At 51.2% G+C, this 230686-nt stretch carries 180 protein-coding genes and 1 pseudogene (2 of these 181 cut by a window edge); 109 read left to right on the forward strand and 72 right to left on the reverse strand.

The window, feature by feature from the left end; all coding sequences use genetic code 11:
* The 3 genes from HG66A1_RS18180 to HG66A1_RS18190 all read left to right on the forward strand — a co-directional run.
* Window positions 1-157: the final stretch of a recombinase family protein gene (locus HG66A1_RS18180; protein ID WP_197996658.1), read on the forward strand. Its footprint begins 2246 nt before the window's first position; 157 of the gene's 2403 nt are visible here — the last part of the coding sequence; the start codon falls outside the window, past its left edge; its stop codon occupies window positions 155-157.
* A 154-nt stretch (window positions 158-311) separates the two neighbouring features.
* The gene (locus HG66A1_RS18185) at window positions 312-503 is read left to right on the forward strand and encodes a hypothetical protein (RefSeq protein WP_145187063.1); all 192 of its coding nucleotides are present in this window, start codon (window positions 312-314) and stop codon (window positions 501-503) included.
* A 210-nt stretch (window positions 504-713) separates the two neighbouring features.
* Window positions 714-1028, forward strand: coding sequence for a hypothetical protein (locus HG66A1_RS18190; protein WP_145187065.1), 315 nt, complete (start codon window positions 714-716; stop codon window positions 1026-1028).
* A 6-nt stretch (window positions 1029-1034) separates the two neighbouring features.
* On the opposite strand, the gene HG66A1_RS18195 is transcribed toward HG66A1_RS18190, so the two are convergent.
* Window positions 1035-1256 carry a helix-turn-helix domain-containing protein gene (locus HG66A1_RS18195; protein ID WP_145187067.1) on the reverse strand — a complete coding sequence of 74 codons (222 nt, stop codon included), beginning with the start codon at window positions 1254-1256 and terminating at the stop codon, window positions 1035-1037.
* A gap of 125 nt (window positions 1257-1381) precedes the next feature.
* Between HG66A1_RS18195 and HG66A1_RS18200 the strand changes: the two genes are divergently transcribed.
* The 14 genes from HG66A1_RS18200 to HG66A1_RS18265 all read left to right on the forward strand — a co-directional run bounded on the left by HG66A1_RS18200 (window position 1382) and on the right by HG66A1_RS18265 (window position 12494).
* Window positions 1382-2677, forward strand: coding sequence for a hypothetical protein (locus HG66A1_RS18200; protein WP_145187069.1), 1296 nt, complete (start codon window positions 1382-1384; stop codon window positions 2675-2677).
* A gap of 475 nt (window positions 2678-3152) precedes the next feature.
* A complete protein-coding gene (locus HG66A1_RS18205; RefSeq protein WP_145187071.1) occupies window positions 3153-3722 on the forward strand; it encodes a hypothetical protein in 570 nt (189 codons plus the stop codon).
* A gap of 1 nt (window position 3723) precedes the next feature.
* On the forward strand, window positions 3724-4092 hold the full coding sequence (locus tag HG66A1_RS18210; RefSeq protein WP_145187073.1) for a DUF1257 domain-containing protein: 369 nt from the start codon (window positions 3724-3726) through the stop codon (window positions 4090-4092).
* Entirely contained in the window at window positions 4089-4283 is a 195-nt protein-coding gene (locus HG66A1_RS18215; RefSeq protein WP_145187075.1) for a DUF2997 domain-containing protein, read from the forward strand. Before HG66A1_RS18210 ends, HG66A1_RS18215 begins: the two co-directional genes overlap by 4 nt.
* 365 nt (window positions 4284-4648) lie before the next feature.
* The gene (locus HG66A1_RS32055; protein WP_197996659.1) at window positions 4649-4948 is read left to right on the forward strand and encodes a hypothetical protein; all 300 of its coding nucleotides are present in this window, start codon (window positions 4649-4651) and stop codon (window positions 4946-4948) included.
* Between the two features lie 46 nt (window positions 4949-4994).
* Complete coding sequence (locus HG66A1_RS18225; protein WP_145187076.1) at window positions 4995-6491, forward strand: AAA family ATPase; 1497 nt, start codon at window positions 4995-4997, stop codon at window positions 6489-6491.
* Between the two features lie 25 nt (window positions 6492-6516).
* Window positions 6517-7458, forward strand: coding sequence for a hypothetical protein (locus HG66A1_RS18230; protein WP_145187078.1), 942 nt, complete (start codon window positions 6517-6519; stop codon window positions 7456-7458).
* A gap of 10 nt (window positions 7459-7468) precedes the next feature.
* On the forward strand, window positions 7469-7720 hold the full coding sequence (locus HG66A1_RS18235) for a hypothetical protein (protein WP_145187080.1): 252 nt from the start codon (window positions 7469-7471) through the stop codon (window positions 7718-7720).
* A gap of 107 nt (window positions 7721-7827) precedes the next feature.
* Window positions 7828-8043: a hypothetical protein gene (locus HG66A1_RS18240; RefSeq protein ID WP_145187082.1), complete on the forward strand. Its 216-nt coding sequence runs from the start codon at window positions 7828-7830 to the stop codon at window positions 8041-8043.
* Between the two features lie 224 nt (window positions 8044-8267).
* On the forward strand, window positions 8268-8492 hold the full coding sequence (locus HG66A1_RS18245; RefSeq protein WP_145187084.1) for a MoaD/ThiS family protein: 225 nt from the start codon (window positions 8268-8270) through the stop codon (window positions 8490-8492).
* Window positions 8493-8569: 77 nt separating this feature from the next.
* A complete protein-coding gene (locus tag HG66A1_RS18250; RefSeq protein ID WP_145187087.1) occupies window positions 8570-9625 on the forward strand; it encodes a hypothetical protein in 1056 nt (351 codons plus the stop codon).
* Complete coding sequence (locus HG66A1_RS18255; RefSeq protein WP_194242560.1) at window positions 9612-10175, forward strand: hypothetical protein; 564 nt, start codon at window positions 9612-9614, stop codon at window positions 10173-10175. Before HG66A1_RS18250 ends, HG66A1_RS18255 begins: the two co-directional genes overlap by 14 nt.
* Window positions 10172-10837, forward strand: coding sequence for a HesA/MoeB/ThiF family protein (locus HG66A1_RS18260; RefSeq protein ID WP_145187090.1), 666 nt, complete (start codon window positions 10172-10174; stop codon window positions 10835-10837). The genes HG66A1_RS18255 and HG66A1_RS18260 overlap by 4 nt, the downstream gene beginning before the upstream one ends.
* Window positions 10838-11231: 394 nt before the next feature.
* Window positions 11232-12494 carry an IS110 family transposase gene (locus HG66A1_RS18265; RefSeq protein ID WP_232106873.1) on the forward strand — a complete coding sequence of 421 codons (1263 nt, stop codon included), beginning with the start codon at window positions 11232-11234 and terminating at the stop codon, window positions 12492-12494.
* Between the two features lie 916 nt (window positions 12495-13410).
* Here HG66A1_RS18265 and HG66A1_RS18270 read toward each other — a convergent pair.
* From HG66A1_RS18270 to HG66A1_RS18280, 3 genes are all read right to left on the reverse strand, one after another.
* Window positions 13411-13926, reverse strand: coding sequence for a DUF2231 domain-containing protein (locus tag HG66A1_RS18270; RefSeq protein WP_145187096.1), 516 nt, complete (start codon window positions 13924-13926; stop codon window positions 13411-13413).
* 43 nt (window positions 13927-13969) lie between these two features.
* On the reverse strand, window positions 13970-16465 hold the full coding sequence (locus HG66A1_RS18275; RefSeq protein WP_145187099.1) for a heavy metal translocating P-type ATPase: 2496 nt from the start codon (window positions 16463-16465) through the stop codon (window positions 13970-13972).
* Window positions 16466-16808: 343 nt separating this feature from the next.
* On the reverse strand, window positions 16809-17465 hold the full coding sequence (locus HG66A1_RS18280; RefSeq protein WP_194242559.1) for a class I SAM-dependent methyltransferase: 657 nt from the start codon (window positions 17463-17465) through the stop codon (window positions 16809-16811).
* A 1583-nt stretch (window positions 17466-19048) separates the two neighbouring features.
* Between HG66A1_RS18280 and HG66A1_RS18285 the strand changes: the two genes are divergently transcribed.
* The 11 genes from HG66A1_RS18285 (at window position 19049) to HG66A1_RS18340 (ending at window position 35125) form a co-directional block, all read left to right on the forward strand.
* Window positions 19049-20551 carry a TolC family protein gene (locus HG66A1_RS18285; protein ID WP_145187104.1) on the forward strand — a complete coding sequence of 501 codons (1503 nt, stop codon included), beginning with the start codon at window positions 19049-19051 and terminating at the stop codon, window positions 20549-20551.
* A 65-nt stretch (window positions 20552-20616) separates the two neighbouring features.
* The gene (locus HG66A1_RS18290) at window positions 20617-22026 is read left to right on the forward strand and encodes a multicopper oxidase family protein (RefSeq protein ID WP_145187107.1); all 1410 of its coding nucleotides are present in this window, start codon (window positions 20617-20619) and stop codon (window positions 22024-22026) included.
* 738 nt (window positions 22027-22764) lie between these two features.
* Entirely contained in the window at window positions 22765-24081 is a 1317-nt protein-coding gene (locus HG66A1_RS18295; protein ID WP_145193830.1) for an APC family permease, read from the forward strand.
* Window positions 24082-24206: 125 nt separating this feature from the next.
* Window positions 24207-24656: a MerR family DNA-binding protein gene (locus HG66A1_RS18300; protein ID WP_194242558.1), complete on the forward strand. Its 450-nt coding sequence runs from the start codon at window positions 24207-24209 to the stop codon at window positions 24654-24656.
* Complete coding sequence (locus HG66A1_RS18305; protein WP_145187112.1) at window positions 24643-25434, forward strand: heavy-metal-associated domain-containing protein; 792 nt, start codon at window positions 24643-24645, stop codon at window positions 25432-25434. The genes HG66A1_RS18300 and HG66A1_RS18305 overlap by 14 nt, the downstream gene beginning before the upstream one ends.
* A gap of 1748 nt (window positions 25435-27182) precedes the next feature.
* On the forward strand, window positions 27183-28295 hold the full coding sequence (gene glgP, locus HG66A1_RS32060) for an alpha-glucan family phosphorylase (RefSeq protein WP_197996660.1): 1113 nt from the start codon (window positions 27183-27185) through the stop codon (window positions 28293-28295).
* Between the two features lie 150 nt (window positions 28296-28445).
* A complete protein-coding gene (locus HG66A1_RS18320) occupies window positions 28446-29054 on the forward strand; it encodes a hypothetical protein (protein ID WP_145187118.1) in 609 nt (202 codons plus the stop codon).
* Window positions 29055-29154: 100 nt separating this feature from the next.
* Window positions 29155-31257: an isoamylase gene (locus HG66A1_RS18325; RefSeq protein WP_145193831.1), complete on the forward strand. Its 2103-nt coding sequence runs from the start codon at window positions 29155-29157 to the stop codon at window positions 31255-31257.
* A 23-nt stretch (window positions 31258-31280) separates the two neighbouring features.
* Window positions 31281-33650, forward strand: a complete 2370-nt coding sequence (locus tag HG66A1_RS18330) for a phosphoketolase (RefSeq protein WP_145187120.1) — start codon at window positions 31281-31283, stop codon at window positions 33648-33650.
* A 10-nt stretch (window positions 33651-33660) separates the two neighbouring features.
* On the forward strand, window positions 33661-34860 hold the full coding sequence (locus tag HG66A1_RS18335; RefSeq protein ID WP_145187123.1) for an acetate/propionate family kinase: 1200 nt from the start codon (window positions 33661-33663) through the stop codon (window positions 34858-34860).
* A gap of 79 nt (window positions 34861-34939) precedes the next feature.
* A complete protein-coding gene (locus tag HG66A1_RS18340) occupies window positions 34940-35125 on the forward strand; it encodes a hypothetical protein (protein WP_145187126.1) in 186 nt (61 codons plus the stop codon).
* 125 nt (window positions 35126-35250) lie between these two features.
* Here the strand turns inward: HG66A1_RS18340 and HG66A1_RS18345 are convergent, their stop codons facing one another.
* The 6 genes from HG66A1_RS18345 to HG66A1_RS18370 form a co-directional block, all read right to left on the reverse strand.
* Window positions 35251-36357 carry a putative iron-sulfur cluster-binding metallochaperone gene (locus HG66A1_RS18345; RefSeq protein ID WP_197996662.1) on the reverse strand — a complete coding sequence of 369 codons (1107 nt, stop codon included), beginning with the start codon at window positions 36355-36357 and terminating at the stop codon, window positions 35251-35253.
* A gap of 2 nt (window positions 36358-36359) precedes the next feature.
* Window positions 36360-36785 (reverse strand): heavy metal-responsive transcriptional regulator, encoded by a 426-nt coding sequence (locus HG66A1_RS18350; protein WP_145187132.1) that lies wholly within the window; start codon window positions 36783-36785, stop codon window positions 36360-36362.
* A gap of 249 nt (window positions 36786-37034) precedes the next feature.
* Window positions 37035-41048, reverse strand: coding sequence for an efflux RND transporter permease subunit (locus tag HG66A1_RS18355; RefSeq protein ID WP_409999484.1), 4014 nt, complete (start codon window positions 41046-41048; stop codon window positions 37035-37037).
* 44 nt (window positions 41049-41092) lie between these two features.
* Entirely contained in the window at window positions 41093-43501 is a 2409-nt protein-coding gene (locus tag HG66A1_RS18360; RefSeq protein WP_145187135.1) for an efflux RND transporter periplasmic adaptor subunit, read from the reverse strand.
* A 170-nt stretch (window positions 43502-43671) separates the two neighbouring features.
* A complete protein-coding gene (locus HG66A1_RS18365; protein WP_145187138.1) occupies window positions 43672-44529 on the reverse strand; it encodes a zf-HC2 domain-containing protein in 858 nt (285 codons plus the stop codon).
* A gap of 1 nt (window position 44530) precedes the next feature.
* Window positions 44531-45106 carry an RNA polymerase sigma factor gene (locus HG66A1_RS18370; RefSeq protein ID WP_197996664.1) on the reverse strand — a complete coding sequence of 192 codons (576 nt, stop codon included), beginning with the start codon at window positions 45104-45106 and terminating at the stop codon, window positions 44531-44533.
* Between the two features lie 402 nt (window positions 45107-45508).
* Here HG66A1_RS18370 and HG66A1_RS18375 point away from each other — a divergent pair, with 402 nt between their 5' ends.
* The 4 genes from HG66A1_RS18375 (at window position 45509) to HG66A1_RS18390 (ending at window position 47533) form a co-directional block, all read left to right on the forward strand.
* Entirely contained in the window at window positions 45509-45892 is a 384-nt protein-coding gene (locus tag HG66A1_RS18375; RefSeq protein ID WP_145187140.1) for a hypothetical protein, read from the forward strand.
* An 87-nt stretch (window positions 45893-45979) separates the two neighbouring features.
* The gene (locus HG66A1_RS18380) at window positions 45980-46168 is read left to right on the forward strand and encodes a hypothetical protein (protein ID WP_145187143.1); all 189 of its coding nucleotides are present in this window, start codon (window positions 45980-45982) and stop codon (window positions 46166-46168) included.
* Between the two features lie 13 nt (window positions 46169-46181).
* On the forward strand, window positions 46182-46436 hold the full coding sequence (locus HG66A1_RS18385; protein ID WP_145187146.1) for a hypothetical protein: 255 nt from the start codon (window positions 46182-46184) through the stop codon (window positions 46434-46436).
* Window positions 46433-47533: a hypothetical protein gene (locus tag HG66A1_RS18390; RefSeq protein WP_145187149.1), complete on the forward strand. Its 1101-nt coding sequence runs from the start codon at window positions 46433-46435 to the stop codon at window positions 47531-47533. Before HG66A1_RS18385 ends, HG66A1_RS18390 begins: the two co-directional genes overlap by 4 nt.
* Window positions 47534-47566: 33 nt before the next feature.
* On the opposite strand, the gene HG66A1_RS32830 is transcribed toward HG66A1_RS18390, so the two are convergent.
* A complete protein-coding gene (locus HG66A1_RS32830) occupies window positions 47567-47920 on the reverse strand; it encodes a recombinase family protein (RefSeq protein WP_145187152.1) in 354 nt (117 codons plus the stop codon).
* A gap of 270 nt (window positions 47921-48190) precedes the next feature.
* On the opposite strand from HG66A1_RS32830, the gene HG66A1_RS18400 reads away from it, so the two are divergent.
* Complete coding sequence (locus HG66A1_RS18400; RefSeq protein ID WP_145187155.1) at window positions 48191-49249, forward strand: GNAT family N-acetyltransferase; 1059 nt, start codon at window positions 48191-48193, stop codon at window positions 49247-49249.
* A 191-nt stretch (window positions 49250-49440) separates the two neighbouring features.
* Here HG66A1_RS18400 and HG66A1_RS18405 read toward each other — a convergent pair whose 3' ends face one another.
* From HG66A1_RS18405 to HG66A1_RS18460, 12 genes are all read right to left on the reverse strand, one after another.
* A complete protein-coding gene (locus HG66A1_RS18405; protein ID WP_145187158.1) occupies window positions 49441-49800 on the reverse strand; it encodes a hypothetical protein in 360 nt (119 codons plus the stop codon).
* A gap of 23 nt (window positions 49801-49823) precedes the next feature.
* Window positions 49824-50522, reverse strand: coding sequence for a helix-turn-helix domain-containing protein (locus HG66A1_RS18410; protein ID WP_145187161.1), 699 nt, complete (start codon window positions 50520-50522; stop codon window positions 49824-49826).
* Entirely contained in the window at window positions 50494-51249 is a 756-nt protein-coding gene (locus HG66A1_RS18415; protein ID WP_145187164.1) for a cytochrome c3 family protein, read from the reverse strand. Before HG66A1_RS18415 ends, HG66A1_RS18410 begins: the two co-directional genes overlap by 29 nt.
* An 8-nt stretch (window positions 51250-51257) precedes the next feature.
* Window positions 51258-51707 carry a TolC family protein gene (locus HG66A1_RS18420; protein ID WP_145187167.1) on the reverse strand — a complete coding sequence of 150 codons (450 nt, stop codon included), beginning with the start codon at window positions 51705-51707 and terminating at the stop codon, window positions 51258-51260.
* 37 nt (window positions 51708-51744) lie between these two features.
* A complete protein-coding gene (locus tag HG66A1_RS18425; protein WP_145187170.1) occupies window positions 51745-52515 on the reverse strand; it encodes a hypothetical protein in 771 nt (256 codons plus the stop codon).
* A gap of 4 nt (window positions 52516-52519) precedes the next feature.
* The gene (locus tag HG66A1_RS18430) at window positions 52520-54538 is read right to left on the reverse strand and encodes a 2Fe-2S iron-sulfur cluster-binding protein (RefSeq protein WP_197996665.1); all 2019 of its coding nucleotides are present in this window, start codon (window positions 54536-54538) and stop codon (window positions 52520-52522) included.
* A 69-nt stretch (window positions 54539-54607) separates the two neighbouring features.
* Complete coding sequence (locus HG66A1_RS18435) at window positions 54608-55969, reverse strand: Glu/Leu/Phe/Val family dehydrogenase (RefSeq protein ID WP_145187173.1); 1362 nt, start codon at window positions 55967-55969, stop codon at window positions 54608-54610.
* 314 nt (window positions 55970-56283) lie between these two features.
* On the reverse strand, window positions 56284-57546 hold the full coding sequence (locus HG66A1_RS18440; protein WP_145187176.1) for a cation:proton antiporter: 1263 nt from the start codon (window positions 57544-57546) through the stop codon (window positions 56284-56286).
* Between the two features lie 337 nt (window positions 57547-57883).
* Complete coding sequence (locus HG66A1_RS18445; protein ID WP_145187179.1) at window positions 57884-58333, reverse strand: hypothetical protein; 450 nt, start codon at window positions 58331-58333, stop codon at window positions 57884-57886.
* A gap of 113 nt (window positions 58334-58446) precedes the next feature.
* On the reverse strand, window positions 58447-58737 hold the full coding sequence (locus HG66A1_RS18450; protein WP_145187182.1) for a glycogen-binding domain-containing protein: 291 nt from the start codon (window positions 58735-58737) through the stop codon (window positions 58447-58449).
* Between the two features lie 374 nt (window positions 58738-59111).
* On the reverse strand, window positions 59112-59939 hold the full coding sequence (locus HG66A1_RS18455; protein WP_145187185.1) for a hypothetical protein: 828 nt from the start codon (window positions 59937-59939) through the stop codon (window positions 59112-59114).
* A gap of 442 nt (window positions 59940-60381) precedes the next feature.
* The gene (locus HG66A1_RS18460) at window positions 60382-60939 is read right to left on the reverse strand and encodes a hypothetical protein (protein WP_145187188.1); all 558 of its coding nucleotides are present in this window, start codon (window positions 60937-60939) and stop codon (window positions 60382-60384) included.
* A gap of 1840 nt (window positions 60940-62779) precedes the next feature.
* On the opposite strand from HG66A1_RS18460, the gene HG66A1_RS18465 reads away from it, so the two are divergent.
* The 12 genes from HG66A1_RS18465 (at window position 62780) to HG66A1_RS18520 (ending at window position 81357) form a co-directional block, all read left to right on the forward strand.
* On the forward strand, window positions 62780-64741 hold the full coding sequence (locus HG66A1_RS18465) for an efflux RND transporter periplasmic adaptor subunit (RefSeq protein ID WP_145187191.1): 1962 nt from the start codon (window positions 62780-62782) through the stop codon (window positions 64739-64741).
* Entirely contained in the window at window positions 64738-68259 is a 3522-nt protein-coding gene (locus HG66A1_RS18470; protein ID WP_145187194.1) for an efflux RND transporter permease subunit, read from the forward strand. Before HG66A1_RS18465 ends, HG66A1_RS18470 begins: the two co-directional genes overlap by 4 nt.
* A 39-nt stretch (window positions 68260-68298) precedes the next feature.
* Window positions 68299-68769 carry a hypothetical protein gene (locus tag HG66A1_RS18475; protein WP_145187196.1) on the forward strand — a complete coding sequence of 157 codons (471 nt, stop codon included), beginning with the start codon at window positions 68299-68301 and terminating at the stop codon, window positions 68767-68769.
* Window positions 68770-68976: 207 nt separating this feature from the next.
* Complete coding sequence (locus tag HG66A1_RS18480) at window positions 68977-70521, forward strand: PP2C family protein-serine/threonine phosphatase (RefSeq protein ID WP_145187199.1); 1545 nt, start codon at window positions 68977-68979, stop codon at window positions 70519-70521.
* A 151-nt stretch (window positions 70522-70672) separates the two neighbouring features.
* The gene (locus tag HG66A1_RS18485; protein ID WP_145187202.1) at window positions 70673-72097 is read left to right on the forward strand and encodes a TolC family protein; all 1425 of its coding nucleotides are present in this window, start codon (window positions 70673-70675) and stop codon (window positions 72095-72097) included.
* A gap of 291 nt (window positions 72098-72388) precedes the next feature.
* Window positions 72389-73114, forward strand: coding sequence for an ion channel (locus HG66A1_RS18490; protein WP_197996666.1), 726 nt, complete (start codon window positions 72389-72391; stop codon window positions 73112-73114).
* Between the two features lie 271 nt (window positions 73115-73385).
* A complete protein-coding gene (locus HG66A1_RS18495; RefSeq protein ID WP_145187208.1) occupies window positions 73386-73823 on the forward strand; it encodes a hypothetical protein in 438 nt (145 codons plus the stop codon).
* 204 nt (window positions 73824-74027) lie between these two features.
* Window positions 74028-75473, forward strand: coding sequence for a TolC family protein (locus tag HG66A1_RS18500; protein ID WP_145187210.1), 1446 nt, complete (start codon window positions 74028-74030; stop codon window positions 75471-75473).
* Entirely contained in the window at window positions 75470-76912 is a 1443-nt protein-coding gene (locus tag HG66A1_RS18505) for an efflux RND transporter periplasmic adaptor subunit (protein WP_232106612.1), read from the forward strand. Before HG66A1_RS18500 ends, HG66A1_RS18505 begins: the two co-directional genes overlap by 4 nt.
* Window positions 76913-76921: 9 nt before the next feature.
* On the forward strand, window positions 76922-80347 hold the full coding sequence (locus tag HG66A1_RS18510) for an efflux RND transporter permease subunit (protein WP_145187213.1): 3426 nt from the start codon (window positions 76922-76924) through the stop codon (window positions 80345-80347).
* Between the two features lie 46 nt (window positions 80348-80393).
* A complete protein-coding gene (locus tag HG66A1_RS18515) occupies window positions 80394-80894 on the forward strand; it encodes a hypothetical protein (RefSeq protein WP_145187216.1) in 501 nt (166 codons plus the stop codon).
* A 115-nt stretch (window positions 80895-81009) separates the two neighbouring features.
* Window positions 81010-81357: a DUF3147 family protein gene (locus HG66A1_RS18520; protein ID WP_145187219.1), complete on the forward strand. Its 348-nt coding sequence runs from the start codon at window positions 81010-81012 to the stop codon at window positions 81355-81357.
* Window positions 81358-81736: 379 nt separating this feature from the next.
* Here the strand turns inward: HG66A1_RS18520 and HG66A1_RS18525 are convergent, their stop codons facing one another.
* The 7 genes from HG66A1_RS18525 to HG66A1_RS18560 all read right to left on the reverse strand — a co-directional run bounded on the left by HG66A1_RS18525 (window position 81737) and on the right by HG66A1_RS18560 (window position 94534).
* Complete coding sequence (locus tag HG66A1_RS18525; protein ID WP_145187222.1) at window positions 81737-81922, reverse strand: TspO/MBR family protein; 186 nt, start codon at window positions 81920-81922, stop codon at window positions 81737-81739.
* Between the two features lie 405 nt (window positions 81923-82327).
* Entirely contained in the window at window positions 82328-83857 is a 1530-nt protein-coding gene (locus HG66A1_RS18530) for an ATP-dependent RecD-like DNA helicase (RefSeq protein ID WP_145187225.1), read from the reverse strand.
* A 2567-nt stretch (window positions 83858-86424) separates the two neighbouring features.
* A complete protein-coding gene (locus HG66A1_RS18540; protein ID WP_145187230.1) occupies window positions 86425-87684 on the reverse strand; it encodes an AAA-like domain-containing protein in 1260 nt (419 codons plus the stop codon).
* The gene (locus HG66A1_RS18545; protein WP_145187233.1) at window positions 87674-90334 is read right to left on the reverse strand and encodes a restriction endonuclease subunit S; all 2661 of its coding nucleotides are present in this window, start codon (window positions 90332-90334) and stop codon (window positions 87674-87676) included. The genes HG66A1_RS18540 and HG66A1_RS18545 overlap by 11 nt, the downstream gene beginning before the upstream one ends.
* Window positions 90335-90455: 121 nt before the next feature.
* Window positions 90456-91724: a hypothetical protein gene (locus HG66A1_RS18550; protein ID WP_145187236.1), complete on the reverse strand. Its 1269-nt coding sequence runs from the start codon at window positions 91722-91724 to the stop codon at window positions 90456-90458.
* Window positions 91725-91802: 78 nt separating this feature from the next.
* Entirely contained in the window at window positions 91803-93314 is a 1512-nt protein-coding gene (locus HG66A1_RS18555) for a sigma 54-interacting transcriptional regulator (RefSeq protein WP_145187238.1), read from the reverse strand.
* A gap of 479 nt (window positions 93315-93793) precedes the next feature.
* Window positions 93794-94534 (reverse strand): hypothetical protein, encoded by a 741-nt coding sequence (locus HG66A1_RS18560; protein WP_145187241.1) that lies wholly within the window; start codon window positions 94532-94534, stop codon window positions 93794-93796.
* A 778-nt stretch (window positions 94535-95312) separates the two neighbouring features.
* Between HG66A1_RS18560 and HG66A1_RS18565 the strand changes: the two genes are divergently transcribed.
* Complete coding sequence (locus HG66A1_RS18565) at window positions 95313-96518, forward strand: hypothetical protein (protein ID WP_145187244.1); 1206 nt, start codon at window positions 95313-95315, stop codon at window positions 96516-96518.
* Window positions 96519-96584: 66 nt separating this feature from the next.
* On the opposite strand, the gene HG66A1_RS18570 is transcribed toward HG66A1_RS18565, so the two are convergent.
* Entirely contained in the window at window positions 96585-98342 is a 1758-nt protein-coding gene (locus HG66A1_RS18570) for a hypothetical protein (protein WP_145187247.1), read from the reverse strand.
* 285 nt (window positions 98343-98627) lie between these two features.
* Here HG66A1_RS18570 and HG66A1_RS18575 point away from each other — a divergent pair, with 285 nt between their 5' ends.
* The 4 genes from HG66A1_RS18575 (at window position 98628) to HG66A1_RS18590 (ending at window position 103053) form a co-directional block, all read left to right on the forward strand.
* The gene (locus tag HG66A1_RS18575; protein WP_145187250.1) at window positions 98628-100271 is read left to right on the forward strand and encodes a hypothetical protein; all 1644 of its coding nucleotides are present in this window, start codon (window positions 98628-98630) and stop codon (window positions 100269-100271) included.
* Complete coding sequence (locus HG66A1_RS18580; RefSeq protein ID WP_145187253.1) at window positions 100258-100677, forward strand: hypothetical protein; 420 nt, start codon at window positions 100258-100260, stop codon at window positions 100675-100677. Before HG66A1_RS18575 ends, HG66A1_RS18580 begins: the two co-directional genes overlap by 14 nt.
* Window positions 100678-100769: 92 nt before the next feature.
* Entirely contained in the window at window positions 100770-102173 is a 1404-nt protein-coding gene (locus tag HG66A1_RS18585; protein ID WP_145187256.1) for a DUF1501 domain-containing protein, read from the forward strand.
* Window positions 102174-102189: 16 nt separating this feature from the next.
* Window positions 102190-103053, forward strand: coding sequence for an alpha/beta fold hydrolase (locus tag HG66A1_RS18590; RefSeq protein WP_145187259.1), 864 nt, complete (start codon window positions 102190-102192; stop codon window positions 103051-103053).
* 15 nt (window positions 103054-103068) lie between these two features.
* Here HG66A1_RS18590 and HG66A1_RS18595 read toward each other — a convergent pair whose 3' ends face one another.
* A complete protein-coding gene (locus tag HG66A1_RS18595) occupies window positions 103069-103986 on the reverse strand; it encodes a peptidyl-alpha-hydroxyglycine alpha-amidating lyase family protein (RefSeq protein WP_145187262.1) in 918 nt (305 codons plus the stop codon).
* 241 nt (window positions 103987-104227) lie between these two features.
* On the opposite strand from HG66A1_RS18595, the gene HG66A1_RS18600 reads away from it, so the two are divergent.
* Window positions 104228-104827, forward strand: coding sequence for a hypothetical protein (locus HG66A1_RS18600; protein WP_145187265.1), 600 nt, complete (start codon window positions 104228-104230; stop codon window positions 104825-104827).
* A gap of 17 nt (window positions 104828-104844) precedes the next feature.
* Here HG66A1_RS18600 and HG66A1_RS18605 read toward each other — a convergent pair whose 3' ends face one another.
* The gene (locus tag HG66A1_RS18605; protein WP_197996668.1) at window positions 104845-106305 is read right to left on the reverse strand and encodes a sodium:solute symporter family protein; all 1461 of its coding nucleotides are present in this window, start codon (window positions 106303-106305) and stop codon (window positions 104845-104847) included.
* Window positions 106306-106644: 339 nt separating this feature from the next.
* Here HG66A1_RS18605 and HG66A1_RS18610 point away from each other — a divergent pair, with 339 nt between their 5' ends.
* From HG66A1_RS18610 to HG66A1_RS18620, 3 genes are all read left to right on the forward strand, one after another.
* Window positions 106645-108090, forward strand: coding sequence for a hypothetical protein (locus HG66A1_RS18610; protein ID WP_145187271.1), 1446 nt, complete (start codon window positions 106645-106647; stop codon window positions 108088-108090).
* Window positions 108091-108342: 252 nt separating this feature from the next.
* Complete coding sequence (locus tag HG66A1_RS18615; RefSeq protein ID WP_145187273.1) at window positions 108343-109554, forward strand: hypothetical protein; 1212 nt, start codon at window positions 108343-108345, stop codon at window positions 109552-109554.
* Window positions 109555-109656: 102 nt separating this feature from the next.
* A complete protein-coding gene (locus HG66A1_RS18620) occupies window positions 109657-110229 on the forward strand; it encodes a DCN1-like protein (RefSeq protein WP_145187276.1) in 573 nt (190 codons plus the stop codon).
* A 63-nt stretch (window positions 110230-110292) separates the two neighbouring features.
* Here HG66A1_RS18620 and HG66A1_RS18625 read toward each other — a convergent pair whose 3' ends face one another.
* Window positions 110293-111213: a sugar phosphate isomerase/epimerase family protein gene (locus HG66A1_RS18625; protein ID WP_145187279.1), complete on the reverse strand. Its 921-nt coding sequence runs from the start codon at window positions 111211-111213 to the stop codon at window positions 110293-110295.
* A gap of 386 nt (window positions 111214-111599) precedes the next feature.
* Between HG66A1_RS18625 and HG66A1_RS18630 the strand changes: the two genes are divergently transcribed.
* Window positions 111600-112574: an ADP-ribosylglycohydrolase family protein gene (locus tag HG66A1_RS18630; RefSeq protein WP_145187282.1), complete on the forward strand. Its 975-nt coding sequence runs from the start codon at window positions 111600-111602 to the stop codon at window positions 112572-112574.
* 133 nt (window positions 112575-112707) lie between these two features.
* Window positions 112708-113073, forward strand: coding sequence for a DUF2200 domain-containing protein (locus HG66A1_RS18635; protein WP_145187285.1), 366 nt, complete (start codon window positions 112708-112710; stop codon window positions 113071-113073).
* 15 nt (window positions 113074-113088) lie between these two features.
* On the opposite strand, the gene HG66A1_RS18640 is transcribed toward HG66A1_RS18635, so the two are convergent.
* Entirely contained in the window at window positions 113089-113856 is a 768-nt protein-coding gene (locus tag HG66A1_RS18640; RefSeq protein WP_145187288.1) for a carbonic anhydrase family protein, read from the reverse strand.
* A gap of 198 nt (window positions 113857-114054) precedes the next feature.
* Between HG66A1_RS18640 and HG66A1_RS18645 the strand changes: the two genes are divergently transcribed.
* The 6 genes from HG66A1_RS18645 to HG66A1_RS18670 all read left to right on the forward strand — a co-directional run bounded on the left by HG66A1_RS18645 (window position 114055) and on the right by HG66A1_RS18670 (window position 119341).
* Window positions 114055-115275 carry a Tm-1-like ATP-binding domain-containing protein gene (locus HG66A1_RS18645; RefSeq protein WP_145187291.1) on the forward strand — a complete coding sequence of 407 codons (1221 nt, stop codon included), beginning with the start codon at window positions 114055-114057 and terminating at the stop codon, window positions 115273-115275.
* A gap of 25 nt (window positions 115276-115300) precedes the next feature.
* Window positions 115301-116137: a phosphoenolpyruvate hydrolase family protein gene (locus tag HG66A1_RS18650; protein ID WP_145187294.1), complete on the forward strand. Its 837-nt coding sequence runs from the start codon at window positions 115301-115303 to the stop codon at window positions 116135-116137.
* Window positions 116138-116176: 39 nt separating this feature from the next.
* Window positions 116177-116503 carry an EthD family reductase gene (locus HG66A1_RS18655; protein ID WP_145187297.1) on the forward strand — a complete coding sequence of 109 codons (327 nt, stop codon included), beginning with the start codon at window positions 116177-116179 and terminating at the stop codon, window positions 116501-116503.
* A 44-nt stretch (window positions 116504-116547) separates the two neighbouring features.
* Window positions 116548-117063, forward strand: a complete 516-nt coding sequence (locus HG66A1_RS18660) for a hypothetical protein (protein ID WP_145187300.1) — start codon at window positions 116548-116550, stop codon at window positions 117061-117063.
* 146 nt (window positions 117064-117209) lie between these two features.
* Window positions 117210-118778: a sulfatase family protein gene (locus HG66A1_RS18665; protein ID WP_145187303.1), complete on the forward strand. Its 1569-nt coding sequence runs from the start codon at window positions 117210-117212 to the stop codon at window positions 118776-118778.
* Between the two features lie 116 nt (window positions 118779-118894).
* A complete protein-coding gene (locus tag HG66A1_RS18670; protein ID WP_145187306.1) occupies window positions 118895-119341 on the forward strand; it encodes an SRPBCC family protein in 447 nt (148 codons plus the stop codon).
* 14 nt (window positions 119342-119355) lie between these two features.
* Here HG66A1_RS18670 and HG66A1_RS18675 read toward each other — a convergent pair whose 3' ends face one another.
* Window positions 119356-123690: a carboxypeptidase regulatory-like domain-containing protein gene (locus HG66A1_RS18675; protein WP_145187309.1), complete on the reverse strand. Its 4335-nt coding sequence runs from the start codon at window positions 123688-123690 to the stop codon at window positions 119356-119358.
* Between the two features lie 29 nt (window positions 123691-123719).
* Entirely contained in the window at window positions 123720-124124 is a 405-nt protein-coding gene (locus HG66A1_RS18680) for a BlaI/MecI/CopY family transcriptional regulator (protein ID WP_145187312.1), read from the reverse strand.
* Window positions 124125-124389: 265 nt separating this feature from the next.
* Here HG66A1_RS18680 and HG66A1_RS18685 point away from each other — a divergent pair, with 265 nt between their 5' ends.
* The 3 genes from HG66A1_RS18685 to HG66A1_RS18695 are packed head-to-tail and all read left to right on the forward strand — an operon-like array spanning window position 124390 to window position 126846.
* Window positions 124390-124932 (forward strand): hypothetical protein, encoded by a 543-nt coding sequence (locus HG66A1_RS18685; RefSeq protein WP_145187314.1) that lies wholly within the window; start codon window positions 124390-124392, stop codon window positions 124930-124932.
* Between the two features lie 60 nt (window positions 124933-124992).
* Entirely contained in the window at window positions 124993-126492 is a 1500-nt protein-coding gene (locus tag HG66A1_RS18690) for a sulfatase (RefSeq protein WP_197996669.1), read from the forward strand.
* A gap of 54 nt (window positions 126493-126546) precedes the next feature.
* Entirely contained in the window at window positions 126547-126846 is a 300-nt protein-coding gene (locus tag HG66A1_RS18695; protein WP_145187320.1) for a hypothetical protein, read from the forward strand.
* 28 nt (window positions 126847-126874) lie between these two features.
* Here HG66A1_RS18695 and HG66A1_RS18700 read toward each other — a convergent pair whose 3' ends face one another.
* The gene (locus HG66A1_RS18700) at window positions 126875-127933 is read right to left on the reverse strand and encodes an alpha/beta hydrolase (RefSeq protein WP_197996670.1); all 1059 of its coding nucleotides are present in this window, start codon (window positions 127931-127933) and stop codon (window positions 126875-126877) included.
* 217 nt (window positions 127934-128150) lie between these two features.
* On the opposite strand from HG66A1_RS18700, the gene HG66A1_RS18705 reads away from it, so the two are divergent.
* The 5 genes from HG66A1_RS18705 to HG66A1_RS18725 all read left to right on the forward strand — a co-directional run bounded on the left by HG66A1_RS18705 (window position 128151) and on the right by HG66A1_RS18725 (window position 137169).
* Window positions 128151-129728: an alpha/beta hydrolase gene (locus HG66A1_RS18705; protein WP_145187327.1), complete on the forward strand. Its 1578-nt coding sequence runs from the start codon at window positions 128151-128153 to the stop codon at window positions 129726-129728.
* A gap of 54 nt (window positions 129729-129782) precedes the next feature.
* A complete protein-coding gene (locus tag HG66A1_RS18710) occupies window positions 129783-130226 on the forward strand; it encodes a GNAT family N-acetyltransferase (RefSeq protein ID WP_145187329.1) in 444 nt (147 codons plus the stop codon).
* A gap of 178 nt (window positions 130227-130404) precedes the next feature.
* The gene (locus tag HG66A1_RS18715) at window positions 130405-135723 is read left to right on the forward strand and encodes an SUMF1/EgtB/PvdO family nonheme iron enzyme (protein ID WP_145187332.1); all 5319 of its coding nucleotides are present in this window, start codon (window positions 130405-130407) and stop codon (window positions 135721-135723) included.
* A gap of 185 nt (window positions 135724-135908) precedes the next feature.
* Window positions 135909-136724 carry a hypothetical protein gene (locus HG66A1_RS18720; RefSeq protein WP_145187334.1) on the forward strand — a complete coding sequence of 272 codons (816 nt, stop codon included), beginning with the start codon at window positions 135909-135911 and terminating at the stop codon, window positions 136722-136724.
* 49 nt (window positions 136725-136773) lie between these two features.
* Complete coding sequence (locus tag HG66A1_RS18725; RefSeq protein ID WP_145187337.1) at window positions 136774-137169, forward strand: YybH family protein; 396 nt, start codon at window positions 136774-136776, stop codon at window positions 137167-137169.
* 27 nt (window positions 137170-137196) lie between these two features.
* Here HG66A1_RS18725 and HG66A1_RS18730 read toward each other — a convergent pair whose 3' ends face one another.
* Window positions 137197-138762, reverse strand: coding sequence for a sulfatase (locus HG66A1_RS18730; RefSeq protein ID WP_145187340.1), 1566 nt, complete (start codon window positions 138760-138762; stop codon window positions 137197-137199).
* Between the two features lie 288 nt (window positions 138763-139050).
* On the opposite strand from HG66A1_RS18730, the gene HG66A1_RS18735 reads away from it, so the two are divergent.
* From HG66A1_RS18735 to HG66A1_RS18750, 4 genes are all read left to right on the forward strand, one after another.
* A complete protein-coding gene (locus tag HG66A1_RS18735; RefSeq protein WP_145187343.1) occupies window positions 139051-139416 on the forward strand; it encodes a BlaI/MecI/CopY family transcriptional regulator in 366 nt (121 codons plus the stop codon).
* A gap of 35 nt (window positions 139417-139451) precedes the next feature.
* Complete coding sequence (locus HG66A1_RS18740; RefSeq protein ID WP_145187346.1) at window positions 139452-142802, forward strand: M56 family metallopeptidase; 3351 nt, start codon at window positions 139452-139454, stop codon at window positions 142800-142802.
* Between the two features lie 149 nt (window positions 142803-142951).
* The gene (locus HG66A1_RS18745) at window positions 142952-143347 is read left to right on the forward strand and encodes a BlaI/MecI/CopY family transcriptional regulator (RefSeq protein ID WP_145187348.1); all 396 of its coding nucleotides are present in this window, start codon (window positions 142952-142954) and stop codon (window positions 143345-143347) included.
* 10 nt (window positions 143348-143357) lie between these two features.
* Window positions 143358-146339 (forward strand): M56 family metallopeptidase, encoded by a 2982-nt coding sequence (locus HG66A1_RS18750; protein ID WP_145187351.1) that lies wholly within the window; start codon window positions 143358-143360, stop codon window positions 146337-146339.
* Window positions 146340-146365: 26 nt separating this feature from the next.
* Here HG66A1_RS18750 and HG66A1_RS18755 read toward each other — a convergent pair whose 3' ends face one another.
* The gene (locus tag HG66A1_RS18755; protein WP_145187354.1) at window positions 146366-147298 is read right to left on the reverse strand and encodes a PQQ-binding-like beta-propeller repeat protein; all 933 of its coding nucleotides are present in this window, start codon (window positions 147296-147298) and stop codon (window positions 146366-146368) included.
* A gap of 307 nt (window positions 147299-147605) precedes the next feature.
* Between HG66A1_RS18755 and HG66A1_RS18760 the strand changes: the two genes are divergently transcribed.
* From HG66A1_RS18760 to HG66A1_RS18770, 3 genes are all read left to right on the forward strand, one after another.
* On the forward strand, window positions 147606-148691 hold the full coding sequence (locus HG66A1_RS18760) for a hypothetical protein (protein WP_145187358.1): 1086 nt from the start codon (window positions 147606-147608) through the stop codon (window positions 148689-148691).
* A gap of 143 nt (window positions 148692-148834) precedes the next feature.
* Window positions 148835-150163, forward strand: a complete 1329-nt coding sequence (locus HG66A1_RS18765) for an FG-GAP repeat domain-containing protein (RefSeq protein WP_145187361.1) — start codon at window positions 148835-148837, stop codon at window positions 150161-150163.
* Between the two features lie 29 nt (window positions 150164-150192).
* Entirely contained in the window at window positions 150193-150813 is a 621-nt protein-coding gene (locus HG66A1_RS18770; protein WP_197996671.1) for a protein-disulfide reductase DsbD family protein, read from the forward strand.
* A gap of 15 nt (window positions 150814-150828) precedes the next feature.
* Here HG66A1_RS18770 and HG66A1_RS32660 read toward each other — a convergent pair whose 3' ends face one another.
* Entirely contained in the window at window positions 150829-152445 is a 1617-nt protein-coding gene (locus HG66A1_RS32660) for a leucine-rich repeat domain-containing protein (protein WP_145187366.1), read from the reverse strand.
* 93 nt (window positions 152446-152538) lie between these two features.
* Window positions 152539-153141, reverse strand: a complete 603-nt coding sequence (locus HG66A1_RS18780) for a hypothetical protein (RefSeq protein WP_145187369.1) — start codon at window positions 153139-153141, stop codon at window positions 152539-152541.
* A 401-nt stretch (window positions 153142-153542) separates the two neighbouring features.
* On the opposite strand from HG66A1_RS18780, the gene HG66A1_RS32665 reads away from it, so the two are divergent.
* From HG66A1_RS32665 to HG66A1_RS18795, 3 genes are all read left to right on the forward strand, one after another.
* Window positions 153543-154202 (forward strand): EF-hand domain-containing protein, encoded by a 660-nt coding sequence (locus tag HG66A1_RS32665; RefSeq protein ID WP_197996673.1) that lies wholly within the window; start codon window positions 153543-153545, stop codon window positions 154200-154202.
* Window positions 154203-154527: 325 nt separating this feature from the next.
* Entirely contained in the window at window positions 154528-157803 is a 3276-nt protein-coding gene (locus tag HG66A1_RS18790) for a DUF6797 domain-containing protein (protein ID WP_145187371.1), read from the forward strand.
* 127 nt (window positions 157804-157930) lie between these two features.
* The gene (locus HG66A1_RS18795; protein WP_145187373.1) at window positions 157931-159445 is read left to right on the forward strand and encodes a thioredoxin family protein; all 1515 of its coding nucleotides are present in this window, start codon (window positions 157931-157933) and stop codon (window positions 159443-159445) included.
* Window positions 159446-159536: 91 nt separating this feature from the next.
* Here the strand turns inward: HG66A1_RS18795 and HG66A1_RS18800 are convergent, their stop codons facing one another.
* The 5 genes from HG66A1_RS18800 to HG66A1_RS18820 form a co-directional block, all read right to left on the reverse strand.
* The gene (locus HG66A1_RS18800; RefSeq protein ID WP_145187376.1) at window positions 159537-161657 is read right to left on the reverse strand and encodes a PQQ-binding-like beta-propeller repeat protein; all 2121 of its coding nucleotides are present in this window, start codon (window positions 161655-161657) and stop codon (window positions 159537-159539) included.
* 78 nt (window positions 161658-161735) lie between these two features.
* A complete protein-coding gene (locus HG66A1_RS18805; RefSeq protein WP_145187379.1) occupies window positions 161736-163082 on the reverse strand; it encodes a hypothetical protein in 1347 nt (448 codons plus the stop codon).
* 502 nt (window positions 163083-163584) lie between these two features.
* The gene (locus HG66A1_RS18810) at window positions 163585-164829 is read right to left on the reverse strand and encodes a sialidase family protein (RefSeq protein ID WP_197996674.1); all 1245 of its coding nucleotides are present in this window, start codon (window positions 164827-164829) and stop codon (window positions 163585-163587) included.
* Window positions 164830-164946: 117 nt separating this feature from the next.
* Window positions 164947-166584 (reverse strand): FAD-dependent monooxygenase, encoded by a 1638-nt coding sequence (locus HG66A1_RS18815; protein WP_197996675.1) that lies wholly within the window; start codon window positions 166582-166584, stop codon window positions 164947-164949.
* A 92-nt stretch (window positions 166585-166676) separates the two neighbouring features.
* A complete protein-coding gene (locus HG66A1_RS18820; RefSeq protein WP_145187385.1) occupies window positions 166677-167264 on the reverse strand; it encodes a DUF1990 family protein in 588 nt (195 codons plus the stop codon).
* A gap of 126 nt (window positions 167265-167390) precedes the next feature.
* Here HG66A1_RS18820 and HG66A1_RS18825 point away from each other — a divergent pair, with 126 nt between their 5' ends.
* Together HG66A1_RS18825 and HG66A1_RS18830 are read left to right on the forward strand one after the other, a co-directional pair.
* Window positions 167391-168413, forward strand: a complete 1023-nt coding sequence (locus HG66A1_RS18825) for a hypothetical protein (protein WP_145187388.1) — start codon at window positions 167391-167393, stop codon at window positions 168411-168413.
* Window positions 168410-169435: a hypothetical protein gene (locus HG66A1_RS18830; RefSeq protein ID WP_145187391.1), complete on the forward strand. Its 1026-nt coding sequence runs from the start codon at window positions 168410-168412 to the stop codon at window positions 169433-169435. Before HG66A1_RS18825 ends, HG66A1_RS18830 begins: the two co-directional genes overlap by 4 nt.
* Window positions 169436-169466: 31 nt before the next feature.
* On the opposite strand, the gene HG66A1_RS18835 is transcribed toward HG66A1_RS18830, so the two are convergent.
* From HG66A1_RS18835 to HG66A1_RS18880, 10 genes and pseudogenes are all read right to left on the reverse strand, one after another.
* Window positions 169467-170633 carry an acyltransferase family protein gene (locus HG66A1_RS18835; protein WP_145187394.1) on the reverse strand — a complete coding sequence of 389 codons (1167 nt, stop codon included), beginning with the start codon at window positions 170631-170633 and terminating at the stop codon, window positions 169467-169469.
* A 213-nt stretch (window positions 170634-170846) separates the two neighbouring features.
* Window positions 170847-171587 (reverse strand): annotated as a pseudogene (locus HG66A1_RS18840) (DUF899 domain-containing protein).
* Window positions 171584-171946 (reverse strand): hypothetical protein, encoded by a 363-nt coding sequence (locus HG66A1_RS18845; RefSeq protein ID WP_145187397.1) that lies wholly within the window; start codon window positions 171944-171946, stop codon window positions 171584-171586. The pseudogene HG66A1_RS18840 and the gene HG66A1_RS18845 overlap by 4 nt, the downstream one beginning before the upstream one ends.
* Window positions 171947-172063: 117 nt before the next feature.
* Window positions 172064-172528 (reverse strand): hypothetical protein, encoded by a 465-nt coding sequence (locus HG66A1_RS18850; protein ID WP_145187400.1) that lies wholly within the window; start codon window positions 172526-172528, stop codon window positions 172064-172066.
* 294 nt (window positions 172529-172822) lie between these two features.
* Window positions 172823-173374, reverse strand: coding sequence for a DUF2007 domain-containing protein (locus HG66A1_RS18855; RefSeq protein WP_145187403.1), 552 nt, complete (start codon window positions 173372-173374; stop codon window positions 172823-172825).
* 21 nt (window positions 173375-173395) lie between these two features.
* Complete coding sequence (locus tag HG66A1_RS18860; RefSeq protein ID WP_145187406.1) at window positions 173396-174097, reverse strand: family 16 glycoside hydrolase; 702 nt, start codon at window positions 174095-174097, stop codon at window positions 173396-173398.
* 156 nt (window positions 174098-174253) lie between these two features.
* Complete coding sequence (locus tag HG66A1_RS18865; protein ID WP_145187409.1) at window positions 174254-174679, reverse strand: carboxypeptidase regulatory-like domain-containing protein; 426 nt, start codon at window positions 174677-174679, stop codon at window positions 174254-174256.
* A gap of 123 nt (window positions 174680-174802) precedes the next feature.
* On the reverse strand, window positions 174803-175813 hold the full coding sequence (locus tag HG66A1_RS18870) for a DUF1559 domain-containing protein (protein WP_145187412.1): 1011 nt from the start codon (window positions 175811-175813) through the stop codon (window positions 174803-174805).
* Between the two features lie 460 nt (window positions 175814-176273).
* Window positions 176274-177449, reverse strand: a complete 1176-nt coding sequence (locus HG66A1_RS18875) for a ribonuclease inhibitor (RefSeq protein WP_145187415.1) — start codon at window positions 177447-177449, stop codon at window positions 176274-176276.
* A 15-nt stretch (window positions 177450-177464) separates the two neighbouring features.
* Window positions 177465-178952, reverse strand: a complete 1488-nt coding sequence (locus HG66A1_RS18880) for an SDR family NAD(P)-dependent oxidoreductase (protein WP_145187418.1) — start codon at window positions 178950-178952, stop codon at window positions 177465-177467.
* A 443-nt stretch (window positions 178953-179395) separates the two neighbouring features.
* Here HG66A1_RS18880 and HG66A1_RS18885 point away from each other — a divergent pair, with 443 nt between their 5' ends.
* Window positions 179396-180457 carry a HEAT repeat domain-containing protein gene (locus HG66A1_RS18885; RefSeq protein ID WP_197996676.1) on the forward strand — a complete coding sequence of 354 codons (1062 nt, stop codon included), beginning with the start codon at window positions 179396-179398 and terminating at the stop codon, window positions 180455-180457.
* Window positions 180458-180908: 451 nt separating this feature from the next.
* Here HG66A1_RS18885 and HG66A1_RS18890 read toward each other — a convergent pair whose 3' ends face one another.
* Together HG66A1_RS18890 and HG66A1_RS18895 are read right to left on the reverse strand one after the other, a co-directional pair.
* A complete protein-coding gene (locus HG66A1_RS18890) occupies window positions 180909-181886 on the reverse strand; it encodes a linear amide C-N hydrolase (protein ID WP_145187424.1) in 978 nt (325 codons plus the stop codon).
* 280 nt (window positions 181887-182166) lie between these two features.
* Window positions 182167-182454 carry a hypothetical protein gene (locus HG66A1_RS18895; RefSeq protein ID WP_145187427.1) on the reverse strand — a complete coding sequence of 96 codons (288 nt, stop codon included), beginning with the start codon at window positions 182452-182454 and terminating at the stop codon, window positions 182167-182169.
* A 323-nt stretch (window positions 182455-182777) separates the two neighbouring features.
* On the opposite strand from HG66A1_RS18895, the gene HG66A1_RS18900 reads away from it, so the two are divergent.
* The 3 genes from HG66A1_RS18900 to HG66A1_RS18910 all read left to right on the forward strand — a co-directional run bounded on the left by HG66A1_RS18900 (window position 182778) and on the right by HG66A1_RS18910 (window position 186819).
* Window positions 182778-183281 (forward strand): hypothetical protein, encoded by a 504-nt coding sequence (locus tag HG66A1_RS18900; protein ID WP_145187430.1) that lies wholly within the window; start codon window positions 182778-182780, stop codon window positions 183279-183281.
* A gap of 176 nt (window positions 183282-183457) precedes the next feature.
* Complete coding sequence (locus HG66A1_RS18905) at window positions 183458-183868, forward strand: BlaI/MecI/CopY family transcriptional regulator (protein WP_145187434.1); 411 nt, start codon at window positions 183458-183460, stop codon at window positions 183866-183868.
* A complete protein-coding gene (locus tag HG66A1_RS18910; RefSeq protein ID WP_145187437.1) occupies window positions 183865-186819 on the forward strand; it encodes a M56 family metallopeptidase in 2955 nt (984 codons plus the stop codon). Before HG66A1_RS18905 ends, HG66A1_RS18910 begins: the two co-directional genes overlap by 4 nt.
* Window positions 186820-186831: 12 nt before the next feature.
* On the opposite strand, the gene HG66A1_RS18915 is transcribed toward HG66A1_RS18910, so the two are convergent.
* The 5 genes from HG66A1_RS18915 to HG66A1_RS18935 form a co-directional block, all read right to left on the reverse strand.
* The gene (locus HG66A1_RS18915) at window positions 186832-188169 is read right to left on the reverse strand and encodes an anti-phage deoxyguanosine triphosphatase (RefSeq protein WP_145187440.1); all 1338 of its coding nucleotides are present in this window, start codon (window positions 188167-188169) and stop codon (window positions 186832-186834) included.
* A 144-nt stretch (window positions 188170-188313) separates the two neighbouring features.
* Entirely contained in the window at window positions 188314-189180 is an 867-nt protein-coding gene (locus HG66A1_RS18920; RefSeq protein WP_197996677.1) for a DUF1853 family protein, read from the reverse strand.
* A gap of 117 nt (window positions 189181-189297) precedes the next feature.
* Window positions 189298-190401: a pilus assembly protein TadG-related protein gene (locus HG66A1_RS18925; RefSeq protein WP_197996678.1), complete on the reverse strand. Its 1104-nt coding sequence runs from the start codon at window positions 190399-190401 to the stop codon at window positions 189298-189300.
* Between the two features lie 56 nt (window positions 190402-190457).
* The gene (locus tag HG66A1_RS18930; RefSeq protein WP_145187447.1) at window positions 190458-190955 is read right to left on the reverse strand and encodes a TadE/TadG family type IV pilus assembly protein; all 498 of its coding nucleotides are present in this window, start codon (window positions 190953-190955) and stop codon (window positions 190458-190460) included.
* Window positions 190956-190995: 40 nt separating this feature from the next.
* Window positions 190996-191436: a TadE/TadG family type IV pilus assembly protein gene (locus HG66A1_RS18935; RefSeq protein ID WP_145187450.1), complete on the reverse strand. Its 441-nt coding sequence runs from the start codon at window positions 191434-191436 to the stop codon at window positions 190996-190998.
* 279 nt (window positions 191437-191715) lie between these two features.
* Here HG66A1_RS18935 and HG66A1_RS18940 point away from each other — a divergent pair, with 279 nt between their 5' ends.
* The 4 genes from HG66A1_RS18940 to HG66A1_RS18955 all read left to right on the forward strand — a co-directional run bounded on the left by HG66A1_RS18940 (window position 191716) and on the right by HG66A1_RS18955 (window position 194857).
* Window positions 191716-192813, forward strand: coding sequence for an outer membrane lipoprotein-sorting protein (locus tag HG66A1_RS18940; protein WP_145187453.1), 1098 nt, complete (start codon window positions 191716-191718; stop codon window positions 192811-192813).
* 12 nt (window positions 192814-192825) lie between these two features.
* Window positions 192826-193869 carry an outer membrane lipoprotein-sorting protein gene (locus tag HG66A1_RS18945; RefSeq protein WP_145187456.1) on the forward strand — a complete coding sequence of 348 codons (1044 nt, stop codon included), beginning with the start codon at window positions 192826-192828 and terminating at the stop codon, window positions 193867-193869.
* Between the two features lie 212 nt (window positions 193870-194081).
* The gene (locus HG66A1_RS18950) at window positions 194082-194450 is read left to right on the forward strand and encodes a hypothetical protein (protein ID WP_145187459.1); all 369 of its coding nucleotides are present in this window, start codon (window positions 194082-194084) and stop codon (window positions 194448-194450) included.
* A gap of 29 nt (window positions 194451-194479) precedes the next feature.
* Window positions 194480-194857 carry a hypothetical protein gene (locus tag HG66A1_RS18955; protein WP_145187462.1) on the forward strand — a complete coding sequence of 126 codons (378 nt, stop codon included), beginning with the start codon at window positions 194480-194482 and terminating at the stop codon, window positions 194855-194857.
* Between the two features lie 35 nt (window positions 194858-194892).
* On the opposite strand, the gene HG66A1_RS18960 is transcribed toward HG66A1_RS18955, so the two are convergent.
* Complete coding sequence (locus HG66A1_RS18960) at window positions 194893-195738, reverse strand: hypothetical protein (protein WP_145187465.1); 846 nt, start codon at window positions 195736-195738, stop codon at window positions 194893-194895.
* A 281-nt stretch (window positions 195739-196019) separates the two neighbouring features.
* On the opposite strand from HG66A1_RS18960, the gene HG66A1_RS18965 reads away from it, so the two are divergent.
* The 10 genes from HG66A1_RS18965 to HG66A1_RS19010 all read left to right on the forward strand — a co-directional run bounded on the left by HG66A1_RS18965 (window position 196020) and on the right by HG66A1_RS19010 (window position 209265).
* Window positions 196020-197069: a hypothetical protein gene (locus tag HG66A1_RS18965; RefSeq protein WP_145187468.1), complete on the forward strand. Its 1050-nt coding sequence runs from the start codon at window positions 196020-196022 to the stop codon at window positions 197067-197069.
* Window positions 197070-197263: 194 nt separating this feature from the next.
* A complete protein-coding gene (locus tag HG66A1_RS18970) occupies window positions 197264-198922 on the forward strand; it encodes a DUF1559 domain-containing protein (protein WP_197996679.1) in 1659 nt (552 codons plus the stop codon).
* Between the two features lie 31 nt (window positions 198923-198953).
* Window positions 198954-199295, forward strand: a complete 342-nt coding sequence (locus tag HG66A1_RS18975; protein WP_145187474.1) for a hypothetical protein — start codon at window positions 198954-198956, stop codon at window positions 199293-199295.
* Between the two features lie 192 nt (window positions 199296-199487).
* On the forward strand, window positions 199488-201188 hold the full coding sequence (locus tag HG66A1_RS18980) for a DUF1559 domain-containing protein (protein WP_197996680.1): 1701 nt from the start codon (window positions 199488-199490) through the stop codon (window positions 201186-201188).
* Between the two features lie 154 nt (window positions 201189-201342).
* Window positions 201343-201816: a HEAT repeat domain-containing protein gene (locus HG66A1_RS18985; RefSeq protein WP_145187479.1), complete on the forward strand. Its 474-nt coding sequence runs from the start codon at window positions 201343-201345 to the stop codon at window positions 201814-201816.
* A 112-nt stretch (window positions 201817-201928) separates the two neighbouring features.
* Complete coding sequence (locus HG66A1_RS18990) at window positions 201929-204112, forward strand: sialate O-acetylesterase (protein ID WP_232106614.1); 2184 nt, start codon at window positions 201929-201931, stop codon at window positions 204110-204112.
* A 943-nt stretch (window positions 204113-205055) separates the two neighbouring features.
* Window positions 205056-206150, forward strand: a complete 1095-nt coding sequence (locus tag HG66A1_RS32070) for a DUF1559 domain-containing protein (RefSeq protein WP_197996681.1) — start codon at window positions 205056-205058, stop codon at window positions 206148-206150.
* Window positions 206151-206292: 142 nt separating this feature from the next.
* Window positions 206293-207273 (forward strand): hypothetical protein, encoded by a 981-nt coding sequence (locus HG66A1_RS19000; protein WP_145187486.1) that lies wholly within the window; start codon window positions 206293-206295, stop codon window positions 207271-207273.
* A 366-nt stretch (window positions 207274-207639) separates the two neighbouring features.
* On the forward strand, window positions 207640-208614 hold the full coding sequence (locus tag HG66A1_RS19005; protein WP_145187489.1) for a DUF1559 domain-containing protein: 975 nt from the start codon (window positions 207640-207642) through the stop codon (window positions 208612-208614).
* Between the two features lie 162 nt (window positions 208615-208776).
* Complete coding sequence (locus HG66A1_RS19010; RefSeq protein ID WP_145187492.1) at window positions 208777-209265, forward strand: carboxypeptidase-like regulatory domain-containing protein; 489 nt, start codon at window positions 208777-208779, stop codon at window positions 209263-209265.
* A gap of 511 nt (window positions 209266-209776) precedes the next feature.
* Here the strand turns inward: HG66A1_RS19010 and HG66A1_RS19015 are convergent.
* Window positions 209777-210475: a hypothetical protein gene (locus HG66A1_RS19015; RefSeq protein ID WP_145187495.1), complete on the reverse strand. Its 699-nt coding sequence runs from the start codon at window positions 210473-210475 to the stop codon at window positions 209777-209779.
* Between the two features lie 410 nt (window positions 210476-210885).
* Here HG66A1_RS19015 and HG66A1_RS19020 point away from each other — a divergent pair, with 410 nt between their 5' ends.
* The 3 genes from HG66A1_RS19020 (at window position 210886) to HG66A1_RS19030 (ending at window position 213414) form a co-directional block, all read left to right on the forward strand.
* A complete protein-coding gene (locus HG66A1_RS19020) occupies window positions 210886-211122 on the forward strand; it encodes a hypothetical protein (protein WP_145187498.1) in 237 nt (78 codons plus the stop codon).
* Window positions 211123-211439: 317 nt separating this feature from the next.
* Window positions 211440-211940 (forward strand): FxsA family protein, encoded by a 501-nt coding sequence (locus tag HG66A1_RS19025; protein ID WP_145187501.1) that lies wholly within the window; start codon window positions 211440-211442, stop codon window positions 211938-211940.
* 172 nt (window positions 211941-212112) lie between these two features.
* Window positions 212113-213414, forward strand: coding sequence for a PQQ-binding-like beta-propeller repeat protein (locus HG66A1_RS19030; protein WP_145187504.1), 1302 nt, complete (start codon window positions 212113-212115; stop codon window positions 213412-213414).
* A 10-nt stretch (window positions 213415-213424) separates the two neighbouring features.
* Here the strand turns inward: HG66A1_RS19030 and HG66A1_RS19035 are convergent, their stop codons facing one another.
* From HG66A1_RS19035 to HG66A1_RS19055, 5 genes are all read right to left on the reverse strand, one after another.
* A complete protein-coding gene (locus HG66A1_RS19035) occupies window positions 213425-213850 on the reverse strand; it encodes a 3-hydroxyacyl-ACP dehydratase FabZ family protein (RefSeq protein ID WP_145187507.1) in 426 nt (141 codons plus the stop codon).
* A 54-nt stretch (window positions 213851-213904) separates the two neighbouring features.
* Window positions 213905-215332, reverse strand: coding sequence for a phytoene desaturase family protein (locus HG66A1_RS19040; RefSeq protein WP_145187510.1), 1428 nt, complete (start codon window positions 215330-215332; stop codon window positions 213905-213907).
* A gap of 249 nt (window positions 215333-215581) precedes the next feature.
* Window positions 215582-216967, reverse strand: a complete 1386-nt coding sequence (locus HG66A1_RS19045) for a phytoene desaturase family protein (RefSeq protein ID WP_145187513.1) — start codon at window positions 216965-216967, stop codon at window positions 215582-215584.
* Between the two features lie 21 nt (window positions 216968-216988).
* A complete protein-coding gene (locus HG66A1_RS19050) occupies window positions 216989-217252 on the reverse strand; it encodes an acyl carrier protein (protein WP_145041949.1) in 264 nt (87 codons plus the stop codon).
* Window positions 217253-217573: 321 nt separating this feature from the next.
* Window positions 217574-218812 (reverse strand): beta-ketoacyl-[acyl-carrier-protein] synthase family protein, encoded by a 1239-nt coding sequence (locus tag HG66A1_RS19055; RefSeq protein ID WP_145187516.1) that lies wholly within the window; start codon window positions 218810-218812, stop codon window positions 217574-217576.
* Window positions 218813-219271: 459 nt separating this feature from the next.
* Between HG66A1_RS19055 and HG66A1_RS19060 the strand changes: the two genes are divergently transcribed.
* The 4 genes from HG66A1_RS19060 to HG66A1_RS19075 all read left to right on the forward strand — a co-directional run bounded on the left by HG66A1_RS19060 (window position 219272) and on the right by HG66A1_RS19075 (window position 226263).
* Window positions 219272-219841 (forward strand): sigma-70 family RNA polymerase sigma factor, encoded by a 570-nt coding sequence (locus HG66A1_RS19060; RefSeq protein ID WP_145187519.1) that lies wholly within the window; start codon window positions 219272-219274, stop codon window positions 219839-219841.
* Window positions 219838-221496, forward strand: coding sequence for a LamG-like jellyroll fold domain-containing protein (locus HG66A1_RS19065; protein WP_145187522.1), 1659 nt, complete (start codon window positions 219838-219840; stop codon window positions 221494-221496). Before HG66A1_RS19060 ends, HG66A1_RS19065 begins: the two co-directional genes overlap by 4 nt.
* 93 nt (window positions 221497-221589) lie before the next feature.
* The gene (locus HG66A1_RS32075; protein ID WP_197996682.1) at window positions 221590-224712 is read left to right on the forward strand and encodes a DUF1549 domain-containing protein; all 3123 of its coding nucleotides are present in this window, start codon (window positions 221590-221592) and stop codon (window positions 224710-224712) included.
* 63 nt (window positions 224713-224775) lie between these two features.
* Window positions 224776-226263, forward strand: coding sequence for a DUF1501 domain-containing protein (locus HG66A1_RS19075; RefSeq protein ID WP_145187525.1), 1488 nt, complete (start codon window positions 224776-224778; stop codon window positions 226261-226263).
* A gap of 10 nt (window positions 226264-226273) precedes the next feature.
* Here the strand turns inward: HG66A1_RS19075 and HG66A1_RS19080 are convergent, their stop codons facing one another.
* Entirely contained in the window at window positions 226274-227035 is a 762-nt protein-coding gene (locus HG66A1_RS19080) for an AraC family transcriptional regulator (RefSeq protein ID WP_145187528.1), read from the reverse strand.
* A gap of 201 nt (window positions 227036-227236) precedes the next feature.
* Here HG66A1_RS19080 and HG66A1_RS19085 point away from each other — a divergent pair, with 201 nt between their 5' ends.
* Entirely contained in the window at window positions 227237-228613 is a 1377-nt protein-coding gene (locus HG66A1_RS19085) for a DUF1501 domain-containing protein (RefSeq protein WP_145041955.1), read from the forward strand.
* Window positions 228614-228764: 151 nt separating this feature from the next.
* On the forward strand, window positions 228765-230686 hold the 5' portion of the coding sequence (locus tag HG66A1_RS19090) for a DUF1549 domain-containing protein (RefSeq protein WP_145187531.1). It continues 586 nt past the right edge of the window; the window shows 1922 of its 2508 coding nt (coding positions 1-1922); the start codon lies at window positions 228765-228767; the stop codon falls past the right edge of the window.

Raw genomic sequence — 230686 nt, forward strand, 5'->3', positions numbered from 1 at the left:
TAAGGATATGGCACCCGACTTTGATTACGGCCCACGAGGCCTGACACTAGCGCTGAGGAAGTTTTACGCCGAATTGGGAGAAACCATGCCAGACGGTCGCTCACGACGCGGTAATGCACGGTCTGGTGAGCCGGTGAATGGCAATTCTAAAAACTGATATGTGCCCAGCTGATTCTTAGAAAGGAGAATTTATAGAAAGATGTTTTTGCGGCCGCTGGTCGCACTGTGACATTTCGTGTTGAACTTGCCCGATATTGGATTTCATTTCTTATCGGGCTTTTTTTATGTATTCATGTAAAAAGGAGATGTGAATGAAACAGAAGATACATTCTACATCCCAAGTCAAATCTGCAGAGCCGGGAGTCAAGAATGATCTTGTTGACAGGCGTCAAGAACTGGCTCAGTTGATTGGGCACCTGATTGCTCGTATCTGGTTGAAAAACCAACATCCAGCAGATTTTGATGCCAGGGATGCCACAGGTTCAGCGGATAAGCCGATCTAAAAATAGCAAATCGAAACTAAGGTGTATTGACGATGCAACAAACATGTCAAAACTTAGGGTCAGTGGAAACAACTGTAAAATCCAATGCATTGATACCAGCCATCGGCAAATCCGAACTTCATCATTGTGGCAGCCAGCCTCCCAGTTCATTCCAGGGGAAAACACACAAATCCTCTTTGATCGAATTGATAAAGTCAAGAAAGGAGATCAATGCTAACGAGACAAGAAATCATGTTGATCAGAGCTGCCCTGCAGTTCTGGTGTGAAGAAATGGATCTCGAAGATTCAAATCTGCTCACAATTTATGCCGGTGATCCCGCAGTAAATCAGAAATGGGAGCAGGAAGATATCCAACGGCTGCAGACTCAGCTTCTGACAGCGCGACTACGGTATGCTGTATGCCAGCATGATGCGACAACGGTAAAGAATCCCCGTCTGTTTGAAAACCCGGCAGATGCAATACTGGAAAAAAACGACGACTCTGACCAACTGGGAGTCGTCCTGGTTGCTGAACCAGAGGTCTAAACTCCCTCAAACCCCATCCATCAGTTCTGCCAGGCTGATTTCGAGTGTATCGGCGATCCGTTCGATATTCCGTAATGAAAGATTTCGTTCCCCCCGTTCGATCCCGCCGACGTAAGTCCGGTCCAGCTCACAGGCATAAGCAAAATTCTCTTGAGAGTAGCCTTGCTCTTTGCGCAGTTTGCGGACTCGCTTTCCAAATCTCATCAATATGTCTGCTCGTTTAGTCATACGAGCATTTAACACTTGACAATGACGATAACACCACGGATTATAAGTATCATTATTGAGTGTAAACTTGGACAATCAGAGTGCAGGTATTCAAAAACATTCGCCATTAAAAGAGGAGAAAATCAATGTTGCAACTATCAAGGAGAATCAGCTACACCATCGAAAGCATCATTTCGGTGAATCAAATAATTGCATTTGTATACGTGATACCGTTGGCTCTCACACTTTCGGGATGTGGCGGCGACACAACAGCAAGTAACCTCCCTAAAAACTCAACCCCCTCCAGTAAACCCTTGCCTGAAGAATACCGAGTGCTTGCTTCACACCTCAGTATGGAGATGAAATCTGATCCAGGCCATTTTCGGGATAATCGCGAGATAGCGGAAATTATGGCGGATGTACAGTCCACCTTATTAGACTTACGTGAGATCAAATCGAACGATAAAGAGATTATGTATCTTTCTGATCAAGTCCAAAATGCGAATACCTTATTCTTGAAATGTATTAACAATTTGAACGCCCTGCCAAAGCCTGCCGATGAGGGAACACTGTTTGTAGGTTCGATGCTTGATGGATTCTTTGGTAATTTTTTGGGTAGCTATCACCGTGGCCTTGATGCAGAGGCGAAGCAGAACGCTTTAAATGTAGAATTACAGTCAGCTATTGCCGCAGTCGATCAACTTGAAGCAGCGCTACTGTTGCTTCCCAAAGTTGCTGAAAAGTATTCGGCAACCTTAAGTGATTCGGCTGGTCGTATCGTAGTCGATTTTAATGAGTCCTGGGGAGACTCCGGACCAAATGATTGGCTTGTACTTCAGAACCGTGGGGAAACACTTAAAGATTGTACCATTGTGGTGCAATTGACTGGGGCAAGCGGAAAGGTTCGAAAAAACGTACATTTCCTAGAAACATGGCCAGCTAATACCAGCATGTGGGGGCGATATCAAAGCGGAGAGGAAGTCTTGGGACGAACAGTGGAAAAGACGACTGTCACACACGTGCAAGAATTGGACATTACAATCTATTCACCGCAGTTTGCCACGCAGATTCATTATGTTTATCAGGGAGCGGAAAAAGACAAAGACATTGCTCAAATCTGTAAAGACCTGAGTTTTCAAGGTTCCTACCAACCGTATCAAGCGGGAATAGTCTGGGACACTCAGCGTGGCGTTCAACTTACCTTAAACGGAGTTTCCTTGCTTCCCCAATGTCGAGTTGATGTTGCATTTCGAAAAGGTGACCAATCGAAAGTCTGGTTCTGGAATCATGATTCCTGGATGAAAGGAGAAACAAAGAGTTTTAATACACCAAAGGGAGGACTGGATTTCGATCCAGACAGGATCGACTTCGAAATCTCTTTTCCCCACACTAATTACAAATATAAAACGACGCTCAATGTCGATACGGAATCTGGTAAATGAATTCCCCTTCAAAATTTCATTCAATCGCTCAGACAACCTTTAATATGGTCTCTTGAACATAAAGTTCCACGAAAACGTGATCCATTTCAGGTTTAGGTGGGTTAAGTTCCAGCTACAGAACTTGAAATCTTTTGAGAAAGTTACTTCTGCATAGTGGCTTCACACACTGTATCTAAATTTTGGCTCGAAACGTGTCATGATTAATAGGTGCGCAGCTTAGCTATTGTCACTTACCGTCACCCGTAATTCAAAAACATAATCAGTTAAAACGCCTCGCATTACTTTGGAATGCGGGGCGTTTTGCTTTTCACACAGTTCCCCTTATTAGAAAGAAAGGAGCCTTGCTTGGAATACATGGTTTTAACGTTCGTCTCTGTCGCTCTGTTGCTGTCCGTCGTCGCTTTGATCAAGGAACGGCGGTTGCGGCTGGCGCTACAGGGAATTCTCAGACACCTGATTCAACGCTGGAGGGCACATGGAAAAACAGACTCTGCTAATCACGCTGACACTGATCCTACTGATCGGAGTCAGCTGTAGCCCTGACGAAAACAGCCGTGTGGCCGAACTGGCCACCCAGCAACTGGAACGACAGGCGGATCAAAACCGCCGGATGTCGGAACTGCAGCAGGAAGTCGCCTCGGGGTCACGCGAGCTGGTGGAAGCAGACGCCAACGCCAGACAGGAAATGGTCACTCTGCAGCGCGAGATGCAAACCGAGCGAAACGAGATCGGTCACCAGCGGGATCAGCTGGAGGCAGAACGCCGCGAAATCGCCGACCGCCGAAACCGAGATCCGATCATTGCGGCTGCGATCACCAGGGTGGCGTTTGTCGTGGTCAGTCTGCTGCCCCTGTTGATTTGCTGGCTGTTACTGCAGCAGAAAGTTGAACCCGCAGACAAGAATGAGATCACAGAATTACTATTGGACGATTTGGTCTCATCTGAACCACGGCTGATGCCACCTGCGAAAACAGATCCAGCCAAACTCCGGTTAACGGATTTACTTCAATCTCCTGATAACTCATCTACAGAAAGGGAAACCTGAAATGTCACATATTGTCACCATCCAAACGGAGGTCCGCGACTCTGAGGCATTGGGCCTGGCCTGCCGCCGACTCGAACTGGGAGAACCCGTTCACGAAACCGTTCCCCTGTTTAGCGGAGAAGCCACCGGATACGCGGTCCGTCTCCCCGACTGGCGGTATCCAGTTGTGTTCGATGTCGAACAGGGCCAGGTTCGATTTGACAACTTTGAAGGTCGCTGGGGAGAGCCGGCTCAACTCAACAGACTGCTGCAATTTTACGGCGTGGAAAAATGCCGTCTGGAAGCGCGCCGGAAGGGTCATTCCGTCCACGAAAACCAGCTCAGCGACGGTTCCATTAAACTCACCATTCAGATCGGAGCAGACCATTGAAAACAATCAACATTATTTTTTCAACGGACGGTCAGTCCCGCATCGAAACCCGCGGCTTTACCGGCTCCCGGTGCAAAGACGCCAGCCGGTTTCTGGAAGCGGCTCTGGGAAAGGTCTCCTCAGAACTGCTGACCTCCGAATACCACCAGGCCGTTCAACATCAATCCAACCAATTAACACAGGAGAATTAGTTTTCGCAAATCAATACACGCAGGTCTTACCGGACCCGATTCCCGAAGATCCCCACCCGGTACGTATTCTAGTCGTCGTTGAAGGGGCACACGATATTGAATTTCTGACCCGCATCTCGACGCTCCTGCATACGGCACATCCCACACTGCCTGACCTGGCCGCGATGGAACGCGACAAGGAACTCATTTTCCTGCCCATTGGCGGCCACCCCCGGGCTTGGCTTAGTCGGCTGGCTCCGCTCCAAATTCCCGAATTTTATCTCTTAGACGGAGAGGCATCCCCTGAGAGGGAACAGCGGGAAGAGCTTGTTGCTCAGATTAATCGACGAATCCCTTGTCGTGCTGTGCTGACACGGAAACGGAGCTTGGAGAACTACCTGCATCCGCAAGCCATTCAGGCTGTTGCCGATTTCACTGTTGAATTCGGTGACCATGATTGTGTAGCGTCGGAAGTGGCGCAGCGGGTATTCGACAGTCGGCATGATGACTATAGCTGGAAACAACTGACTCGTCGAATCCGGGTCCGACTCAGAAACCGGGCCAAGCACTGGCTCAATACCAGCGCGGTCGAACAGATGACAATTTCCCTACTGCAGGAACGCGATCCTGACGGGGAAATCATTTCCTGGCTGGAAACGATCGGCCAGCTGGCGGGAACCGCTTAATACACTTCACACCTTCTTTTTACTTCAAACCATCAAGGAAACTCTTATGTTATTATCCGAAAGACTTGCGGAGAACGTACGCGCCTGCTTTACCGGGATCTGGATTCAGAGCCACGAACATGATGAGGCATTGCTGGAAATGTCTCGGCTCTGTCACAGCGAAGACTGGCGGCTATTCTCATGGGACATTGACCGGGGCCTGCAGGGAACGGAACTCGCGGAAGGCCGCGACACGTCGCTCCTCGATCCCCTGGCTGCCATTCACTGTCTGAGCAGTCAGGCCGATCCGGATCATCCCACGCTGCTGGTCCTTAAAAACTTCCATTGCTTCATCAATTCGCCGGAGATCATTCAGGCGCTGACACAACAGATCAATCTGGGTAAACAGGCACGGACATTTATTGTCATCCTTTCCAGCCTGGTCCAGATCCCTACAGAACTGGAAAAACTGTTTGTCTGCCTGGAACATGAACTTCCTGGTCGGGATCAGCTGCTGGAAATTGCCCGCAGTATCGCCACGGAAACAGGAGAATTGCCGGAGGGACCTGAACTGCAATGTGTCCTGGACGCTGCCTCGGGTCTGACCCGTTATGAAGCGGAAGGGGCCTTCAGTTTCTCCCTGGTGCGGCATGGACGCATCGAAGCCTCGGTCGTACTGGAGCTGAAATCCCAGACGCTACTGAAAAGCGGTCTGTTATCGTTGCACCAGGGATCGGAATCGTTTGCTGGGCTGGGCGGTCTGGAGTCTCTCAAAGCCTTTTGCTTGCGTGCACTCCGCCCCCGTTCCCAGGATGCACCGGTCATTCGTCCAAGAGGCGTGCTGTTACTGGGAGTTCCGGGAACCGGTAAAAGCGCATTTGCCAAAGCACTGGGAAAAGAGACGGGGCGTCCCACACTGACACTCGACGTGGGGGCTCTAATGGCTTCGCTTTTAGGTCAGACCGAGGAGCGAACTCGTAGAGCACTTCGGATCGTGGATGCGATACAGCCGGCCGTCCTGTTCATTGATGAGGTCGAGAAAGGGCTGAGTGGCTCTGCCTCTTCTGGACAGTCAGACAGCGGCGTTTCGACACGCATGCTGGGTACGCTGCTGGGCTGGCTCAACGACCATACTTCGGACGTGTTTGTAGTTTGTACCGCCAACGACATTTCCAAACTGCCACCGGAGTTCGTGCGGGCCGAACGCTTTGATGCACTGTTCTTTCTCGATTTACCGGGAGATGACCAGAAGCAGGCCATCTGGAGGCTGTACCGTGAACTGTTTGGTCTTACGTCCGATCAACGTTTGCCGGACGACCGGCATTGGACCGGTTCGGAAATCCGGGCCTGCTGTCGTCTGGCGGCGCTGCTCGAAGTCCCTTTAATCAAGGCCGCTGAAAACGTGGTTCCCGTAGCTGTCACCGCCGCCGAATCGGTGGCCCGTCTCAGGCGTTGGGCCAGCAGACGCTGTCTGTCTGCAGAACAACCAGGCGTATTTAGCAATGACGAACGTTCTGGTTCGCGTTCACGCCGAAATCTCTCTCGTGATCCCCACAGAAACTAAACCACACTCTATTTAAGGAGCTAATATGACCATAACTGCTATCGAAGAAGTAAATACCCGCACCGATCCCATCGATCGGCTGCGATCAACGATGTGTGCTACGCGCATCAGTTTTGAATGGTTTGGTACGCGCAAGTCACTGACACGCGACCAGAAGACTCAGGCCGCTGAATCGTTTGGGGCAGAAGGGACCTTCCTGAGTGCGGGCAAGAAACTACTGGATACCGGACACCCCCGTTTCCGGGCCGTGAATGCGGTCCGTCAGCGGGTGCGCTCGTACTGGACTTCCATCAGCCTGCCCTTTCCGGAATCCGGAATACGGTTACTGCGGCAGGATGCTTTGACTGCATTTCAGGACCAGATGCACCAGTTCACGCAAGAGCTCAACGAGGCTGTCTCACAGCTGGATGAACAATACCTGTCCCTGAAGTCAGCGGCCCGGGAACGCCTGGGGAGTCTCTTCAATGACGACGATTATCCCTTGACCCTGATAGGTCTGTTCGAAGTGTCCTGGGACTTTCCCAGCGTTGAACCACCGGATTATTTAAGGCAACTCAATCCGGAACTGTATGAGCAGGAGTGCCAGCGCGTGCAGTTACGCTTCGAAGAAGCAGTCAGGCTGGCGGAAGACGCCTTTCTGGGCGAACTGTCACAACTTGTGTCGCATCTGACGGATCGATTGAGTGGCCAGGCCGATGGCCGGCCCAAAGTATTTCGTGATTCCGCCATCGGGAACCTGCATGAGTTTTTTGAACGCTTCCGATCCCTGAATGTCCGTTCTAACGAGCAGCTGGATGTGCTGGTAGCCCAGTGCCAGGGAATCGTGCAGGGCATTCAGCCCCAGGAATTGCGAAAACGGGGTGAACTCCGTCAGCAGGTCGCATCAGAATTGTCTGGCGTCCAGGCAGCCCTGGATGGTCTGTTAATCGATCGACCACGGCGTCAGATTATTCGAACTCCCAAGTGAGGTAATCCACATGAAACTTTTGATCTCACCACTGGGGACGGTTCACTGCGTTTACTCAGAAGCCTTTAACCTGGCAACTCTCGGTCGACTGACCATTTCACGTGGCTCTTACGTCGAACCGAATGCAGCTGGTCAATGGCTGGTCGATCTGTCCCCCGTGAATGGGCCCCAGCTGGGCCCGTTTACGCAGCGGAGTGCTGCCCTGGAATCCGAAACGGACTGGCTGGAACAGCATTGGTTGTCGCCAGATACCGGTCCTTGAGAACTGACAACTTAATTTTATCACTGGTTTGCCCCGGTTCCGCAGGTTTGTTGCCCGCAGGACCGGTTTTTTTTGTTTAAACATTTTCGTTTTGAAGGAGACAACTGATGAGACAGGCAGATTTAAATCGGGCCGTGGCCCTGGCAACCGGCGAAAGCATGTCGACCGTAAAACGTCTGGGCTTCTTATTAGCGGAGCCCGAGGAAGTCATTGATCCCGAGGCAGAAGAGTCGGGCCCTTACATCATTGACTGGGATGAACTGGAAGCCAATCGACTAAATTCCGAGCGACAAGGGGCACGCCATGAACCAGTGGTGGGCTGATCTTCAAACGAGCGAATGCTGTCGAACTGTCCCAAAGATCCTCAGTGTACGATCAAAATCGCAGTCAGTCCTGCTGCAAACGCTGCACGCCGGACGCATCAAGGGACGACGGGGTGTGAAAAGCAATACACGCCGCAGGAAACGGCGTCGCAAACGACGGCTGCTCACATAAACAAACATTGTGTGTTTTTAAACATTTTCAAACAACAACTGGAAGGACTTTTATGAAACTTTTATTGATCAACAACGATGGCGGTGGGTTCGCTGATTATATCGATGTCCCCGCAGGAACCACGGTAGCACAACTTTTTGAGCAGAAGATGGGAGATGCGGAAGCCCGCGATTACCTGATTCGCGTGAATCGCCAGCCGTGCCCCCCGGACCAGCAGTTACAGGACGGGGACCGAATTTCGATCACTCCGACGAAGATTGAGGGGGCGCGGTCCTAGTTTTTGTATTTCCACGGACTGTCGGGGTCTCGTCCCCGGCAGTCCGCCCTGGAATCCATTTTTTGAAAGAGGAGACAATGAAGCATCCACGAAAACGACTCTGGCGGACTGCCAGTCGAATATATCACTGTCTGGTGTCTGAAGAACCCTCGTCGTTATATGAAATGCCATTCCAGACATGGTGGTACTGTGACCGGTTACTACGGAAACGCCAACAAGCACAACGCAGAGGCTGGGATTCGGCTGCACTAAAACTGGAACGACAACTGAAAACTGGTGTAACCCAGTTGATCCAGGAACTGACAACTTTACATGGTGAATTGTCGTCTGATACATCTCCGCAGCAGATTTCTTCCGTCAGGGAACTCTATGCAGAACTGCGGTCTTTAGAAGAAGAATTCGGTGAGCTGCAGCTGGATCTCCGTGCCCAGACCATCTCTGTCAGTACAGAACCGATTAAACTGGAAGGCGTCTATCTGGGCCCTTTTGAGATTCGTCTCAATTATGCAAATCTGAAAATGGATAACGGGTCCCCTTATCGCGTGTTCGCCACGGACCCGCATCCGGCGTTTACCAATGACTGTGTCACACATCCCCATATTCAATCTGATGTCGTCTGTGAAGGGGATGGACGGCAAGTCATACGCCGGTCGCTGGAACAGGGACGGCTGTTTGATTTTTTCACGATGGTGGCCAGCCTGTTACAAACTTATAACCGCGACAGTCCCTATGTGGCGCTCAGTGACTGGGACAGTGTTGAATGTACCGAGTGCGCCGATGTGATCGCAGCCAACCAGCAAACCCGCTGTGATAACTGTGAAATCACACTTTGCACGGGGTGTACTAAGGATTGTTCGGACTGCGATTGTCCGTTTTGCCATGAGTGTTTGTCGTACTGTGATGGCTGTCACGGCCACTGCTGTTCGTCCTGTCTGCAACAGTGCATACAGTGTCATGCTGACTGCTGCCAACGCTGTTTACTTGAAAATGAAAGGTGCTCTGATTGTGATGCGGAAGAAGAACTCGAAGAAACAGAGGAAGAATTACCGGAAACCCAGGCCTCATCAGCAAACCCGGTTACCGCAACTGCGGTTCAGTCCGACTGCCTGGGCGAAACTGTTGTACCTGCGTGATTACGGAGACACCGAAGTTGGTGGCTTTGGGATTACATCAGAGGAGGATCTGCTGCTGGTGCAGGACCTGCAGCTTGTGGAACAGACCTGCTCGGTGGCTCACGTGGCCTTCGACGATGAGGCGGTCGCGAATTTCTTTGACGACCAGGTGGACGCGGGCCTCCGTCCAGAACAGTTTGGTCGGATCTGGATTCATACGCATCCGGGAGATTGTCCCTTGCCCAGCCAGACCGATGAAAATACTTTTAACCGTGTGTTTGGTCGATCCGATTGGGCCGTGATGTTCATTCTGGCGCGGACAGGGCGAACATATGCTCGGTTAAAATTTAATGTGGGTCCGACGGCAGAATACGAAATCCCAGTAAAACGGGATTACTCTCAAACATTTGCCGGTAGTGATCCAGAACGTTGGGAGGATGAGTATTTAAGTCATGTGCATCCGCAACAGAACAGTCGCCTGTTCCAGTCTGCTTTTGATCAGACCGCAGATTTTGACTGGGATGAAGACTGGCTCTTTGCTGATTACGAATTGAAAGGAGAACAGATTTGAATACATTAAATGTGACTATCGATCGTTTCCAAAGACAAAGTGACCTGATCCCGGCGGAACGGCTTTCTCAGTTGACGGCAACCGTCATCGGAGTGGGGGCCATTGGTCGTCAGGTGGCGCTGCAACTGGCGGCGATTGGGACACCACGGATTCAGCTGATTGACTTTGATAGTGTGGAGTCGACCAATATCACGACTCAGGGATACCGAGCTCAGGATCTGGGGCAGCTTAAAGTAGACACGACAGCCAGAGCCATCCAGGAGCTTGACGATTCAATTCAGGTAACGGTGATTATGGATCGTTATCGAGTGTCCGTTCCTGTGGGTGAGGCTGTCTTCTGTTGTGTGGACTCGATATCAGCCCGTGCGGTGATCTGGCGATCCGTCAACAGAAAATGCGATTTCTGGACAGATGGAAGAATGCTGGGAGAAACAATTCGGATACTGACAGCAACTCAGCATCATGGAATGAAACAGTATGCGAAAACACTTTTCCCACAAAACGAGGCACAAACCGGAAGCTGTACATCACGCAGTACGATTTATGCAGCCAGCATTGCTGCAGGACTTATGGTTCATCAATTCACTCGCTGGCTGCGAACTATTCCTGTTGATTTTGATACGACCTTCAATCTTCTCGCTGGTGAAACATACTTAAAATGAAGTTTAAAATGGGCAGACATATTAGAGAAAAGCAAAAGAAATAACATGGGATAACGGGCCACCTGTAGTGGTGGCCCGTTATCCTTATTTTAACGGGTATGATGAAAATCAAGTCGCACTGTCAGCAAATAAGTCGTTGCCTGAGTCCGCAGAACCGGTTGTAATTAATGGTACCGGGTCACGGGACGAGGTGCGATCTGTTTTCCCAATCTATGGTATGAGTGGGTCATTCACCTCGGGGGCTGGCCGATGATAGCTATGGGTCTCGAACCCGTTTTTTTAACTGGCCACCCCGCGGCCCACCCGGTTGAGTCACGAACTCGAAGAGGTAGTTGCCGAATGGCCCATGTTTTCTTGCTACCCACTCATCCAGCATTCGAGGAGGTTGTGTATGATGCGGTATATAGGGCTGGACGTTCACAAACACTTTATTGAGGTTTGTATAACGGACCGAAAAGGAAAGATTCTGGAACGGGGTAAAGTGAATTGCCAGCGTGATGTCCTGCTGGAATTCGCAACAAAGAAACTCCGGAAACATGATCGAGTGGCCCTGGAAGCAACGACAAATACGTGGGCCGTTGTCGACTTGATCCGTCCCCATGTGAAGCAGGTCGTTGTCGGCAACCCAATGAAGACCAGGGCGATCGCAGAAGCAAAAATCAAGACTGATAAAGTAGATGCTGAAGTATTGGCCCATCTTCTGCGTTGTGACTACCTGCCATCTGTCTGGCAACCAGACGAACCAACTCAAACGCGGCGTGCTCTGTTAACGCACCGTAATGGCCTGATGAGTCGACGAGGACGCCATATGAACCGCGTCCAGTCAATGCTCGCGCGGTTAATGATCAAGCCTCCCTGCAAGTACCTGTGGTCAAAAACTGGGGTTGCTTGGCTTGAGACACTGGAATTGTCTCCCGTCGACCGACTGATGTTGGACAGTCAGCTTCGGCAAATCACCCAGGTCAACCAGGAACTCGAGATTGTCGATCAGCGTCTCGTTGAGATCGCTCGAAATGATTCCAGTGTCCGGCTCCTGATGACACTTCCTGGAGTGAGCCATGTCGTTGCTGTGGGACTACTGGCTGCGATCGGTGATATTGAGCGTTTCTGTGATGGCAATCATGCCGCTTCTTATCTGGGACTCGTGCCATCAACACGACAGTCAGGAAATAAGTGCTATCACGGAAGAATTACAAAGATGGGAAATCCCCACTGCCGCTGGCTGCTGACTCAGGCCTGCCAGCATGTATCGCGTCACCCAGGTCCACTGGGAGCATTCTATCGCCGGCTGGTGAAACGCAAACCACGTCAGGTAGCAATCATGGCTTTAGCACGAAAACTGGTAACCATCGCCTGGCAGATGCTCAAACAGAATGAACCTTACCGATATGCCAAACCTATGCTGATGGCAAAAAAGTTCACGGATCTGGATCGTAAGTATCGGCAGGAGCAACGAAGAACTCCTTCGGCTGCGAGAGCGAAGGCAGGAGATGGCCTGACGGCAGTCTACGACGAAATTGGATTCACGGATTCATTATCCCTCAATCAAGTTCCCGATGGAGAACGCCGCATGTTAATTGAAAAGGATGTGATGATGTTTGTTGAAGAGCTGTACCGCCCAGTCAAGAAAGATAAATCTAATCAATCAGACAAATAGCATGAGCCGGGATCGTCCTGACGGACTGATCCCGGCTCATGCATTTTTTTTATCTATCGCAAACCGTAGTACGGAGAAAGCAAGCTTGGATTTTATGAGGCATCACTCCGATGTCCGAAACGAATCATGATCATCAGGAAAACGGCTTCCGATCAGGAGTGGCCTCATCGGAAACCGTACGCGCTTCGGCGCATCGTCGGTCCAGTTATTCCTTGTTCGGTTGCGTCCCCGCAGAGCCGAACTCTGCTTCACTGGACAAAATTATTATACCAAACCAGATTTTAAAATTGCGACTAGAATTTCTCAGAGGTAGCTATCAGAGATCATGGATTTTCTAGTTCAGAGCAAATTTTCTGCTGATATTTGAAACAGTATCAGTTCGACTTATGGCTACAGAATCTTTTTTTTCTCAATCGAAACGCTAACGAATGTAGGACAGTCGAACTAGAAAGGAGATGAAATATTCTCTCGATTCTTGAAATCAATTTTGAGTAAAGGTCACGCTATTTATTAGTAGTATTAGAAATGGTGATCAGGTCGAATGAATTAGGAACATGCGTCTTCAGCAGGAATTGAACGCCGTGGACATTTGGGTTTATATTTCGAATACTGTTTTCTCTTGTTATTCTTCCTCAGAATAGTTGACACTCTTTTTAAATCGCCCACTATTTCTGGGAATCTTCACATTTTGAAACCGTGCCTATCTCGTAGTTTTAAATGCTGGTCAAGTGCCAATAGATCATTCGAAGTTCAGACTGTATTTTAATCACGATTACCTTAGATTTATAACGGCCCAACTGGTTCAGAGTTGAGAGCCTGTCATGATCGCGTAATGAATCAAGTTCTCTTGTGCCGCAGACGAAAACAGTTTCTCATATTGGTCGATGCCAGTTGCTTTAACCTTTTTTTACCGCAGTTAGTGCTCATGGACCGATACATCATGTTGCTCATTATTTCCATGTGAGTGGCCATCACGTATTTCCGGAGCAAGGATATTCGGGTTAACTCCCGCACCGTGATGGTAGACTATTAAACCACCGAGATAACCGGTTAGCATCAATAGCACAACTCCACACAATGCTACAGTCAATTGCAGCTTAGTGGCTGCTGTTGTTCGCCCTCGCCAGCTTACTGTCGATAGCCAAGTGAAGAGAATGAGCATCGCCAATCCAAATCCCAAATGCCAGTACATGAGTACGTGGCCTTGTTCGGTATGAGCTGGCACCGTAAAGTATGCCAATCCGCCTGCGGTGGAGGCGAGCCAACCCGAAACCATTCCGACCAGCAACATTCCTGCGGCCACTCGATGCTGTATCTCGTTCGCTCTCCACCACGCCCACAGTAAGAGTACAACGCCCCCCAGAAGAAATGCAATTGGAAAGTGGACCAGTGCAGGGTGCAATTCCCATGGTTTTGGGAGAATATTATCCATAATGTATTCAACTTTCCGAAGGGTTCATTTTGATCGATACTCATTACTTATATAATTGAGCTTGCCGCAAACGTAAAGCGTTGCCGATGACGGAAACTGAGCTAAGACTCATTGCAGCTGCAGCGATCATAGGATTCAACAGAGCCCCCATTCCAAGAAACGGAACCAGTACTCCACTGGCAACGGGCACGCCAAGAATATTGTAGATAAATGCGAAGAATAAGTTTTGGCGGATATTGCGCATAGTACTGCGACTCAATCGGACAGCTTTAACAATGCCACGTAGGTCTCCTTTCACTAACGTCACACCGGCACTTTCGATGGCCACGTCCGTGCCTGTCCCCATCGCAATACCTACGTCAGCTTCAGCAAGTGCTGGTGCGTCATTAATACCATCGCCAGCCATCGCCACTTTACTACCTTTTGTCTTCAGTGCTCGTACTCTCGCGTTTTTGTCTTGTGGACTAATGCCTGCTTCCACTTCGTCGATGCCAAGATTCTTGGCCACTGCCAGGGCAGTACGCTTGTTGTCACCGGTGAGCACAATAATTCGTAAGCCCAAATCGTGTAGTTCTTGCACAGCGTCGGGGGTTGACGCTTTGATAGGATCAGAGACGGCCAGTAGTCCGGCGAATTGCCCATTAACAGCAACGAACATCACTGTATGACCATCGTGCTGCAGCGTTTCAGCACGTTCTCGCATTGTCTCAATGTTACGAACTCTTTGATCGACAAGAAAGTCAAGTTTACCAATCAAAACGCTCTTTCCTTTAACCGTTCCTGATACTCCACCCCCGGTTGTGGAATCAAACTCATCAACTGCTGCCAAGTCAATTCCTTTTTCCCTGGCAGCATCGATGATGGCACGGCCTAGTGGATGTTCGCTGTTTCGTTCGACCGCTGACGCATATTCCAATAGCTCCTTCTCTGAAATGGACTCTGTAGGAATGCATTCAGTGAGTTTGGGCCGTCCCTCCGTCAGTGTACCTGTTTTATCAACGACAATCGTATCCACCTGCTCCAGGACTTCTAAGACTACGGCGTCTTTGATCAGTACACCTTCCTGTGCTCCACGACCGATGCCAACCATGATTGACATCGGCGTGGCTAGGCCCAACGCACAAGGACAAGCGATAATGAGCACTGCGACAGCATTGATCAAAGCGAAACCAAGCCGTGGTTCTTCTGGAGATAACCATGCCCAAACAACAAATGTAACTATGGCGATTAAGACTACTGCGGGCACGAACCAGCTTGCTACCACGTCAACGATACGTTGTATTGGTGCACGGCTGCGTTGAGCGTCAGCAACCATCCGCACAATTTGTGACAATACAGTACCCTCACCTACATGTTTTGCTCGCATTTGGAACGAACCAGTCTGATTCACCGTGCCGCCCATCACTAGATCGCCCGTCTGCTTCGAGACCGGAACTGGTTCACCGGTTAACATTGATTCGTCAATCGAACTCTTGCCGGAAATGATTTCTCCATCAACGGGTATTTTTTCGCCAGGAACTACTTTGAGAATATCGCTCTCGCGAACTTCTTCTAATGGAAGCTCCTGCTCTTGCCCGTTAACGACAACACGGGCCGTTGGTGGTGCTAGTGATAAAAGTTCACGAACTGCGTTGCCAGTTCGACGACGGGCACGTAATTCAAGCACTTGTCCCAATAATACCAAGGCAATGATTACGGCAGCAGCTTCAAAATATACAGCAACGTGACCATTTTCTTTGAAAGAATCTGGAATCATTCCGGGCACCAGCACCGCGGCTGTGCTATATAAATATGCCGCACCAACACCAAGCGAGACCAATGTGAACATGTTTAAGTTCCAATTGACTAAGGACCGCCAACCACGTTTAAAGAACGGCCAGCCAGCCCAGAGTACAATCGGTGAACTCAGCGCAAATTGAACCCAAGACGAAACAAACGGTGAAAATTCCAGTGCCTTATCGAGCATTGGCAACATCGCCAACAGCAGTACCGGTATCCCCAAAACTACAGCGACCCAGAATCGTTGTGTCATGCTCCTAAGTTGGGTGTCGTCATCTTCCTCAAGCGCGGTTACATACTTCGGTTCCAGTTCCATCCCACACTTTGGACATGTACCTGGTTCATTCTGCTCAACTTCCGGGTGCATCGGGCACGTATAAACTGTTCGAGACTCTGCAAGTTCTGGTTTGACTAATTCTAAGGCCATTCCACACTTTGGGCACTCGCCGGGTTTATCACTGCCGATTCCTGCACACATTGGGCAGAAATATTTGTGGGACTTTGCAGCTACTGCATGTTTTGTTGTGGCGTTTTTACCTCCCAGCTCTGATTCAGGATTACAATTTCCATGGCTTTTACCAGCACCGGTCTTCATGCTGGAATGCTGATTGTCTGGAGTCAGTAGAGCAGCCAAAGTCTGTTGCCTTTGGAATTTCTCTTTACAATTCTTACTGCAGAAATAGAATGTTGCTCCACCGAACTCACAATTTAACCCTGTTGCTTCTTCAACTTGCATCCCGCAAATTGGATCAATCGCCATATAACACGTTCCTGCTAGTTCATGTCGTTGTGATGTGTAAAGAGAGGGGCGCACATTCCCGGCTTCTTCGATATTGGATGCAACCTACTCGTGCTTTCTTCATGTCAAATGACATTATTTTGAGGTTCTCACTACTTTTTTTTCGATTCTCAATATAGTCATGGTATGGGGGGATAGGTTGTTTTCTATTCTATATTTAAATCGCAACCAGAATTATTCTATGAGTACGTTATCTGACGAACAGATTGCTTTATCTTGATGCTGAACACAGCATACGTCTTTATCATGGAGAATAATTCACAAGCTCAACGATTAAATCCCTGAACTCTTTTCATCAACAAAATTAGCGATTCAATCTGGAGTGTTCCAGACTTTTATTTGAATAAAGAAAGATTTGATTTCCCCATTCATCAGGATATTCTTTGACCTTCGAGAACGCTCCAAAACTAATGATTGAGTCATGATAAACTGGGTTGTTGTATATAATTAGTATTTCTTTATCGCTTCCTCGGGCAGACTCATCTATCTTGCAAATCACTTCTGACATAATATCAGCCGGAAATGGGTTATAGAAATAAAACATATTATAGTGGCCATAATTCTGAAATGCCGTTGCATCGCAACTAAACACATGACATCTATTCGCCCTTAGTTTTTTGAAATTATTTATTGCTATTGCAGCGATCTGTTCTGACAACTCAATTCCAGCAATTTCTGCAAAGGGAAACTTTAGCATTGATCGCATTGCGCTACCTTTTCCGGAGCCAATATCGATAATAGAGTCAGCGTTTGTAACACTAATATCTTTTAGTAATTGTATTAAATATTTATTTCCAGAAGGAGAAGACCGATACACAACATGAGGGTCATATCCAATTTCTTCAGGTTGTATTACAGTTAAAAAATCAACTCCTTTGAATCGTTCTAACATTAGTTTTGTTTTACGCGAAAACGTTTTGATAGTTAATTTTCGACACAATCTTGATATAGCTGCTTTCATGCTTTTCTCTAACTGAATATGTTTGGAACATCTAACTAGAAATAGAAACCCCTCGACTGCAAAGCAATTTTGCAGTCGAGGGGTTAGATGCAGAACCATTCCAGATTATTCATTGGAATTTGAAGATAAATTCAAAAGATAGTTCGTATTTCAAATAGATTTCGGTGACTTTCGCTAACTCAAAATGACAGTGAGACTTAAAAGTGTTCGACTTGCTATCAATTCCACTCAGGGTTTGCAGGAATTGAAAAAAGTATCTTTTCATGAATCCTTTTCGAGAATTTTGAGAGTGAGAAGTCTAAGGGACAGTGCTAACCCTTTCTTGGTAGAAGCTATTCACTTCGGCACTGACTAAGCTAACCCGTTTAGTGACCTAACCGAAAATCTAGATGCGGTGTCATAATCTGGACTGCACCGCGGTGACTATAGGATGGGTAATTGTAATAGCCGCGGTCGATGTGGCTTTGCCGGAAGGAACCGTGTCCATACTCACGTGCAGAATACCCGTGGTTGACATAACCGTGTTGGAGACGCTGCCTGTAAGTCGAGTGACCATATCCGGACGAAAGGTATCCGTGCCCCGACAAGGTGTGGCCAAGATATCCATGTACATAAGAGTTATCTGCTGCCTTTGCCGGATTGGTCGTGAATGCTGTCAAGGCAGCGAGAATACCGAGAAACAGTGCGAAACGTATCATAATAGGATCTCCTTTTCATTTCGTGAGTATGATTACCTCAATAGCTTTAAGGCTTTTCTTTGTTTGTTGATGACTCGACACAAAAGGCATTATTTATGCCAACCATTAAAATTAAGACATAACAAACTGTCACACGGTGTTTTATAACAAACAAAGCTAAGCTCTCGTTGTCAATGTGTTGTTGTCATGACGACGGCACGTTGAGTCAAAACGATCACGCATCCTCCTCGAACCACTGTGCGTTCACCAAATTCGGAAACTGGTATTGCTCAAATTTGCTGTTAATGAAGGCAATCCCAGCTGATCAAATCCGGAATTAATTTCGGGGCAACGTCCCTCACTGCCTGCGCTTCCGCTACGGACAGTAGAAGATTTGCCACCCAACAAAGTCACTGGTGACGAATTCCTCGCAAATGCTGAAGTCAATCGAGCAATTGAATACGGCGGTGTTTTGCTTCAACTTACCCAACATCTTCGACAAGGACTCGTTGAATGGCTGGCCAAGGTTCGTGAACTGCGTGACGACCATTAGAGACTCCGAATTGAGTGAGTTCTGCCGACTTTATTAGTTCAAATGTGGCAGTCTCCTCTATTCACACGCTGAATCAGCTGCATCACAAACCAACGTGGAGCGCGATCAACTCGTACTTAAATGCTCTCGACATGGTAGATTTGGCGTTTTTCTTCTTCGGGATGAGAAAAGAATATTATCGTAACCATCATTGGACATGATGTTTAGATGCCACCATCATTCTATTCTACAGAAAACCGTTACAATCGATATATTGCAATAACACAATAGTACAGATCCCGCCGATAACTATACGTTAAGGGAATCGCGCGTGAAGAATTTGCGCGGCTAGTTCTAGACTTCGGGGGGCCGTGGTGAATTCAAAGAATCTAATTTCTATCTTACTGGCAATCGTATTAATTAGTGGATGTGCAACCAGCACGAAAAGGGATGTTGCTAATCAAATAGGTAAAAAACCTGTACCAGCAGAAAATGAAACTTCGCAAGTCATTGTGCGCGATGATGCGGAAGCAGAATATGATGCAACCTCGGAGACTGAAACACGACTCGTATCGCATCAAGAGTCAATTGAGTTACCAGTAGAGAAATACGATCCACTTCTTCTCCCCATGCCGGGTGATGTTTTAGCAAGCCAAAGTACTGCGATATCACTGGATGAGCTAGAAGCTTTGGCACAAGCCAATAATCCGACGCTGGTCCAGGCGGCAGCGCAAGTCGAAGCATCACGAGGCGCAGCCTATCAGGCGGGACTCTACCCAAACCCGGTTGTAGGGTATGCCAGCGATCAAATTGGCATCAATGGCACGGCTGGTGAATTACAGGGGGCATTCGTCTCACAGGAATTTGTCACAGGTGGTAAGCTGAAGCTCAGTCGCGCGAAATGGACAAAGCAGGTCGCTGTTGCGGAAACCATCTTGTCGGCCCAGTACACGCGTGTCTTGAATGACGTGCGGATTCATTTCTACCGGACACTGGCAGCGCAGCAGTTACTCGCAGTCCAAGGTAAACTTCTGGAGAATGCGAAAGATAATTTACAAACACATAAAGAGATGCTTAATCTAGGACAGACGAATCAGTCCGGCCTGTTGCAGGCGGAAGTCGACTTGCATCGCGCACAATTGAAACAGCAGGCGGCTGAGAACGACTTGGAACAGGAGTGGCGAAATCTGGTGGCGATGGTGGGTACTCCTGAATTACAATGTACAACTCTTAGAGGGAGGCTTGAGCCTCCTCAGGAATTTTATGACTGGAATTCGGCGCTCAATCAGTTATTAGAAAGCAGTCCTGAAATCGTTGCTGCCTGGGAACGTGTGCAACATGACGAAATAACCGTAGAACGTGAACGCGTCCAACCGATACCTAATATCCTGGTCGATGTCAATTTCGGTCATAATTTCGAGACCGATAACTCAGTAGCAGGGGTCACCGTCGGGTTACCTATTCCTATCTTCGACAAAAACCAAGGCACCGTGGATCAGGCCTTAGCCGATCTCAACCGATCTCGGGCGGATGTGAAACGGTTGGAATTATCATTGATGAGCAGACTTTCAACAGAATTTAGAAATTATCAGACCGCGTGTCAGCATGTAGAAACTTACAGAGATGAAATGTTACCTAAGGGTAAGCAAGCCTACGATCTGTTACATCATAGTTATAAGGAGCGGCGCGCTCCCTGGCCTGATGTGTTGATGGCACAGCAGATCTATCTCAATTTGCAGGCAGACTATATCATGAGTCAATTAAAGTATCATGAAAGTGAGATTGCCATTAGCGGTATGCTATTGACAGGTGGACTGGCCGAGCCTCCTGCGCCAGTGGGTGGCGGACATATCAATGCCGTTCCCAAACCCCGGTAATCGTAAGAGACGATGAACAACGATCATTTAGCAAAACGAAATAAAACAAAATGAAAGGCCTATCAATGGGTACTCAAAATGACCGCAGGGACTTTCTAAAGCAGGGTGCGGCAGCCACGGCCGGATTGTTTGCTGCGGGGACCGCTATGGGGCAGTCATCGGAAAGCGGAGCTTCTTCCGATAAATATCAAGGTCAGGGAGGCACATATCCTCGTATGCATCCAGGCACTGGTGGCCCAGTTGGTAGTCCGACTGACCGAGGGAAACTCGTGCCCGGATTGCGAAAAGCGGGGGAGCCACCAGTCAATGTGATTGCACCTGATTTGAAAACATTGAGCGGGAAAATTGTAAATGGTGCGCGCGAGTTCCATTTGCAGGCGACCCCCACCCGTAGAGAAGTGCTCCCGGGGATCTGGATGGACGCGTATGGATTTAACGGCCAGTTTCCCGGTCCTGTATTAGAAATGTATCAAGGAGAACGAGTACGTATTGTTTTTCGCAATGATTTGCCAGAGCCGACGACTCTGCATTCACATGGCTTGGAACTCCCCATTAGCATGGACGGAATACCTGCCGTTACACAAGACTTGATTCAACCGGGCAAGACCTTTGTCTATGAATATGACGTGCATCAGGAAGGTAGTTTTTTCTTACATCCGCATGTGGCGATGCAGGAAGCCATCGGAATGGTGGTGCCTTTCATTGTTCATCCCAAAGTGGCTTTTGAACCTGCCGTGGATCGTGACTTCGTGTTAATGACTCAGCAGTTTTCGATGTTACCCAACGCGCACATTCCCAATACGATCTCCATGGACTGGAACTTTCTTACAATCAACGGGCGGTGTGGCCCTTACACGACACCACTGGTTTGTAAGTTAGGCGAACGGGTCCGCATTCGATTTCTAAACTTCAGTACGCTGCATCAGCATCCAATGCATTTGCACGGGCACACTTTTTGGGTGACAGGAACCGAGGGGGGCCGCATTCCGGAAACAGCGTGGATTCCGGGAAATACGGTGATCGTGGGGGTAGCGCAATCGCGGGATGTAGAGTTCGTGGCTAATAATCCCGGAGATTGGGTACTCCATTGTCACATGTTTCACCACATGATGAACCATATGGTATCTCAAGTCGGGCCCATCATTCGCCAGAAAAAGAACGATCCGGGTTTCGAGGTTCCTGGCTATCCACAAATCATGAAGGGGATGTCGGATATGAAAATGGAAGGTAAGCACGCTGGCAAGATGCAGATGGAAAAGGCGAATGACTATAGCATGCCGATGACAATGGAAGACATGAAAAAATTAACCGATCGTCGCGAAACTCAGGGGATGCGCGAAGGTTGGTATAAAGGTGTCAAAGGGCTATTTACTGTGATGCGAGTACTGCCACCGGATCTATACGATAAGTTGATGACAACCGACGATCCCATCCCGCCGAATTCGAGTACGCCGTTGAATCCACATCATGCCTAACATCCAATATAGCACTGATGTGATCCTTTTTTGAAATACGAGTTACCTGTTTGCCAAATTCATTAAAATGTGTGATAGGCATCTACATTGTGATTCACACAAATACGCACATTCATTCAAGTCGTGTTGCAGACTTTGTCGACGCACAATGACTGGAATCGATAGCGTTGACGTTATACTCAATCACGAATTAACCAATCTGTAAACCAATAAGTCTCAGACAGTCGCAATGCAGAATTGTATGACCTGCGTAAAAACATTCGCACAGCAATACGTCATTGATACGTAATTTCATTCAGTCCTTGCAACCAACAAATGGGCTGATTCCGAAACGTCATCAACTTGCTCTTTCATCCAGATACGAACGACTTGTATTGCAATCTCCGTTTTGAATCTCCGATTACTCGACCTTGAGACAGTTCTAATCTTCACTGGGGCCTATCCACTGTTCTGTCAGAGTCGGTGGAAAATCGCTCAAAGTGATTGCTGGCCGACCAGATCCATGCCGGAACTGATCTCCTATCTGGCTTAGGGCCGGAAAATCGTAGTTCTGGAGACTGGCACAATAGATCTGCATAGTGGCACGCGGATTGCTTTTGAAAGTGAAGTTATGTGTACTCTGCTCCAAAACAGAGCAGTACAGAAATCAATGAAAGTGGAGAAGTCGAACTCAATACCACAATCAACTTCACCACACAATACTCCAAAGCCGTAGATGCGGCGTTAACGGGTCACAGCATGGAACATTCCGACGAGAACTCATCCGAGTATAAAGAGAACAGTCTGACTTTGACTGGTGCTGTTGCGATGGGCACGGGCGTGATGATCGGTGCCGGTATTTTTGCCCTGACCGGACAAGTTGCTGAGCTAGCGAAACAATGGTTCCCGCTCGCATTTCTGGCAGCAGCAATCGTGGCATCTTTCAGTGCTTATTCTTATGTAAAAATGGCACACGCCTATCCATCCGCGGGTGGCATCGCCATGTTTCTTGAGAAGGCTTACGGTAAAACAGCGCTAACAGGTGCATTTGCGCTGCTGATGTACTTTTCCATGATCATCAATGAGAGCCTGGTCGCGAAGACCTTTGGTACGTACACACTGCAACTCTTCAACGTCGGCGAAAATGAATGGTTAGTGGTCGCTCTCGGAGTCGGTTTGCTTGCATTCACTTTTTTCGTGAATATCTTGAGTAACGAATTCATAGAAAAGCTATCCTTTTTCACTGCATTTATCAAAATTGGCGGGATTGCTCTCTTTGCAATCGGGGGATTGTGGGCTTCCGGTTTTTCATTCGAAAATACTTCGTCTAATCAAACCGGTGCGGGACCGGGAGAGTTTCTCGGAGCTGTGGCGCTCGCAATTCTGGCCTACAAAGGCTTTACTACGATTACAAATAGCGGTGGCGAACTTAAAAATCCTCATAAAAATGTAGGACGAGCCATCATCATCTCGATTGCCCTCTGTCTGGTTCTATATATGCTTGTGACGCTGGCTGTGGGAGGAAGTCTGACGGTCGATGAAATCATTAAAGCGAAAGACTATTCTCTTGCAGAAGCTGCTCGGCCTGCTTTTGGAGATTATGGTGTATGGTTTACTGTATTGTTTGCGATTGTCGCCACCGTTTCCGGTGTGATTGCCAGCGTCTTTGCGGTTTCTCGTATGCTGGCTATGCTCACAGACATGAAGTTAGTACCGCACTCACATTTTGGAATGCCAGGTAGCATCCAAAAACACACATTGGTGTATACCGTTGTCATGGCGATGTTATTAACGGTTTTTTTTGATTTAAGTCGTATCGCCTCGCTCGGTGCCATCTTTTATCTCATCATGGATATCGCCATCCATTGGGGAGTATTTTATCACCTCCGCAAAGAGGTGAAGGCCAGTAGTCTTGTCTTAATCACGGCAATGATATTGGACGTTGTCATTTTAGGAGCGTTTCTGGTAGTTAAAGCCCAGGCGGATATGCTGGTAATCTATGTTTCTCTTGCCGGTTTAATCTTAATTTTCCTGGGTGAGTGGCTATTTCTTCACAAAAACCAAACAGGCGACTAACGACGCCATGCGCAGCCGAAAAGCTTGATAATTTCCAGCATTTCTCCTGGTTTGTTCTCTACATAGAAATTACCCCTTGACTCCGTACCATAGTACGGAGTTTATAATGTTTCCAGGAGATGCATATGAGCAAGTTGACAATAGGACGAGTCGCACAGTCATCGGGAGTTGGTGTTGAGACGGTGCGTTTTTATGAAAGAAAGGGGCTGATCGAACAGCCGATAGCACAGTCCTCTTATCGGGAGTATCCGCCGGAGGTCATAGAACGAATCCAGTTTATCAAACGAGCACAGGAGCTTGGGTTCACTCTCGCAGAAGTTGGACAGTTGCTGGGTTTTGCAGACCAGCCTTCTACATCAAAGAAAGAGGTCAAGCAGCTGGCCGGCCGTAAATTGATTGAAATTAGACATAAAATAGAAGATCTGCAACGTCTCGAATCAACCCTGGCTTCGCTGCATAAGAAGTGCAGTGGCCATGGTACTCTATCAGGCTGCCCTATTATCGAATCAATTATCTCCCCTGATAAAAAAACTGTCACACATAGAATGCGGAGAATTAAAAATGACTATAGTTAAGCAAGTAGATCAACTTCAAGAGGTGACTGTTTCCACAAACATGAAGTGTAATTCCTGCTTAGAAAAATTACGGCCAGTCCTGGATCAGAACTCTGAGATTGTTGAGTGGGAAGCAGACCTGTCAAATGAACTCAAAACTGTAACAGCAAAAATGCACGGCACTACCCCTCGTGAGAAACTAGTCGAGGCTGTGAAGGGAGCTGGATTCGAAGCAAAGATAACTGAAAATCAGGAGGACACTAAGGGTATTACCGAAGAACGGCAGAGTCATTTAACCAATGAGAAACAGGGGTTAAAAATCAGCACTTATAAGCCCTTGCTTCTCGTTATCTTTTACGTCTGTGGTGCGGCAGTGATTTTGACAGCTGCACAAGAAGCGGGATGGGTTTGGGAAAACTTCATGCGTTTCTTTATGGGTTTCTTCTTTTTAGGTTTTGCCTTCTTTAAGCTGCTTGATGTAAGTAAGTTTGCCGACGCCTTCGCGACTTATGATATTGTGGCAAAACGGTCACGTCTCTACGCGTTGCTATACCCGTTTCTTGAATTTTCGCTTGGGATGGCATTTATAATGGGTTGGTTACCGGCTTTAGTAAATACTGTCACACTTGTCGTGATGGGAGTCGGATTAATTGGCGTCATTAAAGCTGTAAGAAAACGCCAGGTGATTCAATGCGCCTGTCTGGGAACAGTGTTTAATCTGCCAATGTCTGCGGTTACCATCATCGAAAATAGTACGATGATCCTCATGGCTCTTTTTATGCTTTTTAGAGATTTGTAAAATGAAAGTTCAGACTGTAGTTAGCGATGATCGAAGTTTTTGTCGGGATCACAGTTAAGCAGAAAATTAATCCCCTCTATCTATTCCCAACAAGAATTTGGCTAAAATGCCATATACCGCCGTAACTTAAATCAACTTTGTGCTCTTGGTTTTGCTGCGAGATTTTCAACCTATGAGATCATCTTCCGTTCCCTAGCAAGATATTCAGACTGCTTACGACAGTTGTATATTATTGATTGACGGAATGAGTTTTTTACATATGTCTCATTTCTCCTAAAAGTGAAAGTTTCGGTGAAGTACTGAGGTCGGTATGGCATCAAAAGGATATGGAACGCGGTTAAATAGCGATCAACGCGGTTAAACAGTGATCGCTATTTAACCTGTGAATATCTCCATTTATTACAGTTCATTAGCTACGAGGAGAATGTCATGTTGCTCAAATCACTTTCTGCTAGCATACTTGTCCTTGGTCTGCTGAGTCCGCCTCCCTCGTCTGGGTTACCGGAATCATTGATCCAGCCAGTGTCGAATACAGCTCAAGTTGAAGTCCAGACCGAAGAAACGGCCAGCCCAATCTGTTGTTTAAAGCGTGCCTACTGCTGCAGCATTCGCAGAAGCTGCTGCCGTGGAAGGTAGGCTATATCAAGCGACAGGTAGTCAATGACCGTATTCGAGGGATTATGTTTTCAAGAGAGGAAACTCAGTGAATATTTCGGTATCTCCAATGCGACGGCTAGCCACTTGTGGCCGGTATCGACAAGAAACGACACAGGGTTGCTCAAGTATGCTTAAAGAGAAAACTGAAATGAACCATGATTCTAATCAGTTCGATACGACGCATTCGCTGGACGAGTCGTCTAACTCGTCAAATTGCTGCCTCGCCACCATTGCGAGGCAGCGATTGCATTCAAGTAGGTATGCCTTGCTCAAATTAGTTCAGTGCGAGCAAAAAAACGGCGTTATTGTAATTCGAGGGACTGTTTCGAGCTATTTTCTGAAGCAAATCGCTCAGGAACAGCTTCGTTCGATACAGGGTATGACTCATATTGTCAACGAGCTTGTAGTGCAGAAGGAGTTATAGCAACAGTCTGCATTCATGATAATACGGTAAAACAGTCTTTCTACCGGGTGAATTGATAGATGAATAAAATAAATCGACCAGCTGTTGCTTACTTTTCGATGGAGATTGCGCTTCACCCAGACATACCGACATACAGTGGCGGTCTTGGAATGCTGGCAGGCGATACGCTCCGAGCCGCTGCTGATCTCGGCATCTCAATGATCGCCGTTACGCTGATGCATCGCCAGGGGTACTTTTCACAGAGCTTAGATGCGTCCGGGTGGCAGCATGAAGATCCAATTCCATGGAATATTGAGCGATATTGTCACGAGCTACCAATACGAACCGACGTGACCATCGAAGGTCGTTACGTGCAACTGCGCGCCTGGAAGTACGAGGTGACCGGATGCGGCAGACATGTGATTCCGGTTCTCTTGCTGGATACTGATTTGGATGAAAACTCGGACTGGGATCGTACCTTGACTAACAATCTTTATGGTGGCGACAGTCATTACCGACTTTGCCAAGAAGTCGTGCTGGGAGTAGGTGGCGTACGTGTGTTACGTGCGCTCGGCTACAATGATGTCGCACGTTTTCATATGAACGAAGGGCACGCGGCCCTGCTGGGGCTTGAATTACTCGATGAAAGCGCAAAATCGTCTGATCGTAGCCCTTTAACACCGAAGATGTGCAAACGGTTCGCCGTAGCTGCATTTTCACGACTCATACTCCGGTTCCTGCGGGGCATGACAGGTTCCCAATTGATCAAGTCCAGCGTACGCTTTCTCGATCTGATCTCTTTGATAATCACGAAGTGTTTTGCTGTGCCGGCGAATTGAACATGACCTATCTTGCACTCAATCTCAGCCATTATGTCAACGGCGTCGCGAAGAAGCACGGCGAGGTTTCAAGAAAACTGCTTGTGCCACGTGACACTGACCATCACTACACGATCGACCATATCACTAATGGAATCCATTTAGAAACGTGGGCCGCACCTTCATTCGCAAAGCTTTTTGATCGCTTTCTGCCAGGTTGGCGCGCAGACAATGCCAGCCTTCGTGGTGCGCTGTCGATTCCGGCTACTGAATTTTGGGAGGCGCATCAAACAGCCAAGCAGGATCTCATTGATGAGATCAATGTACGTACAGAAGCCTCTTTCGATGCCGAAATCTTCACGCTCGGTTTTGCGCGTCGTGCTACGGCCTACAAAAGAGCGAATTTGTTGCTGCAGAATCGGGTTCGACTGAAGAGTTTAGCGGAGCAGGCAGGGAATTTGCAAATTGTTTTTGCTGGGAAAGCCCACCCACAAGATGAGCAGGGTAAGCAATTGATTCAAGAGATCGTCCGGCTGAAGGACACGATGCTTCCCGAAGTGAAGATTGTATACATGGAAAATTATGATTGGGACTTGGCACGGTTCATCACCTCTGGCGTCGACGTCTGGCTCAATACGCCACAGCCACCGTTGGAAGCTTCGGGTACCAGTGGTATGAAAGCAGCCCTGAATGGTGTCCCAAGCCTAAGTATACTTGACGGATGGTGGCTTGAGGATCGTATTGAAGACGTAACTGGTTGGGCTATTGGTGATGCCAAATCCTCAGATATGGGAGAGGCCGATTGCTCCGATCAAGATGCAGAATTACTTTATGAAAAGCTCCAAAATATCGTGTTACCGCGGTATTATGAACAAAGAGACTCTTGGTTGAGAATTATGTCTCATGCGATTGCATTGAATGCATCCTACTTCAACACACAGCGAATGATACAGCAATACGTCTTGAAGGCTTACTACGAGTAGAAATTATCTGGACTATCCATGGTTGATTGCCAGCTTAACCTTATTGTGTATCAATTTTTATGGGTTGAGTTGGGTGAAGAATCGGTGTCAGAGAAGTATCAACGCTGGAATCAGAAATTGTTACTAACACGAATCTGAAAGGAAATAGTCATGACAAAAACTGGTACTTTGATCCAAACGATTCTAGTTTTCACCAAAACTCGTCGACGTATTTTAGTCTCCGTTTTGATACTAACTTTCATATTTGCGATAACGCAAGTTCCGTTTGCCATGTCACTAGATACAGCACCTTCCACTGGGAGTGTCGATGTTCGATACTTCCAAAAGAAGTTGGAACTTGCTAAGCATGACTTGCAGAGGGCGGTGAAAGCCAATCAACGAGTTCCTAATCTGACTTCAAAGCTGATGATGATTCGGTTGCAGAATCAGGTCGACTATACGGAAACGCTGCTCAAACGCGCAATGACTAAAACAGACCATGACTTGCATACTACCCATCTTCAAAACGTGAAGAATGATGTGACACTTGCAGAACAGCAATTGGTGTGGGCCAAAGACGTCAACCAACGCCAAGCCGGACTTGTAAGTGATGACGAGGTACAACGTCTGCAACTTTCGGTAGACCTCGCTCGATTGGCTTTGGAGCGAGCAAAGCAACCCAAGATCAAAGCGGATCCTCTACATCACCTGCAGTGGCAAATTGATCGTTTGCGATCAGAACTGCTTAATCTTCAAGTTGAATTCGAGCGAGTTCGGTAGGGACACTAAAAAAGGATTGCCAATGTTACACAGCACTATTCAAGCAATCTGCCGACATTGCGGAACTTCAGTCGTGAATGTTTTTGACTCAAGTGCCTCAATTAGGGGGCCGGAATGGGAAACGTCTGAAGGAACACCCTCTCCCCTTGGCGTTACATGGTTAGAGTCAGAGCAGGCATATAACTTTGCAATTGATACTGTTAACGCCTCAAAAGTTACTCTGCTGTTGTACCTAGGAAATGAATTACGTGTTCCATGTTACTCACTTCAGCTTGATCCATTCAAAAACAAGTCTGGACCAGTCTGGCATTGTCGCGTGCCCATCTCAGAAGCTGGCGATGCGGTATACTATGCATACCAAATTGACGGACCGGCGGCCAAAGTGACCGACACATGGCATGCGTTTGATCCCGAGAAGGTATTGCTCGATCCCTACGCACGAAGCGTCTTCTTCCCGGCGAAATTCAAGCGTGATGCGGCCAGGCTTCCCGGACCCAATGGAGGTTCTGCACCGCTGGGCCGTCTTGACGTTTGCCGATGTCCGTTTGATTGGGGAAATGAACAACGGCTACGTCATGGAACCGATTTAGTGATCTATGAAATGCATGTTCGTGGCTTCACACAACATCCAAGCTCCGGCATAACTGATGACGCTCGGGGAACCTTTGCAGGAGTCATCGAGAAAATCCCCTATCTTAAAGAGCTTGGGATAACCGCCATCGAATTGATGCCGGTTTTTCAATTCGACCCATCAGATGAAAACTATTGGGGCTACATGCCCCTGAATTTCTTCTCACCTCACCATGAATATTCAACGAACCAATCTTCATGCGAGCAGCACAGCCAGTTTCGTGAGATGGTCCGTGAGTTACATAAGGCTGGAATTGAAGTGATTCTGGATGTGGTCTATAACCATACTTGCGAGGGAGACGATCAAGGACCAACTTACAGTTATCGCGGAATTGACAACGCAACTTACTATATTGCATCGGCTAACTTGAAATCACCCTATGCAAATTTTAGTGGCACAGGCAATACTTTAAACACATCATCTCCTACGGTCCGTCGTTTGATCGTGGATAGCTTGCGCTATTGGGCAAAGGAGATGCATGTCGATGGTTTTCGATTTGATCTGGCCTCAGTATTTTCACGAACATCGGATGGAAGTATCGATTTAAGTCAACCACCTCTTTTTGACCAGATCGCCGGCGATCCGGATTTAGCCAACGTTCGCTTAATCGCTGAACCATGGGATGCTTCGGGTTTGTATCAACTTGGCGCATCCTTTCCAGGGCGTACCTGGATGCAGTGGAATGCTCGGTTTCGTGATACAGTGCAGCAGTTTATACGAGGAGATTGTGGACTGGTTCCCGATCTGATGACGCGTTTATATGGAAGTAGCGACTTATTTCCTGATGATACAGTCCATGCATTTCGTCCCTTTCAAAGTGTGAACTATGTTGCATCGCATGATGGTTTTACGATGTATGACCTCGTTTCGTATAATCATAAACACAACCATGTAAACAGCCAAAACAATCACGATGGGCCGAACGAGTTTAGCTGGAATAGCGGCTGGGAAGGCGTTGAACAAGTGCCTCAAGAGGTCGTCAACTTACGCAAACGACAGACCAAAAACTTTTGCTGTTTGCTCATGCTGGCGAATGGCAGCCCCATGTTTCGTATGGGTGATGAGTTTATGCAAACGCAAAGTGGTAACAACAATCCTTACAATCAAGATAACGAAATAAGTTGGCTCGATTGGCGGCGATTTGAAGAAAACCAAGAGGTGTTCTGCTTTTTCAAACGAATGATTGCGTTCCGTAAATCGCATTCTTTGCTTGGACGCTCCACCTTTTGGCGTGACGATATTCAATGGTTTGGCGCAGAACTACCAGAAGTCAATATGTCAGCTGATTCTCAAGTCCTGGCTTATTGCTTACGTGGTACGTCCACTAATGACCGTGATCTTTATGTGATGATCAACGGCTCAACTAAGCCACGGTTATTTTCTATTCACGCAGAAACAGAGAGTGTCTGGAACCGTGTTATTGACACTTCACTCCCCTGTCCGATTGATATTGTGGATCCCGAGGCAGAAATCCCTTTTGAAAAGGATTCTTATCGGGTCAATCAGCGTAGCATTGTTGTGTTAGCACAATCGACTGTGGCGATATCATCAAACTCCGTGCAAATTTTGTAACAACATTTATCTGTGAGAAGTACATGTCGAATCCCCTGTCTCCAAAAGAACTGGACCTCATCAATGCTTATTGGCGGGCAGCGAATTATCTATCAATCGGTCAGATTTATCTTTTTAAAAATCCGCTGTTGAAGGAACCATTACACAAAGAACATATCAAACCGCGCTTGCTCGGCCATTGGGGAACGACACCGGGGTTGAATTTTATCTATGCTCATCTCAATCGAATCATCAAGCAGCATAATCTCAGTATGATGTTCATCACCGGGCCTGGACACGGGGGACCAGGGCTTGTAGCGAATACGTATTTAGAAGGAACTTATACCGAACATTATCCGAACATCACCCGAGATGAAGTGGGAATGAAGCGACTGTTTAAACAGTTCAGTTTTCCAGGTGGTATCCCAAGCCATGTGGCCCCCGAGACGCCCGGAAGTATCCATGAAGGTGGTGAATTGGGTTATGCATTATCGCACGCTTATGGTGCAGCATTCGATAATCCAGACCTGATCGTGGCCTGTGTGATTGGTGATGGCGAGGCAGAAACAGGTCCTCTCGCCACAAGCTGGCATTCTAACAAGTTCCTGAATCCGCAGCGCGACGGAGTTGTTTTGCCGATCCTGCATTTGAACAGATACAAAATCGCGAATCCGACTGTATTGGCCCGTATCAGTCATGAGGAACTAGATCATCTTTTGCGAGGTTACGGATACAATCCGTATTATGTCGAAGGTCACGATCCCCAGGAGATGCACCAGCTTATGGCTGCGACAATGGATCAAGTCACTCAAGAGATTCAACATATTCTATCCAATGCGCGACAGGACCAGGATTCCACTCGTCCCCTCTGGCCGATGATTGTACTGCGAACGCCCAAAGGTTGGACCTGCCCCAAGGAAGTAGATGGTTTACCGATCGAAGGCAGTTGGCGTAGTCATCAGGTGCCATTGGGGCAAATACATGAGAACCCAGATCACTTACAGTTGCTGGAGCAATGGATGCAGAGTTACAAGCCCGATGAGCTGTTTGACGAGAATGGTCGTCTCAGAACGGAGATCGCAGATCTTGCGCCGAGAGGCGAGCGGCGGATGGGAGCAAACCCACATGCAAATGGCGGGGCACTGTTGAAGAGCTTGCGACTACCTGACTTTAGAGACTATGCAGTTGAGGTCCCGCATCCGGGAAGTGTCACAGCCGAAGCAACGCGCGTGCAAGGCAAGTTTATCCGTGATGTGATGAATCTCAACCTTGAGTCACAAAACTTTCGCATCTTCAGTCCAGATGAGAACGCCTCAAATCGCTGGGCGGACGTATTTGATGTCGCGGAACGTAGTTTTATGGGCGAGATATTGCCCACTGATGATCACCTTTCTCCGAACGGCCGTGTGATGGAAATGCTTTCCGAGCACCAGTGCCAAGGTTGGCTAGAAGGTTATCTATTAACAGGGCGGCATGGCTTTTTCAATTGTTACGAAGCGTTCATACATATCATTGATTCGATGTTCAATCAGCATGCCAAATGGATTAAGATCTCTAAAGACATTCCCTGGCGACGGCCTATTGCTTCACTGAATTATTTGTTGTCATCACATGTCTGGCGTCAAGACCATAACGGCTTCAGCCATCAAGATCCCGGCTTCATCGACCATGTAGTCAACAAGAAAGCCGAGATCATCCGTGTCTATCTGCCACCAGACGCGAACTGTCTGCTTTCCGTTACTGACCATTGCCTGCGCAGTCGCGATTATGTAAACGTTATTGTGGCTGGCAAACAACCCTCGCAACAGTGGCTCACGATGGATCAAGCCATTAAGCATACGACGGCGGGAATCAGTATTTGGGAGTGGGCGAGTAGTGACCAGGGAAGCGAACCCGATGTTGTTTTAGGGTGTTGTGGCGATGTACCCACACTCGAAACGTTGGCCGCCGTCGAGATCATTCGTCAAGAATTGCCTGAGTTGAAGGTACGCGTGATTAACGTTGTCAACTTGATGAAGCTCCAATCTCCTCAGGAACACCCACATGGACTGTCGGATAAAGACTTCGACAGCCTGTTCACGAATGATAAGCCGATTATCTTTGCGTTCCACGGCTATCCCTGGTTGATCCACAGGTTAACGTATCGCAGAACGAATCACAAGAATTTACACGTACGCGGTTACAAAGAAGAAGGGACAACAACCACGCCGTTTGACATGGTTGTTCTGAATGATCTTGATCGTTTTCATCTTGTTCAAGATGTGATCGACCGCGTGCCAAATCTCGGCGCCAAAGCAGCCTACTTAAAACAAGCCGTTCGAGACAAACTGATCGAACACAAACATTACATCTCCGAATACGGTGAAGACATGCCGGAAGTTCAAAACTGGACTTGGCCGGGAGGGGGACAGTGAGGTTGATTCGATGTCGATTCTCGTTCTGAATGCCGGATCTAGTACGCTCAAATATGCTCTGTTCGATGAATTGGCTCACGAACAACTTGCCAGAGGTGTGATAGATTGGCAAACTCAATCTGAAAAAGTCAGATTAGAATTACAAACTCAGTCAGCGAGTCAAACACAATCTCGTTCGGATATTTCAAATAATCGTGATGCCGTTAAATGGATTCTGCATGTGTTGGCAGACATCAACCTGGGCGAATCGATTCGAGCTGTCGGTCATCGCATCGTTCACGGCGGTACATATTTCTGCCAGCCAACGCTCATTAACGAACAGGTTCTTCAATCGTTAGAACAAGTCTCCAAACTCGCCCCGCTACACAATCCACCAGCATTGATGACGATTAAAGCAGCACAAAAATATCTTCCAGAAGCTATGCATGTCGCTGTGTTTGATACTGCTTTTTTTGCTGATTTGCCGCCGAGTGCTTATGTTTATCCAATCCCTTACGAATGGTATGAACAATACGGTATTCGTCGATTTGGCTTTCACGGGATCAGCCATCAATACTGTTCGACACGTGCCGCAGAAGTGCTTGGTCGGCAATACGACGATTCTCTTCGATTGGTAATATGTCATCTAGGCAACGGCTGCTCTGCGACTGCCGTGCATGGCGGACGCCCTTTGGCTACAACGATGGGGTTCACACCGCTGGAAGGGTTAATGATGGGTACCCGCAGCGGCTCGATCGATCCTGGAATCTTGATTTACTTGATGAAACAAAAAGACTTCGATCCTGAGCAGCTCGATCAAAGTTTGAATCATCAATCTGGTTTGCTTGGAGTGTCGGGAATTTCCTCTGACTTTCGCCAAATTGAACAGGCATCCCAAGCCAAAAACGAACGCGCTCAACTGGCGATGAAATTGTTTACAGAGCGAATCCAGTCAACCATTGGTTCTCTTGCGGTTTTGCTGGGAGGCATCGATGGCTTAGTCTTTACTGCCGGTATCGGTGAACATTCTCCGCTGTTGCGAAGCTGCGTATGTGACAAACTACCATTTCTTGGGCTGAAACTTGACGAGGTCAAAAATCAAAGTGCTCATGCGGATTGTGATCTCGCAACAATCCAGTCAGCAGGTCGCATTTTACTCATTCAAACTCGCGAAGAACACATGATCGCACGCGAAACAGAACGACTCTTAGAATTATCTCAGTCCAGATAGGCAGATGAACATGATCGTATTAAAGGGTTCTAATATAAATGAACATTTTGAGGTAGTTTGTCACTGGATATAGCGAGTTATGAAACGACAGCAAGCGATTCCCGATGATTCATTACATCGGGAATCGCTTTTGCCGACGATCTTTCCTCACTCAATTGAGTGGACAACACTTGGGGCAAGGAAGTTCCTCACCCGTGATTGGGCAGACAAAATCGGCACTGTTGCTTTGAGTGTCAGCGTTGGCGCGCACATCAGTATAGACTAAACCACCAACCCCCAAAGGTAATGCAATTAACGCCGCCCACAACCATTTATTTCTCATGACAACCTCCATTTTACAAAGCGTTCGACCATCTGGCAGGCTACATACCTGCAAACAGACGAACAGAGTTAATTGTTTTCAACTGCTTTTGGAATTTTGCCGGTATAACCGGCGGTTTGTATTGCATTCAGGATGTCTTCATTTGGAAAACTACAGCATGATTCTGTAGCGATGTTTGCATATTTCCCGGTATAGTCCACTTTTACTGCTAACACTCCCGGCACATCCATAATCGACTTCTCAGCAATCGCAGCACAACCTTCGCAGTGCATTCCTTCGATGGCTACGAAGGTCGTTTTGATGAGTGGGTTACTTGATGTGATTACCTCGTCGCTTTCTCTCCTGGCCAAGATGAAACCTATGTAATTTGGGAACAACATAAACACAACGGCAACAACCGTCACGGCCCACAACATGATTTTGTTCATGGACATCATATTAAATCGATTACGTTTCGAGGTGCCGGAGTTAGAGCAACAATCGGTGATACAATAGACGCCACCCGTGACCGTCTGCCTGGGCCAGTAAGTAAAATAAAATGCTGCCGTCAAAAAAACGATTGTCAAAGTGCTGAACACTGGCCTGTATGATTCTAAAATGCCAGCAATCCCCGCACCTGAAATACCAAACAGAATCAATAGCAAAGGCAACCAACAACAACTGGATGCCATAATCGCAGATAGAATCGTTCCTACTTTTGTAATGGTTTCCGCTCTATTCGACTGGCTGGATGATTTGTCTAATTCTGATGTGGCAATAGCGATACCTTTAGTAACACTGCTAAGACAGCATGCGCCCGCTGGATTCTCAGTTTTACATCGGCAACCAGGATTTTTCATCTTCTTCCGAATGTCGTCTAGAGCATCCGACCGGCCTTTTGTTTCAAGTTCCTTTTTGATCGTGGCTATAGAATATCCAAAGCAGTAGCACAAAGGCCGTGCGCCGCGCGTCTCTTTCACTCCCACTGGTACTTTGAGCTGATCTTTTGCGAAAGTCTGGCTGTCAGAGAAATAAACAACACTGCACCCAGTGGCATTACAAAATTTGTATTCCACGTCATCAATGTTGCTCACGAATTCATTCTTGAGCAAAGCCCTAAGTGTGAGTGGTTTTACTCCTTTGCTTTTGCCGCCACATTCTGGGCAAGTGGCTGTCCTGGACATAGTGAGTTCCATAGTCATTCTTTTCGAGTTAGTGTTGACTTTCTACCGTCAAGTGCTTCTAAAATGGGGCATTCGGCTGTCTGCTTTCTCTTTCCACACGCCGTGGAAAGTCGAACCAGGGCCTGCTTGATCTTGCGGAGAGTAGCAACTTTACTTTCTATGTCGGCTATCTTCACGCCAACTTTGGCCTTTACATCCTCGCAACAAAATTCTGAATCCACTCGCAACGATAGGAGTTCCTTGATTTCTTTCAACGTAAATCCAAGTTCCTTGGCCCGGCTAATAAACGTGAGTCGTTTGACAACATCAACATTGAACTGTCGGTAGCCCGATGCAGAGCGGGTTGGTTTCTCTAACAAACCTTCGCGCTCGTAGAATCTGACGGTTTCAATGCCGACTCCTGCTTGCTCGGCTACCTTTCCGATTGTTAGTAGTTTCATGGCTGTTTCCTTCATCTATAGATATTATCGAGCCTGTACCATACTACAGAGTCAAGACTAAATCGAATAATTTGCTATATTCACACTCTGAAAAAGGAGAGTGCTATTCAAATTTCGGCGAAAAACAAAGGGGACATTCCACGATTAGTGGGACTACAACTCGACAAAAATAGAATTTCGTCTGAGTATAAACCGCATAATAGAAAAGAACGGATAAGCAAATACTGTTTTAAACAGCTTCGTCGAAGATTACGTTTTTGCGTCTTCGGCAAAACGCGGGTCTTCGATTCCCAGCTTAAGCTTCCATTCCATCACACTGCAATAGAGCACGGGCACGACCAGCATCGTCATGACTTCGATCAGCATGCCACCAAAGCTGGGTATCGCCATCGGAACCATAATGTCAGAGCCACGGCCCGTGGATGTAAGTACGGGAATCAGGGCCAGGATCGTTGTCGCGGTTGTCATCAAGCACGGTCGAACTCGACGCACCCCAGCTGCGAGAGTTGCATCACGCGCTTCTTTGACGGAACTGATGCGTCGTTTTCGAAAACTTTGATCGAGATAGGATGTGATTACCACGCCATCGTCGGAAGCAATTCCAAATAATGCTAAGAAGCCGACCCAGACTGCGACGCTTAGATTGATTTGGTGAACTTGGAATAGAGTCCGCATATTGGTGTCAAATAGACTGAAATCTAAAAACCATGATTGGCCATATAGCCAAAGCATGATAAACCCACCAGACCAGGCGATCATGATGCCGCTGAATACAAGTGAAGTGGTGATGACCGACCGAAATTGAAAATATAAGATCAAAAAGATGACAAACAGAGCTAAAGGCAAGACGACCATCAGGGTTTTTTGCGAGCGAATTTGATTTTCATAGCTACCCGCAAAAGTGTAACTGACGCCAGGCGGAAGAACCAATGTACCATCATCAATCTTTTGTTTTAAGAAGCGTTGGCATTCTTCAACTACATCTACTTCGGCATTGCCAGGCTTCATGTCGAACAACACATAACCTAACAAAAATGTGTCTTCGCTCTTGATGGTCTGTGGACCGCGCGTGTAACGAATTTTGGCGAGTTGTTCGAGTGGAATTTGCTGTCCTGCCGGTGTAGGTACGAGTATACGGTCAAGTGTCTCGATCTCGTCGCGTAGCTCGCGTGCGTAACGTACTCTCACTGGGTAACGTTCGCGGCCCTCCACTGTCGTCGTGATTTTCTGCCCACCGATGGCAACTTCAATCACATCCTGTACAGTGCGGATGTGCAAACCATATCGTTTTATAGCATCACGGTCGATATCGATTTCCAGGTATGGTTTGCCAACAATTCGATCTGCAATTACAGCTGATGCCTCTACAGAGGGTACTTTTTTCAGAAGTTGTTCGATGTCCAGCGCCACACGCTCGATGGTTTCCAAATCAGGGCCTTTCACCTTGAGACCCATCGGCGCTCTCATACCACTCTGCAGCATCACAATTCGCGCGGCGATCGGCTGCAGCTTCGGCGCAGATGTTGTGCCAGGTAAATCTGCCGCAGCGGTGATTTCTTTCCAGATATCATTGGGCGTGCGAATGTGGTCACGCCATTGGCGGAATGCTCGTCCGTTGGAGTCTTCAATAAGATTCCCTTTTTCGTCCCGTATGAAATCGCTCTTAGTATCATCGTAACGGAATTTGAGACGATGCCCATCCTTATTTGTTATATACTCAGACTTATAAGCGATAACTGTTTCGATCATCGAGATGGGAGCGGGATCAAGCGGACTGTCCACACGGCCTACCTTGCCAACAACAGATTCCACTTCCGGGATCGAGATCAACAGGCGGTCTTGAAGTTGAAGCACGTCCATTGCCTCGCCGATCGATGCGTGTGGCATCGTGGTTGGCATGTAAAGGAACGATCCTTCGTCTAGAGGGGGCATAAATTCTTTGCCTAGCCCCGGCAATGTATTGGCGATCGCTTTCCAAGGAGTTGAGTTACGAATTGGCGCGGGGAAAAATCCAAAAACACGATCAAATCCCAACCAGACGCAACTTCCCAGCATTAGTATCACAATGGGAATCATTAGAAAGAGTCCCTTGTTTCTTAGGCACCAGCGCAGCAGCGGTTCGTAGATGAATCGCTGAAAGATTTGGAAGAACGCCAGCAAACCACCAATTAACAGGACAACGAATAATAGATTCCGAACAAAGCCCTTGTCCGGTCCTAATGGAAGCCAGTGATCGGTCAAAATCAGCCCCACTACCACCACAGCAACGCCATTCGCGGACCAGGGGCCATACTGATTCAGACTTTTAGGTATCCGGGATTCCAGCAGTTTGTACGTGCCTAATGCCATTACAATAGCTCCGACCCACCACGGAATAGAAAAGTAAGTTATCGAGCTGTCTGAACTCATAGGCATAGCGGCTAGAATAGCGAGCAAAAGGGTAATCATGCCAACGAAGATCACACTCCAGTGGAGATATCGCCTGAGTGCTTCAGAACGTAAGCGCCCCGTAAACAATACGTGAGCGACTGGTGGAATAATCGTTAAGGCTACAATGACTGATGCAATCAAAGCAAACGTCTTAGTAAACGCCAATGGTTTGAATAGTTTGCCTTCAGCACCGATCATCGTAAATACCGGCAAGAAGCTGATAATGGTCGTGGAGACAGCCGTCAACACTGCGCCTGCCACTTCGCGCGACGCATTAAAAATGACTTTCAATCGGTCTTCGTCTGGATCAGCTTCTTCCAGATGTTTGAGAATATTCTCACAGAGAATAATCCCCATATCGACCATTGTGCCGATGGCGATGGCAATACCAGAAAGCGCTACAATATTCGCGTCTACGCCGAAGGTTTTCATCCCGATGAAACACATCAGCACGGCGAGTGGTAACAGAGCACTGATTAACACAGAACTTCGCAGGTGCATGACGCTGATCAGAATGACGATGATTGTTACTAGAATTTCTTCAGTGAGCGCAGTATTCAGTGTCCCAAGCGTCTCATAGATCAATCCAGTGCGGTCATAGAAAGGGACAACAGTGATCTGACTGATCGTAGCCCACTCGGGTCGCTTGTTGCGGTCCAAGGATCGTAAATGCTGAACCCATGCGCTGTTGTTAAGTAAATCGTTTTCATAGGCATCGAAGCCATGTGCCTTTGCGTACTGTGTGATCTCCTTTCGCGTTGTTTTCTTGAAGTCGATCAATACCTTAGTTGGCAGCCCCGGTGATACCTCGCCGATCATTCTCTTGACGTTCTTGATCGCCGCTAGAGGGTTGTAACCATAGCGGACAACGCATACGCCGCCAACAACTTCTGCACCTTCTTTATCGAGCGCACCACGCCGAAGCGCGGGCCCCAAAGTCACTTTCGCAACGTCCTTGATCGTGATGGGGACGTTGTCATGAACTTTGAGAACCGTTTTTTCAAGGTCTTCAACTTGCTTAATAAAACCCAAGCCACGAACGACGTATTCCGCTTTATTCAACTCGATCGTACGTGCGCCGACATCTACGTTCGTCATACGAACGGCATTAAATACTTCTCCCAGGCTTACTTTATTTGCTCGCATGGCGTCGGGGTCAACGTCAATTTGATATTCCTGGACAAATCCACCAATCGAAGCGACTTCACTGATACCTTCCGCTGAATTCAGTGCGTAACGAACATACCAATCTTGTGTGGTTCTCAACTCGTGCAGGTCCCAGCCTCCTACAACGTTTCCATCCGGATCGTATCCTTCGAGCGTATACCAAAAAATCTGACCGAGGGCGGTTGCGTCAGGTCCTAGTGTTGGTTGAACGCCTTCAGGGAGCGTCCCTGTGGGTAAACTGTTGAGCTTCTCCAGTACTCGCGTACGAGACCAATAGAACTCGGCTTTTTCGTTGAAGATCACATAGATCGTGGAGAAACCAAACATCGAGTAACTACGGATCGTCTTGACCTCGGGGAGGCCGAGCAAGGCAACTGTGAGCGGATACCCAATTTGGTCTTCGACATCTTGAGGTGAACGCCCCATCCACTGCGTGAAAACGATTTGCTGGTTCTCGCCAATGTCAGGAATTGCATCTACCGGCACTGGATCGCGTGGTAGGCTACCCAAGTCCCAATCGAATGGAGCCACCATCGCGCCCCAGACGAGGATTACAATCACCATCAACAAGACAACCAGTTTATTATTCAGGCAGAACCAGATAGTCTTGTCGAGCAAAGAATGCGGCTCAGGTACTAGATTGGGATTTTCGGAATCAGTTACCATCATTTTTCCTGTTGACATTCATGGACAGGGATGCCCTACGGTTTTTAGTGACTATGTCCCTTATGGTTGGTGTGAGCTCCCTGTTTTTCCTTGTCGAACGAAATCAAGTTGACTCGATCCGCACACTTGAGCATTGTGGCTCCGAAATAGGGATTTCTGATCTGGTCATTATTCTGGAGCCAAATCGCTCCACGCCCCTTGAATGCCATCGGACAATGCAGTTCGTAGAGAGGCCGATTATTTCCTACTTCAAACGTCTTTATAACGACCAAGATTTCTTCTGAAAGTAAAGTGAACGCTTCTCTCATCGATTTAATGTCTTTAGCCTCGATGACTTGATCTGTAATCTTGCTGAGATTGCCAAATTCTTTCTGCCAAACTGTTAATGCTTTCTCATTCAGATGCGATGTTTGGATCGTACCGAGTACCTGACGCAACTTAGGACCTGTTGCCAATGCAAGTTTTTCGTTATCCGATGCCAGGGAATTCGCTAGTGCAAAGTAAGTGTCTAACAATGGCAACAATTGATTCTGAAACTCGATAGGCACGTCGATCTTGATGATCGCTTGCTGATGGTTGCTGTGGGTCAGACCAAATTGCTCGCGAGCTCGCTGAATGTGTCGTTTTAGTTGAAGATAAATCCGATCAGAATCTTGCAACGACGCGACATCACGTCCTTCAACTACGTCATTTGATAGTAACATTGAAAATTCACGCCAAAGCATTTCTACATGGCCTGTCAGTTGTTTTTTGTTGACTTGACTCAACTTCACTCCCAACTGATCAAAGGCTGCACGGATTTTTGCCAAATCGGCTTCTTCAACAGCCGTTGTGACACTATTGAACGCATTTAATACTGCGTCAAGTTGTGAACGGAACTGGGAAGGCAACGTCATTTGCTGGCCTGCTGTTTCACCCTGCTGCGTTTTTTTCTCGCTCTTTGCGCCACCATGATCATGTCCGCCGCCGCCACCGCCGCCACCTCCTTCGGGTGTCATCATTGACGGCTTGGCGGAAATTTGCAGAGCGCTGTCTAGCTTAAAGTTACCGTTGGTGACGACAAGGTCTCCTTCCTTTAGTCCGTTTCTTACAAGGTAGTACGCACCTGCACGCGGGCCTAACACAATTTCACGGCCTTCAAATGTAGGTTCTTTCGCAGTAGGAATTTCAACATATACAATTGCTCGTGTACCAGTGAGGAGTGCAGCCGATACTGGAATGACAAGTGGTTTCGGTTTGTTTTCAGGATTGCCCATAACGTCACCTAATGTCTCGGCCCGAACTAATGGCATGCCACAGATATCGCAGTTTCCAGGTTCGTCCTTGACAATTTCAGGATGCATAGGACTAATCCACTTACCCGTAAGATCTTCATCTATCACGCGTCCTCCCGAAGCGAGTTGTGAACGTACTACGGCACGTACAAACATTTCTGGTTTGAGCTTGCCATCCTTGTTAGGCACATTGACTCGTACTTTGACGGTTCGGGTATCCTTGTTTAATACAGGGTCAATAAACGCAATGCGGCCCGTAAAAGTCTCGCCTGGGTATGCTTCAGTTGTGAATTCCACTTTTTGCCCGTAGTGGAGCCAAACCAAATCAGATTCATAGGCATCGAGTTTAACCCACACCTGATTCAAGTCAGCAACAGTATAGATTCGATCTCCAGTGCGCACGCGGTCTCCTTCTTGCCGCAGCTTTTCGATTATGACGCCGCCAATCGGCGAGAAAATGGTGATATGATCAGTCGGGGCACCACGCTGTTCAATGTCTTTGATCTGTGAAGCTGACAAGCCAAGAAGCCGTAGTTTTTCACGTGCGGATGCGACAAGATCAATTGGTTGTACGAGTTTTGTGGAAGAGGAAGTGCGATCACGTTGGTATTTTAATGCCTGAATTAACTCCTCTTGAGCAGCATATAACTCTTCGCTATAAATGTAGACTAGATGATCACCTTTCTTGACTTCGATACCAGTAAAATCGACATACAGCCGGTCGAGGCGGCCGGAAACCCATGCCGTGATATATGAGAGTTTTGTTTCGTCATATTCGACTTTTCCGACCATACGTATTTCTGCTGTAACATAACGTCGCTCGACAGGTGTAGTCTCGATTCTCATCAACTTCCGCGCAGTGGGGCTGATTTTAATCGTCCGTATGCCGCCTGCTGATGTCGTGACAGGCACCAATTCCATACCGCAGATAGGACACTTACCTGGACCATCACGGCGAATCTGGGGGTGCATCGAACATGTCCAGATTTGAGACACATTTTTGTGCTCTGTATGAGTCTCACTGGATTTGGCTGAATTGACCGTCGATGAACTATCTTTCATTGACCATGCAATGCTGAAGCCGATTATTAGTAGAACGGCTGCCTGCCCTATCCATAACTTGCCAGTATGTTTGCCATAGATGCGACTCCACCAATTTCCTTGAAATGAATCATTCATAATCGGCCTTTATTCATCATGACAAACGGGTATTTTCTGTTCAAACATAGTATAGCCAATAAGATATAGGCTTTCTTTCGCTTGAGATTTGACCATCGAAACTTATACATTCACAAGTCTGTTTGTGTTTCTCTTTGTTTGTCTTTTAAGAAATATACGAATTTGATTCATCAATTCAGAACGGGCTGTTTTTTCTCATTCAACCATGAAATGATTTCGTTGACTTCAGCAACGTCCTGTACCCCAATCAATGTGATGTGACGCGACCCTTGTTTCCAACTGGCAGCGATTTGTTTATCTAATTCAACCAGACAGCATTGCTTATCTTTACAATAGACTGAAATATTGGGCCTGTCCCCGAACCATTCTTTAGTTTCTTTATCGTCATGCTCAAAAATAGCCAATTTGCTGCCATCGTTTCGTTTACAGATAGATTGTACACAAGTGCAACACGGCATCTTGATGACATGAGTTGATTCAAGGGTATATTCGGCGGGCAGACCGTTGGCAACGGATGGCCGGTAGCCTACTTGCTCGACCGCTCGATTAGGGTCAATGAGCTTGTTCTCGTACTTCTCAAGTAGAATCTGTTGAGCCACATCAGGATCGCGGACAAATTCGTCAAGATAATGACCGAACTCTACTGTGAAATGATCATGATTACCATGAGTAAACCATGACTGATAAGTGAACCAGCTGATTCCAACAGCAGTGAGGATTGTTGCTGCCAAAACAAACAACTTAGGAACCGAGAACGAAAGCCGATGATCATTATGAACTGGTTTGAGAATGGGATTTTCGCAGATAGACTGCTCGTCTAATTTCTGATTGATTTGACTCCAAATTTGTTGAGTTGGCACAGGCTCGCTGAGAACGCTGGCCATTCGCGAGAGTTTTTCGAACCCAGTAAGTTCTCCTGCACATTTTGTGCAAGTGCCGATGTGTGCCGACACGCGGTCCCTTTGGTCATCTGCTAACTCGCCATCATAGTAGGCGGAAAGTAATTCTTGAACTTCGGAACAATTCATGTTACGGCTCCCAACCCAGATCAGCAAGTTGCTGCTGTAATTCGCGTCGTGCGCGATTCAGCCGTGATCCAACGGTTCCTTCTGGAATTTCCATGACTTCAGCGATTTCGCGATATGACAGACCTTGAACTTCACGGAGTACGAAGATTGAAAGTAACTCTGGCTCGATTCTTGACAGAGCTACTTCCAATAGTTCCTTATGATCTATACGTTCAAATTCGGGATTATGTTGGCTCATCGGTTCGTGTGAGAGATTTTGAAAATTCCAACGACGTCCTTTTCTAAGGTGTTGAAGTCCTTCATTTATGGCAAGTCGATAAAGCCAAGTTTCGAACTTCGATTGAGATTCAAACTGGTCAATCTTACGAAATAATTGTAGAAAAACTTGTTGAGTTACATCTCCCGCATCTTGTAATCCAACGGTGCGAACCATGAGCCGGTAAACTTGCCGATGACACAACTCGTAGAGGCACTGTTGTGCACTACGTTTTTTTGAACGACATCTTTCTAATAGGCCAGCGTCAATTTCAGTCGCATCGCTAACATACTTCGATGTTGTTGTGTTTTTAGATGCCACGGCAAGTAAGTTTCTTCATGGGATTTCAAAAAATGAGCATGAAACAAAAGGTTGCATCTTTGACTTACCCTGATTCTAAGCAAATTCACGATAATGCCTGATCATTAATGATGAGATGTATTTTCTCTAGAGCAGCGTAGCATACCATTTGGCTCAGAACAACTACGAGTATTGATGTACTGTTTCATATTATTCGTCAAATTAATATGAGGCTAAGGAGACTTCCGATCTTTGCTGATAAGTCAGGTCCGTTGATCTGACAGAAATTCCATTCGTAAATCATCTCGAAAAAGAATTTCATTTTCATGAAGAAACTGTAGTGATTGTGCATCTAAAACAAGGTGCTGCAAAGTCGTTATGTGGACATGGTGGTTTTTGTTTCTTAGATATACGAGGATTTTGATGAAATACATGGTTCCTTTTAGTCTCTTGTCAGTCATATTTATTTCAATTTTCCTATTTGGTTGTGGTTCTGATCGTACTCAACCAACTGACTCAAGCTCTCCTTCTACAAGCGATGGCCACGTCGACCACAGCCACCAGGGTATGAACGGACAAACTGACATGGAAAAAATGAACGTCGCACTTTCGAAATTGTCTACTGAAGACGCAGCTTCAGCAGAGAAACAGCATGTTTGTCCTGTCTCAGGTAAGATGCTCGGTGTGATGGGACCACCTCAAAAAGTCGATGCTAACGGTCAGCCAGTATGGATTTGCTGCGATGGCTGCAAAGGTAAGCTGCTCAGCAATCTCGATGAATATCTCGCTAAGTTGAAAAAAGAGTAGCCGAGACATAAGTACTATTTTAATCACCCCTATAGCGCGGCTGCGCTTGTAAGATTCAGCAAGAATGACCGACGAGGGGGAGGTATTGTGAAACATTTTGTCCACATGCTGATAGGCTGTGTGCTGCCGTTCTTGCTGATTTTAATTCTAACTTTGTTCGGCGTCGGCGAAGGTGTGACGATGTTTGTCTTTGTTGTTCTTATGTTCTCGTGCCATTTATTCATGATGCGCGGACACCGGCACGGTGAAGATGGACACCTCAAGCAGCAAGACTGAGCGGGAGAAAATCATGCGTTGGGAAATGATAGTGGGTGCGCTGGAAATCTTTATTCTGGGCTGGTTGTTCGGGGCCACCACCGTGTTCTACAACGTTAGTGTGAGCGAAGCCCGCTATCAAACTGCTACCCATCTTGCATTGGCTATGGAAGGAGCAGGCAATGGTGGAGAAATTGCAATCGACAGGGAGGGCGAACCTTTAATTCAAAGGGAGCTTGGCTGCGTTTATGTATTCCGCACACTAAATCAACTCAGCGTGATCTCATGAGCGGCTGTTCTTCACTACTGCGAACTATTGTTACAATACTCGGTACCGACTCGCAGTGCGAACACACCGACAGCCTGCAGGCCATGCTGCACGGTCATGTGGCCGGCTTTGGAAATCTACCGGATTCCCAAAGTGCCACGAAGAACCGGAGAAATTGGAGATCGAAAATTTCTCGACTGACAGATCAGATATGGGGAACCAGTGACTCCGCATATCTGAATTCCGTACTGTCCACGCTTGACGAAACTCAATCAAAAATTGTCATCGGCTACTGGGGAACACTGCCACTGCCTGATTTGCTGGCGATAAAAAAGGCCCGTCCAGATGTCAAAGTGGTATTACTGCTGCTGTGTTACCCTCTGGCCTTGTCACATGGTGGAATTCTCCGGCAGGACTTTTATCTGCGAAGGGCCGCCCGATTTCTGGATGGAATCGTGTTTCCGTCGGACCTGACCGAGGGGTATGTGCGTGGCCGAGTCTTTCGCACCGGCTTTCCACCATCGGTCGTCATCCCTCCCTGCTGGCCTCGAAGCTTTCAGGCGACTTGCGAACTGCGTCGCACGGCGGCGAGTCCGAGTTTGATTTTCGTCGGGCGAACAGACATGAGCAGTCCCACAGCCACTACGGCCGACGACGTGCGTCCGTTAATGAACAGCATCCTCGGTACGGGCATTGATTTACACCATGCCCGGTCGCCCGAGACGGATGATGGTCACCCGCATCGCCGCCATTTCTCACCACTTCCGATGCGAGAATTGATCGACAAAATTGGTGAATTTGATGCGAGTCTGATCGCGTATAACACTCAGGGATGTGCACGCGACGACCGTTTCTACCTGACAATTCCCGACCGATTAATCACCAGCGTGGCTGCGGGGGTTCCCGTGGCAATTCCGAGGCAGGGTTATGGTGCCATCAAGAGCTACCTGAGGGATTACCCCCTGTTAGAGTTCGACACGGCAGACGAACTCGCACAGACGCTTGCTGACCGTTCGCTGGTTGCGAAATTGCGCGAAGCGGCGTGGAATTCGCGATCAAATTACGATGCGGCACTCTACAGTCCGGCGCTCGCTCAGTTCCTGAATCGGTTACTTTAATAGCAACGACCAATTATCAGGTGTCCGGTCGAATTAAGATGCGAGTAGAAGGGCTCTGGGGCATCGGAATTTGTGTCGGTTCGCGTTCCAGGTTCGCTGGTTTCCGGTCACCGCTTGTGCGGCGTTTGATGTAGCGGTATCGTCATCCCCTGCAGCCAAGCCTGTTTTAGTTGTCTCTTGTATAAGTCGCTGCTCGAATTGATCGAGAGCAGAGAAGACGTGAAAGATCAGTTCTCCTGAAGGTGTTGTTGTATCGATGATACCGACAATAATCGAACGAAATCCGATTTCTCGTTCCTTCAGCTCTTCGATCATAGTTGCGAGATAACGTAGTGGTCGTCTCAGACAGCCTAGCTTCCAAACAAGGAGAGTATTTCCACTTCGCAAATTTACTTGTCAAAGCAATAAAAACGGTCGATCAGTTTTAGTGCCCGAGAGTTTGTCACAGAAGATGTGCTCCTGTTTGACCCCATGTTCCAGTTGATTTCTACCGTCTAAATTGAAAGCCAACTTCAAAGAGAGAAATAGTATGCAAACTAGACCAGAAATCATCTTGATCAGAGCTAATTTGACTTTATGTCCCCGAGACCTAGACTTCACCAACGACTGTCTAAGGAATAATTGCACTTTTCATTTCCAGAAACGAGCTGAAATAACATGGGCTACTCTATCACCCAGGCCAAACCGAGTGACGATCAGAAAGAACTGATTTCCTTGATCAATCGGAATTTTCAGAAAAACGACCCCCAGTGGTTTAACTGGTCTCAACGGCAGAATCCATTTGGTGAAAACCTCTGCTGGCTGGCCCGGGAAGAATCAGTCGGTAAACTTATTGGTTCTACTGGCCTGTTGCGAAGGCGCATGAACTATGGCGGCCAGTCCTTTGTAGTCGGTCAGGCTGAAGCAATCAACATCGATGAAGCACACAGATCGGCTCAGGCAGCGCTCAAACTGCAACGCGCCTTAATCTCTCACCTGCCCGAAACGGACTTTCACTTTGTGTATGGCATGACGGAAACTGCGGCGGCGGTCTTTAAACGATGTCGCTACAAACAAATCGGCACCTTCCAGCATTGGGTCAAACCGCTGCGCAGTGAATACAAGCTTAAGAATAAAATCTCGAACAGATTTGTCAGAAAAGGAGCGACAGTACTCATTGATCTGGCACTTAATCTCTACTCTCTCGAATCCAGAACATTCAAGTCGCATCGTCTTAAAGTAAATAATGACGCACCGATTGATGAACGGTTTCATCGACTTTTTGAAAAGCATGCTCACAATCTTATCATGGTCGAGCGCACGCGCGAATTTCTGGAATGGCGTTTTTGTCATGAGCCGTCGACTCGCTTCCAGATCATGACTTTGGAGAACCGTGAGCAGGAGCTACTGGGCTATCTGGTTTATGTGATTGGGGAAACCGGCCGAAATGGTGACCATGCAGCGGGAATTCAGGACTTTTTCTATCGCGACCAGAAATCATTCCAACAGTTACTGGTGGCTTTCATCCAGCACTGCCGTCAGATCAGAATGGAAACGATCGTCATGAATTATTTTGGTCGAAAAGAAATCGCAAACATGCTTTCGCGATTCGGGTTCTTTCAACGTAAGTCGTCGACCCAGGTCTTTGTGCATGACAATCCCCAGTTTAAAGACTTTCAAATGGAAGTCCTGCACGACTCCAATTGCTGGCACCTGACAAACGCCGAACTGCTGTAACTGTCTCAGAAAATAAACGGTCTATCAACGGGTAACCGAGACCATGCCACTGATACCACATCAGTTTTATCGGTAGCTCGAGGTGTGGCTATCCAGAGCAGCCAGCACGATCGTTATATCATCGTGCTGCACCAGCGACCGCGCCTTCTCTGCGGGGAATGCTTCATAAAATGCCCCCTTGGTGTGCGTGTTCAAATTGTCGCAGATGACGACACTTTTCTGGTAGAACGGTAGCGCGTTGTCAGCAGCCGTTCCATTTCAATCGCCCAGTCGGCTTTGGTCCTGTGATCGCGGACACGGACTTCACGCCAACCCGACAGAGGTTCCGTAAACAGGAATACGCTGGCGGTTCCACACCGCTCATATTCATAGTCGACTCGACGTGCCTGTTTTCTGGTTGCCGGTATGGGCTGGCGAACTTCTTTGCGAAGCTGAACGGGTTGCTCATCCATGCACAGCACGGGATATTCACTGTTGTAAAGGGCTTCATAGGTGTCTAGAACCTCTTCCATCGACGCAATAAATTCGGCGTCGGCTTCTGGTGAAATCACCCAGTACTGAATTTTGCGCTGTGTTATACCGTTTTTTTAAGCGTTTGACGAATTGTTTCGTGACTGATCGATTCGACCAGTCCCAGTTCCACTACCCGTTCTGCCAGCAGCCGAAGCGACCAGTTTACATATCCTTTTGACGGTTTCCCCAGACGCATGGCAATCACCCGCGCTTCCTGTTTGCCGACAAGAACTTTCTGTCTCGGTGGTGACTCCCGAGTCTTGCCATTTAAGGCAATCTCAAATCCATCGACGACGAGCCGTTTGCGGAGATTTTCAATGGTCTGAACGCGACATGAAAACGCTTCAGCAATCTTCTTGTCTGTCCAGTTTGGTCCCCGCACATCTGCCTTCAGCAGAATTTCTGCGCGTCTTACTTTCTGAGGCGAACCTTTCAGTCGCTTGCGGACATCCGTAAGTTCCGGATGAAATTCGAAACAATAGATGACCATTGTCACGGGATGCAAAATCAAAATTCCCAGAATAACACCGCTCAGTGTATGAACCGGCACGATACACTTCAGCCGATCATGATGCCGTTCTGTTAATTTTCCTTGGTTGTCAGGTTTCTCATTATGCGATAGCGCTTCTTCTCTTCGAGCGGTTATCTCGGTAACCATTTTGGTTGATGGATCTCGGTCGAATGTATGATTCATTTGATTTTGCCTTCCTTGCCGATAAACCATTACGATGCTAATGGTGTTTGTACCAGCCAGCCCCAAGGATGTCGTTCCAAGATGTTGTCTGGTGGCACTGGAAACATTGATCAACACGAGCGTGTGGCCGACCAGCAACGCGGGCTGAAATCATTTTGAAGTGCATCATGTAGTGACTGGGCGGTGCCTGGTGACATTGCGCGCAGTCCATTGAATTGGGGGATGGGTGTCGGAATTCGGCAATCATCCACTTGTCCGTAGCGTGGCATTGAGCACAGTCTTGGCCGAAGAGTTGGAAATGGCGGTCATCGTTTGAGTGGCAGGTGGCACAATTGAGGGCCACTTCGTCTGGCGTTATGTTGGCGTGCGGTGGCACCCATAACTTCGACCAAGTCAGCAATTTGTTGTTTACATCATCATCCTTCAATTGGCGCATACCTATCTTGGCCAGCATCACGTGGTCCATACTTGTCGCACGTTTTCCTCGGCCTTGATGTTCCAAGTGGCACTCTTTGCAGCTACTGATACTGCCATGGAACGACGTCGGTTGCCGTTGCAAAAGAGACTCGTTGTTGGCATGGCAGACGATGCATTTCGACGTCTCGATGCCGGTGACCGATGTGTGGCATGCGGCGCAATTGTTTTCCAAATGCGCATGAGCGGCCGACAATTGGCCGGGTTCGGCCAAGCGTTGCCAGGTTGCGGGTTGTTTCAGCGCAGATTCGCTCGACGTCATGATCCACAGAACGACGAACAAAATGCTTGCAACAATGTAGATCCATTTGCTTTTCATGTGTCATTTCAGCCCTGCTTTTTCTTCTGTCGCTCACGTACGAGTCTGATTTCCACTTTCAGGCGATCTGACTGACTGCTCAGAATATCTGCCGCGGAACCATTCCCGGATTTATGTTTCGCCTCGGCAAGTTTCTCCAACTCACTCGCCAACTTAATAGATCTCTCCAGCAGCTTGATCCGCTCTTCATGACTAGTGGCGAGTTCGAGTTTCACCAGCAGAAGTTGCTGACGCGCCTGTACAACAGACTCTATACCAGTTTCTCCGTTGCGATAAGCTTCTGTTTGTACTCTTACAAGTTGCGAAAGTACGAGTTGACGCTTCTGCAAAAGTTCAACGATGGACTCCGCGGTTACAGCCGTCGGTTCTTTACCGAATGAACCAGCGGACCCCACGGTCAGAATCGTCGCAATAAAGAAGCCGGTCACAAATTGATTAAGTCGAAGTGTCGTGTTCATGGTTTTTCTCCTGGGACATGTCAGTTAAAGATGATGCTTACCTAAACCACCTCAGACCAAAATAGATCGCGAAGTACACGTGTAGAGCCAACAGTCCGTACAAAATGAACGAGATTATGATGTGCAACTTGAGCCACTTTCCAAACCACTTTTTAAAATTCTCATGGGTTGCAATGGCGTACTCGACATCGGCAATGGCCTCGGCCAAGCGAACCATTTCGCGAGGGGACGAAGCAAAGGCATCATTTGTTTGCGGCAAGGATTTCTCTGTAAGGAAGAATCTCGCAGCCTGTCTGGAAAAGAAGCCAGTGAAGTTACGGACTATGTGGGTTTCCTGAGGACGATTCGCCAGTTCTTTCTTAGTGTGATCATAAATTATTTCCAATTTACCAAGCTGGGCATTCTTCTCGCGGATTTCTGTAGAGATCTGGTTCATCAGGTATCGTCCCACAAAGCCGCTGACCACAACCAGCAACGTCATCGCTGTCAGAGCGATACCAAGTGGGCTTTCGTACTTGTGGCCGCTATGGATCACTACCAGGATTGGTCCAGTGACTCCCGCATAAATGTGCCACGCCAGCAGTGTCCGCATGGAGACGTACTTTGTCACAACTTTCTTGAGTCGTTTTACGCGTTTGACGATCATATAAGCAAGTGGCACGAGCATCAGCAGCGCACCAGTCACACCGAACATTCCGCCCCATAAACTGCCTGCGAACCGTGGTGATTCGTGAAACGGGAAACCTAGCCAGGTGATGAGCATCAACACCACCAAACCAGTCACTACGATTTTTTCACGCTCTTTCATCTTCTTACGCTTCTACACTTACATTGCCGGATGATTTTGCTTGACAGGCAAGAATCATTCCTGTCTCTTTGTCTTCCGGTTCCAAGCCATCTTCAACTTCCATGGAAACTTTTCCTGACAGGAGTTTGACTACGCACACCCCACACGAGCCAACCCGGCAGGAATAGTCGATGTCAACGTCCACCCGCTCGGAAGCCTCCAAAACGGTCTCGTCCACCTGAAATTGTGTTGACTTGGCTGACTTACTGAAGGTCACCGTTCCGCCAGTCTCAGCAATGTCCGTCCCAGCCGCCTTCGCTCGTTCTTTGGCTCGTACTTGTGGTTTCTGTTCGCCTCCAAAATTCTCGGTGTGTATGCTCTCCATAGGCACTTTGAGTTTGAGCAGCATTTTCTTGGCTGCATCCATCATCGCAACCGGACCACAGATGTGAATCCGTCTGGAAGCAATTTCTGGCACCCACTCAGCTAATAAGTCTCGCGATAGCCTACCCTTCCGATAGCCATCCCTTTCCTCTTCGATGCGACTCATCGCAACGAAAACATGCAAATTCTCATGTTGCTCCTGAAGCCGCTTAAGTTCGGACTCGAAGATGAAATGCTCAGGGTCATGACAGGCCACGATAAAGTAGATGTCACCATTCCAGACCATGTCCGTCAGAGCGCGGGTGACACTCATCATCGGCGTGATCCCCACGCCACCAGCTATCAACACAATGCTGTCTGCCTCTTTGCCTGTGAATATGAATTTGCCACTAGGGGCCTGCACTTCGATTGTGTCGCCAACTTTTAATTCGTCGTGAAGATATCGAGAGCCCGCGCCATATTCTTCCCGCTTGACTGAGATCTCACAGTAGTATCCCTGGGTTGGCGATGAGGAGATCGTGTAACTTCGCCTGATCGGTTTTTCGCCGACCGGCAACGTGAGCGTGAGAAACTGACCTGGCAAATAATTAAAAGGGATGCCGCTCCCATGGCAGGCGACCAGCCGAAAAGTTTTTACGTCGGGTGTTTCCTGGTTGATGCGGGCCACCCGCAACCGGCATAGCTTCTTCTTACGAATCGGCAGGAGACCTGCTGAGATATCTGGCCGATCAGTTAATTCCTCGTCACTGGGGCAAGTCTCTTCCGAATCATTGCAACAATCGGCAACGGTTGCCGACTTATTGGAATCCTTCGAGGTTGCAGGATGCTCAGGTTCAGTCAGTGAATCTGATGGCAGACTGGTCGAGGGAGAAACCTTCGTCGTACTGGCACCTTCGTTAGCCGACTCGTCTGTGATAAGTTTATCAAGCAGCGCCGATGCACGACGCATCTTAAAGAAGTACATGGCAATCATAGCGGCAGCGAAGACACTCAGTAAAACCATCACTCCTGTGTGAAAGGGCGTCATGCCCCAGAGCCGCACTCCCGTCGGTTTCGCACCTGCAGGTGGCAGCAGGTGCATCTCGCGCTTAAACCATTGTAAAGCGACGTTGCGGGGAGCTTTACCCTCGTCGATTGCACGGTGAGCAGCCAAACCACTTTCAAATTGCGCTAAACCCTCTCGCATCTTGGCCGTGGCCACTTGCATCGCAGCGAAATCGTCGGTAGGTACGGTGTTGGTCAGTTCGTCAAGCCCAGTGGCTAGCAGTTTCGCGCCTTCCATCATCCGCTGGTGGGCTTCCTGTACGATCACAGCCCGCTCTTCCATGGGTAGGTCGGGCAGGTCCATCAGCTTGGGGTACAGTTCTTTGGGCTTGGGCGCGCCCATTCTCTCCATCATGACATCCATGCCGCTATCCTTCCCGCCTCCCATCATTCCGCCCATGCCACCACCTTTGCCGCCCCCCATCATGCCAGGGTTTTTGCCCGCCGGTCCTGCGTTACCTGTTCCAGCCTGTCCCGGGTGATGTTTTTTGTGCTCTTCGGGAGACACCTGCCCATAGGTGAGCGACGTTACCATGAACGCAAGGCCGAGCACAGCAAGGAACGGTACACTGGTCCAAGGGATTGCCCTAAAGTTCAGAATCAAGTCTTTACGCATGCTGTCTCCAGTCACTCTCACATCAGCTTTCATTGCGGCGATTAACTTACGCTGGTCTCGCTCTCATTTTTAATTTGAGACGATGCCGTTCGAGAAATATTGGTGGGTGCCTTGTGACTCAATCGCTTCGCTGATTCGGTTCAATCCATGAGCATAGGCTGCCGTTCGCATATTGATTGCGAGATTTGTCATCAGTTCGTATATCGCGTTGAACTCCCGAGCCATAATGCGCTGCAAGCGATCTTGTACTTCATCTTGCGTCCAATAATATCCCGCACGGTTCTGAGCCCACTCAAAGTAGCTTACTGTAACGCCCCCCGCATTAGCCAGAATATCCGGAACCACGAACGTGTTTCGTTTGTCCAAAATTTCTTCAGCAGCGCTTGTTGTGGGGCCATTGGCGACCTCGACAATCATTGGCGCCTTGATTCGGCTGGCGTTGTCAGCGGTTAATTGATTCTCCAGCGCGGCGGGAATCAGAATATCCACGCCCAATTCCAGCAGATCGGCATTGCTGATTGATTCACCCGTAGCTGGGTCATTTGTGGTACATTTGCACTTGGACTCAGCGTCTCCACAAACGGGACAATCACATACTGATCTTTCACTATAGACGCCACCAATCATCTGGCCTTCTTGTTTCAACTTGATGGCCCTTGGAATATCAAGTCCTTCGGCTCGATAGATACCACCTCGCGAATCACTGATGGCGACGATACGGTAACCGTCAGCATGTAGCAGTCGTGAGACGTGTTGTCCCGCATTTCCGAATCCCTGAACGGCAACACGAATGTCGGTTGGTTGCCAATCCTTCAGCTTCTCCAATTCCTTAATACAATAGTATGCTCCACGGCCCGTCGCGTCGTCACGCCCTAGACTACCGCCCAAAGGAATTGGTTTGCCGGTGATCACAGCCGGTATACGTTGGCGATGAATTTTTGAATATTCATCCATCATCCAACCCATAATCATGGCGTTTGTATACACGTCCGGGGCCGGAATGTCAGTTTCTGGCCCAACGAAGTCTGCGACTTGTCCGATAAATCCGCGGCTCAGCCGTTCCAACTCCATCCGTGAAAGTTGTTTTGGGTCAACAATCACGCCACCCTTTCCGCCTCCAAATGGGATGCCCACCACGGCACACTTGCAGGTCATCCAGAAGGCCAGCGCCTTTACTTCATCCAGAGACACGCCTGGGTGAAAGCGGATGCCACCTTTTGTCGGTCCACGTGTGTCGTCGTGTCGGACACGAAATCCTTGAAAAATCCGTAGCGAGCCATCATCCATGCGAACCGGTATTGAGACCTGCAGCACAGCCTTGGGGTGCCGCAGTCGCTCGATTGCCTCTTTATCAATTTTTGTGAATTCAGCTGCCTGATCAAGTCGACCAATGGCGTCCTCAAAAATTCCGTTAACTTCCTGTTTGGCCATCGTTACTACCTCTTGAAATCATGTCTGCTATAGCCTGTTCAAGGCTGAATGCTGACTCGGTTTAGAGAGCACCAGTCTCCTATAGTTCCTTAGATGCTGCTTAGGACGGCATTCTTCAGAATGTAGTAGATTTTTTTCTTCTTTTACGGCCTTGGCAACACAAGCCCTCCACGGCCAGCAATATTGGAACCACTATCCTGTCCCAATTGATCCCCGTTGATGCACGGCGCATCATATATATGACAAACGCAAAAACGTTCTCCACTTCCGGAACTTCGTCAACACGCCATGAGTTCGCGTCCGTGGAAATTACCTCAGTATCGGTGAAACGGCATTTCGTTGATTGATTCGTGCTCAGCGGCTGCACCCAATTTCTTCGTGGCCGTTGTGCGACGAGCATACCATTTCGCTGCAGGATAGGCAGTTAATCCGTGACTGAACACACTTAAAGCCACCGTCGCCATGGCTACTGCGAAGACCTCCTGCCGAGCAGGGATAGCAATTTCTTCCATCAGCACCAAAGCAAATACAATCGATGCAACTCCGCGTGGTCCGAACCAGCCGACAAACAAACGTGTATCCCGTCGCAGCCGTGTTCCCACAAGGCTCACTGCCACAGGCAGCATCCTTAGCACAGTCAATCCCATAATACTGTAGAAAAACCCAAGGAATGTGATGTTGGCAAAGGCCTGCGGCAGCAGGACGGCACCAAAAACTAGAAATACCAGCAACGTTAGTAACTGCCCTTCGGTCTCTGCGAATTCGCGAACTGCGCCGCAGAGTGCTCGCGAGACGTTTCCGATGGTCAGTCCTGCACAGAAGGCCGCAATGAAACCGTTGCCGCCGACTAACTCGGCTGCACCAAAAGAGAGCAGTGCTAGGGCGAGTGTCGTGAGTTCGAGAAACGAATGACTGATCCACTCGCGTCGTGACGCATGCTCAATCAGTTTACCCCCGACGTAGCCAACTCCGATGCCGACCAGTGGACCAAGGCCGACTTGCATCGCGGTAAAACGAACCCAATACGCGGTCGACTCTGGATGCTCAGCCACACGTGCGCCGCACAAAAAGATCAGAAACAGTGGTAGACATAGCCCATCATTCAAACCACTTTCGACGCTGATGCTTTGGCGAATTCGAATCGGTACTAATTTATTCGTAACCACAACATGGGCCAAAGCGGCATCAGTTGGCGTCACAATCGTCGCCAATACAGCGGCCTGCCAAAAACCCAGTTCTTGGAATAACAACCAAGCGATAAGGGTACCGAAAGCAATACTAAGCGGCAGTCCAATCGTCAGTAACCGGACCGGCAGATTATGTTCCCTGTACAGCAGTTTCAGGTCGATCCGCGATGCGTCTGTGAACAGGACTATGACCAAAGTCAGTTCAGCAAGAAAATATATTGCGTTGTTTGCCAGTTGGAATTCGAGTAGGCGAAAGCCCGCATCTCCAATCAACAGACCGAATAAGACGAAGACCATTGGTGCAGTGACGACACTCTGCCGCAATCGCGCCGAAACAAGACCGAAGAGAATGATTCCCAAGGCGATAATGGTGACAGATTTTATGTCCATGAGCGATCACCCGATGCCTCGCAGCTGCATTGAACGGTTGGGAAGTATCGGTAACAGATGGTTGTGCGGAACGGGTTCTCAGTCTGGCTCGTCGTTGAGTGGCTCAGACGCAATGATTATCGACGATGCTCGGTTAGATGGGCGCGTTGTTAAGACATTCAGAGTGATCTCGGCCTCCATGTAAAGGACGAATCGGCACATAGCGAATTTGACTCCCCACAGGGACTTATACAACCGTAGGGCAGGTTGGGATTCTGCCCTACGGTGACAGCTTGGTGTAGTCCTGACCCTCACGGTCAGATTAAGTCTTAACTATTTCAGGTTTCTTTTTGCCTGGTTAGTGATGGTGTTTAGCACCGCTGCCAGGCTTGGTCGCACAGACAAACATCGCGTCATCACCACACTTCGAGCAAACATGGTTCACTTCTTCGTTCTTTCCTTTGCCTTTACCGGTACCAACAACAGCGACACTACCGCCACAAGCGGCACATTTGTGCTTTTGGCCAATAGTCAGCATTTTGACATGCGATTTGTCCTTAGTCACATGCTGGACCATCACATGCTTGCACATGCTACACGCCATGGCAATCGAGTCTCCCGGCTTCAGAGCTTCCGCCTCTGCTTGGGTCTTGATGTGGTTCATATGGACCGCATCATGCCCATGATGAGCATCATGTTTTTTGTCATCTGCTTGGGCTGCAACGGACCACCACACCATCATCGAAATAGCGAGTGTAAGTCCAGTAGTGATGCTAAGCTTGCTGATGAGGTTAGTTTTCTTTGTCATGAGCGTGGCTCCTTTAACTAGTTAGTTGAGGACAAACATGGTTTTTCTGACCGTATATTGTGAACGTGCTGTTTTTCGTCTCTCCTTTCATTGCCCGTAATGTACGGGGAAAATCATACGACATCGACGAACCGGTTCAGCGTGCCGAAGTCATTCGGAACACATTTGGGGCATTCGTCCGAAGTCTGGCAGTTTGGCTCACAGCACCACTGGCCGTCCACGACGAACTTATATTCACTCCTCCCGGGTGGTAATTTCAATTCGGTAGTCCAGTTACCTTTGCCGTCCGTTGTCATCGGTGTTGCATCCATTTGCCAGTCATTGAATGTACCGGCCAAAAACACAACTTCAGCGTCTGGTGCGTGGCAGTTAAACTTCGTCGATTTTGTTTTTCGTTTTGACATAAAACTGTTCCTTGTTACATTACAAGAGGGTTTTTCGTCGAGAGTCTTAATGATTTCAGAATCTACTTGGGTGGACTTTGTCTTTGCCACAGAGGTGATGATTTGCTTCCCACCCCCAATTGACTGCCAGAATCAGACCTGGCAGCATTCAAAGCTTTGGCAGCATTTTGAATCGCTATAGTTGGATGCCGTGACAAACAAATCATTTGCTAAACGTGATCTCGTGCTTCTAGTTCACAAAATTCTGCTCATGGCAAATTATACGTTGCCGTAGCGGTGGTTATTGTTCGTATTCTTACTTATTCTTCATCTTGCTCTATAAAAAATTTAGTAACTATTCTCAGACCTTTTCCCGCGTGAGTGATGACTTAGTTCTATTCGCGCGCCCCCGTCGTCTGGTGATCCGGAGACAAGTTTCCGACGAGAGTTTGACGTTGTTCGTCAGTGAGAACCCTGGCTGCTTCCCCGACTGCTCGGATGTAGGCGATCCGCTTGTCGCTACGGAGTTTTTCGATTTCACGAATCTTGGTCTCAATCTTGGCCGCGGCGGGCGTATCGGAACTGGTTAACACCCAAAGTTCCTGCTCTGCCTCCGAAATCCAACGGTCAAATGTGGCCTGACCCAACAACACCTTTTCCTTGATTTGATTCAGCTTTACTTGTTGTTCTTGAGTCAACGTGATGTGCTGTGAATGGTCGAGAAAAAAACTGGTGGCGCCAATATGATAGATGTGCGATGCGCCGGCAAACCCAGGCAATGCCGACGGCATCTGCATCTGCCCCATGCCTTTCATCTGTCCCATCATTGCCATTCCCGACATTCCTTTTCCATTCATCATTCCCATTTCAGACATTCGCTGCCCAGACATTGTTGCCATGCCCATGCCAACTTTTTTTCCCATACCTTTCCCCATCATGTCCTTCATCGGATTGCTTTTCATCCCGGAGCCCATTTTGCCATCGTGCTTTTGCTGTAACGTCATTTCGAGTTTCGCCACTTTGGTTTGTAAGTCTTGAATTTGAGCGGCTAACGATTGGTCACCGGTGGTTGACTTGCCTGAAGTGTGATTCGTGTGAGGACTACCTTTCGCTGTAGAACTTTGTGCGCGGACTGTCCTCAAACTGACTAAACTCAATAAGAAAAGGACTGCGACCAAAGTCAAAACAATTTGAAAATTCTTGGTCCTTGTGGCGTAGTTCATTATAACGCTCCTCATTCAACTGATTTTTAACTGAGAATCTAGACGGAAACCTCTTTTATTTCTGATTTTCGAGCTTCGCCTTCGTGTTATCATGGTGTCTTTGGCAGCATCATGTTTGTATTCCGCATCAATCTATTTTAAGGCCAGAGAGAACTTGCTGTCGTGAGCATTGAGGATGGTCGCTTTCTAAGCCATTTCCTCTTCGGCCTTTAGCAGCAATCGCTGGAACGAAGTGCGAGCGGCCTTGCCTCGACTCTGACAAACAAAATCAATGAAATCTTGAATTTCTCATCCGTCTAGATCCGAAGGCACCAAGGAAGAACAGCAACTTCCTTGGTGAATCCCCTCTCGTTTGCAGGTATTCAATTTGTCAAAATATGAAATAATGCTCTCCTTCATTGTCTGTAAGGATCGCCAGTATTGTTGGAGAGATCACAAACACTTACTTTTTTGGTGTGGTTTCCTTCTTACTATTGGCTAGTTCCTTAATTTCGAGTTTACGCATCAGCGCTGCATGCTCAGCCATCGCTTTTTCCAACTCTTTGGTGATGTCACTGCAGCATTTCATCCCAGCAGTTCGATCGAACGTGTCCATCTGGCATTCAGCGTGTAGTTTCTTGTGTTGTGCTGTTGCATTCGTTAGATGGTCTTCAATTACCTTTAAGCTCGCCAGGACTTCTTTATCTCCGGCGTACTCTTTGCGGATCGTGGCGAGTTCCTTTTTCGTAGCGTCGATATTCCGCGCGAGTTCTGTGGACTCTGACCTTGCCAGTTCTGGGTCGATGGTTTGAGCATCACGAGTATAGTAATAGAGGTCACGAGAATAATCTCTCGCGTGATTCATGTTGCGCGATGAACGGAAAGTGCTCGACCCATAGTGAGGCTTTCCCATATATGGGCGCGATCCCGGCGGGGCAAACGCCGACAGATCTTTTGACAATATCGCAGGCGCGACGATAGCAAAACAGATTCCTGCTAATAAGAGACGTGAGTGTTTCATGATCTTCTCCCAAAAATATTTGAAATGTTAAATTGAACGCTATCGCTGGTATTGGATGCGTGATGATACCGGTTTCTTCACGACTTACTTTGAATTTGTAAATATCAGCTTTTTTTAGCTCACTTTGAAGAAATAGTGACCTGGCAACATTGAAATATAACTGCGGGAGAATTGGTCCATTTGGGTTGGCATAATCGACAGAACGAACTTAAAGGGGCCATTCTATTTATGTAATGAATCGCCTCCCCTGATGATGGAAGTGATTGAAATGTAATGAGTTCAGATTCAGATTGGAGATTTTCATCTCACCAGTTTCTGCATCGATTACATGATAGAGATGCAAGCGTAACCTCTATTGACTCTATGTCTGATTATGAAGATACTCCCGCAGTCTACCCAAATCTTTAGCATCTACATTTTTGCGACACATCCTGAAAAGATTGACGATTTCCAGATAGTTCGCCTGTAGTTCATTTCTGTATGGACCGATTTAAATGGATAGAAACTTCCTCGCTGACACAGGGCAGCAGAGAATAAAGGGTTTTTCTTTCATGTGGATGACTAATACAATCACGACTCGCATTTTGATCTGTCTAGCTATGCTGACAGTTCCATTGCAAGATCTACCTGCTGCTTCCTGTAACTGTAGCCTTGGTTGTTCTCTATCGTTCACGAACTGCTGTTGTTTTACGGGTGCACCAATCTGCCATTGTGGAGAGGGTACAGAAATCACGACAGACTCTGCCTCTGGTTGTGAGTCACAGTCAGAAAAAGACGCCTGTTGTATCGAAACTCAGGCTGCAGAACCTGGTTCATGCTCTTGCGGGACAAACTGTCATTGTGGTAAGCAAAGCCAGCCCGTTAGTCCCCTTGTACCGTCATCAGACGCGAAAAATCCTTCCGAAAAATTGGTGAGCCTGTCACAGTTGACGGTGGTGACGACTCTTGTCGATCAGCCACCAAAATTGGGAAAACCTCGCTGTATTTCAGCATCTCTGGTGTCCCTTGATCGCTGCGTATCTCTTTGCCGCTTCACGCTATAGGTTAGTTTTAGCAATATCTTTACGCGCTGCTCACACGTCTGTTTTTTTTCCCTGCGCTATCGTTTCGCAATCAGTAACAAATTTCTGATCGCATTAAACGATGCAAAGTCTTTAAAAATCCAGTATTAGGGTAGACCATGAGAATTGCTCAGCTTAGCGTGAACAGAATTCAGACTTGACTGTCGTAAGTCTGGGCCTTAAAACAAATGAGACTTTCCTTTTGACTGGTGTAGCGATGTTTCCGTTTTCTATTCACTCATTGACTTCCTGTGTGCTGGTGGCAGCAACTCTCTTCGGGGGAATTGTTCCGTTAGCGCAGGCTGGTAGTCATTGTGGTACTGAAGCGTGCTGCTGCTTACCCTTGATTGAAGCGGAATACAGTTGCTGCTCTCAATCATCTCATCAGCTGCAATGCCGATGTTCAGTCGAGAAGGAACTTCCTGCCGCTCCGGATGAAAATCGTAGTTCACATGAACGTGAATCATCCCGGCGCGCAGCCGCACTGGTCGTCACGTTTGCTGTCTGCATGAAACAATCGCAAGCAGACGCTACGTTTGACACCCTGCCATTCTCATTTCGGCCCATTCCTCGCCAGCAAGAGATTCTTTGCCGCTGGCTGATCTGATCTCACGCCTTTGCTGTCTTTGTGCGCGCAGTTTGCCCCTGTTTTACAGTTGTATTAACACGCTCCAGAGTTGATGCGTTTTCGATTCATCAATCCCTGGCCAAAGTAAAACGGACAGACCCCATTTTCCTAAGAGATTACAGTTGGCTGAAACAATTCTGTTGAGGTTGGTATGAATAATTCTAATAAAAGTGAGATCTGCGCTGTAGATAATGCAGCCTCTCAGCGCAAACAGGAGACACGCCATTGGTGGATTCGACTACTGGTACAACCAGCACTGTTTCTGCTGTGTGGGGCACTGTTGATCGCCGGACTGGGAGTCGCCCAGCAGATGGGATTTATTACTGCAGGCGGAGGAGGCCATAGTCACGGTTCTGCTCTCAGCAAAGCCATCAAATATATTTGTCCGATGATGTGCACCCCGCCTCAATCAGAACCCGGCCGGTGTCCGGTGTGTGCAATGGAGCTTGTGCCCGCGACTTCCGATGGCTCGAACTCAGATCCCCGCGCAGTCCACATTGATCCCGCTGCCAGACGGATTGCCAATATTCAAACCGCAACGGTCCAATCACTCCCTCTGACTCATACAATCCATTCCGTGGGTGAATTGGGCTATGACGAAGGCAACCTTAAAACACTGTCTGCCTATGTGGACGGTCGTATTGAACGACTCTATGCCGACTTCACCGGTGTCGAAGTCAAACAGGGAGATCATCTGGCATATATTTACTCGCCCCTGCTTTATTCGAGTCAGGTCGAGCTGCTTCTGGCAAAAAAAGCGTTAAAGCACAGTCGCTCTGCCACACTTCAGCGGGTGATCCAGACTAACGAAAATCTCTATCAGAGTTCGAAACAGAGGTTAGTCGAACTTGGCATGACAATGTCACAGATCGACGAAATCGAAAAAACGGGCACTGCTAATAGCCGAATGCATTTATGTGCCCCCATCAGTGGAACGGTGATCAAAAAACAGGCCATCGAAGGCCAGTATGTCAAAGAAGGTCAGGTCATCTATCAGTTGGCCGATCTTTCGCAGTTGTGGCTGATGCTCGAGCTGTTTCCTGAAGATGCTGCAGCGATCCGTTACGGACAGAAAGTCGAGGCGATTATCCAGTCTCAGCCCGATGAGACCATTTCCGGCCGTGTGGCGTTTATCGATCCTCAGGTCGATCCCCAGACTCGTACGGTGGGTGTGCGGATTGTGATACCGAATCTACAAGGACAGTTACGCGTCGGAGATTATGCACGCGCGACGATCTCCCTTCCTGCGGGAAGCAAAGCAAAGTCAAGCGGCATCTATGATTCCGAGTTAGCGGATTGTTGGATTTGTCCGCGACATCCTCATATTATCGCCAAAGCCTCCGGTAAGTGCCCTCTGTCAGGCCAAGATCTGGTTCCCACGTCGCAGTATGGTTATGTGTCGCAGTCATTTGCTGAGAGTGAAGCGCTCACAGTGCCCCGCGATGCGGTTCTGATGGCGGGCGAACACAGTGTGCTCTATGTCGAAACCAAGCCAGGTCGCTTTGAGATACGCAACGTCGTACTCGGTCCGATCTGTGGTGAGCAGATCGTGATCCTGAAAGGGGTGACACAAGGGGAACAGGTGGCGACCAGGGGGAACTTCCTGATCGATTCGCAGATGCAGTTGGCGGGTAATCCTTCTCTGATTGATCCGACTCGGGCCGAACCGCTGCCGGATGAAGGCCTGTCGGAAACGATGTTGGCCACGCTTTCGAAACTCCCTAAAACAGACCAAAAACTGGTCGAAAATCAACGGATTTGTCCGGTAACCATGATGTATCTAGGTTCGATGGGCGCACCTCCCAAAGTAGACGTGAATGGAGAAACTGTTTTCATCTGTTGTGAAGGCTGCCGCGAAAGTCTTTTGGAACATCCTCAGAAATATCTGGAAATAATCAAAACTGCAGATGCATCGAAGAATCAGTTCGACTCAGGGAATGATATGGAACTCCCCCCCCTGGATATGCCTGAAATCATGGAATTTGACGACAGCCTGCCCCCAATTGATATGCCTATGGACATGGAAATAGAACACGAATCTTTGAAACTGAAACCACCACGGCCCGTCACACCACAAACAGCCGCCGGACAGAATAAGAAGGCTCGACAATGATTCACAGCGTACTCGATTTTTGCCTCCGTCAACGACTCCTGATTGTACTACTGTCCGTTGCTCTGCTCGGTTATGGCTGGTACTCGGCGCAACAGGTTCCCATCGATGCGATTCCCAATGTGGGCGAAAACCAGGTAATCGTGCTCACTGAATGGGCCGGACGGTCTCCGAAAGATGTGGAAGACCAGATTACATATCCACTTTCGATTGCGTTACAGGCGGTACCGGGTTCCAAAAGTGTCCGTGGCAAAAGCATGTTCGGCTTTAGCTTCGTGCAGGTTACGTTTGACGATGATGTCGATTTCTACTGGGCCCGTTCTCGTGTGGCAGAACAACTGACTACAGTCAACGGTTCTCTACCGGAGGGTGTGGTTCCAACACTCGCACCAGATGCCACTGCTTTAGGACAAATATTCTACTATGTGCTTGAGCCGCCAAAAGATATGGATCTGGCTGAGTTGAGATCGAAGCAGGACTTCTTTATTAAGTACGCGCTCCAGTCAGTAGACGGTGTGGCAGAGGTGGCTTCGATTGGCGGCTATGTGAAACAGTATCAGATCGAAGTTGACCCGGATGAACTCCGCTACCATAACATCCCGCTCAGCAAGGTAATTGATTCGGTCAAGGCATCAAACATCGACGTCGGCGCCAAGACCGTCGAGACGGGCGGGATGGAATTCATTGTTCGCGGCAAGGGTTTTATCGGTGCGGATAAAACGGAACAGGAAACCATCGAACAGATCAACAGTACGGTGATCACCGTCAGCAAAGGCGTGCCGATTCGTATCAGCGACGTAGCCCAGGTCCAGACCGGTCCTGCCTTCCGACGCGGTGCCCTGGATTTTAATGGACATGAATCCGTGGGGGGGGTGGTGGTGATGCGCTATGGTGAGAACCCCCGTAAAGTGATCGAGCGTGTTCAGTCCAAAATTGATTCTCTGGAGACGGAGTTGGGTGGAATAAAAATACATGGCGTCTACGATCGGAGTGTCTTGATCGACGAGACGGTTTCCACGCTGACCGAAGCGTTAATTCATGAAACGATCATCACCATCGCGGTTATGGTTCTGTTTCTGCTGCACATCCGCGCCAGCATCATTATTGCCATCACACTGCCCATGGCGGTGCTGATGTCGTTCATTGCCATGAAAACTTTTGGTGTCGATGCCAATATCATGTCGCTGGCAGGTATCGCGATTGCGATCGGCACGATGGTCGATATGGGGATTATCATTCTGGAAAACATCTATGGCAGCCTGTCCGACTGGGAAGCCAACGGTTCTGCGGGTGGTCCCCAGCAGCGGCTGACCGTCATCCGTGATTCAGCCGCTGAGGTGATCCCCGCCGTAATCACCGCCGTCAGTACGACGATCATCAGCTTTCTACCCGTCTTTTTTCTGACCGGCCGTGATCATAGACTGTTCGCTCCACTTGCCTGGACTAAGACGTTCGCGCTGGTGTCCAGCCTGATTGTAGCGGTGATCGTGCTGCCGATGCTCTGTCGGATCTTTCTCCGCAGTTCGCAAATCCCCCGCTGGGGACAACTGGCGGCAGGCGCGGGCGTAGGCTGTCTCACAGCCGCCCTCTGTTGGTTTGTCTGGGGAGACCACATCGCCGAAGGGTCGTCGTTGACCCTGTATGCGGCAACTGTCTTTGCTGCGGTAGCCGGTTTTCTGCTGGGCTGGTGGGTAACGTGCGAGAAAATTCGTTCCATGGAAGAGAATCCCGCCAGTCGTTTTGTGCGGTTTCTGTATGCGGGCCGGCTCAGGATGGCGCTACGGCATAAGCTGCTGATGCTCTCTATCCCCGCGATGATCATGGTTCTGGGGGCAGGCGCCTGGTTGGGCTTGCCGACGGTGTTACGTCCCCTGGAACAGGTCGTCTCGCTACTCGGAGCAGACCTTAACGAGGTGCCCGGCTATGTGGATGCGAAACACTTTTTTACGGGACTGAAGTCGGATGACTGGATTGCCCTGGATGAAGGCAGCTGGTTCTATATGCCCAGCCTGTATCCAGCTGCCAGTTTCTCTCAGACGATGGAGATCTTGCAGGCCCAGGATACGTTGATCAAAGAGATCCCGGAAGTGCAAAATGTACTGGGTAAAATTGGTCGCGCGGAATCTGCACTCGACCCGGCACCAGCGGCAATGGTCGAAACTTATGTCATGCTCAAGCCCCGCGCCGAATGGCGGGAAGGGATAACCGCAAGACAGATCTGGGACGAAATCAACAAAGTGGCTACCCTGCCGGGGGTAACACCGGCTTCACCTCTGCAGCCGATCGAAGGACGTGTCGTCATGCTGCAGAGCGGCATCAAGGCCTCAATGGCGATTCGGGTTTACGGCGACGATTTGGAGGGCTTGTCAAAAGCATCGCTGGCAGTCGCAAAAAACCTGAAGCAGAACCATTATGTCAACGCGGGAACCGTCAATCCCGACATTGTGATGGGCAAGCCTTACTATGAATTCGAAGTCGACCGGGAAGAAGCCGCCCGCTATGGCATGACGACGATGATGGTAAATCAGATCGTGTCTGCCGGGTTAGGAGGAATCGATGTCACTACGACAGTGGAAGGTCGCGAACGCTACCCGATACAGGTCCGTTTTGAACGGAGCGTCCGCAAGGATCTGGATGATTTACGTCAGGTATCCGTGGTGACACACGGCGGAGATATTGTGCCCCTGGAACGTCTGGCAGACGTTACTACGACCTGGGGGCCAGGGGCGATTAACAGCGAAGATGCCCGTCTCGTTGCCCACGTCGCATTCTCTCCTTCAGGTGCTTCTGGGGATCTGGAAACCGTTGATGAGGTGATGTCTGCATTACGGGCTGCTCGGGAAAACGGGACACTGACCTTTCCCGATGGAAATTTCGAGTTACAGGCTGTGGGGTCGTTTCAGAACCAGATCGAAGCCAACCGGCGACTGATGTGGATCATTCCCACAGTACTGCTGGTTAATCTGTTGATTATCTATTTGAGTTTTCAAGATCTGGCCATCGCGGCGATCGTCTTTTCGGGGATTCCGGTGGCCTTTGCCGGTGGAATGATTGCTGTAGCATGGATGGGCGTGGATATGAATACCGCAGTTTGGGTCGGATTTATCGCTCTGTTTGGTATTGCGGTTGACGATGGCGTGGTGATGGCTACCTACATTCAGCAGACACTGAAACGCCGTTCGGTTACCAGCATCGCTGACTTACGCGAAGCCATCTATGAAGCAGGGCTGAAACGCATTCGCCCTTGTGTAATGACGACGTTGACCACGATTTTTGCCCTGCTGCCAGTATTGATTTCGCAGGGGCGCGGGGCAGATGTGGCCCGCGCGATGGCACTGCCTGTGCTGGGTGGCATGCTGGTCGAACCTTTCACTACATTCATCGTCCCTACCATCTATTGTGCATACCTGGAATTCAAAATTAGAGTGGGGCTGCAGGGACACGTGCTCTGTCAGGATCAACAACAGTCTGGATCGCAGAATTCGTCGTTCGATCCAGCACTTACCGGGCCCGTTTCCTAGTCGGGTCTGAATTCGTTTTTTAGTTTTAAGGAGAATATTATGAAATGTATCAAAATGATTTTTGCACTGGCTGTCGTAGCAGGAACCGTAGTCTGTGGGCAGAACCTGTTAGAGGCACAACAACTACAGGCCGATGGAAAGCTAAGTCAACGCGATCAGTTACGTATCAAGGCCCAGCAGATTTGTCCGGTCTCGGGACAGAAACTGGGTAATCATGGTCAGCCAATCAAAGTCAATGTCGGTAAAGAATCTGTTTACCTGTGTTGTAAAGGCTGCTTAAAAAGCAAGGTCGACCCTCAGCACTGGTCGACAATTCATGGCAATTTTGCAAAAGCACAGCACATGTGCCCGGTGATGAAAAAAGAGCTGCCACAGAAACCGAAATGGACCATTGTAGACGGGCGGATAGTTTATGTCTGTTGCCCTCCTTGTACCAAAAAGATCGCTGCAGATCCGGAAACCTATCTGAGCAAGGTCGACGAATTGTATGCCGCGACATTACGTAAGTGAGAGAAGCAATCTTTGCAGGCTTAAGAATACGTTACTTATTTCAGGTCGACTCCTGAGTTGGAACACCTGAGTGATTGAATGTTGCGCTAACAAACGACGCTCAGGTGTTCCATGGATTCTTTTGTAAAAGCACATATAACAAATTCAACTTTTAGCATTTTTATTCTGCTGTCTAATTTCATCATCGAATGAAGAATATTTAACATCATGTCAGCATTATTTACCAGAATAACTGCCATTAAGAATAAACCTCGAACGATCAGGTTTCAGTTACTGCTGTCCGTTAATATCACACTCAGTATCGCACTAATTTGTCTCTTGATATTGCAATATCATAGGGAGATGCAAAATGCGACAGATCAAATGCGAACCGGCTTGAATGATGAATCTATTGCGATTCAGTCCGCCGTTTCACATTTGATACAAGATCATAGTCATGGTGACGTCCAGGGGTATATTGATAGAGTCTGCTCGGAGATGCGAAAGTCGGCTTCTCCCGGTCATCAAATCATAGTTAGCATGCATGGCACTTACCTGAAAGCTGGAAATTCTTCTCCTGAGAGCAGATCAATATTATCTCAATACGATTTTTCAAAACCACAATCGATTCAATGGAACGAATTCAGTCAACACCAGCTTGTCGTCGGACATCAGTCTGGTGAAGAAGCAAGTGTATTTGTAATTGAAACATTAAAAAATGTGCGCCGTGCGATACGAAAGAAGGTTCTAATTCAGCTTGCCGTTCTGGGAATATTAGGATTGTTGGCTGCTGGCATCGTCAATTACGTGCTCTTAAAGATTGTGGGTAGGCCATTAAGTCAATTGTTGAAGACAGTCGAAAATATAACTTCCGGACAATTAGGGGCTGTCGCCCCGTCATTCTCCAGTAGTGAAATCAATCAGCTATCAACGGCCATCAATTCCATGAGTATGTCACTAAATGATAATGACCGCGACCGTCGTTATCAGATGGAGAAGGCACGAAAGATACAACAGTATTTACTACCCCAAGGTGTTCAGATTCCGGGTCTTGAAACAGCACACATTTTTGAACCGGCGGACAGCGTTGCTGGAGATTACTACGATTTTTTACCACTATCGGACGGATCATGGTTAATTTGCATAGCTGATGTAAGTGGTCACGGTGTTCCAGCCGCGATGGGAGCAGCGATGTTGAAATCACTACTATTGGCCGCTTCAGAAAAATCCCCATTCGATCTGATCCGGATAATAAAAGAAGTAAATCGTCAGTTTGCGGCAACGATCCTACCAGGCAATTTTGCTTCAATGTTTCTTGCACGTTGGAAACCTGAATCGCGTGCCTTATCATGGGTCAGTGCAGGTCATCTTCCTGGGATTCTGATAAGAGATTCCGGATCACTCGATTCCCTTAAAAGCACGGGGTTATTAATTGGACTAGATGCAAATGCCGAATGGGAACAATTAGACACCGTTCTGTCACCGGGCGATCGGATCTTACTCTTCAGTGATGGCGTGACAGAATCTGCCAACTCTAAAGGCGATCTCTTCGGGTTAGCACGATTAACATCCTGGTTCTCTCTAGTGAATGAGAGGCCGCTCATTGTCGCTATCATGAAAATCAATGAAGTGATAGCTGAGTGGCGTTGTAATTCTTCGCCGAATGATGACCTGACATTGTTGGCGCTAAAATGTGAATTGGTTCCACATCTGAAAAATTCTGAGCATCAGGCATCCACAGTTTACGAGGAAGTTCAGTCAGTCCCTCAGTAAACAGAACTGGATATTACCTAATCCGAAATATCGTTACGTGCGAATTCGGTTCACTGAAGATTTAGTAGTAATCTCTGTTTCGGTCAAATCAAATTTACCGATGACAACTAATATGTGTCGTTATCGATCATAACACGGGGGGAGGCCAAGGATGGCCATGAAGTATACAGTTCATTTTTTAAGCTTGTTTCTACTATTGAACGGTTGTAAATCTGCGCAGCAGATCCACGACCCCGGGTACGCTCAAGTTTCCCAGGCTGTTCATCAAGCCGCATACTCGCCGACTCAAGAGACAGTCAATCCAGTCGCTGCTGATTTGGAGGGGCCCCATTCGGTTGAAGAATATATTCAGTACGCATTATCTCAAAACCCGGATATCCAGGCTGCCCGAAAACGTGTCGAAGCCAATGCTTATCAAGTCCCTGTTGCTTCAAGCTTGCAAGACCCAAATCTGGGGATGACGTTTTATCCGGAACAGGTCCAGACCGCTGCTGGCCCTCAGGAGTTTGCCTTGAATATATCACAGAAGTTCCCAGCTCGCGGGAAACTGAATGCACAGGGAGAACTGGCTGAATCACAGACAAACGAGACAAGAGCCCAACTGGCAGCAGTCGAACTAGCCACAGTTGCTAAAGTAAAACGAGCCTATTACGAACTCTATTTTATTCAGCAGACTATTAATGTAACTGAGGCAGATAAACAATTATTAGTCGAGATTCGTGACGTAGCTAACGTACGTTACAAGACAGGAAAAGTCAGTCAGCAGGACTTGTTGCGTGCTGAACTGGAAATCTCGAATGTCGAAAATGAATTGATTCGTCTGGAACAAAAGCTAGTGAGTGGTCAGGCAAAACTTGCTCGTTTGTTGCATATTTCACCTCAGACAAAATTACTGGCACTCGAACATATCGAACCGGGATCTCTACCTGCCGACTTAGACTGGCTGCAACGTCAGGCGATAGCCTCTCGTCCTGAGTTGCATGCACAATTAGCAACACTCGAAAAAGACAGGCAAGCTCTAAACTTGGCGCGCCTTGCGTATAAACCGGATGTCACTTTGGGGGCCACCTGGATCGATGTCGGATCTACCGGTGTCAGTCCTGTTGCCAACGGAAACGATTCATTTTTAATCACGGCAGGAATTAACCTGCCGGTTTACAGAAAAAAGTTGGATTCAGCAGTTCGCTCCGCAGAGGCAAAAGCAGTATCAACGGCCCGAACTTATGATTCATTGAAAGACGAAACACTTGAAGAAGTCGCGGACCTATTTGCTCAAGCCAAAAGCCAGCAGGATCTGTTAACTCTGTTCAGTGAAGATATTCTCCCCAAAGCCCGCCAGACACTGGAAGTCTCCAGCCAGGCCTATAACACCGGAGAAGTCGACTTTTTACAGTTGGTGGATAACTGGAGAGAATTGCTGCGGTTTGAGGTGAGTTACCTGCGGCTCGAAGCTTCATTAGGACAATCGCTGGCAGAATTAGAACGAGTCATTGGTGGAATTGATACCCAGGCTTTGCAACCCATACCGGCAGCACCTGAAGCTTTAGATAATTTACCTTTACCTGTAGAACCATAATAGACAAGTTTTTACTGCAATCGAAATATACGAGGTTGCTATTGAAGGAGCTTAAGATGGATAACGCTCAAAAGTGGATGCGCTGGTTCGCAACGCTGGGAGCGATCATGATGACAGGTTGCGCCTCGACTTACCACAGCTATTCTAATTGTGAGATCGACTGCCAGTACTGTGATCCTCCTCCACTAACCTATACCTGCTACGACAATTGTGTATGTCATTCCAGACAAGTCTCAGGCTACTTAGAGAGCCTGCCGCATCAGTATGAATCAGCGGATCATGGGAACGACAATGACGAACCAAGCAATTGACCGGGAAGTACACTATCGATTTGGTAAGTTCTCATATTTACTTTGCTCTATACTGACATTACTGATAGGAACAGCCTTTACAGGTAGCAGTAGAGTCTCTGTGATTTTCTTCTGCCTGTTGTTTTCAGCGGTCCTGCTGACAGCAGTTATCTCAATTTGTCAGCGTCACAAGACATTAGGCATTGGTCTGACGATCGTATTCCTGATGCTGGCTATGAATGTCAGCAGTTTTCTTTTTCACAGTGATTCCCTAACGATCCTCCATAACATTTTGGTGATCATTTTCCTGGCGTTTGTCTTCTACCATGTACTCAGTGCCGTTTTTGATGACAATCAAGTGACATTGGATACAATTATCGGGACGGTCTGTCTCTATTTGCTGGCTGGACTGTTCTGGGCGTACTTATACTCAATGATCATAGTCATTGATCCAGCTGCATTTCGGTATGACCTGGTAAGCTCTACATCCGAAACAGTCACTTTAAGTAACTCAAACTTACAACCATTGATTTATTTATCGTTCGTGACTATGGCGACACTGGGCTATGGAGATATCATTCCTGAATCCGGGCCAGCTCAAACAGCCTGTTATCTTCAGGCTGTCTTTAGCCAGTTCTATTTTGCAATCCTGGTTTCAAGATTAGTTTCGCTATATATCTCGTCGGTATCTCGTGAAAATCAAGATCGCTTAAATAGCCAGTCCTGAATTGCAAAGTCCTGAAATATCAAAACGATAAAATCAGTTGAGCTGAAAACGAATTTCAAGGTTTCTTAATGAATCTATCAGCCTTTGCTGAAACTTTGAAGACTCTTGGAATGTGATCGGACTAAATCAAAATGGGGTAGACAGGGTGTTTTGGATGAGTGAGTCTGGACTTTAGTGATATGAGCGTTAGAATAACTTAAACATTATTGGTTTTTCTACCGAAAATATGGGTATGAATAGAAGAATTTGCTCCCTAATCCTGATGCCGTGGATGCTGCTGACCCAGTCAGTTGCCTTCGGCCACTCTCATGGAAGCAACCTGCCTGCAGGGCATGATTTACGCGCGCATATTCATCTGAATAAATCATCCATTGATGACTCTCACGGCCACGTTCATCACTATGAGGCTGATAAACACAGCCACCAGGATGACCACCATAAGAGCTCTGAAAATCAGGGCTTTCCACAGTTTACTAGTTCATCTGATCACGATTCCTCTGCGATCTATCTTAATAGTATTGATGTGATCTCAGGTACGCGTTCAACTCTTAAGACGGAAATCAAAGTCCTGTTTCAATGGGACATCATCGGATGCAATTCATCTTTTGAATTTCCGCAACTCACAGAAACCGAACGATCGGTATTTGACTGCGCGCCCCCTGATTCTAGTTCCCCGCTCTTTGTCCGCCACCATGCTTATTTAATATAAGCATAGAACTCTTCGCAGACAGTATCACAAAATTAGGTTGGTACGTCCTGCTCTCTGCTTTTGGCGTTGACTAATTTCGCGATTCTTCTCAGGACAAATCCTGAATGATTTGCGGAGAATTCTGTCGATTCGACCCTTTGTTTATGGTCGGACTATCTCTCTGTTCATTTTTTCAAATCTTCGCATGATGCGAAGGAGGTCTTTATGCGCCCGTTACTTACTGCGGTTCTGCTTGGGATTGGTCTGTTCACGGAAAGTTGTGCCAGCTCCTCATATTCGACTGGTAAAGCAATGATTTCTGACGCGACTTCCGAACGGGAAATTCCCCAGGAAGCAACCATTCATCAGGTCAGACATATCAACTCTGATTTGAAGAACCCAAACGATGAATTAGTACAAATCAACCTCACAGACACATCATCTCAGGTCAGCAAACCAACGGAGACACAAACGCTTGGTCTTCCAGAGTTGATTGACCTGACTCTTGATAGTAATCCTCGTCTGGCAGAGGTATCCTGGGCAATCGAAACAGCTCGAGGCCGGGCTATTCAGGCTGGATTGTATCCGAACCCGACTGTGAGCGTGACAGGTAATGAGATCAGTGACCGGACCGGTCCAGGGGGGATTTGGACGGCGTATGCGGGCCAGGAATTTGTCACAGCCAACAAACTGGATTTGGATCAGGCAGCCGCACTCAAAAGGGTGGATCAGGCCTCGCTCAACTTGATGACGGAACGCTTTCAGGTCTTTACGAAAGTACGGCAAGCGTACTTCGAAGCCTTAACTCTTCAAAAACGGTCAGATATCCTTTCGAACCTGGTAAAGCTTGCAGAGCAATCGGTCAATAATTCAAAAGCTCTGGTTAAAGCTAAAGAAGCAGCCGAGCTGGATGTCATACAACTCGAAGTTGATTTGGAACGTTATCGTGCAGACCTGGATGCGACGAGAAAGGCGTTGCCAGGGGCGTATCGAAAACTGGCTGCCAGTGTTGGTATTCAGGACATGCCTATTAAGCATCTTTCAGGTGAACTCGATCTTGCTCTAGAGGATTATAATCTGGATCAGGTCAGCACTTACGTGCTCAGTATCCACCCTGAAATCAGATCAGCACAAATTGGAGTTGAGCATGCCCGCTTGATCTTGCAACGAGCCAAGGTGGAACCAATCCCCAATATTACTGTGGGTACGGGATACACTCGCCAGAGCCAGAACCGGTCCGATGACTGGGACATCGGTTTTAGTGTTCCTCTCCCGCTTTGGAACAAAAATCAGGGAAACATATTGTCTGCCGAAACAAATATCAATGTGGCAATGAACCAAACGGAGCGTGTACAGAATGAACTGATGGATCAACTTGCGATCGCTTATTCAGCTTATGCTTCCGCACGGGAACGGGCTGAACGTTACCAGGTTTCAATCTTGCCGAAGGCTCAACGAACTTATGAACTTTCAATGGTAGCATACCAGGGAGGACAGTTTGAGTACCTACGTGTACTGGAAGCACAACGATCTGTAGCTGAAGCCAATCTGGAATTGATTCGCTCCATGAGCGAGATGTGGCTGGCTGCCAGCGAAATTGCAGGACTGATGTTGGAAGATCAGTGGCCTTTAGCTCCTGTCCCTCCCTTACCTGAAAAGGAACAATCATGAAGAAACTTCTTCAAATAGTGAAACCCATTCTGGCAATCGGGATCGTTGCGATATTGATTGCTACCGGCTATTTCACGCGTGACAATTGGTTGCCGCTTTTAGAACAAAACAAAACCGCCAGATCGGATAACGTTTCTACTGCTTCAACCAAAGCAAGCGATAAGAAAAACGCAGCTTCCGAGCAGATTATTCTATCAGACCAGGCGATTGCCAATTTGGGCTTGCAGGTCAAATCAATACAGCCTGAGACCTATTGGAAAACGCTACAGGTCCCGGGCATGGTAGTGGATCGACCCGGTCGCAGTGATCGAGGGATCGTTTCTCCTGTAGATGGAGTGGTCGACAAAATGAATTATTTTCCAGGCGACACAGTCCACCCTGGGGATGTGCTCTATACGATCCGCATCCTTAGCGAGTCTTTGCAACAGACCCAGTCGAAACTGTTTAAAGATACGCAAGACATCAAACTCGCCGAAGCAAAAAAGAAACGCCTGGAATCTTCAGGAGGAGCAGTCCCCGGTGCCCGGATCATTGAAGTCGCTAGTGAAATCACGCGACTGAAAGTGGCAATCAAAGGGTATCGTCAGGAACTGCTTAGTCGAAGTTTTACACAAAATCAGTTGAACGAAGTGGCTGCAGGTAATTTCGTCAAAGAACTGAATATTCTCGTTCCCTCTCAAGCTAGCGAATCCAAACCATTGGGGACCTCTGTCGTGCTGCAGGCGACAGGTGAGGAAGTAAAACTGGACTCCCCCCCCTCCTTTGAAGTTCAGGAATGCAAAATAGATCTAGGCCAACAAGTCAGAACCGGTCAAATGTTGTGTTTGCTGGCAAATCATCAGTTGCTGGCAATAGAAGGTCGGGCATTTCGAGACGAAACACAACTTCTTGAACAAAGTGTCAAAGCCGGTTGGCCAGTTGAAGTGGACTTTCAGGAAAACGCGATCGCAGACTGGCCTCCCGTTAATCAGACTTTCTGGATTCAATATCTGGCAAATGTCATAGATCCCATTAATCGTACCTTTGCGTTTCGTATGGCGTTGGAAAATCAGTCTAGAGTTGTGAAACAAGATGGAATGACCCAGATACTCTGGCGGTTTCGTCCAGGTCATAAAGTCCGCATCTTGATCCGGGTCGAAAAGCTCGAAAACGTCTTTGTACTTCCCACGGATGCCGTTGCCCGCGACGGAGCTGAAGCATTTGTTTTTACCCAGAACGTCAATACGTTTCAACGCAAGGCGGTTCGAGTACTGGAACGAGACCGACGCTATACCGTCATCGCGAATGATGGATCGCTCATGCCTGGTTCGTTTGTAGTACAGAGTTCTGCCGAACAGTTGAACCGTATGTTGAAGTCCTCATCAGGAGACGACTTACCAGAAGGCTACCACATTCACGCCGATGGCAGTCTCCATAAGAACGAAGACGAAGGGAATTAGGGGAATACCGTGCTCAATTCAATCATCCGACTCTCACTGACCCATCGAACGCTGGTGCTTGCCGCCTGTGTCGTTGTCCTGGCTTATGGGGGTTATTTAACGACAACCTTACCTATTGATGTGTTCCCAGATCTTGATCGACCTCGAGTCGTGATTCTAACAGAGTGTCCTGGCATGTCTTCTGAAGAAGTCGAAACGCTGGTTACTTATCCAATAGAAACAGCGATCCTAGGGGCAAACGGGGTTGAAGATGTCCGCAGTCAATCCAGTCAGGGCATGAATGTCATTTACATCGAGTTCAGTTGGAAGACGGAACCTCGGTACGCTCGACAGATTGTGTCAGAGCGTCTGGCAAATGTACCGATGCCACCAGGCATCCGTCCGATTATGACACCTCAGGCATCCATAATGGGGCAGATTCTGCATGTTGGAATTCATCGCAGAAAGGGGCCACAAGGTGGAAAGTTGACTGCGGTTGGGCAGACGGGATTACTGGCAGAACGCACAGGAAATGAAGCAAGTCCTGAACTGACCGTTTGGAATCCGGTGAATCGAAACGATCTCAGCTTGTGGAAGAAAATTGAAGTCGAGAATCCCAAATGGGATGAGACAAACCCTGGGCGTGATGTGGCATTTGTCTGGAATAAACGGTCCTATGACGTTATTTTCCCGACTCCTCTCGAAGAACGAATGGATCTGCGTACGACCGCGGACTGGTTAATCAGACCGCGACTACTGAAGCTGACTGGCATTGCTGAGGTCATTGTCATGGGCGGTGATGAGAAGCAGTATCAGGTTCTGGTTGATCCCATCAAGTTGCAAGAATATAACGTATCACTTCAGGATGTTGAGGCCGCTGTCCAGTCAAATAACCTGAATGCCAGTGGCGGGTTTATAATCGGAGGCCAGACAGAGCGTTCTGTGAGGGTGATTGGTCGTCTTGGTGCTCTGACAAGCGACGTCCTGGATGAGCTCCGAAAAGCCCCTGTCAAAATGAATGGAGACCGTGCCGTACTTTTATATCAGGTGGCACAAATCGTGGAAGGGCCGGCTCCCAAACGGGGCGATGCCAGTATTGATGGACATGCCGGTGTGGTTATTACAATTGTCAAACAGCCACATGCTGACACCAGAAAACTGACTGACGACGTGATGGCTGCTTTGAGTGATGCAGAATCAACGCTACCTGCCGACATTGTGATCAATACCAGCCTGTTTCAGCTCAAGAGTTTTATTGACCGAGGAATTTACTACGTCGAAGAAGCGCTTGTCATAGGAGCCATTCTTGTCGTGATCGTGCTGTTCTTGTTTCTGCTGAATTTTCGCACGACATTCATCACGTTGACAGCCATTCCATTGTCGCTGGTGATTACAACTCTGGTATTTCGCATCGTAGGGGTCATGTCTGGGACAGAATTATCAATCAACGTAATGACCCTGGGGGGAATTGCAGTTGCCATTGGCGAACTGGTCGATGATGCCATTGTGGATGTGGAAAATATCTTTCGACGCCTGGGAGAAAACAATTTAAATCCCAATCCGAAACCTGCCATTGTGGTCGTGTATGAAGCCAGTCGAGAAATCCGCTCTGCCATCGTCTTCGGGACAGCAGTCGTTGTCCTGGCCTTTATGCCTCTATTTGCTTTGTCCGGTGTGGAAGGTCGCTTGTTTATCCCATTGGGAATTGCCTATATCGTTTCAATTCTGGCTTCTTTACTGGTCTCACTGACTGTCACACCGGTACTCTCTTACTACCTCCTGCCTCAAGCAAAGGCAACTCATGCCCATCAGGATGGGCGGTTACTACGAGTGCTGAAATGGGGAGCGAGTTTCCTGATTCGATTCAGTATGCGGCGGGCAGGCATCCTATTGGTTTTGACCTGGGCACTCGTTGGTTACAGTGTCTGGGAATTGTCAAAGTTGGGAGCTGACTTTCTTCCCAAATTTGATGAGGGAAGCGTACAAATCAATGTATCTTTACCTGGCGGATCGTCGCTGAAAGCATCCAACGAGGCATCCTCACTGATTGATTCGCAACTTGTCAAACTGCAGAAGTCTGCAGAAAATCCGAATGGTCCCGTATTGCACTTTTTTCGCAGGACAGGTCGAGCAGAGCTGGATGAACATGCTCAGCCAGTCAACGTGGGTGAATACATTTTGACGATGAACCCAGACTCAGACCATGGTCGGGACGAGTTTCTGGATACGCTACTCTCTGATTTGCGCTCAAATGTACCAGGGGTTGGGATTGAAGCGGAACAACCCCTTTCTCACCTGATTAGCCATATGCTGTCCGGAGTGAAAGCCCAAGTCGGGATTAAGCTGTATGGAGACGACCTCGACAAGCTGCGCGAGTTGGCAGGAGAAGTTCGCGATGCGATCACTGATATACCTGGTGTGACACCTCCCATTATCGACCCACAGGAACGGGTAGATGAGTTACATGTAGTCCTGAAACCTGATGAGCTGGCTTTCTTTGGGCTGAGTCGGGAATACATAGCCGACTTCGTACAGACTGCGTTGAAAGGCGAAGCAGTATCGCAAGTCTTAGATGGTCAGAGACGTTTTGACCTTGTGATTAAACTCAACGAAGAGCATCGCTCAGATCCTTATAATCTGGGTGAACTACGTATTGATCTTCCCGATGGGCGGGGGCAAATACGTTTGCGAGAAGTGGCCAACTTCCCAGGTTCAGCCAGTGGACCAAATTTGATCAACCGAGAAAACGTCAGGCGCCGTCAAACAATCCGTTGTAATGTCTCAGGACGTGACCTCGCCAGTGCAGTCTCTGAAATTGAAGAACGGGTGCGTGATCAGGTCGCATTGCCAACCGGTTACTTTGTTGAGTTTGGGGGACAATTTGAAGCTCAACGGTCTGCTACGTTTCTGATTACAATACTGGCGGCAGTTTCAGTCGCTGGAATATTTATTGTTCTCATGATGCTTTATCCGTCAGCACGGATCACGTTTCAGATCCTGAATGCCATTCCGACTGCTTTTATTGGTGGTGTCTTCGCACTAGTATTAACCAACCAGACTCTTACCGTGGCTAGCATGGTAGGATTCGTATCTCTGGGGGGAATTTCTGTGCGAAACGGCATCCTGTTAGTGACACACTACTTTCATTTAATGGATGAAGAAGGGGAAGCGTTTAGTCAAAACATGGTGCTGCGGGGAAGTTTGGAAAGGCTTGCTCCGGTCCTGATGACCGCCTTGACCGCCGGTATTGCTTTGATTCCTCTTGTGGTGGGTGGTAATAAACCAGGGTTAGAAATTTTATACCCTGTCGCCACTGTGATTTTAGGAGGTTTGGTAACCTCAACGTTTTGCGAATTTTTTATTCACCCCGGCTTATTCTGGAAATTCTCGGGGAAAGATGCCGAACGACTGGTCCGTAGTAAAAGCTCTGATGAAGAACTGCTGCGATCTGTATAAGAATGTAATACACGTAAACTATTTCTATCATGCAAAGGAAAACGAAATGATGTACACAAAATCGCTGGGCTTACTGTTGGCAGCTTTACTCGTCACCGGTTGCTCGGACAAAGGCACTACCGATGCTCCGAAAACGGAAACTGCACAACAGGCCGAAAAACAGAATGAAGCTACCAGCACCGAAGAACATGCACCACACGGTTCAGGACCAAATGGCGGGGTGGTGTTTGATCTGGGAAAATATCACGCCGAATTCACAGTGGATCATCCCAAGCATGAATGCATGATTCTTTTCATAGGTAACGACGAGAAAACACCAGTAGCGGTTACAGCAAAAAATCTGACGCTAACCACAAAAGAGACAAAGACAGAAGAGGGAAAAGTTGTTCCCCCCATGACAGTGAAGCTGGTACCGCAGGATGAAACCGACGGGAAGGCGACGAAATTCGTCGGCACAGATCCTGGCATCGGTAATGTTGCCGACTTTGAGGGCACGGTTCTTGGTGAAGTCGATGGAAAACCTTCTCAGGGTGAGTTCAAAGAATAAACTGTCTGGTGATAATTATGGTTTCCATTGAGGTCGCCGCCGCCGGTAAAACGGCAGCGGTGGCCTTTGGATACAGTCGAGTGCTTAAATACTCTAAATACGATGAAAGTAGATAATGTACTATGTTCTCAAAATTCTGCTCACTGCCGGGTTAGTAGTTGCTGTATCGGAGATATCCAAGCGTAGCTCGCTTTGGGGTGGAATTCTCGCTTCGTTGCCACTGGTTTCTTTTCTTGGAATGATCTGGTTATATATCGACACAGGTAGTACAGAGAAGGTTTCGGAACTTTCAAAAAGTGTATTCTGGCTTGTCCTGCCTTCATTATCTTTTTTTCTCATGCTGCCTTTTTTGCTTAAGAAAGGAATGGGCTTCGGTACCAGTTTCGCATTTTCAACCATGGTTATGATTGGTCTCTATCTGGTCATGATTGTCTGTTTAAAGAAACTGGGAATTCATACTTAGTGCGATCCGAGCAGCAATTGATATCTAGGGGTTGAATTTCAAAAGCTGTTAAGTTTAAGAAAAACCCATTTGCCCAAAATATGCTTACGAATCTTGTTTAACTCCAATTAACCATGAATCCCAACAGGATTGGCAACAACAGAGAAAATTATGAATCCATTAAAGGTTGTAAATACTTAAATATAAATACGTTGCGTATTTTATAATAAGGATTGAATTAAATATGGTTGTGTCTTCGACTAGGCCGAATTCAATCATAGCGTGAAGTTGACGAATCGGATGAGTTTGTCGACATACTGGTGAACCATCGGCACTTTGATCCCGTGGATGAATCGCTCAGATGAGTGCGAGTCGAGCGAAAGGACCACACCATCGTAAGTCAGAGGGAATTCAACCGCCAAATCGCAAAGTTCAGCGCGCTCGCAAAGCTCACCCACATAACATACGGCACCATCAACCAGCCAGCGATCTTCGAGCTATTGAAGAACGCGAATGTTGTTGCCATGATTGCCAGCCATAGAACCACAATCTCCGCAAAGGCCCAGCCGGGTTGCTCCTGCGTCATCTGCGTTTTGCACCAACTCCTTAATAATCGGAAATCCTGTGTCACCGATCGAATAACGACCTTCAGAAAGGTTCTGACGAATCTGTCTGATGAAGGTCGCTGCTGAGGGAATGAATCCTTTGTTCGACATTGCTTTCCCAGTTTTTTAAATGCTTAAAGATGAATCTCATAGTTATTTGAATGACGCGACGAGTTGTGTGCGAGTCCTGGATGCGTCGCTCCAACATTTTGATTAAGAGCTCGGCGCTAGGCCCTTTGAGAACTTGAGCTCACTTGATGGTGGCTTCTTATACGCTTGGGTACTTAACCGAGGCGTCTCGTTGACGGAGGGATTTGATGATGTTCTCGACATCATGCAACTTAAAAGACGAATTGTTCTGATTGGGGGCAGTGTTGCTACCATGATTACACGATAAAGTGCTCCGCTATGATTTTGTTGGCCTGGGGCGTGACGTCCGTACCTTCAAAAGTCTCGATCAATCGACCGGGGAAATGTTTTTCGTACCACTTCTTTTTAGTTTCGGTGTGGTTGCGATACTTGTCCTGATCCAGTCGGCCCCAGTGTTCCCAGAAATACTGCTCGCCGTTCAATGTGATGGTGAAGTCAGGAAGATAGAACGTGCCGTCCGGGGCAAAGAGTGGTTCTTCGTAGCGGAACAGAATTTCACGTTCAGCCAGCATGTTCGTGATGATCACCTCGGACTTAGACCGCACGACGAACTCTGAAAGCGTCTCGTGAATCTTGCCTTCTTCGTACCAAGCCTGCACATTCAGCATCACATCCGGGATCGGTGCGAATTCAAAGATTGATGAGTTGATGCAAACGAGATGTGACCGTTCTCGGCGCCGCATATTCAGCAATGGCCCGATGTCTTCTTGAATCAGCAGCGTGCAATGTTTGCTGGCTCGCGTGATTCCGGTGTAGAACAGTTCGGGCGACAGCAGCGTGTCTTTGTGCTTGGGCACAATGAAGTACACATGATCGAATTCGCTGCCTTGTGACTTGTGGACGGAGATTGCGTACGCCAGTTCAAGATTGTTTTCGACCTTGGACTCGGGAATCCACTTGTCGTCCTTGTCTTTCCCGAGTTTTGAACCGTAACCCACCCAGTGCTTTTTGTGCTCGAACTGAACCTGAAAATGTCGAAGGTTGAATTCGCCCCATTTCCACTTTGCACCATCATACCCATGGGGTTTTACGTAGCCCAATTCCCCATTGAAGACTTCGACCCTCTCCGCCTTCTTGGTTTCGGGGTTGTAGCCATAAACCGGCTCACGATTCGACAACGAACGATTCGTAATTTGAATGACCTTGTCGAACAGCATGATTCCGTCGAGTTGACGATTGAAGTCGGGCTGTTCTCCTCGCGCAATCCCTTTGATGTGTTTCTGGATTTCCTCGTTGAGCGGTTCTGTGCCAAACAGCTCCCCGCGGTACTTGCGATCGTCGTCCTGATTCAGCGGGTTGCTGTAATTGGCGTAGTAAACAATCAGACTCTTGTCGTTCTCGATTTGCGCGAAGTAGTCTATGGCATTCTGAAGTCGCTGGTTGTAATCGAAGCTCCCCCCGCTCTGCTTGACCTCGTCGCCATACATTTCTTCGTAAGGCCAGATGCAGACAGTGCTCGGTTTAAGTTTCCAGCTAACGCGTTTGGCACCGCCTTTGAAGAACACTGGCGGGTCAGAGTGGATGTCGAACGACTTGTCGCCGAACGCGTTGATACTGTACATGCACGGCGGCACTTCGCCGCTGAGTTTTGAGCAGCACTTGCCGGCATTCTCTTTCTCGTAGGCAAGGTCACGCTTCTCACGAATCAACTCGCCGGGATACGAATGGCGACCCACGCAGTACACGTTGGCGGCCGGGTCCTGACAAACCCTGCCGTTCCATCCATCCTGATGCCATGCGATACGTGCTGAAATGTGTGCTGTCATGCGATATTCCTATTAAGACTTCTTACACTGCGGAAACATTTTCATGTCACGGGCCGTCTACATAAACAATCGGTAATCGTAGGACACTGGGCCGAAACGCTGCAACTTGGCTCCAATCCGGGCAATTTGACGGGACGAGTCGATCGTGGCAGGTAACTTTGAATACATGTCAGCCGAGTTCCAATCCATCTTTGAAAGTCCAAGTAGCTCCGCCGCGATCGTCTCTAAGTCCGTGTCACCGGCGTGTCGTTTCACGATCAGCGGTGACGGGATGTGCCGTTTACCTTGAAAATACTTCCAGCCGCTTTTGACTGAGTCTGTCACACCATGGCACCACACCAGAGCTCGGCGACTTCCAATCTTGACGACTGTGCCACGGCGTACCGGGAAATTGTCTTCGTCGAATCCCACAACACGTTTTCCGTTGATGGTTTTCGTTGTCTGAACTGATGAGACATAACGGAGCGCAGAATCAACCTGCACTTCAAGTAGATCAATGCTGTCGACCCCCGATAGCCCATCGAGTAACCCTTGCTTTTCATCACGCAGAAACGGAGTCTGTTTGTGGAGGACAACCCGCGGCGGCAAGCGGGACTGTGACTCAAAAAACAGCTGCCGAATTGACTCTGCAACTTGACGAGCATCATCGTACGACATGTGCGGATTTCGATTCCGCATTATCGGGTTTTCAATTTTGCTCAGCCGGAACTGTAATCCCTGTCCTTGTGCGTTGTAGAGATGGCTGCACCCGAGCACAGTCTGTTGACCATGCGGTGCGTACCGATCCACAGTAAAGCCGAGACCGACAAACGCAGCGTTCGGGTCTAAGGATGCCAGCGCCCATGGTGTACGCATTGCCTTAGCATAAAACGCGAGAGCCAGCCACCACCAAACCCTGCATTGCTGCTGACTAGCTAGCGTGTGTTCTTCAAGGAATTGAGTTGCGATACCTTTCTGAATGCAATACGCCTTTACAAAGTCGTGCAGGTCGAATCCTTCTTGCTCGTCCCGGTAGACTCGGAAACGAGACCAACGCTCAGGTATGAAAACCAAGACGACATTGGGCTTGTTTGCCGCAACGAGTGAATCAATTGACCGCGTTATGTGCTGCGCCGTTTGCAGACATGTTTTCAACTCATTCCCAGAATCCGCAGGCTCTGAACAGATTGACCACCCGGCATCTCCGTGCTGAGGCAATTCGACCGGCAACCCGAACGCACTTTGAAATCCGGGATATTCGATAAGGTAGTCCGCTTCTGACTTGTTCGGTTGCTGACGGACATTAGCCTGCTGCAAATATCTTGCCAGCTGAGCAGACTCCTTGGTAGGGCAAACGATGCCGATTCGGACGGCTGGCATGAGTCCGCGAGACGTCAGCCCAAAGTCGAATGGCTGATTATTTGCCAACCCGCGTAGCGGATGAGGGTCTGTTACAAAAGCCGTCGACTGCTTGTTGGAGAATTGCAGGAGTGGCTCAGGAACTTTGACGCCCAACTGTTTGATGTGCGGACGCATCCCGTCACTGATCTGTATCGGCCGCTCCTTCTGTCGCGTACCTATCGAGGCGAAACACGGTGCAGAACGAACTCTGAATCGAAACGTAGAACCACAGTTCGCTGGGAATTCAAATTCGTTCGTTCCTTTATGTGGAAACAGCGATTCGCGCCAAAGATCGAGTGCCTTGTTGAACTTGTTATTGTGTTCATATCCCAGCACCTCCATCTTCAGCGTGCTTGAAACTTCTTTTGGCAAGTCGCTTCCATCTTTGTCCTTCACAATAACGGTCGGCTTGAGAACAAGTTGATTGCGACCACCAAAGAAACGCAGTGACACAACCGCTGCTCTATGGATGTGACACTGAGTTCCGGCGAATGGCTTGACTCGATCTGGCTTCGACTGCCAAAGTAATTTGCGATTGTCTGCCTCGATCCCGATGGTTTGACTTAGAATACGAAGCAGCGCTTGAAGCATCAGCGAATTGACCGTCCCGTTTTCGATCGTGAGATCAGCGTCAGTTACAGGTGTACGTTTTATAGAGTCCTCAATGCGATTGCCGAATGCTTCTTTGATGTCATCAATCAATCCGATTGCGAGCACCTTCCCTTTGAACGGTACTGCGACAAAGTTTCGATCTTTGCACAGGTCATCCAGCCATGACCAAGGTTTTTCGGGCCAGTCGTTCAAACTGAACTCAAGTAGCTCAGAGGGGCATTCGATCTCGAATGCGTTGCTTTTGATCAGCGCCGTGCAAGGAAGTTCGTCGACATAAAACGGATCGCAGGTATCGCCACCTTGATTGGTCGCGTCCAACAGCACTCTAGCTTTGTCCTGCCGGTTATCCTTAAGGCAGTGCAAAGCGAGTCGTGAGAGGATGTCGTCAAATCCGTGCGTTGGGACAAAATACGCCGTCCGATTCGCGGTACGTGCTGCCCCCAAGAGATGCTTTACCGGTGTTGCGATGTGGTCGCCGTATCCGCACCAATACAAGGCCCCGCTTCCAGGCTGTGAATAAGCGTCGTTGAGCGCCTTCATCAATGAAGCATCTCGTCCGCTGTACCCAATGACGATCAATGTCGCGTCGCGTAACTCTTTGATGAGTGCATCACAAAGTTCTGCTTCCTGCTTTTGCAGCTCACCATCCGTGTTCTTGAGCTCGTCGTATCGGTAGTCTCCATGCAAAGAGACGCATAACAATTCGCCTCTACTGGTCGAATCTGCTTGATTCTCAATTCAAGGATTGAACGAATCTCAGTTCGGTACGCGTCCCACATTCCGAACATGCGTTCCAATGTGCTGGTATCTGGTTTGGAACCACGGACATGCTGCTCAAACATTCGACACGACGCTTTGACCTTCGCGCCCTCTCCGACAGCGAAACCTCGGACGAGCAAATACCGCGTTTCCTCTTTGCCGATTCGATCCTTGTCGAGGCCGTCGTTCTCGATGATCAACTGAAACGCATTCTTGGTCGTAGCGCTGCATCCGTTCCAGAGCTTGTCCAGGAAGTCTGACAATTCGGCTGCAACCGCTCCTGCTGCGCCGTTGACGTGGTCGTTGGTAAGCTCGCCATTTCCCGCATCTGCGAGCGCATTTAGAATCGAGAGCAGCAGCACGGGATGGCCGCCGGTCCAGTTGCTTAACTCCTTCTTCCCGCCCTGATTCATCGTTAGCGAGGCGCTCGTCAAAGCGTGTTCCACATCTGCGTCGTCAAACGGTCCCACTCGAAGAGGGTTTACATCGAACATGTTCCAGAAGGGGCTATCCTCGACCTGCTTGTTGCGGGCGAGTTCGGTCTGGGTGGCTCGTGTTGCCGTGATAACCCGATGTTTCTTTCCGTAGAAAAGGTCACGAAGGTTTCCGAAAAGCTGTCCCGACAACAGTCCCTGACTGAGCGGCTTGTCGAAGCCATCCCAGATCATCAAGACGGACCGTTCTTCTATTTGCAGCAAATCCATCACCTCCTTGATAACCGGAAGTGACTTTTCGTTCTGCAATTCTGAGCGATAATCTTTGTAGGTAATGGCGTCCGAGTCCATGGCGGAATACAATAGGTCGCAAAGCTGCTCAATGAACTCCTCGTCTGATTGCGGCGGTGCGTACCCAAGTTGCCAATAGATGACCAGCGAATAGGGTGAGTCCTCTTTCTTCGCCCGTTCAACCAAGGCATTAAGCAGGACAGTCTTGCCGATGTGCCTTGGCCCAACGATCGACAGGTTTTCGGGCGATGTTTTCGCCAGCTTGCCCCAAATCCCATCCAGCAGGGCCTGTCGCCCGATCATTGGAATGTCGTCTGTGCCCAGTATCGGGAAGAATTTGTCACTCATCATCTATATCCTTTGTGTCTTCGATTTCATCTTCAGGCCTCGTTATCTCGCTGAGTTTTCCGCTGATGTCTTCCGCTTCGGCACGGGCACGGCTACGGAGAATTTCAAAATCCTGTTGCGAGTCCAGCCACTGCCCCATCATTGGAATCGTCAGCGTGTAATACGCGCCAGATGACTCACCATGCAGGTCGACCAGCTCCAGCTCTCTCAGAAGTTCAAGGTCCGAGATCACGATTTCCTCGCGGAGTTCAACACCTGCTTCTTCCAGCTTTGCTTCGATCACGCCGAGACGCATGGGGTCTGGACCATTCTCCTCGCGGTGCAGCAGGTAGAGCAGGAACCGTCGTCGATCAAACTCGGTGTAATCCCAGAGGCTGGCAAAGTGTTCATTGTCCTCGACCAACGCGTCGGCCGCGTCGTTGACATGGTCGACAGTGATCGAGCGGACTCCTGTTCTCGCTGCAATATCGAAAACACGGTTGCACAGACATTGCAACAGGTAAGGCTGTCCGGCCGTCAGCTCGTGTGCTCTGTTGACAGCCGACTTGGAGTACGACAATCGACCGGCAACTGGCTCAGTGATCAAACGAGCTGCTGCTTCCAGCGGCAATGCTGATACGCCGAGTCGAGTACCCAAACCGAACAAGGCGGACCAGTATTCCTGCCGCATTCGCTTCAGCCGACGCGAGCCAGTGAGGATTGCGGAGAGCTTTGGGAATGACTGTACGAGGAAGCGGATATTTTCCGGCACCTGCGGTGACGTAACCTTGTTGTTGATGCCTTCCTGTAACTTGTCAAACTCGTCGATCATCAAGAGTAAGCCGAGTTGCTGTTCAGCAAGCGTCTCAATAATTGTTTCCAGGTATTCACGAAAATCCTGAAACGGTGCTTCCTCACTAATCCCTTGCTGAAGTGCGCGGGCGATCCCGAGTTTCTTGTCGCCGTCCAGAACCGTTCCATCAGGCATCACAACGGAGCCGTTCAATTTCCGCATGCTTTGCACGAGTTCATAGGCGATACTGCGAAAGACATCTGCCGTGGGAATGCCGCCTTCGCTGTTGCCCTCTGCACCTTGAAGACTACAATAGACACCTAACCATCCGGGGATTGCTTTGGCACCTTCAAGGTGCCAAAGCACAGAAGACTTTCCTGCGCGGCGGTTTCCTTCCAATAAGACGACATTGCCACTCTGTAATATCTGCCGCTTGATTTGCTCGATCAACTCTTCGCGACCGAAGAAGACGTCGTTTCGGTCAACTTTTACGGGATCGCCAGTAACGTATGGACTGGCACCTAGGTCAGCTGTTTCAGAAGCAGACTCAGCAGAGACAACGGAAAATCGCAGGTCTTTCGAGCCTGATATTTCATCGCCTTCAAGAGACAAGCATTCCCACTGAATGGTCACGTCAATATGATTGTATTCTTCAAGGGCGACGACCGAAAACTCTGCTTCGGCGGAATCGCCCGCCGCAAGAAACTGAATGTGGACATCGTTGAAAGGCTCGCCCCATAAACGCAGGCTCCGAATGGGCAACGTTCCCTGATTCTCAACCTTCAGTGTTAAGTCCGTGCACTCGCCGACTGGCACTTCCGTGACATCGGTTGTGATAACGAGTCGGTTTTGCTTGACCATCGACTCCGTGGTTAGCTTGAGCCATTTTTCCAATACACGGGTAAACGATTTGGCCTTCCGGTTGTCCGGCAAATCGCCGTCGGCGGCTTCTTCTGCTCGATCCAGACGTCGACCAACCTCATTCAGAACACTGAATAGTGCGGGGCCGTCCGGGATATCCTCTGCGCCTCGAAACGGAGTGAGTGCCTCACTGAAAGCCAGAGTCCATGCCGTCAGCGGCCCGGCGTCCGACGTCGAGTGTGCAACCTCATTTCGCAATTTACGAAACTCGCCTGACAGCTTCTGCCAGTAGCTGATTCTCAGCGAATCCACGTCTTGATTGGACAAGGTGGCCCAGTAGTGATTCAACCATTGCGAGACGGCGTTTGTCTCCGTCCCCGTCAGGAGTCGGCTGAGCAGTTCGATAGCATCGGTGCCAAGTTCGCGATACTCCGCACCGATTCGCCGTTGCATCTGGATCGGCGGGAGTGGAATAGGAATCTCTTTGAACACAGCTGAGGACAAGTGTTTGGCAGCCGAACCGCGTGCCCGTTCCTCCAGCCAGAATCGCACCTCGCTGCTATTCAGATACGCCATCACAAAATGTGGATCGAGTACGTCGCCATCGACTCGCAACACGAAGAAGCTGTTAGCTGCAACGCCGCCAACTGCGCCATTCCTGACAATGCCAGTCTTTCCGATCGTGCCTGACTTAGATACCAGCACGTCGCCGTGCTTTAGCTTCCACTTTGGGGCAATCTCTTTCGCAACTTCGCGTTTGACCCAAGCTGTCCCGGCCGCCGCTACACCGTTTGCGACATCACGAATCCGAATGTACGGAATCTCGTACGACTCAGCGTACTCGCGGTACTCAAGGTCTTCCGTCAGCGATTCCATGTGTTTGAGCAAGCTCATCCGCTCATGGTGCTCCCCAGGCTCATTGTCATTGAGTTCATTCACTCTCGCCTGCAACTGTGCAATCTCGGCTGAAATCTCAGCAACAGGAACGAGACCTTCATCATCGACGCTGGGAACATCCAAGAGATCGCGAGACGGAATCGAACGTCCCGCCGTGATTTTGCAGCAATCCTGAAGCGGCTGAATCTCGATTTCATCTGGCAGCTCGCTCAGCAGGGATGAAAGCTCGCTTTGGTTGCGTTTCTTAGCCGATCTCTTCCAGGACCGACTTGAGGTCGTATCCCTGTTCCTGCTTGGCCTCGATGGTAATGGCACCTCCGGCCGCTACCGATTCTGGCCCCATCGTCAGCACAAAATCACCCGTCTTGCTACGCGGAATGCGTCCGACCGTGCTGGTGGTGCGTTCGCAAACGTCGCCCCGATTCCGGGCATCTGCTTCGACATATTCACCGACTGCATCCTGGAAATCGTCTCCGTGACGAGTGCCACGAGCCTTCTCCAGCTTTCGCGCCTTCAGAGTTGCAACGGTTTCTCGAATCTCGGTGTGGAATTCAGTGTTTGACTTCTCGATCTGGCCGATCACTTCCAGCAACTGGCGTCGCAGCAATGAGAGAGGTGAAGCCTCATCATCGAGTGTGAGACTGCCTTTGACCGTGCCATTGACGGTTTCAAGCAGCTTCGCCATCCGCGACATCGCAGAGTCTTCATTATCCTGCGAGAACTGATCTGAGATTTGTTCCTGGGCCTTCTCGACGCGGTTGACAAGACGTGTGAGCGCACCTTCTTCGTTGTCCAGAGAAAATTCGTTGCGGACCTCGGCGACGTCGTCAGCCAGACCTTTCCGCAACTTTCCATTGGCGTCGGTGACTTCGGTGAGGAGACGTGATAAAGCGGAGGTTTTGTCGTCCAGCGAGAAGTTCTTCACGATCTGGTCACGCTGCGACTGAAGGGCCAACCCGATCACCTCTTTCAACGAAGCAAGCAAGCCATTGGCCTGTTCGGGAGACAGCATCTTGAACAATGGGCTTTGATCACCGACATGCGCTGCAAGAGTCTGTGCGACTGTTGACGCATCTTCGCCGAGATGGCGATTGAGAAGTTCATCCAACTCGCCGTCACGTTTCACGAGACGATCCAGCCGCTGCGTCAGTTGGCCAGACTCGGGATCGAAGTATCCCTTCAGCGAGTTGGAAATGCCGCCTGTGCATTGAACAGAGTGCTCCGCCAATACTTCACGAAGTGAATGCAACATCTGCGAGACTTCGTCTCGCACAGAGGTCGCATCAATGACTCCAGTCGCTTGACGCATGGCATGTACTCCGATTCGCAGTGCGGCCAGCGCGTAGCGGTTCCGCTCGTCATCCTTTTCATGGGCACGCAACTCGGAACAGACATCCGGGTCAGTGACAATCAATTCAAGCGTCATGCGGCTGTGAAGGCGCGATGAGTCACCTTCGACTGCGAAGTGCGGACCGTTGTTTCCGTTCGGATTGTTAAAAGTGGATTCTTGCATGATTTGTCCCTTGGCGTTGCCGCTGTTCTTTTTAGCTATTTGGTTTCGACAAACGCTCTAAATGCAACAGGCGTGCCATTACGATTTCACTCCATATTTCTTCATCCAGTTTGTGAACGTCTGATAGTTTGGAAGCCCCACAAGTTTGCATGCCGCTGACTTGTTTTTGTCCGCCTCGTCATATGCTCGAGACAGGTAGTGGCGAGCCACTTCGCCGATCAGTTCCGTCAGATCCAAGTCGTTACCCAGACTGCGGTTGAGGATCGAGTCATATCCCGGCAAAGCACGCTTGACGGGGAACAACGAATTGCGAATTTGCTCGGTTCCGATAGTCATTCCACCAGACCAAATAGCGGCTCGGCAAAGCGTGTTAGATAATTCTCGAATGTTGCCCGGCCACGGATGTTGGTTCAGAAGATTTCTTGCACCCGCAGAAAGTTTCTTGTGTTCCCAGCCGGGACTGGCGGTACGGTCAACATTGATTCGATCTAGAAAGTAGTCAATCAGAAGATTGAGATCATTCGGGCGTTCCCGGAGCGGCGGAAGGTTCAGAACGCCGACCGCAAGCCGGTGAAAAAGATCTTCCCGAAACCGCTCCGCTGCGACTTCATCCAGCAAAATCCGATTGGTTGCTGCAATAACACGAAAGTCGACGCTCTTGCTTTTTGCTTCACCCACGCGCGTGATCTTCTTCTCCTGCAACGCACGCAATAGTTTTACCTGTGCTGCCAACGGTAATTCACCGATCTCGTCAAGAAATAGCGTGCCACCGTTAGCGGTCTCCAGGTATCCAACTTTGTTTTCACTTGCTCCTGTGAACGCACCTTTCTTGTGGCCGAAGAACTCGGATTCGACTAATTCGGCTGGGATCGCACCACAATTTACCTCAACGAACGGCTTGCCTGCTCTCAGACTGGACGCGTGGATCGCTCGCGCAAACAGCTCTTTACCTGTCCCTGATTCGCCCTGAATTAACAATGGCACATCTTCGACTGCGACACGCCGGGCCTGTGCGATCACTGTTTTCATTACCTGGCAGCGGTGAATGATCTCCGTGAACTCTGGAGCTTCCGGCGGTAGTCCCTGTGTGAGTCGCCTAATTTCCTCGTCGCCTTCGATGTCTCGCATTGGGATGTAGTCCGCTGCGATCTCAAACGGAATCGAGATCGTCCTGACCCCTTCTTCCTTCGACGATTCAATTAACTCTGCTGGGAATTGTGTTTTGGCGAGCAGCACCCACACTGCACCCATCGCTGGCGTCCCGGGACTGACATGAAACGTGCGATGCCGATCGATGTCTTCTTTTTCCAGCGTCTTCAAGACGCCAATTGCCCCTTCGTAGATCTCATCAAATCGTGTTGGGCCTGTCAGCTCCACCGGCCAGACGTTGGCTTGGGTACCGGTCTCTTTTTTGAGCCACTTCACAAACGACTTGGAATCAGCGGCTTTGTGATCCGATAGCAGGTGGATCTCGTCGAACTCACGCTTCGTAACCGCATTTGCAATAGGCCCGGGACCGTCACGAGATTCCCCCCGCGACGCCCTGAGGTCAGTATTTCCAATCCATGCTATGAAAGCTTTTGAAGTCATTCCTCTAATATACAAAATAATTTGCAATACGCAAGAATGTTTGTAGTTCTAGCCGGGAGGCAGATACTTCCGCTGTGGCAATATTTTAGCTGAAGAACCTCTTAATCAGATATTTGGCTTGAGTAACTTATATAACCAGCGAAGGGTTACAGAAATTCGAGAATGACATTTATGTTCCGTCACTCAATTGTCATAAAAGAGACGACTTCTCCAGAAACATTGACCACTGCCATGCCATCCGTTCTCCGGTGAAGATCAATTCCAACGAGCCGCATAGTTTTGCTTTCTTGATAGAGAATTCAAATAATGGATAACTGGAACACTCATCTTCGCGTTTAAGGGAGGATTCTTGATACGGCGGTAATTGGATCAAGTCAGCCCTTTTCAAAGTCCGTCAGATCGTCTATCTCTGAATATATTTTTCAAGTTCGTGATCTCCCTTGCAATAGGCACAATCAATTTTAGGTTTGTACATTATTTTAGTCCCTATCCTCAAAGCTCCACCAATCATCCACGACAGAGGTAAGTTCATAGTTTTTATAATTCACCTTACTGAGCGTATAGATCTGGCGAGGTATATGAATTCGGTTATTTGTGTGCTGAGCCCAGGTGGCATAGGATGGAATACCGGCAATCAACCACAGATCATCTGTTGGGACGCTCGCATGGCGGTTGAAAACGAATTCAATATCGCGTTTCAAATTATTGATATGTTTCTTGTATACTCGCGAATTATATAGCAATATTTTGACACGTGCCTTTACGTCGAGGAGTTTTAACAAATCGCGTAGAACTTCGTTTCTGGAACCCATTTCAGACTCAACACCCAAAAGAATTTCATACTTTTCATCACTGGGAAGACGCGGTTCAGTTGCCTGACCAATCACGACAGGGATAGCTCCCATTGTGATTGAGAAATCAAGCATGAATTCACGCATCAGCCATCCATGGTTAACTGAAGACATCGATTCCCAAGAAGTGCCTGTGATGGGCTCTGCCCGGCAGAAGAGGTCATGATGGTGACATCCGAGGTTAACGGCTAAAGGATGCTTGCACCTCTCAAGCGAGTTCCAGAGAATCTCTGCATCTATTCGACCTGAATTTGTAGTATCCACTCTCGCTGTTAGTGTCTCATCAAGTTGAGTTTCTAGCCCTTCTCGAAAGGTCTTCCAAAGATCTTTGAGTAAATGAATGCGATCCACCTCATCCATTGTTTTCATGTTGTTACCTCATAGTTGGGTTAATCTCGGATGATTAACTCGAAAAGTATTTCCGGTGAGCGTCAACTGCAGGGCACTAAATCGTTTGGCTAATATCATTAGTGGGGGGGAATGGTTTTTCGGATCTGAGATTTATTTACTGCTGACTTCAACAAATATGATTTGTTATGTAGTAATATGTAGTTAATCCAACCGAATTTGCCTGAAACGGCCCGAATTGCGCTGCATTTTGAAATGCTATAAATCACGAATAAACACTTTAATTCAGGGGTAAAAAGCTGCTGTCAGCGAAAACTTAATTCTTATCATCGGCGAGAATAATCACCACATGTGGTTGACGCGGCTGCGCTGCTGCCGATACTGCGGAAGTAGCAGAAAGCAGAAGCAGTGTAAGACAACAGATCAGAGTGACAGAATGCCTGCGCATGGGGTTCCTCAGGAATACGTCTCTAAAGGAGTGGGAACGCGTTAATGAGTTCTATTAATAAACTACCCGATCAACAGAGGAAAGGGAATGGACCGTTTGAACGAAGTCCCCTGTCAGCTATTGCGGATTGTATGCGAGAGGCTGTTTCACCCCGGATTTGTCCAAGTAGATTGCAGTCCGTTTTTCCGATATCAGAGGTCATCCACAGTTTTTAAATATCAATCGTTGACTTAGTGTCCCTACCACACTACCATGTGTGTATATTAAACACTATCTGTTTAATTATGAGATATCCGGGCCAGCTGTTCGAGACACTTTTTCAATCACAGTGTTCAGCAGGGGAGACGTATCATGATCGGTATCAAAACAGTTCGACAGGGTGAGCGGGTTGCGGTCTGGGATTTTAAGGGACGGGTGGAGTACATTGACGGTCCGCGGCGGATGATTCTATTTCGCAAGACGATTGAGTCGCTCAGGCAGTACAGTGCGGGAGCGAACGAATATCTCTCGATTGAATTTGTCGACGGCCATTGTGAACACCAGCGTGGGCCGACCTCGGTCTGGTACGATCCGGTCGAACATCTGGCGATCAAGGTCATGGATTCGCTGGAACTTGATTCACATGAAGCGATCGTGGTCTATCGCAGGTCCGGGGAGGCCGTGCAGCGACGTGTGGAACGGGGGCCGATGCTGTTTGTCCCGCAGGAAAACGAATGGCTGCATGAGTTTCGCTGGCACGGAGCCGATCCTCAGACGCCGACGCATAAGGTTCCCCGGGCACTCAGCTTTCATAAGCTGCGGGTGATTCCCGACCAGACCTATTACCTGGTCGACGATGTGCGGACTTCCGATGATGCCTTGCTGACCGTCAAGCTGATGATCTTTTTCGAGCTGTCCGACATTGAAAAAATGCTGGACCAGACGCACGATCCGATTGCTGACTTTATCAATGCGGTGACAGCCGACGTCGTTGATTTCGCCGGAATGCGTTCCTTTGAAGCGTTCAAACAGGATACCGAGCAGTTAAACGAACTGGAGTCGTACCAGAATCTGCTGTCACGGGCGGTCCGCATTGGTTACCAGATCAATAAGGTCGTCTACCGCGGATATACAGCCGGCGAAACGCTGCAGGCGATGCACGACAGTGCGATCGAAGCCCGAACGCGGCTCAAGCTGGATGCAGAGACGGAAATCCAGGCCCAGGAACTGGCGGATGTGCAACTGGCCCGTGAAGCGATTCGGGCGGAAAAGCGTCAGGAAATGGAGGCCCGGCAAACCGAACATGACATTCACCTGCAGCGACTGCAACACGATGAGGAGATTCATCAGCAACAGGAAATACAACACGTCGAAGAAGAGACCCGACGCCGGGTTAATCAGATCGAACTGGAACACCAGCAGGCGCAGAACCAGGAACAGAGCCGGTATCTGGGCACGATGCGTGAAATGCAGATCGACCTGACACGTTATCTGGTGGCTCAGTATCAGAATCCGGATCGCTTGATTCGGATCAGTGGTGATAAGGATCCCAGCCTGCATTTACATGAGGAGGGTTAGCTCTCAAAGAACAAGGGGCAGGTCCCGGATTAGCGAGACCTGCCCCTTTTCATCAATCAACTTCGATTACTCTTCCTCCCCAGATGTGACATCGGGTGGCGGAGAGAGTATTTCCGGTTCCGGAGGTGTGTCCTTGCGGAAGGTCAGCCAGGCCGGCTCGGGGAGCCAGCGGGCTTTGTGGGCACTGATCAGGAAGGCGAGGATCAGGGCGGCGGCTGACCAGATGAAAGCGATGACCGCTTCTCGACTGAGGTATTGGATCGCCAGACGAAACGCGAAAGTCGCACTGGTATAGAGCAGGATGCCGACCGTGGCGGCGAAGGAGAACTTGAACCAGCGACTGGACCAGAGCCGGGCGATCAACAGACACCCCACGGCCCAGGAGCCGACATAGGAGAGACGCCAGATCAGCGGTATTTCCGCAGCACGTTCATTTAAGATGACCACCACGGAAACCAGAGGAATCAACAATGCGCTGGCACATTGCAGGACGCGACTGAAATCGTCTTTCATGGTCAGCCCCAGGACCAGCATGGAGAGCCAGAGCAGATGGAAACAGGCTGTGAAACGATACTCGGCGAGAATCGAATCGGGAATCAGATACCAGATTCCCAGCGTCGCAGCGATGACGCCTGCGGTGCAGATACCCGAAGAACGTCGGCGGAGGCCCAGCCCCAGCATCAGGGCACCGTCCAAAAGGAGCGGCCAGGGAGTCGGTTCAATCAAGGTCCGCGTCCCCAGGGTCTGCGGGCCGACAATGGTAAACAGGGCCAGAACTCCGACTCCGCCCCAGATCGCATCCGGGACGCGTCGCACGACGGCCCAGAGGTAGAAGCCGACCAGCATCCACGCCGCCAGCCAGATCGGAGAACCAATCGCGTCAGTGACTTTGAAGAGAAATCCGGTGTGTACCGGTCCTCCCGACATAGGCATGGCCAGCAGAAGCAGCAACGGTGCCAGTCGAACCAGGCCCGCCTGAAAGACTTTGTTGCGGGTCAAAATCGCCCCTTCGAGCAGCAGTACGAGCAACACGAATCCCAGCGGAATCAGGAAGTAAAACCCCCACAGGGTATCAAAGGAGATCAAGCGGGGTCCGCTGATCGGTTTGATCCACATCGGCCCGGCAGGTCCGAAGGTCAGGCAGAGGATGAACGAACGAAAGGCGACGCAGGCGGCAATCATGCCGAATGCGATCCAGGGAAACCAGGGCCAGCCCCAGGGAGTGCCGTTGGATTTCACATAAGAAACGCCTCCGCGGATGGCGGGCCACAGACAGAGAAAGAGGACCGACGCGACGACCGGGAACAGAAACAGGGTCCATTCCAGTTCAGCGGGCGAACGGGGATGCATTTCGGGAGAACACCACCAGGGTGCCGCATAGAACAGCGCCAGGAAGAGGTGATACGGAATCCGGTAACGGACTCCCAGGCGAATGCCGGCGCCCCAGAGAACGGCTTCGGAAAGCAGTGCCGAGAACAGAAAGCCGCCGCACATCAGCAGCAGGCCCTGATCCTGGGAAACGCGGGAGAACAGGTCATCCATGCTGACCGAGACCCCGAGAAACAACAGCAGCAGGAGCAGCAGAATCGAACGGGCGTCCTCCCAGACTTTGCCCCAGCGTACGATCAGCACTCCAATCCCCGCCAGCAACAGGGTATACCCGGCCAGCACGCCCATCATAATCCAGCAGTTGATGGAACCGATCTCAATGGTTCCGTAAGCAGACCGCACGGCGAACAACATCAGCACGGCACTAATCACGTAGAACGGATTGTGGTTGTAGATGTAACGCAGGACCGAGCGGTGAGAAGCAGACGCAGACATAACAGCCTCCTCTCATCAAGAAATGAAGAAAGATAAAGCCCCAGAACTGGGGATAAAAAGACAGGTTCGCTGTTAAAGAGACTGCATTGTAACATATTTATTTGAACAGTTATAGAAAATTCTGAGGTGTGTCATGAAATCTGAATTTTGTGAGACTTCTCTCTCGACGATCTCCGGCGGGCCGAAATGTTCGCGGTGGAAATCCGTGCTTGACCCCGCGGGGAATTGCGATATTAATAGGGGACACGAACATTTTCAGGAGCGGGCCTTACGAACGGAGAGGGAATGACTACAGTCAACCAGAGGCTCCCCTGCTCTTTAGAGATATCGAAAGCGCGGCAGCGCCCCGATCAGCGAAGAGCATTGCATCCCGACCTGGAACGCATCCTCTCGTTCTGCCGAAAACGCACTGGCTTCACCACATCAGCAACAGCATCATTCCCTCTGACATCGACGCTCACTCAACTCGGCGAACAGGCCATCCAGTCTGCGATAGAAGGACTGGATCCCCAGCTGAACGCGCTGGCCAAAGAGTATGCGGACGGTTCTGGCTCCCGTCGAAACGTGATCTGCGAGGAACTCTTTCGCCAGTTAGTAACTCAAACGAAACCGGTGCGAACGCAAGCCGAACTGGTGAAGCATGTTTGTGAAGATGTTTCGAACCAGTCGTGTAACCGGATATTTCCCCGTCAGTTCCACAAACATGGGAATCCGAACTGTCTGGGTCGTGCGTTGATCCTGCTCGCTTTCGCCCGGCTGGCGGGAGCGCCCGTACTGGGAGCGACGCCTCTGATCTCTGGTTCTGAAATCGCGATCCGCCATGATGTGCGGGTGGCCCGCGGAATTCTCAGGCGGGCAGATCGACAGCAAGTGAAACTTAAACCCGAACTGAAAACGTTTCTGGAATTCATGACGGATCGTCCTGGTATCGATCGACTCCGACCGCCGATGTTTCACATGGGAATTCTGATGCAGACCAGTGCTGCGAGTTGGACGCTGATCGATCCCCACGCGAAAGTCACGGGCAAATACCGGAACCAGCGGCTGATCTCCGAGATTCATGAACAGAGCCTCTTCCAACCTGAGCAGGTATTTGCTGCCGATTTTCGTGTCGAAGCCGATCTCAAATGCAGTCAGCAACTGTGGGGACTGAAGCCCATCACCGACTTTCTCGGGGAGTTACAGACTCTCAGCGAATCTGATCAACTCGATGTGGGTGATGTTCTGGTTTTCCTGGCCGAATCGAATCTGCTGGAATATCTGCTCAGCGATGCCTGGAACCTCCCCCGGGTAGAGAAAGCGAATATCACGGCCCAGTTGCGGGGCAGCGCGTCCCCGGTCGTTGCCCCCCGGTTGCTGGAAACACTGTCCCTCGGGAATTGTGCAGAGCCCCTGAGGAGTCGCATGCAGGCGTTGCTGAGCTGGTTTCTGCTGCTGGACAGTGGAAAAGAACTGGTCGGGCTGCTGGCGTTTGCTGTTTCTGAGGGTTCAGAGTCCTTACGCCGGGAGATGTTAGAACAGTCAACCAGGGAACTGCTGGAGGAATTGATCGCCCGCCTGCATGGGTTCCTGTTCAACACAGCATCACTCAGCAACGAACGCGGCTTGTTACATCCGGTGCTGGAACTGTATCAGCCGGAATTCCGCGTGGGCGTGGAACTGGTTTCGCATGTGAATGCGGTCACCCTGCGTTCCGAGGCGATTCCCGAGGCGTTATCCCGCGTCTGTCCGGGGCAGACGATCCAGATTTCACGGGCGACGGAGATTCTCCGCAATCAGCAACACAAAATTGTCCCTTCGTCACGTCGGGCTTTTCAAACGTTTACCGCTGCCGAATTTCAGTCGGAACGACTTCAGGATATTCTGCAGCGGATCTCTCAGATACTTTCCCTCACTTCCGAAAGCAGGAGCACTCATGATTCAGAATAAAAGCGATTTTCTGGAAAGCGAAGCACGTCAGGTCCGGATCAGGCTGCACAAAACAGGCGGCGACATTCCGGGATGCAGAAACCATTATCTGCTGGAAGCGATACCGGGCATGCAGCCCGTTATGGAACAGGTGATCCGGGAATTTATTGACGAAACCAGAAACAGCGTGGAATTCGCCCATGCCCAGCAGGAACTGGAACTCATCCAGTATGAAGCGGACGGATTCAACCGACTCGTCAAACAATATGCAGACCAGCGCCGCATGCAGACCGCTTTGAACGTGGCTTTTGAGATCTGGAATAATTCGCCCGGTCCCGAAGAACGCCTGCGGCAGATCGTGGATCACGCCGACAGCATTGCTCCGTCGGGCAGCGAATCGTTTACCACTTGTCAGGCCCCGACTTAACGGATTTCCCGGAGATTTGTGTTGCAACGCGAGTCAAACTGGTATAATCCACACATCAAACCCGGCTTATATTTTATTTAATGAGGCTGAGTATGGATGAATTCCAGATGAACCGTCGGCAGGCCCTGATTGCGAGTGGCCTGGGCACACTGAGTCTCGGCATGCCGGGCGTTGTGATGGGGAGTGACAAACTGGACGCCGCGGGAAATGCTGTCGCGGCGGAGAAGTCGTGTATCTTCATCCTGCTGTGTGGTGGACCGAGCCACATCGATACCTGGGATATGAAGCCGGAAGCTCCCCTCGATTATCGCGGGCCTTATATGCCCATCGAAACCAAAGTGCCGGGCATGCGGATCAACGAGATGCACACCGAGCTGGCGAAAGTGACCGACCAGTTCACCCTGATTAATTCGATGTCGCATCCGGGCGCGATCAGCAATCATTTTGACGCGATGCACAACCTGCTCAGTGGGCAGTCGGAAAAACGGGTGCAACAGGGAGCCGCGAACGAGCAGCCTTACCTCGGTTCCTTCGTCGCCAAGTTCAAGCCGAGCAAACGGAACTTCGTTTCCAATGCATGGCTCATCAAATGCGTGGGACCACCTGTTTTCTGTGCGCCGAATATCGGCATCGGTGGTTACCTGGGTTCGGCTTATGCCCCGGTGTTCGTCGGTTCGGCGAACAATCATCCGGCGATGAAAGACTTCAAGCCGCCCGAAATTTACAATCCGTATGACGAGCAGCGGTTTGAGGAGCGGAAGACACTGCTCCGCGGCCTGGAATCGAAGCGACTCGACAAGGATCAGAAAGTCAAAGACTGGTCGGATCTGAGAGAGAAGACCTACGATGCGTTAACGCGGGCCGAGGGCCGACGTGCGTTTAACATGCATGAGGAACCGGACAAAGTTCGCGAGCAGTACGGCATGCATCCCCTGGGACAGAACCTGCTGCTGGCCCGTCGGATGGTGGAATCGGGGGTCCGGTTCGTCACCGTTAACGGCTGGGCCGGTCAAGCCGACCATGACAAGCAGGGACCGCCCAGCAGCAGCTGGGACATGCATGGCGGAAACATGGGCATGGGGAATGCGTTCGGCAACGGTTCCTACGGCATGGGCTTCTGTCTGCCCCGACTGGACCAGGCGCTCGCCGCGTTGCTCACGGACCTCAAGGAACGGGGCATGCTGGATAACACGCTGGTCGTTGTCACTGGTGAGTTCGGCCGTACGCCCTACGTATTGAAACAGGATCCCCCAGGACGCCAGCACTGGCCGAAGTGCTTCTCCTCAATTCTGGCAGGCGCTGGTATTAAAGGGGGCAATGTCTATGGAAAGACAAACAAGTATGGAGAATATCCCACCCACAAACCGGTCCGCCCCGAAGAACTCGCGGCGACGATCTATCACGCCCTGGACATCCCGATCAACAACCCACAGGATCCGACAGGGCTGTTGCGGACCCTGACCACAGGGAAGCCGATCATGGAACTGTTCGGGTAAACTGAGGAGTCACTGAATGCGTGCCCGCATCAATGGTACGGAGATCTATTTTGATGTCGATGGGATGGGACTGGTGCCTGGCGAAGACCGGATGGTCGAGCGACCAGTGCTGTTTCTGCTGCATGGCGGACCGGGCAGCGACCATTCCAGTTTCAAATCGAATTCGGCAGCGCTGCGTGATACCGCGCAACTGGTGTTTGTCGACCATCGTGGTTCCGGACGAAGTGCTCCGGCTGATCCTAAAACGTACACGCTCGACCAGAACATCGATGACCTGGACGCGCTGCGTGAACACCTGGGTCTGGAGCGGATCTCCGTGCTGGGTTCGTCGTATGGAGGGATGGTCGCGCAGGGTTATGCCATTCGATATCCGGAGCGTGTCGCGAACCTGATTCTTGTTGCCACTGCCCCCAGTTTTCGCTTTATGGAAGATGCCCGTCAGATCGTCAATGAGCGAGGTACTGCGGATCAGCAACGTGTCTGCCAGTGGTTGTGGGAGGGCACATTCGAATCACAGGAACAGGTCTACGAGTATTACAAAACGATGGGCCCCCTGTATTCCGCCCGTTTCGACGCCGGGAAGCTGGACAAAGGCTGGCCGCGCAGTATCCGCAACTTCGAACAGCTGAATCTCGGCTTCACCACGTTCCTGAAAACATTCGACTTGATTGAGCAGTTACCTTCTATAAAGTGTCCCACTCTGGTGCTGGGAGGCGCCCACGACTGGATCTGTCCACCGCGGCATTCGGAGCTGATCGCGGAGAGAATTCCCCGTGCGCAATTGAAGATTTTCGCGAACAGCTCCCATGCGATTGCCGATGATGAACCGGAAGCCTATCTGGCGGCAGTGCGTGGCTTTTTGACCTACTGCAATAAATAGGAAATTCGATAGATTTTATTTTTCCCGCAGGAGTTTCTGCAGACGTTTACCGCCGATTTCTGCGATGAACAGATTATCGGCGGTGTCCGCGGTCAGCATGTGAGGCAGATTGAACTCGCCTGGTCCGGCCCCTTTGCGGCCCCAGCTCTGAGCGACTTTTCCACTGGAATTCAACAACAACACTTTGTTGGCACGTCCATCAGCAACGAACAGGTTTCCCTGAGCATCGAATTCCATACCATAGGGAGCGAAGCCGGTCCAGATCTCCAGCAGCTTGCCTTCCGAATTAAACGCCTGCACGCGGTTGTTTTCGCGGTCGCCGACCAGAATGCGTCCCTGGCGATCGAGGATAATCGAATGGGGAAGATTGAACTGTCCTGGTCCTTTCCCCGGCTCGCCCCACTGTCCCAGGTATTTTCCATTCGCGGCGAACTTCATGACGCGGCTGTTACCGTAGCCATCGGAGATATAGATTTCATCGTGACGGCCGAAGGCGATATCGGTCGGTTTATCAAACTGGTTTTCGCCGGTTCCTGGTTTGCCTGGCTGACCGATGGCCAGCAATATTTTCCCCTGGGAATCGAACTGGTAAACCATGTGATTCCCGATATCGGTGACCCAGATATGATCGTGCTGATCGACGCGGAGTCCGTGTGCCTGACCGATCAGGTTATCTCCCCACGAACGAAGGAATCGGCCTGCACGATCAAAGCAGAGGATCGGCTGCTTGCCCCGATGAAACAGATACATCCGCCCCTCACTGTCGAAGTCAACTGCCGAACAGGGGCCGAGAGTCAGTTCTTCCGGAAGCTGAATGCCATTGTCGGCGGCTGGAACGAAGATCACCGGGTCAGCCGCATGTGAGTCTCCCATCGTCGACATCAGGCCGAATATTGAAAAGCAGAGCAAAATTATTAATCGAGACAGTTTCATGCGGAGCACTCCAGGGCCGTTTCAGATATAAGACAGATAGAAACCGGTTGATGATAGCGTCAGTGTACGCCTCTTTCCCGGCGGTGTCGAGTCTTTTAAAGTGATCGCTTCAGCACTCCATTGACAACATTAGGGTAACCATTTAATGATAAGAATCCCGGAATGGCACGTCGGTGTTCCGCTATCGCTCACCACCTGATTTGCGTTATTAAAGTCATCTGTCCCCACATCAGGTTTCACGATGGATCCCCGTCTTAAACTGATCTTCAGCGGGCTGGCAATCGTCATCACATTCATGGCGTTCATCCCCTATATTCGAGGTATTCTCCAAGGGAGAATCAAGCCACACCTGTTTTCCTGGTTGATCTGGGGAATGACCACGCTGATTGTATTCTTCGCCCAGCTTGATGCGGACGGGGGAACCGGTGCCTGGCCTATCGGCGTTTCTGGAGTAATCACAGTCTACATCGCATTTCTGTCCTACGTGAAACGGGGAGACATTTCGATCACCCGCCTCGATCGACTGTTCTTCAGCGCGGCACTGCTTTCGATCCCCTGCTGGTATTTCACATCGAATCCCATGTGGGCAGTCATTCTGCTGACAACAATCGACCTGCTGGGGTTCGGTCCTACCATCCGCAAAGCCTATGATCATCCCTACGAAGAAAGTCTGCTCTTCATCTTTATGTTCTTCCTCAGGAACACCTTCGCACTCCTGGCCCTGGAATCGTACTCACTGACGACGGTGCTGTTCCCACTATCGATCTGTGTGGTCTGTCTGTTTTTATGCACGCTCATCTCCTATCGTCGTCGCGTGGTCGTGGCGGAGCAGACGCGTTAATGACCGCTGCAGCTCAATCAGACAGTTGGGTCTGGCTGAGAGTGCAGCAGACGTTGTCCCACCAGATACCCCAGTATGCTCGCCAGCAGACCTGTCAACTCGGGAGGGATCGAGAGCAACAGAGCAGGCACTGAATCGAGCCGTTCCTCGTCAGTGACCAGTAGTGACGCTGCGATCTGATGGGCTGTCCAGAACAGAGCCCCACAACCGATGGAGAGTAGTCCCGGCCATTCACCACGCGGCTTGAGATAGACACCGGCCACAAAGGGAACCAGCAGCGCCACCAGTCCCACCGCGAGAGCACTTTCGAGCAGTTCCAGAATCTCTTCGGTCACCAGCGCCAGAGGGAGACTGGCCAGGGCCACGATGACGACGCTCAAGCGACTGGTCAGCAGGCGTCGCTGGTCAAACCAGTTGATGCGATGCAACAGATTATGCGAGAGTAACGCGGCCGGTGAAAGCATCGCGCTGGTGCAGGTAGACACGACAATCGCCAGCAGCGTGACGACCAGCAGACAGATTCCCAAGGGTGACAGCAGCAGTTCAGCCAGTGCCAGCAGGACCTGACCATCACTGCCCTGGGGCAGTTCATCGGGCCAGAGTTGTCGCGAAGCCAGCCCCAGTCCGACGGGCAACAGACCAAACAGAATATACACACAGCCCGCCAGGATGCAGGCCCGCGAGGCGACCGTCCCGCTGCGACTGGCGAATATCCGTTGCATCAGATCCTGTCCGGGCAGATTTCCGAAGATGCCGTTGATCCAGGTTGTCGACCAGCCCAGCAGAGCCAGCAGTCCCGCTTCAGGTAGCAGGGTCCGCAGTTCTGGTGGCGTCCGCTCCCAGGTCGTTTCAATTCCGACCACCACGGAACCCTCACCCACCGAGGCTGCGAAGTTGACGCCCAGCATCACCAGACTGATCAGCACCACGCAGATCTGCACGGTATCGGTCAGGGTCACCGACCACATTCCCCCGATCATTGTCAGGAAAGTGACAAACAAGGCGGAGATCAGAATTGCGATCGTGGGGTCGAGTCCGAAAAAATGAGTGAGAATGGCCGATTGCGCCAGGTACTGAGCCGCGATCCAGGGCAGGTAGCCCAGGGCCTGAACGATACTGGAGATCAGTTCCGTTTTCGGACCGTACTTCTGCGCGAAGAGATCCCCCACGGTCAGGAGCTTCATCTCCCAGACCCGCCGGGCGAAGAACAGACCAGCCACGATCAGAGCCAGCCCCGAGGCGAACGGATCGAGGATCGTCCCCTGCACGCCCTCCGCTCGCGCTGCTTCACTGGCCCCCAGAACCGTGGCGGCCCCGAACCAGGTTGCCAGCAGCGTACCCCATGCCAGCCAGAGCGGCAGTCGCCGTCCTGCGACGAGATAATCTTCTTCCGTTTGGACCCTGCCCCCGGCATACAGGCCGAGACCGACCATCAGCAGAACATACAGTGTCAGCAGAATACCAAGCCAGAATGTCATGCAGATCATTTCCTCAGCAACTGTGATACTTCCAGTAAAACAGACAACTCGCGTGTACTCAGCCCTTTGCTAAATACGAACACCGCATGTTAGCGACATTGAGATGAATCTGCGCATGTTGCATTGGGGCAACATGGAACTTTCTGAAAAATGATTCTGAGCATAATCAGGTTAAGGCAGGGTTAATCGGCGAAGAAACGCCTCCGTCTGCGGACCGCATTTTTCTGGCTTCTCCCGAAAGAGTAGAATACGATATATTACTTAGAATTCAGCACGCTGTTGCTCCTCTTCAAAACAGCCTGCTCTCTAAGACTTCCTCTAACTCTGTGAGTGCTCCACATGGGTATCTGGAACTTCTTAACCAAGCCGATCAAACTCACTTCTGATAAATTTTACTGGCAGGAACCGCTGGGCATGCGCCTCAGCCTGCGGGGGGATCTCTTGATTCGCCTGGGTGTCGCCTTGACGGTCTGGGCGGCTGTCAGTGGTCTGTTCTGGATTTTATTTGCCTTCAACGTCAAGCCTCCCGAGCTTGGGGTGGCGATGTTTGTCTCGATCTTTATCGGGCTGGGCCCCGCCTGCCTGGCGTTGTTTATGCGTCGGGAGCATGTCTCTGCTTCGATCTGGATCTATGACGATCATCTGATCCGTCAGCGGTCTTATGTCTCACTGGCTCTGATCAGTTCCTGGAAAGAAATTTCTGAATGGCCCAACGCAGCCATCTCCCGCGTCATTTTCATCCCGGCCGAGGATCTGGGAAAATCCTTCTCCGTCATGCTGCTCTCGATCGATAAAGAGGTCGAACTGGTCGGCATTCCCTCGAAGATCAGGCTGAAGGAGCTGGCCCGTCACTTCACCGAAGCCGGAATTCCGGTTGAAAAAAGAGATGCGATTCCCGCGCGGTATACTCAGGGATTCAGTCCCAGAGTCTTCGCTGCGATGGCAGTATTGGGCGTGCTGCTTTTCAGTGGGGGACTGGCGTTTAATCTCACCAGGGTTCCACGGGCGGGACAACGCATCGCTGACCGCGAGAACCGGAGACCGCAGATCCCCCGTCCCGAATTGGAACACCCTGCGATCCCAGTGCCAGTTCAAGGGAACCCCATCGAGCGAAATCCCAATCCATCGCCCCAACAGCCAGAGACGGGGCTACCTCGGAATCAACCGGTTCTCACTCAGCCCGGGAGTTTCCCCAAACCGATTCCACAAAACATGCCGGAACCGATTCGCAACCGATTCCCTGTCAGACCAGGTGGTCCCCGTTCTCAAGCTGATCCAGTCATTTCTCGTGAATCTCCCAACCCGAATCCGCCACGATCCGTTTCCCGCTCAACGCCTGCAACCACGAAAGGGACCGCATCGAAACTGATTGGGAATGCTGAAGGGGGCGGCCCATTCCAGACAGTGATCCCCGAGGGAAAAACGCTGCTCGGGTTTGAATGTTCGCTGGGAAGCTGGGCCGGGGAACCAGCAATCCGCAGTCTGACACCACTATCAGAACCCAAACCAGCCCGGAGGCGAAATATTACTGTCATGGCGAAAGAGGGCTACGCCGTCGGAGGGATGAAGATCGATGCTCCCAAATATGTGAGCGCCGTTCAAGTCGTCTTCTATCGTCTTACAGATGACGGCCAGCTCGATCCGAATGACAGTTACACCAGCGAATGGCTGGGTACCCCCTCAGGCAAAGCGGTACCTGTTATCGAGGGAACTGGGAAAAACGTCATCGGCATCCATGGTCGACGCGGTGCGGTGCTGGATGCTTTGGGGCTCGTGTTTGAGTGAGAGCGATGTACTGGTTCTCGAAGTCGGAACTAGACTCAAGAATACCAATAGTTGCTGTATTACCTCCTCCTGTGATTTTGAAGGCCCATGGAATAGCCTACAAACCTGTTCCAAATCATACTTTTAGATCTTACCTTGGCCCCCTCATGCTTGAGGTCATCTTGACAATTCATTTCCGACTCACGATAAACAAGCTGGAATTGTGATCCGATTCCCAATTATATTTCACGGATGACTAACAAGGTGACTGCAATGAAGCCATTTATCGTCTGCTGCATACTCTGTGCACTTCCGATGACCGCCCGGGCGACGGATCGCTATTACTTCGACATTCATGTCCAGTCCCCCTCCGGACACTATCAGGTGGATGCGACTTCCCCCGACAATCAGGGCCCCAATCTGAAAGCCTTTCAGGCCAATTTCACCTACAAATGTGTCGACACCAAAAGCGGCAAAACGATCTGGACGCGTAAGCAGCCGATGCGGGAGCCACAACGATTTAACTTCGGCGATTCCTCGTTTGAGATCGCAGTCCCTAAAGAGGGCTCTCCCATAATCATCATCGTCTCTAACCTGGGCGCGGCGGCGATCCTTGCTGCGAATGATAACCTCATTACCATATCTCCACAGGGTCAAAAAACGGGGGAGATTGATTTATTGAAAGATGCCTTGCAGAAAGAGGAGAGCGAGCGGCTGATGTATCACTCGTGGGGTGGCAGCAACTGGTCCCGTCTGGCTGCCTGGTACTTTTTCGAGTTGCCTGAAGGTGAAATCTTTGTGATTCGTCCCGCCTGGGGACCTCGCATTCTGATGGACGTTAACAAAGGAAAACTCGTTTCAGGCGATGTCAGTCTGATCGGCCCTGCACTACAAGCGGAAAAGCAACTGGTGCTGGCCGCCTCACGTAATAAAATAGAAATTGAAGACGACGAATGGTCGCTACTGCAGGCCGCTTACCTGGCAGGGAGCTTAAATCTGCACGAAGCCATTCCGTTCCTGAAATCACTGGAAATGTCCACTTACTCTGAGACCAATTCTGCGCGAGGTCATCCGGATGGAGTGAACTTCAATAATGAAGTTGATCCCTTCCGCTATCGTACGTATGACCTTCGGCAGACGGCACAACTCTCACTTCGACGGCTGGGAGTTGCTCCCCGGAATCTGCCGTGTCATCGGTTTATGATCGAAAGAGGAGGCGAGGCATTCCCTTTCACCCCGAAAAAGCAGACACAACCACGCCATAAAAACGCAACGCAGGTCAAAACAGGTATGTCTGCCAAAGAAGTGCTCAACACAGTCGGCGCCCCCGACTACATACATGATGACAGCTGGAGTTATGACATGGATGCCGAGGTTCCATTCAGCCTGACCCTGACCTTCGATACTTATAACGTGACGGCCATCAAAAAAGAGGCTCCCCTCTGGAAAACCGGACTGGCCCGGGACAAAGCTCTGGCGTTCTAAGCGAGATCAGTTTTTCAAATTCTGATCGAAGTGGTTTCCACGATGAAATGCATTCTTTTACTGGCTGGTTTATTGCTGCTCACTGGATGCTCTTCTGATGAGATGTCATCAAAGGTGGCAGCGACAAAGCCGTCTGCTACTTCTCAAGATTACATCGTTCTCAATGAGCCACCCGAAGCTCTGCTCGAGAAGATGGCTCTGCTGTATGCTCCAGAGGATGCAGCCTGGCCGGGCACAGTGGATGAGTTTGTCGAAAACGGACATCCCATCCTGCCTTATGCGATTAAGCAACTTCAGGAAGATGAAGAGATCTCACCGGAGGTGGCAGAGCAGCTTCTGGATCGGGTCCATCGGTCCCCGGAAGTTCCCGTCGATGCACAACGTATTGTCACGCTGCTGGAAGTCGCCTGCTACGCAGATGTCATGTGTCATCGTGTCGAATACCCGCTCAGGGTCGCGACGCTGGACTACGTCAAATCAAATCTCGATGCACCGGAGACCCAAAACGCCCTGGCCTGGATCCGCGAGTCGTATCAGAGCGGCCTCCCTCTGGATGCTCCCGGTGATGAAACCGGCGAATTCCGCGGGATGCTCGTTAAAGCAATGCGAGCCCGGCTCAATGAGTATGCCAAACGAGTGACAAGCACACCCCAGGAACAACAGGGGAGCAAATAAAAAGAACGCAGCCACTATGCGGCACAGGTGCTCCTGCACCGCAAAGTGGCTGTTTCTGATGTCTTAAGATTGGGGAGTCAAACCGAAGACGCGATCCATGTTGGCTGAGATTTCTTTCAGCCGTGCCAGATCACCGCCGGCAACTTCAGCGGCTGCCCAGCCGGCGTACTTGATTTCTGCCAACGCTTTGCGGACATCGGCCCAGTCCAGATCGCCTTCACCGATCTTGGTAAACTTGCCCATTTCGCGTGAGAACCCTTTGAGGTCCAGCTTGATGATCCGTTTATTGAGTTGACGAATCCAGTCGCCCATGCTGCCGTATTTCCAGTGATTGCCGATATCAAACTGCATACCGACCCATGGGGAATCGAACTCGTCGATGTATTTTACGAACTTCTCAGCGGTCTGTTTGTGATCGCCTTCGTGGTCGTAGCAGAACTGGTTCCAGACATTCTCAACTGCAATGGGAACTCCCAGTTCCGCAGCCAGCGGGATGGCCTGCGAGATATTGTCGATCGAACGTTTCCAGATTTCCTCTTCTGGACCATCACTCCCCTTGCCGACGACCAGCAGAACCGTGTTTCCACCGACGGCATGTGTCTGGCGGAGTGCTTCCTTCAGGCTGTCGAGTGCCTTGGCTCGTACTTTGGGGTCGGGATCGGTGTGCCGTACATTCCAGTGCCCGGCGTTGACGGATCCATCGACGGGCAGTCCGGTCGCTTTGATAGCTGCGTTGACTTCTTTAACATCGATGCCTGGTGTATTCAATTCAATACCATCGAAGCCCGCTTCTTTAGCAAGAGCGAATTTTTCTTCGAGACTGTCCCCGGCCCGTACCATTCCGATCTTCAAGGTTTTATAGAGACGACCGTTGAGATAGCCTTCCTCACTTTTGGCACCTTGCGCCAGCAGAGGATGGGAAGCTGCGGCAGCAGCGGCTAACAGGACAAACTGACGGCGGGAAAGAAAATCGGATGTAGGCATGACAACCCCTTCGGTTATTGCTGTATGATCATGTTGCAGATATTTTCGGCCCCCAAGGCTTCATTTCAGAGGTGTCTGAGTCCACCTCAAACAATATTGTAACATTCTTTACGAAAACATGGCACTCAGAAAGTGACTGCTTTTCAAAGCAGATTCCAAAATTCCTGTGTGACGATTCGGTCTCTTTAATCACATCAGGATGCTGCCACCATTACGGAGAGCAACCACACTTTCAAAAACAAGATTCTCCACATTAATCTCACCCTAAGCTGCCTGCTGAATTCGAAAGAATCAACAGGCGCCAATTGATAATACATCTGTACGCTGCTAAAGTGAGAAAATATTATCTCTGGTTCAGCACCTCACTATCTGCCGCAGTCTCTTCTATGAATCGTCCAACAGAATCCAGTGTTTTGGGAACGCTTATTGGTGGTGCCGTTGGCGACGCGATGGGAGCGCCGTTCGAGGGACTCTGGGCCGACTCAATTCCATCCGCTGAATCATTAGCTGCCTCTTTCCATGAATATCATGGATATCCGAATGGTCAATACACCGATGACACGCAATTGACTCTGGCCACAATCCGGTCGATCGTCGACCAGAAAGACATCGTTGTTGCTGATATTGCCAGGCAAATAGCAGAGCTGTGGCGACATCATTCTGTCATCGGCCCCGGCGGTGCCTGTACCCAGGCTGCAGAACATTACCTGGCCACTGGAGACCATCGCAACATGGGTGCGTCCGTTGGTCAAGCTGGTAATGGAACTGCCATGCGAACCGCCGCATTGGGACTTTGGTTTGACGATCAGAAGTCCCTGATTCCGACTGTCGCTGACATTTCGCGAATCACGCACCAGGATTCACGCAGCGTTGCTGGAGGTGTTGCGATTGCAGTGGCTGCAAATCAACTGTTGTCCTCAAGCGAAATCAATCCACGCGATTTCTGCAGTGAAATTTCTGACGCCTGTCGTGATATCAATACTGAGTTAGCTGACCTGCTCCAACAATTACCAGATCAACTCAACGATGATGGAATATTGGATTTCATCGCTCACGCGGGCCAAAGCACCCCGGAATTCGATAAGCCGATCATTTCGCCATTCGTTATTCCGACAGTGCTCGCGTCGATCTACAGTATACTTATCAATCTGGATTCGTGGATCGGAGCCGTTACTTTTTCCATACGTCTTGGAGGAGATGTTGACACACTGGGAGCAATTGTTGGTGCACTGGCGGGAGCACGTCACGGAATTGATTCAATCCCGCAGAATCTGATAGACTGCCTGCAGGATTCAAAAGAGATTGAAGTGCTGGCGACTCGTTATCATCTGGCGATTCTTACTCAAACAGGAGAGGACTAGCCGCGAGAATCCTCGTCGGACCGGGATCTTCTCTAAATGTGAATCATGCGCTTCGCATCCGGTTGAGCTTGGTCATTAGCCAGTAAATATATACTCAAAATTGAATTACAGTCAGAAACAGGAGTTGCCCAAGGTGACCAGTGCCAACGATCATCACGAACGCGTTGCCAAACTGACGTTTGCTGCCGTGTATCCACACTACGTAACCAAGGTGGAAAAGAAAGGTCGGACCAGGGAAGAACTACACCAGGTGATCAGCTGGCTGACGGGCTTTAACGAGAAAGCGCTGCAGAAACAGATCAGCGACCAGATCACGTTCAAAGAATTCTTTCAACGCGCAAAGTTAAACCCCAACGCACATCTTATCACAGGTGTGATTTGCGGCTATCGGGTGGAAGAGATCGACAACCCGTTAACGCAACAGGTCAGGTACCTGGATAAGCTGGTCGATGAACTGGCCAAAGGGAAGAAGATGGAAAAAATCCTGCGAACAGAATGATCAGGGACTCTGAGACTACTCTTCCAGCATGGTGACAGTGCCGGTATCCATGTTATAGATTCCACCGACGATTTTGATGTCCCCCTGTTGTTCCATTTCTTTCAGGATCGGGCTGTTGGTTCGAATGCGATCGATGGTTGCCAGCACATTCTGTTTGGTGACCATCTTCACGAACTCAGGGTTCTGCCCCGTCTGCTCTCCCTCGTAATCTTTAAAGTGCTCGACGGCTGGTTTGATGTTGGCCAGCATTGCGGTGATATTGCCCAGTTCGACGCCGTCAATCGCCCCGCGGATCGCGCCACAACTCTCGTGTCCCAGCACAAAGACGAGCTTGGAACCCGAAACCTTACAGGCAAACTCCATGCTGCCCAAGATGTCGGTATTTTCGAAGTTCCCTGCCACACGGGCCACGAAAATATCGCCGATGCCCCGATCGAAAACGTCTTCCACAGGAATACGCGAATCGAGACAGGACAGAATCACTGCTTTGGGATACTGTCCCAGAGCCGCCTCTCGAACCAGTTTGGAATGATCGCGGGCAGTGAGTGTGCCTGCCACGAAGCGTTGATTTCCCTCTTTGAGCAGCGTGAGTACCTGCTCCGGCGTCAGTTGCGCCTGTTCTTCCTGAGTCAGCACCCGGTTGACCAGCGGTTTGACATCGCCAATGGTTTCGGAACTATTTTCTGATGCGTTGCCGGCAGCTGGCTGTTCTTTTGCGCAAGAGGTAAGCAAGACAGTCAAAAGACAACAGGTCAGCAACGGGTTCAGACTCATTCTGAGCATGGGTGTATTCCTGGCAGATAGGTAATATGAAATGATTTGTCTCTGCTTCCCAAAGACAGAGAGATCTTAACAAACTGTGGCAGGAATGAAAGAGCGGTTTCTGAGTCTCAAGCAAGACTTGACATCTCGATCTCGACACCCACACTATAAACCACGATCCATAGTCAATCTCAGCTAGCCACGATCAGAAAGTTTCTTATGCAACCAACCGTCTATGCCCTGGCGACGATGGATACCAAAGGCGAGGAACTCTGCTTCGTTGCGGATGCAATTCGTCAAGCCGGTGTTGATGTGGTTCTGGTCGATGTCAGCACGCAGGGTCGCTCAGAGCGGGCAGATATCTCTGCTGAAATGATTGCCGGCTCTCACCCGGGTGGCTCGAAACAGGTACTGGGACACACGGACCGGGGCGCAGCGATTACGGCGATGGCGACGGCACTTGAGCACTGGTTACCCGCAGAAGTCAGTGCAGGCAGGGTTGACGGAGTCATCGCCTTGGGTGGCAGCGGAGGCACAGCACTGGCTGCTCCGGCATTTCAGGCGCTACCGGTTGGCTTTCCCAAGCTGATTGTTTCGACGGTTGCCAGCGGAAATACAAGTCCCTACGTCGGTTTCAGCGATATTACGCTGATGTATTCCGTGGTTGATGTCGCCGGCTTGAATTCCGTTTCGCGGCGGGTTTTGAGCAACGCAGCTCACGCGATCGTGGGAATGGTATCACACCGCTCCGAGTTCCCTGCAGACCGCCCTGCACTGGGCCTGACCATGTTCGGTGTGACAACCCCCTGTGTGGATATGGTCCGCGAACAGCTTGAGGCACGCGGCTTTGACCCGCTGGTCTTCCATGCAACGGGCACCGGAGGCCAGGCGATGGAGAAACTCGTGGCCGATGGATTGATTGAGGGTGTTCTCGATATCACCACTACCGAAGTCGCCGATGAACTCGTAGGAGGCATCATGCCCGGCGGACCACGCCGGTTTGAGGTGATCCTCGAACGGGGGCTTCCCTATGTGCTGAGCCTGGGCGCCCTCGACATGGTCAATTTTGGTGCCCGCGAGACCGTTCCCGCCCCATTTGCCGACCGTCAGTTTCTGATCCATAATCCCCAGGTCACCCTGATGCGGACGACGGCGGAAGAGAACCGGCAGTTCGCCCACTGGATTGCAGAAAAAATCAATCGCTCTACGTCGCCTGTCGAAATCCTGATTCCTGAACAGGGAATTTCGATGCTGGATAAAACAGGCGAAGCGTTCTATGATCCCCAGGCAGACCAGTGTCTGTTCGAGACGCTGGAGCAGGAAATTCAGCAGTCCGCAGATCGACGAGTCACGCGACACAACTGTCACATCAACGACGCTGCGTTTGCCGAGGCGCTGGTCTCGGCCTTTGCACGCGTGAGCGGGAATCGCTTTCAATAAATTTGATCATACGAGGAAGTCATCCATGCCGGAATCCAGAACAGCCATCCTGAAACGCCTGCGGGAGAAAGTTGCTGCGGGACTGCCCATCATCGGCGGAGGTGCGGGGACAGGACTGAGCGCCAAGTGCGAGGAAGCGGGCGGGATCGACCTGATTGTGATCTACAACTCGGGCCGCTACCGAATGGCTGGACGCGGTTCGCTGGCAGGACTGATGCCTTATGGTAATGCGAATGAAATCGTCAAGGATCTGGGGCGGGAAGTCCTGCCTGTCGTCAGCGAGACACCGGTGCTGGCGGGAGTGTGCGGAACCGATCCCTTTCTGCTGCGCGACCTGTTCCTCCAGGAACTGCAGGCGATGGGTTTTGCCGGCATTCAGAATTTCCCGACCGTGGGACTGATTGATGGTCAGTTCCGCGCCAATCTCGAAGAGACCGGCATGGGCTTTGACCTGGAAATCGACTGTATTCGTGCAGCGCACGATTTAGATCTGCTTACCACTCCCTATGCCTTCGATGCGGAACAGGCACAACAGTTGACTGCCGCCGGGGCCGATATTGTGGTGGCACACATGGGGTTGACCAGCGGTGGTTCGATAGGAGCCACGACGGGAAAAACCCTGGATGACTCGGTCGAATCGATCCGCACGATGGTCGACGCGGCCAAAAGCGAACGCGACGACGTGCTGCTGCTCTGTCATGGTGGGCCGATCGCGATGCCCGAAGATGCACAATATATCTTTGATCGAGTACCGGGTATTGACGGATTTTATGGCGCCAGTTCCATGGAACGGCTGCCGACCGAGGTCGCGCTGACCGCACAGGTCCGCCAGTTCGGGGAGCTGCGTTTGACTCCCCGATAAACGTCTTATTTCTCTCTCACCTGACCAGAGGATTTGAATATGTATCGCCTGACAGTAATGTATGGACACCCTGAAGACCCTGCGGAATTCGATCGCTATTATCGCGAGGTACACATCCCCCTGGCCAGACAGATGAAAGGGCTCACCGGCTGGACGATCGGCAAGTGCCAGTCAGCCGAGGCGGGTAACCCGCCCCCTTACTATCTGATTGTCAGCCTGTATGCGGAATCTGCGACCGCGATGCAGGAGATTCTGGAAAGCCCCGAAGGCCAGGCAACGATCGCTGACGTCCCGAACTTTGCGACCGGCGGTGTGATGTTCATGTATGATGAGGAAGAAGTACTCATTCCTGTGGAGCTCAGTTAATTTGGTTCCAGTAGTTTGAAATAGTGAGAAGACAGGATTCGTGCATGATGACTGCTTTTGAAGATGTGATGTTCAACATTCATGGTGGATTTCGTTGCATTCAGTGCCAGAAGTTTCATGCTATTCGCGATTACAAGCCTTTCTGTTGCTTCTGCGGGGCTAAACAACCTGCAGAAAAGGACATCGAGAAATTGAAGCTTTCCCTAGGTCCCTGCTCGGACAAACGACTGACTTACGATCTCGAGGAGATCAAAACGATTCTCCATAAATATCAGGGATTCTCTGTCCGAGTTAATGAATATGGTCTTTCACACAAAACATTGTTACTGGAAATCAAGCTCTCGGATGAGGCATTTGATTCCCTCTATCTGAGTTGTATCGGCACTGATTTTATCAAGACCCCCACAGACTCGTGGAATTCGGAACTAGAGATCGCATGGAGCTCTTATCGAGACAAAACAAAGGTTGTACTTACTGACAAAATCGAAAATTTTCGCATCGAATGCGGCGCAGTCTGGCTTTTCGTTGACAAGGATCTGGACTTATCTGGATCCTCTTGAAGTCGTTTCAATACGATTCTCTTCTCATCTGTTCTGTTTAAGTCGTAAAGTCTGATTCACGCGGCTTGCATTGATTTCCCCTCGTCCCCACACGTATAGTAAAGAGATCATTCACTCCCGGTTTCCACTTGTGAAGGTCTCACCTGATGAACGTCGTATCGCACTTCTTCCAAAAACAGTTTCTGCTGCCGCTGCTGCTCCTGAGTCTGTTTCTGCCGACCACGGTTCAGGCAGATCCGCTGCCGAACATCGTCTATATTCTGGCAGATGATCTCGGTTATGGCGATGTAAGCTGTTACAACCCGGAATCGAAGATTACTACTCCGCACATCGATCGGCTGGCTGCGGAAGGCATGAAATTCACCGACGCCCATACGCCGTCAGCGGTCTGTACGCCAACGCGGTACGGGATACTGACCGGCCGTTACTGCTGGCGGACGCGGTTGAAATACCGTGTGCTGGACGGCTTTGATCCGCCCCTCATCGAACAGGACCAGACCACGGTCCCGTCGCTGCTCAAAAAAGCGGGATACGACACCGCCTGTGTCGGCAAGTGGCACCTGGGCATGCAGTGGACCGACAAAAACGGCCAGCCGGTGCCTGCGGTTCCCATTGACCGACGTCAGCGTCCCCGCGTGGGAGATGATGTGGATTACACCCAGCCGATTCTCGGCGGACCGCTGGCCAACGGCTTCGACTATTACTTCGGTATTTCAGCGTCTCTGAATATGTCCCCTTTCTGTTTCATCAGAAACGATCGTCCCGTGATTCTGCCTACAATTCCTTCGGAACGGATACAGACCGAATTCCTGTCCGTCGACCAGGGCATGCGCTCACCCGATTTTACAATCCGCAGTGTGATGCCTACCTTGACCGGTGAAGCGGTGCAGTTTATCGAGCGACAGGCGAAACAATCCCCCGAGCGTCCCTTCTTTCTGTATTTCCCGCTGACCGCACCACACCTGCCACTGGTACCCAACGACGAATTCAAAGGTAAAAGTGCTGCGGGCGAATATGGTGATTTTGTGCTTGAGGTGGATGCGACTGTCGGCGCAATCATGGAAGCCCTGCAGCGAAGCGGTAAGGCGAACAACACCCTGTTCATTTTCACGTCGGATAACGGCGGTCTCTATCACTGGTGGACACCGCAGGAGACCGACGACCTCAAATATTATAAGCCCAACCATCGGGGGCAATACGTCAAAGATCGTGGACATCAGGGGAATGCCCACCTCCGGGGTACGAAGGCTGACATCTGGGAAGGTGGCCACCGCGTTCCCTTCATCGTCCGCTGGCCCGGGCAGACACCTGCAGGAACATCGAATGCCGAACTGGTGGAACTGACCGACCTGCTGGCGACGTGTGCGGCAATCACGGATCAAAAGCTGCCGGCCGGTGAGGGAGAAGACAGCGTCAACATTCTGCCCGCCCTGCTGGGTAAAGAGCTTAAGCAGCCGCTACGCGATTACGCGATTCATCACTCACTGTGGGGCCATTTTTCGGTTCGCCAGGGTCCCTGGAAAATGGTTCCCAAACGGGGCTCCGGCGGCTTCACCCGCGCCCGCGAAGTCGAGCCCCAACCGGGCGAACCAACGGGGCAACTCTACAATCTGAAACAGGATCCCTCAGAGACAAAGAATGTCTGGCAGGAACACCCCGAAGTCGTTGAGCGGCTCTCAAAGATTTTGAAACAGGTTCAGGGAGATGACAAGTAACGTTTTCTGACTTTTTTCTCAGCTAATGTCGAAACGTCTGCGTCCCGTTCGACTACCTGATAGAACGGGGCGAGGGCGTCCCGTCTGAGCCAACAATCTTAACGGGAGATCCTGAGATGTCAGACAACTCTGTCAAACTGCACCGTGTTCTGCGTACCACACCAGAAAAACTGTACCGCGCCTTTCTGGAGCCGGAAGCTTTTGCCCGCTGGCTGCCACCAAACGGTTTCACTGCCAGAGTTTACGAAATGACTCCGGAAGAAGGGGGCACCTTCAGGATGTCGTTCACCAATTTCACTACCGGTAACGGACACAGCTTTAGCGGCACTTATCTTGAGCTGAAACCCCACTCCAGAATCTGCTACACGACGAAGTTTGACGATCCCGGACTCCCCGGTGAGATGAAAAACACCATCGATATCCAACAGGTCTCCTGCGGCACCGAAATCCGGATTCTCCAGGAAGGAATTCCCGAAGTGATTCCCACCGCAGGCTGCTACCTGGGCTGGCAGGAATCACTGTGCCACCTGGCCCGACTGGTGGAGCCGGGGATCCCCGAGTAATCCGGGACCCTGTCCTAATCAGCTTCCGGTTTCAGACGCAGATTGAAGGTCAGGTTGTCCGGGTATATCCAGGATTTTTCTGGGGGGATCAATTCCACTTTCCCGTGCAGTGTCTGAAATCCCGGGTAAGAAACGGTGAGGTCATATGTACCGGAATCCCCCACAAAACTCTGGCGTTCAAACTGTTGGATGTGGCGAGAGATCGTACCTGAGCTACTTTTCAGTTGGATCTGACAACCGGGTAACGGGACTCCTGCCTGCGTAAAGACATTGATGGTTCGAAACCCAAGCTTCGACTCTGATTTTTTGAATAGTTCGGAAGTCAGAGTCACGGTTTTCTGTTCATTCTCCTTGAGAGTGAACTGCAACAGTTTTTTCGATTCGCGAATGTCAACCCGCGTCAGATAGTAGTCTCCTGCAGGCAGGTGCCTGGCGACATATTCTCCTGCTTCAAAGGAGTAGATATTTGTCAGCAACCGCTGGTCTTTGCTCCACAGTTTGAGCCGCATCGGTTCATTGGCCTGCATCAGTTCCTGATCCAGCTTGAAATGAATTGTCGCCGTCCCCTCGGGAATGGGCAGCGTGAGCTGACTATTCAGATTCTCCTTCGTGACATGCACCTTCTGGTAAACAGAGGGGTACCCGGAACGAGATGCGATAATGACATAATCTCGCGTTGTCACCTGTTTGAAGACAAATGGTGCACTGCTGTTTGTCCGCGGCACCAGATTACCCGCCCTCAAGCTTGCGGTCCACACAGGATGATAATTAAACAGCCCCACTCGCATGTCATCCAGTGTTTCTGGCTGACAATTCACTGTCAGTTGACCAACCTGCGTCTCCAGAGTCCCCAGATCCTGATCGTCTGAAATTAATTCTAACGATCTGACCGGCACCCAATCATTATTCACATTGGGCACTTCATAATACAGAGTCCGCTGGCCAGGCCCCGCACCGAAGAAGTGAAACATCCCTTCGCTGTCGGTGTTGGTATAGGCCCGAAAGATGCCAAAATTCGGATTCTCACCAGCCAGGAGGATGCGTGTATTCGCTAAAGGTTTTCCGTTGACTTTCAGTCGGCCCGTCAATTCGGGTCGTCCTCCCAGGTTGAGTGTGCTGGTTTTGCCATTTTGAGGCAGAACGGCCTGACGCACGACGCCCAGAGAGTTCCATTCATATTTCCTGACAACATAACAGATCTGATTGGGGAGATGAGAAACCGAATAGCGGCCTTCTTCATCAGTAATCACGGTGGCCAGTAGCCCGGCTTTGCGGGCGGCATCACCGTTATAGCCATATCGGTCATGGAAGAAGAGCGTGACATTCGGTTGCGGTTTTCCGTTTTCGTCTGTGACGAGTCCCTGCACGGTTCCGCCTTCTGTAAGAGTGACTTCCACGTTCGGGAGCGGACTGGCTGCCAGATCGATGTCTTTCACAATCGCAAAGTCGTAGTCCGGATGAGTCACTTTCAGAGATTCCATTCCCGGAGCGAGATGCGGGATCGAAAACTTCCCGTCCACGGTCTTGACTGCATCACTGTCTGTTGTGAATTGATCCAGCGAGTTCGACATGACGCCCCGGGACAGAGACAGCGGAATCACGGTCGCCCCATCGACGGGCTGCCCCTGTGCATTGACAACGGTTCCGGACAGCGTGACTCCCTCTGTCAGTTTGAGCTGAATCGGCTTTCCCTGAATTTGATCGGTATTCACAGATTCACTGAGCGCACGGGCATAGCCATCTGCAGCGACTTCGATCCGGTAGATACCCGGACCGTTGACTGCGACTTTAAATTCCCCGCTGCTCTGATCCACATCCTGCCAACGCGGTTCCTGCCCATAATCCGCACCGCGAAGCGTCTTCAGTTTAATGGCCCGTACCCGGAATTTGCTGATCGGCTGATTTGTATCGTCGGCCAGAACCGTACCACTGATCTGCGGTTTGCCGGTCACGACGACATTCAGTTGAAAATCATTGGCGGGGGCAAATACCGTGTAGTCGCCTTTCAATTGAATCTCTGTTGAAAGGAGACTGAGTTCATATTTTCCTCGCTGAATGGGATCGAACTTAAACTCTGTCTGACCAGGTTGGATCTCGGCGTACGCTTCGTTGTACCCATCAATGGAATATGCAATGAGCAGGAAGGGCCTGGAAGCCTTTTTCAGATCGCCGGTATAGCTGATCTTTCCTGAGAGTGTGACCATCGAAGCGGGAGAAGGCATATTCAGTTTCAGATCAAGTGGCTGTTCCCGATTGAGCAGATAAGTACCGGTGAGGACAGGCTTCCCCCCCACTCCGGGAACCGCGACTATTACGTTATAAACGCCGGCTACGATATGGGGGAATGTGAATCTTCCCGCCTCACTGATTCGATAACCGGGGGGATGTCCGCTGAATTCCCACCACTGGGGCAGCGCATTGATTTTTAATCCGACCGGAATTTTCCCGTCCGCATAGACTATTTTGCCATTAACTTCTTCTCCCTCCCTGAGCACAATCTTCCGTGTGACGATTTGATCCGGATCGTCCACTTGAAGCGTCAGTTTCTCCAAAGCGTAGTCGGGTGAAGCGATTCCTATCAGATATTTTTCCTGGGAAGGCTTCAGGCCGAGTGTCACCTCTCCCGATTGATCGGTTGTGACAGCCCGAGCAGTGAACCCTCGCGAATCATTCATCAATTTACGGTATACGATGGCCCCGGGAACAGGTTTGCCTTGTTCATTGACGGTTTGAATGCGTAACTGACAGGCGCGTTCGAGTGTGATATTTTTCACCTGCCGTTGATCTGCCGCCAGGTCGACCCGCGGACGATCCGCGAGACGCTCAAGTCCCACCCAGCGCTGCGACAAAATCATGATGCGGTGTGGTCCAGGTTTTGTGATTTCGGCAAAGTGATAGTTTCCCTCTTTGTCTGTGCTCGTTCTTAACACATGTCCGCCAGACTTGGGTATCAGAAGAACTTGAGCATCGGTGACGGGCGCACCGCTCTGATCGGTCACTCGTCCACTTAACACGTATTGTGATGAGGACTTCTCCTCGCGTGGTTTTGTCTCTCTGGCCGGGGGACTCTGCTTAAGAGATTGAGCTTTATCGGACAGCTGCTGCTCGGATTCATGATCCGCACTCTCTTGCCTGTCTACTGCTGCGTGTGTTTCTTTCAGTCGAGACATAGGCAGGAGAAGCGCCCCGGCAAATAGTATCAGCAGTAAACTGACCAGCCCCAGCCGGGCAGACCGCGGGATGGGGCGAGTGATCATGCGTCGAATCCGCTGCGTCAGCGATTTACGGGATTCAAGAATCCCCAGCAGTTGCAGCCGTGGGCTCTCGACAGCAGGCGTCAGAGCAGCGATATCGAGCAGTGTTGCGGAATAGTGTGACGGCTGCTCGTTCAGTGTCACAAGCACTGTTTCATCCACGGCCTGTTCCCGCAGACGCTTGAGCATTACGTGCGTCAGCCAGACCAAAGGATGATAAAAATACAGGATCAACAGCAGAGTCTGCAGACAGTTGACCTGTAAGTCAAAGCGTTTCCAGTGAGCCAGCTCGTGGATAAAGATCTGGCGATACTGTTCGGGGGTGAGCTTTTCGAGTAGATGCCGAGGAAGGATGATCGTCGCCCGCCAGAATCCGCAGATCGCGGGACTTCCAGTTTCCTCCGATACTTTTAACTTCACTGAATCTGGTTTCATCCCCAGCAGTAAGACACACTCATTCAACTGAGCCACCAGTTCTCCACCAGCCGGTTCAGCTTGGATAGTAAGTTTTCTAACGCGCCACGTACGCCAAAGCACACAGACAGAGAGCATCGCTACCGCTGTTAACCAGATTAACATCAGGATCGCAGACGCTTGCAGGGCAGGCAGAGCTGCTGGTTTTATGGGCGACTCAACTTCCGAATCAGGCACAGCCAACATTGAGTCAGATGGGGGACCAACTGGAGGCAGTTGGGGCGACTGTGGATGAGTTTGCAGGAATGGCTCTGTCAAAGATGGCTGTACAAGGGGATTTTTTTCTGTCTGTGTGCCCCCCGGTGGATTGGCTGCGAGGGTCGACATCGTCGGCTCTGATTCAGTGTTCTGCGCGACGGCTTCCGTGGGAATCCAGTCAGCAAACCAGCTGGCGACACTGACAGGAGAATAGAGACTGACCGGCAGGATCAGTTTGAACAGAACCAGCGACCAGAGCCAGTAACGGGTCACTGCGCGGGCATGATACCGGAGTAACAGATCGAGGAGTAGAATCACGAGTACCAGTAGACTGGCCTGGAGGAACATGATCCTGCTGAATTCCCAGAACATTTCGCCCGACTGATTGAGAAGTTCGATTACTCCGTTCCCTGAGACAGCCATGCTCCGCCCTCCCCATTAGAATAAGTTACTTACTTCGTCTTTTTCCCTGCCTGCTTAATAAACTCGCGCAGTTGCTGAATTTCATCGGGTGAGAGTTCCTCTTCTTCAACAATGAACTGCAACATCGGCGATAAAGCACCATTGAAGGCGCGGCGCAAGAGGCGTTTCAATTCTCCCCGTTTTGCTTTATCGGGGCTGATCGCTGAGCTGAAGAGATTCAGATTGCGGATTGCTTTGCGCGTCAACAGCCCCTTGGTCACCATCCGGTCCATCGTAGTTTTGACCGTACTGTAGGCCCAGCCCTGCGTCTCTGCCAATGCTTCCTGTACGGTCCCCGCTGCACAAGGCTCCTGTTCCCAGACCACATTCATGATGACCCACTCAACATCAGTCATCGCCTGAGCTGACGGATCAGATTTTGTTTTTTTCGCCATGTGAATCTCCCTGTTCTACATTCGCCGACATTACACTACATTTGTAGTGTCGTCAAGTCCCTGTCTGCAGTTTAGTGCGATCTCACCTCCAGACAAGGAATTTCAAGCCGCCTGCAGACTGCGATTCTTCCTTCAATTTCTCAACAGCATTTCCAGTTAACTCCTGTTCTGATTTAATGTAAGTACCAGGACAGCGATGTGTGTCGCAGGCGCTTCAAGCTTGCAAAACAATTTCCTCTTTTTTTTATTACACAGAACAGAAGCCATGACTCCGCCGACAGATCGCTGGTTATCGCTCCCTCTCAATGAGATTCAGAATTCGCTGGGAGAGTTTACGGGCTGGGTTCTCTGTGGTGGGCGTTCGCTGGACTGGCTGCTGGGAACAGAGACTCGCTCCCACGGCGATACCGATGTGGGTGTGTTCCGCTCAGAACTGGCGGACTGCCTGCGTTTTCTTGATCAGCGGCGCGTATATCTTTGCGATCCCCCCGGTCAGCTCATTGCCTGGGAAGGGGAGCCTGTGCCGGAGCATGTCCATGACATCTGGCTCACCAGTCCGGACTTGAATCACTGGGAACTCCAGTTGATGGTCTACGATGACAGTGATGGTTCCGTGAGCTACCGCAGGGATCCAAGAATTCACTGGCCCCGGGAGGCGCATGCGATTACAGTACGTAAGATCAGGATACTGAATCCGTTGATCACCCTGCTATTCAAGCTGCATCGGCGTGAACTACAGGAGAAGGACTGCCTGGACGTGGTAAACCTGATTACCGGATTTGCCAACCAGTGTCTGCAGTCAGACTGACTGCTATTACCCCGGATAATTCGAAGAGGAGCACAGCGAATGCAACAGCAGAAGCAAAGAATGAACTGGTTAGTCTGGTGTCTGCCGTTTATCTGCTGTCTGATACTGAGCCCGCCCCTTTGGGCAGTCCCACCGAATATTCTGTTGATCGTTTCAGAAGACAATGGCCCTGAACTGGGCTGCTATGGCGATCCGTATGCACAGACGCCGCACCTGGATCGACTGGCCGCGGATGGGGTGCGGTTCGAGAATGCGTTCGTCCCCTACTCCGTCTGTTCGCCGTCGCGGGCCTGTTTCCTGACCGGAAAGTATCCGCACCAGAATGGACAGATTGGCCTGGCGACCCACAAATTCGCCATGTATCACAAAGAGACGCCCAATTTTGTGACGCTGCTCAAACAGCAGGGATATTTCACCGGGTTGATTGGCAAGCTGCACGTGAATCCGGAATCCGCTTTTCCCTTTGATTATCGTGCGATTACCGGCGCGAATTTCAACCGCCGTCAGCCGGTAACAGCTTATGCAGACAAAGCGGGAGAGTTCTTTAAACAGGCACAGGAACAACCCTGGTTTTTATCGGTGAACTTTCCCGACGCACATCTCCCGTTCCTGAAACAGGCGAATGGCAGACCGGCCCAGCCCCTGTCTGCGGATGATGTGAAGCCGATGCCCTGGGTGGGCGTCGATACGCCCCGGCTGCGCGAGCAGGTCGCCAATTATTACAATTGCCTGGCCCGACTCGACATCGGCGTGGGATTGCTGCTGGAACAATTGAAGCAGACGGGAGCGGCTGAGAATACGCTGGTCATTTACATCGGCGATCATGGCGCCCAGTTCCCCCGGGGCAAAGGGAGCGTGTATGAAGGGGGCCTGCGTGTTCCACTGATTGTTCGCTGGCCGGGTGTCGCGGAGTCGGGACTGGTCCGGACCGAACTGGCTTCCACGGTGGATCTGTTACCGACCGCCCTGGCGGCTGCTGATCTGTCGATCCCCCAGGACCTGCCCGGTCGGAACCTGAAACCTCTGTTGACTGCTGGTCCTGCAAAAGACTGGCGGGAGTATATCTTTGGCTTTACCACTGGTTCCTTTCCACGGAACTGCTATATCCAGCATTCGTTGCGGGACGCCCGTTATAAGCTGATCTCCAATCCGCGTCCCGGCACCGAAAACCTGATCGCAGACAGTTATCTGGATGAATCGCATCCCCACTTTGTCATCTCCGGTGCGACCGCCGCCGACCAGAAAACGATTTCACCCCGTACGAAAGCGGCTTTTGCACGCTGGTCGACGCCACCTCGCTACGAAATATATGACCTGCAGCAGGATCCGTACGAATGGAACAATCTGGCCGACGATCCCGACTATGCGGAAACGAAGCAACGTCTGATCGACGCCTTAACAGCGCTCCAGCGACAGACGCGGGATCCATTTTTCGCCCCTGAGAACATCGAGGCTTTCGTCAAAGAACAACTGGCCCACCGGGATATGCGTTACCGCAAGCAGAAGCAGTTCCGCTGGTCTTATCTTGATACATTCGCCGACTGGCGTTCAGCCCGGTAGAACGATACTTCATTCAAATGACGCAGTGAGACTGCTCCAGGAAACTCATAATCCATGTTGCCTTTTAACTTCAATGCCCTGTTCTGCGTCATTGGCGGACTTGCGGGACTGTTTATCACTCTGAAATTCAGTGACAGTCGGATAATGATACTGGCTGTGGCGATCGCATCCACCATGCTGATCGATCTCATCATGCGTGTTACCAACGACGAAGTTCAGGACCCGATACTCAATCCCGAAGCGGGCGGTTACATCAGAATCCCCGGACTTGGACCGATGTCATTTATCCCCATCTGGATTATCTGCATCGCCCTGCTGCTTCTGGTCAGCCTGGCCTTTTTTGAAGTTGTCTGAAGTAACAGAGCCTGCGTCTTTCGGTGCCCTACTTCCCGACATGCTGCTTCAGGAACGATTTGACTTTGCTGCGAGCCAGCTTTGATTCCGGCAGTTCGTAATTGAAGACCTGGAAGATGTGCCACATGCCTTCGTAGAGGTCGAGCTTGACGGGGATACCGGCCGTGTCGATGGCCTGGTACTGACGGATCGCGTTGCTCATAAAGATTTCTTTGGTTCCCGCCTGGATCAACGTCGGCGGAAAGCCTTTGGAATAATCGCCATAGACGGGAGAGACATAGGGATGCTTCTGATCGGCGGGATCTGCATAGGCGTCGGCACAATGTTTGAGGTTTTTCGGATAATACAACAAGGGATCCGCCTGCTGGAGAGTCGTGTAAGTGTCTCCGGTTTCAGTGATATCCGCCCAGGGAGACCAGAGCACCACCGCAGCCGGCATACCCAGCCCTTTGTCCCGCAGCTTAAGAACCGTTCCCGCAGCCAGTCCGCCCCCTGCAGATTCCCCGTAGATGGCGATCTCCTTGAGTGAGTGTCCTTCCTTGATCAGCGTCTGAATGACGGTCACGACCTGATCGGTGACTTCCTGCCACTTCCCGACCGGGGCCAGCGTGTAGTCGACGGAGATCACGCGAAACCCGGTTTCACCCGCCATGGGGACGGCACTCATTAACCGGGAACGGGCGCTGTACATTGTGTAGGCGCCGCCATGCGTGTAGATAAGTACTTTCCCGCTTTCCTGCCAGCCTTTCGGTTTGATGTCCAGTACCGGCACTCCCCCCAGCTTGCGTGGCGTAATTTCCGGCTGATATTTTTTTACAACCTCAGCATTCGCCGCCGCCCGTTTCTGTTCGATTTTCTGTTGCACGGCTTTCCAACCATCCAGATCATCGGCAGCCGGCAGGGGCGCTGTGGCGGCAGCGCCCCTGAAACCGGCGAGTGCTGTTTGTGCTTCGGGAGAGATTGTCTCAGGGATGGAGAAGTCCTGTGCATAAAGTACAGCAGGACTGACTGAAAACAACAGGATGCTTCCCAGGAGGGCATTGCAGAGAAAGCGTTTAACAAAATCTGATTCAGATGCCGAGGGCATAAAGTACACTCCAGTATTTTGATAAGAGCAGTAAGTAGAAAGACAGCTTACTGCTACACTATACAATGTCATGAGCGCACATGTTGGAGTTAGCAATTCAAACAGAGTTCTCGCCAAGAACAAACGCCGACAGTGATAAACTCCCTCTGGAACCGGGTCTCCCAAAAGGTTACGATGGAATACTCTGTTTCTTTGCCTGCTCAGGAATCACAACTACATGTATCTTGCTCGTTCTTATCTTCTACAAGCCATTCTCGCATGCGGCCTGTGTTCCGGTCTGCCTGCTCAAGTTACAGATCGAGCGGACACATCACCGGCCGTCGGAACGCGTCTTACCCAGGCTTGTGAATTTGGCAAACAACTGGTGGGGGAAGAGTCTCTACTGGTGGTTCCCGAAAACCGGAAGCAAGCTGACAGCCGGAAGATTTCCGTCCATTATTTTCGCTTCCCGGCACGCCTTCCCTCGGGGAAAGCTCCCGTGTTTTATCTGCCCGGAGGCCCCGGTGACGCGATTAACAGCAGCGACATCCGTAACGGCTTACGCCGGAAGAATTACAGTAAATACACCGAGTTGCTGGCATTCAATAAATATCACGATGTCATTATTGTGAACCAGAGGGGCAACAGAAAAGCTCCGGGAGTCCAGAGACTGCCCCGGGCGTGGGTTGTGCAACCAGGGGCGCGACTCAAGCCCCTGGTCTATGAGGAAAAAGGCAAGCGAGTGGCGGAGGGGTTACAGCTGGCGATTCAGGCATGCGCGCGTCTGCAGTTTGACCTGAAGGGCTACGACATTCTGCATCTGATCGATGATGTGGAACAGATTCGTCGCGTGCATGGTTACTCCACGATCTGTCTGCGTGGCAGCAGTTTCGGGTCACAGTGGGCGCTGGGTTATCTGCAACGCTATCCGGAGCGCGTGGACCGCATGGTGCTCTCAGGCGTGGAGCCACTGAGTCACACTTATGACAGTCCCACAGAAATCTGGAAGGTCTTCGAGCGTATCGAAGCGGAAGTGAAAGAGTCGGGCACCATCGAACTCCCCCCGGAAGGCCTGCTCGGCGCGCTCAAAGCAGTGTTGACTCGACTGGAAAAACAGCCGGTGCGCGTCACCGGCCAACATCCGCGTCGAGGTGGCTCTACCGAGATTGTAATCGGCATGGATGATGTGCGGTTTTACCTGACCCGCCCGATCTTGGACGCCCCCCTTTATTCGCGACGGATGCGGGAACTGTGGCCACACCTGGTGCTGGAACTGTACCGGGAAGACTACCAGTATCTGGCGGCGAAAATTATCGATGACCGTCCAGAACTGAGCCATCCCGACCTGCTGCTGGCGCTGGTCGACCACAGCCTGGGAATCTCGGATCAACGCCTGAAAGAACTGGAACAGGGGCCGGCCCGGCGCTGGCTGGGCGATGTCAACTGGCTCTATACTGCCACGCGTAAGAGTACGCCCCCTCCTGAGGTTAGTGATGCGTTTCGCGAATTGAAAACGTCTCAGACGCCGGTTCTGATGATTCATGGCACACTCGATCTGATGACTCCCTATGAGAATGCTACTCAACTACTACCTGCATTTCCCCGCGGTAAATTGATCACCGTTCAGGGAGGGACTCACATCGCGTGTCAGCATGCGGCGGTCGTCGATCCTCAGTTTTTACGTTATCTGACAGATTTTATGAATGCAGCACAACCCGCAGATACACTGAAAGAGATTCCCGAAACGATTACATTACCGCCACTGAAATTTCAACCACTGCAGTCGGGTTCGCTGTTTCAGGAACTGACGCAGTGAGAATCTCTTTTAGAATTTTCAGGCTTTGAATGCAATCAGGGATAAAACAGCCCTATGAAATTCGAGCTGCAACCACTGGGCGCCCCCGATCAACTGGATCTGCTGGCAGAAGAAGCCCGCAGACAGGGGTATCGCATGCTGGATCGACTGCAGCAGGAATGGCGGGAAGGTATCAATCGTTTTGATCGGGAAGGTGAATGTGTGCTGATCGCGGTAGGGGAAGATCGCATCGTCGGTGTCTGCGGTCTGAATCGGGATCCGTACTGCTCCCTCAAAGATATCGGACGTGTACGACGATTGTATGTTGCTTCCGGGGTACGACGTCGAGGTGTCGGTCGCCTGCTGGTGGAAGCGATTCAACAACGTTGTCCCGGTGTGTTTCAGCAATTGCGGTTACGCACAAATTCTTCTGCAGCGAGTACCTTCTACCAGGCACTCGGCTTTCGACCGGTGGAAGACGAGCCTGATTGTACGCATGTGTGGACTGTTTCCGCCTGAATCTCGAATTCACAAACAATTCCCTCCCCGCTGAATTCCTACTGGATTTCTGACCACGCCTGATCTACGATGGAGCGAAGTCAATCGACTCTTATCCGGTGCAAAATTCTGTTGCGCTGGTTCACATTCAAATGCGACCTCTCTTCTCTGCGACTCGAAGAATCAGGAGGTGTTTCAGATGGCGTTCCCTGCAGGCTATCGTCTTGGCTCCAACGTACCCCGGTATAGATTCGGGCTGCTCGTCATACTGCTTCTTTTCGCGGGCAGTGTTGGCTGTTCCGATCCTCAGCCTCCCAGTTCGCCAGTTGCAGAGAACTCTACGGAAGCGTCCGAGACGACACAGGCGGAAACAGATCCCCTGATACCACAAACAGAACAGTCGACGCCTGTTGCTCCAGCAGAACCAACAACATCCAGGCCCCCTGAAAACATGCCAGTCAAACGGCTGGAGCCTGAGAAAGTGGAGCCACCAGCATCCGCTCCCGCGTCGACGACTGCTGCCAGCACTGAACGCCGTCAGGCTTCGCCGCTGAATGCCCCCTTCAATGAATCGATGGCGAAGCAGGGACAAGCTGACTGGGCAGCCTCGCTGAATCGAGAGCCTCAGATCACCAACAGTATCGGCATGCAGTTGACTCTGATTCCCCCCGGTGAATTCACGATGGGCTCTCCCACCACGGAAGCAGAGCGTCAGGATTTTGAAACGCCGCATCGAGTCACATTAACCAGACCGTTTTACCTGGGTACTTATGAAGTCACTCAGGCCGAGTATCAGACCATCATGGGTGAGAACCCGAGTTGGTTCAGTGCTAACGGAAAAGGGAAAGACAAAGTCGCCGGCAAAAAGACAGAGCGTTTCCCGGTGGAATTCACGAACTGGGAGGATGCACAGAGATTCTGCCGAAAGCTGTCTGACCGCGAAGGCAAGACCTATCGTCTGCCGACCGAAGCAGAGTGGGAATACGCCTGTCGGGCCGGTACGACCAGCGCGTTTCATTATGGCATTATCGATAACGGACAGGCCGCTAACACGCATGGAGATGTCCCGTACGGAACCAACTCGAAAGGACCGGCGCTGGGTCGTACGACAGAAGTTGGATCCTATGCTCCCAATGCCTTCGGTCTGCATGACATGCACGGGAATGTGTTCGAATGGTGCGCAGACTGGTTTGTACTCCAGCTCTACAAACAACGGGCGGGAAAGGTGACCGTAGATCCCCTGGTCTCGAAACGGACTCCTGCCGCGAAAACCCGGGTCTTAAGAGGTGGTTCGTGGACCAAAGGCAAAGGGATCCACGCCCGGGCGGCACTTCGGCGCGGGAATCTGCCTGACTGGAAAGGACAGAACATCGGCTTTCGGGTCGTGCAGGAAATCTCAGGCGAACCCAGGCCTGCTCCCGTTGTGCAGGCTGAACCGATGCCTGCAGATCCAAAGCCGTCTGACACAAAAGAGAAACCAGTCGCCGCGACGATCCGCGATCCCCGGGCAGGCGATCTGGTTTATATCCAGCCGGGCAAGTTTCTGATGGGGAGTCTGGAATCAGAGCCGGGGTCCTGGCCCATGGAACGTCCACAACATGAAGTCGAAATCAAACAGGGTTTTTACATCGGTAAGTACGAAGTAACCCACCAGCAGTTCTCCAACTTTGTAGCGAAAACGAAATACAAGACCGACGCCGAAAAGAGCGAAAAGGGAGGCGGAGGTTATGTCAAAGAGCAGAAAGGAATCGTGAACTGGAATCCGCGTTTCTTCTGGAAAGATCCCGGATTTCCACAGAAGAGTAATTCCCCTGTGGTCAATATTTCCTGGAACGATGCCGTCGCGTTTTGCGACTGGCTGACCGAACAGGATGGACAATACCGCTTCCGTCTGCCAACCGAAGCGGAATGGGAATATTGTGGCCGGGCCGGCACGAAAGCCGCTTATGCCTGGGGCGACAAACAGGAGTCGATGGTGGGGAATGAAAACGCTTCCGACCAGTCCCTGGCCAGACTGTTGAGTGATAAGTCTTTTCATAAAAGCCGTTGCGGGAAATGGGATGACGGAATTCCGTTTACTACCCCCGTCGGTTCATTCAAAGCCAATCCGTTCGGTCTATATGACATGCAAGGCAATGTCAGTGAATGGTGCAGCGACGTCTACCTGGATAACAGCTACCAGCTTTCCCCGGATCAGATTCCTGCCACAGGCAAAAAAAGAGTGCTGCGTGGTGGTGCGTTTGATTACCTGCCCATGGACTGCCGCGTCGCCCGCCGTCTCGGCGACTGGGCCAATGAAACCCGCTGTGATCGTGGTTTTCGAGTCGTGCGGGAACTGACACCCCAGCCCGGTAAAACCGAACTCGCAGAAGCTCCACAGAACCCTGCCCCTGTTGAGCCGCAACCTGCGACTCAGAACTTTGACAGACCGGTGATCAGATTTGGTCGCCTGGCGACACCAGAGCCGGTGACTTCGTTTACGGTCTCTGAGGATAACAAATTCCTGATCTGCTCTCACCAGGGAGCCAATCAGGTTTCAATCTGGGATGCGCAGACATTGCTCCCCATCAAGATCCTGAGTACTCCTTCACCGCGTTCGGTCCTCAGTCGGGGGCCGTTACTGATGGTGGCTAATGACGGAAAGGGAACGGTTAGCGTCTTCTCCAGCAAAGACCAATGGGCGCAGACCAATCAACTGGATGTCGAAAAGCCGCACATCGTTTACCTGAGTGCGCCCCAGGGTCGACACTTCCAGAATGAAATCCTGGTTACCTGCCATGGAGAAGGTCCCAAGGCTTCTTACAGTGACTGTCATGTTTATCATCTCGATCTCAAAACCGACAAAGACCGCCACCTGATGAAGGCGGCGCTGGCAACCTGCAGCTTCGACGGCAAGTATGTCATTACGCAGGGTTCGTTTAATCTCAGCCCGTCCGGAGGGATCTCTGCCTTTGCCTGGGAGGACTTCGTTTCCGACCGTCCTGCTCAGCCGATTTACAAGGGAGGCGCGAAATCTCAAACCCCCTACGTCTACCAGGTCTATCCTGGTTCATTCTGGATTGGAAATAATGTGATCTTCGGAGGCGTTCCTCTCGTCAGTGTCAGAAGCAAACTGGACAACCTGGTCATCGCGGACCGGAACCGTAAGTTACTGTATGCATTGACTCCCCACGAGGTGAAGGTCTATCCGGTGTCTGCTGTCATTGAAGAAGTGGAAGATCGAAAAGCCGAATTTCCCCTGCAGGAGTTCAGCCACGTTTATCATCGCCACAACCGGATTAGCGGCTATCTGCTGGATCATCCGATTGCTTTTACCGAAAATGAACTGACACACCTGTTTGCCCTGGACATGGGTAAAAATCAGTTGCTGGTGGCCACAACTCCGGCCTTTGACATTCCCGATGATGCTCTGGCACCACGACTGGTTACCGAAGCTCCGAGTGCCGGCAATCCGGGTTCCGGTAAGTCTGACGCTCCCACCAAGCAGGCAGTCCCGAATCCCCTGAAGTTCCCGGCGTTTCTCGCCGAGGGCGAGTCTTTCACGCACACGCTCCCGGAACAACCTGAGACCAAATATGAACTGTTAAACGCGCCAACCGGCGTCAAGCTGAATCCCCAGAACGAGGTTACCTGGAAACCCGGTTCCAGGCAGGTGGGCAAGCACGAACTCAAATTCAAGGTCACACAGGGAGATAAGGTCACCTTTGCGCGGGTGGAAGTCGAAGTTGTCTCCCGTGACCTGATCGAGATGCTGGGCGGGCTCGATAAACTGAAAGACTTCCCACGGTTTGATCTCGATCCGGAACCGGCCAAGCTGATTCCCGCACCGGACTATCAGTCGTTTCTCGTTCTGCAGGGAAAGAAAGTCCATCGAATGACCGGCGATGGTATCAAAGATGTGAAAACCTTTGACCTGCCAGAACGCTATGAATTTATTGCCGAACGCGATGATACATTTCTGGCATTGGACCAGGGCCGATTTCAGCTGGATGTGATCGATCAGCGGGGAGGCCGCATCAAAAAGAGTATCCCCCTGGATCGGGCGGGAGTACGGGTGCTCGAAATCACGGACCTGGCGGTACACCCGAAATATAACATCAGTTATGTCGCGATCAAAACAGGCATCGAGGTTCCCCGCTATCGGGTTCTGGTGGTTAACGAGAGTACTTCCCGAGTAGTCGCTCCTGATGAACTGCTGGGAACATGGGTCTGTGTCGACGCATCCGGCAAGATGCTCTATACCGGCTATCGCGACATTTACCGCAACGGGACCAAGTTTCACATCAACCCCGGCTGGAGACTGCTGGAAGTGCCCCAGTATGGCAACCTGGACTTTCTGATCAGCTTCAAACTCCGCCGCGGGGTTCCGTCGATCTATCAGTACATCGACAATGCCGGCGGTAACGGGAACGGAATCCGTCTTTCCGCCGACGGGAAGCGAATTACGTATCTTTCGAACGGTGGTTTTCCCTCGTTATCGCGAAACCTGGCCGGCTGGAATGCGAAGCAGCTCAAACAAAATCCGGTGGCTTACGAAACTAAGGGGCGCGGGGTCTGTACGCAAATCGCCTTCCATCCGACACTGGATCTGGTCGCGGTCCCCGGCGGGAATTCGGCAGTGTTTTTCAACCGTGAAACTGGTGAAGTTATCGAGGACAAACTCTTGCTGCTGAATCAGGGATTAGGCGATGTGAAGGTCGCAGACCTGACTTTCTCTCCTGACGGGAAGTCTCTGATCTTCCTCTGTCACAATCCACTCCAAGGTAATTATCTGCGACCAGTGCCTCTCAAGCTGACACCTGCCGAACAGAAACAGGTCGGACGTAAGATCAATCTCGCGCAGGAAAAACCGCGACCAGTCCCCACGGTCAAGCAGTCAGAACTGCAGGCACTGAAGCTGGATCCTAAACCGAATAAACAGACGCCGCGGCAGATCGCTGAGCGATTTAATCCGACTGTGGTGCTAATCAAGTCTGAAACCGGCTCGGGCACCGGCTTTGTTGTGGGAAGTGAAGGCTATATCCTGACCTGTGCCCATGCCGCCCCCGAGGATGAGAAGCTGATTGTCGAGTATCAGGCTGGAAAAGGCCCTGTTAAATCAGTAGAAGCGACAATCCTTCTGTGGGATGAAGATCAGGACCTGGCGCTACTTAAGTTGAAGGAAAAAGTTGATCTGCCGACAGTCATTTTGAGCTCCCGTAAGTCCTATGATTCGGGCGAACAGCTGACTGTGATTGGGAATCCGGGACTGGGAGAGACCATCCTCTCGCAGACACTGACCACGGGCGTCATCAGCAATCCGAAGCGGATGCTCCGCGATCAGCCGCTGATTCAGATTTCTGCCGCAGTGAATCCCGGCAACAGTGGTGGTCCGGTGTTTGATGACCGAGGCCAGGTGATCGGCCTGGTGATCTTAAAAGGGGATATCGAAGCAGCCGGGTTCGCGGTTCCGTCCACAGAACTTCGTAAGTTCCTGCTGTCCGTCACGAAAGGGAAACCAGAGGCAGGTGACAGGTAGCGACTGCTGACAGAACAGGATTCGCTCTTTAAAACCACGAGTCCTCTCTGAATATTATTGATCTGTCTTTTTATCAGAACAGAACGTCGCGTCCCCTGACGACTGCTCTTCTCTTTGCTGAGAACCCGCTATAATAGACGTTAGACTATCAATGACTGACCGACTGCAGGCGGGAGCCCGTTTCGATGGCTGAGAAGTATTATGTTGAATGCGACTGCGGCAAGCGGGCTCGCGTAGCGCTGCATGAAGCTGGCACTGATAAGCGTTGTGAGGCCTGCCAGCAGACAGTCAGAGTTCCTGATACAATTACCTTGCAGCAGTCTGCGGGCGACAATTACCCACTCTTGCGACCGCTGCAGAAGATTCTGATGACGCTCCGAAAAGAAGAGCCTCCGTTTGACGGTCTCTGCCATCATTGTGAAAACAGAGAAGCCGACATTCTGATTCCCGTCAAACTGAATATCCTCATCGAACGCTATATGAAGAACGATGGGGGGATTCGCCCGACAATCACCGGTGACATTGCCCTCGTCGCTTCTGCTGCGGAGGAATTTTGGAAAGAAGTCTGGTTTCCTTTGCTGCTCTGCAACGAATGCCGAGAGCAGTATTTCGAAGACCGGGAACGGCAGCGTCGCAAACGCCGCTGGGAATTATGGGGGCTGTTCTCACTCCTGGGGGCATTTCTGGTGTTTGCCTATTTCTTCGCAGTGATAATTGCGATGTTTTCGTTTTTCTTCTGGCTGCTACTGGCCTTTGGCTGGGCCTCCCAGTTTCGCGATCGTAAAAAAATGGATGCCTGGCAACTCCCATGGCTGGAAGAGATCCGCTGGGTCCCCGAAGCACTGGCCATGGAAGATGAATATAACCTGGAAACCGGGAAACCGCTCGACCTGCATAAAATCAGACAGATTATTAATGACTCAGAAGATCTGGACGATGAGTTGACTCCCCTGCAATGGTGGATGCAGCAATTTAAATCCGGCTATTTTGAGTTTCCATGAACAATAAGGAATGAACAACAGGATTGACATGTGAAAGGATGGTGAAGTGATGCAAAGTGATGAACAGGAAATTCGTGATCTGGTCAGCACCTGGCTGGAAGCAACAAAAGCAGGCGACACCGAGAAGGTACTGGAACTGATGGCGGAGGATGTCGTATTCCTCGTTCCGGGAGAGCCTCCCATGGTAGGGAAAGCGCCCTACAAAGAAGCGGCGCAGCCCCACCCCGAACAGCCGGTTCCGGAGATTGAAGGTGTCAGCGAAATTCAGGAGATCAAAGTCCTGGGTGACTGGGCCTACATGTGGACTGAGATGGCCGTCAAAGTGACTCCCCCAAGCGGACATCCCGTCAAGCGGGTCGGCCACACACTGTCCATTCTGCACAAAGAGAATGGCAAATGGGTGATTGCCCGCGATGCGAACATGCTGGTACCAGTTACAGATTGAAGTCGTAGATTTTCAGTCTGTGCTTTTTCAGGTTGAAGGCAGTTTCGGTTTGACCGGCTTGCTGCTGCCGGCAGCTTCGACCGGATACTGTGCCTGATGAGATTGCAGACTGTCGATCAGGGACTGCATCATCTGCTTGAGCTTCTGTGGATTCGATTCTGCGAGGTTGTGCTGTTCGAACGGGTCCTTTGCCAGGTTATACAGCTGGTAGTGAGAACCCTCCGATTGTTTGGAGGGGAAATAGTGGTAGATCACTTTCCAGTCGCCGTCCCGGTAAACCGTAAAGTAATCGCTGCGATGCGGTGCATGGGGATAGTTCATCAGGAACGTTTCCGGACGTGAATGGTCCTGCTCGCCCAACAGCAGTTGATTAAGGGGCATTCCGTCCATGACATAATCTTTGGGCGGGAGTGTGTGTGTCAGATCCAGAATCGTGGGAAACAGATCATAGACGGCAGCCACCTGATCCTGAATCATATTTGCGGGAATGGGGAGCTGCTTCTGATTGACATTTTCCGGATTCGGTTTGGCCCAGGCTGCGATGAAAGGCACCCGCATGCCTCCTTCGTAATGAGCTCCCTTCTTGCCCCGCAGAGGCGCTGCACAGGCAACTTCGTGTTGATGCCCCAGGGGTGCGTCGGAACCGTTGTCTCCCAGGAAAAAGATGAGTGTATTTTCTGCGACTCCCAGTTCATTGAGCTGCTGCATGATATCACCCAGGGATTTGTCCATGCCTTCAATCAAAGTGGCAAACGCCTGAGCGTTCTTCGGTTTACCTGAATCCTTATAATGGTCGGCGAAGCGGGGATCGGAATCAAAAGGAGCATGCACAGCATAGTGCGCCATATAGAGGAAGAACGGTTGCTTCTGCTTGACCGTTTCTGCCAGTGCCGCGTTCGCTTCCAGTGTGAGTGCTTCGGTCAGGAAGGTATCAGTGCCATGATATTTATCCAGACCGGGAACGGCGTGATGTGCCCGGCGGGTCCCCAGACCGTATTTCTTCTCACCGTAATAACTGCCTGGTGCCCCGAACGAAGCGCCAGCGATATTGACGTTGAATCCCAGATTCAGCGGTTCCGCTCCGGGGAAGTTGTCTGCACCAAAATGGCCTTTACCGACATGAATCGTCTTGTAGCCTGATTTCTGTAGTAAACGCGGCAGCGTGACGTCTTCTTTCTTAAGGCCTTCCCAGTTCCAGTCCGGCGGTCCCTGAGGACCGGCATTATTCTTACGGGGATTAATCCAGTTCGTCGCATGATGCCGGGCTGCGTTCTGGCCGGTCAGAATGGAAATCCGGGTCGGCGAGCAGACACTCATCGCATAAAAGTTATTGAAACGAATCCCCTGCTTTGCCAGGCCTTCCATGTTGGGCGTGATGTAATAATCGTTGAGTGGGTACCGTTTGGGGTTCCCCTCGGCGTCGGTCAGAAAGGGCACCGAAGTATCCATGACTCCCATATCGTCCACGAGAAAGACGACGATGTTCGGTGGTTGCGTCGCATTCAGATTTGCTGCTTTGAGCGTGGAAACGGAACTGAAAACAAGACCACAGATGACTGCGATTAGAGAGTGGCGCAAAAATCGTGAATTCATAGGAGATGACTTCCTTCCTGAAAGAGCGCTGCATGAAGACCAACGGCAAACTGGCGGAATTTGCAATGGTCCCACTATAACAGGCATGCCCCGATCCTGTCTAATGTTGTCTGTTCGGAACTGCAGCACTGTGGTCCCGCCCAGCAGTTTAAAATCAATATCACTGCTGGCAACTGAAAGCAGGAGACATGGGTCAAATCATCAGTTCCTTGAAAATTCAAATTGACAACCTTGTTTTACTCTAGTAAATTGACATTAGTAAACGACCATCCAGACAAGGAGAGACGGATGAACGCCAGCCAACTGGGTCGGGTCCAGCTGCAGATCATGCAGGTACTCTGGGATCGCGGCCGTGTCAATGCGCGTGAGATCACAGACGCACTCAACCAGCATTCAAACATTGCCCACAGTACGGTCCAGACACTGCTGCGTCAGCTGGAAGCCAAACAGGCTGTGGCCCACGACGTCGAAGAGCGCACGTTTGTGTTTTACCCGCTGATCAAAGAGGACAAAGTCACGCGGCAAGCCACGCGCGAACTGATCGATGACATATTTGATGGTTCCGCAGCAGGACTGGTTGCCTATCTGCTGGAGAACGAAAAAATCCCCAAATCGGAGTTGCAACAGCTGCGTAAGCTGATCAACGACGAGTAATCACGGAGCATTCACTACAGGCAGGAGGACGAGACATGATTGAGACAACGGTCGCTTATTTTGCTGTGTTGGTGCTCCTGCAGTCTACTCTGCTGATAATGACCGGTTGTCTGGCCATGCGGTTCTGTGGTCGACAGAAGCCGGTCGTCCAGTCTGTGATCCTGCGTGTTACCCTGCTGGCAATCCTCGTCTGCCCGCTGGTATCGCTGGCTGCCCACCATCTGGGTGCGAACAGCTATGCTCTGCTCCCTGCCTGGGACATGAATGCAGTCGCTGTCACAGACAGTATTCCCGCTCCTGAGACCTCAAACCCTTTACCGACTGAAGCAGGGAACAGCGAAGGTCTGCCTGCGGCACACGCTCCCTTAGAAGCAATGCCCCGGCCACAAGATCCCGTAGTGACCATGAATATCCCTGAAGCGAGCAATGTCTCCCCCATCGCTGCAGATAACGCGACGCTGTCTACAGTAGTGCTCGATAACCAGCCAACGGGATTCAGTCTACAAAGCCTGATCGGCTGGAGTGTGACGCTGACATGGTTGTCAGGCGTTATATTTATGCTGACGAAGCTGCTGCGGGCGTATCGGGGAATAACCCGGGTGGTCAGGAACAGTCAACCGGCGGAAGCGCCACTGCAAAACCTCTGTCGGGAGACCGCGGAACGGCTGGGGCAACATCCCCCCGAGGTACTCATTTCTCCCGTCGTGCATGCTCCCTGTCTGACGGGGATCCGGAAACCGCTGATTCTGCTGCCCGCACAGAACGACCTGTCGGACAGTGTGCAGCGGGATATTTTTCTACACGAACTGGCGCACCTGGCACGACGGGACTGCCTGTATTTTATGCTGGCCCGTCTGGCGACTGCGGTTCTGTTTTTTCAACCGCTGGTGTGGTGGCTTTCGCGACGAATGGAACAGCTGGCGGATGATATCTGTGACGACTATGTAATCCACTACGGCTCCGGGCGGAAGCATTACGCGAACACGCTCGTCGATTTTGCGGAACGGCTGCCGGCCCCTGCACTGACAACCGAAGTGGGGCTGGCCATGGTATCGCAGCGCTCCGCGTTGAGCCGTCGCGTGCTGCGGATCCTGGATACATCCCGTGTGCTGACGCTTCGCCTGCCGGTGAAATGGGGTGCCCTGATTCTGCTGCTGGGGGTCTCTGCAACCACGAGTGCCGCTCTGCTGGTGACGACCCCGGCAGAGGAATCAGCACCGCAACAGGACGCACCGGCACAGTCAGACGAGAACCAGGGAACAGCGGTGAAACCGAATTCATCCGAACAAAAGCAGGAGAGCGAGAACACGGGATTACACCTGCGAGGGAACGTCGTCAGCCCAACAGGTCAACCAGTTCCGCATGCATCAATTGGTTATGCCAGTACCGGCTGGGATCAACGCCAGCGAACCAGGCTGGTCACCACCGATGCACGGGGGAATTTCGAAATTACGATTCCCGCCTCCGATCCGCGTTACGCTGCCCTGCACAATGACAGTATGCTGGTCGCCCTGGCCGACGGTTATGGCCCGGCTGTGGGAAGTGTCATGCAGTTTGATTTATCTGGAGAAATGCGCAAATCACTGTTGAAAAAGATTGCAAATTCTCATATTCCGCTTGAATTTCTGGAACAGTCTCGGAAACGAATTCAAAATGCGAAGCCCACATTCCAACTGGTCGCCGATGACGTGCCTTTGACAGGCACCGTGGTCGATATTGAAGGGCAGCCTGTCGCAGGCGCCCGTCTGCAGGTGACGCAGTTGAGAGCGACTGAAACCGGTTCGCTCGACGCGTGGGAGGCAGCAGCACAGAAGCCGGGAGCCGACTACTATGAGATCGGATTGCTGCTGACTAAAGCTATCGGCAATCATGTAGGCGGTGCGACTCTGGAATACATCCCTGCCGTGGTCACCGATCAGAACGGGCGGTTCACCATCAAAGGTCTGGGACGTGAGCGGCTCGTCAGACTACTGATCTCCGGACCGGGAATCGCCACGAGTTATGTAGAGGCTCGAACCCGTACAGGAAATATCATCGAACTGCCCCTGCAGGCCCGCAGCCCGTCTTCCGAAACCATCGTCTATCATCCGTCTGAATTCACACATGTCGCAGGACCGTCTCTCCCTGTCACCGGAGTGATTCGAGATGCGAAGACGCACCAACCGCTGCCCGGTGTCAAACTGCAAAGCTATCACCTGGCAGGCCACCGCGTGTCTGGCTGGAGCGAAGGCCTGGTCCAGGCGGTCACCGACGACCAGGGACGCTACCGGCTGGAAGGCTTACCGATTGGCAAAAACGAGGTCATCTGCCTGTCAGCCCGGGATCAGCCCTATCTGCTCTACAAATTCAGTACCGAACTGAAAGCCGGCAGCCCGGCCCCCCAACAGGACGTGGAACTGGTCCGGGGAGTCTGGGCAAACGGTCGTACGTATGATCAGGTCTCTGGCGAACCGGTGCGCGGCGGGCGACTGGTATATGCCCCCCTGAAGGGGAATCCTTTCGCAAAATCGATCCAGAAGTCTTACGCCCTGCTCACATCGCACTATCGTCTGCAGAAGGATGGGACCTATCGGATGCCCGTGCTGCCGGGGCCCGGGGTCATCGGAGTCATGGCAGACGATCACATGCTCTATCAGCGCGGAAAAGGGGCGGAGAAGCTGATTGATCAAGACAAACAAATCAAGGCCATAAACACAACACCATTCTGGATCATTGCCACAAACTACCACGTCCTGGCGGAAGTTAATCCGGCAAGAGACGCGGAATCAGTTCAGGTCGATCTGGCGTTTGACCCGGGACAGACTTTGCGGATCAACGTCGTCAAACAAGATGGCGCAGCCTCTCAGAGTGGAAATTATGTGGGCCTGATGGAAGAATTCCCAAGCTGGAACGGCTTCGAGCAGGGACAGCTGGAAATCAGGGGTTATCGGCCCGATCGCCCGAGGCGTGTCCAGGTCATCGATGCGGAAAGTCAGCAGGCTGGATTCCTGTTAATCAATGAGCAGAATCCGACCGATTTGAAAATCACGCTGGACCCCTGGGCCGAAATCACGGGGCGACTGGTCGACGAAGCTGGCAATCCCAAAGCCGGGGTGAAGCTCTCTAACGTTTATCACGCCATCAGCAAAGACCCCAGTGTTGCCTTACTGCCTCCCGATCCGGAGCAGAAATCGGGCGGTACCGTCAGCTATCTGACCGACGAAAATGGACGGTTTCAGATCCGGGGGATGATTCCCGGGGCGAAGTACCGCGTCGCAGCTCAGGAAATCCGTAAGAATCCCATCTACATTGAACTGGGCGATTTCCTCAGGGGAAAACCGCTCCAGCCTGGTGAGGTGCGAGACCTGGGCGACATCATTTTCAAACGGCCGACCGAAAGTAATTAACACGGTCTCTCCTCACTCCCACTCCGCTGTCTAGCGGCGAGCGTTCCTGAAGGCATGTTTTTTTCAACGTCGTCTTGACACCTGGGACACAATGTCCTACCCTTGCCTGCGACATAACGTCCCAGGTCTGAAAAAAGGAAGCATTGACCATGGTCAAGACGCCCCGTGATGTGACGGAAGCGGAACTGAGTGTACTGCAGGTCCTCTGGCAACAGGGGCCGGCGACGATTCGCGCCATTACCGAACAACTCGAACCCGAACGGGTTGACGCGTATTACTCCACCGTCAAAAAACTGCTCGAACGCCTGGAAACAAAGGGTTTCGTCAAACGGGAACCGGCGGGCATCGCTTTTGTGTATGAAGCCTGTATCGCGCGCGATGAACTGGTGGGGCGACGCCTGCAGGAGGTGGCGGAGACGTTGTGCGAAGGTTCGCTGACGCCGCTGCTCACACAACTGGCACAACACACGGATCTGAACCGGAAGCAGCAGAAAGTGCTGATGGATCTCATCGACGAACTTGCCCAAAAGAATTCAAAACCATAAGGAGATGGTCATGGATCTGCTCTGGAAACTGCTGATCAGTAACGCAGCGATCGCCGGCGGACTGTTTGTTATCGTGCTGTTGATCCGCCGATGGATCAAAAACCCGGCACTGCTGCACATGCTGTTGCTACTTGTGCTGATCAAACTGATCACCCCGGCGGTCTGGCAGCCGCAGATCGCCTTACTTTCACACGGCCCCGGTTCGGTCGTCTCCCCGGTCGAAAAAGCCCCGGTGACAGATGGCACTGGTCTGCTTGCTGAAAACGAGTCCAACACCAACACAAAACTGAATGCTTTCAATTCTCTGCGAAAGCGAATGCAAGAGACCAGCAAAGGCTCGTCTCCTGCTACGACTACTGAAACTGTATCCAATACCTCAACTGCTGAGACTTCAATAGAGATCCCAGTCAGCACGCCAGCCTGGTATCTGAGACTGGCTGCCGCTTTCACAGCCCGCGGATGGACCTGGGCAACATCGCTGTTTCTGATCTGGGCTCTCGGGACAGTGATCTGCTGCTTCATTGCAGCGTTGCGTATCTTTCGTTTCCAACGACTGCTGAAGCTCGCACGGCCTGCTTCAGCAGCACTGCAGCATCGGGCCGGGGTACTGGGCACGCACATCGGTCTCAAGTCGGCCCCACAGGTTGTGTTGCTTCCGGGAGCGATCTCTCCCCTGCTCTGGGCGTTCTGCTGCAGAGCACAGATTATCCTGCCGGAACGACTGCTTGCAGAACTGAATGAAGCAGAACGAGACACACTGCTGCTGCATGAGCTGGCACATTACCGCCGCGGTGATCACTGGGTGCGATTGATTGAACTTGTCACCACGGCGCTGTACTGGTGGTATCCCGTCGTGTGGTGGGTACGGAGAGAAATCCGTCTGACCGAAGAGGCGTGTTGTGATGCCTGGGTCATCCAGACAGAGCCCGACAAACGGCGGGCGTATGCAGAGGTGCTCGTCAAAGCGACCGGCTTCGTTTCCCAGACGCAACGTATTCCCGTCGCCACCGGCATGGGATCAGCGTGGATTCTGGAGCAGCGTCTGACGTCGATTATGTGTGACACATTGCAGCATCAGATTTCGCGGCGGGGAAAATTCCTGCTGGCTACAATCGCTCTGCTGTTATTATCGCTGGCTCCCCTGCCCGGCACTTCGCAGGCGGAGACCAAGGTAGCAGAGAAACCAGACCAGTTGCCGAGTGTAGAAGAAATTCTGAATGGTTACCGGGACAACATCCAGTGTCTGTTACCGTTGGAGATGACGTACCGGATCACTGCGCAGGAGAACATGAACTGCATCACGCGGGACCGACTGAACCTGCAAGTACTCAGGGATATTCAGAAAGCCGACCGAAGTGAAATCATGATCGATGGAAAGATCATGAGCGAGGAACAACTCCAGTTGACGGTTGCGCACTCATTCACTCAACAGGAGATGTTTCTGGAGAGTCAATTGACCCCGGAAGCGGTCCGGAAACGGTTGGGCGAAACAGTGCTAGATCAACGTTATTTCTGGACTGACGGTCGGGCCTTTCATCAACGACGGCCTTATCAGTTACGACAGAAGAATACCACTCTCGAGCAGAGACCGGTCTGGCCGGCGGAGAATTTGAATCAGCATTATAACGAGATCGAGCTGATCTCGTGGTCCGATCAGAACCAGCCTCCCCTGCGGCGGTGGTATGGCAAAAAGAGAAATCATCAATTACCGCAAGGTGAAATCGGCAATGAACTGAAGCAGATCCCCAACTTGAAGACGTCTGCGCCGCTGGGGCTCCAAGAGTATCAGTGGGCAGAAGAGTTGCCTGAATACAGTCTGGATGCCTGCCTGACAAAGCCGCCACACCGGTACCGGGTTGTGGGACGGGAAAAACGGGATGGCAGACCGTTGATTCTCGTGGAGTACCTGAACGAACCACATGCGCAGAGCCCGGAGAAACGCTGGCGAATGCGCGCCTGGATCGATCCCGCACAGGGTTTTCTCCCCTTACGGATCGAATGGGGGTATGTTGACCAGGAAAACCAGCTCGCCAGGGGTTTGAGCCAGCATGCAGAGGTGCTGCAGGTTAAACAGGTTGACGGCTGTTATTATCCGACACGCATCCGGTTTCAGGAATACACGACCGGCACTCCGAAAAAACAGGAGCAATCCTCCCAGACGAACGAGATCAAGATATTCACAAAGAACCTGAAGGACTTTCCAGCCCCCCCCACTGTCCCTGGGCGGAGTACCACTTGGGAGGTACTCGACATCCATCCGCATCAGCAAATCACCCCTGAGGCACTGGCACTGCAGTTTCCAGAGGGGACCGTGTATGAGAACAGGATCGACGGCCGGACATACATCATCGGAAACGAACAGCCGCTGCCCGAGCCACCGGAGCCCCCCGAAATGGTGCACCTTTTCACGCAGGCTCCTCCACTGCAGGTGGCAGAATGGATGGACGGGAACCAGCGTAATCTCAAAGATTTTCGCGGCAAAGTGGTTGTCCTGCTCTTTCTCGACGATACTTTTTTGAAATTTGATTTTGCAAAGTTGCCTCCCGAAATGGAGCAATACTTCGTGGAAGCCCAAAAAATGCTGCTCAGGCTGCATCAGAAGTACGCGAATAAAGAGATCGTCTTCCTGGAAATCTATCCGCCGGACTCATCTAAAGCAAAAATTCGTGAGTTCCACCAGTATCTCGGATTTGAAACACTGGCTGCGATTGACCAGCGGCAGGGAGAGGGCGGTGCCACCAACATGAAGTACCATGGCGCGCAGGTTGCCCCAACCTGTTTTATGTTGAGTCGTAAAGGGCGCATCGTCTTCAGCCCTGAAATTATTGACTCGATAATGATGGAGGAACATTTTCAACATGCCGCCCGGAAACTTTCAATTTCCCTGGATGAACTGGAAAAACTCCCTAAAGACGAAGCCACCCGGCAAAGTCTGAGGGTCATGGAATATATGATTCGTGAGCAGATCGACAAAGTACTCGCAATTCAATAATTATCTGACTGCAGGAGCTACTGTGATCAGCGTTTGAGTTTCTGCCGCACCAGTTTCGACTGTTCGTCATTCAGAATTTCCCAGCAGGCCAGGCCGTTGCCTACGAGGTCGAATTCGTCGAATTGCCAGACGATTTTGCGGTTCTCGTCGAGTTCCAGGATCTGTGGATTCTCGGGGCCGGCGTGGCAGTTGCCGATGACCAGATTGCCGTTGTCGAGTTCCTGCAGACAGGTGGTCCATTGGAGGGACACATCCGTGCCCGGCACACGTTCTTTGACTTCCCAGATGGTCCGTTTGTCGGGGGTGACTTCGCGGACGCTGCGACCGCTGCCCGAGGCGATGAGCGTATTGCCGTTCTTAAGACGCAGAGCGCCGTAGACGCGGGTGCCGATTGGATATTCCCAGACGATGTTTCCGTCGCGGTCATATTCAAGCACGACGCCCGGTTGTTCTGAACAGACCAGGTAGGTTCCCGCGGGGGTGACTCGCATCAGCCTGGTGGATTGAGTGCCCCCTTTCTTCAAGGGGAACTGGTGCACGAGCTTGCCATCACGATCGACTTCGATAATCCGTCCGACTCCACTTTCAACAATTACCGTATTGCCGTTGGGCAGGCGTTTGAAGGCGTGCACATCAACTCGCTTCCCGGCGTTGCCGTTACTGCTGGCCGAATCGTATTCCCAGACAATCTCTTTATTGAGATTGATCTCTTTGAGCCCGGTCCAGCTGTCGTGAAACAGGATGTTGCCGTTGGGCAGCAGCTGCACATCGTGATGACCGGCGTGCCCCTTGGCAGGTCCCTCGGTTTTGTACGACCAGAGGACTTTACCTTTTGCATCACAGATCGCGAGAAGATCTTTCTGATAGGAAGCGCTCACCAGAACCAGTCGTTCCGCGGAAGCGACTGTGGTGACCAGGAGAGCGATTACAATTGTGAAGAACTGCGTGGCGCGTGGCATGTTCATGGTAATCCAGTTTGAAAAGCAGTAATGAAATGTTGATCGGACTCATCCACAAGAGATTCAAAATCTGTTTCATAATAACAGTGTACGGAGACAGGCGAAACTCACAAACCAGGGCGTCCCCGTTTCCATTTCTCTCCGGATATCGAGAAAAGATTAGAAGCAGGTTGACTTATGTGCGCTTGCCTAACTAAGGTGAACAGAACAAAAGACTGAACTCCGTTCATTTGGACTGCAGCTCGTGCCTGCGCACGCATCATCGATTTGACTCATTTTTCTCTCACCCCGCTGGATTATTTTACTGATGACGACACCTGTTCTCTCTCTTTCTGTACGCTCCCTTTTGCTGATGCTGTTTGTGTTCAGCGGTTCGATTACCGTGAATGCACAATCCGAGCAGAGACCCGACCCTTTCGACCGGGAAGTCCCTCTGGAATTACGCGGCGTAACCCAGGCACTGCAACAGAACAATTTCGATCAGGCTCTTGAGCTACTGGCTGACTTACGCAAGGATGCCCTGAAAACGCGAAACCGCCGGCTGCAAGCCGAGATCGTCACTTCCATGAAAGAAGTGAATCGACTGAAACGAGAGTTCATCAAAGTAAAAAACGAGTATGAAAGCCTGCTGAAGTCACAAGATCCAGCAGCTGCTCGAGTAATCGGTAATTTTTATTGTCTGGAAAAATGTGACTGGAAAGCCGGCCTGAAGCTATTGTTAAAATCCGATTCTCCCGCACTGCGAAAGACCGCTGCATTCGATCTGCAACTACCTGCCACTCCCGAGAGTCAGGTTCGATTAGCTGATGCCTGGTGGCAAGTGGCCGAAGAGGAAAAAGGTCAGGTCAGGAAAGCGTACCTGCTGAGGGGACGATACTGGTACCTCCAGGCTCGTCCTCACATCCCCGCTGCAGAACGTGTCGACCGGGATAAAAAGCTGGCGTTAATTCCTCTGGAAGCCGATCAAATCGTGATCTGGAATCAGCATAACGCACATTATTCAGACAGGGGAACCGAAGCCTGCGTCGTCACACTGCTTTTACAGGGAAAACCTGTCTGGCGCAAAGCAATACGCATCCCATGGGAAAAAGATTCACCGGCCTTTCAGACTTTGAATCCACCTGGAGTTCGTTTCGATCAGATTCGTGTTGATGTCACACAATATCGTGGCAATGGTGGCGGGCTGGGAGAAATTGAAGTCTTTGATAACAAAATCAATGTCGCCAGAAACTGTTCCGTAGTGGCCAGTGAATACTGGGAACAAAACCCGAAACATCACCCAACCAACCTGACGAACGGAGATAATTCGGGAGCGACAGGATTCTGGCTGCTCAACAATCAAAAAACAGGTTGGGCACTGGTGGATCTGATCAACTACCTGCCTTTTCAGTAAGCCATGACAAAGGGAGAAGTACCAGAACAATTTTTTATTTTGTGAACTAAAGTAGACAAATCCCCAAATGATGACGGTTTATCTATGACGGCTGATTCGCATTTTTCCTCTTAGAATACCGGTGTTTCACCGAAGGAGCTGAGATGATCGTTCGCTGCACACTGCCACTGGTTGTCCTGATATTGACTGTTTCTGCAGGTCACTTCTGCAAAGCGGAGGACATATTCGAAAAACCGGTGCGTCTTAAGGCGGATGGTAAATTCATCGACACGGGGAAAAACTGGGGGCACAGCAGTCCCTGTATTGAAGACCTGGACGGGGACGGACTGGATGATCTGATCCTGGGGGACTTCGGGGGGCATTTTCAATTCTATAAAAATGTGGGAAGTGATACAAAACCGGTCTTTCAGGACAGCGGCAAGATAAAAGCGGGGGGCAAAACTGCTAAAGTGAATATCTACTGCTGCGTCGGTGCGCAACCGCGTTTTGTCGATCTGAACGGCGACGGCATCCGGGACTTCATCAGCAGTTCGTACGATCCTGGTTATTGCTATTATTTTCGCGGACTGCCGGATCACAAGTTTGCCGACCCGATTGAGTTGAAAGATAAAACCGGTGTGCCGGTAAGAAATTTCGTCAAGCCGAAACAGAATTATCAGTCGTTTGGCAGTTTTTACATGCCCGTCGACTGGGACGCTGACGGTGATTTTGATTTATTGATCGGCTGTTTCGACGGACATCTGAAGTTACGGATAAATGAGGGTACTGCGAAAGAGTATGTCTTTGCTGCGGAGAATCAGACGGTCAAAGCGGGTGGCAAACCACTGGAGGTGGAAAAGCATTGTTGCCCTGTTGTAGCAGACTGGGACCAGGATGGCCTGTGGGACTTGCTGGCGGGCTGCGATAAAGGTGGGGTGACCTGGTTCCAGAACGTAGGGACTAAAACAAAGCCCGTATTTGCAGAGGGGAAAGCGCTCGTCGATAACAGTCAGCAAAATGGTTACGATCAGATGATCGCCTGGGAAGAGGAAGACCTTGTCCCTGCAATTCGTTCCCAGATTGACGTCGTCGATTATAACCAGGACGGGAAACTGGACCTGCTGCTGGGTGACTTCCGTACGACGTTTGATTTTCGCAAGGACCTGACCGCCCAGAATAAACAGCAGGTCGAAGAGTTGCAGGCGCAGTTCAAGGCAGCCAATGAGCCATTCGTCTCGAAATTGAAAGCACTGCAGGACGATATCAGAAAACGCTACCCGGGCGAGGGGGTCTACAGCGACAAAGCGGATGAAGAGTGGTCCAAGGCTTACAAAGCCCTGAGAGAGGGGCCGGAAGCGAAAAAGATGGAAGCATTCGAAGCCGAATATGTGAGTCAGATGCGTCCATTCCTGGCCAGTACGCACGGAAAAAGAAACCGCAGCCATGATCTGGCTCAGCCGCACGGTTATGTCTGGCTGTTCTTGAGGAAATGATGCGCGAACGAATTCGGAATACTGTCACCATGAGTCACAACCTAAGTTTCCGCTGCCTGGTCTGCTCCGTCGGGCTGTTTGCTGGCTGTGCTGAGCCGTCCTCAGAAAAACAGGTAGCGGAGCAACAGGCTCCAGAAACAAACGCTGCTGCCCCTGATCACCAGAGAGCCCCCGGTCATACATCGGAGCATCCAGACTCCGAGCAGGCAAAACACACCGAGCGCAGCGAGGGGGAACAGGTTTCAGTTATACTGTCGGTGCCAGAGCAACCTGTCCAGCCGGGGATGCAGTTTCCCCTGACGGTGAAATTTAAAATTGCCCCCTTGTGGGAGATCCGCACGATCGATGCCCAGCCGGAAAAACTCGCCACACAACTTGAGTTGAAGCTTCCGGATGGATTTCAGGCGCAGGGAGACTGGCAGGTTCCTCCTACAGGCAGATCGATGTCATTCGACAGTCACCCGGTATATTCGGGAGAGGCGGTGTTTCAACGGACCATTGAGGTTGGTAAGGAGGTCCCCGCCGGGCCCCGTTCTGTGACCTGCCAGATACACTACCAGGCCTGTGATGAGCAGCGTTGCCTGAGCCCCGTACAGAAAGACCTTAAGGTGACCGTACAAGTCAAGCCTGCGCAGTCAGCGGGAAATTGAAGTTCGACTTTTCGCTTAACGATACACGGTGCAGAACTGACCGGTCTGGTTCATGAAATGCTCGAATTCCTCAGCAGCTTCTTCCGTTACGGCAGTCCCCTCCAGATGCAGTTCGAACAGTCTATCCATCTTTCTCAGGTAGGTCAGGCTTTTATCTGTGATCGCTGTATGATTCAGATACAGCATGTGCATATCGGTTAAACCTTCTAAATGCCGAATTCCCTCATCGGTAACACTGGTGTTATTCAGCGAGAGAATCAGAACTTCTGGTTTCTTCTTGAATAACTCCAGACTCGCATCAGTCACTCCGGTGCCATCTAAATAAAATGTCTTCAGGCCTGGGAATTTCAGGAGAGTCTGAACTCCCTGGTCGGTGATTTTACAATCTCTGAGAGAAATCCCCCAGAGTTCAGAGATCCCAGCGAGATGCTGCAGACCGGCATCCGTCACCGCCGTCTTATCTAATGTGAGCTCAAGATCAATTCGCGCTTTTCCCAGTGAAATTAAACCCGCATCCGTGATTTGAGTCTCAGCAAAACTGATCCTCGACCACTGTTTATCAGATTGACCGAAAACCTGTAAACCACTGTCGGTGATTTGATTCCCAGTCAAATTAAAGCTTTTCAACGCAGGCATTTCAATTAAATACTCCAGCGCCTTGTCCGTCAATTTAGCCTGCAACAGGTAGATGGATTCCAGAGCGGGTAAATCAACCAGTTGCTTCAGGCCGGCGTCAGTCAGTTTTGTATCAGACAGATTGAGAACGGTTAACTGCGAAAGGTCTTTGAGGTACTTCATCCCGTCATCTGTGACGCCCGTGTTATCGAGTGACAGAGTCTTCAGCTGTCTGAGCCCTGCGATCTGTTTCAGTCCCTCATCAGCGACTCCCGTATGCGTAAGATCAAGCATTTGCAGATTGACCAGATGACTGACTGGCTCCATACCGGCATCTGTAATTGAGTTCTGACTGAGACTCAACGTCTGCAGAGATTTCAATCCTTGCAGATGATGCATTCCTGCATCTGAGATTTTCGTTTCATTAAGGTAGAGCGTCTGCAACTTATGCAATGAGCTGATATACTGTAACCCCGCATCGGAAACAGAAGTCCGGACTACGTTCAAGGATATCAAGTCTGAACATCCCTGAATTTTTTTTAAGCTTTCGTCCGTGATCTTAGTTCCGCCAAGAACTAAATCTCGGAGTTGACTCAAGTCCTGAAAGCAATTGAAGCCAGCGTCAGATATCTGATTATTGGTAATGAAGAGCCACTGCAGTTCCTGCAGATCACTAAGTTGATTCAGTCCCTGATCTGTAATGTCTGTGCCAATAATATGCAGAACTTTGACCTCGGGAAATTGGCTCACGTGTACCAGAATAGAATCATCGACGGGAATCTCATTCAGCCTGATTGTCGAGACTGATTTCTCTCCCTCGCTTTTCCCTGTTTCATCAGGATTCCTTTTAAAGGCAACACGGCCGCCTGCTGCTTCTATGGCCTCGATTGCTGATTCACGCGATGACTGCCAGCAGCCTGAGCATAGCAGGCTGATTGAGACTAACATCCATACTTTCATCGATCTGGTTCCGTGGAATTCCGTTTTTTCATTTCGAGCGAGCACTGCCGGCTCCATGATAATTGCACCGGGCAGGCAAAGATAGCAGAGAAATGGAAAACGAATTCTCACTGTCTGAGTAGAGCGCTGGGTGATCCCAGCTGCTCCGCTTTACCCCTGATCCCAGCGTTCGATGACGAAGCTGTCGTTGATCTCTTCGATGCGGGACTGCAGGGCCAGCACGCGTTCGTGGGGCAGCGTGTGCGTCAGCATGTTGAAGGCCGATTCGGGACTGGGATTGTGAAAGTATTCTTCGGCAGTCCGCCGGGGCATCATCGTATCCAGCGGAAAATTACTGGATCGAACAAACGCAAGTAAGCAGCAGATCAATTGATCGTCGTTGAGGTCAAACTGCTCAGATCCCAGATGGGGCTCCAGTCGGTACTCCAGCAGGCAGTTCCAGACAATGTGCTGCATTTCTGATTCCGGATGAAACAGATCAACCAGATACGCGGGCAGGAATTTCAGGAACCCTGCATAAGACATTGATAGAGGCGCTTCGTGATAGCGTGAGATTAAAGCATGATCTACCTGATCCCAGGTTTTGTGTGCATAGTCCCGGAGGATAGCGTCACCTTCAGCTCCGGACGTACGAAGCAGGTCGGTGCCATCGACGTGGGTCAGATATTGTTTCGGTGGAAAGGCTTCGCGGATCAGTCGGATCACTGTCTGATCGTAATTCCGTCGCCAGTCCTGATTCTGTAAAAGCATCATCTCCCTGATCCTTTATGCGACCAGCGCTTTGAAACACATTTCCGGCGTGTGATTCCATTATACGCCAAACTACACATCTAACTCTATTTATCTCTTGCAGAGGAAATGCTTGCAATCCCAGTTTTTTTTCATAAAGCCGGTAGTCATGTGGAGGGGTTCCCCGTTGATGGTTAATGAAGGGACCTTTCGCTCAGGCCCGGATAATATACATTTCATAACCTTATATATATTTAATATTTAGAGTTCAGAATTCTTTCTGATCGATTCCATCCTCCAACTGATTCTGTCAGGCAGCCCCCATGGAGCACCCCTGAAGGGCACTGATTAAAACGCGTTTCAACAGTATCGGGCCAGCTGTTTTTTATTTCGACACATTGAGTCCGATAAGGGGGAACCTGCTTATGCGAAACCTCAGTACATTTCTCACTTTGTTTGCGTTGCTGCTGTTTGCCAGCGATGCCTTTGCCCAGCGGGGCGGAGGTGGTCGTGGTGGTGGCGGTCCGCGAGGCGGTGGTGGCGGGATGCAGATGGGTCAGGGAGGCGGCCAGTGCCAGGGAGGCGGTGGTGGAGCTTCCGGCGGTGGAAGTCAGATGCAGATGATGATGAGAGGAGGCAACCTTACCACGGACCAGTCTACAACGGATGCGGTCGAGGTGGTCACCCAGATGTTGATGTCAATGGATCGGAACAGGGATGGCATGATTTCAGCCAATGAAGTACCCGCGCCATTACAGAGCCGTTTAAATGGTGCTGATGCAAACGGTGACGGAGTTTTAAACCGACAGGAACAACTGGCTGTGATTGACCGGGCCAAAATTCTCAGCGGCCGCCCCAATGCAACGGGACTCGGTCTGAATGAGACGATCTTTCGACAACTCGATCGCAACCGGGACCAGATCATCAGTCGCAACGAAGTTCCTCCTTCACTGCAGCGGATGTTCCGTGCTCTGGATTCAAATCAGGATGGGGCTCTCGACTCTGAGGAGCAGACTGCCGTTCTGGCTAAAGTTCAGAATCGCTTAAACCCAGGAGCGCAACGTAAGAAAGATCCAGCCTTGTAAGTTAATCTCAGCTGTGTAAACAGCAAATGTGCCGGGAATCAATTTGAGACATATGGTGTGCTCCTTGGGGGCGACTGCAGCTTCGAGTTCCGAGATCGAGTCTGCAGCCTGCTTAGCCTGTCCCAGAGGGGTTCCTGGCACTATTTTTTCTTCGACTCCCTTCTGCCGGTGTTCCACTGTGAACACATCCCATGCAGGCGAACAGCGGATTTCCCTGGCGTAAATCCGATCTATTCTGGATTGTTCTGACTGTCGCTTTTAAGATAGAGTCCTGTGATTCTGCTGCCCCACCGGAACTCTACACCAGCCAGAAGAAAGCGACTCGATGAAAGCTGTTGTGCGTCTGCCATTCCTGGTTTGCCTGCTCTGTTGTGCGTTTCCTTCACTGAGCTTCTCTCAGGAACCGTCGAGTTACCTGGAACAACAGCTCCGGCAAGCCCCCTTAAACAGGCTGGCACAGGAAGCCCGACTACGCGGGAATCCGGAACGAGGTGCACTGGTCTTCTACAAATCGGTCGCCGCCTGCATCAAATGCCACGACAGTGGTGCCAAGGCAACTCCCCTCGGTCCCGACCTCACTAAGGCAGGCCAAAACGTCAGCGATGAATACCTGGTTGAATCGATTCTCTTCCCGTCCCGCAAGATCAAGCAGGGGTTCGAAACGGTCAACATCGTCACCAGCGCAGGGAAGCTGATTTCCGGCCTGGTTGCAGAGGAGCGTCCCGACGCTCTGGTGCTCCGCGACGCAGCCAACCTGGGTCAGGAAATTATCGTCCCCAAAGACGACATCGACGAACGAACCAGCGGCAGTAAGTCGATGATGCCCGAGGGACTCGTGGCGACGCTGCACGATCAGGCCGAGTTTTATGATCTGGTCAGCTATGTCTTTGAGATCGCCCGCGGCGGTGCACAACGGGCAGCGGAACTCAAGCCGTCAGCGGAAGCACTCATCGTTAAAGACGATACCCAAAACCTCGATCATGCAGGTATCCTCAAGAGGATGAACCAGCGTGACTTTGCCGAGGGGGAACGTATCTATCAGGGACTGTGCAAGAACTGTCACGGTGTGGACGGCAATACGCCTTCACTTCCCACCGCCCGGGCCTTCGGGACACAGCCGCTCAAATTCGGTGCAGATCCCTATCGGATGTTTCTCACGCTCTCAAAAGGAAACGGGCTGATGGGCCCGATGCGACATCTGAGCCCCCAAGAACGTTACCAGGTCGTGCATTACATCCGTGAAAAGTTCATGAAACCGGGTAATCCCGCCTATCAAGGTGTGACGCCTGACTATCTCAAGCAGCTCCCCCCGGGTACGGAATCCGGGGAATTCGATCTGGAGATCGAACGTGACTTCGGGCCGGCGCTCGCTTCGCAGCTCTCTCGAATCACCACCAGCGCGTTGACCGTCAAACTGAATGCAGACACGACGATCTCCTATGATTTGCATACTTTGAACCAGGCGGGACTCTGGCAGGGTGGATTTCTCGATTTGAGTGAAACTCAACATATCCGCGGTCGTGGTGAAGGAGTTCCTGAACCAGAGGGCAAGCAACTCGCCGGCCTGGCTGGCTGGCAGTGGGGACATGAGGGAACGCTCGATTATTCTCGTGAGCAATTACGCCCCCGAGGACCGCTGCCCGCTGAGTGGATGCGATATCATGGTCACTATGTGCATGAAAATCAGCTGGTGCTCTCGTACGCCATCGATGACCGGGAAATTCTGGAACTTCCCCAGGCCATCCCGGGTAAAACCGCGGTCCGGCATAGTCTGCAAATCGGTCCCGGGAAAGCACTGGTGCTGGCCACGGCGGCACCACAGATTCCTGATGCTTTTACCGGAGTCTTAGTTCCTGGAAATCAGCTTTCGCCAGAAAACGAACGGGACGCAAAGGGAGCGATGGTCTTCTGTAATCAGTTGGGGGAAAACCAGGCTGGGAGATTTACGATATGCGCAGTCCGGGGAGACACCAAAGGGATGATCTGGCGTGTCGACGACAAACAACGCTTCGTACTTTCGATTCCCGCGGATCAGGAATCACGGCTGATTGAAATCACCTGTGTCACCGGTACAGGGAAAGCAGAGGACGCTTCGGCACAAACCCTGATCCGGGAAGCGGAGCAGACAGAAGTGACCGATCCCCGGTCCCTGATTCAGGGAGGCAAAGCCAACTGGCCCAACGTCCTGACCACTGTCGGTTATCCGGGGCTGGAGACGGGGGCTTATGCCCTGGATACGATTACCATTCCGCGTGAGACACCCTGGAATACGTGGTTTCGGACTTCGGCCCTCGATTTCTTTCCGGACGGACGGATGGTGGTTTCCACGCATGGGGGTGATATCTGGATCGTCTCCGGTCTCGACCAAGGCCTCCTGGAACTGAAATGGAAACGCTTCGCGGGAGGACTCTACGAACCCTTCGGCATCAAGGTGGTCGATGGTCTGATTTATGTGACCTGCAAAGATCGTCTGACACGACTGCACGATCTGAACCAGGATGGCGAAGCCGATTTTTATGAGAGTTTTTCCGCAGACACCGATGTTTCACGATTCTTCCACTCTTTCAACTTCGATCTGCAGACCGATTCACAAGGCAATTTCTATTACACGAAGTGTGGTCAATACACGAGCTATGCCTTGCCGGGCTCGGTGATCAAAGTCTCTCCTGATGGCAAGCAGCGGGACGTTGTCTGTACGGGCTTTCGGACTCCCAATGGGATGGGCATGCTGCCCGATGACCGGATGACCGTCAGTGACAATCAGGGGAACTGGATCCCCGCTTCGAAGATCAGCCTCGTCAAGCCGGGTGGTTTTTATGGCTACGTCCAGACTCACGCAGGTGGGAAGAACTGGGCGCCCGATGGGGGTCGAATCGATCATCGCAAGGTGATTCCCCCGAAAACCTTTGATCAACCGTTGATCTGGATGCCTCAGGACTACGACAATTCCTCAGGAGGCCAGCTGTGGGTAGACGATCCCCGCTGGGGCCCGCTGTCAGGGCGTCTGTTACACACCAGCTTTGGTAAAGGCTGGATGTATTATCTGATGCTGCAGGATTTCGTGGATGTGAGCCAGGCGGCGATCATTAAGCTCCCCTTTCACTTCAGCACGGGTATCCACCGGGCCCGCGTCAACCCAACGGACGGTCAGGTTTATGCGGTTGGTCTGGACGGCTGGAACGGCGGGGGACGCAGAGGTCTCCGTGACCAGGGGATTCAGAGGCTGCGTTACACAGGCAAACCTTTATCGATGGTGACGGACTGCCAGGTGGAAGCAGACGGTCTGCGGATAGACTTCAACTTCCCCCTGGATCCGAAGAGTACTTCGGTTCTCAATTCCTACTTGGCCGAGCAGTGGAATTACCACTGGCGACCAGAATACGGATCAGACATGTTTTCTCCTGCGACCGATCACCCCGGAAAAGACAAGCTAAACATCAAGAGTGCCCTGCTCTCCGCAGACGGGAAGAGTGTGAAACTGGTGGTGCCTGATCTGAAACCGGTCAACCAGGTGCATTTGCGGTTGAGCCTCAAATCACAAACAGGAGAGCCGTTCCAGGAAGAGATTTTCTGGACGATCAACCGGGTTCCTGAGAAATAAACAGAGGTCCTGGAACTGATCCCAGACAGTCGAAATTGAGTTTAAAAAAAACAGCCTCGTTTGTACAAATATTTAGACAACAGACATTCGGCCAGCGTTCCTTGTCTTGAGCCAATTGGCCCAAGGCATGAATTCTCGATTCAATTCCCTGCTCTATCCTTTTTCGAAAGCGACTGTCATGCGTCCCTGGAAATTGACTGCGATCGTGCTTGTCCTCGTCTCCCTTAGCTGCGAGATGTGTGTCGCTGGAGAACTTGTGCGGATTCACAATCTGGAAGAAGGAATACAGAAGGCGAAGTCTGCGGGCAAAGATCTGTTTATTCTCTTCACGGGGAATGACTGGTGCCACCATTGTATTATGCTCGATCAAAAGATCCTGCAGAAACAGGAATTCGCAGAGGCTCTTTCGCAGGACTTTGTGTTCGTGGAACTGGTCTTCAATTCTGAGGACACAGTCGAGCAAAAGGAACGTAACGCCAGACTCAGAAAACTGCAGGACCACTATCTGACGCCCTCAGTTCCAACAGCAGTATTAGCCGACAGCGATGGTAAACCATATGCATTTATCACTGGCTACGAGAAAGGAACTGAGCCTCAAGGATATCTCAAACTGATCTCTGCGGCACAAATTGCGAAGTCAAAGCGTGACACACTGTTGACAGCCGCGGCGCAGGAATCGGGAACAACACGGGCCTGCCTGCTGAATGATGCGCTGGAGTCAATCGCGTCACAGCTGGGCACTATCGATGAACGCGGTGAAGAACCGTTGCTGCATTTTTACGGAGATGTCGTACAGGAAATCCTTGACCTGACCGAGAACCAGGGAAAGATCGCCAACAAATATATCACCCTGCGCAGGCAGCGTGACGCATGGATTACTGACCATGCCGTGTTGGAAAAACTGAAGACCTTTCAATCCAGTGAAGACTACGCAGGCGGAATTCGCTTGATTACGCAGGCACTTAAAACGACAAAGAATCCCGAGGTACGCTGGGAATTGGAACTGACGCGCGAGGTGTACCTGGAGTGGGACGATCAATTCGAGCAGGCACTGGCGCATTGTCAGCGTCTTTTGGCGATCGAGAATGTTCCCGAAGACATACGGGAATCATTATTGGATCGGGAAGCGTTTAATCTCGTTCGCCTGAACCGATTCGACGAAGCGCTGGCACGCTTCGATCGACGCCTGCAGACAGCCGGCAGTGATCGTGAAAAACGCCAGAAAATTCTCAACTGGCAAGTTCAATTAATGCTGAAACGCGCTCCGGTTGAAAAATCCATCGAAGTCTGTCGACGGTTTCAAAAGGCGACAATACGCGGTACTGACGACTGGAAGGATGCAACCTTTTTCCTCGCATTGGAATTACGGAGAGCAGGACGTCACCGAGAAGCACTTGAGTTAACTAACGATTTTCTGCAGGTAGAACGTTCTCCCAATCTATTGCTCGATGCTGCCGAGAGCCTGATCGCATTGAAACGCCACAAGGAAGCGGCTGCATTAATTGAAGAAGTTCAGCCCCAGATTCAGTCCCTCAAGGATTCACACCTGAAATGGGAAATCGAACAATATGAGAATCTTGCGGAACGAAGTCAGGTACTGAAGAAGCGCATGCCACAGCCAGATAAGTCCGACAGCAAATGAGCAGCACACTTCGCGTTGAAGACCGAAATACTTCCGGGCCAGCCTCACAAAATCGGGAACATCCCTGTTTCTGTGAAGTAACCAGTTCCAGTTAATGTGCTGATAAGTCGACGCAGATCAGCTCGCTTTCGCCGCGGAGGTAGAGGCGGTTTCCAACGAGGGCGCAGTGAGAATAGATGTTTTCTCTGCCCGGGTCGGGAAAGAGATCCAGCCGCGAGTTCACTTTGAACTGCTGCGGATTGACATCCACCATGACCAGGCGTCCCCCTTTGCCGACTACGAGAATCCGCCTGGAATCGGTGATTACGGCGGCATAATCGCCAAACGCCTGATCAGGGGCGTTCCAGAGCGTTTTCAAGCTTTTTTTCCGGTTGAGACAGTACATGTCGTTCCAGACGCAATAGACCTGATCGCCAATCTGGATGGGCGAACTCATATCAGGGCTCAACTCTTCATTGCGAGCTACCGGCCGGGGGATGATGATCCCCTGCGAGTCAAAATCATAGAGACGGGTGCCGTTATTCTCTGTGGTCACCAGTAACTGGCCATCGACGGCCAGCGGCGTGGGAACATTAAAGTCTCCGGTATACTCGGGCACGACGGTCCATAACCGCTGGCCGGTTTTGACATCCCAGCCCCCCAGCGAGACGGCATCATGGCCTACAATCTGCAGGCGGCCGCCAAACTTGCCGGCGATGAAGGAACCGTAGGCGGCGTCTGCACCAGGAGTCTGCCATAAGGTTTTACCGGTCTCTGGATCGAGGGCGACCAGTGAGGCTGTTTTGGCTCCGGGATTGATGATTAAGCGATGATCGATAATCAAGGGTGAGGAACAGGCTCCCCAGGTCGGCCTGGTATTCAAACCGAAATCGCGGTAGATATTTTTCTTCCAGAGCACGTTTCCCGTGGCAATTTCCACACAGTGCAGATCGCCGAATGCCCCGAGCAGAATGACCCGCTCGCCATCAATCAAAGGGGTAGCCCGGGGCGAGGGACCGTAATCCAGTTCTCCCGGGGCCAGATAATCCAGCACCCACTGTACTTTGCCATCACTGGCTGAAAGGCACCGAAAGACATCGGTCTGGTTATCGAGTCCACGGTCTCCGAAAATGACCCTATCGCTGGTAGCTGCGATGCCTCCCAGTCCCGCATAGGCCAGTTTGAAATCCCAGAGGCGGATGACGGACGCAGGGAGGGATTCAGGCAGTTGCGCAACAGTACCATTGCGGAGCGGGCCTCGCCAGCCGGGCCAGACTGATGAGGTCTGCTTTGACTGTGGATCTGCGATCTTTTTTTTCGTAGTTGCCTTTTGGGGCTGCGATTCTTGTGCTTCCTGTTCGAAAGGGACAAAGCCCAACAGTGATTCCAGGGCCTGGCAGAGTTCCGGTTCTGTAACGGTATTCAGCAAGGCAGCAGTGATCTGCTTCTGCTCCGTAGCACTCACGTTTCCGCCTGTGAAGGCGGTGATGAAAGGAACCGGTTTTGTTTCCGCGACGACGCGCAGATCTCCCTTTTTAATGGTGCCGCAACCCTGCAGGAGGGGTTTGGCATAGCTGGAGATGACGGCGGCGGCACGCACGTTTTTGTCAAACTCCAGGATTTTACACGCCCCGTCGCTGCAGGCCTGGCTGATTTCCAGCTTGGGGGGGATTGAAACATGAGCCTGTTTGAGCAGAGACATGGCTGCCTGATGCTTTTCCGCCGATTCAGAGGGACCAAAGAAGATGCGGTAGCCCTGCAGATCCGGGGCAGACTGAGCGGGATCTCCGGCGGGGACGACGATCAGGCCGGTCTGAGTCGTTTCTCCTTTCAGGTCGGAGAGGCGAGCCACCGGATGTACTTTCAGTTTCAACGCTTTGGCGTCAGCGCGAACGACAGACTGTTTGCCGATAATCAGGCAGGCCTGGCCATTCCCATTTTTGGGCAGGACTTTGGCCAGTGCTTCCGAAAATTTGACCTCGACTTTACGTCCCAGCTGCGCTTCCAGGTACTCCCCCAGCTTTTCATACTTGCGCTGGGCATAGCCTTTCACACAAGGGCACGAAAGCGGTGAGGCCAGTGGGTCCATGACAATCAGCGTCAGGGGTTGGGGGCTGTCTGCAGTGTCTGCCGTTTTCTTTACCGATTTCTCTGCCGCCCAGGTTGTGGGGGTACCGATCGCAAGGCAGCCCATCAGACAGAACAGGAAATATGAAATCTGTTTAAAAGTCACTATTCGCTCCTCATTCAGACAAGTGACAAACGAGAATCCGTACCACGAGAAAGATGCTCAGTGTGTGGCCGGTTCGGCTCAGCTTTTTTTCTGAGATGTCTCCGTGGTAGCCGTCGGTTTACGGGCCATGACAATGATGTGATTACGGGTGAGGTCCATCATGTAAACACGGTCTCCATCGGGAGAGACCATGATCGACACATTTTTGCACCCGGGAACCAGTTTCACCTTGCCGACAAAGCCCAGATATTTCCCGTCGGTGGAGTAGCGTTTGATGTATCCCAGATTTGATTCCGCGGTATAGACTTCCCCTTCCCGGCCGACCGCAACATTCATGGGGTTACAGCAACTGCCGAAGCCTTCCACGCCGTTCCGGTCGCGTTTTCCCCAGTGTTTGAGCAGCTTACCTGTGCGGTCATAGTGATTCACACGGTGCCGGGAGTTTTCCGCGACGAAGATGCCGTCGTCGCAACATTGCACATCCATCTGACCACAACAGCCACGGAGCCCGGTGACGATCAGACTCGGATTGTTTAAGTCTTTATCCATCCGCCAGACATCGTATCCATACCCTTTGGTGGCAGAGCAGGCGAGAAAGATCTCTTTTTCGTTGGCAGAGAGCGAGGAGACGCTCATTTTTCGTTTTGACATTGCCTCTACCTGGGCATCAATTTCGGCCTGCGTCGGTTCTTTCTTCTTTTCCTCTGCCTGGGCCAACTGTTTATATTGTTTGAGAATTCGCTCGTAGGACAGAATCCGTTTTTTGTCCGAATCAGTCAGCGTTTTGTTTTTGTCTTTGATTTGTTGAATCATGTTTTCCAGGCGAGGGATCATGCTGGATAACGAATTGGAGCGGCTCTTCATCTGCTGAGTGACCTGCTCACGGAGTTTCGCATTGCTGGCCTTGACGGCCTTGGCATGCGGGGCCTCTTTGGTCATGAGGATTTTGCCATGTCTGTCTAGTTTGAGCAGTTTGCCGCTGCCTGCGACATAAACGGTACCGTCCTGATCGACGTTGATGGCTTCCGGTGCAACGGGGAGTTTCCAGACTTCCAACTGTTTGCCATCCGCATCAAAAACGCGGATTTCGCCAGGACCGTTGCCACAAGCGGCCAGCAGTTGTCCGTCCTGGTTCAGGCAGAACGAATTGATACGCATGCCGGGCAGGATTTTACTGCCGACCTCAATGGTAGCGATCTGTTCGTGAGTTCCCTCGGGAACCTTGACCGCTTCGGTCTTCTTTTTGAGATCCACAATCAGAGGCGATGTGAGTTCGGACTGCTGCAGCGGAGCTACATCAGGCCTGGATTTCTGAACTTGAAGCTTAGGCTCAGCCGATTGTGCCGATGTGATTGCAACCAGGCTGATACCACAACCCAGAACGACTGATCGCCAGATTCGGCGAGAAGAATGAGTGCCGTACATCGCTGTCCTCCGATAGCGAAAGAGAATTGTGTCAGGGAGGCGCGTGAATTTCCTTCTGCACCATCCCGGAAGATTACAGCTATTCAAAAGCGGCGTTTTGCCTCAAAGGAATTCATGGGAATTCATCTGTGACAGACTGATTCTGAAACAACGGGACGCGAACGGCCCCGGATCAGAAAAATGTGAGAGAGAAAACTCTCTGGTTCTATGACGGGCAACTAAATTATACATGCGTATAATATGACGATTTCAGTGATAGTCAAACACTCTTCGTCTCTTTTTCTGAAACTGCCGTCAGCAATGCACAGGAACAGTTTGAGAGTAATGACTTAGAATATATGTGAATTTGATCATCTAAGATAATTCTGCAATCTCTGCTATTCTTAGACAGAATTCTTCCGCTGCAATATTCAATTTTCTGTCGAGATTTTGAAATTATCGCGAGAAATCAAAGATGAGCGCCCTGCGTGCGGTCAGTGTCGCGTCTCATACTGCTGCAGGATTACTGCTTCAGGTCCACCTGGGGAGTAAATGCGCCAACGTCCTCCAGCTTGCCAAACATGATGCGTTCTTTGCGACTCGGCGAATGATCTCCCTGGGTGACTGCCAGCCAGATCGCTCCGTCGTACTCACAAAAAGCAGGATACTGAAAGGAGTGAGGCGTCTTAAAACGGTATTTGCGTTCCCAGTTCTTTCCGTCTCGTGAAATATCGATATTGAAGACACTCCGCGTGACACCGTCGATTTTTGTGGCTTCCTGCCAGCCGAGATAATAAGTATCGCCAAACCGATCGAAGGTCGGTTTGGAATTCGTTCCATCAGGGACAAAGGGCAGCTGTTTACCGACACTCCACTTTCGCCCGTCCGCGCTGGTAGTGAAATAGTAATTCCGCTTGCCGCCATCGTTGCGACAGATTGCCATCCAAGTGCCGTCCGGCAGGCGATTCACAGCGGACTCACTGAGTGCCACTGACTGTGGTTCGTTATAGTGACCGATGATTTCAAACGTGTCACAGCTTGAATTGACTTTTGCGAGGGCGTTCTGCTTGCCTGGGAAATTATTGATCGCAACATAAGTCTGGCCGTCGAACTCTTTAAACGAATCAAACAGATAGAGTCCGAAATCTTTCGCTTTCTTATCGAATCCCTGTGCCGCCGCATCCGCGTGAAAATATTGGGGCTGCATCTCGAAGGTTCCCGCGGCGGTCTTCAGTTTTGCTTTGTGGATGGTATCAGTGAAACACTGCGTTTGCAGGTTAAAATCGCGATACCAGGTTTGTGCCTGTCGTTTGCCTGGTTGCTCGCTGGCGAAGTAGCAACGCAGCGTGTGCGCATTCAACTGTAGAATGCGGGGCACAAAGCAGGCACCAACGGGCAATGTGGCATTCTGAAATACCTGTTCGCTGCGGGCGAAGGGGATGACTTTCTCCAAGGTGAGCGTCTTGAGGTTGACGATCGACAAGGTACAGTAGATTTCCGGCCAGCCTGCACTTTCCCCGGCACGGGTGTCGTTGACTTCAGCCACGATGTAAGCACGATTGCCCGTCAGCACCATTTCTGCATCGTGGGCTCCTTTGACTTCTTTGCCAGTCACGGTCACCAGACGTTGCAGAACCTGATTTCCAGCCTGGGCGGGATCCCAGTCGCTGGGAACCAGAGTCGTTACTGGTTCAGGTTCCTGCGCCAGGGCAAATGAACCGACAAATAACAGTAGCAGTAATCCCAGGGAGGATCGCATAAATGACATCGCAGTAGTTCCTCAGCAGAAAGTCTATCCAATGAATCAGGGATTCAAAATAGCTGACGGCACTGGAATTGTCACCCCTGAACCGGAACAAATCAATTCGCGTTAATCATGGCGATTTCATGTCTGCAGAAGCTGATAGTAGGCAGTGACCTGTTCCAGTTGGGGAGGCTCGCAGCGGAGTGCAATATGGCCATCGGGGCGGATCAGGAACAGGGTGGGATCGATGATCCCCAGTTTTGCATGGACGCGGCCCGTTTCATCAATTAACCATTTGACCCGGGTAGAATCTGTCTGTTTGAGTTTTATCGGTGATGTTGTGGAGATGACAACGCAGGTATCACCGGGCTGCAGAACGGATGCAGGATCAGCGGCATTGGGGGCTTCTATTTCATCCGTGGCCAGCCAGAGGAGCAGATAACCGATTGATCTCAACAAATCGAACAGCGTGCGTGTTGCGGCTGTCTGGGGATGGAACAATGGGCCGGCTTCGGGCAGACAGTCGCCGGGTCGGGGGCCGAGCCAGTTCTGCTGGGCCGATTCCCCCTGGGCGTGATAGCTGCGGACCAGGGGACTGTCGCGATAGTGAAAGCTGATTTCGGTTTCGGCCTCGGCTGCCTGCAGTTGTCCCTGGGCGGGGAGCAGCATGGCACACAAGGCACGCTTCACCCGTTCGACGGCCGCTGGTTCGTCGGGGATCGTGCGTAATTCTTCGGCAATGTCCCCCGAGGCACCAACCGCGTTGGCAATGGGACGGCGTTCGAGTTCGTAGCTGTTCAGCAGTCCGTCGCCTGCTTCTCCCTTGATGACGTGCGCCAGTTTCCAGCCCAGGTTGAAGGAATCCTGAATGCCCGTATTCATGCCATGCCCTTCAATGGGACTGCAGGCGTGTGCGGCATCACCTGCGAGGAGCACCCGGCTGGAACGGTAATGGGCACTCAACTGGCGAAAGGTGTGATAGAGCATCGGCTGGTCCGGATCCTGCAAACAGGTTCCCGGTGAGATTGAAGCCAGCCCCGCATTGATCTGTTCGAGCAGATTGTCTGTCTGGGTTTCATCGAAAACCCGGAAGTAAATTCGCCAGCGATTGCCTGGCATGGGGACCGGATTCAGGGCAGGTGCGTCGATCTGAATCGCAGCCCGGTCCGGTTCGTGTTGCCAATTGGGAAGATATCCATCGACGACTCCCCAGCGAGCCGGGTACTGATGACCGGAGACAGCCACTCCAATCGATTCCCGGACACGACTGTGAATACCATCGGTGCCGACCAGCCAGTCGGCGGTGACCGTGGTTTCGACTCCCTCCGCCGATTTGAGAGTGGCAGTCACTTCAGTGTCGGTCTGGTTCAGTCCTTCCAGTGACCAGCCTCGGGAGACCCGGCCTCCCAGGCTTTCCAGACGTGCGGTGAGAATCTCTTCGGTTTCATTCTCAGCGAGATTCAGGTCATAGGGATGGCGGCACTCCAGACTTTCAAAACTGGTCTGTGCGACTTTTTTACCGAAGGCGAAGATGTTGAAGCCCCGCATGATGTGACCGCGTGCGAGGAACTCGTCGATGGTGCCCATCGTCTCGAAACATTCCAGTGAGCGGCTGTGAATCACTGTGGCCCGATCGAAAGGGAGCGGTGCGGGATTGCGGTCGATGAGCAGACACTCGACGTTCCGCCGGACGAGTTCGATGGCCAGGGAGAGGCCCGTCGGTCCGGCTCCGACAATCAAAACCGGCGTATGTGATGGTAGTGTCTGCGAGTGACTCACAATCTGTTCCTCTGCTGCATCTGGGATTGACTCAACCGGACCTGACAGTTTTACGGAAACCAGTTTAGCAGTTCCACAGCCGGAATCCGCGCTTAATTCGTTTTTTTCACGACGGCCTGATGCATGGCCTGCAGAGACTCGCGGGCGAACTGTTTCTGTTTGCTGCGGACATAAGGTAAGGCAATTTTTGAGAGCAGCGTGTTTGGTCGAGAAAACGCATAGAGATCGTACCAGACGGAATCATCATCGGGGCGCCATTCGACCTGGAAACGTTCTTCGCCACACTCGGCGTGGTCGGGAAGCGTGCCGTAGGCAAAAGCGAAGCGGGTGAAGGGCTCTGATTCTTCGAGCACATACACGATCCGACAGGCATTCAGAACCCAGATTCCGAGCACATGTGCCAGCGCGGCAACGGTCTGTCCCGCGGCCGGCGGTGCGTCAGGGCGATGCAGATGCAGCCAGTTAAAGCGATAATGCTGCCATTCCACCAGGGCCTGTTTAGCCTGTTCATAAACCGCTGCCCCCTGCCCCAGACAGATGCGATTGTGATCGACGCGGAATCCAGCAGGGGCCGACTGATTGCGGGTGGCCTCCCGATGCGGATAGGTAAAGTCCTTCTGTGCCTGCACTTTAAGAAAGTCGTCAATCTGAGCGGAATCCGGTTTCCGGAAGTGGTACATGGTTTCTCGTTTTTCAGGCAATGAAATTGAACCGTTGGGAGCCGGCGTTCGTTCTCAGTAATACAGGTTAAGCAGCAGATCCTCTCAACAGAAGAGTGTGGGCCCGTGGATGTGAGAAATTCTGAGATGGTTGCAGGTGAAGGGATTGAGGGCGCGTGCAGGGTCTTTCGGCCTCCCCGGGATTATCGAGATGGAGGGTTGCTGTCACTGATTTTTTTCACTCTGTTATTTCTTACTTTTACAGTTCTAATGAGACTGGCGGCTCTGCCGGAATTCCGAAATTGGATTACTCTGTTTTTTATTATGTTATGGAGCGTTCCTGCGATTCTCTCCTGTTGGATGTTGCTGAAATACCGAAAAGTTTCACTTACAATTGAATCGGGAACCATCACCGTTCAAAGTATATTTTCTAGTAAAGTCATCGATCTCGCAGAGGTGCAGAAAGTCTGCTGGCGACTGTTCCCCACGGGATTACGTGTTCATACAAATCACTTTGAAACGGTCTCTCTCACTGTGAGTCATTTCAGCCGTGAAGACCAGATCTGGTTGATCCGCTATTTTCGTCAGGTCTTTCCTGAAGCGATTCAGGAGAACTGGCCGTTGTACTGCCTGCATGCAGCCAACCGATTGAGACCAGAGAAACATACGGTGGTACCGCCGCCCGGCCCGGATGAAATCATGATTACGCGACAGCGTTATGATCGCATACTCATTCCCTTAATTCTTGTTTCCACTGTCGCAGGAATCGTTGCCGTATTCACACACCATGATTTCGCGCTGTTCATCCTGCCTGTGCTCTGTCTTATGTTCTGGTTCATGTTTAAAATAGTGACTCCAAGGGAAGGACAAATTCAAAAACGACTTATCGCCGATAAGGAAAACAGAGGGGTATTCGTCCTAATGGGTTGTTGGGGTGTCTTGCTTGTCAGCTTTCTGTTCATTCAGCGACTGGAAATGCCAACATCATCAAAAAACACCTGGATGCTGGTATCGACTGTCGCACTTCTTCCCGCAATGATTCCGGTTATCATGCGAGCAGAAAAAAAGCGAAAGCAGCTTGACTTAATCAAAGCGGAACAAGCGGCGCGGGAGTGGGAAGCGGAAGCAGCCTATGATCGAACCCACAACCAGGAAGGTGCGACACCATGATCGATCTGTCTGATGTTTCACCCGACTCTGGAAATGAACCGCGGATATTCCGGCCACCAAGGGAATATCTGCACAGGGAACTGTGGTCGCTGATTCTCACCCTGATCAGCTTCCTGGGGATTGGAATTCTGATCGTGCTTGATGACCCTTTCAATATGCATCTTTCTGGTTTCCTGTTTGTGGGATCTCTGGGATTGATCCCTGGCCTGATTGCTCTGTGGGGAATACTGGTCTATCGAAATGTATCGCTCACTCTTCACGATAATATCGTGACGGTGCAGGAGGTCTTTCAGCGTCAAGAGGTCAACCTTTCAGAGGTGACGGAGGCCAGATGGGGAAGCGACTCTGAACTTTTTCTGAATCCCCGTCCCAATAGCGTTGTGATCAATCTCAAGTATTATCATCTCGAGGATCGGCTCCGGCTGATTCGCTATTTCCATCGTGAACTCAAGGAAACCGTTCAGATTCATTGGAACCAATTCTGTTTCCAGGTCGCGATCCCGCTTGAGGAGCGTCTGCAACAACTTCAACATCCTGAGACAGAGCTCCGCGCTCCGGGATCGGAAGAGATTCTGATCACCCGCAGACGTTATGATCGGATTGGAATCCCCCTGAATGCCGTATTGACGCCGACTGTCACTTTGATTTCATGGTATCAGGGTCAGTTTGGTTTCCTGATACTCCCGGCAATGACAATCGGCTGGTGGCTTTTCCTGCGTTACAGTATTCCCAAACGAGGTATGATTCAGGAGCGAATCTGGGCGCGGGAGGATTTTCGAGTCATGACTTACCTGCTCATGGCCTGGGGAAGTGCAGGACTGATCGGCTTTGTGATTCTCCTGAGGACTGAACTGCCTGAGTTCGTCAAAATCATTGGAGGCCTGTGCCTTTTCCTGCTTTGTTTAGAATTAATTCTGAAGATGTATAACAGCGCGACAATACGCTGCCAGGAAGAGCGACGAAAAACGAAAGCAGCAGCGGTCGAAGAATGGGAGGCCGGGCAGAAAACAGACCTTTCGTGATCACCTGCTGAATCGTCAAGTCTGTTGCGTACTATTTTCTCTGCAAACGCAGGCGGGCGGTAGAGGCTCGGGCCAGGTCTGTCACTTTTTCTGCCAGGCGGGCGCCCCAGCCGATCATCGGGCGCTCTACTGCCTGATAGGAAAGCTGGGCCACCACGAAAGTTAAGGGTACTGAAACGACAGCCAGAAGCAGACTCAACAGCAGTGGATAATTCGCAGTGATTTCCGCACTGACCAGATGGAGCAGGCCCCAGGCGAGCCAGTACATAATGATGAAGTGATAGATGTAAAAGGAATACGAAATCTGTCCGAGTTTGTGGACCAGCGGGAAATCCAACAGGCGACTTCCCCAGACCTTGCCGGTTCCTTCCGCCAGGATGGCGATGATCGCGGTCGCTGCCAGGGCTTCGAGCAGGACGGTAAAAAAACGTTCCTGAGGTGCAAACAGGGAACGGGCAGAGAGCAGAGCGATGACACTGACCAGAAACAGGGTGTTGCGGGCGGACGGGGCGACTGACTGTTTCAGTTTTTCGATCAGGATCGGCAGCATCAGTCCCAGGTAGAAGACGAACCCATACAGCAGATAAATAATTCCCGGTAGAATACAGGAAAGTGCCATCAGGACCAGCAGGATGACATAATTCCCTTTCTCTGCGAGTTTTCGACTGAGCAAATAAAAAAGCGGAAAGCCAAACGACATCACCAGTTCTACTTTCAGCGTCCAGGCAATTTGATTGAGGTTTGTCTCCAGCAGGGCATAATTAGCCAGTGCGTTGTTCCAGGTGATATTCTGCTGATACCACTCCTGAAACCAAAGCGACGTATTCGGAAACCGCTGGTAAGTATGGAACCCCATGATGGAGAGTATGATCAGCGTGAGACAGACGAGATACGCGGGATAGATTCGCAAGACGCGTTTCACATAGAACGCCAGATACGTCATCGACTGCCGAGGCTTGCGATCGAGCGACAGTCCCAGGACATAGCCACTCAGAACGAAGAACACCGTCACCGCGGCGCCCCCGTTACAGGGAATCAGCAGCAGCCTGGTAAGGAAGGCCTGGGTCCCCTGCGTTTCCCAGAGTCTGGTCGTCCAGATCATCGGATTCTGATCAACGGCGAACACGATCAGACAGTGACTGAGCGCGACCATCAACGCAGCAATCCCGCGCAGAGATTCCAGTTGTTTAATAAACATTGGTCAAATTCGCCGGCCGTGTCTCAGATGTTCGACTTCAGAAAACTTACGCAGAGAGAGCAGGTGTTGACTCCCAGTGTAAGCTTGTTGCAGGGGGAGTTTCAAAGAGAAAAACGGTAGCGGAACTGATTTCGAACGAAGCAGCCGACATCGGTTGCTGTAAATGCATTGATGTCGGCTGACTTTGCCGGCTGATATTCCTCTTTCTCCCGGTTAACCGTAAGTGGGCTTCTGGGGCCAGCCAGCTGGGGAATCTTCGAATTCTTCCTGGCGACCATAGGGGGTCAGGTCCAGCAGACGAAAGGAATCGGTCAGGCTTTCACATCCCCGGGCGTAGGTCGAATAGGTGTGATAAACATCGTCGCCCACACGGAAAAAGACACTAACCCCGTGCAGTTCGCCTGAGAGGAAAAATGGTTCCGCCTCCTTTCGCTACTGCAGTTCTTTCTGGCTGCGATAGTTATATTCAGGCGGAGCAACGGTTTCGTCGAGTGTGACATGGAAATCGTAGTTGAAGTCACTTTCGAATGAAGAGACCCAGGTGCGGTCCCATCCCTGTTCGGCCTGATATTTCTGAAGTTTTTCCAATGGTGCTCGGGAAACCAGAACGAATGTCGTATCCCGTTTATTGAGCAGAGACAAATCACCGAGACTGTTGACCAGCATGGTACACCCCTGGCAGCCCTGCTCCCAGTCCGGTGCGAACATGAAGTGATAGACGATTAACTGACGACGCCCCGCGAACAGATCGAGCAGACGAAGTTTGCCTTCAGGACCTGCAAACTGATAATCCTTTTCGAGCTTCACCATCGGCAGGCGCCGTCGTTGAGCGTTGACGCGATCCCGGTGCCGGGTAAGTTCTTTTTCTGCTGCCAGTAATTCGAGTCGCTGTGTGAGCCATGCGTCGTGGGTAACCACATCCGGATGTGCCAGCGTCTGTTCGGTTGAGTTCATCGCTTCTCCAGTTCAGGTTGATTGTGATACAGAAGGGTTCTCTCTGTTGTGAGCCGAGTTGCGAACACACGCCGCAACCGTATGAGAATCACTAGAATCAGAACACCAGAGCTGCCCCCAATCAGGAACAGACGCAGCCAGGAGGCCACCGTCAGCGAAAGCCCGACACCGGTCAGCCAGGTAATCCAGGCTGCCAGGCAGAGCGGGCACTTGGGCATCAGAATCAACAGGAATGCCGAAATCAGTGTCATCGAGGCCTGCCGGAACCATGCGAGACGAGACTGCGAAGGTGGATGTTCCACAGCACACGCTGACTGGCGTGAGACACTTTGGCAGCCACAGCTAACGGAGGGCTTCATCGAATGTTCCTTGAAGACAGGGGAGAATGGTGTTCTACCCTGTAGTCGATTGGTACGAGGGGGGATCGACAGGAACTCCGAAATAATTTTCAATTCGAACGAATTTATCAGCTCGATTTAAATATCGGACGGAAAGGGCTTTAGGGCTTCCAGCGGCAGCATCTCCTGCTTTTCCGGTTCCGGATGCGCCTTGAGTACCGTCATAACGAAGGCATAGATTTCGCCGCCTGATTCCGGAGCGGCGACGCGCGGACAGGGAACCATGCAGGTCTGACCGCCGGTTTCGATCCGCAGCTTGAGTTCATCCGGGTCGGTCCAGCGTTTATCTTCTTTTCCGGGCCAGAATTTGGATTCACTGAGCATCTCTTTGAGATTCCAGTTCCCCTGTGCATCAGTGATTGTAGAGGCACACTTCCAATTGCTGAGAAGTAAAGTCACAGTCGCCCCCTGCACGGGCCGTTGCTCTGCCCCGGAAAGTAGTTGACCTTCCAACAGTAATTCGTACGCGATACTGCAGCCCGGCAGGTACAAGACCAGAGTCAACAGTAAGATAGAACGACAGCGCCGGTAAGTCTGTTGCATGCTCATCACCTCAGATCGACAGGACCAATTCCCGGTCTCAGTAATAAAAGTCTCCTCAGCTCACTGATAGAGATCTGATTCAGGTGGGTTCTATTCCACTCAATTTGAGAATTTTAAGACTCAGTTTCTGAAAATGCGCCTTTGAAGAAGTTGTTTCAGTTGAAGAGTCTATTTGCCTGGGGATAGACGAAGATAAACCAGAGACCACTGAGAGAAGCAAACGCGGCGAGTATTGCATACTGGGGTTGAATGTAATCAGGAAAAATCAGCCAGGCCCCCCTCTTCTTCCTGGGATTAATAACCGCGAAAGAACAGGATGTATGACCAGGCCGACAAAACGAAACAGTCCAGCAGAAAACTGATACTTACTTTTTTCTGTTGAGATGGAGTCAACGTAAGACCGGAAAAGAGAATATCCAGCAACAGGAAAAATGAATAGACCTGGATCGGAAAAAAAATGATGCCCAGGACGGCGGCTTTAAAAGCACGATTCACCTCCTGATCCAGGTCTCGCTCAGCAGCCGATTCCTCAACGGAGTCTTGTGCATCGTCTTCCGTAGCTTCATCCTCTTCCCAGCCGTTCTCGAAGCCTTCGACGGTTTTCCAGTCTTCCTCGCTGATGGTCACTGGATCGTGTTCATCGAGTAGTTCAAAAGCGCGATCGGCGTCTTCAGAGGCCACCTGGACCTTAATCCCGCCGAGTGCATTCCCAAGATACCAGGCCATGCCGACGGCCTCTTCGTCTGAGAGATAGACCCGAATTCCCTCCGCTTCCAGCTGGTTGCGGATCAGGCTGGCTTCGGTAGGGGTGCTTGTCGTGGCGATGGTGATGAAGTCATCAGACATGCCCTCTCCTCTCGTGGAAGATTAAGGTACGCGGACTTTGACATTGTCATAATGGATCGACTGTTTGGGGGTGACCAGGCCGATCATGTCTTTGGTGGGATGGGCAATGCCTGGGGAACGGAGGGAGCCAATCAGCTTGCCGTCGATGAAAGCCTGCATCTGGTCCCCTTTGATGCGGACAGTGACGGTGTACCACTCGCCTTTTTTCAGTTTGACCGGGAAGATGGCCTGGGACCGTTCCAGGATCTCCTGTTCGGCTTCGGTCAGTTTTTCTTTATTCTGACGTTTCTTGAAGATCTCATTATTGAAGACGCCGGTCTTGCCGTCACGGAGTGTGACTTTCGTGGGCGAAACCACTACGCGGCAGAGATGGCCTGCGTGTGAGCCTTTGAATTTGTGCTGATTGAAGGTCAGGTTCGTGTAGGGTGAACCCTCGAACTTGAGATCGACGGTGAGTTCGACATCGCTGTAAGGTTCAGTCTTCAACTGATGGACGGCTGCGTGTCCACCCCCTTCGAGTTCGACTCCCTGCAGCACGCCGTCTTTGACGACAGAGGAGCCTTTATAGAGTCGCCACTGCTTGCCGAGTTCGGATTCGGAGAAATCGTCTGAGGCCAGGGTCTGCTGATAATGGTCTCCAGAAATGGCTTCCGGTGCTCCCGCGAAGACCGATACCGGTGCCAGCAGACAGGCCAGAGTGAGCAGATAAGATTGAGCGGACATAATGAGCACCTTTAGGCTAAGCAGAAATGGGATGGATCAGGAAGCCTGCCCTGGTTTTCGAAAAACAGAGCAGTGTTCCGGGAATCCAATGTACTCACCCGTTTCTGGTGCGTCAATTTAATTGTGCGCAACGCGGGTATCCAGCGGGAGACGCTGTTACTTCGAAGTGAGCGGGAAATCGATCTGATTGCTGCCCGATTTGACATCGGCTGTGAGCGTGGTCTGGGTATGATATTTTGCCGGCAGCAGTTCGGCACGTGCCTTCCTGTCTTTACCTTCGCCAGTCTCGTCCGAATAGGCATCCATGGCGGAAGTAATCACGACCTTGTGAGCACCAATCAAGGCCCCGGTGCTGGTGCCCGTGTAAGACAAAGAGTAATTTCCTGCACTGTCGGTTTCTGCGACCGAGGGACGACCTTTTTCAGGCTGAAATGTGATCTGCGCATATTCCAGTGGCTCTCCGTCGAGAGTCACGACTCCTGAAACCTGGCCCAGTTGGGGACCGTCACTGCCGCTGCAGGCACACATTCCACAGGCGATGATCAGGACGCTGAAGATTTTTCCGAGACGATAAACGAACATGTGATAGAACCTTGATGAATCTGAATGAAAAGGTGGCGGGTTCGTCAGCGCGGGGAGCACTGCGAAACGAAAGCGACCGCGGAGCGATAGGCTCCCGGCCGCTTGAGAAAACAGTGGTGCGGATTAATATTCGCCGAGAATGGCGCCATCCGAAATCGAAGAGAGACGTTCGAGTGTGCTGTCGACGACGCCCCCGTTGGTGATGTTCGTATCGATGTTTTCGCTGATGAAGCGAACTGCACCATCGCCCATCAGGAACTGAGCTCCGCCCACGTGCCGGCTGCTGTATCCGCCATTGGCCTGATCGGTTGAGGAGATCGGATTGATTCCGAAATGCGTGGTGCCGGTAATGCTGAGCAGCCCCTGGTTCGCAGCGGTGTTTCCGGAGCAGTTGGTACACGTGGGCCCCAGTCCAAGATTATCGCGGACGGCGAACAGCATGCCCGCATACATGGGATTGCCTGGAATCTGGTAGGCCCGCTCGCCGGCCAGGATTGTGTTGCTCAAGCCGTCGGTCACATCGCGGAAGCGACAATTGCTGTTACCCCAGAAGGCACCGGTGCCTCCCGTGGTGCCATCGAGATAGTTGGTTGCCCGGGTCGCACGGTGATAGGCATTGTTGTTCGAGACAACATAATTAGTGACCGAGACACCAACGTTGGATGTCCGGCTGCCTGAAACAAAATAATCGATTGTGTAGCCGGCTTCCTTATGCGTTGCCGGTCCGGTATCGGAAGGACAGCGAAATACGGGGTAAGTCTGTTGCATGGCCTGAATGTTGTTGCCGAAAGCGTAACTGGCCGGTGTGTTTCCCACCTGGAACGCATTGTAGACCGAAGTTAATTCAATATGGGGGGCGATAAACGCGGACCAGGTCCAGTGGCCTTCATCATCTCCCACATTGGGATCGCGCACATAGGCGGGCGGTAACATCTGGAACGTGGAATGGTAGTTGTGCAGTGCGAGACCGAGCTGCTTCAGATTATTTTTACAGGTACTGCGGCGGGCCGCTTCTCGAGCCTGTTGTACAGCCGGCAGCAGGAGAGCTATCAGAATAGCGATGATGGCAATGACCACCAGCAGTTCGATCAAGGTAAAACCTCGATGTGATCGCGAGCGTCTTGGAATACTCATGAATCAGTCTTTCATTCAACGTAACCAGAAATAAATCGGAACAATACGATAAGTACGCAGCGGGAAAATAACTCGACAGCCAGGAAAGGCGAACGACGCTGGACCGCAGGTCCACGCATCAAGAATGAGCAACCGCCAGAAATCACACTTCCGGGTGATTTCGCCTGTGTCAAATCACAAATGAACACATCCCACTAAGAGCATTCGTATGTAAAGGCGGACACTTACCGATGAAAAAAGAAGTTTCCATCAATTTCCTTTAATTTGTTCTTCATTCTACTCGTAACCTATTATTAATAGTCCACTTAGAGCCATAAACACAATTAGATGGAAATGATGCATTTCTTAACGAGGTTACGAAATGTCGCGGGTTGTAAGCCTGCCTGGTGCAGTCTTTCCCTGGAGTGCTTTGGAGAAGAACAAGCGACCATTTTCCCTCCGGGGTGAGTCATCAGGACAACTACTTGTTCAAAGTTCGATAGATGCTGCGAATGGCGGAGATATCTTCGTCGATCTGGGGCAGGTCAGAATGTTGCCTGCGGTTACGTTCGAGTAACTCGTGAAGCCGGTTTCGTATTGGTGCAGAATTTCCTTTTCCTATTTTAAGCTCGACGAGTTCGTTATTTCGTTCCAGGGCTGCGAGGAGCAAGACTGCCCCTCGATCGCTGATGCGATTGCGCGTCAGGTTTACGCTCTTCAACTTTCGATTGTTTCGGATCAGACGAGCAATTTCTGCTGCCCCCGCATCCCCCAGACGATTGGAGTCTTCTCCCAGAACTCTGGTGGAACGATCATATCCCAAATCGAGTTCAACCAGGTTCGGATGAGATTCCAAAGCCGAGGCGAGAGCAGCTGCTCCCTCCGGTCCGATTCGATTACTGGCCAGGCTCAGCGAATTAAGTCCCTGATTGGAGCGAAGCCCTTGTGCCAGAACCAAGGCTCCCTCATCTCCGAAACGATTGACGCTCAAATAGAGACCGCGCAGTCTTTGATTCTGCTGTAACAGATCAGCCAGTACATCGGCATCTCGCGCACTGATTTCATTTCCGCCCAGATAGAGCAAGCTGATAGATGTGTCGATGGTGGCGAGTGTTCTGACAATCAGCCGTACCCCTTCGCTTCCCAGCTTTGTGTGCACCAGATCTAATGTTCGCAGTTTCTGATTGTGCTTGAGCATCTCTGTAATCTGGCGAGCCCCCTCAACACCAATCGGATTTCGTTTTAACCAGAGTGCCCTGACTGAGGAGCTTTCTGCGATTGCCTGTGCGAGTTCGGTTGCCCCCAATTCATCGATTCGATTACATCCCAGATAAATTGTCTGGAGTGATTCGTTTTCCCGGATCAGTCTTGCCAGAGCCTGCGCACCTGTATTTCCCATGCCGTTGGCGCCCATGAGCAGGTGCCGCGTATGTAAATTCAACTTGACTGCATCAGCTACCAGGGTTGTCCCTTCAGGACCGATGCACTGTTTACAGAGATCGACACGACCATCAGGTAGATGGCTGCCACGCGTGAAGACAATTTGCTCGGTGACCGGTACGTTCGAACGTAAGTGTTCGACAATCGGCAGGATTTCTGCCGGATCGCAGGGAGAGAATTCATTTCCAACGGGGCAATATACGATTTGTTCTTTCATGCAATCCTCTGTTCTTTACCAGCTTGTTTCCCGATAATCTTTGAGAAACTTGCCGAACAGATATTGTTTCTCATTGATGCCAACGAACACAGGATCACAAACACGGGCAGCACCATCAATTTCATCAAGCGGTGGTTGAAAACCATCCTGCTGCATCCGTACCGTTTTCTGATGGGGATACTCGTTTGTGACCCAGCCAGTATCCACACTCGTCATATAGATGCCTCGCTCAGCGAAGCGTTCGCCACTGGTACGGGTCACCATATTCATTCCCGCTTTAGCCATGTTGGTATGCGGGTGAAATCCGGTTTTGGAATCCGTATTCAGTTGCCCTTCCATCGCAGAAACATTGACGATGTAGCGATCTGTGTGCGGGCTGTTTAGCAGCAGAGGCTCCATTTTCTGAATCAACAGAAAGGGGACCAGCGAGTTAACGGCATGCACTTCGAGCAATTCGGTTAAAGAAACATCGCTGAGTTCCTGGATCCAGCTGTTTTTCTCGCGCAGGTCGACCTGCTGACTGTCTGAGTCAAGAAGTCCGGGCGGAAAGACGCCTTCCTCGTTATCAGCATCTTCGGTTTGAACTTTTGTCTGCGAAAGTAGCGAAGCAAAAGCAGGACCATGCGTGAGATTATTTAAGTGATGCGACGTGGTCAGTCGTAACAGGGAGTCCGTAGTTCGATAGACTAAGCTCCGTGCTGCCTTTTCCAATCGTTGAGGCTCTGATTCCAGCTCCCATAAATGTTGAAAGTAGGCGGCAGGGCGCCTGATAGTCTGGGAGGCGTTATTGATCAGGAGATCCAGATGAGAACAATTCGCCTGTAAGTCTTCACAAAGCTGATTGACACTTGCGAGACTGCGAAAATCACTGCCCAGGATCTGTAAACGATCATACCAATCTGCGAAATCCGTTTCAGCAGCATAGCGACGTGCTGTATCGCACGGAAACCGACTCGTCACCCAGACGCGTGCTCCAGAGCGTAACAGTTTCAAGGCAATCTGGAAGCCAATCTTGACGCGTCCGCCGGTCACCACAGCTGTCCGCCCCGTAAGATCAGCGGTCTGTAAACGTTTCCGATAGTTCTCCTGCCCGCAGGATTCGCACATCAGATCATAAAATGAGTGCAGCTTTTGGTACGACTTCTTACAGATATAACAGCGGCGAGAGTGAAACAATGCCGTTTCTGCAACGCTGTCTTGAACAGGATCATCATGGTGCAGATAGCGGCCGTCGTTTTTCTGAGCGCGTTTAGACCGGATTCCGGATGTTTCGATCAGCCGCCTGTCACGTTTTCGGCCGGCCTGCTTCTGAGTCGCTTTCACACGTTTCACAAGCAAGGCAGCCTGTTTCCAGACAGCCTCCTCTGGTGTAGCAGCGTTAAGACAAATGTCTGGTTGCTGTGCGAGTCGCTGTAACACTCGGGCACAGCGCGTCAGGTCTGAATCACTCAACTGATGCAGGAGTGAGTCTTCATTTTCAGTAGTCTGGTTCTGATCTCTCATTTAACAGACTCTCACTAGCTTATTCCGTGAACGATAGCAGATCTTCGTTGACGGAGCAGGTTAGAAGATTAAGGTTGCCCCGGGCAGGACTTACACCTGCATCCCGCAGTTGACGGCTGCGTATCTTATTGACTTAGACCACCGGAGCAGAAGATATTGATTCGACTTCTGAAGAAAAATACCAGGCTGCAAATTCAGTTCACATTATTCAACAAATTGCCCCGGGCGGGATTCACACCCGCATCCCGTATTTGCATTTCGGATCTTAAATTCTTAGAACACCGGAGCAGACTCAATGTAACCGGTTAACACTGGATGGTAAACCAATCAGCAGAGTTCTGATTAACTTAGTGAACCCCCGAACTTTTTCAGTCGTGCTTCTCTCTGTATGATCAGAGAGTGACAATTCACCCTGCCTCCAGGTTCAAGGTATGCTAACCAGAATGACCAATTTGCCGGAAGATGCATCCAAACAAGAGTACCGCTTGAAGTTGCTGCATACCGCACTGACTAATTCAGATTTGCTACAGAGCCACCTGGCAACAGAGGAACTGGAAACCCTCCCCTGCAGTGATTCTGATGCCATGCTGATCTGTAGTTATCTCCAGTCAGATTCGCCTGAAACCCGGGCACGCGCTGCTCATCTCTGCTCCCGACTGTCATTAAATGCTAAGGAACTGGTACCATCACTTCTGTCAGTCATCCAGGATCGTCTCTGGAGCACCCGTGAGTCCGCCGCACTCGCTCTGGCACCGTTCGTTCCAGACGACAATGTTCAGGAAGCGCTGCTGGAGCGAGTCCTGCTTGATAAAAACGAACTCGTCCGGATGGCAGCTCTCTCTGCGTTGAGTGAAACACTCGATCGACAACGTCAAGTGCTAGATGCGCTCCACAATGCGTTGAAAGATTCCCGGCACATCGTGCGAACCCGTGCCGCGAGGGCTCTGGCGAATTTCCACGGTCTGGCCTGTTTCTATTTGGACAGTCTTGCAGAAACCCTGAAAGATTCACACTGGCGAGTCCGTTTAGCCGCAGCAGACACCTTGAAGAGCCTGGGACCTGCTGCGAAAAGGACTCTCCCGGCATTGATACGCAGGCGTTACGATGGTGATCGTCGCGTGCGAATCGCAGCGTTGGAAGCCATTCGAGAAATCTATCCGGGCACTCCACGCCCTCTGCATCGAATTTTCCAATCGCTGTTAGATCGGTTTTACGACGGACGACAGATCCTGCAGAACAGCTTCAAAGCTTACGACTTCCCCAGGGAGGTCGAGTTGCAATTTTCAAATATCTGTGTGCAGCGGATTGATTTATTAACGAACAATCGTCGCGAACTGGTCATTAAGTCCCCACAGGAGACCAATGGTTGGGAGACAGCCTGTGCAGTTGTCAAAGCAACCAGTTTGGCCGGACTGAAATGCAACGAGAATAAGGAATTTACCAAACTGCTCGCCCATCTGGTTGAGATATGGCTGGGGAACAAAAACCTGGAATCATTGAGTTGAACTGTGAAGGGCAGGATTTCTTGATTGAAACTTTGAGCCCCTGACAGTAATCGACATAGTTCCGCAATAAGAGCACCCACTCTTTTCTGGCCGCAGAGCCATATCCCAGGTGGGGCGAACAGACATAAGGTTCATGAAAATCGTACAGGGGAGCATAGATTCGCTCGATCCAGAGATTGTCCGGATGGGAAACATATGGCCCCGCAAATACAGGAATTATGGGCCGGCGTCCCAGGGCTACCATGGGCCCCAGGCTGAGAATGTATACGAGCAGAAACAGCACACTGCTCAGCATCAGGCTTGACAGATACTTCACGCATTTGCGTTTGAATGAGTGTTGTGAATGCATAGGCCTTTCCCCATCTCTGCATCAGAATATCTCACGCGGCAGGTGAGAATCCAGTGCAGATGATGAAATCCAGGGAGAATGTTTAGAGCAGTACATTCTCGATCACAGCGTGGGAACCAGGAACTGGAATGGTTCTGCGGGTTGGAAGCCGTGGGACTGGTCGCCGGCCAGGTCGGGGTTGCCGTCCAGGGTCAGTTTCTGGGCTGGGGCGCCTGCGCTGAAATCAAGCTGGCTCAATCGGATCCAGACCAGTGAGGGACTGGCTGTGTTTTCGAAGAAGTAGACGCGGTTCTTCTGATCGCTCACGGTACGCCAGATGGTTGTGGAGATGTTGGGTTGATCGGGAGTACTGATACCACGGGGGACGCTTACGTTCCGCATCACGCTGAAAACGCTGGCCACCGCTTCGCGGGCATCGGCTGACTGATGACAGGCGTTGATGTAAAAGGATGCCCGGGCAAAGCGATCCGCGGCCCGGTTGGTGCCCGGCAGCATGACCGTGCCGCCGATCTGCTGCCAGTAGCGGTTGAGGGCCAGCTGTTCGTCAAAGATGGGGGAATTGGTCATCACCTGGTGTTCGCGGGCGTGATGGATTCGCAAGCTCCCGTTGATGTATTCCAGGATCGCCGAATCTCCCGTTGGATCGGAGATCGAAAGATGCACGGTGCCTTCGGCGCCATTCGGTGCAACCACGGGGACCACGCGGAATTCTTCCCGGCTCAATTCGTCAACCGCTTCGGCTACGGTGGCAAACTGATCGAGGACGTACTGGGCCCAGGCGGTGATCACCAGGGCCGGCCGTGAGTCGTCTGCCGGGGGGTATTCTGATTCCACCAGGTAGAGCAGATTGGTCACCAGGCCTTTGTCATTCATGCCATCGGCTGTCCCGCCTTCGTAAACGGAGGCCACCAGACTGCCATAGCGACTGGTCCAGGTGATGGAGTGCTCTCCCAGTCCACAATCACGGTCCATACCACGCGGAAAGATCCAGAGGTTGGTGTGCATTTCTTCTTTCCAGTCCATTGTCCGGCCGGTGACGGTCTGGTTTTCCTTACCAAAATAGACGGCGCGTGTGCACATGACTCTCTGTCTTTCTAATAGGGGTCAGCTTTTGCGGGATAACTGACCAGGTCGTATTTCTTAATTCGAACGAAGCATACCAAAGACGACCCAACCGGGGCTAATGCCCTGCGGCTATTTTATCTTTTCTGCAGTCGATGTTCCAGAAAATCAGGTAACTGTACAACATCGGCTACCGTTATTTCTTTCCTGGGTCGTTTTAAAAAAGTCCTCAGTATCACTTTCTGAACGATAAAAAAGCTACCTGGAGAGGACGACTCGATCTGCAGGCTGACTGGTTTTATACTTTACTGAGTTCGTACACATAGAGTATCGGCATGACGAGCAGGAAAAACCAGCCGATCAGGTCCAGCAGTGATGGAGGTGAATCGCGTCGCAGACCTCGCGTCAGGCCGGTGACGGACAACGCCTCCTTATTCCAGATCACGAGCATTCCCGGCAGCGACATCAGGACCGCGAACGTCGCTTCCCAGAGTCTGCTGTCGGAAAACTTGCCGATGGTTGCTCCCAGGATGCCATTGGCGATGACCACCAGCAGCGTAATGATGCGTTCTTTCGTCAGGTTCATCTGCTGATTCTCCTCAGGGGATGCGTGCGACTTTGCAGCGGATCATCTCCATGATACGAAGAATTGACAAAACAGCAAAAGGGCAGCTGTATGAAAATCAAGATATTGGTACTGCTACCAGGTGTTTTAATAAGGCTTCGATTTCCGGGTTCAAAGAGGTCCCTGGATATTCTTCCTGTAGTAAGTGATCGAGATCCAGCTGCGCTCGTGAATCTTAATTGAATAATCCACTACTTTCTCTTTGCAGTGAGTCAGGGAATCTGTCACTATTCAGACAGGCTTACTCATATCCTTTGTAAAATGGAAATCATGCACCTGATCTCATGTCGAAATATCACGATGATAACTCTTACGCCAGCGATCCGGGGGGCGTCTCACTGAGTCGCAGCAAATTAATGACCTTCAAAAAAGAACTGCCTTTTTTCAAGGGGCTCTTTTCCCGCATCCGACATCCAGAGGGATTGCTGGCAGAGCATCTGCGTCTGGGAGACAGCCGGGCTGCGATGGTCATGCCGACTTCGGGCAAGCTGGTGATTGCCGCCTACACAGACGAACTGGATTGCGTGGCTCTGCTGGCCTTTCCCGACCGCGTTGCACACCAATATAAACTGAACCCCGGCGACCGCTTACTGACGGTAAACACGTATTCCCGGGGATCGAATGTTGTGCCCGATCTGGAGCATGGCGAATACAGTCATCGTCGCTATAACAATTTTTTTCCACTGATCGCTGAATTTCTCTCCGAAGACAGTCTGTCGATTGAACATCGCAAGGCACAAATCAGTGAGGATGAGTGGGTCGCGACCTATGTGAAGGGGGAAGAATAACTGAATCGAGAGGGGCAGTTCCTGCGAAACGGAAATCCCTATCTGAGCCAGATCCCTGCCAGTGGTGCCCCCCTCAAACTGGGCCGGTAAATGCGGCATTGCTCGAATCAATCTTCATTTTGACAAATGTCGTTTTTCTTATTGACAAAAAGACATTTGTCGTTATTAATGAAGGCATGAACCAGTCCAAAGAAAAAATCCCGGATGCGGAACGTGATGTCCTGGTCTGCCTGAATCAGTTGGGTGAGGCCACGGTAAAAGAGATCAGCCAGGCGCTGGAGCCGGTGCGGAAGATGGAGCCTTCGTCGGTGATGACGTTGCTCAAGCGGCTAGAGGCCCGCAAGCTGGTGACGAAGCGTAAAGGGGACAAAGGGAAAGCCTTTCTGTTTCGGGCCACCCGTGAGTCGGTGCGGGCGTATCGGCATCTGTTGAACGATCTGTTTCAGGGGGTGTTCGGCGGTGACACGCTGGCTTTCATGTCGTCGTTCTTTGAAACGCGGAAGCCGAGCGAAGAGGAAATCACCCAGTTACAGGAATTGCTGGATGATCTGCGCGAACAGAAACAGAAGCAGGGGGACCAATCATGATCAACTTCTTCCAGCAAATCTCGGAAGCCTGGAGTACATGGATGCTGGCGGCGGGCTGGCAGGCTGCACTGTTGGCGGGATTCGTATTTGTACTATTGCTTCTCCTACGACGCTGGATCAGTGCTCCCTTGCGGTATGCCATCTTACTGGTTGTGCTGCTCAAATTTGCCACTCCACCTTTTCTGACGCTATCGACCGGCTTCTTTTCACAGTCATCGGCAATGCATCAGCAGGTTGTCAGGGTGCCCCCCATCTACAGTGTAGAAACTACTTTGCTTACGGAGGACAATTCTTCTTCTGCTGTGCGCGGCAGAGTGCGGAATTCAGAATCAGCGGAGAATATTCAGGCTCAAGAGACTATCCCTCAACCTGGAGCCTCCCCTGCCCCTGTCGTTCCGAATCATTCTGCGACAGCAAAATTCAGCTGGTCTGCTTTCTGGTTGTGCCTGTATGTCGGTGGCGTTGTTTGTGCCCTGGTCGTTCTCATGCGTCGTTACACGGCGGTGAGGCGGATTGTGCGGTCCAGTGCGCTGCAAGAGAGTGGTACACTGCATGCGGAGATCGCGCGGATCGCCGGTTTATTGAACATGAAAACAACGCCTGCGTTACGTCTCTCCGATGAAACGGACGGTCCCTTTGCCATCGGCACCTGGCATCCGACGATTGTACTCCCTCGCGGGCTGGCAGAAGAATTGCAGGCGGATCAGCTGACGATTGTACTGGCGCATGAACTCGCGCATATCCGCCGCCGGGATCTGCTGCTGGGTTGGTTCGAAACCCTGGTGAGTATCGTGTGGTGGTTTCATCCGGCCCTGTGGTGGTTACGCCGTTCGCTCAGACAGACTCGCGAGGACTGTTGTGATGATCTGCTGCTGGCCAGGGAGCTGGCACAGCCGGAACGGTATTGTGAAACGCTGATCGAGGCGGCGACTCGTCAACACAGCCGACTGGCAGAGCCGCTGGTTCTCGGGTTTGTGCATCGCGAACATCCTACCGCGCGGCGAATCAGGCGGTTGATGGATGCGTCGCTCTTTCGGTCAGATCGCCTGCGATACCCTGCCCTGTTCCTGGTGGTGCTGATTGCCTTGATCATGTTGCCGGGGATTCAACCGGAAAAACAACCGGTTAATTCTACCACGCTGGAGGGGATCGGCGGCTGGAGGAATCTGGCTTTTCAGCTTGATAAAAAAGAAGAAGCGGTCATTGAAGAGTGCAAGCAACTGTCACAGACCTATTTCCATTTGCGAAGCGATAAACGAGTATTCAACGATCCAGAGACGCGTGACAAGCTGACCGCAATTCTGAAACAGAACCCTCAATGTTTCTATGCTCAGTATCTGCTGGGGACGTGGTATCGCCTGCAAGGTAATCGGGAAGAAGCGCAGCGACTGATTCAACAGTCGCTTGAGAAGGCCCCTGTCGTACTGACACAGACCTACAAACTGGGGACGGAAAAACCGGCCGCCGGTATTGAGATCCCTGCTATTTCGATCGAATGCAATCGCGTAAAGGACCACTACCTGGATCCGAGTCTGAAGCTGCAGTATGTCGGTCTGATCACCGATGCCAACGGTACCGTACAACTGCCCGTGTTTGACACCGTTTTTCGTACGAGCAGCCAGTCTTATCCTGAAGGGTATCAGGCCGAGTTTCAGAACCTGGGCTGGTTTGAATCCAAGTCCCGCCAGGGGACCTTGCCCGATGTTCTGGTCTGGAAGACCTGGTCGCGTCCTCGGGACTTCACCCGCACGGCAGCGGAATCGAACTGGCTCAAGGACGCGGCAGGGACCCGCAGCCTGGAACTGGACCTGGATGAAAATCGCTACGCGATCGGGAGTGTCTCTCGCGGACAGGCGGACGGCACGTTCCTCAGCGAAGATGGCAAAGGTCATTCCGTCAAATCGACCAGTGGCCCCTTGCCTGAACTGTCGAATGCCGCTTACATGGACCACGCGCTGATTGAACTGGTGTCTCCGGCCGAGTCGCAGTTTGATCTCGAACAGGTCAACGTGCTGGACTCACAGACGAAGGTTCCTTTAAGGAGTTTTCAATATGGTGCCGGCTTTACCTGGGATGATCCGCGACGATTTCACCTGTTCTCACTGTGGGAGCGGTTGCCCAAGACGATTGATCTGGTGCTGAAGGTCTATAACTACGAGGCGGACCATTTTCGGTACAAGCTTCCGGCCCAGGTGGGAGCGACCATACAACATGCCGGAGCGACGCTGGAAATTAAATACCTGGAGTCCGGCAATCATTTAGGCTGGAGTTCGAATAAAGGCTTTTATGGTGAGGCCCAAAACAAGCGGAATACTTCCGAAACGATCATCGATCTGGTACAGGGAGAAGGCTTTCATGCGACATTATGGGTTGTTTCCAAATCCGGCCGCAGAATCAAGCTGGATCGGGGTGGCTGGTCTTCGGGCAACGTGGGAACTCCCCCGATTCGGATCATGCTGCCCCTGGGCGAGATCGACCATTTTGAACTGTTACCCAATGTCGCTGCCCAGACAATCTACTTTGAGCAACTTCAATTACCGACGCGTGAGACGCCACTGGATCAACAAGTGCCGGAGATTGTCTTTCCGGTCAAGGGGCAGGCCCGGAAGTTTACTTCTCATGTCCTGAGTCCCCTGCTAATCCATTTTGAAAGCCTTCGGGGAAATCTCTATTCAGGAATGAGTTCAAGTGCGCAAACTTTCGAATTCCAGGAACGTGCACCAGCAGATCAGAATCCGGAATTTCAGTCGACGATCAGCTGGTATTATTATGCGAACGTCGAATTGAAACATCGAATCGATGTTGTCGCCACAGACGATGCCAGGAATTCGTCGGGAAGTGGCTCGAATTGCAGTAGCGGCTGGGGAGATGCCGGCTACAGGATCCGTAAGTTACCGCTGGAACAGATCGACTCCGTCCGGATGAAAACACTGTCTCAACCGGCCGACTGAGATGCGATTGCATCAGAGCTGGTCAAACAGCGAACCCGACTGAGGTAGAAACAGGTTACTGTAGAGCCGGCTGGCGTAGACGTCGGTCATGCCTGAGACGTAGTCTGAGAGGATGCGTTTGGAGCCGGTGACTTTGAAGCTTGCGAATTCGTCCGGCTTGAGCAGTCGTTCCGGATTCTCGAGAATTGCTTCGAACAGTTTCTCCACGATCATCTGGCCTTTGAGTTCCAGGATCTGATTCTGACGCTGTTTGATGACGTGCTTGAAAACGAAGTTCTTGAGAATATTCAGAATCGCTGCCGAGTCGGTTGTGAGGCAGGCATTAAAGCGGATCAGTTCATGCTCTCCCGATTCCAGATCGCGGATTTCGATATCGCGGATCAGTCCGCCTACGATATTGCTGATGCCGTGCTTGAGTTGTTTATGCGAACCGGAAAACAATTTCTCGGTATAACGGGTGATGATATCGGCCAGTTCCGTCCCGGAATGATTCGGAAGCTGCTCCATGACTTCGGCTTCCCAGATCCGGTGAGAGACCAGTCCCATGGCGATGGCATCTTCCAGGTCATGCACGCCATAAGCGATGTCGTCGGCCAGTTCCATGATCGACGTATCGAAGGATTTGCGGATCGTTTTGGCGTGCCCGGTCGGATTGGACTTGAGTTCGGTGAGGATTGCGCGATCGGATTCCGAAAAAGGTTTAATGATCCACTCCAGGAGGTCGGCGTCATCGTCGTGAATACATTTAGGCGGTTTGTAAAGGGCGAGTTTCGAACTGGTGTCGCTGTGATTCGCCTGGACCTGGTCGTAGTTGGCGACCTCGGAATGCGTGGCCGGATATTTTAACAATCCCAGCAAAGTACGGCGGGTGAGATCGAGACCATGTTGTTCCGAAAATTCGCCCAGGCGACAGACGATGCGCAGGGTTTGCCCGTTGCCTTCAAAGCCGCCGTCCTGATACATGAATTTGTTGAGTGAGTATTCGCCGCCGTGCCCGTAGGGAGGATGTCCCAGGTCGTGTGCCAGGCAGATCGCCTCGATCAGGCTGTTGGAGGGAATCAGGGTAGAGATCTGATCCCGATGGCCAGAAAACCGCAATTGCGAAGCGATGCTGGCCCCAATCTGTGCCACTTCGAGGGTGTGGGTCAGACGGGTACGGTAGAAGTCGCTGTCCCCCAGTGAGAAGACCTGAGTTTTCGACTGCAGTCGGCGGAACGCGGACGAGTGAATAATCCGGGCTTTATCGCGCAGGAACTGCGATTCGTAATTCTCCGAATCGGGATCGTTAAACGTCTTGCGGGGATAACCTTCTTCGTCCTCCCGTCGGCGTAATATCCAGTGATCTTCCATTATGGTCTCAAGGTCTCTTCTGATTCAGCTGCAGCAGTTTTGTTATCTTACACGGTGCGGGATTATACACAGATCCGGTGCAAATCAGAAGGAAGTGAGTCCGCTGGAACGGAGATGTCTTTTACTTTTCACAAAGCGACTCGATTAATGAATCTGCGGCCAGTGGTCAGGAACGATGAAAGCCCGTTCGCTTTCGAGATAGTATGCGTCGTGTGCGGTTAAGACGCTGATCAGAATCGGGCGTGTTGACTTTTGGAAGTGCTCTCCGAGGTGGTGGTGCAGTTCGTCAAAATCGATCAGAGCAGGATCTGTGCTAATACAGAATGAGGGGGAGAGCCAGTCCGGTTTTTCACGAATGAGGAAACGAGGACTCGCCCCCTGATTTAATAGTCGATCCAGTTCTTTCAAGTGGAGCCAGACCCCCTGGGCATGCTGCGGAGAGAGATGGTCCGGTAACTGCGTGTGACGTTCGTGATCGGGATGATAGAACAGCCAGCCTTTGACGAAGGCCTCTCTCCGGATGACATCCGGGAAATGCTGCTGGCTCAAAGGGAGCTGATGCGCGAACAGTCGTCGCATCTTCCTCTCGAAAGTATCTTTGACATTGGGACCGACAAAGTGGCTACCCGTCGCATTGACCGCGGGGCAATACAGATAGAATTTCACGGCGGTTTCCCAGTGTGTCAGGACGCCCGCTTCGTCTGTGAACAGGAAATCAATTTCGCCGATGGTCTGCTGATTTTCAAACACCTGCTGATGCTGGGCTTTGATATTGACGCCCCGGATCCGCTCCAGCCAGTAGAGAACGAGTCCCTCGAAATATTCGCCAATGCGAAAGCGGGCATAAGGTGCCAGAAACGCTTCCAGTTCCCGCAGGTCGATCTGGTTAAGTGGGGGCAGATCAGGAGGCTGGATCCTCTGTTCCGGCTGCGTAATGAGCGAGGGACTTTCGATGGCCCATTGCAGGTCGCGGAGCGCGCGGGACTGTCTGAATTCAGGTTCCTGATGCATAACACAGACAATAGCGAGCACTGGGAAAAATAAAAAGGGTGGGAGCCCCATGCCCCTCCCAGAAGCATTAAAGCATCCCACCCCGGGCCTCTCATTTCCGGGCTCTCTCGGCCGGGCTTATTCCACCATTGCCGGAGCTGCGAAGGCCCCTTCCACAAGATCCGTAGTAATGCTCAGATCGGTCTGTGGCTTCAACAAGGCATCGTAAAGATGCGACTTCTTGATACGCAGATAAGTATTTTTATCCCCCCCCCAATGCGAGTCGATCACTTCGCAGACCACCCAGCCCACGACGTGGAATTCCACGTGACTGCCACCGCTTTCCGCGGAATCATAAATGGGAATCAGACGTTGCTGTCCTTCGATGGCTTTGATAGCCAGTTTCAGACCGGAGGAGAGCCCGGGGTCACCTGACATAAATAATGGAACCCGACTGTCGATGTATTCATTCGAGGGAATGCGTCCCTGCCCGTGCAGTGCATCCAGGTCATCCTGCCTTAGCCCATTTAGAATCTGATCCCGCATATCGGAGGTACTGTTCAGACTCCCGCCGATATCGAGGGTCCCCCAGTTCCCGGGGATCGTGGCTCCGATATTGTCTTCCAGCCGCCCATCGCCGTAGATGCTCCAGACATCCCCCAACTCGGTGTTATCCCATTCCGACTTGGGAATGGTAAAAGGGAGGACCCCGACGCCTGGTGTCAGCAGGCTGCCCTTCTGCAGGATAGCCGTCGAAGAGGCACGGACGGCGGACTCGTTGATTCCCAGGATACGGGCGAAGAACAACGAGACGGGCGAGTTGGCTGTCTGGTCGAATCTCAATGTCACGCGAACGGTATCGAAGGTGCCCCAGTCCAGAATGGTGAAGTCGTCGTAGACTGAGGAGGGATCATAGCGACCGATTTCGATATCGGAATCGAGGACGACGAAATCGGGAATGTCTTTCAGATTATAGGCGACATACTCGCGAACCCGCGCACGGACTTTTACCAGGTCCTGGTAGCCGTCTGCATCGGGTAAAAGATCCCGTACCGCTGCCAGTACAGCCGCATCCGCAGCACGTTGCAGGTCGGCTCTTTTTTTGAGGAGGTATCCATAGTCAACTGTGAACGCCACCATTCCCAGCAGAGGAACCATCAGTACGGCCGTGAAGACCGCAATTGCGCCTTTGCGATTCCGTCGCTGTCTGTTTTTCGCGATTACAGTCCGATGAACACGCATGTTCTTTTGCCTCTCTACCTGATTTCTACTTATACCTGCTCTGATTTCGCTTGCAGTCATTCACGTCGCATTACGGTGGTGGTCTCGACGGTTCTGGCGTCCAGTCCTGGAAACCCCGTTAACCAGCGGACCGAGTCGTAGCGAAAGATGACCTGAACCGCGACCGGCTCGCCGGACAGCAAGGTTGTCAGATCACCATTTAAAACTGCTGTCAGATCACCTTCGAGCAGTGAGATATTCAGACTGCGGTAAACATTGACCGTTAATGCACTGTCAATTTCTGTAGCCGAGACATGGGGAAACTGCTGGACGAAGTAATTAAAGACAGCAGCCCGAACTTCGGACCGATTGAGAGCCGTATTCTGAGAGGCCTGTCGCGCTCCCGCATACGAGGCGTCGTTGACGACCTGGGCCATATTCACAAACTGACCAGAGTCGATTGCTCCCAGGGTAATCAGCACCAGTAATGGTGCCACCAGGGCACACTCTACTGCTGCGACGCCTTTTCGTTGAGAAGATTTCTGAGCTAAAGCTGTTTTGCGTTGGGTGAGCATGCTTCAGTTCCTCCCGCTGTTTCGATTGTTGAGCGGACGGTCATTCCCGTTTCATCGTCGACTGTCCTCGCAGGACAGACTGATTCAAGAAGCGGGGAACTATCCAGGAAACGTCGGAGTAATTAACTTCGACGGTAGCTGTGATGGTGGTACCAGATTCCAGCCCTTCAAGCTCGGTCGGCTCAAAATTGATGCGGCAGAGGCCGGCATCATTGGCACTGGCGATCGTGGCCTGCATATGATTGCGGATAATGGCTTCCGCGTTAGAAGTGGTAATGGTGCCGACAAGCACGGCTTTCCGGCACCCGGCCCGGGCGGCGTCGGTCAGGGCCTGTTTGACCATACCCATGCGGGTAAATTCAACCAGCCCCATGATCAGCAGAAAGAACAGAGGAGCGACGATGGCCATCTCAACCGAGGCGGCACCAGAACGCTGATGAACATGACGCAATCGTGATTTGATGTGTTGCGTATTCTGCATGATTCTGATTTCTCTGGAATGCTTTATCTATCCAGCATTAAGTTTACCCCATTTTTCAAGATGAGTGTTTTTCTCCTGATTTTCCTGAGAGAATCTGGTGCGATCCCTGTTTGACTCTGCGATTGGATGAATTGTGCGGGATGTCCCGACGAAAAAATGTTTTCCTTTCTCAACAAGTCACTATACAATCGACGGCTAGAGAATGCAGGCACACCATGAAAACATGTGAGTTAACGTATTGGATTCTGATCCCCGCTACTGGTATGACTGGAGACTGCCATGATTAAACTGTCTGCCTGCAGAAGCATTATTTTCGTCTGGCTGATGCTGTTTTTCTTGCCAGTCAGCCCGTCCGCAGCTCCTCAGCGTGACAAGCAGTCGGAACAAGACCAGGAACTGCAAGCACTGATCAACAAGTTGGAACAAAATGAAGCGTTCTACTCAGAGCTGGAACTCAAACTAAACGAGAATTACCAGCAGCCGCCTGGTAATACCCGCCCCAAGTGGAAGGTCGAAAATGAGACGGAATACTCGATCCTGGTTCAGGGAGAGAAATTCCGCCAGGAGGAGATCACTGCGGGGAAATTTCGATTAGTGCCGTCGCCCCCCCAGAAAAATCAGAGGCACTTCCTGGAGGGGATGAATACGACACTGACGCTGTTTGACGGAACCACCTATCGTCGCTTCCATGAAATTGATCATGAATCCGCGCGCGCGGTAGGTCAACGCAATCAGAACAAACTGGGAGAAATCTCAGATTTACCCAAGCGAATGGAAAACTACGGACGGCCGCACATGCTGCTCGAGAGCTCACCCCACGTCCCGCTTTCGATTTTCTTGAGCGGAAAGAAAGCCATGGTTCATTTTCCAGGATTACCAGTTCACCCCAAGCCATTCCAGGTCAAAGCCTGGATTGAAGGGACGGGGGAGATTCAGGGATTGAAGTGCACCCAGGTCGTGGTCGAACGGTTGAATGACAGTGGTGTCCGGTTCTCGAAGCAGATCTTGTGGCTGGCCCAGGAGCGGAATCTGATACCGGTGAAGATCGTAACCTATTACGACCAGTTTTCACGAGAGAAACCGATCAAAGAGGCGTTCGTCGACGAATGGCAGCAACTGGGTGCCGGCGTCTGGTTCCCGCGTCAGGCTCACATCGATCGCTATAATCTGATTTTATTCAAATATAATGGTAGCTACGAGATCGACTGGCGGAGACAGTACACCGTTCAACAGATCACGCTCCATCCGAAAGTGCAGCAGCAGGATTTTTCGGCCCTCATGTTTCCCCAAGGGACCACGGTGAGATCCCGGTTCAATCATCAGCAGCGAAAATATATCGTCGGTGAAGAGAAAATAAGACCGGCGGAAAAAGAATAAAAGGAGTTCCCCATGCAGACAGGCAAATCGATTTTGATTTCTGGATTGCTGGTACTGTTGCTGATGTCGGCTACGCGCCTCCAGGCAGACCAGCCACAAGGCAAGGAATCTGCAGAGCTGCAGACACTGATTCGAGACGTGGAACAGCAGGAAGCCTTGTATCGGAATCTCAAGCTCCAGATGCAGTTACTCTATCAACAACCCCTCAAACCCGCTGATCCTGAGAAGCAGGTAAAATTGAAGTCGGAACTGACTCTGATTGTGCAGGGAGAAAAATATCGTCAGGAAAAACAGACTAAAGGACGATTTCAACAGGGTTACTTCGTTCCCCCCAATAAACCGTATCATCATTTCAGCAACGGTACACGGGAGTCCTGCCAGGTTTATGATGGCGAGACTCTGCAAAAGTTCTCTCACTATGACCGGGATCGCGGTCTCACCAACGACGAACGACAGACAGGAGGATACGGCGACATCACTCACGAACAGGTACGTATGGAGAATCTGCTAAGACCGCATATGCTGCTGTCCAATCATGGGCCTCGGGTTCCACTCTCCACCTGGCTGAAAGGAACTTCCGCGGTCGCTGCGTCTCCCGGCCTGCCCAATTACGACAACCGGACAGCATATACAACAGAAATACTGGGAGAGGAAACCGTCCAGGGGCTGAAGTGCATCAAAGTGCAGATCGATCGGAGGCGAAATTCGGGCAAGTCTGAACTTCGAGATGTGCTCTGGCTGTCCCGCGAGCGGAATCTGCTTCCGGTGCAGGCCGAAACTTATCAGCTTTCTCGATCGACAGAAATCCCACAAAGCGAAGCCTGGGTCGATGAGTGGCTGGAAGTGCGTCCCGGCGTCTGGTTCCCCCGGACATTTCATACGGACCGCCTGGACTGGATCATGTATGTTCTGAAAAAGAAACAACAAGTCGGATGGCAGAAGGCGTATGTCGTCGAATCGGTGGAACTTGACCCAAGTCTCCCGGCGGATACCTTTACGAAACTCGAATTCCCGGAGGGGATTGTCATTGATGGAAAACATCTGTTGAAAAAGTAAGTTTTTTTTCTGACACGCGACTTGTGAGCATCACATCTCGAAGATCCTTTTTGAGAGTCTCTGACCCATTTTCCAATCTATCCCCTGAACCTGCGGGGCCCGTTGACTGTCCCAGATAGGGCGGTGGTTGCCAGAAATATTTCTTTCGTGAGAGAACCACTCCCAATCGAATAACCTGCGGGAATGAGTCCCGGTCCCTGGTGAATGAAGTCATGACTCTTCCGAAAAAATATCGTCGCAACATTGTCGTGGATGATCACAAATTCCATTGGCATTTTCACCCCTATCGTTTCTGGGTGCACAGTTCTTTCATCTGTGTCCAGGACGCCTCGGGAACGGGACCACTGCTGAAAATCCAATGGGTGGGAATCGCTTTACCCAGTCACGTTGAATGTGTGATTCGATTCGCCAGGGAGACAGGCTGGGATCCTCAAGGTAAACAGATTCTGGAAATCGGTGTGAATTCTCTCAATGAGCCAGTCACTTTTTGCATCAAACCGGCTGATGCTTCACGTCATTGGTTTTATGACGACTTTTATAACCGCGCAGTGCGTGAAGCCCACATAGTAGATCCAGCATAACCCGACAGGGAAATCGATAAGAGGTTGGCATGCGATTCAGAGTGTTCAGAGCATTTTCCAGACTGTTCTCGCGGAAGCGGGATATCGTCAATTACCTGAGCGTCGCTGACGGCATTGATTTCCAGTTGCGGGATGGCACCGTGACTCCGGGGTTCCGCTGGCCTGATGTGACGCGAATCGAGACCTATAAAATTGATCTGATGGTCTACGATGAAGTCGCCCTGCGGTTCAGCACCTCTACCGGGCGGTATGAGATTCTCGAAGGACACGCTGCCTTTCAGGACTGCTTTGCGGAACTGGAGCAACAGTTTGGTCTCTCACCCGAATGGTATTTTCAGGTGATGGAGCAGGCCTTTGAGACGAACCACCGGGTGCTGTATCAGAAAGCAGGCGTCGGTTCGAACTGAATAGGTTCTTCTAGAGAGTGATACACCTACTCCCGTTACGCCGCACCGTGCTTCTGCAGTGCCTGCTGGAGATTGCTCCAGAATGCTTTCTGACTCTCATACTTGTCGGCGGGGAGTTCGTTCTTCTTTGCTTCCAGGGCTTCGAGTTGATTTTTGACTGCGGTGCTGTAGGAGTAGTCTGCATTCGCGAAGGGATTTTTGAACTCGGGATCCCCCGGCTGGTGCTGGCGTACAAACTGTCCGTTTTCGTCGATTTCGATGTTGGCCGTCAACATGGGTAGCATCATCTGAATCTGCGCAGTGGCGATCTGGCCGAAGTCCATGCCCTGTGTCGCTTCATTCCAGGCAGCGACGACCTCCGCGGGTGTGTTGCTGTTCGGGAAGCGGAGACCATAGGCCTCCCCGTTACGTGTGAAGCCATCGCGATTCAGGTCGATCTGGGCTGCTCCCGGGAGCAAGAGATTCAGTGCCCCTTCCTCGGTAAGTGCGTCGACGTCAATCGGCTCAGCCAGGCCCTGTACTTTCTGTACGACTGCCAGTTCCTCAGGGGAGAGTTTCTGCAGGAAACTCTGTGGATCGACGTAGCCCCCTTCATTATGGGCACGCACGATGATGTTGCCGAAGGACTGTTGCAGTTCCTCGGGTTTCTCAACCTGGCTGTAACGACCGGTCCGCTGGCTGTTGAACCAGCTGTCCCAGGAACGCTGCAGGCTTTCGACCGTGGGAGGCTCGGCGTCGGTCGTCTCGGCAGACACGTATCCCTGGCGTCCCACCTGGGCCAGCATCGCACTGAAGATGTTCTGCACCGCCTGGTCCTGGTTTTGCTTGTCCTTGTTCGGTGTCAGCAGATTGCTGAGACTGGAAGCAGCATCGATTTTCAAGGTCATCCCCTTTTGACTGTCAGAGTCAAACAGTGCCGGTTTGAAAAGTGCGCAAGTACACCCTGTTGATTTATATCGAATGTAAGGATTATCCAACTTGAGTCTATTCCCGGTCCGCAGCGGGTAATCACGATCGGAATAGGTGTAACGCCCGGCTCCTCTGCTGAGATCCTTGCAGAAAAACATGTTAATCCGACTGAATTTTTGTATAATGCATGTCGAACAGCGTTTGCTTGACCAATTCGCTGCTGGCAACGACATCTGAATTCAGGAGTTTCTTGATGCGCGTGACACGTCAAATCGTTTGTTTCCTCTGTCTGACTCTGCTGACAAGTGTCTCCTGGAGTGCTCCCCCAGAAACGGAGGCGAAACTGCAGGAACTGATTCAGGAGATTCAGAAGAATGAAGGCCTCTATCCGAGTCTCAAAGTAGAACTGACCCGCTCACACACCGACGAACAGGCCTGGCTGTCGATCCCGGGCAAAGAACGAATTGAGCGGGTGGCGAAGATCTCCCTCGTGACTCAAGGCAAGCAGTTCCGCGAACAGATCCGGGAGGAGGGAGAGCACGCGGTCATCTCAGGTGGCCTCGGCGGCCCCATCGCTCCCAGAGCGAAGAAATCAAAACCCAACCGAGTCAAAACCGGCACTGAAATCTGGACCGAGGTCAGCAACGGTCAGGTTTGCCGGATATTGAATGAGAGTTTGTTTCCGGCGGAAAAAGAACCGCGTATCTTCAACGGTCAGATCACTGATCGAGTCCCGCCGCTTCCGAATCTGGCACGACCACATATGTTCCTGAGCACCGGTTTGACAGGTGTCCCGCTTTCCGTTTCTCTGCGGGGAGACGACGCGGCCCGCGCTGATCAGGGAAGCTCTTCAGATAAGAACCGGGAACAACCCCACATCCGGGTACTCGACACCGTGGAATTCCAGGGACATCCCTGCATCCGCGTGCGCAGGGAGACATCCCACGTGCGACGCGAGTACTGGCTGGCAGAGGATCGCAACCTGATCCCCGTGCGGATCTTGAGCTTCGATGGTCGCGGAACAGAATTCCTGCCGTCATCAGAAGCGGTCGTCGAAGACTGGTGGGAGCTCCAGCCCGGCGTCTGGTATCCCCGCCGCGCGACCATCAAACGTTTTAAGACATCGCGGTTCCGTCGCGAAGAGAAACCGGTCCTCGCCTGGCGAATGGATTTCGCTGCGCAATCTGCCGAACTGAATCCCAAAGTGGAAACCTCGCTGTTTTCCCAGCTCGATTTCCCGCCGGGAACCAGTGTGAGTGTGTGGGAAGAGGGTAAACAGGTTCGTACGTATGAGCAGGAATGAAATGCATTTGGTAGCAGACACCATTAAAGCATGAGGTCTCCCTGACATCCGATTTTTTCCTGATCGTGGTTTGCAATCCCCCTCAGTCCGTCTATACTCGACCGAGTATACCCCTGTCACGTAGTGCCGTACATCCTGTCTCATTGGAGAATTTCATGCAGTGCTCACTGAGAACTCCGGGAAGCCATTCCCGTTTGCTTTCTATAATTCTGTCTGTGGGAGCCCTGGTGTGCCTGCCTTTGACCGGTTTGGCACAGTTGCAGGCGCAGGACAAGGTTCCCGAGAAACGGGAACCGTTTCGGTTGGATCTGGTGCCGGAAGAGGCGCTGGGGGTGATTGCGTTTCGCCCGGCTCAGTTATTGTCGGAACCAACCTTAAAGCCGATCCGTGAGTTGCTGCTTAAAGACATGGAACGAAGCCCTGACATGGCTTTTCTGGGATTGAAGCCTATGGATGTCAAATCAGTTACGGTCATCTATTTCCTTCTGGACATAAGAGAGACCAGCCGAAGTCCTATCAAAACCGCATTTCTGTTCGAGACAACAAACGAACTGGATCAGGCGAAGATCAAACAGAATTTCTGGCAATCAGAGCTCGAGGAAAATACCTATCAGGGAAAGACATTATTGACCAAAGGATCTGGCAGTGAAGACGCACTGCTGTTTTTGAGCGATCACACATTCCTGTTCTCAGACAAGACGAGCGCGTTAAAAAAAATCATTGATCACATGCATAACCGGAACGATTCCATCTGGTCGAGACGGCTGGCAGATGTTTCTACCACTTCAGTTGCAGCGGGCATTAACATGCAGACACTGCGGAACAGATTGGGAAAGGTGCTAATACAACCGCTGACCCAACGTATCCCCGCCTGGCCGATGATCGCCCCGATCTGGGAGAACACAGAAATCGCGACTCTGGGAGTCACCGTCCAAAATGACCTTTCCCTGAAGCTGATTTTCGAACAGAAAAACAACAGCGAACAGCTCAAGCAGTCACTGGATGGTCTGTTGCTGCTGGGGAAAAATATGATCCGCCAGTTTCAGGCAACGCGGGGAAATCTGAATCGTCCCCTGCAGCCGAATGAAGAGTCTTATCTCAAACGATTAGAGAATGCGTTCACAGAGACACAGGTAACGCAGAACGACACACGTGTGACATTTTCCAGCGTTTTCAAGCAGGAGCTGCTCAGCCAGATGGTGGACCTGACGATTCCCGCAATTCTCCAGGCACGTGCGGCAGCTCAGCGATCGCGATCGAAATATAATATCAAACTGATCGTACTGGCACTACACAATTACTACGAACGCCATCATCACTTTCCTCCTGCGATTGTGATGGGCCCCGATGGCAAGACGCCTCACAGCTGGCGGGTGGAACTGCTGCCTTATCTTGATCAGCAGGCACTCTATGATGAATATCGTATGAACGAGCCTTGGAACAGCAAACATAATCTCAAGATCGCTGAAACTGTCGTTCCTGTTTTCAGTCATCCGAGTTCCAGTAAGCCAGCCAATACCGGGTACTTCGTAGTGGTGGGAGACGACACTGCGTTTAATAACAAACAGGGTGTGTCTTTTAAAGAGATCACGGACGGGACCTCGAACACGATTGCGGTCGTCGAAGCCAAACGGGATATTCCCTGGACCAAACCGGAAGACATATCTTACGACGGCAAGAAGCTACCGCAGTTCGGCGGATTTTTCGAAAACCCACCCGTCAACGGGCAACCTGCTACCGGCGTTTATTTCGTCGGCTTGTGTGATGGTCGAGTCCGAATGCTTCAGGACAACATTGATGAAGAGCTTCTTAAATCCCTGCTGACCATTGCTGATGGGAAGCCAGATCAGTAAATTTCAACGCCTTAAAACAGAAGAGAACCGCATGACATTATCCCGACGCAACTCAAGGAAGATCGTGGTTGACGATCGGGAATACCGCTGGAGTCCCTCGCGGGACTCAGGGTTTATGGTTCTGGTAGTGCAGCACAGTTCCGGTAAAGGGAAGAAACTGGAGGTCGTGATCTCGGACGATCAGAACATCATCGTTGAAAATGGTAGTTATTCCATTGAGTATGACACGGTGGGCCAGCTGCTGATTACGCCGAAACTGGTCGAGACGCTGATCAGGGAGGCGCTCAAAGCGGGCTGGAATCCGGAAGAGACCGGCCCCCCGGTACAGCTCAGCTTTCTGGAAGGGCATCTCGAAACACGTCCGGGGCTGTAACTCTAAATTTTCCTACCACGAAAAGCACGGAAGACACGAAAAGTTACTTGATCGGCTGGCATCCCGGAAGAGCCAGCCGCTTACCCTGGGAAGGCCGCAGTGACGGAGTCTTTTATGTTAACGTGTTCCTGCTCGCCTCAAGACACGACTGATTCACCAATAAACCGTACTGATCTTCGCTTGGAGAGTTTCATGCAGCGCCTGTTTCATTTTATAGCTAGCCGTCCCTGGCAGTTGGCTGTCATTCAGACAGCAGCACTGTTGTCCTGTTTTTTCCTGTTCGGTTCACCACTCCTGGCAGAAGAGAACAAGACGTCGAAACCGGAACCGTTTCAGCTGTATCTGGTGCCGGACGATGCACTGGGGGTATTCGCGCTGCGGCCTGCTCAGTTGCTGGCAGAACCAGCCTTTAAGCCAGTTCTGGAACTGACAGTCATGGAACAGCAGAAGGATCCGCATTATGGTTTACTCGGTATCAATCCCATTGACCTCAAAACAGTAACCATGATCCATTTTCTTCAGAAGCCAGAGAAGACCGGACAAGGTCTGTATAGCATTGTTTACCTGATCGAAGTAACGAATCAACAGGCTCATACAAAAATTCAGAAAACCATTAAGGAAACCGAGCTCGTAAATTCAACATATCGAGGCAAAACATTTCTGACCACAGCCTCCAACCAGGGAAGCTCCGTGATGTTTCTGGATGAGAAAGCATTACTCTTCTCGGATAAAGCCAGTACGTTAAAAAAAATCATTGATCAGATACAGGATCGGAAAGATCACGCCTGGAAAGAGCGTCTGCAGCCGATGTTGTCGAATTCCGTTGTCGGTGGGATCAACCTCCAACAGTTGCGGGAGACACTCGCCGCTCCGTTCACTCAATCGCTGACACAACAAACTCCATTCTGGCCGATGATTGCCCCAGTCTGGCAGAACACGGAAATCGCCACACTGGGAATCACAGTTCAAAAGGAATTATCGCTGGAACTGATTTTCGAGCAAAAAAATGACAGTGAGCAGACCAAACAGTGTCTGCAAGGACTGTTAGCGATGGGGCAAAATATTTTGAGCCAGATGAAGACTGCCATGAAACAGTCCGATCGGCCCTGGCAACCGGCAGAAGAAGCACAATTCAATCACTTTGAACAATTCCTGAAGTCCTCTCAGGTGAAGCAGACCGCTAACCGGGTGACTTTTTCAAGTTCGATCAGTGCAGACCTGGTCAGTGAGATGGTAGTGCGATCGAATCCTGAACTCCAAGAGGCCCGTGTAGCGGCACGCCGCTCGGTTGCGAAGAACAACATCAAACAGATCATGCTGGCACTGCACAATTACCACGAACGCCATCATCACTTTCCTCCCGCAGTCGTAATGGGCCCCGATGGCAAGACGCCTCACAGCTGGCGGGTGGAACTGCTGCCTTACCTCGATCAGCAGGCACTCTATGACAAGTATCGTCTGAACGAGCCGTGGGACAGCGAGCATAATCTTAAGATTGCTGAAAGTGTCGTTCCTGTTTTCAGTCATCCGAATTCCAGTAAACCCGCCAATACCGGGTACTTTGTAGTAGTCGGAGAGGGAACCGCTTTTGGAAATAAACAGGGCGTCTCTTTCAAAGAGATCACAGACGGCACTTCGAATACGATTGCGGTCGTCGAAGCAAAACGGGATATCCCGTGGACCAAACCTGAGGATATTCATTACGACGGTAAGAAGTTACCGAAGTTCGGCGGATTTTCCGAGAACCCACCCGTCAACGGGCAACCTGCGATCGGCGTTTATTATGTCGGTTCGTGCGATGGTCGAGCCCGAATGATTATGGACAACATGGATCAAGAGCTTCTCAAGGCCCTGCTGACTATTGCCGATGGGAAGCCAGATCATTCACAGTGATCCCCATCCAGTCGTGCTGGGACGAACTCCGTTCGTGTTTTGATTGCCTACCACGAAAAGCACGAAAGACACGAAAAGATGATGATGGGCCGGGGTTCTGGTTAATTGTTTGTTTTTCTGCTTTGTTGATTTTTCTTAAGGCTTGATTGAAACGATGGCCGCTCCCGCATGGTCTCTAGAGACGCTGATCCATACGCTGTTTACGGGAGAGAAACTCCCGGGGGAAACCAGTGATGCTCCCCCCTGGCCTTTAGCTTGGGATGATGAATACCGGCGGAGTACGGTTATCAGTCATATCGATCAAGATTATGGGGAGCTGCCACAAGCCATTGATGCCCTGCGACGATTTGCTGAATCGGGGGATGTGCCTGAGGCCCGCATGCGTTGTGTGGAATTGCTGGGGGTCAAAAGTCAGGTCAAACCTCTGATTGAACAGCTGCTGGAAGATGAGGAGCCTGAGCTTCGCCTGTATGCCATCGAGTATCTGCTGGTAAATGAACCGGAACGATTTGCAGAACTGGACCAGCGGTTCCGTGATGACGAAGACTTTCAAATCCAGGATGTGCTGGCAATCTTTAAAAGGGGTGAGCCGATCCCCCTGTATTGCTATGCCATGCCCGAAAAATAGTCTGACTGTCATCGACCAGTCTTGCTTGTGAATCGTCTGAAACAGGATTATGATCGTGGGTCCTGTTAAACTTCTCTGCTTACTAACACCTGATCGGGAATGAGTGCCTGCCATGCTGAAACTGCGCCGTTTTGCTCTGCTCTTTGTGTCCTGTTTTGTTCTCTGTTCTCAGCTGACGGATGTGCGGGCCGATGTCCGGCTGCCGCATATTTTTGGCGACCATATGGTGCTGCAGCGGGGACAGGAGATTCCGGTCTGGGGCTGGGCCGATGCCGGCGAGCAGGTCACCGTTCAACTCAAAGAGGACAGCGTTGAGACAACCGCAGACGACCAGGGCAAGTGGATGGTCAAGCTGCCCGCCCAGGTGGTGGGTGATCCCGTCACGCTGACTGTGAAGGGCAAGAACACCGTCTCATTCCAGGATGTACTGCTGGGCGAAGTCTGGCTCTGCTCGGGTCAGTCGAATATGGAATGGCCCGTTTCGCGGAGTAATGATTTTGATAATGAAAAAGCGGCTGCCAATTATCCGCAGATCCGTCATATTAAGGTTCCCCGCGTTCCCAAAGGATTTCCGCAGGACGATGTCGATGCCCAGTGGACCGTCTGTTCCCCCGAGACAGTAGGCGGCTATACGGCGGCGGGCTACTTCTTTGGACGCAAACTGCACCAGGAATTGAATGTGCCGATCGGGCTGGTGAATTCTTCCTGGGGTGGAACCCGCATTGAACCGTGGACGCCTCCGGTCGGATTTGAAAAGGTGTCTGCCCTGGCGGCAATCTTCAAACAAGTCCAGCTGACCAATCCTGCGACCGGTGCCTACAAGTCGGTCCTGGAGCGCTACCTGCAGCAACTGGATGCCTGGTCAACCAAAGCGAAGGTCGCGCTCAACGCCGAAGCTCCACTGCAGCCGGCTCCCGCTTATCCCACGGCGATTCAACCGCTGACCAGTCATACTTCGCCGACAACACTCTACAACGGGATGATTCATCCGCTGGTCCCCTTTGCCATGCGTGGCGCGATCTGGTACCAGGGAGAATCCAATCATGTGGAAGGGATGATGTATTATGAAAAAATGAAAGCCCTGATCAACGGCTGGCGGGACGTCTGGAAGCAGGGCGAGTTCCCGTTCCTGTACGTGCAGATTGCTCCTTATCACTATGGCAGTGAATCGCCGAGCATTCTGCCTCTGTTGTGGGAAGCACAGAACAAGGCCCTGGAGATTCCACATACCGGTCAGGCAGTCATCCACGATATCGGCGATCTGAAAGACATTCACCCCACCAACAAACAGGACGTCGGGAAGCGGCTGGCGTTGATTGCCCTGGCGAAAACGTACGGCCAGAAGGATCTGGTTCATTCCGGACCGACTTTCAAATCACTGAAAAAAGAGGGGAACAAGCTGCGGGTCACGTTCGACAATGTGGGCAGTGGTCTGGTTGCGCGTGATGGTAAGCCGCTGAGCTGGTTTGAGATCATCGGCAAAGAGACCGACTTCGTCCCTGCGGATGCGGTGATCGAGGGAGACTCGGTAGTGCTCTCCTCTCCCAAGGTCAAAGAGGCAGCAGCCATGCGGTTTGGCTGGCATAAACTGGCTGAACCGAACCTGTCGAACAAGGAAGGTCTGCCCGCTGCTCCCTTCCGTGCCGGCAAGGTTCCCGAACGGGACTGGCTGTCACTGAAAGTCGACGAATCCAAAAACTATAAGCTGATCTATGACCTCGATCTGAAAAATCTGGGGAAGGACATCACCTACACGCGCGATCTGAGCGGAAGCTTCACGCAGCCCTTCAAGCGGATCGCCTATTTCCTGGAACTCCAGAAACCGGGTGAAGAAACCCAGTATGTATTTACATCGATGGACGCGTTTACGGACGACCTGAAGAAAATCGCGGTGCCGACACTGGACAGCAAAGCGTACTTCCAGACCAAGGTGGGAAATCTGAATGTGGTTTCAAATGTCGCGGGCATCGCGACGGGGACCGGGCTGAAGGGGGGAAACATTGAGTTCTGGCCCGGAAACTATGGTCCCACGAACGCGGCGAATATCCCGAACGCAAGTACCAGCCTGTGGGACTTCGGCGATGAGCCGGCAGAACCTTCAGACGGTTACGGCAGTATGCAGGTGCATAACTTTGAGGCGAAGCAGACGATCTTCGCGATCAACCAGTGGAAAAGCGGTCCCAACGCTGACCTGGGTATCGGCAACAGCTCCGGCCGTACCCGCGACTGGACGTTTATGTCGAACGCGTCGCAGTACGATGTGAAACGGTTACGGGTTCTGGTGCTGCCTGAATAGGTGGGTCGTAATAACGTTTGTTTTTGACTACCACGAAAGACACGAAATCTTACCAGTCATGTTTCCTCGATTGGAAAATGCCTACTTTTCATATTTTGAGTTCAATCAATTCTTAATCCCAAAGGGATGGGAAAGGACAGCTGCAATCATTGCCTCCTCAGGCCAGGGCATTGCTTTTTCGAGCATAGTAGCTGTTATGTCAGGACTGAGTCATACAATTTTAATCAATTCTGATTACCGCCGTGGATTCCAGGTTTATATTTGAGAGAAGACCTATTAAACTCGAACCAGCGCACATTTGAACCGTCACATCATTTGATCATTCCCGCCCGCGATAAAGGTTCTACCAGCAATGCTTCTCCCTACCTTAAGAAAGTCCCGATTTTTCCCAAATATCACACGGCCTTCATTCCTGCTGCTGCTCTGCTTTTCAGGTATTCTTAGTGTAGTGCTCCTGAGCCAACCGGGATGCACGAACCAGACCAAGCCGGGTGCCATCGATTCAAAGTCATTTCGTCCGGAATTCGTTCCATCGAATGCTCTGGCCGTACTGGCACTGCGTCCCGCTGAGTTACTCGATCTGCCTGCACTGAAATCAGCCCGAGAAAAGCTGATTCCTGGAAAATCTCCTCAACAGCAAGTCAAGATTCTGGGAATCTCATTGACTGAGATTGAACTGTTGACGTCCATTTTCATTCGCCCTGAACCAGAAACAAAGTTCGATTTGGCTAAGACCACAGCCACAGTGATACAAACCCGAAATGAGTTGAAACAAGACCAGATCCTCGATTTTTTCAACAACGGGAAATCTCTGGATCAACAGGAAGTCTACGACAAGAAAATTCTCTACACCAACCACATCGGAGAAACCTTAATCTTTTGTGACTCCCATACACTGATCTTCTGTGATGAAAGCGAACCGATTCAGGCGATTCTGGCTGCCTTGAAACAGAAACAGGAAGCCTCCTGGCAGAATAAGTGGATTGTCACCAATGAAGAGTTGATAATTTCCCTGGTGAATCTACACGAGATCAAACAACTTGTTAAAGAGCAGAAGTCTGAAGATTTATTACGAAACTATCCCCTCGCAGTCATTTTTTCGCCGATTTGGGAAAATACCCGTCTGATTACATCCTCTGTTAATTACGATGGTCAGTTTTCTGTAGAAATGAATCTATTTCAGCCAGAAAATGGAAAGCTTGTCAAAGATGCCGTTGAGAAAATCTCCGGGTTAATGACTGAGACACTCAAACAGAATGTGCCGAAGCAAGACAAGAATCATCAATCGAATGAATCCACTGACAAAACAACCAGTGAGCTCACTCTGGAGATGGTCAATTCAATGAAAGTCAAGCAGAACGGAGAAGAGATCCGTTTGAGTGCTTCGCTACCAGCATCCTCGGGAGGAGCAATTATGACTTCGATCGTTCCGATGATTTTAAAGTCGAGAGAAGCAGAGCGTCGAGGCAAGTCAAAATCCAATCTCAGACAGCTGATGTTGGCAATGCACAACTATCATGACAAACATCGTCATTTTCCCACTGCCATTGTGATGGGCCCTGATGGGAAGACACCACACAGTTGGCGGGTCGAGCTCCTCCCCTTTCTGGAGCAGCAAGCTTTATACGACCAATATCACATGGATGAACCCTGGGATAGCAAGCACAATCTGAAAATTGCTGAAACAATCGTTCCTGAATACCATAATCCCAATTCCGAAACTCCCACAAACGCATCTTACTTTGCTGTCGTCGGACCAAATACCACATTTGGCAAGGAGGGAGGGACGCAAATCAGAGATATTAAAGATGGTACTTCAAACACGATTGCAATTGTTGAAGCAGAAAGGGATATTCCCTGGACGAAACCGGAAGACATCGCTTATGACAGCGACAATATCCCTGAATTCGGTGGATTCCACGATGGTGGATTTTACGCTGGTTTTTGTGACGGAAGTGTACGTTTCCTGTCAGACATGATTGAAGAGCAGCATTTAAAGAATCTCTTACAGATCAACGATGGACAGCGTGTTCCTTAATTCTCTCCCGCTTCATACCCAGGTACCGATGTGAGACGGTTGCGGGTACTGGTGCTGCCTGAATAGGTGGGGTTACACTTTTCAGGTTCGTTGGCAGACCAGCGTCCCCGTATTATTTTGACTTCGGAAAGCAGATCAACGAATGGGACTGATCAGAACAACCAGAACTGACCTGGATGACATCATCGATGCAGAGGCGGAGAATGAGTTCGAGATACTCCCCCACATGGCACGGATAGCGCTGGCTGCGCGGATAGCCCGACGAACTGTTGAATCATTCGGCACCAGATGGCCTGAAGTTCCGCGACATGGATCTGATAAATATTTGCAGGCCATCAAACAGATTGAGGATCATGCTGCTTTTGGTGAACCCGTTGCAGAGATTGAGACGCTGCAAAACGAACTGATTATGTCACTGGGAGCGGTGAGACGTTCGGTTTATGATCGGGAAGATGATGTCAGTCCGACAGAGGCAGAAGAAGCTTTTGTGCGTCAGGCCGACGAAGCAACCCGAATCGTGGAACGGGCCCTCGAAACTACTCAGTCATCCCCGTCTGCGTCTGCAGGTATTCTGCGTATCATCTATCATCGCTTTATGTTGCTGTTTAATGAGACCGACAGTGAGTTCTGTGATTCCGTGATGGATGATATTGAAAAGATCTGTGCCTATTCAGTAATCGAAATGTGGGATGACCAGACCCTGGTCGCGCCGCAAATCTTTAAACGAGATCTGCCAAAATTCAGTGATCACAAAAGCGGGATTGAAAAATTCTTCGGATTCATCGATTCCGCGATTTCCTCTCGCTGGTTTTATGGATGTTTCTTTATTGTGCTGGCTTACTTCTCACAAAGAGCCATTGAATCTAAACCAAGAGATATTGTCTGGTATGGAATCACAGCGTTTAATCTCTTCTGGGTCACTCTGGGAATCCTGATCATGTTTCGATCTCGCTGGGCGGTGGGAGTGTATTTATTTTCCTCCGGTCTGCTTGGCGTCTATGCGGTCTACTTTGGTTTCACGGATGCTTTTACAACCAACCGCATTATCCTTTTGGGTATGTCACTCTTCCTGATTTATCGCTACCAAGACGTCGTTGAAGCTGTGCAACAGAAATCAGTTTAATCTCTCTTCACTCATCTATGTCAAATGTGGTTAGTGAAGCACCACCACTGACGACGCGAAATCAAAATGCCTTCCTGACGCTGTTGGGGAGGCATTTTTTGTTTGATGCCCTGCGGATTTCATGATGCTGCTGAGGTAGATCGTGTGTCTTAATTCGTACGGTTCTTACCTGAGAAGCTATCAACCGGGGCTAATGCCCTGCTCCCTTTCTGGTCTTCATATCAATCTTTCCTATTGTGAATGTTTGTAAACTTTATATAATATTATATATTTATATTAACGTAACGTAACATTAATGATTCCGAATGCGAGTTAAGCACGTGCTCAATAACTTCTTTGATATCCTACCTTTGAGGAAATGATTTTATGTCGAGACAATTCCGATCCCGTAAAGGATTTACACTGATCGAACTGCTGGTCGTGATCGCCATTATTGCGATTTTGATTGCTTTGCTGTTACCTGCGGTTCAGCAGGCTCGTGAAGCGGCCCGCCGGTCGGACTGCCGGAACAAGCTGAAACAGTTGGGACTGGCACTGCATAACTACAACGAAACTCATACGGTTTTCCCCCCCAGCTCTGTTGCCAAGGGGCTCTGTTCTTCCGGTACCGCTGCCGGCAACACGCTGAATGGTAATGGACTGGTTTTGCTGCTGCCGTTCCTTGATCAGAGTGCCTTGTATAATCAGCTGAACTTCTCGCTCGCGTTTGACGATTACAGCCCCGGTTCAGCGCCCCTGCCCGGCGGCGGTGCGACCACGAATGCTGACCTGGTGAATCGTAGAATGGCGATCTTCAACTGCCCGTCCGATCCGGGTCCCCAGGGTATTCCGGTCTCCAGCAGTTACATGCTGCCCGGCGGTTCGAACGAGCATCGTACGAACTACGACTTCATCGTGTACCGTCTCTCCTATAACCATTGTAATAGCTGGACCAACCGTTCCCCCACCGTGCGGACCATGTTCGAAGATGGCAGCAAGTGCCGTCCCCGCGATGTTACCGACGGGATGTCCAACACAGCCATGATGGCAGAGACCCGTCAGGCCTGTTGTGGTAACGGGGCGAACGCCAACTGGGGTGGTCGCGGTTATACACAGATCGGTCTGACCCTGGGCGACATGATCCCCAACCGCACCGTTCGCAACAGCTCCAGCTATCCGGGCGGATCCCGGGACTTCACTCCCTGGCTGGGTGACTGGGGAACGACCGGCAGTTCTCACGTCGGTGGTCTGCATGTGCTGCTGGGTGATGGTGCTGTTCGCTTCATGGGCGACAATACCGATCGTTCTATCCGGCAAAACCTGGAACGGATCGCCGACGGTAATGTTCTCGGCGAATGGTAAGCCGGAACCGGATCGTCAATGATCCCCATCCCTCAGCGATCGTGCGTTGAATGGATTTAAGTGCTGAACCATCCGGGTTCCGCTACCGCGGTTTCCCGGGTGGGTTTCACTATCTTCCTCCCTGCTTTTTATTATCCCTCCGTTCCTCATAGAAGGTGCTTCATGTTGACTCTCAATTTACGTCCTGTGCAGACAGGAATTCTGTTGGCTGCTGCCGCTCTGCTGCTCCCGGGTTGTGGTGCTTCCAGCGAACAACCCGATTTTGTCTCTGAACTGGTTCCCGTGACAGGGACTGTGACTTTAGATGGTGCCCCTCTGGAGGGTGTGATGGTCAACTTCATGCCGCAGGAGGGAAATGCGATTGCCTACGGTCTGACCGATGCCAGCGGAAAGTATTCGCTGCAGCCGCAGATGTCAGGTCAGGCAGAGAAGGAATCCAGCGGTGCCCTGCCTGGCGAGTACCAGGTTTACATCAGTAAACTGGTTCTCCCTGATGGGACCGCTGTTCCAGAAGGTCTCTCGGACGCGGAAGCCGAAGAAAAGGGAGCCAAACAGCTCCTGCCGCCGAAATACTCGAGCCCGGCCAACAGCAGTCTGAAAGCGACCGTGGAAAAAGGACAGACGACGGTTGATTTTGATTTGAAGAAGTAAGGTTGATTCAGTTTGGGCAATGAACCTCGAAAGTCATTTTTTTCGGGGTGACGTTGGCTGCGAGACTGTCACTCTCAATAAGTGCGAATGGCACAGATACGTTGGCGAACAACGTGCTGTGCGGTTCGCACTTTTTTTGTTTCTTAACCACGAAAAACACGAAAGGCACGAAAATTCACTGACTGATTTTCGGTTGCGCTGTGATCTGCGACCTAGTGATGCTGATTTTCACTGGTGCCTGATGTGCTGGGGAGATCTCCCTCTATTCCTGTTTGTGCCGTAACCTATGATATCTGATTGCGTTTGAAGCAGCGTAATTGGTTCGGAGTGTTTCCTGGATTCCCCTGGGGGATTCACTGAAACTTGATGGCCGCCAGGCGGGAGGACACGCAGGTCCTCCGCTACTTTTCTGGAATCGAACTGTGTTGCTGGATTGGGCGTTCTCCCTGACAGTTTCCTGCTCGCTGCGCTCGGCCCGAATTTTATTCGAGCCCACCCGCCTCTGTATCCTTCAGGAAAACCAACCCATGGGACGCAGATCGACGAACGTGATCGACTCCTCTGCTGAGTCTACAATCTGCAGGATGCGTTTGATAAAGGCATCCGATGCGGCAGCTGCTGCTGGTGAATAGGTGTGTCGCCCTTCCGTATTCCATTCTACGAGTACGGTTTCGGGGGCACTGTCCGTGTTGGGGGCTGCTTTTTCCAGCCCAAACAGCCGCAGCTCTGTGGGCTGGTCTGGCTTGAGCACTGCGGCGACAAAATGGCATTCATTCGGAACCAGTGGAGCAGGCAGGCTGATCAAAATCACTTTCCACTCCCCTGCTTCCTGGGAAGTAAGTGCAAGCCCCTCCGCAGACAACGGTTCTTCGTTCTTGAGCTGCGTCCCTACCCCGTTCCAAAGAACTTCCAGCGATTGCTGCGCGTCATCGCCGGTAAATGTGTCATAGAATTTTACTGAGTTTCCCAGTGCCAGATGTGGCAGCCAGTATTTCGCAAACTGGAAGTGGTGGGCCCGCGGTTCCACGCGTTCCTGAAACTGCGCCTTCAATTTCTCCTCCAGATGCGGCTGATGTTTTCCATCAACATAGATCCGCCCCTGAGCGTCCATGGTCACACCGACCATTGCCGAGTCTGCCTTTTCGTCAGGTTGAGCACGCGACTTACCTGTGAACCAGCTAGAGACTTTTGAGAAAATACCTTTACCCATGAGCGTGTGCATCCCCCGGTAACGGATTGATAACAAATCTGAAAGCGATGATCGTCGACTGACGATTAATCAGAGCCCCCATTCACCGTAAAGATTAATCAGTCCTGATACCACCACAGCGTGACAGAAATCATGAACTTCTTATGAACTTCATGACGCCATCTCTCCAGAGATGCAGTTTAGTGTCCTTTCTATTTTCACTGGCGGATATTCATCTGCGCTGCCTCTGGGGATTTCTGGTAGGATTCCAAGTTGCTGATTTCTTATATCGACTTCCAGTCGTCATTCAAGTGGAACCTGAACTACATCCTGCGCCCGCTGATCTGAGCGGAATGGGTTTTGTTTTATTTTATTACTTCAGAGTCTTCCTTGGTTGCCGGCGGCTGGCGCCTTGCCACTCAGGAGGTTGAGTGTCAGATGCACTTTCAATGGAGGATGAAGTTGATGAGTTTTGTTTTGTTGATGCTCGTTATTTTGTTGAGGCGCTCGGGGAGGTCAAGCCAGAATTTTGTCCTGGTGTGTCCGGAATTTTGTCCAAATGCGTCCCGGATTTTGTCCTGGTCTGGCCGGTTTGTGTCCTGGTGTGCCCTGCTCAAACAGGGAACACCGTGCATGCGTTCGGAATGTTCCTGGTGGATACCCGGTGAAAATCGACGCGGATTCAGGTGCTGTTGTGACACCGGTTCTGCAAGAACAGTGCGAAGAGTACCCGCCTCGCGCGCGAGCCAGAAACAAACAACATACGATTCGGCGTGTGCGAATCAAGTGAATTTTATGCACTGTGTTTGATCCTTTGAGCACGTTCACACGTTCTATTTTTTAGATTGTGTGCCTATGCGAATTTTCGTTTTTCAGAGAAAAGAGAGTCCCCGTCTCGAAAGGTGGGGATGTTCAGAGGCGTCGGTTTGGTATAGAATGAACACCGGTGCCTCGCATTTAGTAACTTTTTTCCTGGTGGCCGACTGTGCTGTTTCGCCTGTTTCTGTTATTCACGCTGATTCCCCTGGCCGAGCTCTGGCTGTTGCTCTGGTTCAGTTCGCTGACCAGTCCGACCGTCACGTTTGGCCTGGTCGTCGTTACGGGAATACTGGGTGCCTGGCTGGCACGCAAACAGGGTGCGCAGGCCTGGAAGAAGATCCAAGTGAATCTGGTTCAGGGACAGCAGCCGACAGGCGTTGTGCTGGACGGTCTGATGATTCTGATCGCGGGGGCGTTTCTGATCACCCCTGGCATCATGACAGACATGCTCGGATTCGCATTACTCATTCCCCCTGTTCGCGAACTGCTCAAGGTGCATATCGGGGAATGGCTCCGCAAGAAAGCGATGCTACAAGTCCAGAGTCATGCGAGCTTTCATTCGAGCCACGCCGGCTTTCAAGACTTCGGCAGTACACAGAGCACCGTGAAGGAAGAGGATATCATCGACGTCGAGTTCGTTCGTAAAGAATCCTCAGAAACAGATTGAAGCCGGTTTACAATTGCATCGGGTGTGCCGAGTTCTATAATCAGAATGAGGCAGGAAACAAGGCCTGCACGTTAACTTCCTTTAGTTATTATCCCCCGATATGGCGGCGTTTCGTCGTCCGATTGAATCTCGATCTCCTTCCCGATTTTCTACTTCGATACAGGATTCCGTAATGTCTGCGTCCCACTTACGATGTCTGTTTTCCGCTGCCTGTCTGCTGGCTCTGGTTCTGATTACCCCGGTTCGTGTCTCGGCTGAGGAACCTTACTGGAACCAGTTCCGGGGCCCTAATGCGGATGGTACATCGGAAGCGACCGGACTCCCCACGACCTGGAGCGAGAAAGAGAATATCGTCTGGAAGACGCCGATTCACGGACGGGCCTGGTCATCTCCCGTGGTCTGGAAAGATCAGGTCTGGGTCACGACTTCAACCAAGGACGGGAAAGAGCTGGGAGTGGTCTGCGTCGATTTCAACACGGGTAAGATTCTGATCGACAAGAAAATCTTCGATGTGGAGAAGCCGCAGTATATTGACCCGAGTAACTCACATGCCTCAAGCACGCCGATCATCGAAGAGGGACGAATCTATGTGCATTACGGTGCGTATGGAACCGCCTGCCTGGATACGAAGAACGGAAATATCCTCTGGGAACGTCGCGATTATCCCTGCAATCACTGGCGGGGTGCGGGGTCGTCACCCATCATTTATCAGAACCTGCTGATCCTGCAGTATGATGGTTACGATTACCAGTACATCGTCGCGCTGGATAAAGAGACCGGCAAAGAGGTGTGGAAAAAAGATCGTGACATCGAATACGGGACCAAGAATGGCGATTCCAAAAAAGCATTCGCCACGCCCCGGGTGATTGAATACGAGGGACGCGTGCAGCTGATCAGCCCAGCAGCGAAAGCAACCGTTTCCTATAACCCGCTGACGGGGGAAGAGTACTGGAAGTTCTATTATCCCCAGCACTCCGCCGCGAATCGTCCTCTCTTCGATGGTGAGAAGATCTACGTCGGCACCGGTTTCCCGAAAGCTCACTTGTACGTGGTCAATCCGGGCGGAAAAGGAAACGTGACTGATTCGCACGTCAAATGGGTCGAACAGAAGGGGATTCCTTCCAAGCCGTCACAACTGCTGATCGATGGTCTGATCTATATGATCGACGATAAAGGCATCGCGTCGTGCCTGGATGCCGAGGACTCCGGCAAGCTGGTCTGGAAAGAACGGATGGATCGCAGTTCGTTTTCAGCCTCTCCCATTTATGCAGATGGGAAGATCTATGCTCCAGACCGTGAAGGAGTCACGCGGGTGTTTGTGCCTGGTAAAGAATACAAGGAACTGGCCGCGAACCAGTTGGAAGAAGGCTGTGTGGCATCGCTGGCAGTCGCAGGCAAGTCGTTGATTCTGCGCACCGAGCATTTCCTGTATCGGATTGAAAATCAGTCTGCGGGAAAACAAGCGACACGTTGAGCGATTCGCTTTAAGCCTCAGCTGCGGTCACAGCGAATTCAAGACGGACAGCGGTCTCTTTGCCAACCGAGAGTTTGCCGGTAAAGAACCAGGCACCACCCATTTTTTCACTGAGAGTCACCTGGATATCAATCGTCTCTCCCGGCTTGACCATCCGGCGGAACTTGGTGTTGTTCAGCCGGGTGGCAACGGGTACTTTGTCGCTGGACGGGGCATCTGTCTTCGCGATGAAGACAGCGGCGGCCTGCATGGCAGCTTCACAGAGAATCACGCCAGGCAGGACCGGGTGATCGGGATAGTGTCCCTGAAAGAGGTCCAGGTCGAGCGAGACGAACTTGCGGGCGTGGATGCTGTTTTCTTCCAGCGCGACGACTTCATCGAGCCACAGAAAAGGTTCCCGGTGCGGAATACAGGCTTTGATTTCATCCAGATTCACGAGATCAATCCGTTTCTATTGTGTGAGCGGGTCTGTACGAACAGGGGCTGCGGTTCAGATGCTGGCGGCAGCGGGTGTCAGGTATTTATCGACGTCGTTGCTGACGATCACGCCGTAGTTCACAGCGCCGAGCCAGCCCGACATGATGATTCCGACCGAACCGGCATGGTACAGGCCTTCGATCTGTTCTGGCAGTTCCTTGCTGACCTTGAGCCCTTCGAACTTGGTTCCGAACGAGGCTCCCTGCAGGTGCTGCGTGTAGCGTTGGAAGGTCCGCGGGGTAGAGGCTTCGAGATGGTCCACTCGTTCGCGGATGTTGGGAACATACTGTTCGAGGCAGTCGAGGGTCGTCTCGATGAGATGATTCTTATCGGCTTCGTACTGGTCGTCGGGAAGATTAGCCCAGTCGCTGAAATTCGCGTTGGTCGACGAGACGATCAGGGAGCGTTCGCTGCCGGGCCGGGTCTCGGGGTAGTAGAACGAGAAGGTACGACTACTGACCTCCTTACTGAGCATGGCTTTGATGTCGAAGCCTTTGTGCTCGGAATGGAAGAGCAGGTCGCCACAGAAATCGAGTTCGTCGCCCGGCTTGAGTGCGATGTAGACCTGGGTACTGCTGTTGTTGAGACGGACGGCCTTGGTTTCCTCGACGTACTCAGGATCGAAATGTTCTTCGCCCACGAGGTTGAGGATGGTGCCTTTGATGTTCGAGTTGGACATGATGGCTTTACAGCCGATGCGACGCCCGTTGACCACGACGCCGGTGACACGACGGTCGGGGGTGACTTCGATCTTCTCGACCTGGGTCCGGATGCGGACATCGACGCCGTTGCGTTCCATTTCAGCCTTGATGAGTTTGACCAGATGATCGGTACCGCCGCGGAAGGTGTAGACGCCCTTCTGCATGAAGTTCGAGAAAACGATGCCGTAGGTAATCGCGGGATCTTCGAGAGTCGAACCGTTGGCGTAGGAGATCGGTTCCATCAGCAGGCGGACGACATCATCGCGGCCGGGGAAGAACTCTTCGAACAGTTCGCGTGTGGTCTTGCCCTGATCGTCGAAGAAGTTCATTTTACGGGCAGTGTCAAAGAAGTTCTTGACGGTTTCGGATTCGATGCCGAATTTTTCGATCAGCAGGCGGGTGAAGTCATCACGGGTGAAGGTGGTCTCCAGCGAGAACTGCGGATTTTCAAAGCGGACGCCTCGCAGGGGGACGATGTTATCTGCGATCTCCTGGGTCCAGTATTTCCGGCAGCTCTTGAGCATGCCGTAGGGGAAGCCGTGGAGAGAGATATCAAAGATGTGCCCGTTCTGCCGTTTGAACCAGGTGGCCATGCCTCCCAGTTGGTAATGATGTTCCAGCAGCAGCACGGAATACCCCTGCCGGGCCAGAATATTGGCGGAGGTCATGCCTGCCAGACCACTACCGATGACGATGACATCGTATTCGTCTTTTGCGTCTTTCAAAAAGTCTTTGGCCATAATAATTCAGCGTCGTATTTAAATCAGCAGAGAAGAAAAAACGGGACCATGAAGGAACTCATGCCCGGGCGTAAGATGACAACATTGCTTCTCCTGTTTATCGAAAATCAGGGGCTTTGTCTACTATACCAGAGTAAAAGAGAATACTGTGACAAAAGTGTGACAATTCGCAGCCGCAGAGTTATAGAAATAGCGGATTTATCGCACAGTGAAGCAGAGGTACAGCATGTGAGAAAACCGGTAATCGGCTCACTTCGCGTTCAGCAGGTGCAGGTTAGCAATGCTGATCCCGGAGAGCATCGAACCGATGATGCCGAGGAAGCCCTGATCGGTGCCACACAGAAAGAGGTTGTCGAAAGAAGTGGTACCATCCAGGATTTTCTGTGGCGCCCCGTACACACAGCCGTTGATATGCCCGGTGAATTTTTTAATGGTGCGGGGTGTGAACGTGTCCACATCGATAACGTGCGGGCGGAAGTCAGGGATGTATCGCATCGAGGACTCGAGAATCTGATCGTACCAGTATTTCTTCTCGGCGACGTACTTGTCTTCGGGGAGATTCATCCAGTAATCGGGATTCGCGAGAGCCGTGATGCGGATCGAGCCTTCTTCGAGCGGCTGATCGTACTCGAAATTATTAGGCGAGCAGATAATGCCGCTGCGAACGTCAACCGGATCTTTGGACTGCTCGTAATAGAAGTCTTCCGATTCATTGTAGAAGACAATGGTTTCTTCGTGTCCGAATTCCGCAGGCTGTTGATCGAGCACGGAGATTGTTTCGACAAACGAAATTTCACCCGGCGTAAAACGATCATCTGTTGTGACATCAGCGCCACAGAGCTTGAGTGTTTCCGCGGATCCGGCCGAGGAAAGCACGTTTTTAGCCTGGAGGATCTGCCCGTCATCGAGCATGACGCCATTCACATGCTGACCGTCGGTGAGCAATTGCTGAACGCCGGCACGCAGCTTGAGTTCACCGCCGAGCTCTTTGAATTTGCGGACCAGGTTTTTAAGAATCAGCCGCACGCCTTTGTAGGGGCGGGCAAAACCTTCCTGATAGATGCTGCGGAACATGATCACGAACTGGTTGAAGTCCATATCGTGTTCGGAGGGGCTGCCGTAAAACATCAGCGGGCAGAGCAGCATGTTGATCAGCAGCGGATCGGAAATCTGTTCGGCCATACGTTTGCGGGCCGAGATCCAGGTCTGTCCGAGATCGCCGATGTTGTGAGAGTCGATATCCGCAACGAGTCGCCGGAAGCCGTCGATCTGACTGGGAAACTGTTCGGCGATCTGGGCTTCGAAATAATCGAACTGATTATTGAACCGCAGAGTATGACCGGGGAAGACGACCGAAGAGCCACATTGGGGGCTGAGGTCGAAATCGTCCCACTGAAAACGGAGCTGCCTGAGAATCTTATTCAGGGGGCCCCGTTTTCCGCCTGGGGGCGAATAGTTGGTGACGGCGTGCAGACCGACATCATGATTGCGACCGCGCAGGCGATAGAAGGAGTTCAATCCGCCAATGGTGGTGTGCCGTTCGAGGATGCACACCTGCTTCCCATAGTACGCCAGTCGGATTCCTGCAGCCAGCCCGGAAAGGCCGGCACCAATAATAATCGAATCGTAGGTCATGGCGTCGGGAAGGTTGGAGAATCAGACGGTGCTTTCAGCATCCTTCAGGAGGGGAGTCAGGTAGGTCACGGTGCTGTCCATGGTTACCAGTTCGCCGTAGTCTTCTTCCGGAATCTGCACGCGATAGAGCTTTCGCAGCTCCATGACGATATCCAGAAAGTCCATGCTGTCCAGTTCCATCTGATCCCGAAAAGGAACGCTATCATCGAGTTCCGAAAGATCTTCATCGGGAGCAATTCGAGCCAAGATATCCAAGATAACCGATCTGATTTGTTCCGGCGCCATGCAGAAACTCCAAACTTTCTAAAATCCTGTAACGTCGATTTCCAGCAGCGATATGTACAGATCCGCCGCGAAACCCTGAGAGGGGAAGCCACTTATAGCAAACCAACAACCTCCCCGCTAGAAGCCGGGAAACAAAAACCCGCCCCTCGGGGAAAATACTATAACTTGATTTAAACCGAGATTTAAACCGACTCAGGTCATAAGAACACAGAGTTTTTCAGAAAATCTGCGCAGAAGCGGCTTAATTACGAAAGGAAGCTCAGTTTCGGCAGAGAATCAGACTGCGCAGAGTGGAAAAGCGGGGTATGTCTACCGTTCAGTTCAGGTAGCGTACTTTTTCACGATCAGAACCGAATTGATTCCCAGCATCCCGAAGGAGTTATTCAGAATGCATTCAACCTGTTCCATCTGCCGTGGTTCGTTGGCTACGATCTGCGACAGCTTACACTCCGGATCAAGGTCATCCAGATTCAAAGTCGCATGCGCGATGCCATCGTCAAAGGCGGGCAGGTTCCCCAGCAGTTCCAGAGCACCCGCAGCGCCCATCGCATGGCCGATAAAGCTCTTGGTGTTGTTAATCGCCAGATTGGGGCAATCTCCAAACACGGAAGCGAGTGCCTTGGCTTCCTCGATATCTCCCTGGTGGGTGGCGGTGGCATGACTGCTCAGAATATCAATATCGGAGGGTTCCAGTCCCGCCCGATTGAGGGCCAGCCGAATACATTCCGCCTGACGCGAGGAGTTGGGCAGCACGAAATCGCTGGCATCGGAATTCATCGCGTAGCCGACGATTTCCCCGTAAATGGTAGCTCCACGTGCCAATGCGTCGGGAAGACGTTCCAAAGTACAAACCGCGCCCCCTTCGGCGACGACGATTCCATTCCGGTTTACGTCGAATGGACGACAGGCTTTGGTCGGATCTTCATTGACGGCCAGAGCGCCCTGGCTCTGGAAGCTGGCGAAGATTCCAAACGTGTGAATACTCTCAGAAACACCACCACACAGGGCCAGATCGACTTCATTCAGTCGCAGCATCTGCACGCCCTGAATAAATCCAGCGTTCCCGGCAGCACAGGCGGCGCCGAGCGTGAGGTGCGGGCCGGTGATACCCAGATTCAGGGTGACTTCCCCCGCCGGGTTATTCGCCACGGTGCGGGGATTATGGTGGTGCGACCAGACTTTTGTATCGTAATCGAACTGCGAAATTTCGTAGACTTCGTTCTCGGTCTCAACGTTGCCATGTTCGGTAATGCCGAGATAAACGCCCACACGGTCGCGGGCGACATTTTCCCAGTCGAGGCCGGACTGATTGACGGCTTCGTTCGCACAGTAGACAGCAATAGAGCCCGCACGCGTTCCCCGGCGGACTTCTTTGCGTTTCTGGTAGCGCAGTTCATCGAAATCACAGACACCCGCGAGGACATGCCCCATGTAACGAATGTCATAATCTACAACACCCGAACGTCCTGCCAGCAGACTTTGCCGAAATTCCTCCAGGTTATTGCCATTCGGAGCTGTCAGGCCAATTCCGGTAATGACAATCCGGCTTTGATCATCCATTGATTGATACCACTCTGATCGATGTATGTTGTCACGAAGATTACAGGCTGCCCGGCAGAGACCGCCGCGCAGGGTGAAATGTTAAATGATAACTCAAGGAGAGTACCCGTTCTACCGTAAACTCGCAAGTGGGGCGAGCAGCGAGATTTGTGATTCGATCTAGAATGCGGGACAGTTCTGAAAACGTTCCGCGTCTGAAAATCTTTTTTCCTGAAAATGAATGACCCCGATAAAGCACTGCCCCAGGGGACGCAACTGTTGAACAACTGTCTGTCGGTCAATCTGTCGCTGGAAGAATCAAATCTTCTGTAAAGCGTGGAAAAGGCTGGTATAATCGAGATTCTTATAAAGCGATACAAAACAGGGACTTATACAAAAGCAGAGACGTTGATTCCGTTCCCATCGGGAAAAAAACGTTTTCGAGGCGTCCAATCTCCGACCTTGTGTACGATTATCAGTATGGACTCAAACCGAGAAACAACCGGAAATCCTGAAACGACGGCAGGCGCCGTACCTGATGAGCATTTCGTCACTCAGCTGGCCCGGCATCACAGCCTGATCCGGGGCTTTATCGGTACGCTGCTTCCGCACCAGACCGATGCGGAAGATGTGTTCCAGCAGACCTGCCTGGTCCTGTGGCGGAAATGGCAGACCTTTGATGCGTCTCAGAGTTTTGCTGCCTGGGCCTGCGGGATCGCCTTCTACGAGGTGAAGAACTTCCAACGGGTTCAGAGTCGGGATCGACACTATTTCTCCGACGAAGTCCTCTCGCTGATCGCAGCTCAGCAGAACAAGTCGCTGCCTGAGTCAGAACAACGGAAACAGGCTCTGCAGGACTGCATTCAGAAACTGGACAATGAGAACCGAAAACTGATTCTCGACTGCTACCATGGCCCACAGACGATTCAGGAAATTGCTGATCAGCTGGGCCGCTCCCGCGATGCGATCTACAAAAAGCTCGCCCGTCTGCGTCTGAAACTCATGGACTGCATGCAGCAGTCACTACCATCCACGGAGGCAGGCTCATGAATTCATCCCCTTCTTCCGACAATCGAACCGTTCAGCTGATCGATGCCCTGCTCCAGGAAACCATCAGTGAGTCCGAGCAGATGGAGCTGGAGCAGATTCTCAAAGAGGATGCCGACCAGCGTCAGCTCTACATTGACTATCTGCAGGTGCATTCCGGCCTGGCCAGTTGGGCCGCCGAGACACGAGACGCTGATCCGTGGGTCCCACAGCATATGGAGACGCGAACTGACTCCCAGTGGAATGCCTCTCGATTTGTCCTGTTACTAATCTCCTCTGTCGTCGCGGCAACCCTTCTGCTGTCGCTCTCCTATTACGCCGGCTGGAGCATTGGATCTGGACAAGAGTCACACATCGTGAATGTCCCGGAAACGAAATCTTCTGAAGCCTCTCCTGGTGCCAGTGAACCGCAAACCGATCACATCGCTCTGCTCACCCAGGCTGTGGGCGTTGAGTGGGAAACACCTCGCGATCTCCAGGCCGGTGCCGGTCTGTCGGCCGGCTGGTTGAAACTGAAAAGCGGTACGATACAGGTCGAGATGATCAGCGGCGCCTCGGTGCTCATCGAAGGTCCCGCAGCGATCAAGCTGATCTCCCCCCTTAAAGCCTTCTGTGAATACGGAAAGGTGCGTGCCTCTGTTCCGGAACAGGCCCAGGGCTTTTCCGTCGCTACCTCCCGACTGAACGTGGTCGATCTGGGTACGGAATTCACCCTCTCCCTGGATGAAACCGGGAACGGACAGGTGCAGGTCATCGATGGCAAGGTCGAACTGCACGCTGCTAACCAGCAGCAAAGTGCTCCACCGCTGCAGAGCCTGACAACCGGAGAAGGAGTCAACTTCGATGCCCAGGGAACGTTCAACGAGTTACAGGAAGCAATCCGACCGCTGATCGACCTGGAAGAACTTTCTCAACTGGCGGCCCGTCAGCAGGAACAGCAGTTCTCACACTGGCGTGAGCAAAACCAGCGTCTCAAGAACGATCCGAGTCTGCTCGCCTATTATGACTTTGAAGAACCATCGAACTGGGTCAGGACACTGAAGAACAAAGCCCGGCAGCCATTGTCCTCTGCGACGGACGGCGCGATTGTCGGCTGTCAGTGGACTTCAGGTCGCTGGCCCGATAAACAGGGACTCGAATTCAAACGAACCAGCGACCGTGTACGCCTGCAGATTCCGGGGGAATACCAGTCCCTCACATTTACGGCCTGGGTTCGCATCGAGGGCTTCGACCGCTGGTTGAGCTCCCTGATGCTGACGGATGGCTTCAAACCCGGAAATCCCCACTGGCAGCTAAGTGACAAAGGGGAGATCATCCTCGGCGTGAATACCGGCGAGGTGAAGAACTTTTTCTCCCCCGTTGTCCTGCAGCCCACCGATTTGGGCCGCTGGATTTTCGTGGTCACCGTTTACGATCATCAGAAGCAGGAAGTCGTGCATTATCTGGACGGCACTCCCGTCAGCCACCATAAAATAGAGAAGCCGGTCCCGCTGGTCATTGGACCTGCGGAAATCGGAAACTGGCGTCCTCAGAATCACTCGGGTGCACACAGCATCCGCAGTCTGAATGGGCGCCTGGATGAGTTTGCCCTGTTTGGTCGGGCACTTTCCGCAGACGAGATTTCCAGACTGTACCAGGCCGGAAAACCAGGTTCGTAATTGATTTCCCGGCTCCACTTTTGTGACATAGTAAAAGAGACCTGACACACCAGAACTTCATTCCCGCTGAAACTTCCAGACGAAGAGGCATTGATGCGAAATTTTACGATCGCGCTCATGTTGTTAATCGCCAGCCTGTCCAGCAGCGTACTGACCGCCGCCGAAAAGAAACCGGTGCTTTCCGCTGACCATGCGAAACAAATGCAGCAGGGACTGGAACTGTTCAAGAAGGAAGTCCGCCCCCTGCTGGCTGCGAAATGCCTGAAATGTCATGGAGGCCAGTCTGTCAAAGGAGACTTCGACCTCTCCACCCGTAAGAAGCTGCTCGACAGCGGTATGATTGAAAAGACCGGCAAAGAGAGCTACCTGATGGCTCTGGTCGAACACCGCGAAGAACCCTACATGCCGCTCAAGGAGAAGAAGCTCAGCGACAAAGAAATTGCCAGCCTCTCGAAATGGATCGACCTGGGCGCGCCCTACGACAAACCGCTGGCTACCGGCAACAAAGGTGAAGCCGGGCCACTCGCGGTAACAGACGATGATCGAAAGTTCTGGTCGTTTCAACCGCTGAGTCAACCTGCCGTCCCGACAGTGAAATCCAACGACTGGTCCCGCAATGAGATCGATCAGTTCATCCTCGCTGCACAGCAACCCAAAGGTTTAACCCCCAACGCAGAGGTCAGCAAACGAACCTATATCCGTCGTGCTTATTTCGACCTGATCGGCCTGCCCCCCACACCTGCGGAAATCGAAGAATTCCTGGCAGACCAGAGTCCCGACGCTTATGAAAAACTGATCGATCGTTTGCTGGCCAGTCCCCGCTACGGGGAACGCTGGGCGCGACACTGGCTCGACATCGCCCGTTTCGCGGAGAGCCATGGCTTCGAACATGACTACGACCGCAACTATGCTTATCACTATCGCGATTTTGTCATCAAAGCCCTCAACCAGGACATGCCTTACGATCAGTTTGTTCGCTGGCAACTGGCGGGGGATGAAATCGCTCCTGAAAATCCACTGGCACTGATGGCGACCGGCTTTCTGGGCGCAGGTGTTTTCCCGACCCAGATCACGGCCAATGAAGTAGAACGCACCCGCTATGACGCGTTGGATGACATGCTCAATACCACCGGTCTGGCCATGCTGGGACTGAGCGTCGGCTGTGCCCGCTGCCATGATCATAAGTTTGACCCCATCCCCACCCGCGATTACTACCGGATGCTCTCGACATTCACCACGACCGTCCGCACCGAGATTGAAATCGATCTCGACCCCGAAAAATATCAGCGAGAGAAGGCCGCCTTTGACCAGGCACACGCTCCACTTGTCAAAGCCTTGCGCGACTACGAAGCCAATCAGCTCAACCCGCAGTTCGAACAGTGGCTCACGCAGGGTAAAGTCGATCGGAGCCAGTTGGATCAGTGGATTGTTCCCGAAGTCACCAGCCATTCATCCAAAGGGAAAGCCCGCTTTGAAAAACTCGAAGATGGCTCGATCCTGGTCAGTGGCCCGAACATCAACCAGGATCACTATACATTCCGTCTAAAAACCAGCGTCAGCCCCCTGCGTTCGATTCGTCTGGAAACATTGACGCATCGCAGCCTGCCCCACCAGGGACCCGGTCGCGCGGTGAACGGCAATTTTTCGCTAACCGCATTTAAGGTCAAAGCCAAATCACTGAACGAGAAAGAGGCGAAGAGCCATGACCTGAAGCTGACCAACGCTCGTGCGACACATGAGCAAAACCAGACCACTCTCTCTGCAGCCAGCGCCATCGATGGACAATACGGATCCGGCTGGGCGGTTGACCTGGGTGGAATCGGCAAGGACCAGGCAATTGTCTTCGACCTGGAAGAGCCGCTGGAGTTCACAGGCGAAACCGAGCTGACAATCACCATGTCATTCACCAACAATGTGAACCACAGCATTGGACACCCGCGGTTTTCGGTCAGCAGCGCGAGTGCTCCTCCTGTCAAAACAGGAACCGGCAGTCCCGAACAGTTGGCCCAGGCCCTGCAGTTGGTAGAGCAGGGAGACCAGAAAAAGCTGAATGCAGGACTGAAACAGATTCTGAAGCGATACTATCGCGAACAGGATTCCGAATGGGTCGCGTTGTCCGGCAAGGTCGAACAGCACCTGAAAACAGAACCACAGCCCGCGTTGACGAAAGTCATGATCTGTAGTGAAGGCCCCGAAATCAAACCGGTTCGGCATCACAGTCAGGGGAAAGATTTCTTCGACGTCACATACTACCTGACGCGAGGTGACACCGATCAAAAGGGGAAAGTCGCCGAACAGGGTTTCCTGCAGGTATTGATGCGAAACCCAAAGCAGGAACAGAAGTGGATTGAAGAACCTCCGCAGTCAGCGACCACCTCGTATCGACGCACCTCACTGGCCAACTGGATGACCGATACCAATCAGGGTGCCGGGGCGTTGATGGCCCGGGTGATGGTGAACCGACTCTGGCAGCATCACATGGGAGCCGGCATCGTCAGCACGCCGAACGACTTCGGTCTGCAGGGAGAACGTCCCACACATCCGGAGTTGCTGGACTTCCTGGCGAACCAGCTCATCAAACACCAGTGGCACCTCAAGCCTTTGCATAAAGAAATCATGCTCAGCGCCACATATCGACAGTCGACCGACTTCGATGCAGACAAAGCAAAGATAGATCCCGAAAACAAGCTGCACTGGCGTCGTACCCCTCAGCGTCTGGAAGGGGAAGCCATTCGTGATTCGATTCTGTATGTCGGCGATCGGCTGGACACAACCATGTACGGCCCCGGTTCACTGAAGACCGACAACCAGCGTCGCAGCATCTATTTCAAAATCAAGCGGAGCCAGCTGATTCCGATGATGCAACTCTTTGATGCCCCGGAAGCACTGGTCAGCATCGGTCAACGATCAAGTACCACTATCGCCCCGCAGGCCCTGTTGTTCATGAATGCCGACTTTATCCGCGAGAGTGCGAAGTCCTTCGCCAAGCGGATCCAGCAGCAGCAACCCGACTCCATGGAACAGGCAGTCGCCGATGCCTACCTGATCGCATTAGGACGTCAGCCGACCGCCAGTGAAACGGCGATCTCAGTCGAATTTATCAAACAGCATGAGCAGTCCTATACCGCGGAAAAGAAGGCGGAACCGCGACTGCTGGCATTAACCGACTTCACACATGCGTTGCTCAGTACCAATGAATTTATCTATCCCAACTAAACGCGACTTTCTGTGAGACCAGTTTTTAATACACAGTTCAATCGAATTATCCGGAGAAACAGGATGTCACAACCCATCACAGAACTGCCAACCATTTCAATCAACCAGTTACTGGCCCGCCGACAGTTGCTCAAACGGGCCGGCAGCGGCATCGGTACCCTGGGCCTGCTCAGTCTGCTGCAACAGGAGGGGCTCCTGGAAACCAGCCAGGCCGCTCCGGCTGTGCGCCCCAACAATCCGCTGGCACCGAAGGAACCGCATATGCCCGCGAAAGCGAAAGCGGTCATCTGGCTGTTTATCAATGGTGGACCGAGCCAGGTTGATACATGGGATTATAAACCCGAACTGGAAAAGCGGGATGGTGTGGCCCTGGAAGGGTTTGACAACAAGACCGGCTTCTTTCAAAACGCGGTCGGACCTTTGATGAAAAGCCCCTTCAAATTCAAACAGTATGGCGAATCAGGCAAATGGGTCTCTGATATTTTCCCGCATCTCTCCCAGCATGTCGATAAGATGGCCTTCATTCACTCGGGGCATACGGAATCTAACAATCATAGCCCCGCGCTGTTCATGATGAATTGCGGCGTTCCTAAAATGGGGCATCCCTGTGTCGGTTCCTGGGTCACTTACGGACTGGGTTCCGAAAGCGACAGCCTGCCGGCTTTCGTGGTGATGTCCGATCCCCTGGGACGCGGACTCCCCAAAGGACACAGTCTGAACTGGGGCGCCGGTTTTCTGCCCAGCGTTTACCAGGGAACGTATCTCAGACCAACTGGTGAGCCCATCGATAACCTGCAACCCCCGCCGGTTTTAACCAACAAAGGACGCCAGCGTTCACAGCTCGACCTCGTGAAAGCACTTAATCGACAGCATCTGGAACAAAACGAAGGAGACCAGGAACTGGCGGCCCGCATCGAAAGTTTCGAGCTCGCCTATCGTATGCAGAGTGCGGCCCCCGAAGCACTGGATATCTCACAGGAACCGAAACACCTTCAGGATCAGTACGGGATTGGCAATAAACAGTGTGAGCATTTCGCAAAACAGTGTCTGATCGCGCGGCGGATGGTGGAACGGGGCACCCGCTTCGTGCAGATCTACTCCGGTGGGATGGAGAATCAACGGAGCTGGGACGGACACCAGGACATCAAAGGGAATCATAGTGGCTTCGCCGGCGAAACCGATCAGCCGATCGCCGCTCTCCTGGGCGACCTGGAAGCCCGCGGCCTGCTTGACGAAACGCTGGTGATCTGGGGTGGTGAATTTGGCCGTCTGCCGATCGCTCAGAAAGGGGCCAACCCGGGCCGCGATCACAATCCGCACGCGTTTACTACCTGGATGGCCGGCGGTGGCGTTAAAGCGGGAACGACATACGGAGCCACTGATGAAATCGGCTTCAAAGCAGCGGAGAACAAAGTGCATGTGAATGATCTGCATGCCACAATTCTACGACTGTTGGGAATGGATCATGAAAAACTGACCTACCTCTACAGCGGACGCCGGTTCCGCCTGACTGATGTGGGTGGTCACGTGATTGATGAATTGATTGCCTGACCAATGTGAATCAGGCCATCTCCGTCTCCTGCCGAAAACGTTTACGGTACTCGGAAGGAGAGAGCCCCATCAGGTTGACAAACTGTTTGGTAAAATAACTCTGATCGTAAAAGCCGGATTCGAGGGCGATTTCGGACACCCGTTTTTCGGTTCGCGTCAGCAGCTGACAGGCGGCATTAATGCGAACCCGCAGAATATATTTTTGAGGAGTAATCTGATACAGCTTTTTAAATTTCCGATCGAGCTGACTGACCGAGAGAAAGATCAGATCGGCCAGTTCGGAAATCTGGATGCGTTCCTGGTAATGTTCCAGAACATAGGCAATGACCTGGTCGAGTTCCTGGTAAGACTGAAATTCGGAGCCGGCAACTTTGATGTCGCGTAGCACGCCGGCCACGCCAATCACCTTGCCACCATCGCCGAACAGGGGAATCTTACTGCAGAGATACCATTTCAGATTTCCCTGGCGATCGGGAATTAACCAGACCTGGTTGGGAAGTGGAGTACCAGATTCCATCACCCGCTGATCTTCAGCCACGTATTGTTCTGCGAGATCCTGGGGATGGATGTCGAAATCGGTCTTGCCGATGATGTCTTCCTCGCGGGGAATCGCTCGCACATCCATCCAGGCACGACTGATATTGATAAAACGTCCCTGTGCGTCCTTGGCAAAGAAATAAGCATCGGGAATGTAGTTGAAGAGTTCTTCCAGATGGAGTTTATTGTCAAGGCGTTTCAGGAAATCGTCACGGAATTTCTGAGGATCTTGCATGCGTAAATAATACAAATTTATGCGTCATTCGTACAAGACGATGTTGATCTTTGCGTCTACGATATGCGAAAATAAACGAATCAGGGATTTCTTGCGCGAGTGGGAAATTCGCGCAGTGGTTCAGATTCCGTCTGACTGTTTTTTTAGCCGGATCCCGCCGCTGACAGATCCTAATTCGTATTCCACAGATTGAGGTTCATCATGCTGAAGTTCACTGGCAAAGGCACAGCGCATACCTGTAGCGGAGTCACCCGCAGAGACTTTCTGCAAGTCGGTACATTAGGCGCTATGGGGCTCTCACTGCCACAGTACCTCGAAGCCAAAGAACGCGGAATGGTCGACAAGAAGAACGACAACCGTGCGGCGATTATGATCTTCAATCTGGGTGCCCCCAGTCAGCTCGACACTTTCGATATGAAACCGGAGGCACCGTCCGAAATCCGGGGTCCCTTCAAGCCCATTGATACGGCCTCCCCCGATATCAATATTTCCGAAATTTTCCCGCTGCATGCACGCGTCGCCGATAAATTCTCGCTGGTCCGTTCCTGTTACCATACCGCGGCTGCGGTCCACGATGCCGGCTGGCAGATGATGCAGACCGGTCGTCTCTTCACGGGTGGAATCAATACTCCTCACATCGGTTCGGTGGTCGATTATCTGCGAGGCCGCAAAACCGACCTGCCCGCCAACGTGGTACTCCCCGAAACGATGGGACGCGGCGGTGGAAACCTGCCCAATGGTCAGGCGGGTGGCTTCCTGGGTAAAGCTCACGATCCATTTGCCCTGATGGCCGATCCTTCCAAACCGAACTTTAAAGTTCCCGACATGCTGCCTCCCCAGGAAATTGGCTCGGCCCGTCTGGAACGTCGTCGTAAAATCCGCGACGTGGTTGACAGTACCATCGATCATTTTGAATCGACCGAAGACGCCAAACTGCTCAACGGCAATTTTCACTCGGCTTATCGCCTGATGACCAGTAAAGAGGCCCGCGAAGCCTTTGACCTCTCTAAGGAACCCATGAAGGTCCGCGAACGTTACGGCATGAACCGCTTCGGTCAATGCTGTCTGCTCTCCCGTCGTCTGGTGGAAGCCGGCGTGCGTTTCGTAACGATCAACACCTTCCTGACCGTGTTCAACGAAATCACCTGGGATATTCACGGCTCGAAACCTTTCACTTCCATTGAGGGGATGAAAAATATCGTTGCCCCTATGTACGATCAGGCTTACAGCGCCTTGATTGAAGATCTGTACGACCGAGGCATGCTGGACGAAACCCTGGTCTGTAACGTGGCGGAATTTGGCCGCACGCCGAAAGTCAATCCAGCCGGAGGCCGTGACCACTGGCCTCAATGTTTTACCTGTTACTTTGCCGGCGGAGGCGTCCAGGGTGGACGCGTGGTCGGCAGCAGCGATCCGATTGGTGGTGTGCCTGCAGATCGACCGGTTTCTCCCGGGGATCTGGCAGCGACCGTTTACCACAGCCTCGGCTTCGATCTGCACACGGTGCTCCCCGGCCCCGCCGGTCGCCCCTTCCCGCTGGTAGATGTGGGTAAGCAGGAAATCCGTGAACTGTTTTAACGCGTAACCTCAGTTCAAACCTCAACTGAGACTAAATAGACGTTGAGTCCCTCACCTTAACGAGGAACAGACTGCCCTTGTCGCTGCGCGGCCGTTACGTACTTTGATCAAACCACGACTGTTTTAATTATAACACGAAGAGAAGTGCTCAATGACTCCTCGAACATCTGTCTTATCCATCCTGCTCGTCGCCGCCTGCCTTGCTGGCGTGCTCTGCCCTGCACACTCTCAGGCAGCGACAGAAACAGACACCGCCATCAAGTTGTTCCCGCAAACCATCGATCTGCGTGGCAGTGAAGCCCGCCAGGGGCTCTCGGTGCAGACACTGACCAATGACGAAGTCACTGGACCGGTCACGACTCCATTCCAGCTGACATCCAGTAATCCGGACGTCGTTAAGATTGAAGACCAGACCGCGGTCCCGGTCGGGAATGGCACAGCCCAGATTACCGTCCTGTCCGGTTCGGCTAAATCGACCAGCCAAGTCACCGTCAGTGGTCTCGACCAGCCACACCGCTGGAGTTTCCGCAACGATATTGAGCCGGTCCTGACCAAGACAGGCTGTAATTCGGGTCCCTGTCATGGCGCCCTGGCAGGCAAAGGGGGCTTTCGTCTCTCACTGAAAGCGTATGATGTGCCCGGTGACTTCCACACTATCGTCGAACAGGCACGCGGACGACGCATCGAGCTATCAGACCCGGCCCGCAGCCTGCTGTTGATCAAACCAACGGGAGCAGTTCCGCACAAAGGGGGCGTCCGCTTCGAAACCGATTCCCGCGAATACCGGATTCTCTCCGAATGGATCGCACAGGGGGCGACACCGCCGGCTGAGCAGGATGCTGTCATCGAAAGTCTACAAGTCCTTCCCGGGCGTTCAATCCTCACCAAAGGACAATCACAGCGTCTGCTGGTTCAGGCCCGTTACTCGGACAACTCTGTCCGCGATGTCACCCGCTGGACCGCATTTTCGTCCGTGAACGAGAGCGTCGCCCAGGTTGATGAAGCAGGAAATATCAAAGTCACCGGATACGGCGAAGGCGCGATTGTCTGTATCTTCTCCAGTAAAGTCGCGATCTCCAAAATCACGTCTCCCTATCCGCAGGACATCAATCCGGACATCTATGCCAGATCACCGAAACACAATTTCATCGATGAACTGGTCATCAAACAGCTCAAACGTTTGAACCTGCCCCCCTCACCTCAGGCGACTGATGAAGAATTTGTCCGCCGGGTCTACATCGACACAATAGGTACCCTTCCCACACCTGCCGAAGTCAACACTTTTCTCGCTGATCAGCGCCCGGACAAGCGAAACCAGTTGATCGAACAGCTGTTAAACCGCCCGGAGTTCGTGGATTACTGGACCTACAAATGGTCTGACCTGTTGCTGGTGAATGGTGAGTTGATTCGTCCCCAGGCAGTCAAAGCCTATCACGACTGGATCTATCAGCATGTGAAACAGAACACTCCCTGGGACAAGCTGGTACACGAACTGATTACCGCCCAGGGAAGCAGCATCGAAAACGGTGCAACCAACTTTTACGCGATTCACCAGGATCCGGAATCCATGACCGAAAATGTGAGCCAGGCATTTCTGGGTCTGGCCATCGGCTGTGCGAAGTGCCATAACCATCCACTCGAAAAATGGACCAACGGCCAATACTACGCGATGGCGAATTTCTTCGCCCGCGTGCGGGCCAAAGGCTGGGGTGGGAGCCAGGGCTCAGGCGATGGTATTCGCACCCTGTTTGTAGCGACCAAAGGGGATCTGGCTCAACCGCTGACGGGTAAACCTCAGCCCCCCACTCCCCTGGATGGTGCGTCGATTGACATCAATGCTCCCGAAGACCGCCGCGTCTATCTGGCAGACTGGTTGACGGCGAAAGAAAACCCCTTCTTCAGCCGTTCCATTACAAACCGCGTCTGGGCCAACTTCTTCGGAGTCGGCCTGGTCGAGGCGGTGGACGACATGCGGGAATCGAACCCCGCGAGTAACGAAGAGTTGCTGTCAGCTGCATCCGACTATCTGAAAGACCAGAACTTCGACCTGAAAGCACTGATGCGGGTCATCCT

Origin of the sequence: Gimesia chilikensis (assembly GCF_007744075.1) — a bacterium.
GTDB lineage: Bacteria > Planctomycetota > Planctomycetia > Planctomycetales > Planctomycetaceae > Gimesia > Gimesia chilikensis_A.

What these genes read in the sequence shown, in the direction of transcription:
- HG66A1_RS18445 (WP_145187179.1), bottom strand. Translation starts at nt 58,333, where the DNA reads ATGACAAAGAAAACTAACCTCATCAGCAAGCTTAGCATCACTACTGGA.
- HG66A1_RS18195 (WP_145187067.1), bottom strand. Translation starts at nt 1,256, where the DNA reads ATGACTAAACGAGCAGACATATTGATGAGATTTGGAAAGCGAGTCCGC.
- HG66A1_RS18735 (WP_145187343.1), top strand. Translation starts at nt 139,051, where the DNA reads ATGAACGCCAGCCAACTGGGTCGGGTCCAGCTGCAGATCATGCAGGTA.
- HG66A1_RS18690 (WP_197996669.1), top strand. Translation starts at nt 124,993, where the DNA reads ATGAACTGGTTAGTCTGGTGTCTGCCGTTTATCTGCTGTCTGATACTG.
- HG66A1_RS18280 (WP_194242559.1), bottom strand. Translation starts at nt 17,465, where the DNA reads ATGAAAGCAGCTATATCAAGATTGTGTCGAAAATTAACTATCAAAACG.
- HG66A1_RS18275 (WP_145187099.1), bottom strand. Translation starts at nt 16,465, where the DNA reads ATGGCGATTGATCCAATTTGCGGGATGCAAGTTGAAGAAGCAACAGGG.
- HG66A1_RS19060 (WP_145187519.1), top strand. Translation starts at nt 219,272, where the DNA reads ATGGACTCAAACCGAGAAACAACCGGAAATCCTGAAACGACGGCAGGC.
- HG66A1_RS18720 (WP_145187334.1), top strand. Translation starts at nt 135,909, where the DNA reads ATGGCTGAGAAGTATTATGTTGAATGCGACTGCGGCAAGCGGGCTCGC.
- HG66A1_RS18740 (WP_145187346.1), top strand. Translation starts at nt 139,452, where the DNA reads ATGATTGAGACAACGGTCGCTTATTTTGCTGTGTTGGTGCTCCTGCAG.
- HG66A1_RS32075 (WP_197996682.1), top strand. Translation starts at nt 221,590, where the DNA reads ATGCGAAATTTTACGATCGCGCTCATGTTGTTAATCGCCAGCCTGTCC.
- HG66A1_RS18685 (WP_145187314.1), top strand. Translation starts at nt 124,390, where the DNA reads ATGACTCCGCCGACAGATCGCTGGTTATCGCTCCCTCTCAATGAGATT.
- HG66A1_RS18645 (WP_145187291.1), top strand. Translation starts at nt 114,055, where the DNA reads ATGCAACCAACCGTCTATGCCCTGGCGACGATGGATACCAAAGGCGAG.
- HG66A1_RS18850 (WP_145187400.1), bottom strand. Translation starts at nt 172,528, where the DNA reads ATGCAACAGACTTACCGGCGCTGTCGTTCTATCTTACTGTTGACTCTG.
- HG66A1_RS18885 (WP_197996676.1), top strand. Translation starts at nt 179,396, where the DNA reads ATGACCAATTTGCCGGAAGATGCATCCAAACAAGAGTACCGCTTGAAG.
- HG66A1_RS18575 (WP_145187250.1), top strand. Translation starts at nt 98,628, where the DNA reads ATGACTACAGTCAACCAGAGGCTCCCCTGCTCTTTAGAGATATCGAAA.
- HG66A1_RS18425 (WP_145187170.1), bottom strand. Translation starts at nt 52,515, where the DNA reads ATGAAAGAGCGTGAAAAAATCGTAGTGACTGGTTTGGTGGTGTTGATG.
- HG66A1_RS18625 (WP_145187279.1), bottom strand. Translation starts at nt 111,213, where the DNA reads ATGCCTACATCCGATTTTCTTTCCCGCCGTCAGTTTGTCCTGTTAGCC.
- HG66A1_RS18670 (WP_145187306.1), top strand. Translation starts at nt 118,895, where the DNA reads ATGTCAGACAACTCTGTCAAACTGCACCGTGTTCTGCGTACCACACCA.
- HG66A1_RS18705 (WP_145187327.1), top strand. Translation starts at nt 128,151, where the DNA reads ATGTATCTTGCTCGTTCTTATCTTCTACAAGCCATTCTCGCATGCGGC.
- HG66A1_RS18770 (WP_197996671.1), top strand. Translation starts at nt 150,193, where the DNA reads ATGAGTCACAACCTAAGTTTCCGCTGCCTGGTCTGCTCCGTCGGGCTG.
- HG66A1_RS18940 (WP_145187453.1), top strand. Translation starts at nt 191,716, where the DNA reads ATGATTAAACTGTCTGCCTGCAGAAGCATTATTTTCGTCTGGCTGATG.
- HG66A1_RS18675 (WP_145187309.1), bottom strand. Translation starts at nt 123,690, where the DNA reads ATGGCTGTCTCAGGGAACGGAGTAATCGAACTTCTCAATCAGTCGGGC.
- HG66A1_RS18790 (WP_145187371.1), top strand. Translation starts at nt 154,528, where the DNA reads ATGAAAGCTGTTGTGCGTCTGCCATTCCTGGTTTGCCTGCTCTGTTGT.
- HG66A1_RS18920 (WP_197996677.1), bottom strand. Translation starts at nt 189,180, where the DNA reads ATGCATCAGGAACCTGAATTCAGACAGTCCCGCGCGCTCCGCGACCTG.
- HG66A1_RS18590 (WP_145187259.1), top strand. Translation starts at nt 102,190, where the DNA reads ATGCGTGCCCGCATCAATGGTACGGAGATCTATTTTGATGTCGATGGG.
- HG66A1_RS18795 (WP_145187373.1), top strand. Translation starts at nt 157,931, where the DNA reads ATGAATTCTCGATTCAATTCCCTGCTCTATCCTTTTTCGAAAGCGACT.
- HG66A1_RS18930 (WP_145187447.1), bottom strand. Translation starts at nt 190,955, where the DNA reads ATGCTCACCCAACGCAAAACAGCTTTAGCTCAGAAATCTTCTCAACGA.
- HG66A1_RS18900 (WP_145187430.1), top strand. Translation starts at nt 182,778, where the DNA reads ATGTCGAAATATCACGATGATAACTCTTACGCCAGCGATCCGGGGGGC.
- HG66A1_RS18525 (WP_145187222.1), bottom strand. Translation starts at nt 81,922, where the DNA reads ATGACGCAGGAGCAACCCGGCTGGGCCTTTGCGGAGATTGTGGTTCTA.
- HG66A1_RS18190 (WP_145187065.1), top strand. Translation starts at nt 714, where the DNA reads ATGCTAACGAGACAAGAAATCATGTTGATCAGAGCTGCCCTGCAGTTC.
- HG66A1_RS18860 (WP_145187406.1), bottom strand. Translation starts at nt 174,097, where the DNA reads ATGTCCGCTCAATCTTATCTGCTCACTCTGGCCTGTCTGCTGGCACCG.
- HG66A1_RS18825 (WP_145187388.1), top strand. Translation starts at nt 167,391, where the DNA reads ATGGTTGCAGGTGAAGGGATTGAGGGCGCGTGCAGGGTCTTTCGGCCT.
- HG66A1_RS18415 (WP_145187164.1), bottom strand. Translation starts at nt 51,249, where the DNA reads ATGAAAAGCAAATGGATCTACATTGTTGCAAGCATTTTGTTCGTCGTT.
- HG66A1_RS18570 (WP_145187247.1), bottom strand. Translation starts at nt 98,342, where the DNA reads ATGTCTGCGTCTGCTTCTCACCGCTCGGTCCTGCGTTACATCTACAAC.
- HG66A1_RS18400 (WP_145187155.1), top strand. Translation starts at nt 48,191, where the DNA reads ATGGGCTACTCTATCACCCAGGCCAAACCGAGTGACGATCAGAAAGAA.
- HG66A1_RS18955 (WP_145187462.1), top strand. Translation starts at nt 194,480, where the DNA reads ATGCGATTCAGAGTGTTCAGAGCATTTTCCAGACTGTTCTCGCGGAAG.
- HG66A1_RS18990 (WP_232106614.1), top strand. Translation starts at nt 201,929, where the DNA reads ATGCTGAAACTGCGCCGTTTTGCTCTGCTCTTTGTGTCCTGTTTTGTT.
- HG66A1_RS18865 (WP_145187409.1), bottom strand. Translation starts at nt 174,679, where the DNA reads ATGTTCGTTTATCGTCTCGGAAAAATCTTCAGCGTCCTGATCATCGCC.
- HG66A1_RS18340 (WP_145187126.1), top strand. Translation starts at nt 34,940, where the DNA reads ATGAAACGACAGCAAGCGATTCCCGATGATTCATTACATCGGGAATCG.
- HG66A1_RS18650 (WP_145187294.1), top strand. Translation starts at nt 115,301, where the DNA reads ATGCCGGAATCCAGAACAGCCATCCTGAAACGCCTGCGGGAGAAAGTT.
- HG66A1_RS18440 (WP_145187176.1), bottom strand. Translation starts at nt 57,546, where the DNA reads ATGGACATAAAATCTGTCACCATTATCGCCTTGGGAATCATTCTCTTC.
- HG66A1_RS18915 (WP_145187440.1), bottom strand. Translation starts at nt 188,169, where the DNA reads ATGGAAGATCACTGGATATTACGCCGACGGGAGGACGAAGAAGGTTAT.
- HG66A1_RS18480 (WP_145187199.1), top strand. Translation starts at nt 68,977, where the DNA reads ATGTCAGCATTATTTACCAGAATAACTGCCATTAAGAATAAACCTCGA.
- HG66A1_RS18755 (WP_145187354.1), bottom strand. Translation starts at nt 147,298, where the DNA reads ATGCCACGCGCCACGCAGTTCTTCACAATTGTAATCGCTCTCCTGGTC.
- HG66A1_RS19005 (WP_145187489.1), top strand. Translation starts at nt 207,640, where the DNA reads ATGTCGAGACAATTCCGATCCCGTAAAGGATTTACACTGATCGAACTG.
- HG66A1_RS18390 (WP_145187149.1), top strand. Translation starts at nt 46,433, where the DNA reads ATGAGCGGCTGTTCTTCACTACTGCGAACTATTGTTACAATACTCGGT.
- HG66A1_RS18305 (WP_145187112.1), top strand. Translation starts at nt 24,643, where the DNA reads ATGACTATAGTTAAGCAAGTAGATCAACTTCAAGAGGTGACTGTTTCC.
- HG66A1_RS18895 (WP_145187427.1), bottom strand. Translation starts at nt 182,454, where the DNA reads ATGAACCTGACGAAAGAACGCATCATTACGCTGCTGGTGGTCATCGCC.
- HG66A1_RS18605 (WP_197996668.1), bottom strand. Translation starts at nt 106,305, where the DNA reads ATGACATTCTGGCTTGGTATTCTGCTGACACTGTATGTTCTGCTGATG.
- HG66A1_RS32660 (WP_145187366.1), bottom strand. Translation starts at nt 152,445, where the DNA reads ATGGAGCCGGCAGTGCTCGCTCGAAATGAAAAAACGGAATTCCACGGA.
- HG66A1_RS18640 (WP_145187288.1), bottom strand. Translation starts at nt 113,856, where the DNA reads ATGCTCAGAATGAGTCTGAACCCGTTGCTGACCTGTTGTCTTTTGACT.
- HG66A1_RS18375 (WP_145187140.1), top strand. Translation starts at nt 45,509, where the DNA reads ATGAAATACATGGTTCCTTTTAGTCTCTTGTCAGTCATATTTATTTCA.
- HG66A1_RS19080 (WP_145187528.1), bottom strand. Translation starts at nt 227,035, where the DNA reads ATGCAAGATCCTCAGAAATTCCGTGACGATTTCCTGAAACGCCTTGAC.
- HG66A1_RS18680 (WP_145187312.1), bottom strand. Translation starts at nt 124,124, where the DNA reads ATGGCGAAAAAAACAAAATCTGATCCGTCAGCTCAGGCGATGACTGAT.
- HG66A1_RS18185 (WP_145187063.1), top strand. Translation starts at nt 312, where the DNA reads ATGAAACAGAAGATACATTCTACATCCCAAGTCAAATCTGCAGAGCCG.
- HG66A1_RS18330 (WP_145187120.1), top strand. Translation starts at nt 31,281, where the DNA reads ATGTCGAATCCCCTGTCTCCAAAAGAACTGGACCTCATCAATGCTTAT.
- HG66A1_RS18455 (WP_145187185.1), bottom strand. Translation starts at nt 59,939, where the DNA reads ATGAACTACGCCACAAGGACCAAGAATTTTCAAATTGTTTTGACTTTG.
- HG66A1_RS32665 (WP_197996673.1), top strand. Translation starts at nt 153,543, where the DNA reads ATGCGAAACCTCAGTACATTTCTCACTTTGTTTGCGTTGCTGCTGTTT.
- HG66A1_RS18560 (WP_145187241.1), bottom strand. Translation starts at nt 94,534, where the DNA reads ATGAAAACAATGGATGAGGTGGATCGCATTCATTTACTCAAAGATCTT.
- HG66A1_RS18615 (WP_145187273.1), top strand. Translation starts at nt 108,343, where the DNA reads ATGAAGCCATTTATCGTCTGCTGCATACTCTGTGCACTTCCGATGACC.
- HG66A1_RS18600 (WP_145187265.1), top strand. Translation starts at nt 104,228, where the DNA reads ATGGATCCCCGTCTTAAACTGATCTTCAGCGGGCTGGCAATCGTCATC.
- HG66A1_RS18540 (WP_145187230.1), bottom strand. Translation starts at nt 87,684, where the DNA reads ATGATGAGTGACAAATTCTTCCCGATACTGGGCACAGACGACATTCCA.
- HG66A1_RS18235 (WP_145187080.1), top strand. Translation starts at nt 7,469, where the DNA reads ATGAAACTTTTGATCTCACCACTGGGGACGGTTCACTGCGTTTACTCA.
- HG66A1_RS19015 (WP_145187495.1), bottom strand. Translation starts at nt 210,475, where the DNA reads ATGGGTAAAGGTATTTTCTCAAAAGTCTCTAGCTGGTTCACAGGTAAG.
- HG66A1_RS18265 (WP_232106873.1), top strand. Translation starts at nt 11,232, where the DNA reads ATGCGGTATATAGGGCTGGACGTTCACAAACACTTTATTGAGGTTTGT.
- HG66A1_RS18520 (WP_145187219.1), top strand. Translation starts at nt 81,010, where the DNA reads ATGTACTATGTTCTCAAAATTCTGCTCACTGCCGGGTTAGTAGTTGCT.
- HG66A1_RS18345 (WP_197996662.1), bottom strand. Translation starts at nt 36,357, where the DNA reads ATGGAACTCACTATGTCCAGGACAGCCACTTGCCCAGAATGTGGCGGC.
- HG66A1_RS18875 (WP_145187415.1), bottom strand. Translation starts at nt 177,449, where the DNA reads ATGAAAGAACAAATCGTATATTGCCCCGTTGGAAATGAATTCTCTCCC.
- HG66A1_RS18320 (WP_145187118.1), top strand. Translation starts at nt 28,446, where the DNA reads ATGACAAAAACTGGTACTTTGATCCAAACGATTCTAGTTTTCACCAAA.
- HG66A1_RS18715 (WP_145187332.1), top strand. Translation starts at nt 130,405, where the DNA reads ATGGCGTTCCCTGCAGGCTATCGTCTTGGCTCCAACGTACCCCGGTAT.
- HG66A1_RS19000 (WP_145187486.1), top strand. Translation starts at nt 206,293, where the DNA reads ATGGGACTGATCAGAACAACCAGAACTGACCTGGATGACATCATCGAT.
- HG66A1_RS18580 (WP_145187253.1), top strand. Translation starts at nt 100,258, where the DNA reads ATGATTCAGAATAAAAGCGATTTTCTGGAAAGCGAAGCACGTCAGGTC.
- HG66A1_RS18855 (WP_145187403.1), bottom strand. Translation starts at nt 173,374, where the DNA reads ATGTCTGATGACTTCATCACCATCGCCACGACAAGCACCCCTACCGAA.
- HG66A1_RS18760 (WP_145187358.1), top strand. Translation starts at nt 147,606, where the DNA reads ATGACGACACCTGTTCTCTCTCTTTCTGTACGCTCCCTTTTGCTGATG.
- HG66A1_RS18295 (WP_145193830.1), top strand. Translation starts at nt 22,765, where the DNA reads ATGGAACATTCCGACGAGAACTCATCCGAGTATAAAGAGAACAGTCTG.
- HG66A1_RS18935 (WP_145187450.1), bottom strand. Translation starts at nt 191,436, where the DNA reads ATGCAGAATACGCAACACATCAAATCACGATTGCGTCATGTTCATCAG.
- HG66A1_RS18515 (WP_145187216.1), top strand. Translation starts at nt 80,394, where the DNA reads ATGATGTACACAAAATCGCTGGGCTTACTGTTGGCAGCTTTACTCGTC.
- HG66A1_RS19055 (WP_145187516.1), bottom strand. Translation starts at nt 218,812, where the DNA reads ATGGATGATCAAAGCCGGATTGTCATTACCGGAATTGGCCTGACAGCT.
- HG66A1_RS18810 (WP_197996674.1), bottom strand. Translation starts at nt 164,829, where the DNA reads ATGTCATTTATGCGATCCTCCCTGGGATTACTGCTACTGTTATTTGTC.
- HG66A1_RS18550 (WP_145187236.1), bottom strand. Translation starts at nt 91,724, where the DNA reads ATGCAAGAATCCACTTTTAACAATCCGAACGGAAACAACGGTCCGCAC.
- HG66A1_RS18585 (WP_145187256.1), top strand. Translation starts at nt 100,770, where the DNA reads ATGGATGAATTCCAGATGAACCGTCGGCAGGCCCTGATTGCGAGTGGC.
- HG66A1_RS18205 (WP_145187071.1), top strand. Translation starts at nt 3,153, where the DNA reads ATGGAAAAACAGACTCTGCTAATCACGCTGACACTGATCCTACTGATC.
- HG66A1_RS19065 (WP_145187522.1), top strand. Translation starts at nt 219,838, where the DNA reads ATGAATTCATCCCCTTCTTCCGACAATCGAACCGTTCAGCTGATCGAT.
- HG66A1_RS18695 (WP_145187320.1), top strand. Translation starts at nt 126,547, where the DNA reads ATGTTGCCTTTTAACTTCAATGCCCTGTTCTGCGTCATTGGCGGACTT.
- HG66A1_RS18905 (WP_145187434.1), top strand. Translation starts at nt 183,458, where the DNA reads ATGAACCAGTCCAAAGAAAAAATCCCGGATGCGGAACGTGATGTCCTG.
- HG66A1_RS18950 (WP_145187459.1), top strand. Translation starts at nt 194,082, where the DNA reads ATGACTCTTCCGAAAAAATATCGTCGCAACATTGTCGTGGATGATCAC.
- HG66A1_RS18870 (WP_145187412.1), bottom strand. Translation starts at nt 175,813, where the DNA reads ATGAGTATTCCAAGACGCTCGCGATCACATCGAGGTTTTACCTTGATC.
- HG66A1_RS18965 (WP_145187468.1), top strand. Translation starts at nt 196,020, where the DNA reads ATGCGCGTGACACGTCAAATCGTTTGTTTCCTCTGTCTGACTCTGCTG.
- HG66A1_RS18435 (WP_145187173.1), bottom strand. Translation starts at nt 55,969, where the DNA reads ATGGCCAAACAGGAAGTTAACGGAATTTTTGAGGACGCCATTGGTCGA.
- HG66A1_RS19075 (WP_145187525.1), top strand. Translation starts at nt 224,776, where the DNA reads ATGTCACAACCCATCACAGAACTGCCAACCATTTCAATCAACCAGTTA.
- HG66A1_RS18830 (WP_145187391.1), top strand. Translation starts at nt 168,410, where the DNA reads ATGATCGATCTGTCTGATGTTTCACCCGACTCTGGAAATGAACCGCGG.
- HG66A1_RS18660 (WP_145187300.1), top strand. Translation starts at nt 116,548, where the DNA reads ATGATGACTGCTTTTGAAGATGTGATGTTCAACATTCATGGTGGATTT.
- HG66A1_RS19045 (WP_145187513.1), bottom strand. Translation starts at nt 216,967, where the DNA reads ATGACCTACGATTCGATTATTATTGGTGCCGGCCTTTCCGGGCTGGCT.
- HG66A1_RS18820 (WP_145187385.1), bottom strand. Translation starts at nt 167,264, where the DNA reads ATGTACCACTTCCGGAAACCGGATTCCGCTCAGATTGACGACTTTCTT.
- HG66A1_RS19010 (WP_145187492.1), top strand. Translation starts at nt 208,777, where the DNA reads ATGTTGACTCTCAATTTACGTCCTGTGCAGACAGGAATTCTGTTGGCT.
- HG66A1_RS18505 (WP_232106612.1), top strand. Translation starts at nt 75,470, where the DNA reads ATGAAGAAACTTCTTCAAATAGTGAAACCCATTCTGGCAATCGGGATC.
- HG66A1_RS18700 (WP_197996670.1), bottom strand. Translation starts at nt 127,933, where the DNA reads ATGCCCTCGGCATCTGAATCAGATTTTGTTAAACGCTTTCTCTGCAAT.
- HG66A1_RS18910 (WP_145187437.1), top strand. Translation starts at nt 183,865, where the DNA reads ATGATCAACTTCTTCCAGCAAATCTCGGAAGCCTGGAGTACATGGATG.
- HG66A1_RS18725 (WP_145187337.1), top strand. Translation starts at nt 136,774, where the DNA reads ATGCAAAGTGATGAACAGGAAATTCGTGATCTGGTCAGCACCTGGCTG.
- HG66A1_RS18240 (WP_145187082.1), top strand. Translation starts at nt 7,828, where the DNA reads ATGAGACAGGCAGATTTAAATCGGGCCGTGGCCCTGGCAACCGGCGAA.
- HG66A1_RS18250 (WP_145187087.1), top strand. Translation starts at nt 8,570, where the DNA reads ATGAAGCATCCACGAAAACGACTCTGGCGGACTGCCAGTCGAATATAT.
- HG66A1_RS18450 (WP_145187182.1), bottom strand. Translation starts at nt 58,737, where the DNA reads ATGTCAAAACGAAAAACAAAATCGACGAAGTTTAACTGCCACGCACCA.
- HG66A1_RS18470 (WP_145187194.1), top strand. Translation starts at nt 64,738, where the DNA reads ATGATTCACAGCGTACTCGATTTTTGCCTCCGTCAACGACTCCTGATT.
- HG66A1_RS18610 (WP_145187271.1), top strand. Translation starts at nt 106,645, where the DNA reads ATGGGTATCTGGAACTTCTTAACCAAGCCGATCAAACTCACTTCTGAT.
- HG66A1_RS18360 (WP_145187135.1), bottom strand. Translation starts at nt 43,501, where the DNA reads ATGAATGATTCATTTCAAGGAAATTGGTGGAGTCGCATCTATGGCAAA.
- HG66A1_RS18985 (WP_145187479.1), top strand. Translation starts at nt 201,343, where the DNA reads ATGGCCGCTCCCGCATGGTCTCTAGAGACGCTGATCCATACGCTGTTT.
- HG66A1_RS18925 (WP_197996678.1), bottom strand. Translation starts at nt 190,401, where the DNA reads ATGCGTGTTCATCGGACTGTAATCGCGAAAAACAGACAGCGACGGAAT.
- HG66A1_RS18490 (WP_197996666.1), top strand. Translation starts at nt 72,389, where the DNA reads ATGACGAACCAAGCAATTGACCGGGAAGTACACTATCGATTTGGTAAG.
- HG66A1_RS18565 (WP_145187244.1), top strand. Translation starts at nt 95,313, where the DNA reads ATGATCGGTATCAAAACAGTTCGACAGGGTGAGCGGGTTGCGGTCTGG.
- HG66A1_RS18980 (WP_197996680.1), top strand. Translation starts at nt 199,488, where the DNA reads ATGCAGCGCCTGTTTCATTTTATAGCTAGCCGTCCCTGGCAGTTGGCT.
- HG66A1_RS18355 (WP_409999484.1), bottom strand. Translation starts at nt 41,048, where the DNA reads ATGGTAACTGATTCCGAAAATCCCAATCTAGTACCTGAGCCGCATTCT.
- HG66A1_RS19085 (WP_145041955.1), top strand. Translation starts at nt 227,237, where the DNA reads ATGCTGAAGTTCACTGGCAAAGGCACAGCGCATACCTGTAGCGGAGTC.
- HG66A1_RS18530 (WP_145187225.1), bottom strand. Translation starts at nt 83,857, where the DNA reads ATGACAGCACACATTTCAGCACGTATCGCATGGCATCAGGATGGATGG.
- HG66A1_RS18495 (WP_145187208.1), top strand. Translation starts at nt 73,386, where the DNA reads ATGCTGCTGACCCAGTCAGTTGCCTTCGGCCACTCTCATGGAAGCAAC.
- HG66A1_RS18630 (WP_145187282.1), top strand. Translation starts at nt 111,600, where the DNA reads ATGAATCGTCCAACAGAATCCAGTGTTTTGGGAACGCTTATTGGTGGT.
- HG66A1_RS18500 (WP_145187210.1), top strand. Translation starts at nt 74,028, where the DNA reads ATGCGCCCGTTACTTACTGCGGTTCTGCTTGGGATTGGTCTGTTCACG.
- HG66A1_RS18845 (WP_145187397.1), bottom strand. Translation starts at nt 171,946, where the DNA reads ATGAAGCCCTCCGTTAGCTGTGGCTGCCAAAGTGTCTCACGCCAGTCA.
- HG66A1_RS18465 (WP_145187191.1), top strand. Translation starts at nt 62,780, where the DNA reads ATGAATAATTCTAATAAAAGTGAGATCTGCGCTGTAGATAATGCAGCC.
- HG66A1_RS18245 (WP_145187084.1), top strand. Translation starts at nt 8,268, where the DNA reads ATGAAACTTTTATTGATCAACAACGATGGCGGTGGGTTCGCTGATTAT.
- HG66A1_RS18620 (WP_145187276.1), top strand. Translation starts at nt 109,657, where the DNA reads ATGTCATCAAAGGTGGCAGCGACAAAGCCGTCTGCTACTTCTCAAGAT.
- HG66A1_RS18300 (WP_194242558.1), top strand. Translation starts at nt 24,207, where the DNA reads ATGAGCAAGTTGACAATAGGACGAGTCGCACAGTCATCGGGAGTTGGT.
- HG66A1_RS18595 (WP_145187262.1), bottom strand. Translation starts at nt 103,986, where the DNA reads ATGAAACTGTCTCGATTAATAATTTTGCTCTGCTTTTCAATATTCGGC.
- HG66A1_RS18365 (WP_145187138.1), bottom strand. Translation starts at nt 44,529, where the DNA reads ATGAATTGTTCCGAAGTTCAAGAATTACTTTCCGCCTACTATGATGGC.
- HG66A1_RS18430 (WP_197996665.1), bottom strand. Translation starts at nt 54,538, where the DNA reads ATGCGTAAAGACTTGATTCTGAACTTTAGGGCAATCCCTTGGACCAGT.
- HG66A1_RS18745 (WP_145187348.1), top strand. Translation starts at nt 142,952, where the DNA reads ATGGTCAAGACGCCCCGTGATGTGACGGAAGCGGAACTGAGTGTACTG.
- HG66A1_RS18420 (WP_145187167.1), bottom strand. Translation starts at nt 51,707, where the DNA reads ATGAACACGACACTTCGACTTAATCAATTTGTGACCGGCTTCTTTATT.
- HG66A1_RS18730 (WP_145187340.1), bottom strand. Translation starts at nt 138,762, where the DNA reads ATGAATTCACGATTTTTGCGCCACTCTCTAATCGCAGTCATCTGTGGT.
- HG66A1_RS18555 (WP_145187238.1), bottom strand. Translation starts at nt 93,314, where the DNA reads ATGACTTCAAAAGCTTTCATAGCATGGATTGGAAATACTGACCTCAGG.
- HG66A1_RS18460 (WP_145187188.1), bottom strand. Translation starts at nt 60,939, where the DNA reads ATGAAACACTCACGTCTCTTATTAGCAGGAATCTGTTTTGCTATCGTC.
- HG66A1_RS18805 (WP_145187379.1), bottom strand. Translation starts at nt 163,082, where the DNA reads ATGTACGGCACTCATTCTTCTCGCCGAATCTGGCGATCAGTCGTTCTG.
- HG66A1_RS18230 (WP_145187078.1), top strand. Translation starts at nt 6,517, where the DNA reads ATGACCATAACTGCTATCGAAGAAGTAAATACCCGCACCGATCCCATC.
- HG66A1_RS19030 (WP_145187504.1), top strand. Translation starts at nt 212,113, where the DNA reads ATGTCTGCGTCCCACTTACGATGTCTGTTTTCCGCTGCCTGTCTGCTG.
- HG66A1_RS18750 (WP_145187351.1), top strand. Translation starts at nt 143,358, where the DNA reads ATGGATCTGCTCTGGAAACTGCTGATCAGTAACGCAGCGATCGCCGGC.
- HG66A1_RS18880 (WP_145187418.1), bottom strand. Translation starts at nt 178,952, where the DNA reads ATGAGAGATCAGAACCAGACTACTGAAAATGAAGACTCACTCCTGCAT.
- HG66A1_RS18210 (WP_145187073.1), top strand. Translation starts at nt 3,724, where the DNA reads ATGTCACATATTGTCACCATCCAAACGGAGGTCCGCGACTCTGAGGCA.
- HG66A1_RS18890 (WP_145187424.1), bottom strand. Translation starts at nt 181,886, where the DNA reads ATGTGCACACGCGCCGTCTATTTTGGTAAGGAAAACCAGACCGTCACC.
- HG66A1_RS19040 (WP_145187510.1), bottom strand. Translation starts at nt 215,332, where the DNA reads ATGGCCAAAGACTTTTTGAAAGACGCAAAAGACGAATACGATGTCATC.
- HG66A1_RS18655 (WP_145187297.1), top strand. Translation starts at nt 116,177, where the DNA reads ATGTATCGCCTGACAGTAATGTATGGACACCCTGAAGACCCTGCGGAA.
- HG66A1_RS18385 (WP_145187146.1), top strand. Translation starts at nt 46,182, where the DNA reads ATGCGTTGGGAAATGATAGTGGGTGCGCTGGAAATCTTTATTCTGGGC.
- HG66A1_RS18225 (WP_145187076.1), top strand. Translation starts at nt 4,995, where the DNA reads ATGTTATTATCCGAAAGACTTGCGGAGAACGTACGCGCCTGCTTTACC.
- HG66A1_RS18350 (WP_145187132.1), bottom strand. Translation starts at nt 36,785, where the DNA reads ATGAAACTACTAACAATCGGAAAGGTAGCCGAGCAAGCAGGAGTCGGC.
- HG66A1_RS18475 (WP_145187196.1), top strand. Translation starts at nt 68,299, where the DNA reads ATGAAATGTATCAAAATGATTTTTGCACTGGCTGTCGTAGCAGGAACC.
- HG66A1_RS18780 (WP_145187369.1), bottom strand. Translation starts at nt 153,141, where the DNA reads ATGATGCTTTTACAGAATCAGGACTGGCGACGGAATTACGATCAGACA.
- HG66A1_RS18835 (WP_145187394.1), bottom strand. Translation starts at nt 170,633, where the DNA reads ATGTTTATTAAACAACTGGAATCTCTGCGCGGGATTGCTGCGTTGATG.
- HG66A1_RS18270 (WP_145187096.1), bottom strand. Translation starts at nt 13,926, where the DNA reads ATGGATAATATTCTCCCAAAACCATGGGAATTGCACCCTGCACTGGTC.
- HG66A1_RS18765 (WP_145187361.1), top strand. Translation starts at nt 148,835, where the DNA reads ATGATCGTTCGCTGCACACTGCCACTGGTTGTCCTGATATTGACTGTT.
- HG66A1_RS18290 (WP_145187107.1), top strand. Translation starts at nt 20,617, where the DNA reads ATGGGTACTCAAAATGACCGCAGGGACTTTCTAAAGCAGGGTGCGGCA.
- HG66A1_RS18975 (WP_145187474.1), top strand. Translation starts at nt 198,954, where the DNA reads ATGACATTATCCCGACGCAACTCAAGGAAGATCGTGGTTGACGATCGG.
- HG66A1_RS19050 (WP_145041949.1), bottom strand. Translation starts at nt 217,252, where the DNA reads ATGGCGCCGGAACAAATCAGATCGGTTATCTTGGATATCTTGGCTCGA.
- HG66A1_RS18335 (WP_145187123.1), top strand. Translation starts at nt 33,661, where the DNA reads ATGTCGATTCTCGTTCTGAATGCCGGATCTAGTACGCTCAAATATGCT.
- HG66A1_RS18485 (WP_145187202.1), top strand. Translation starts at nt 70,673, where the DNA reads ATGGCCATGAAGTATACAGTTCATTTTTTAAGCTTGTTTCTACTATTG.
- HG66A1_RS18665 (WP_145187303.1), top strand. Translation starts at nt 117,210, where the DNA reads ATGAACGTCGTATCGCACTTCTTCCAAAAACAGTTTCTGCTGCCGCTG.
- HG66A1_RS18945 (WP_145187456.1), top strand. Translation starts at nt 192,826, where the DNA reads ATGCAGACAGGCAAATCGATTTTGATTTCTGGATTGCTGGTACTGTTG.
- HG66A1_RS18200 (WP_145187069.1), top strand. Translation starts at nt 1,382, where the DNA reads ATGTTGCAACTATCAAGGAGAATCAGCTACACCATCGAAAGCATCATT.
- HG66A1_RS18710 (WP_145187329.1), top strand. Translation starts at nt 129,783, where the DNA reads ATGAAATTCGAGCTGCAACCACTGGGCGCCCCCGATCAACTGGATCTG.